This is a genomic window from Pseudomonas sp. BB438, assembly GCF_057180225.1.
In genome coordinates this window covers 1,330,855-1,561,540 of sequence record NZ_CM170001.1, presented here as the reverse complement: position 1 = coordinate 1,561,540, position 230,686 = coordinate 1,330,855, and the positions used below count along the sequence as shown (strand labels likewise).

Annotated in this window: 177 protein-coding genes, 1 tRNA gene, 5 pseudogenes and 1 riboswitch (2 of these 184 running past the window's edge); of the genes and pseudogenes, 103 read left to right on the top strand and 80 right to left on the bottom strand. The window is 60.9% G+C overall.

Annotation, left to right across the window (positions count from 1 at the left end; genetic code table 11):
• The 6 genes from lepA to rpoE form a co-directional block, all read right to left on the bottom strand.
• On the bottom strand, positions 1–1,368 hold the 5' portion of the coding sequence (lepA, locus tag AC1ZV1_RS07270; RefSeq protein WP_484296108.1) for a translation elongation factor 4. The gene continues 432 nt to the left of window position 1, outside the view; only the first 1,368 of its 1,800 coding nucleotides appear in the window; it begins with the start codon at positions 1,366–1,368; the stop codon falls past the left edge of the window.
• 148 nt (positions 1,369–1,516) lie between these two features.
• Positions 1,517–2,947: a DegQ family serine endoprotease gene (locus AC1ZV1_RS07265; protein WP_484296107.1), complete on the bottom strand. Its 1,431-nt coding sequence runs from the start codon at positions 2,945–2,947 to the stop codon at positions 1,517–1,519.
• 36 nt (positions 2,948–2,983) lie between these two features.
• Entirely contained in the window at positions 2,984–3,454 is a 471-nt protein-coding gene (locus AC1ZV1_RS07260) for a SoxR reducing system RseC family protein (RefSeq protein ID WP_484296106.1), read from the bottom strand.
• Complete coding sequence (locus AC1ZV1_RS07255) at positions 3,451–4,395, bottom strand: MucB/RseB C-terminal domain-containing protein (RefSeq protein WP_484296105.1); 945 nt, start codon at positions 4,393–4,395, stop codon at positions 3,451–3,453. Before AC1ZV1_RS07255 ends, AC1ZV1_RS07260 begins: the two co-directional genes overlap by 4 nt.
• A 21-nt stretch (positions 4,396–4,416) precedes the next feature.
• Positions 4,417–5,001 carry a sigma-E factor negative regulatory protein gene (locus AC1ZV1_RS07250; protein WP_484296104.1) on the bottom strand — a complete coding sequence of 195 codons (585 nt, stop codon included), beginning with the start codon at positions 4,999–5,001 and terminating at the stop codon, positions 4,417–4,419.
• A 31-nt stretch (positions 5,002–5,032) separates the two neighbouring features.
• On the bottom strand, positions 5,033–5,617 hold the full coding sequence (gene rpoE / locus AC1ZV1_RS07245) for an RNA polymerase sigma factor RpoE/AlgU (RefSeq protein ID WP_017516654.1): 585 nt from the start codon (positions 5,615–5,617) through the stop codon (positions 5,033–5,035).
• A gap of 460 nt (positions 5,618–6,077) precedes the next feature.
• Between rpoE and nadB the strand changes: the two genes are divergently transcribed.
• Positions 6,078–7,694, top strand: coding sequence for an L-aspartate oxidase (gene nadB / locus AC1ZV1_RS07240; RefSeq protein WP_484296103.1), 1,617 nt, complete (start codon positions 6,078–6,080; stop codon positions 7,692–7,694).
• Here the strand turns inward: nadB and AC1ZV1_RS07235 are convergent.
• Both AC1ZV1_RS07235 and AC1ZV1_RS07230 read right to left on the bottom strand, forming a co-directional pair.
• Positions 7,663–8,115 carry a protein YgfX gene (locus AC1ZV1_RS07235; protein WP_484296102.1) on the bottom strand — a complete coding sequence of 151 codons (453 nt, stop codon included), beginning with the start codon at positions 8,113–8,115 and terminating at the stop codon, positions 7,663–7,665. The genes nadB and AC1ZV1_RS07235 overlap by 32 nt on opposite strands.
• Positions 8,099–8,353 (bottom strand): FAD assembly factor SdhE, encoded by a 255-nt coding sequence (locus AC1ZV1_RS07230; RefSeq protein WP_024765533.1) that lies wholly within the window; start codon positions 8,351–8,353, stop codon positions 8,099–8,101. Before AC1ZV1_RS07230 ends, AC1ZV1_RS07235 begins: the two co-directional genes overlap by 17 nt.
• Positions 8,354–8,522: 169 nt before the next feature.
• On the opposite strand from AC1ZV1_RS07230, the gene ygfZ reads away from it, so the two are divergent.
• Complete coding sequence (gene ygfZ / locus AC1ZV1_RS07225) at positions 8,523–9,458, top strand: CAF17-like 4Fe-4S cluster assembly/insertion protein YgfZ (protein WP_484296101.1); 936 nt, start codon at positions 8,523–8,525, stop codon at positions 9,456–9,458.
• A 45-nt stretch (positions 9,459–9,503) separates the two neighbouring features.
• The gene (locus AC1ZV1_RS07220) at positions 9,504–10,340 is read left to right on the top strand and encodes an HDOD domain-containing protein (RefSeq protein WP_484296100.1); all 837 of its coding nucleotides are present in this window, start codon (positions 9,504–9,506) and stop codon (positions 10,338–10,340) included.
• A gap of 55 nt (positions 10,341–10,395) precedes the next feature.
• Here AC1ZV1_RS07220 and AC1ZV1_RS07215 read toward each other — a convergent pair whose 3' ends face one another.
• Together AC1ZV1_RS07215 and AC1ZV1_RS07210 are read right to left on the bottom strand one after the other, a co-directional pair.
• Positions 10,396–11,802 carry a sensor histidine kinase gene (locus AC1ZV1_RS07215; protein ID WP_484296099.1) on the bottom strand — a complete coding sequence of 469 codons (1,407 nt, stop codon included), beginning with the start codon at positions 11,800–11,802 and terminating at the stop codon, positions 10,396–10,398.
• Positions 11,795–12,466, bottom strand: coding sequence for a response regulator (locus tag AC1ZV1_RS07210; RefSeq protein WP_015476079.1), 672 nt, complete (start codon positions 12,464–12,466; stop codon positions 11,795–11,797). Before AC1ZV1_RS07210 ends, AC1ZV1_RS07215 begins: the two co-directional genes overlap by 8 nt.
• 286 nt (positions 12,467–12,752) lie before the next feature.
• Here AC1ZV1_RS07210 and AC1ZV1_RS07205 point away from each other — a divergent pair, with 286 nt between their 5' ends.
• The 12 genes from AC1ZV1_RS07205 to AC1ZV1_RS07150 all read left to right on the top strand — a co-directional run bounded on the left by AC1ZV1_RS07205 (position 12,753) and on the right by AC1ZV1_RS07150 (position 24,980).
• On the top strand, positions 12,753–14,042 hold the full coding sequence (locus AC1ZV1_RS07205) for an OprD family porin (RefSeq protein WP_484296098.1): 1,290 nt from the start codon (positions 12,753–12,755) through the stop codon (positions 14,040–14,042).
• Between the two features lie 29 nt (positions 14,043–14,071).
• On the top strand, positions 14,072–15,049 hold the full coding sequence (locus AC1ZV1_RS07200; protein WP_484296097.1) for a Bug family tripartite tricarboxylate transporter substrate binding protein: 978 nt from the start codon (positions 14,072–14,074) through the stop codon (positions 15,047–15,049).
• A 48-nt stretch (positions 15,050–15,097) separates the two neighbouring features.
• Positions 15,098–15,565: a tripartite tricarboxylate transporter TctB family protein gene (locus AC1ZV1_RS07195; RefSeq protein WP_484296096.1), complete on the top strand. Its 468-nt coding sequence runs from the start codon at positions 15,098–15,100 to the stop codon at positions 15,563–15,565.
• Positions 15,566–15,721: 156 nt separating this feature from the next.
• Positions 15,722–17,242, top strand: coding sequence for a tripartite tricarboxylate transporter permease (locus AC1ZV1_RS07190; protein ID WP_484296095.1), 1,521 nt, complete (start codon positions 15,722–15,724; stop codon positions 17,240–17,242).
• A gap of 215 nt (positions 17,243–17,457) precedes the next feature.
• Positions 17,458–17,820, top strand: a complete 363-nt coding sequence (locus AC1ZV1_RS07185; RefSeq protein ID WP_484296094.1) for a YceK/YidQ family lipoprotein — start codon at positions 17,458–17,460, stop codon at positions 17,818–17,820.
• Positions 17,821–17,874: 54 nt separating this feature from the next.
• The gene (locus AC1ZV1_RS07180; RefSeq protein WP_484296093.1) at positions 17,875–18,654 is read left to right on the top strand and encodes a hypothetical protein; all 780 of its coding nucleotides are present in this window, start codon (positions 17,875–17,877) and stop codon (positions 18,652–18,654) included.
• 20 nt (positions 18,655–18,674) lie between these two features.
• Positions 18,675–20,795, top strand: coding sequence for a lipase family protein (locus AC1ZV1_RS07175; protein WP_484296092.1), 2,121 nt, complete (start codon positions 18,675–18,677; stop codon positions 20,793–20,795).
• Positions 20,796–20,799: 4 nt separating this feature from the next.
• A complete protein-coding gene (locus tag AC1ZV1_RS07170) occupies positions 20,800–21,033 on the top strand; it encodes a hypothetical protein (RefSeq protein ID WP_484296091.1) in 234 nt (77 codons plus the stop codon).
• Positions 21,034–21,035: 2 nt separating this feature from the next.
• Positions 21,036–21,797, top strand: a complete 762-nt coding sequence (locus tag AC1ZV1_RS07165) for a hypothetical protein (protein ID WP_484296090.1) — start codon at positions 21,036–21,038, stop codon at positions 21,795–21,797.
• A gap of 48 nt (positions 21,798–21,845) precedes the next feature.
• The gene (locus tag AC1ZV1_RS07160; protein WP_484296089.1) at positions 21,846–23,960 is read left to right on the top strand and encodes a lipase family protein; all 2,115 of its coding nucleotides are present in this window, start codon (positions 21,846–21,848) and stop codon (positions 23,958–23,960) included.
• A 4-nt stretch (positions 23,961–23,964) separates the two neighbouring features.
• A complete protein-coding gene (locus AC1ZV1_RS07155; protein WP_484296088.1) occupies positions 23,965–24,204 on the top strand; it encodes a hypothetical protein in 240 nt (79 codons plus the stop codon).
• A complete protein-coding gene (locus tag AC1ZV1_RS07150) occupies positions 24,201–24,980 on the top strand; it encodes a hypothetical protein (protein ID WP_484296087.1) in 780 nt (259 codons plus the stop codon). The genes AC1ZV1_RS07155 and AC1ZV1_RS07150 overlap by 4 nt, the downstream gene beginning before the upstream one ends.
• A 163-nt stretch (positions 24,981–25,143) precedes the next feature.
• Here the strand turns inward: AC1ZV1_RS07150 and AC1ZV1_RS07145 are convergent, their stop codons facing one another.
• The 4 genes from AC1ZV1_RS07145 to AC1ZV1_RS07130 form a co-directional block, all read right to left on the bottom strand.
• On the bottom strand, positions 25,144–25,512 hold the full coding sequence (locus AC1ZV1_RS07145) for a hypothetical protein (protein WP_484296086.1): 369 nt from the start codon (positions 25,510–25,512) through the stop codon (positions 25,144–25,146).
• Positions 25,513–25,517: 5 nt separating this feature from the next.
• Positions 25,518–26,210, bottom strand: a complete 693-nt coding sequence (ung, locus tag AC1ZV1_RS07140) for a uracil-DNA glycosylase (protein WP_484296085.1) — start codon at positions 26,208–26,210, stop codon at positions 25,518–25,520.
• 54 nt (positions 26,211–26,264) lie between these two features.
• Positions 26,265–26,828 carry a hypothetical protein gene (locus AC1ZV1_RS07135; protein WP_484296084.1) on the bottom strand — a complete coding sequence of 188 codons (564 nt, stop codon included), beginning with the start codon at positions 26,826–26,828 and terminating at the stop codon, positions 26,265–26,267.
• 98 nt (positions 26,829–26,926) lie between these two features.
• Entirely contained in the window at positions 26,927–27,748 is an 822-nt protein-coding gene (locus AC1ZV1_RS07130) for a VanW family protein (RefSeq protein ID WP_484296083.1), read from the bottom strand.
• Positions 27,749–27,981: 233 nt separating this feature from the next.
• Here AC1ZV1_RS07130 and AC1ZV1_RS07125 point away from each other — a divergent pair, with 233 nt between their 5' ends.
• Positions 27,982–29,229, top strand: coding sequence for an ABC transporter substrate-binding protein (locus tag AC1ZV1_RS07125; protein WP_484296082.1), 1,248 nt, complete (start codon positions 27,982–27,984; stop codon positions 29,227–29,229).
• Position 29,230: 1 nt separating this feature from the next.
• Here AC1ZV1_RS07125 and AC1ZV1_RS07120 read toward each other — a convergent pair whose 3' ends face one another.
• Entirely contained in the window at positions 29,231–30,109 is an 879-nt protein-coding gene (locus AC1ZV1_RS07120) for a helix-turn-helix transcriptional regulator (protein WP_484296081.1), read from the bottom strand.
• A 181-nt stretch (positions 30,110–30,290) separates the two neighbouring features.
• Here AC1ZV1_RS07120 and AC1ZV1_RS07115 point away from each other — a divergent pair, with 181 nt between their 5' ends.
• The 5 genes from AC1ZV1_RS07115 to AC1ZV1_RS07095 all read left to right on the top strand — a co-directional run bounded on the left by AC1ZV1_RS07115 (position 30,291) and on the right by AC1ZV1_RS07095 (position 35,381).
• Positions 30,291–31,454 (top strand): isobutyryl-CoA dehydrogenase, encoded by a 1,164-nt coding sequence (locus tag AC1ZV1_RS07115; protein ID WP_484296080.1) that lies wholly within the window; start codon positions 30,291–30,293, stop codon positions 31,452–31,454.
• Positions 31,455–31,666: 212 nt separating this feature from the next.
• The gene (locus AC1ZV1_RS07110; protein WP_081517615.1) at positions 31,667–32,485 is read left to right on the top strand and encodes an enoyl-CoA hydratase; all 819 of its coding nucleotides are present in this window, start codon (positions 31,667–31,669) and stop codon (positions 32,483–32,485) included.
• A gap of 10 nt (positions 32,486–32,495) precedes the next feature.
• A complete protein-coding gene (locus AC1ZV1_RS07105) occupies positions 32,496–33,599 on the top strand; it encodes an enoyl-CoA hydratase/isomerase family protein (protein WP_484296079.1) in 1,104 nt (367 codons plus the stop codon).
• Between the two features lie 120 nt (positions 33,600–33,719).
• Positions 33,720–34,604, top strand: a complete 885-nt coding sequence (mmsB, locus tag AC1ZV1_RS07100; protein WP_484296078.1) for a 3-hydroxyisobutyrate dehydrogenase — start codon at positions 33,720–33,722, stop codon at positions 34,602–34,604.
• A 135-nt stretch (positions 34,605–34,739) separates the two neighbouring features.
• Positions 34,740–35,381 (top strand): NAD(P)-dependent oxidoreductase, encoded by a 642-nt coding sequence (locus AC1ZV1_RS07095; RefSeq protein WP_484296077.1) that lies wholly within the window; start codon positions 34,740–34,742, stop codon positions 35,379–35,381.
• 47 nt (positions 35,382–35,428) lie between these two features.
• Here the strand turns inward: AC1ZV1_RS07095 and AC1ZV1_RS07090 are convergent, their stop codons facing one another.
• The 4 genes from AC1ZV1_RS07090 to AC1ZV1_RS07075 all read right to left on the bottom strand — a co-directional run bounded on the left by AC1ZV1_RS07090 (position 35,429) and on the right by AC1ZV1_RS07075 (position 40,993).
• Positions 35,429–35,974, bottom strand: coding sequence for a hypothetical protein (locus AC1ZV1_RS07090; RefSeq protein WP_484296076.1), 546 nt, complete (start codon positions 35,972–35,974; stop codon positions 35,429–35,431).
• A 119-nt stretch (positions 35,975–36,093) separates the two neighbouring features.
• A complete protein-coding gene (locus AC1ZV1_RS07085) occupies positions 36,094–37,464 on the bottom strand; it encodes an HlyD family type I secretion periplasmic adaptor subunit (protein ID WP_484296075.1) in 1,371 nt (456 codons plus the stop codon).
• The gene (locus AC1ZV1_RS07080) at positions 37,454–39,610 is read right to left on the bottom strand and encodes a type I secretion system permease/ATPase (RefSeq protein WP_484296074.1); all 2,157 of its coding nucleotides are present in this window, start codon (positions 39,608–39,610) and stop codon (positions 37,454–37,456) included. The genes AC1ZV1_RS07085 and AC1ZV1_RS07080 overlap by 11 nt, the downstream gene beginning before the upstream one ends.
• A 21-nt stretch (positions 39,611–39,631) precedes the next feature.
• Positions 39,632–40,993 carry a TolC family outer membrane protein gene (locus AC1ZV1_RS07075; RefSeq protein WP_484296073.1) on the bottom strand — a complete coding sequence of 454 codons (1,362 nt, stop codon included), beginning with the start codon at positions 40,991–40,993 and terminating at the stop codon, positions 39,632–39,634.
• A gap of 338 nt (positions 40,994–41,331) precedes the next feature.
• On the opposite strand from AC1ZV1_RS07075, the gene AC1ZV1_RS07070 reads away from it, so the two are divergent.
• Complete coding sequence (locus AC1ZV1_RS07070; RefSeq protein ID WP_484296072.1) at positions 41,332–53,139, top strand: retention module-containing protein; 11,808 nt, start codon at positions 41,332–41,334, stop codon at positions 53,137–53,139.
• Between the two features lie 116 nt (positions 53,140–53,255).
• Entirely contained in the window at positions 53,256–53,585 is a 330-nt protein-coding gene (locus AC1ZV1_RS07065; protein ID WP_484296071.1) for a tryptophan synthase subunit beta, read from the top strand.
• Positions 53,586–54,173: 588 nt separating this feature from the next.
• On the opposite strand, the gene lapD is transcribed toward AC1ZV1_RS07065, so the two are convergent.
• From lapD to AC1ZV1_RS07050, 3 genes are all read right to left on the bottom strand, one after another.
• Positions 54,174–56,117: a cyclic di-GMP receptor LapD gene (gene lapD, locus AC1ZV1_RS07060; protein ID WP_484296070.1), complete on the bottom strand. Its 1,944-nt coding sequence runs from the start codon at positions 56,115–56,117 to the stop codon at positions 54,174–54,176.
• Positions 56,118–56,178: 61 nt separating this feature from the next.
• Positions 56,179–56,883, bottom strand: coding sequence for a cysteine protease LapG (gene lapG, locus AC1ZV1_RS07055; protein WP_484297518.1), 705 nt, complete (start codon positions 56,881–56,883; stop codon positions 56,179–56,181).
• A 166-nt stretch (positions 56,884–57,049) separates the two neighbouring features.
• Positions 57,050–59,023, bottom strand: a complete 1,974-nt coding sequence (locus AC1ZV1_RS07050) for an alkyl/aryl-sulfatase (RefSeq protein WP_484296069.1) — start codon at positions 59,021–59,023, stop codon at positions 57,050–57,052.
• A gap of 97 nt (positions 59,024–59,120) precedes the next feature.
• On the opposite strand from AC1ZV1_RS07050, the gene AC1ZV1_RS07045 reads away from it, so the two are divergent.
• The gene (locus AC1ZV1_RS07045) at positions 59,121–60,029 is read left to right on the top strand and encodes a LysR family transcriptional regulator (protein ID WP_484296068.1); all 909 of its coding nucleotides are present in this window, start codon (positions 59,121–59,123) and stop codon (positions 60,027–60,029) included.
• Positions 60,030–60,032: 3 nt separating this feature from the next.
• On the opposite strand, the gene AC1ZV1_RS07040 is transcribed toward AC1ZV1_RS07045, so the two are convergent.
• On the bottom strand, positions 60,033–60,194 hold the full coding sequence (locus AC1ZV1_RS07040; RefSeq protein WP_484296067.1) for a hypothetical protein: 162 nt from the start codon (positions 60,192–60,194) through the stop codon (positions 60,033–60,035).
• A 121-nt stretch (positions 60,195–60,315) separates the two neighbouring features.
• The gene (locus AC1ZV1_RS07035; RefSeq protein WP_484296066.1) at positions 60,316–60,573 is read right to left on the bottom strand and encodes a DUF1145 domain-containing protein; all 258 of its coding nucleotides are present in this window, start codon (positions 60,571–60,573) and stop codon (positions 60,316–60,318) included.
• A 266-nt stretch (positions 60,574–60,839) separates the two neighbouring features.
• A riboswitch (guanidine-I (ykkC/yxkD leader) is annotated at positions 60,840–60,938 on the top strand.
• Positions 60,939–60,995: 57 nt separating this feature from the next.
• Between AC1ZV1_RS07035 and AC1ZV1_RS07030 the strand changes: the two genes are divergently transcribed.
• From AC1ZV1_RS07030 to AC1ZV1_RS06970, 13 genes are all read left to right on the top strand, one after another.
• Complete coding sequence (locus tag AC1ZV1_RS07030; protein WP_484296065.1) at positions 60,996–62,060, top strand: putative urea ABC transporter substrate-binding protein; 1,065 nt, start codon at positions 60,996–60,998, stop codon at positions 62,058–62,060.
• Positions 62,061–62,246: 186 nt separating this feature from the next.
• On the top strand, positions 62,247–63,062 hold the full coding sequence (locus tag AC1ZV1_RS07025; protein ID WP_484296064.1) for an ABC transporter permease: 816 nt from the start codon (positions 62,247–62,249) through the stop codon (positions 63,060–63,062).
• Positions 63,059–64,000 (top strand): ABC transporter ATP-binding protein, encoded by a 942-nt coding sequence (locus AC1ZV1_RS07020; RefSeq protein WP_484296063.1) that lies wholly within the window; start codon positions 63,059–63,061, stop codon positions 63,998–64,000. Before AC1ZV1_RS07025 ends, AC1ZV1_RS07020 begins: the two co-directional genes overlap by 4 nt.
• A 10-nt stretch (positions 64,001–64,010) precedes the next feature.
• The gene (locus tag AC1ZV1_RS07015) at positions 64,011–64,730 is read left to right on the top strand and encodes an urea amidolyase associated protein UAAP1 (RefSeq protein ID WP_484296062.1); all 720 of its coding nucleotides are present in this window, start codon (positions 64,011–64,013) and stop codon (positions 64,728–64,730) included.
• Between the two features lie 11 nt (positions 64,731–64,741).
• Positions 64,742–65,377, top strand: a complete 636-nt coding sequence (locus AC1ZV1_RS07010; protein ID WP_484296061.1) for an urea amidolyase associated protein UAAP2 — start codon at positions 64,742–64,744, stop codon at positions 65,375–65,377.
• A gap of 304 nt (positions 65,378–65,681) precedes the next feature.
• A complete protein-coding gene (uca, locus tag AC1ZV1_RS07005) occupies positions 65,682–69,347 on the top strand; it encodes an urea carboxylase (RefSeq protein WP_484296060.1) in 3,666 nt (1,221 codons plus the stop codon).
• Between the two features lie 361 nt (positions 69,348–69,708).
• Positions 69,709–71,517, top strand: coding sequence for an allophanate hydrolase (gene atzF, locus AC1ZV1_RS07000; protein ID WP_484296059.1), 1,809 nt, complete (start codon positions 69,709–69,711; stop codon positions 71,515–71,517).
• A gap of 120 nt (positions 71,518–71,637) precedes the next feature.
• On the top strand, positions 71,638–72,714 hold the full coding sequence (locus tag AC1ZV1_RS06995; RefSeq protein WP_484296058.1) for a DUF2157 domain-containing protein: 1,077 nt from the start codon (positions 71,638–71,640) through the stop codon (positions 72,712–72,714).
• The gene (locus AC1ZV1_RS06990; protein ID WP_484296057.1) at positions 72,711–73,544 is read left to right on the top strand and encodes a DUF4824 family protein; all 834 of its coding nucleotides are present in this window, start codon (positions 72,711–72,713) and stop codon (positions 73,542–73,544) included. Before AC1ZV1_RS06995 ends, AC1ZV1_RS06990 begins: the two co-directional genes overlap by 4 nt.
• 98 nt (positions 73,545–73,642) lie before the next feature.
• Entirely contained in the window at positions 73,643–73,858 is a 216-nt protein-coding gene (locus AC1ZV1_RS06985; protein ID WP_484296056.1) for a cysteine-rich CWC family protein, read from the top strand.
• Positions 73,858–74,553 (top strand): pseudouridine synthase, encoded by a 696-nt coding sequence (locus AC1ZV1_RS06980; protein ID WP_484296055.1) that lies wholly within the window; start codon positions 73,858–73,860, stop codon positions 74,551–74,553. Before AC1ZV1_RS06985 ends, AC1ZV1_RS06980 begins: the two co-directional genes overlap by 1 nt.
• A 138-nt stretch (positions 74,554–74,691) precedes the next feature.
• Positions 74,692–75,744 carry a L,D-transpeptidase gene (locus AC1ZV1_RS06975; protein WP_484296054.1) on the top strand — a complete coding sequence of 351 codons (1,053 nt, stop codon included), beginning with the start codon at positions 74,692–74,694 and terminating at the stop codon, positions 75,742–75,744.
• Positions 75,745–76,119: 375 nt separating this feature from the next.
• Positions 76,120–76,866, top strand: coding sequence for a murein L,D-transpeptidase catalytic domain family protein (locus tag AC1ZV1_RS06970; protein WP_484296053.1), 747 nt, complete (start codon positions 76,120–76,122; stop codon positions 76,864–76,866).
• A gap of 68 nt (positions 76,867–76,934) precedes the next feature.
• On the opposite strand, the gene AC1ZV1_RS06965 is transcribed toward AC1ZV1_RS06970, so the two are convergent.
• Positions 76,935–79,808: an HD domain-containing phosphohydrolase gene (locus AC1ZV1_RS06965; RefSeq protein ID WP_484296052.1), complete on the bottom strand. Its 2,874-nt coding sequence runs from the start codon at positions 79,806–79,808 to the stop codon at positions 76,935–76,937.
• Between the two features lie 3 nt (positions 79,809–79,811).
• Positions 79,812–80,645: a substrate-binding periplasmic protein gene (locus AC1ZV1_RS06960; protein WP_484296051.1), complete on the bottom strand. Its 834-nt coding sequence runs from the start codon at positions 80,643–80,645 to the stop codon at positions 79,812–79,814.
• Positions 80,646–81,144: 499 nt separating this feature from the next.
• Between AC1ZV1_RS06960 and AC1ZV1_RS06955 the strand changes: the two genes are divergently transcribed.
• The 5 genes from AC1ZV1_RS06955 (at position 81,145) to AC1ZV1_RS06935 (ending at position 86,289) form a co-directional block, all read left to right on the top strand.
• Positions 81,145–82,038 carry an alpha/beta fold hydrolase gene (locus AC1ZV1_RS06955; RefSeq protein ID WP_484296050.1) on the top strand — a complete coding sequence of 298 codons (894 nt, stop codon included), beginning with the start codon at positions 81,145–81,147 and terminating at the stop codon, positions 82,036–82,038.
• A 152-nt stretch (positions 82,039–82,190) separates the two neighbouring features.
• Positions 82,191–82,264, top strand: a tRNA-Gly gene (locus AC1ZV1_RS06950).
• Positions 82,265–82,365: 101 nt separating this feature from the next.
• Positions 82,366–84,768, top strand: a complete 2,403-nt coding sequence (locus AC1ZV1_RS06945) for a site-specific integrase (RefSeq protein WP_484296049.1) — start codon at positions 82,366–82,368, stop codon at positions 84,766–84,768.
• A gap of 167 nt (positions 84,769–84,935) precedes the next feature.
• The gene (locus AC1ZV1_RS06940; protein ID WP_484296048.1) at positions 84,936–85,298 is read left to right on the top strand and encodes a histone-like nucleoid-structuring protein, MvaT/MvaU family; all 363 of its coding nucleotides are present in this window, start codon (positions 84,936–84,938) and stop codon (positions 85,296–85,298) included.
• 562 nt (positions 85,299–85,860) lie between these two features.
• The gene (locus tag AC1ZV1_RS06935; RefSeq protein WP_484296047.1) at positions 85,861–86,289 is read left to right on the top strand and encodes a hypothetical protein; all 429 of its coding nucleotides are present in this window, start codon (positions 85,861–85,863) and stop codon (positions 86,287–86,289) included.
• 159 nt (positions 86,290–86,448) lie between these two features.
• On the opposite strand, the gene AC1ZV1_RS06930 is transcribed toward AC1ZV1_RS06935, so the two are convergent.
• Both AC1ZV1_RS06930 and AC1ZV1_RS06925 read right to left on the bottom strand, forming a co-directional pair.
• Positions 86,449–86,940, bottom strand: a complete 492-nt coding sequence (locus AC1ZV1_RS06930; RefSeq protein WP_484296046.1) for a hypothetical protein — start codon at positions 86,938–86,940, stop codon at positions 86,449–86,451.
• 88 nt (positions 86,941–87,028) lie between these two features.
• Positions 87,029–90,256, bottom strand: coding sequence for an autotransporter outer membrane beta-barrel domain-containing protein (locus AC1ZV1_RS06925; protein ID WP_484296045.1), 3,228 nt, complete (start codon positions 90,254–90,256; stop codon positions 87,029–87,031).
• A gap of 143 nt (positions 90,257–90,399) precedes the next feature.
• Between AC1ZV1_RS06925 and AC1ZV1_RS06920 the strand changes: the two genes are divergently transcribed.
• Positions 90,400–92,004 (top strand): LuxR C-terminal-related transcriptional regulator, encoded by a 1,605-nt coding sequence (locus tag AC1ZV1_RS06920; protein WP_484296044.1) that lies wholly within the window; start codon positions 90,400–90,402, stop codon positions 92,002–92,004.
• 275 nt (positions 92,005–92,279) lie between these two features.
• Here the strand turns inward: AC1ZV1_RS06920 and AC1ZV1_RS06915 are convergent, their stop codons facing one another.
• Entirely contained in the window at positions 92,280–93,437 is a 1,158-nt protein-coding gene (locus AC1ZV1_RS06915) for an IS30 family transposase (RefSeq protein ID WP_484297517.1), read from the bottom strand.
• Between the two features lie 160 nt (positions 93,438–93,597).
• Between AC1ZV1_RS06915 and AC1ZV1_RS06910 the strand changes: the two genes are divergently transcribed.
• On the top strand, positions 93,598–93,987 hold the full coding sequence (locus tag AC1ZV1_RS06910) for a hypothetical protein (RefSeq protein WP_484296043.1): 390 nt from the start codon (positions 93,598–93,600) through the stop codon (positions 93,985–93,987).
• Positions 93,988–94,008: 21 nt separating this feature from the next.
• Here AC1ZV1_RS06910 and AC1ZV1_RS06905 read toward each other — a convergent pair whose 3' ends face one another.
• Together AC1ZV1_RS06905 and AC1ZV1_RS06900 are read right to left on the bottom strand one after the other, a co-directional pair.
• Positions 94,009–94,398, bottom strand: a complete 390-nt coding sequence (locus AC1ZV1_RS06905; RefSeq protein ID WP_416773985.1) for a response regulator — start codon at positions 94,396–94,398, stop codon at positions 94,009–94,011.
• A gap of 512 nt (positions 94,399–94,910) precedes the next feature.
• Positions 94,911–96,067: pseudogene (locus tag AC1ZV1_RS06900) on the bottom strand (IS30 family transposase).
• Positions 96,068–96,562: 495 nt separating this feature from the next.
• On the opposite strand from AC1ZV1_RS06900, the gene AC1ZV1_RS06895 reads away from it, so the two are divergent.
• Positions 96,563–97,819, top strand: a complete 1,257-nt coding sequence (locus tag AC1ZV1_RS06895; RefSeq protein WP_484296042.1) for a tyrosine-type recombinase/integrase — start codon at positions 96,563–96,565, stop codon at positions 97,817–97,819.
• 119 nt (positions 97,820–97,938) lie between these two features.
• On the opposite strand, the gene AC1ZV1_RS06890 is transcribed toward AC1ZV1_RS06895, so the two are convergent.
• From AC1ZV1_RS06890 to AC1ZV1_RS06880, 3 genes are all read right to left on the bottom strand, one after another.
• Entirely contained in the window at positions 97,939–99,321 is a 1,383-nt protein-coding gene (locus tag AC1ZV1_RS06890) for a relaxase/mobilization nuclease domain-containing protein (RefSeq protein ID WP_484296041.1), read from the bottom strand.
• On the bottom strand, positions 99,318–99,614 hold the full coding sequence (locus AC1ZV1_RS06885; RefSeq protein WP_484296040.1) for a plasmid mobilization protein: 297 nt from the start codon (positions 99,612–99,614) through the stop codon (positions 99,318–99,320). Before AC1ZV1_RS06885 ends, AC1ZV1_RS06890 begins: the two co-directional genes overlap by 4 nt.
• Positions 99,615–100,378: 764 nt before the next feature.
• Positions 100,379–100,675 (bottom strand): helix-turn-helix domain-containing protein, encoded by a 297-nt coding sequence (locus tag AC1ZV1_RS06880; RefSeq protein WP_484297516.1) that lies wholly within the window; start codon positions 100,673–100,675, stop codon positions 100,379–100,381.
• Between the two features lie 129 nt (positions 100,676–100,804).
• Between AC1ZV1_RS06880 and AC1ZV1_RS06875 the strand changes: the two genes are divergently transcribed.
• Both AC1ZV1_RS06875 and AC1ZV1_RS06870 read left to right on the top strand, forming a co-directional pair.
• Positions 100,805–101,131, top strand: coding sequence for a hypothetical protein (locus AC1ZV1_RS06875; protein ID WP_484296039.1), 327 nt, complete (start codon positions 100,805–100,807; stop codon positions 101,129–101,131).
• Between the two features lie 395 nt (positions 101,132–101,526).
• Entirely contained in the window at positions 101,527–101,688 is a 162-nt protein-coding gene (locus tag AC1ZV1_RS06870) for an antitoxin VbhA family protein (RefSeq protein ID WP_484296038.1), read from the top strand.
• 750 nt (positions 101,689–102,438) lie between these two features.
• Here the strand turns inward: AC1ZV1_RS06870 and AC1ZV1_RS06865 are convergent.
• Positions 102,439–103,020 carry a TetR/AcrR family transcriptional regulator gene (locus AC1ZV1_RS06865; RefSeq protein WP_233299186.1) on the bottom strand — a complete coding sequence of 194 codons (582 nt, stop codon included), beginning with the start codon at positions 103,018–103,020 and terminating at the stop codon, positions 102,439–102,441.
• Between the two features lie 87 nt (positions 103,021–103,107).
• Here AC1ZV1_RS06865 and AC1ZV1_RS06860 point away from each other — a divergent pair, with 87 nt between their 5' ends.
• Positions 103,108–104,058 (top strand): alpha/beta hydrolase, encoded by a 951-nt coding sequence (locus tag AC1ZV1_RS06860; protein ID WP_484296037.1) that lies wholly within the window; start codon positions 103,108–103,110, stop codon positions 104,056–104,058.
• A 296-nt stretch (positions 104,059–104,354) separates the two neighbouring features.
• Here AC1ZV1_RS06860 and AC1ZV1_RS06855 read toward each other — a convergent pair.
• The 6 genes and pseudogenes from AC1ZV1_RS06855 to AC1ZV1_RS06830 form a co-directional block, all read right to left on the bottom strand.
• A pseudogene (locus AC1ZV1_RS06855) lies at positions 104,355–105,572 on the bottom strand (DHA2 family efflux MFS transporter permease subunit); the annotation flags it as partial.
• A gap of 54 nt (positions 105,573–105,626) precedes the next feature.
• Complete coding sequence (locus AC1ZV1_RS06850) at positions 105,627–105,911, bottom strand: hypothetical protein (RefSeq protein ID WP_484296036.1); 285 nt, start codon at positions 105,909–105,911, stop codon at positions 105,627–105,629.
• A gap of 56 nt (positions 105,912–105,967) precedes the next feature.
• Positions 105,968–106,384: a hypothetical protein gene (locus AC1ZV1_RS06845; RefSeq protein ID WP_233299189.1), complete on the bottom strand. Its 417-nt coding sequence runs from the start codon at positions 106,382–106,384 to the stop codon at positions 105,968–105,970.
• Between the two features lie 39 nt (positions 106,385–106,423).
• Entirely contained in the window at positions 106,424–108,916 is a 2,493-nt protein-coding gene (locus AC1ZV1_RS06840) for an efflux RND transporter permease subunit (RefSeq protein ID WP_484296035.1), read from the bottom strand.
• Between the two features lie 39 nt (positions 108,917–108,955).
• Positions 108,956–110,014: a WD40/YVTN/BNR-like repeat-containing protein gene (locus AC1ZV1_RS06835; protein WP_484296034.1), complete on the bottom strand. Its 1,059-nt coding sequence runs from the start codon at positions 110,012–110,014 to the stop codon at positions 108,956–108,958.
• Positions 110,015–110,090: 76 nt separating this feature from the next.
• Positions 110,091–111,740, bottom strand: coding sequence for a DUF1302 domain-containing protein (locus tag AC1ZV1_RS06830; protein ID WP_233299192.1), 1,650 nt, complete (start codon positions 111,738–111,740; stop codon positions 110,091–110,093).
• Between the two features lie 211 nt (positions 111,741–111,951).
• Between AC1ZV1_RS06830 and AC1ZV1_RS06825 the strand changes: the two genes are divergently transcribed.
• On the top strand, positions 111,952–112,722 hold the full coding sequence (locus tag AC1ZV1_RS06825; RefSeq protein ID WP_233299193.1) for an SDR family NAD(P)-dependent oxidoreductase: 771 nt from the start codon (positions 111,952–111,954) through the stop codon (positions 112,720–112,722).
• A gap of 76 nt (positions 112,723–112,798) precedes the next feature.
• On the opposite strand, the gene AC1ZV1_RS06820 is transcribed toward AC1ZV1_RS06825, so the two are convergent.
• Genes AC1ZV1_RS06820 through AC1ZV1_RS06805 form a run of 4 tightly spaced genes read right to left on the bottom strand, consistent with a single transcriptional unit; the run spans position 112,799 to position 118,566 of the window.
• The gene (locus tag AC1ZV1_RS06820) at positions 112,799–114,010 is read right to left on the bottom strand and encodes an acyl-CoA dehydrogenase family protein (protein WP_233299194.1); all 1,212 of its coding nucleotides are present in this window, start codon (positions 114,008–114,010) and stop codon (positions 112,799–112,801) included.
• Positions 114,011–114,032: 22 nt separating this feature from the next.
• Positions 114,033–115,163, bottom strand: a complete 1,131-nt coding sequence (locus AC1ZV1_RS06815; RefSeq protein WP_233299195.1) for an acyl-CoA dehydrogenase family protein — start codon at positions 115,161–115,163, stop codon at positions 114,033–114,035.
• Positions 115,164–115,176: 13 nt separating this feature from the next.
• Positions 115,177–117,327 carry a 3-hydroxyacyl-CoA dehydrogenase NAD-binding domain-containing protein gene (locus AC1ZV1_RS06810; RefSeq protein ID WP_233299196.1) on the bottom strand — a complete coding sequence of 717 codons (2,151 nt, stop codon included), beginning with the start codon at positions 117,325–117,327 and terminating at the stop codon, positions 115,177–115,179.
• 30 nt (positions 117,328–117,357) lie between these two features.
• A complete protein-coding gene (locus AC1ZV1_RS06805; protein ID WP_233299197.1) occupies positions 117,358–118,566 on the bottom strand; it encodes an acetyl-CoA C-acetyltransferase in 1,209 nt (402 codons plus the stop codon).
• A gap of 161 nt (positions 118,567–118,727) precedes the next feature.
• Here AC1ZV1_RS06805 and AC1ZV1_RS06800 point away from each other — a divergent pair, with 161 nt between their 5' ends.
• The gene (locus AC1ZV1_RS06800; protein WP_233299198.1) at positions 118,728–119,519 is read left to right on the top strand and encodes an enoyl-CoA hydratase/isomerase family protein; all 792 of its coding nucleotides are present in this window, start codon (positions 118,728–118,730) and stop codon (positions 119,517–119,519) included.
• The gene (locus AC1ZV1_RS06795; RefSeq protein WP_233299199.1) at positions 119,516–120,385 is read left to right on the top strand and encodes an alpha/beta fold hydrolase; all 870 of its coding nucleotides are present in this window, start codon (positions 119,516–119,518) and stop codon (positions 120,383–120,385) included. The genes AC1ZV1_RS06800 and AC1ZV1_RS06795 overlap by 4 nt, the downstream gene beginning before the upstream one ends.
• 1,108 nt (positions 120,386–121,493) lie before the next feature.
• Here the strand turns inward: AC1ZV1_RS06795 and AC1ZV1_RS06790 are convergent.
• From AC1ZV1_RS06790 to AC1ZV1_RS06760, 7 genes are read right to left on the bottom strand one after another with little or no spacing between them, the layout of a single operon-like run.
• The gene (locus AC1ZV1_RS06790) at positions 121,494–122,519 is read right to left on the bottom strand and encodes a flavin reductase (protein WP_233299200.1); all 1,026 of its coding nucleotides are present in this window, start codon (positions 122,517–122,519) and stop codon (positions 121,494–121,496) included.
• A gap of 48 nt (positions 122,520–122,567) precedes the next feature.
• Positions 122,568–124,133 carry an AMP-binding protein gene (locus AC1ZV1_RS06785; protein ID WP_484296033.1) on the bottom strand — a complete coding sequence of 522 codons (1,566 nt, stop codon included), beginning with the start codon at positions 124,131–124,133 and terminating at the stop codon, positions 122,568–122,570.
• A 46-nt stretch (positions 124,134–124,179) separates the two neighbouring features.
• Positions 124,180–124,884 carry a hypothetical protein gene (locus tag AC1ZV1_RS06780; protein WP_484296032.1) on the bottom strand — a complete coding sequence of 235 codons (705 nt, stop codon included), beginning with the start codon at positions 124,882–124,884 and terminating at the stop codon, positions 124,180–124,182.
• Positions 124,881–126,188: a phenylacetate--CoA ligase family protein gene (locus AC1ZV1_RS06775; RefSeq protein ID WP_233299203.1), complete on the bottom strand. Its 1,308-nt coding sequence runs from the start codon at positions 126,186–126,188 to the stop codon at positions 124,881–124,883. Before AC1ZV1_RS06775 ends, AC1ZV1_RS06780 begins: the two co-directional genes overlap by 4 nt.
• 21 nt (positions 126,189–126,209) lie before the next feature.
• On the bottom strand, positions 126,210–126,644 hold the full coding sequence (locus AC1ZV1_RS06770; RefSeq protein WP_233299204.1) for a Zn-ribbon domain-containing OB-fold protein: 435 nt from the start codon (positions 126,642–126,644) through the stop codon (positions 126,210–126,212).
• Entirely contained in the window at positions 126,637–127,815 is a 1,179-nt protein-coding gene (locus tag AC1ZV1_RS06765; RefSeq protein WP_233299205.1) for a thiolase C-terminal domain-containing protein, read from the bottom strand. Before AC1ZV1_RS06765 ends, AC1ZV1_RS06770 begins: the two co-directional genes overlap by 8 nt.
• An 18-nt stretch (positions 127,816–127,833) precedes the next feature.
• Entirely contained in the window at positions 127,834–129,204 is a 1,371-nt protein-coding gene (locus AC1ZV1_RS06760; RefSeq protein WP_233299206.1) for a DUF1329 domain-containing protein, read from the bottom strand.
• Between the two features lie 912 nt (positions 129,205–130,116).
• Between AC1ZV1_RS06760 and AC1ZV1_RS06755 the strand changes: the two genes are divergently transcribed.
• From AC1ZV1_RS06755 to AC1ZV1_RS06685, 15 genes and pseudogenes are all read left to right on the top strand, one after another.
• A complete protein-coding gene (locus AC1ZV1_RS06755) occupies positions 130,117–131,325 on the top strand; it encodes an acetyl-CoA C-acetyltransferase (RefSeq protein WP_233299207.1) in 1,209 nt (402 codons plus the stop codon).
• Positions 131,326–131,345: 20 nt separating this feature from the next.
• Positions 131,346–133,493 (top strand): 3-hydroxyacyl-CoA dehydrogenase NAD-binding domain-containing protein, encoded by a 2,148-nt coding sequence (locus AC1ZV1_RS06750; protein ID WP_233299208.1) that lies wholly within the window; start codon positions 131,346–131,348, stop codon positions 133,491–133,493.
• Between the two features lie 7 nt (positions 133,494–133,500).
• Positions 133,501–134,658 (top strand): acyl-CoA dehydrogenase family protein, encoded by a 1,158-nt coding sequence (locus tag AC1ZV1_RS06745; protein WP_484297515.1) that lies wholly within the window; start codon positions 133,501–133,503, stop codon positions 134,656–134,658.
• 10 nt (positions 134,659–134,668) lie between these two features.
• Complete coding sequence (locus AC1ZV1_RS06740; RefSeq protein WP_484296031.1) at positions 134,669–135,640, top strand: NAD(P)H-dependent flavin oxidoreductase; 972 nt, start codon at positions 134,669–134,671, stop codon at positions 135,638–135,640.
• Positions 135,641–135,651: 11 nt separating this feature from the next.
• The gene (locus AC1ZV1_RS06735) at positions 135,652–136,830 is read left to right on the top strand and encodes a lipid-transfer protein (protein ID WP_233299211.1); all 1,179 of its coding nucleotides are present in this window, start codon (positions 135,652–135,654) and stop codon (positions 136,828–136,830) included.
• 13 nt (positions 136,831–136,843) lie between these two features.
• Positions 136,844–138,973 carry a fatty acid oxidation complex subunit alpha FadB gene (fadB, locus tag AC1ZV1_RS06730; RefSeq protein WP_233299212.1) on the top strand — a complete coding sequence of 710 codons (2,130 nt, stop codon included), beginning with the start codon at positions 136,844–136,846 and terminating at the stop codon, positions 138,971–138,973.
• 103 nt (positions 138,974–139,076) lie between these two features.
• The gene (locus AC1ZV1_RS06725) at positions 139,077–139,928 is read left to right on the top strand and encodes an alpha/beta fold hydrolase (protein ID WP_233299213.1); all 852 of its coding nucleotides are present in this window, start codon (positions 139,077–139,079) and stop codon (positions 139,926–139,928) included.
• Between the two features lie 14 nt (positions 139,929–139,942).
• The gene (locus AC1ZV1_RS06720) at positions 139,943–140,710 is read left to right on the top strand and encodes an enoyl-CoA hydratase/isomerase family protein (protein ID WP_233299214.1); all 768 of its coding nucleotides are present in this window, start codon (positions 139,943–139,945) and stop codon (positions 140,708–140,710) included.
• A 36-nt stretch (positions 140,711–140,746) separates the two neighbouring features.
• Positions 140,747–141,484 (top strand): annotated as a pseudogene (locus AC1ZV1_RS06715) (methyl-accepting chemotaxis protein); the annotation flags it as partial.
• A gap of 201 nt (positions 141,485–141,685) precedes the next feature.
• Positions 141,686–142,390: a methyl-accepting chemotaxis protein gene (locus AC1ZV1_RS06710; protein ID WP_484297514.1), complete on the top strand. Its 705-nt coding sequence runs from the start codon at positions 141,686–141,688 to the stop codon at positions 142,388–142,390.
• 24 nt (positions 142,391–142,414) lie between these two features.
• Complete coding sequence (locus AC1ZV1_RS06705) at positions 142,415–143,482, top strand: phosphotransferase family protein (protein ID WP_484296030.1); 1,068 nt, start codon at positions 142,415–142,417, stop codon at positions 143,480–143,482.
• Positions 143,475–143,867, top strand: coding sequence for a DUF6285 domain-containing protein (locus AC1ZV1_RS06700; protein ID WP_484296029.1), 393 nt, complete (start codon positions 143,475–143,477; stop codon positions 143,865–143,867). Before AC1ZV1_RS06705 ends, AC1ZV1_RS06700 begins: the two co-directional genes overlap by 8 nt.
• A gap of 8 nt (positions 143,868–143,875) precedes the next feature.
• Positions 143,876–144,607: a 2-phosphosulfolactate phosphatase gene (locus AC1ZV1_RS06695; protein ID WP_233299217.1), complete on the top strand. Its 732-nt coding sequence runs from the start codon at positions 143,876–143,878 to the stop codon at positions 144,605–144,607.
• 33 nt (positions 144,608–144,640) lie between these two features.
• Positions 144,641–145,798, top strand: a complete 1,158-nt coding sequence (locus AC1ZV1_RS06690) for an acyl-CoA dehydrogenase family protein (protein WP_233299218.1) — start codon at positions 144,641–144,643, stop codon at positions 145,796–145,798.
• A gap of 60 nt (positions 145,799–145,858) precedes the next feature.
• Positions 145,859–146,638 (top strand): DUF2889 domain-containing protein, encoded by a 780-nt coding sequence (locus AC1ZV1_RS06685; protein ID WP_233299219.1) that lies wholly within the window; start codon positions 145,859–145,861, stop codon positions 146,636–146,638.
• Between the two features lie 108 nt (positions 146,639–146,746).
• Here AC1ZV1_RS06685 and AC1ZV1_RS06680 read toward each other — a convergent pair whose 3' ends face one another.
• The 7 genes from AC1ZV1_RS06680 to AC1ZV1_RS06650 all read right to left on the bottom strand — a co-directional run bounded on the left by AC1ZV1_RS06680 (position 146,747) and on the right by AC1ZV1_RS06650 (position 155,409).
• Positions 146,747–148,300: a long-chain-fatty-acid--CoA ligase gene (locus AC1ZV1_RS06680; protein ID WP_484296028.1), complete on the bottom strand. Its 1,554-nt coding sequence runs from the start codon at positions 148,298–148,300 to the stop codon at positions 146,747–146,749.
• A gap of 13 nt (positions 148,301–148,313) precedes the next feature.
• Positions 148,314–149,375: an acyl-CoA dehydrogenase family protein gene (locus tag AC1ZV1_RS06675; RefSeq protein ID WP_484296027.1), complete on the bottom strand. Its 1,062-nt coding sequence runs from the start codon at positions 149,373–149,375 to the stop codon at positions 148,314–148,316.
• Positions 149,372–150,577, bottom strand: coding sequence for an acyl-CoA dehydrogenase family protein (locus AC1ZV1_RS06670; protein WP_484296026.1), 1,206 nt, complete (start codon positions 150,575–150,577; stop codon positions 149,372–149,374). The genes AC1ZV1_RS06675 and AC1ZV1_RS06670 overlap by 4 nt, the downstream gene beginning before the upstream one ends.
• 15 nt (positions 150,578–150,592) lie before the next feature.
• A complete protein-coding gene (locus tag AC1ZV1_RS06665; protein WP_233299223.1) occupies positions 150,593–151,888 on the bottom strand; it encodes an FAS1-like dehydratase domain-containing protein in 1,296 nt (431 codons plus the stop codon).
• 32 nt (positions 151,889–151,920) lie between these two features.
• Positions 151,921–152,757, bottom strand: a complete 837-nt coding sequence (locus AC1ZV1_RS06660; RefSeq protein ID WP_233299224.1) for an enoyl-CoA hydratase — start codon at positions 152,755–152,757, stop codon at positions 151,921–151,923.
• A gap of 13 nt (positions 152,758–152,770) precedes the next feature.
• Positions 152,771–154,279, bottom strand: a complete 1,509-nt coding sequence (locus AC1ZV1_RS06655; protein WP_233299225.1) for a class I adenylate-forming enzyme family protein — start codon at positions 154,277–154,279, stop codon at positions 152,771–152,773.
• A 320-nt stretch (positions 154,280–154,599) separates the two neighbouring features.
• Positions 154,600–155,409, bottom strand: coding sequence for a FadR/GntR family transcriptional regulator (locus AC1ZV1_RS06650; RefSeq protein ID WP_233299226.1), 810 nt, complete (start codon positions 155,407–155,409; stop codon positions 154,600–154,602).
• A 340-nt stretch (positions 155,410–155,749) separates the two neighbouring features.
• Between AC1ZV1_RS06650 and AC1ZV1_RS06645 the strand changes: the two genes are divergently transcribed.
• Genes AC1ZV1_RS06645 through AC1ZV1_RS06630 form a run of 4 tightly spaced genes read left to right on the top strand, consistent with a single transcriptional unit; the run spans position 155,750 to position 159,706 of the window.
• Positions 155,750–156,859, top strand: a complete 1,110-nt coding sequence (locus tag AC1ZV1_RS06645; RefSeq protein ID WP_484296025.1) for an acyl-CoA dehydrogenase family protein — start codon at positions 155,750–155,752, stop codon at positions 156,857–156,859.
• Between the two features lie 14 nt (positions 156,860–156,873).
• Positions 156,874–158,067 (top strand): acyl-CoA dehydrogenase family protein, encoded by a 1,194-nt coding sequence (locus AC1ZV1_RS06640; RefSeq protein ID WP_484296024.1) that lies wholly within the window; start codon positions 156,874–156,876, stop codon positions 158,065–158,067.
• Positions 158,068–158,126: 59 nt separating this feature from the next.
• On the top strand, positions 158,127–158,885 hold the full coding sequence (locus AC1ZV1_RS06635; RefSeq protein ID WP_418904194.1) for an enoyl-CoA hydratase-related protein: 759 nt from the start codon (positions 158,127–158,129) through the stop codon (positions 158,883–158,885).
• Positions 158,882–159,706: an alpha/beta hydrolase gene (locus AC1ZV1_RS06630; protein WP_233299230.1), complete on the top strand. Its 825-nt coding sequence runs from the start codon at positions 158,882–158,884 to the stop codon at positions 159,704–159,706. Before AC1ZV1_RS06635 ends, AC1ZV1_RS06630 begins: the two co-directional genes overlap by 4 nt.
• Positions 159,707–159,761: 55 nt before the next feature.
• Here AC1ZV1_RS06630 and AC1ZV1_RS06625 read toward each other — a convergent pair whose 3' ends face one another.
• The 3 genes from AC1ZV1_RS06625 to AC1ZV1_RS06615 form a co-directional block, all read right to left on the bottom strand.
• Positions 159,762–161,216, bottom strand: coding sequence for an aldehyde dehydrogenase family protein (locus AC1ZV1_RS06625; RefSeq protein ID WP_484296023.1), 1,455 nt, complete (start codon positions 161,214–161,216; stop codon positions 159,762–159,764).
• A gap of 13 nt (positions 161,217–161,229) precedes the next feature.
• Positions 161,230–161,997 carry an SDR family NAD(P)-dependent oxidoreductase gene (locus AC1ZV1_RS06620; protein WP_233299232.1) on the bottom strand — a complete coding sequence of 256 codons (768 nt, stop codon included), beginning with the start codon at positions 161,995–161,997 and terminating at the stop codon, positions 161,230–161,232.
• Between the two features lie 230 nt (positions 161,998–162,227).
• On the bottom strand, positions 162,228–162,845 hold the full coding sequence (locus tag AC1ZV1_RS06615) for a TetR/AcrR family transcriptional regulator (protein ID WP_233299233.1): 618 nt from the start codon (positions 162,843–162,845) through the stop codon (positions 162,228–162,230).
• 232 nt (positions 162,846–163,077) lie between these two features.
• Between AC1ZV1_RS06615 and AC1ZV1_RS06610 the strand changes: the two genes are divergently transcribed.
• From AC1ZV1_RS06610 to AC1ZV1_RS06600, 3 genes are all read left to right on the top strand, one after another.
• Positions 163,078–163,410, top strand: coding sequence for a hypothetical protein (locus AC1ZV1_RS06610; RefSeq protein ID WP_484296022.1), 333 nt, complete (start codon positions 163,078–163,080; stop codon positions 163,408–163,410).
• 117 nt (positions 163,411–163,527) lie between these two features.
• Positions 163,528–164,685 (top strand): amidohydrolase family protein, encoded by a 1,158-nt coding sequence (locus AC1ZV1_RS06605; RefSeq protein ID WP_233299235.1) that lies wholly within the window; start codon positions 163,528–163,530, stop codon positions 164,683–164,685.
• A gap of 119 nt (positions 164,686–164,804) precedes the next feature.
• Positions 164,805–165,533, top strand: a complete 729-nt coding sequence (locus tag AC1ZV1_RS06600) for a FadR/GntR family transcriptional regulator (protein WP_484296021.1) — start codon at positions 164,805–164,807, stop codon at positions 165,531–165,533.
• On the opposite strand, the gene AC1ZV1_RS06595 is transcribed toward AC1ZV1_RS06600, so the two are convergent.
• Positions 165,530–166,171 carry a TetR/AcrR family transcriptional regulator gene (locus AC1ZV1_RS06595; protein ID WP_233299237.1) on the bottom strand — a complete coding sequence of 214 codons (642 nt, stop codon included), beginning with the start codon at positions 166,169–166,171 and terminating at the stop codon, positions 165,530–165,532. The two genes, AC1ZV1_RS06600 and AC1ZV1_RS06595, sit on opposite strands and share 4 nt — an antisense overlap.
• 144 nt (positions 166,172–166,315) lie before the next feature.
• Here AC1ZV1_RS06595 and AC1ZV1_RS06590 point away from each other — a divergent pair, with 144 nt between their 5' ends.
• The 7 genes from AC1ZV1_RS06590 to AC1ZV1_RS06560 all read left to right on the top strand — a co-directional run bounded on the left by AC1ZV1_RS06590 (position 166,316) and on the right by AC1ZV1_RS06560 (position 177,571).
• Positions 166,316–167,422: an NAD(P)-dependent alcohol dehydrogenase gene (locus tag AC1ZV1_RS06590; protein ID WP_233299238.1), complete on the top strand. Its 1,107-nt coding sequence runs from the start codon at positions 166,316–166,318 to the stop codon at positions 167,420–167,422.
• Between the two features lie 11 nt (positions 167,423–167,433).
• Positions 167,434–168,753 carry an aldehyde dehydrogenase family protein gene (locus AC1ZV1_RS06585; RefSeq protein WP_484296020.1) on the top strand — a complete coding sequence of 440 codons (1,320 nt, stop codon included), beginning with the start codon at positions 167,434–167,436 and terminating at the stop codon, positions 168,751–168,753.
• Between the two features lie 557 nt (positions 168,754–169,310).
• A complete protein-coding gene (locus AC1ZV1_RS06580; RefSeq protein ID WP_484296019.1) occupies positions 169,311–170,960 on the top strand; it encodes a DUF1302 domain-containing protein in 1,650 nt (549 codons plus the stop codon).
• Positions 170,961–170,976: 16 nt separating this feature from the next.
• Positions 170,977–172,359 carry a DUF1329 domain-containing protein gene (locus AC1ZV1_RS06575; protein ID WP_233299241.1) on the top strand — a complete coding sequence of 461 codons (1,383 nt, stop codon included), beginning with the start codon at positions 170,977–170,979 and terminating at the stop codon, positions 172,357–172,359.
• A gap of 76 nt (positions 172,360–172,435) precedes the next feature.
• Positions 172,436–173,527: a WD40/YVTN/BNR-like repeat-containing protein gene (locus AC1ZV1_RS06570; protein ID WP_484296018.1), complete on the top strand. Its 1,092-nt coding sequence runs from the start codon at positions 172,436–172,438 to the stop codon at positions 173,525–173,527.
• A gap of 31 nt (positions 173,528–173,558) precedes the next feature.
• Complete coding sequence (locus AC1ZV1_RS06565; protein ID WP_484296017.1) at positions 173,559–176,087, top strand: efflux RND transporter permease subunit; 2,529 nt, start codon at positions 173,559–173,561, stop codon at positions 176,085–176,087.
• Between the two features lie 17 nt (positions 176,088–176,104).
• Positions 176,105–177,571, top strand: coding sequence for an MFS transporter (locus AC1ZV1_RS06560; protein WP_233299244.1), 1,467 nt, complete (start codon positions 176,105–176,107; stop codon positions 177,569–177,571).
• Between the two features lie 104 nt (positions 177,572–177,675).
• Here AC1ZV1_RS06560 and AC1ZV1_RS06555 read toward each other — a convergent pair whose 3' ends face one another.
• From AC1ZV1_RS06555 to AC1ZV1_RS06535, 5 genes are all read right to left on the bottom strand, one after another.
• On the bottom strand, positions 177,676–180,051 hold the full coding sequence (locus tag AC1ZV1_RS06555; RefSeq protein WP_233299245.1) for an enoyl-CoA hydratase-related protein: 2,376 nt from the start codon (positions 180,049–180,051) through the stop codon (positions 177,676–177,678).
• 20 nt (positions 180,052–180,071) lie between these two features.
• Positions 180,072–182,504, bottom strand: coding sequence for a CaiB/BaiF CoA transferase family protein (locus tag AC1ZV1_RS06550; protein ID WP_484296016.1), 2,433 nt, complete (start codon positions 182,502–182,504; stop codon positions 180,072–180,074).
• A gap of 193 nt (positions 182,505–182,697) precedes the next feature.
• On the bottom strand, positions 182,698–183,807 hold the full coding sequence (locus AC1ZV1_RS06545; RefSeq protein ID WP_233299247.1) for an acyl-CoA dehydrogenase family protein: 1,110 nt from the start codon (positions 183,805–183,807) through the stop codon (positions 182,698–182,700).
• Positions 183,808–183,818: 11 nt separating this feature from the next.
• Positions 183,819–184,988, bottom strand: a complete 1,170-nt coding sequence (locus AC1ZV1_RS06540; protein ID WP_484296015.1) for an acyl-CoA dehydrogenase family protein — start codon at positions 184,986–184,988, stop codon at positions 183,819–183,821.
• A gap of 10 nt (positions 184,989–184,998) precedes the next feature.
• On the bottom strand, positions 184,999–186,117 hold the full coding sequence (locus AC1ZV1_RS06535) for a nitronate monooxygenase (RefSeq protein WP_233299249.1): 1,119 nt from the start codon (positions 186,115–186,117) through the stop codon (positions 184,999–185,001).
• Positions 186,118–186,220: 103 nt separating this feature from the next.
• Here AC1ZV1_RS06535 and AC1ZV1_RS06530 point away from each other — a divergent pair, with 103 nt between their 5' ends.
• Positions 186,221–187,246 carry a helix-turn-helix transcriptional regulator gene (locus tag AC1ZV1_RS06530; RefSeq protein ID WP_484296014.1) on the top strand — a complete coding sequence of 342 codons (1,026 nt, stop codon included), beginning with the start codon at positions 186,221–186,223 and terminating at the stop codon, positions 187,244–187,246.
• Positions 187,247–187,320: 74 nt separating this feature from the next.
• On the top strand, positions 187,321–187,941 hold the full coding sequence (locus tag AC1ZV1_RS06525; RefSeq protein ID WP_233299251.1) for a TetR/AcrR family transcriptional regulator: 621 nt from the start codon (positions 187,321–187,323) through the stop codon (positions 187,939–187,941).
• 304 nt (positions 187,942–188,245) lie between these two features.
• On the opposite strand, the gene AC1ZV1_RS06520 is transcribed toward AC1ZV1_RS06525, so the two are convergent.
• Positions 188,246–189,052, bottom strand: a complete 807-nt coding sequence (locus tag AC1ZV1_RS06520; protein WP_233299252.1) for a FadR/GntR family transcriptional regulator — start codon at positions 189,050–189,052, stop codon at positions 188,246–188,248.
• Between the two features lie 319 nt (positions 189,053–189,371).
• The gene (locus tag AC1ZV1_RS06515) at positions 189,372–189,620 is read right to left on the bottom strand and encodes a helix-turn-helix domain-containing protein (RefSeq protein WP_484296013.1); all 249 of its coding nucleotides are present in this window, start codon (positions 189,618–189,620) and stop codon (positions 189,372–189,374) included.
• A gap of 169 nt (positions 189,621–189,789) precedes the next feature.
• On the opposite strand from AC1ZV1_RS06515, the gene AC1ZV1_RS06510 reads away from it, so the two are divergent.
• The 3 genes and pseudogenes from AC1ZV1_RS06510 (at position 189,790) to AC1ZV1_RS06500 (ending at position 192,151) form a co-directional block, all read left to right on the top strand.
• Complete coding sequence (locus AC1ZV1_RS06510; RefSeq protein ID WP_484296012.1) at positions 189,790–190,344, top strand: hypothetical protein; 555 nt, start codon at positions 189,790–189,792, stop codon at positions 190,342–190,344.
• 215 nt (positions 190,345–190,559) lie between these two features.
• Positions 190,560–191,713: pseudogene (locus tag AC1ZV1_RS06505) on the top strand (IS30 family transposase).
• 186 nt (positions 191,714–191,899) lie between these two features.
• Positions 191,900–192,151 (top strand): hypothetical protein, encoded by a 252-nt coding sequence (locus AC1ZV1_RS06500; protein ID WP_416773984.1) that lies wholly within the window; start codon positions 191,900–191,902, stop codon positions 192,149–192,151.
• 421 nt (positions 192,152–192,572) lie between these two features.
• Here AC1ZV1_RS06500 and AC1ZV1_RS06495 read toward each other — a convergent pair whose 3' ends face one another.
• The 5 genes from AC1ZV1_RS06495 to AC1ZV1_RS06475 all read right to left on the bottom strand — a co-directional run bounded on the left by AC1ZV1_RS06495 (position 192,573) and on the right by AC1ZV1_RS06475 (position 201,859).
• Complete coding sequence (locus AC1ZV1_RS06495) at positions 192,573–192,962, bottom strand: response regulator (protein WP_484296011.1); 390 nt, start codon at positions 192,960–192,962, stop codon at positions 192,573–192,575.
• Positions 192,963–193,670: 708 nt separating this feature from the next.
• Entirely contained in the window at positions 193,671–198,710 is a 5,040-nt protein-coding gene (locus AC1ZV1_RS06490) for an autotransporter domain-containing protein (protein ID WP_484296010.1), read from the bottom strand.
• A 980-nt stretch (positions 198,711–199,690) separates the two neighbouring features.
• On the bottom strand, positions 199,691–200,089 hold the full coding sequence (locus AC1ZV1_RS06485; protein WP_416773989.1) for a hypothetical protein: 399 nt from the start codon (positions 200,087–200,089) through the stop codon (positions 199,691–199,693).
• A 282-nt stretch (positions 200,090–200,371) separates the two neighbouring features.
• Positions 200,372–201,196 (bottom strand): class D beta-lactamase, encoded by an 825-nt coding sequence (blaOXA, locus tag AC1ZV1_RS06480; RefSeq protein WP_416773990.1) that lies wholly within the window; start codon positions 201,194–201,196, stop codon positions 200,372–200,374.
• A gap of 279 nt (positions 201,197–201,475) precedes the next feature.
• Complete coding sequence (locus AC1ZV1_RS06475; RefSeq protein WP_416773991.1) at positions 201,476–201,859, bottom strand: hypothetical protein; 384 nt, start codon at positions 201,857–201,859, stop codon at positions 201,476–201,478.
• Positions 201,860–201,934: 75 nt separating this feature from the next.
• On the opposite strand from AC1ZV1_RS06475, the gene AC1ZV1_RS06470 reads away from it, so the two are divergent.
• The 12 genes from AC1ZV1_RS06470 (at position 201,935) to AC1ZV1_RS06415 (ending at position 214,186) form a co-directional block, all read left to right on the top strand.
• On the top strand, positions 201,935–202,360 hold the full coding sequence (locus AC1ZV1_RS06470) for a helix-turn-helix domain-containing protein (RefSeq protein ID WP_138526783.1): 426 nt from the start codon (positions 201,935–201,937) through the stop codon (positions 202,358–202,360).
• A complete protein-coding gene (locus AC1ZV1_RS06465) occupies positions 202,357–203,235 on the top strand; it encodes an alpha/beta fold hydrolase (RefSeq protein WP_484296009.1) in 879 nt (292 codons plus the stop codon). Before AC1ZV1_RS06470 ends, AC1ZV1_RS06465 begins: the two co-directional genes overlap by 4 nt.
• Positions 203,236–203,500: 265 nt before the next feature.
• Positions 203,501–203,845, top strand: coding sequence for a hypothetical protein (locus AC1ZV1_RS06460; protein ID WP_484296008.1), 345 nt, complete (start codon positions 203,501–203,503; stop codon positions 203,843–203,845).
• Between the two features lie 59 nt (positions 203,846–203,904).
• Positions 203,905–205,179 (top strand): TolC family protein, encoded by a 1,275-nt coding sequence (locus AC1ZV1_RS06455; RefSeq protein ID WP_484296007.1) that lies wholly within the window; start codon positions 203,905–203,907, stop codon positions 205,177–205,179.
• Positions 205,176–206,651, top strand: a complete 1,476-nt coding sequence (locus AC1ZV1_RS06450) for an efflux RND transporter periplasmic adaptor subunit (protein WP_484296006.1) — start codon at positions 205,176–205,178, stop codon at positions 206,649–206,651. Before AC1ZV1_RS06455 ends, AC1ZV1_RS06450 begins: the two co-directional genes overlap by 4 nt.
• Entirely contained in the window at positions 206,648–209,800 is a 3,153-nt protein-coding gene (locus AC1ZV1_RS06445; protein WP_484296005.1) for an efflux RND transporter permease subunit, read from the top strand. The genes AC1ZV1_RS06450 and AC1ZV1_RS06445 overlap by 4 nt, the downstream gene beginning before the upstream one ends.
• On the top strand, positions 209,797–210,153 hold the full coding sequence (locus AC1ZV1_RS06440) for a copper-binding protein (RefSeq protein WP_484296004.1): 357 nt from the start codon (positions 209,797–209,799) through the stop codon (positions 210,151–210,153). The genes AC1ZV1_RS06445 and AC1ZV1_RS06440 overlap by 4 nt, the downstream gene beginning before the upstream one ends.
• A gap of 411 nt (positions 210,154–210,564) precedes the next feature.
• Positions 210,565–210,909 (top strand): hypothetical protein, encoded by a 345-nt coding sequence (locus AC1ZV1_RS06435; protein WP_484296003.1) that lies wholly within the window; start codon positions 210,565–210,567, stop codon positions 210,907–210,909.
• A 376-nt stretch (positions 210,910–211,285) separates the two neighbouring features.
• Positions 211,286–211,489: a hypothetical protein gene (locus AC1ZV1_RS06430; RefSeq protein WP_484296002.1), complete on the top strand. Its 204-nt coding sequence runs from the start codon at positions 211,286–211,288 to the stop codon at positions 211,487–211,489.
• A 354-nt stretch (positions 211,490–211,843) separates the two neighbouring features.
• Positions 211,844–212,431, top strand: coding sequence for a hypothetical protein (locus AC1ZV1_RS06425; protein ID WP_484296001.1), 588 nt, complete (start codon positions 211,844–211,846; stop codon positions 212,429–212,431).
• A 463-nt stretch (positions 212,432–212,894) separates the two neighbouring features.
• Positions 212,895–213,107: a hypothetical protein gene (locus AC1ZV1_RS06420; protein ID WP_484296000.1), complete on the top strand. Its 213-nt coding sequence runs from the start codon at positions 212,895–212,897 to the stop codon at positions 213,105–213,107.
• Positions 213,108–213,931: 824 nt separating this feature from the next.
• Entirely contained in the window at positions 213,932–214,186 is a 255-nt protein-coding gene (locus AC1ZV1_RS06415; RefSeq protein ID WP_484295999.1) for a hypothetical protein, read from the top strand.
• Between the two features lie 981 nt (positions 214,187–215,167).
• Here the strand turns inward: AC1ZV1_RS06415 and AC1ZV1_RS06410 are convergent.
• The 4 genes and pseudogenes from AC1ZV1_RS06410 to AC1ZV1_RS06395 form a co-directional block, all read right to left on the bottom strand.
• A pseudogene (locus tag AC1ZV1_RS06410) lies at positions 215,168–215,601 on the bottom strand (hypothetical protein).
• A gap of 29 nt (positions 215,602–215,630) precedes the next feature.
• Positions 215,631–217,853, bottom strand: coding sequence for a DEAD/DEAH box helicase (locus AC1ZV1_RS06405; protein WP_484295998.1), 2,223 nt, complete (start codon positions 217,851–217,853; stop codon positions 215,631–215,633).
• Positions 217,828–219,123: an ATP-binding protein gene (locus AC1ZV1_RS06400; protein ID WP_484295997.1), complete on the bottom strand. Its 1,296-nt coding sequence runs from the start codon at positions 219,121–219,123 to the stop codon at positions 217,828–217,830. Before AC1ZV1_RS06400 ends, AC1ZV1_RS06405 begins: the two co-directional genes overlap by 26 nt.
• Complete coding sequence (locus AC1ZV1_RS06395) at positions 219,120–221,783, bottom strand: tellurite resistance TerB family protein (protein ID WP_484295996.1); 2,664 nt, start codon at positions 221,781–221,783, stop codon at positions 219,120–219,122. Before AC1ZV1_RS06395 ends, AC1ZV1_RS06400 begins: the two co-directional genes overlap by 4 nt.
• Positions 221,784–222,313: 530 nt before the next feature.
• Here AC1ZV1_RS06395 and AC1ZV1_RS06390 point away from each other — a divergent pair.
• Positions 222,314–225,022: an AAA domain-containing protein gene (locus tag AC1ZV1_RS06390; protein ID WP_484295995.1), complete on the top strand. Its 2,709-nt coding sequence runs from the start codon at positions 222,314–222,316 to the stop codon at positions 225,020–225,022.
• Positions 225,023–225,432: 410 nt separating this feature from the next.
• Here the strand turns inward: AC1ZV1_RS06390 and AC1ZV1_RS06385 are convergent, their stop codons facing one another.
• Complete coding sequence (locus tag AC1ZV1_RS06385) at positions 225,433–226,365, bottom strand: hypothetical protein (RefSeq protein ID WP_484295994.1); 933 nt, start codon at positions 226,363–226,365, stop codon at positions 225,433–225,435.
• 290 nt (positions 226,366–226,655) lie between these two features.
• Here AC1ZV1_RS06385 and AC1ZV1_RS06380 point away from each other — a divergent pair, with 290 nt between their 5' ends.
• The 5 genes from AC1ZV1_RS06380 to AC1ZV1_RS06360 all read left to right on the top strand — a co-directional run.
• Positions 226,656–227,063, top strand: a complete 408-nt coding sequence (locus AC1ZV1_RS06380; protein WP_484295993.1) for a DUF6957 family protein — start codon at positions 226,656–226,658, stop codon at positions 227,061–227,063.
• 27 nt (positions 227,064–227,090) lie between these two features.
• Positions 227,091–228,392, top strand: a complete 1,302-nt coding sequence (locus AC1ZV1_RS06375; RefSeq protein WP_484295992.1) for a type II toxin-antitoxin system HipA family toxin — start codon at positions 227,091–227,093, stop codon at positions 228,390–228,392.
• Between the two features lie 33 nt (positions 228,393–228,425).
• Entirely contained in the window at positions 228,426–229,121 is a 696-nt protein-coding gene (locus tag AC1ZV1_RS06370; RefSeq protein ID WP_484297688.1) for a helix-turn-helix domain-containing protein, read from the top strand.
• A complete protein-coding gene (locus tag AC1ZV1_RS06365) occupies positions 229,015–229,299 on the top strand; it encodes a type II toxin-antitoxin system PrlF family antitoxin (protein ID WP_484295991.1) in 285 nt (94 codons plus the stop codon). The genes AC1ZV1_RS06370 and AC1ZV1_RS06365 overlap by 107 nt, the downstream gene beginning before the upstream one ends.
• Before the next feature lie 393 nt (positions 229,300–229,692).
• Positions 229,693–230,686: the 5' portion of a sensor domain-containing diguanylate cyclase gene (locus tag AC1ZV1_RS06360; protein ID WP_484295990.1), read on the top strand. Its footprint extends 866 nt past the window's final position; the window shows 994 of its 1,860 coding nt (coding positions 1–994); its start codon is at positions 229,693–229,695; its stop codon lies beyond the right edge, outside the window.

Here is a 230,686-nt window from a genome sequence, read left to right as displayed (position 1 = left end):
GTCCAGCACCACTTCGTTCATCGGCAGATCGTAGATCACCTGGACCTGGCCACTGAGGAAGTGCATGTCGCGCTGGACGCCGCGCTTCTCGATGCACAGGGTAATGACGTTGCCCAGGTGCTCCTGAGGCACAAGGATGGTCGCGCGGCAGATCGGTTCGCGCATTTCGTCGATGGACGACAGGTCGGGCAGCTTGGACGGGTTGTCGACATAGAGGATGTCGCCGTTCTTCTGCACGATCTCGAAGATCACGGTCGGCGCGGTGGTGATCAGGTCCAGGTCGTATTCGCGCTCCAGGCGCTCCTGGATGATCTCCATGTGCAGCATGCCGAGGAAGCCGATGCGGAAGCCGAAGCCCAGTGCCTCGGAGCTTTCCGGCTCGTATTGCAGCGCGGCGTCGTTCAGGGTCAGCTTCTGCAGGGCTTCGCGGAAATCCTCGAAGTCGTCGGAACTGACCGGGAACAGGCCGGCGTAGACCTGCGGCTTGATGCGCTTGAAGCCCGGCAGCACGTCCACATCGGGTGTGTTGTTCAGGGTCAGGGTATCGCCCACCGGCGCACCGAGAATGTCCTTGATGCCGGCGATGATGAAGCCCACTTCACCAGCCTTCAGGTCCGCGGTCTCGGTGTGCTTCGGGGTAAAGACGCCTACGCTGTCCACCTGGTGGACCTTGCCGGTGGACTTCACCAGAATCTTGTCGCCTTTCTTCACTCGACCGTGCTTCACGCGAACCAGCGAGACCACGCCCAGGTAGTTGTCGAACCAGGAGTCGATGATCAGTGCCTGCAGCGGCGCGTCGATTTCACCTTCCGGCGCCGGTATGGCGGTGACCAGGCGCTCCAGCACATCTTCCACGCCCATGCCGCTCTTGGCCGAGCAGGCCACGGCGTCGGTGGCGTCGATGCCGATGATGCTTTCGATCTCGTCCTTCACGCGGTCCGGGTCGGCCTGCGGCAGGTCCATCTTGTTCAGCACGGGCATGACTTCCAGGCCCTGCTCGATGGCGGTGTAGCAGTTGGCGACCGACTGCGCTTCCACGCCCTGGCCGGCATCCACCACCAGCAGCGCACCTTCGCAGGCGGCCAGCGAGCGGCTGACTTCGTAGGTGAAGTCGACGTGGCCGGGGGTATCGATGAAGTTCAGCTGGTAGGTCTTGCCGTCCTTCGCCTTGTAGTGAAGCGTGACGCTGTGCGCCTTGATGGTGATGCCGCGCTCACGCTCCAGGTCCATGGAGTCCAGTACCTGGGCCTCCATCTCGCGGTCGGACAGGCCGCCGCACATCTGGATGAAGCGGTCCGCCAAGGTCGACTTGCCATGGTCGATGTGGGCGATGATGGAGAAATTGCGGATATGACTCAGGTCACTCACGGCTGAACACACTCGGAAGGCTGAAGGCGGCGGTCCGCCGAAAAATAGCCGGGGAGTTTACCTGAATACAGCCAGACGCGTCACGCCGCGCCGGACGGTCAGGCATGAAAAAGGGCGGTCGAAACCGCCCTCTTCTGGTGCGCCGACCTTACTCGGTCAGCTTGAACGTGATGAAGCTCGCACGCCCCTGACGCAGCACGCGCATGGAAATCGAACGATCCTTCGGCAGCGCCTTGGCAATCTCGCTGAAGGTTTTCGAGGAATCCACCGCGCGGTTGTTCAGGTGAGTGATGACGTCACCCGGACGCAGACCGACCATGGCCGCCGGACCGCCCTGCACTTCCTTGATGACCACACCACCCTTGATATCCAGGGATTTGCGCTGCTCGGCGGTCAGCTCGGCCACGGTCACGCCCATGCGGTTGCTGCTACGCTCTACGCCCTTGCCCTCGACGGCGGCGACGGCATCGTCGTCGTCCGGCAGGCTGCCGATGGTCATGTTCAGGGTCTGGCGCTTGTTGTCACGAATGACTTCCAGAGCCGCCTTGTCGCCCGGCTTCATGTTGCCCACCAGATGCGGCAGGTCGGCGGATTCGTTGATGGTCTGGCCGTTCAGGCTCAGGATCACGTCACCCACCTGCAGGCCGCCCTTGGCTGCCGGACCGTCTTCCACCAGTTGCGCGACCAGCGCGCCAGCCGGCTTGTCGAGACCGAAGGATTCGGCCAGATCCTTGTTCACTTCCTGGATCACCACGCCCAGCCAGCCACGATTGACCTTGCCACCGGCTTTGAGCTGATCAGCGACGTTCAGCGCCACATCGATCGGAATCGCGAAGGAAAGCCCCATGAAGCCGCCGGAACGGGTGAAGATCTGCGAGTTGATACCCACCACTTCACCCTGCAGGTTCAGCAGGGGACCGCCGGAGTTGCCCGGGTTGATCGCCACGTCGGTCTGAATGAACGGCACGTAGTTCTCGTTCGGCAGGCTGCGGCCCTTGGCGCTGACGATACCGGCAGTCACCGAATGGTCGAAGCCGAACGGCGAGCCGATGGCCAGCACCCACTCGCCGACCTTCAGCTTGTCGGAATCGCCCAGCTTGAGCGTCGGCAGGCCCTTGGCGTCGATCTTCAGCACGGCGACGTCGCTGCGCGGGTCGGCGCCGACCAGCTTGGCCTTGTGCTCGCTGCGGTCGGACAGGCGCACGAGAATCTCGTCGGCGTCGGCCACCACGTGGTTGTTGGTCAGGATGTAGCCGTCATCGGAAATGATGAAGCCCGAACCCAGCGACTGCGCCTCGCGCTGCTGGCCACGGGGCGCCTGGCCCTGACCGCCCTGGCCACGGGGAATGCTGCGCTCGAAGAATTCGCGCAGGCCCGGCGGCAGGCCGTCGAGGTCCGGAATGCCCATCTGCGCGTTGGAGCGGTCGGGAAGCTTCTGGGTAGTACTGATGTTGACCACCGCCGGCGAGGCCTTCTCGACCAGCGGAGTGAAGTCCGGTAGTTCAGCCCGCGCGGTGACCGACAGGCTCAGGGCCAGCAGGGCGACCAGCGCAGCCATGCTGCGTTTCAGGGTTTGCATTGACTACAGCTCCCGTGATGTTGATTGGGAAGTTCACTAAACAGGGCCGGGCGGCCCACCGACCAGCGCACGCAGCACAACCGGTTGCATCGCCGGATCATCTGCGTGGCGCCGCGAATAGCGGCGCACAAGCAGCCAGGCCAGCAGGAAGCCCGCTGACCCAGCCACGATGATGATAGGTTCTCCCAGGCCGAGGCGCGCAGCCATCAACGCCAGCGCGAACAACCCCAGCAAGGGGAAGAGATAGATAAGCAGGGCGTTTTTGAGTAGCAGAGCCTCATCCACGCCCAGCACGACTTCATCGCCAGGAGCCAATCCCGGCGGCGTCGAATCCTGCGGAGAGAAAGCACGCAACTGACCGCGCCCTCGTGCAACGCCAAGGCGCTCGAGGAGACCCTGGCCGCAACCGGCGCTGGCTGAACAATCCGAGCAGGTGGAGCGGCGCAGCGTTTCGACCTGGACAGCGCCAGATTCGACCGCAATCACCCTCCCCCGCTCCTGGATCACTGTGGCTGGGCTCCCGTTGGCCGCATGGACAACGCCACGCGCTCGGCCGTGCCACTGGGGATCTCGCCGACCACGGTCACCATGGTACCGCCGTCGTCGCTGGCGAATCGCCTCGACACCACGGTCGTTGGGCCCAGTTGGGTGCGGGCATCATCGACCTTGGCACCATGCAGCGGCTCGAGAAACACCGAGAATCGCGCCAATCCATCGCCGTAGGCCAGGCACAGGACCTGATCATTGGAAACCGGGCTGCGCTCCTGCAGGGTACTGTTCAGGGTAAAGCCCGGCGGCACCCACTCGGAGTGCCAGCTGGTTTTCACCTCGGCCACCTTGGCTTCCTTCACCGGCTTGCAGGCCGCACTGGCCTGTAGTTCGCCATCGTTGGGCGCAGCCATATCAATACGGGTGAACTGCAGACGCTCGATGATCTGGCCCTTGTCGTTAAGCAACAGGGACTTCAGCGGCAGGCCGGTTTCCTTGTCCACATGCAGCTCGAAGCCGTAGCGATGCTGGTCACGCGGGATCACCGCCAACACCACCGCCGGGCGGTCGGCAATGCGCGACTCGCCGGCGACGCGAACGTCGTAGTATGCGGACAGATCCGTCGGATTGAGCTTGCGCGCCGGCCACATCTCGCCAGTCGAGACCTGGCCCGACATGCCGCCACCGACACACTGGGTGGCGCCGTCGACACGCACGACTTCCTGGCGCGGCCCATCGACCTGGACCAGGTGCTCACGCACCGAACCATCACTCTCCACCCGATGCCAGACATCGTGGGTAGTGAAGGCTCCGCTGCGCTCGTAGATGAAGGTACCCTGGAAATTCTGTTGCTGATCAGCCTCGGAGAGGCGTTTGATCCAGTCCAACGCATCGGCGGCCTGGACTGGCAATGCCAGCAGGCCACCGAGGAAGAACAACAGTGCTGTCGTAGCGCGCATGTCGCTCCTTAAGGTCGCAAATCAGCGGCTTTCCAGGCTCGCGGCGCGTGCGTAAGGCAGGGCGCTGTCGGTGCCGCTGACAGCGGACTGCTGCGCGTGTTGACGCAGATAACCCGGAAGACGCTGCTCATGCCAGGTGGTCTGCCCACCCTGGGCATTGGTGATCACCTGCGGCGCCTCGTCCTGAGTGTAGCCTGCCAGTACCGCCGGGCCTTGCACTTGCGGCAGGGCGATCTGCGGAGTGGCACCTTGCTGGGCAAGGCCGTTGGCAACACTGTCATCCTGATGGTACATGCGCACACCAGCCAGCACGGCCAACGTTACCGAGGCAGCGACGGCCAGACGACCAACGTTGCGCCACGGATTGCGGCTACGCGCCGCCGGTGCGGCCTCATCCGCCAGCGCGGCGGACACGGCGGCAGCAATGTCCAGCTTGGGCATCGCCGGCTCGCGATGCATCACTGCACGGGCCAGTTGGTAACGGGACCAGGTGGCCCGCAATTCGGCGTCCTCGCCGCAGGCTGCAAGCACACGCCGCAGCTCCAGCTCATCCGCTTCGTTATCCATAACCGCGGACAGCGACTCCTGCAGGGCTTCACGACTCATAGCGGTACCTCTCTTGGCTTCTGCCGCTGTATCAGACTTCATCATGCAACAAAGGCTGCAAAGCTTTGTCGATCGCTTCCCGCGCACGGAATATCCGTGAGCGGACGGTTCCCACCGGACACTGCATCACGGTGGCGATATCTTCGTAACTCAGCCCTTCGAACTCGCGCAGGGTCAAAGCCGTACGCAGATCATCGGGCAGCTGCTGGATGGTCCGATGGACCGTTTCCTCGATCTCGTCCCGCAGCATGGCTCTTTCCGGCGACTCGATGTCCTTCAGGGCGTGGTCGCCATCGAAGAACTCCGCATCCTCTGCCGTGACATCGCTGTCCGGCGGCCGCCGACCGCGCGCTACCAGATGGTTCTTCGCGGTGTTGATGGCGATACGGTACAGCCAGGTATAAAAGGCACTGTCACCCCGGAAGTTACCCAAGGCGCGATACGCCTTGATGAATGCTTCCTGTGCAACGTCCTGGGCTTCCTGAGCGTCGTGCACGAACCGCACGATGAGACCCAGAATCTTGTGCTGGTACTTCAGCACCAGCAGGTCAAAAGCCCGTTTGTCTCCGCGCTGTACCCGTTCAACCAGTTGCTGATCCTGTTCCTGGGTTAGCATGAATGCTCCTCTGAGTACCTGGAGGAGCTTCGAGCACCCTGGTGAATCGTCCTGCCAAGATAGACTCGGGTCTTTTGCAAAAGTTCTCCCCTCCAAGCATGCGCCGCACAGTTTTTTCACATTTGCGGCAATCGGACCCCGACATGTGTCCGAAGCCCGTCAAATTCAATGGTACCGGGCGGAACACCCGCTCCCCTTCCGCGCAATGTCAATCTGCGCGCAAAGTTGATTGGGTATTCCGCGTTCGAACCGGAACGTCTGAAAAAGTTCCGGCGATTTAGCGTGTTCCTTCAAAGACTTCGATGCCAGACAGGTGGCCGCCGAGCCAGCTTGAGCCAGGGAGATGGCCTCCCGCCCTGCGACTGCTGCCCGAGGGTACGCGCCTGCGGTGTCATCGGTTCGCCAGTATTGTGCCGTGGCCCCCTTCTATATACTAGGGCGCCATTTTGTGGAGCCGGGTATGAGTCAGCATTTCCAGCACGATGTCCTAGTGATCGGCAGCGGGGCCGCCGGCCTGACGTTGGCGTTGACGCTGCCTTCGCACCTGAAGATCGCCGTGCTGAGCAAGGGCGAACTGTCCCAGGGCTCCACCTTCTGGGCCCAGGGCGGCGTCGCTGCCGTACTGGATGACACCGATACCGTGGAATCCCACGTCGAGGACACCCTGGTCGCCGGCGCCGGCCTGTGCCGCGAGGACGCGGTGAAATTCACCGTCGAGCATAGCCGCGAGGCCATCCAGTGGCTGATCGAGCAGGGCGTGCCCTTCACCCGTGACCATGAGCCGGGCCGCGAGGACGGCAGTTTCGAATTCCACCTGACCCGCGAGGGCGGCCACAGCCACCGGCGGATCATCCACGCCGCCGACGCCACCGGCGCCGCGATCTTCAATGCCCTGCTGGAGCAGGCACGGCAGCGACCGAACATCGAGCTGCTGTCGCAACGGGTCGCCGTCGACTTGATCACCGAGCAGAAACTCGGCCTGAACGGCCAGCGCTGCCTGGGCGCCTACGTGCTGGATCGCTCCACCGGCGAAGTGGACACCTTCAGCGCCCGCTTCACCGTCCTTGCTTCCGGCGGCGCCAGCAAGGTCTACCTCTATACCAGCAACCCCGACGGCAACTCCGGCGACGGCATCGCCATGGCCTGGCGCGCCGGCTGCCGGGTCGGCAACCTGGAGTTCAACCAGTTCCATCCGACCTGCCTGTACCACCCGCAGGCCAAGAGCTTCCTGATCACCGAGGCGCTGCGCGGCGAAGGCGCCCTGCTCCGTCTGCCCAATGGCGAGCGCTTCATGCCGCGCTTCCACGCCCTGGGCGAACTCGCCCCGCGCGACGTGGTAGCCCGCGCCATCGACCACGAGATGAAGCGCCTGGGCATCGACTACGTCTACCTGGACATCAGCCACAAGCCGGCCGAGTTCATCCGCGAGCACTTCCCTACCGTCTACGAACGCTGCCTGGACTTCGGCATCGACATCACCCGCGAGCCTATCCCGGTGGTGCCGGCGGCGCACTACACATGCGGCGGCGTGGTCGTGGACTCCCAGGGGCGCACCGACGTACCGAACCTCTACGCCATCGGCGAAACCACCTTCACCGGCCTGCATGGCGCCAACCGCATGGCCAGCAACTCGCTGCTGGAGTGCTTCGTCTACGCTCGCTCCGCCGCGGCCGACATCCTCGCCGAACTGCCCAGGGCTCAGCCCCTGGTTACGCTGCCCTGCTGGGATGCCAGCCAGGTGACCGACTCGGACGAGGACGTGATCATCGCGCACAACTGGGACGAACTGCGACGCTTCATGTGGGACTACGTGGGCATCGTGCGCACCAACAAGCGCCTGGCGCGCGCGCAGCACCGCGTGCGCCTGCTGCTCGACGAGATCGACGAGTTCTACTCGAACTACAAGGTAAGCCGCGACCTGATCGAGCTGCGCAACCTGGCCCTGGTGGCCGAGCTGATCATTCTTTCCGCCATGCAGCGCCACGAGAGCCGCGGCCTGCACTACACGCTGGATTACCCGGACCTGCTGCCCGAAGCTCGCGACACTATTCTGGCGCCGTCCACCTACTGCGGCTGAACCGCAGCCTCACACGCAGGCGCCGATGCGTCTCCGGCGCCAGGGCGTCGGCGGGGACACAGACGCTACGTGCCAGCCAATCACCGGGGCGACGGAAGCGCAGGACGATCAACGCCGGCAGTGCCAGGCTGTCCGGCAGCAACTGCACCGGCTGAAAGCCGTCGCGCGCACTCCACAGCTGCCAGCCCTCGGCGTTGTGGCGCAGCGCACGCACCGAGTCCGGTGCACGCAATAGAATCCGCCCAGGCACAACCCGGCAGCCATGCAGCAGACAGAGGCTCAGGCCCAGCGTTTTCCAGTGAAGGGGAATCTCCGCGAGCAGCAGCGCCAGGACGGCACAGCACTGCACGGCGAAGTAGGCCACCAGCAAACCGATGGACGGCTGCCAGCGGCACTCGAAGGGGTCACTTCGGCTGGACACGGTCCAAGATCATGCGAACGATGATGCGCAGATCGGCATCCTCCGGCTCGCCCCGCTGCATGAACCAGCCGAACATGTCCTGGTCCTCGCACTCCAGCAGCTTGCGGAAGCGCGCCTGATCATCGGCGGGCAGGCCCGGATAGACTTCCTGGACAAAGGGCACCAGCAGGACGTCCAGTTCCAGCATGCCGCGGCGGCTGTGCCAGAAAAGGCGTTTGAGTTCGGTTTCGTCGGTCATCTGCGGGCACCTCGATTAACAGCGGGCGAATACGTCTTTTCACTCGCGGAGTCGACGGACGGCGCGAGCCGAGCGGCATTATACGCATGCTCGGCTCCCCCGGCACCCGCTGACAAGGCAAGGCCTGAGCTCTATGATGAGGCCCCTAACTTTCTTCCAGCGAATCGTGATGACCGACTCTGCTTTCTACACCGAACTCAATCACGAAGGGATTCTCGCCGTCCGTGGCGCGGACGCGGCCAAATTCCTCCAGGGCCAGCTGACCTGCAACCTGAACTACCTCAACGCCGACTACTCGAGCCTCGGCGCCCGCTGCACGCCCAAGGGCCGCATGACCTCCAGCTTCCGCATCCTCGCCGAAGGCGAAGGCTTTCTGCTGGCGATGGCCAAGGATCTGCTGGACAGCCAGCTGACGGACCTGAAGAAGTACGCTGTATTCTCCAAGGCCACCCTCTCCGATGACAGCAGCCAATGGGCGCGCTTCGGCCTGAGTGGCGCGGGCGCCGTACTGGTCGAGCTGGGCCTGACCCTCTCCGGCGAGGCCGACCAGGTGGCACGGGCTGACGGCCTGATCGCCATCGGCCTCGGCCAGGGCCGCGTCGAACTCTGGGCGCCAGCCGAGCGTGCCGCCGCGATTGTCGATCTGTTGCAGGCCCGCCTGCCCCACGCAGAGCTCAACGACTGGCTGCTTGGCCAGGTTCGCGCCGGCGTCGGCCAGGTGTTCGGCGCCACCCGCGAGCTGTTCATCCCGCAGATGATCAACCTGCAGGCCGTGGGCGGCGTGAGCTTCAAGAAGGGCTGCTACACCGGCCAGGAAATCGTCGCGCGCATGCAGTACCTCGGCCGCCTCAAGCGCCGCCTGCAGCGTCTGAAACTCGATAGCGCCGAGCTGCCGGAGCCGGGCCGTGAGCTGTTCTCGCCGGTGCACTCCACCAGCGTCGGCGAAGTGGTACTGGCCGCCCGCGCGGCCGATGGCGTGGAGCTGCTCGCCGTGCTGCAGGACGATGCCGTCGCCGATGGCAACGTGCGCCTGGGTGAGGACCAGCCCCTGCGCCTGCTGGATCTGCCTTACGTACTGGACAGCGATCGCGAGATCCAGCGCTGATTTCCGTGCCGGGCGGGGAGCCCGGCTTTCCCTGAAGGACACTTCATGAGCAAGCTTGCCGAAAAAGTACAACAGGAACTGCTGCGGGCCATCGACAACGATGAGCTGGTGCTGCCGACGCTGCCGGAAGTCGCCCTGCGCGTCCGCGAGGCGGCGGAAGACCCTGACATCAGCATCCAGGACCTCAGCAAGGTGATTGGCAACGACGCTGCCCTGACCGCGCGCATCATCAAGGTGGTGAACAGCCCGCTGCTGCGCACCAACAAGGAAATCACCGACCTGCAGATGGCGATCAGCCGCCTGGGCATCAACTACACCTGCAACCTGGCCACGGGCCTGGCCATGGAACAAATGTTCCAGGCCACCTCCGACGTCGTCGACCGCAAGATGCGCGAGGTGTGGAACAAGAGCACCGAGATCGCCGGCATCTGCCACGCCCTGTGCCGCCACTACACCCGTCTCGCGCCGGACCAGGCGACCCTTGCCGGCCTCGTGCACCAGATCGGCGTGCTGCCGATCCTGACCTACGCCGAGGAACACAGCGAGCTGCTGGCGGACTCCATCAGCCTCAATCACGTGATCGAGCGCATCCATCCGATCATCGGCGACCGCATCCTCAAGGCCTGGGACTTCCCGGCGCCGATCGCCGCCGTGCCCGGCCAGCACCTGGACTTCAGCCGCGATTCGGCCAAGGTCGACTACGTGGACATCGTTCAGGTCGCCACCCTGCAGAGCTACCTCGGCAGCCAGCACCCCTACACCGAGCTGGACTGGGCGACCATCCCGGCCTTCGCCAAGCTGGGCCTGGACCCGAAGGTCGACGTGAAGGAAGACGAAGACCTCTCCGCCGCCATGGAAGCGGCCATGAGCATGCTTCAGTAAGTTCGTGCCGCACCACCGCAAACCCGCCCTTGCCGGCGGGTTTCGCGTCTCTGGCTCAAGCGTTTTCCGCCGGGAAGGTCACCCGCACCAGCAAGCCGCCCAGCTCGCTCTGATGCAGCTCGATACGGGCGCGGTGCGCGCTGCAGATCTCGCCTACGATGGCCAGCCCGAGGCCGGTGCCCTGCTGGCGACGGCGATAGAACCGGCGGAATACCTTGTCGCGCTCCTCCGGCGGGATGCCGGGGCCGTCATCCTCGACTTCCAGTTCGGCAGGCGAACGCACGCGGATGATCACGTTGCCGTCCGCCGGCGCATGGGTAATGGCGTTGTCCACCAGATTGCTGAGCAACTCATTGAGCAACGTCGGGTCCCCCTTCACCCAGGCCGGCTCGTCCGCCTCCAGCGCCAGCGCCACACCGCGCGAATAGGCCAGCGGCGCCAATGCCAGGCCCAACTCGCGGGCGAGCTGACCCAGTTCGATGCGCTCCCCCGCGCCTTCGGCGATGGCACGGGCACCACTTTCCACGCGCGCCAGGGACAGCAACTGGTTGGCCAGCCCGGTCACCCGGTCGGTGTTCTGCACTGCGTCGGCCAACGTCGCGCGCCATTGCTGCGGGTCCTGCTCGCGCAGCCCCAGTTCAAGCCGTGCCTTGAGTGCCGCCAGCGGGGTGCGCAGCTCATGGGACGCCTCGGCGATGAACTGCGATTGCCGGTCGAACAGCCCGCGCAGGCGCAGGGTGAAGTGGTTGAGCGCCGCCACCAGGGGGCGCAGCTCCTTCTGTACAGCGACCTCCGGCAACGGCCGCAGGTCATCCGGCTGACGCTCCTCCACCGCTTCGCGCAAACGGTCCAGCGGGCGCAGGCCGGCGCTCACCGCGTACCAGACCATCATCAGCGCGGCGATGGCGGACAGCGCGAGGTTGAGCAGCGTGTCGGCAAGCAGGTTGCGCGCCAGCCGCTCGCGGGCGCCCATGGTCTCGGCGACGCGGATTTCCGCCATGCCGTTGACCGTCGGCTGGCTCACTGGCTGCAGCAGGCTGACCACGCGCACACCCTGCCCTTCGTAGGTGGCGTCATAGAACTTGGCCAGCGCCGGGTAATCGTCGGTGCGCGGCGTGGTCGGCAGCGGCGCGGGCAGGTTCTCGTAGCCGGAGATCATGTTCCCCTGGGGATCGATCACCTGGTAGAAGATGCGCCCGGCGCTGTCGTACTCGAAGCTGTCCAGCGCCACGTAGGGCACGTTGGCGCGCAGCGTACCGTCGCTGGCGTATAGGCCGTCGGCGATATCCCGCGCGGAGGCCAGCAGGGTGCGGTCATAGGCGATGTCGGCGGCATGCCGGGCGCGCCAGTAGGTGGCCGCGCTACCGATCAGCAGCAGCACCAGCAGCAGGCCGCCCAGGCGCCAGAGCAGCCGCCCGCGCAGGCTGCCGACACCGAGAAAGCCCCAGCGCCGGTCAGCCATCCCGGGCCTCGAGCAGGTAGCCCAGGCCACGGAAGGTGACGATGCGCACCGAGCTGCCTTCGAGCTTCTTGCGCAGGCGATGCACGTAGATCTCGATGGCGTCGGCGCTGGCGTCCTGGTCCAGGCCGAACACCTGCGCCGCCAGTTGCTCCTTGCTCATCACCCGCCCGGGACGGGCGATCAACGCCTCGAGCACGGCCTGCTCGCGGGAGGTCAGGTTCATCGCCTGCTCGGCCAGGGTAAAGCGACGCGCGCCGAGGTCGTAGACCAGCTCGCCGCAGCGCTGCTGCTGTTCGCCGCCGAGCACGCTGCGGCGCAGCAGGGCCTTCACCCGCGCTTCCAGTTCGGTGAGTTCGAAGGGCTTGGCCAGGTAATCGTCGGCGCCCAGGTTCAACCCGTGCACGCGGTCGCGCACTTCCCCACGGGCGGTGAGCATCAGCACGGGAAGCGTCTTGCCGCGCTCGCGCAGGCGAGCGAGCACCTGGAAGCCGTCCAGTCGCGGCAGGCCGACATCGAGGATCGCCAGCGCGTAGTCCTCGCTGGCCAGGGCCAGGTCGGCGGCCACGCCGTCCTGCAGCAAGTCCACGGTCCAGCCAGCGCCCTTGAGCGCCTGGGCGACGCTTTCGCCGAGTTGCGGATGGTCTTCGACCAGAAGGATTCGCACGCGGATTCACCCCTACGACGACAGGTTCGGGCCGGCAGTTTACCCATCCGCGAGCGCCTGTGAATGGGGGAAATTCGCTGAAATCACTGCGAAAGGGGACTGAAAGCCTGGCGAAAGCTTAGCCCGTTAGCATCGCCAACGAGCCGCCTCCCAACCCCCGATTTTTCAGCGCCGACTGCCCGGGCGCAACGGCGGGAGAAGCGGACTCGACGACGGCGTAGACCGTCAACAGAGCGAAAGGCTGCGTGGTGCCCTTTCGCGACAACAACAAGAACGGAGACCACAGATGCCCACCGCCAGGCCTTTGGCTGCACCGGCTTTTGCCAAGCCCCACTCCCGCTGTCTGCCCCCTGCCCTGCTGGCTTTCGCCGGGGTCGCCCCGCTGTGCGACGCCGCCGGGTTCATCGAAGACAGCAGCGCCACGCTCAGCACCCAGAACATCTACTTCAATCGCGACTTCCGCGACGGCACCGGCCAGTCCAAGCGCGAAGAGTGGGCACAGGGTTTCATCCTCGATTTCCAGTCCGGCTACACTCCCGGCACTATCGGCGTCGGCCTCGACGCCATGGGCATGCTGGGCCTCAAGCTCGACTCCTCTCCGGATCGCACCGGCACCGGCCTGCTGCCGACCCACGATGACGGTCGCGCCGCCGACGAATACAGCAAGCTGGGCCTGACCGCCAAGTTCAAGGCCTCCGAGACGGAGCTGAAGATCGGCAGCCTGATCCCCGACCTGCCGACCCTGCAACCCAACGACAGCCGCCTGTTCCCGCAGACCTTCGAGGGCGGCCTGCTCAACTCCACCGACCTGCCCGGCCTGAACTTCACCGGCGGTCGCCTGGAGAAGGTCAAGGACCGCGACTCCACCGACTACACCGACCTTGCGCTGAACAACAAGAACCGTCGCTTCTCCGGCGGTAGCGCCGAGGGCAAGCACTACGACCTGGCCGGCGGCGACTACAAGTTCACCGACCACCTCACCGGCCGATACCACTACGCGCAGCTGGACGAGGTCTACCGCCAGCACTTCGTCGGCCTGCTCGCCAGCTACCCGCTCGGCGCCGGCAAACTCAGCGCGGACGTGCGCCTGGCCATCAGCGACGACCAGGGCGAAGCGCGCGGCGGCGAGATCGACAACCGTGCCTTCAACGGCATGCTCGGCTACGCCCTCGGCGCCAACAAGTTCAGCCTCGGCTGGCAGCGGATGAGCGGCGACAGCGCGTTCCCCTACATCGACGGCAGCAACCCGTACCTCGTCAACTTCGTCCAGGTCGGCGACTTCGCCGAGACCGACGAGCGCTCCTGGCAAGTCCGCCACGACTACGACTTCGCCGGCCTCGGCATCCCCGGCCTGACCCTGATGAATCGCTACATCAGCGGTGACAATGCCAAAATCAACGGCATGGACGGTCACGGCAAGGAATGGGAGCGCAACACCGACATCAAGTACGTGATCCAGAGCGGCCCGCTCAAGGACGTCGCGGTGCGCGTGCGCAATGCCACCTACCGCTCCAGCTTCGCGCGGGACGCCGACGAGACACGTATCTACCTCAGCTACTCCCTGGCGATCTGGTAAACCGACAACAACAAGAGAGGCATCGCATCATGTCCACCGTCCTGCGCAACCTGACCCTCGCCGGCGCCACCCTGCTCGCCGCCAGCCAACTGATGGCCGAGCCCAAGCGTCCGGAATGCATCGCCCCGGCCTCCCCCGGCGGCGGCTTCGACCTCACCTGCAAGCTGGCGCAGAGCGCCCTGGTGGACGAGAAGCTGCTCACCAAGCCGATGCGCGTGACCTACATGCCTGGCGGCGTCGGTGCCGTGGCCTACAACGCGGTGGTCGCCCAGCGCCCGGCCGATGGCAACACCATCACCGCCTTCTCCAGTGGCTCCCTGTTGAACCTGGCCCAGGGCAAGTTCGGCCGTTTCGACGAGAACGCCGTGAAGTGGCTGGCCGCCGTGGGCACCAGCTACGGCGCCATCGCCGTGCCCAGCGACTCGCCGTACAAGAACCTCGGCGACCTGGTGGCCGCGCTGAAGGCGGACCCGAGCAAGGTGGTGATCGGCTCCGGCGGTACCGTCGGCAGCCAGGACTGGATGCAGACCGCACTGATCGCCAAGGCCGCCGGCATCGATCCCAAGCAACTGCGCTACGTCGCGCTGGAGGGTGGCGGTGAGATCGCCACAGCGCTGCTCGGTGGGCATATCCAGGTAGGCAGCACGGACATCTCCGACTCCATGCCACACATCCGCGCCGGCAAGATGCGCATCCTGGCGGTGTTCGCCGAAGAGCGCCTGAAGGATGACGGCATGGCCGACATTCCCACTGCCAAGGAGCAGGGCTTCGACATCGTCTGGCCGGTGGTGCGCGGCTTCTATGTCGGGCCGAAGGTAAGCGACGAGGACTACCAGTTCTGGAAGGCCTCCTTCGACAAGCTGCTGGCTTCCGAAGACTTCGCCAAGCTGCGCGACCAGCGCGAGCTGTTCCCCTTCGCCATGACCGGCCCGGAGCTGGACGCCTACGTGAAGCAGCAGGTCGCCCAGTACAAGCAGCTGGCCCGCGAGTTCGGCCTCATCCAGTAACGCCCGCGCGGCGCCGCCTTCAGCGAAGGCGGCGCCAGGAGACTCCTCATGTCCCGTACCAGCCTCTTCCAGCGGCTGTTCGCCGGCGCCTGGCTGTTCGCCTGCGTCGCCTTCGCCCTGATCGCCTGGCAGCTCCAGGCGCCCTTCTCCTACGAGCCGGTCGGCCCGCGCGCCTACCCGCTGCTCTGCCTGGGCCTGATGGCCGTGGGCCTGGCCTGGCTGATCGCCCGCCCGACGCCGATCAAGCGCGAGGACGACGAGCCGGCACTGGAAGGCGCGCTGCTGGGCAAGGTCGTGCTCTGCGTCGTCCTGCTGGCGGTCTATGCCGGCCTGTTCGAGCCGCTGGGCTTCATCCCCGCAAGCGCCCTGGTCGGCACCTTTATCGCGCTGATCTACGGCGGCCGCCCGGTGGCCAGCGTGATCACCGCAACGCTGCTCGCCGTCGGCCTCTACGTGCTGTTCGACCGCACCCTGGATGTCCCGCTGCCGCTGGGCATTCTCGACCCTTTGCTTTGACTAGCAGCCATTTCAGAAGCTCGCCGAGCCCAGTCCAGGCAAGGCGGAAATGGGACAAGAAGCGGAGTTTACGTCCAGTAAATGAGCATTCTTGGCCCATTTCCAACGCCGCATGGGCAAGCGCAGGCAGCTTCTGAACAGGCGGAGGAACACATCATGGAAACTTTGAGTTACCTGGGACAGGGCTTCGGCGTCGCCCTGACCCCGTACAACCTGATCACCGCACTGATCGGCACCCTGATCGGCACCGTCGTCGGCCTGCTGCCCGGTCTGGGCCCGATCAACGGCGTAGCACTGCTGATCCCGGTAGCCTTCGCCCTCGGCCTGCCGCCGGAGTCGGCGCTGATCCTGCTGGCCGCCGTGTACCTGGGCTGCGAATACGGCGGACGGATCTCGTCGATCCTGCTGAATATCCCCGGCGAAGCCTCCACCGTGATGACCACCCTCGACGGCTACCCCATGGCCCGCAACGGCCTGGCCGGTGTGGCCCTGTCGCTGTCGGCCTGGAGCTCGTTCATCGGCGCCTTCATCGCCACCTGCGGCATGGTGCTGTTCGCCCCGCTGCTGGCGAAATGGGCGATCGCCTTCGGCCCGGCGGAATACTTCGTGCTGATGGTCTTCGCCATCGTCGCCCTCGGCGGGCTGGCCGGCGACCGACCACTGAAGACACTGCTGGCCGCGCTGCTCGGGCTGTTCCTCTCCAGCGTCGGGATCGACGCCAACAGCGGCGTGTATCGCTTCACCTTCGACAACATCCACGTCTCCGACGGCATCCAGTTCGTGGTGCTGGTGCTGGGCCTGTTCTCGGTGAGCGAAATCCTCCTGCTGCTGGAGAAGACCCACCACGGCCACAAGATGGTCGAGGCCAGCGGGCGCATGCTGTTCAACATGAAGGAAGCCGCCTCGGTGGCGGTGGTCAACGTACGCTGCGGCCTGCTCGGCTTCATCATGGGCGTGCTGCCCGGCGCCGGCGCGACCCTGGCCAGCGCCGTGGCCTACATGACCGAGAAGAAGCTGGCCGGCGAAAGCGGCACGTTCGGCAAGGGCGACGTCCGCGGCCTGGCGGCCCCGGAGACCGCCATCGGCGCCTCCGCCTGCGGCGCCCTGGTGCCGATGCTGACCCTCGGCGTCCCCGGCTCGGGCACCACCGCCGTGATGATCGGCGCGCTCAGCCTGTACAACATCACCCCCGGCCCGCTGCTGTTCCAGGAACAGCCGAACATCGTCTGGGGCCTGATCGCCTCGCTGTTCATCGCCAACGTCATGCTGATCATCCTCAACGTGCCGATGGTGCGGGTGTTCACCCGCATCCTCTCGGTGCCGAACTGGGCACTGGTGCCGGGCATCGCGATCATCACCGCGATCGGCGTCTACGCCGTGCACGCCACCACCTTCGACCTGTTCCTCATGGTCGCCATCGGCATCCTCGGCTACGTCCTGCGCAAGCTGGACTTCCCGCTGTCGCCACTGCTGCTGGGCTTCATCCTCGGCGGGCTGATGGAGCAGAACCTGCGCCGCGCGCTGTCCATCTCCAACGGCGAGCTGGGCATCCTCTGGTCCAGCCCCATCGCCATCGGCACCTGGGCGCTGGTCGCGCTGATGCTCGGCCTGCCGCTCTACCGCGCCTGGCGCAAACGCGCCCGCCGCTCCCGCGAGGCGGTGGCTGACGCCGCTTAAAGCAACCACGCTCGCCGCGTCGAGACGCGCGGCGACTTTCAAGGCCCGCCTTTGTGCGGGCCTCTTTTTTGGCTGCGTGAGTACCGCTGATGATCCGTGGCGAATGACGGAAAACACTTACGCCGATTCGACAGCCAAATTAGGACAGGTCCTATCGCCACCAAAACATAGAAGAGAGTAAAAGCGGAAGTCTCTCAGACAAGGATGCCTGCACGATGAATCCCCCCGCTATTTTCGCCCTCCCTATTAGTCACCAATCCCCATCGAATAAAATCTCAATAAAACTCCTAGCCGCCAAAGCGACCAAAGCATCGGCGGCAACTCTATTGCTTACTGCAATTTCGGGTTGTGGCTCTATGGGCGCAGCTGTCTCCAACGGCCCGCTTTGCCCTTATCAAGGGTTGTCGTGGGACTTTGCCATCATGACGGACTGGAAGACAATTAAAAACATGTTTGGATTCAACATCCTGCTGGGCGCTCTCGACACGCCATTTTCCTTTGTCGCCGACACGCTGACCATTCCCTTCGTAGATTGGAGTGAAGAGGACCTCTCTCAATGTCCCCGCCAATTCAATTAACTGGACCTCCGTGACATTCAAACCATCGACCTCAACACTCATCAAGAGTATCAAATGAAAAATTCGCGACTCTTTAGCGCAAGCGCGGCACTGCTTCTAATGAGCCTAAACGGCTGTGCGCAAACTGCTGTTTTCTCGCCTCCATCCAATAGCGAGGTAGTCACCGTCACAGTGAAAGTGCCCAAAGACTTGGCGGCAGACACCATGCGGGTGATGTATCGCTCCGCCAAATGCCCCAGCAAGGAAACCGCCGACGGGCGCCCCTACGAGATCGACGGCTTCTACCCCATCGACGTGGAGCCCAGGCAGGTGGGGCAAAGCGATCTGTATGAAGCCAAGCTGGCCAGGGACGGTGGCGGTGCCTGCCAGTGGAAGTTGAGCAATGTGACCTTTGGGGTGCATTACGAGAATACGATTAGGTTTGGGGAAAGTGTGAGTTACGGTCGGGGAGGAAGCGTAATTGTAATTTTCGACAACAACCCTCCCCAAGAGCAAACAGGCGAAGGCATAGAAACTATAGACGGGGACCTGCTGATAAGTCAGGACTACTACCCGTGGATCGTGGAAAGCTTTCTCAGAGGCCACCGTATAAAAATCAACATACTTGGAAATAAAGACACTAGAACTTATCTCTCCCACAGAGCAAAGCGGATCGGATTCGAGCCAGAACTACACAAAAACTTAATTGTAAAAACACTAGGCATCAAAGATAAGAACAGCGACGAACAAGCTAAAAATATATATCCAGACGGAACTGTGTCCGACGGCAACTCAAGGCCTAGATTTCAAAAAATGCAAGAACTAACCAAACCTAAAAGCTCACCCTCCAAATAACTCATAGTGGTGAACTTATCATGTCTGAATACTTACACCGCACCGATACGCTCTGCCCCGTAAAAGTTGTAAATGTTCGCGGCAAGCAGATTCTTCACTGGCTGGAGTTCCAGTTGCTTGATGAGCAGGGCGATCCACTGCCCCACCAGCCCTACCGCGCCATCAACGACGCGGTGCGTTGCGGGGAAATCCCCGAATTCAGCGGGCAAAGCGATGCACAGGGGATTATTCGCCTGGAGGGCCTCAAACCCATTGCCGTGACATTATGGCTGACAGCCGAGCCGCTGGCTGAGGTGATGCAGACCCGCCGCTTGCGTGCGGAGCGCCGCGAGCAGCAGCGAGAACTGGTGTATGCCTATACCTACGACGGCCACCCACCAAAGTCTCCGGTTGAAAAGCGGGCGAGGGGAGCAGGGCACGTCTACCACTACTTGCGCATTGGCCACCTGTGCGACCGCCTGCCTAAGATCGATCCGGAGTGGACTGAGAAGCTAGCACCAGCCTTCCACTTCCCCGACCCCGAGTTCAGCGGATTTACCGTTAACGCCGAGGCGCTGGACCGTCGCCACCTGTTGGAAATCTGCCCATTCCGAGCCTGGAACCTGGCGCTGCACCACCAGCCCGAGTACAGCATGGCCAATGCCTATAACCTGGGCCTGATGGCGGACCTCACCTACACCGAGGTGACTTACAAGGAGAGCAAGAAAAAGCAGCCGCGGGCATCCATCGAACTGACCGGCTCAGTCGAAGAGTTCTTCTTCCGTCAATGCCTGGACCTATCTCGCACCCCCTCCTTTCCTCCGCCGACGCCCAGCGGCGAATGGATGCCGGCCCTGGTGGTAGATGTGCCCTTCAGCGAGCGCTACACCACGGCGGTGATGCTGGATGCTCGCACGGCTTCGGTACCCAAGGGCGAACCGAACATTCCGTTCCACATCATCAAGAACACCCAACTGTTCTATGCCAGTAACAAGTCCCAGCTTCTGGTGGCCTGGCGTGGGACTCTGGAGTTCCATGACTGGTTGACCGACCTCCTGTACCAACCTGTAGAGGCCAATGGCACGCACTGCGAAACCAAGGCACCGTGCACGCAGTTGACCAATAAGGGCAAGGTACATTTCGGGTTCCTGCAGGGATTTGAGGTAGCGAAAAAGCTATTTCCCAAGCACTTCGATGCAGTACTTGAACAACTTGAAACAATGAACAAAAAACTGTTCATCAGCGGTCACAGTCTGGGCGGCGCACTGGGTCTGATACATGCAGCCGATCTAAAGGACTTTAGTCCCCTGCTCTACACCTACGGCATGCCGCGCACCTTCACCGCCATGGCGATGCAGAACCTGCGCTTCCCGCACTTCCGCCATATCAACGACGCCGACCCGATCCCCTGCGTGCCACCTGAAGCGGCGCTGGATAACTGGCTGTATGACGCACTCGGCCCGCTGGGCCCAGACCTGGGTTACCTGTGGTCTCTTGCGCAGCTGCCCGTTAGCAAGATCGCGGAATTCGGCGACCCATTCTGGCACCACGGCAACTCGGTGCTGTTCTTCAGGGCGCAGCAAAGCCGGCAGGTCAAGGAGGCACAGCCCTCGGGACAGCGAGGCAGTGACGGTTCTCGCCTGCCACAACAGCGCGTGCTCACCATGCCCCTGCCGGCCACGGCCAAGCTCTACCTGGTGCCCAGCCTGAGCGATGAAAAGAGCCAGTACGCCAACGAACAACAGAAAGCCTTCATCCAGTCGCTATCGCGGGACAGTCTGAAAAAACACTTTCCGCCCTACAGCAACCCGAAGACCGGTAACCATGGGATCAATCCGCTCGACCACTTCATGAGCTCGCGCTACCTGCCCTTCCTGCACAACCAGTTGCTGGAACTTTGCGCGCCGAACCTGAAGATGCGACGCAAGGAAGAACGCGCGGAATTCAAGAAGCAGATGGACGAGAAATCCCAGAACAGCCCTGAGGAAGAACGCAAGCGCAACGAACTGTTCCTCGCCCTGCAGGACCTATTGCCCATGGCCATGGGCATGACCCAGCAGCTCGAAGGCGGTGGCGATGCCATCCAGCGTTTCGCCGCTCTGGAGCGGGAATCCGGCGAGCCCGTCGAGAAGACCAACAGCAAACGCCCAACCGAGAGGTGACGGCATGAGCAACATTCTGATTCACCCCGGCCAGTTCCCGCTGCAGCAGGTGACCTACCGCGTCAGCCAATACGATGGCAGCCCACATTCCTTCGTGCTCTATCGGGTCACCACCCGCGAACGCAAGGTCTACGAGGGCGTCACCGATCGCCACGGCATCACTCAGCCCATTCCCACCCGCTACCCGGACGAGATGAACATCGTGTTTCCCAATAGCGTCAACGAAGAGGAACGGTAAGCATGAAAGCCTCGATCAACGCCACCAGTAGTGCCGTACTGATGCTTGTCAGCCTCAGCGGCTGCGCCCAACAACCATCCTTTGCTCCCGTTCCCGGTGGCGAGCAGGTAACCATCACCATCAAGGTGCCGCAGGACCTGGCAGCCGACACCATGCGGGTGATGTATCGCTCCGCCAAATGCCCCAGCAAGGAAACTGCCGACGGGCGCCCCTACGAGATCGACGGCTTCTACCCCATCGACGTGGAGCCCAGGCAAGTGGGGCAAAGCGATCTGTATGAAGCCAAATTGGCCAGGGACGGTGGCGGTGCCTGCCAGTGGAAGTTGAGCAATGTGACTTTTGGGGTGCATTACGAGAACACGGCGCAGTTTGGGGCGGATCTTAAATATGGCTGGGGAGGGGGAGTTATCGTGATATTTGACGAAAACCTGGCACAGAGAAGATCCATGGATCGAATCACCGAAGTCGATGGAGACTTAAATATTAAAAAAGATTTCTACCCTTGGATATCCGAAAGCTTTATTGGTGGACATATAAAAAGAGCAATAATATTTGGCCAGCAAGATGTGTTTACCTACAAAACTAAAAATGCAAAATCAGTCTTATTCGAACCAACTCTGCATTCCGATAAAACCTTATATTCAACATCTCCCAGAACCCGTAACAAAGATGACATCCCGCAATACAAATACCCAAACGGGGAAATAATAAATACAAGATCAGGCCCGAACTTCAGACGACTAAGCGAGAACGAGAGCAAATAAAATTCAAACCGAGTCATTCAGTTCCCCTGATAACAAGGACGATATCTCATGTCTGAATACATGCATCGCACCGATACGCTCTGCCCGGAAAAAATTGTGAACGTCCGTGGCAAACAAATTCTTCACTGGCTAGAGCTCCAGCTGTTTGATGAACAGGGCGATCCTCTGCCGCACCAGCCTTATCGCGCCATCAACGATGCTGTGCGCTGCGGGGAAATTCCCGAGTTCAGCGGGCAAAGTGATGCCGACGGGGTCATTCGCCTGGAGGGCCTCAAACCCATTGCCGTAACGGTATGGCTGACGGCCAAGCCATTGGCCGAGGTAATGCAGACCCGCCGCTTGCGGGCAGAGCGCGGCGAGCAACGGCGGGAACTGGTGTATGCCTACACCTACGACGGCCAACCACCGAAATCCCCAGTTGAAAAGCGGGCACGGGAAGCAGGGCACGTCCACCACTACTTGCGCATCGGGCAGCTGTGCGACCGCCTGCCAAGTATCCAACCCAAGTGGAAAGATGCGGCGCCACCCACCTTCCACTTCCCCGATCCCGAATTCAGCGGTTTTACCGTCAACACCGAAGCGCTGGACCGTCGCCATCTGCTTGAAATCTGTCCGTTCCGCGCATGGCAATTGGTGCTGCACCACCAGCCCGAATACAGCATGGCCAATGCCTACAACCTGGGATTGATGGCCAACCTGACCTACACAGAAGTGGAGTACGAAGAGAGCCGACGAAAACAGCCGCGAACATTGAGTGGGCTGACCGGCACAGTGGAAGAGTTTTTTTCGCGTCAGTGCCAGGATCTCTCCCGTACGCCCTCCTTCCCTCCCCCTACGCCAGGCGGCGAGTGGATGCCGGCCCTGGTGGTGGATGTGCCCTTCAGCGAACGCTACACCACCGCTGTGATGCTGGATGCGCGCACCGCGAAAGTGCCCAAGGGCGAGCCAAGCATTCCGTTCCACATCATTAAGAATACGCAACTGTTCTATGCCAGCAACCAGACCCAGTTGCTGGTGGCCTGGCGCGGTACTCAGGAATTCTGGGATTGGCTGACTGATGCCCAATACCAACCCATACCCGCCGATGGAAGTAGTTGCGAAACCAAGGCGCCCTGCACCCACCTGACATCCAAAGGCAAGGTTCACTTTGGGTTTCTGCAAGGTTTTGAAGTAGCAAAAAGGCTCTTCGCCAAAGACCTCGAAGAAGTTCAGGCACAGTCACGCGTTAAAGAACTATTTATCTGCGGCCACAGCTTGGGCGGCGCATTGGCACTAATCCACTCCGCCGAACTGAAGGACCGCGATCCCCTTCTCTACACCTACGGCATGCCGCGCACCTTCACCGCCCTGGCCATGCAATACCTGCGTTTCCCGCATTACCGCCATGTCAACGATGCCGACATCATCCCCTGCGTGCCGCCAGAAGCGCATCTGGATAACTGGCTGTACGACGCGCTCGGCCCCTTGGGGCCGGACCTGGGCTACCTGTGGTCCACCGGCGAGCTGCTGGCGAGCAAGATCGTCCAATTCGGCGACCCCTTCTGGCACCACGGCAACCCGGTGCTGTTCGGCACGGTCAAGCAGACCGTGGAGCGCAAAGAGACCCAGCTCCTCCGCCAGAACGGCAACCATGGCCCGCGCACGCCCCAGCAGCGCGTGCTCACCATGCCGCTGCCGAAGATCACCAAGCTCTACCTGGTACCCAGCCTCAGCGACGAGAAGAGCCGATACGCCAACGAACAGCAGAAGGCGTTCATCAAGTCCCTGTCGCGGGACAGCTTGAAGAAGTTCTTCCCGCCCTACAGCAACCCCGTCACCGGCAGCCACCGCGTCAGCGGAGAAGACCATCGCATGGCCCTGCAGTACCTGCCCTTCCTGCACAACCAGTTGCTGGAACTGTGCGCGCCGAACCTGAAGATGCGACGCAAGGAAGAGCGCGCGGAATTCAAGAAGCAGATGGACGAAAAATCCCGGAACAGCCCTGAGGAAGAACGCAAGCGCAACGAATTGTTCCTCGCCCTGCAGGAACTGTTACCCATGGCCATGGACATGACCGAGCAATTCGAAGGTGGAGCCGATGCGATTCAGCGTTTCGCCGCCCTGGAGCGGGAATCCGGCGAGCCCATCGAGCATATCTACAAGAAGCGTCCCCCTCAGGAGTGACGGCATGAACAACATTCTGATCCACCCCGGCCAGTTCCCGGTGCAGCACGTGACTTACCGCGTCAAGCAGTACGATGGCAGCGCGCACTCCTTCGTCTACTACCGCGTGACCACCCGCGAACGCCGAGTCTACGAAGGTGCCACCGACCGAGAGGGGCATACCCAGGCCATCCCCACACGCTACCCGGACGAAATGACTATCGAGTTCCCCCACAGCGTGGACATCCACAAGGACGAACCATGATGAAGCCCCTGATCCACCACGCCAGCGGCACCTTGCTCTTGCTGGCCAGCCTCAGTGGCTGCGCCCAGCAACCGACCTTCGCTCCGCCTCCCGGTGGCGAGCAGGTAACCATCACCATCAAGGTGCCGCAGGACCTGGCAGCCGACACCATGCGGGTGATGTATCGCTCGGCCAAGTGCCCTAGCAAGGAATTCGCCGACGGAAGGCCCTACGAGATAGAGGGCTTCTATCCCATCGACGTGGAGCCCAAACAGGCAGGGCAAAGTGACATCTATGAAGCCAAGCTGGCCAGGGACGGTGGCGGTGCCTGCCAGTGGGCATTAAGCAATGTGACTTTTGGCGTTAGTTACCAAAATACCAGCCGTTTTGGGCAGGAAGTCCAATCAGGGCGTGGGGGGGGAGTAATCGTAATTTTTGATGAAAACTTACCTCAGAGACGCTCAATGTACTCTCCGAAAGAGGTAAGCGGCGATCTAGAGATCAAGCCAGATTACTACCCCTGGGTCGACGAGGACGTTCTTGGTAAATACGAAAAGCGAGCCGTTCTGTTTAATGGTGAGGATATTTTCTTAACTTACCGCGCCATTACGGCGAAGAACGTGTATTTCACTCCAAACCTGCACAGTGACTACGCCGTTTATTCAGCGGGACCGAAGATCAAGCAGAAAGGCAATTACATCCGCTTCACCTACCCCGACGGCAGCGTCATCGCCGACGGCAGCAGCGAGCCCGACTTCGACAAGCTCCAAGCCATCCGACTGAAAAAGACCCAATAAACCTGCTGTAAACGTCAACCGCAGTCTGCGATTGAAGGCCCGCCTGCTGCGAAACCCCAGTCCAGCATCGAGAATCCGCGCGGCACCAAGGGGGAGAGCTGGCCTTCGCCACTCTCCCAAAGGCGCATTGAAGCAAGCAGTACAATCCGCGCTCCACGTTCACTCAATACTGGCGAGTGCGCAGCGAAACCTTCCAACTCTCACCGCTGACCGGCTTGAGGCAGACGACTTCGACCACCTTGCGTGTTAGCTCGCGGCCATCCGGCGCGAACAGGCGAATCTCACCCCAGCGGGCAGCAAGCGGCACCGAACACCGTGCGACAAGGGTCTTCAGATTCGGCTCGGCGACGGTCCAGCCGACCTGGTTCCGGGCATTCTCGGCAGCCACAAAAGTGCGAGCGGCCTGATCGATCTCATGCAGCCCGTGGACCGACTCGCTGGAGCGATAGTCGTCGAGGGAGGTACCGGCGGCGAGGCAGTTCGTGCCGAACACCAGGCCCGGCAGGATCGCCAGCCACGCGCGCCGGAGCATTGGCCTCACACCGGCGGCAGCGACCAGTCGATGGGGGTCAGGCCGTGCTGTTCGAGGAACTTGTTGGTGCGGCTGAAGTGGCCGTTGCCAAGGAAGCCGCGGTAGGCCGACAGCGGCGACGGGTGCGCGGACTTGAGCACCAGGTGCTTCTGCGCATCGATCAGCTTCTGCTTGCTCTGCGCGTGGGAGCCCCAGAGCAGGAACACCAGGTTCTCGCAGCGCTGGCTGACCACTTCGATCACCTTGTCGGTGAACGGGCCCCAGCCCGCCTGGGCGTGGGAGCCGGCGCGGGCCTGCTCGACGGTGAGCGAGGTGTTGAGCAGCAGCACGCCCTGCTCTGCCCAGTGCTGCAGGTAGCCGTGGCTGGGGATCGGCAGGTTGAGGTCGCGGTGCAGCTCTTTGTAGATGTTCTGCAACGACGGCGGCGTCGGCACGCCCGGCTGCACCGAGAAGCACAGGCCGTGGGCCTGGCCGGGGCCGTGGTACGGGTCCTGGCCGATGATGACGACCTTGATGCGCTCCAGCGGCGTGGTGTTCAGCGCGTTGAAGATCAGCGGACCGGGCGGGAAGATCACCTTGCCGGCGGCCTTCTCCGCGCGCAGGAACTCGCCCAGCTGCTTCATGTAGGGCTTCTCGAACTCCTCATGGAGCGCTTCTTTCCAGCTGGGTTCCAGCTTGATCCGGTCTTCGTTGGTCATGGTGCGTCTGCCTGGTGAAACGAACCGGCACGCTAAGCAAGCGCCCCAGCCAAGTCAAGGCGACTTGCACCGCACCGCCAGCGCCCGGGGCAGGCGCGGCTTGCCGCTCCCCAGGCGGGCCAATATCCACAGGGTCACGGCGACCGTAAGCCCAAGGTGGAACAGTTCGCGACGCGGCACACCGGCCAGCTCGCCGCGGGTGCCGATCAGCAGCCCGCTGCCGATGAACAGCAGCGCGCCGAGTACCGCCAATCCATAGCGCCGCGAGCGACCGGGCCAGGCAATGACCAGCAGCGCGACCAGATTGCTCACCAGCGAGAGTTGCGACAGGAACACCAGCGCCACCCCGGCCACCAACACCACCGCCTGCCGGCCAAGGCCGCCGGACAGTCGTCCCAGTGCGATCAGCGGGAGGCCCACGGCGCCAGACACGACGCTCGCCACATGATGTGCGTCGGCCAGCCCGGCGGCGCCGCCATACTCCAGCGCGCCCAGCAGCGCCGCAACGCCCATGGACAGGAAGCCCAGCGCCCGCCACTGCTGGCGCTCGCCCAGGGCGAGCCAGGCGGCGACCGCGCAGGCCAGGGTCAGCAGCAATTCGGCGATCACGGGCAGCATTGGACGGGGCCTCCTCCGGGTAGTCGGCGAAGACTAGCGAGCCCCACGGCGGCGCGCACGGTCGAACACGACAGCCCGGGCGACGCTGCGCGCCAACATCAGGAGGGGGATAACTGCTCGTCGTCGACCGGGTACTTCACTCGCACGCGGTTGCGGTACAGGCAGGTGCGCTCCAGCAGAACCCCTTGCTGGCCTTTTTCGCGGACCTCCCGCCAGATTTCATTCTCCCGGATCACCCCGCCACCACTCCTCAGGAATCGATGGTTGCGCTGGTAGACGTGATAGCGGACGGGACGCTCGGCGCTGCATAGCAACACACCTTCCAACTGGTGCTCCGCCACGTTCAGGTCGAACTGGAACGTCTGCGGCGTCGGATTGAACAGCACCAGATCGACGAAGTTGTAGAAGATCGCCGCGCCCGAGCCAAAGGGCAGGACCCTGCCGTCGTCGGGGAACGGGTCGAAACTGTGGTTGGCGCGCTCCACGACCGTCAACGGCGAATGCAGCGCCATCCAGTGGAGCAGGTTGCTGAGCTGGCAGACACCCCCGCCGACGCCTTGCCGCGCTTCGCCAAACGACAACTCCATGCCCTCGACGAAACCTCGCTGCCGGGTCGGCCGGCCGAGCAGGCGGCAAAAGGAGAAGTACTGCCCCGGTCCGATCCGCACACCGTTCATGCATTCAACGGCCAGGCGCAGGTTGGTGACCTTGCCGTGCTGCAATGCCAGGTCGCTGTTGCCCAGCCGCCGGATCAGTTTGGAGGTGTGCTTGATGTACCGAAAGGGCAGGCGCTCCCGATCAGGCGGCAACCCCACGTAATGGCGGCTGGAGATTGCCCAGTGGCAGCGTCGAAACACGCGACGTTGCCAGACGCGCAGCGCATAGAGCCACGGGTGGTACAGAGAAAGCGGTTTACGCACGACGAATACTGTCCATAGTCCCGAACACTCCTTGATGCCGCCGAGCAGCGGTCATTCGCCCGCCCGGCATAGCGCCGCGAAATTTTCGGGCATAGGCAGAAATGTCCGCAACCAGAAACGTCCGCCCGCCGCTCGACACCTTCATGCGACCAAAGACCAATGGGAGTGGCCGCTCAGTCTGTGCACAGTCCCTTCTTCGCTTCACCCGCCAATAAAAACAACAGGGAACGAACATGCGATTCATGACTGCCGCACTCTCGCTGGTGGCTGCCCTCAGCTGCCTGGCGCAAGCCGCCGATCCGATCAACCTCGGTCTCAATTACCCCCGCACCGGCTCCTACAAGGAAGAAGGCCTCGCGCAGATGCGCGGCGCGCTGCTGGCCATCGACGAGATCAACGCTCAGGGCGGCGTGCTCGGCCGGCCGCTGCACCTGCTGAGCAAGGACGATGCCTCACGCCCGGAGAAGGCCCTGCGCAATATCGACGCCATGGCGGCCGACGGCGCGGCGATGTTCTTCGGCGGGGCGTCCAGCGCGGTGGCCATCGCCGCTGGCGAACGGGCCGCGCAGAAGAAACTGCTGTACTTCGGCACCCTCACCTACTCCAACGACACCACCGGCAAGGACGGCCAGCGCTACATGTTCCGCGAGTGCAACAGCGCCTGGATGAGCGCCCGCGCCCTGGGCAGCTACCTGGGCCGCACACTGCCGGGCAAGCGCTACTTCTACGTCACCGCCAACTACACCTGGGGCCTGACCACCGAAAGCTCGCTGCGCCACTATACCGGCACCGAAGACGCCGCCCGGCACCCGTCGATCAAGGTGCCCTTTCCCGGCGCACGCCTTTCCGATTACCGCGATGCGCTGACCCAGGCGGCCGCGAGCAAGGCCGACGTGCTGGTCCTGGCGCTGTTCGGCGAGGATCTGGTGCACGCCATGCGCATCGCCGATGAACTGGGCCTGACGCGCAACCACCAGGTCATCGCACCCAACCTCACCCAGAGCATGGTGGAGCTGGCCGGGCCAGGCCTGATGCAGGGCGTGATCGGCACCGAGCCCTGGACCTGGCAGGTGCCCGAGCGCGAAGGATCGGCGCGCGGCCAGGCCTTCGTGCGCGACTTTACCCAGCGCTACGGCGTCTACCCGGCCAGCTCCGCCGCCTCGGCCTACAGCATCGTCTACCAGTGGGCCGACGCCGCCAAACGCAGCGGCAGCCTGGACAGCGACGCACTGGTGAAGGCATTGGAAGGCCATCGCTACAGCCTGCTCAAGGGCGAACAGCAATGGCGCGATTTCGACCACCAGAATATCCAGCGCGTCTACGTGGTGAAGGTGAAGCCGCGCGACGAGGTGCTGCGCGACCCGCTGCACCAGGACTATTTCGAGATCGTCGAGCACATGGACGGCCCCGAGGCAGCCCCGACCCTCGCCGAATGGCAGGCCGAACGCAGCGCGGCGGGCAAGCCGCTGACGCTGCAGTAACTCAACCGGTATGCAGCGCCCGGTAGTGACTGGGTGCCATGCCCACCACGCTCTTGAACAGCCGCGAGAAGTAGTACGGATCGGCATAGCCCAATTGCTCGGCAACCTGGCGCACTTCCAGGTTGCCCTGGTCGAGCAGGCGACAGGCATGGGTCATCTTCAGCCGGATGAAATCCTGGATCGGCGCCTGACCGGTCAGCGCGCGGTAGGTCTTGGCAAAGTGGAAACGCGACAGGCGGAACTGCGCCGCCAGCTCGTCGAGGTTCAGCGCGTCGTGCAGGTGCTCGCGCATCATCGCCTGCACCGCCTCCACGTCCAGCACCCGTCCGGACTTCAGCCGCGCCCGCGCCGGGCGCAGGGCCAGCGAGGTCAGCAGGCTCTGCAGCAAATGCGCGGCATGGATAAAGTGCGGCAGGCTCAGGCCCTGCCGGCGCAGCGCCAGGAGCGCATCGAACTCCCCGAGGATTCTCGGCTGTACGCCCACCCGCAGGCGTGGCGACTTGCCCAGCGGGCGCAGGAAATCCTCGGCCAGCCGGCCGTCCAGGTGCACCCAGAAGATCGACCAGGGTTGATGTTGATCAGCCCAATAAGCATGGGCGCGCCCCTTGGGCAACACCAGCAGATCGCCGCCGGCGACCTCGAATCGTCCATCCGCCGTTTCCAGCCAGCCGTGCCCGGCGCTGCAGTAGATCAGCAGGTGATCGTCCGGGTCTTCCCGCTCCATGCGGTGCCCCACCGCCGCCGGGTAGTAGCCCAGGGCCAACGGATAGCAGGCCTGGCCGAGCGGATGGCGATCCAGGGCGCGGCGCAGGCGAGGCGGCGTGATGAAGCGGACGCCCTGCTGCGGCAGTGGCCAGGTGGAGATCAGCGGGCGGGACATGGTCCGGGTTCCGACGATGGCAATGCCAAGATCGTCCATCCTCAACACAAGATCGTCAATCCACAGCGGCCGGCGCAACGGCTATAACCGAAGGACTCTTTACCCAAGAGCCTCTTCGCCCAAGAGCGCGCGCGCCACAAGCGCGAAGCGGTAGCCAACAAGAACAAACAGAGGTAGCTGCATGCATTTCGATCTGTCCGAAGAACAACGCCTGCTGGTGGACAGCGCCCGCGCCTTCGCCAGCCGTGAACTGGCGCCCCACGCCGCCGACTGGGACCGCCAGCACCACTTCCCGGTGGAGGTGATCCGCCGCGCCGCCGAGCAGGGTTACCTGGGCCTGTACATCGCCGAGGAAGACGGCGGCCTGGGCCTGTCGCGCCTGTCCGCCTCGCTGATCTTCGAGCAACTGGCCGCCGGCTGCGTCGCCACCACCGCCTACATGACCATCCACAACATGGCCAGTTGGATGCTCTCAAGCTTCGGCGACGCCGCGCTCAAGGAGCAGTGGCTACCGGGGCTGATCGGCGGCGAACTGCTGGCTTCCTACTGCCTCACGGAACCGGACGCCGGCTCCGACGCCGCGCGCTTGCGCACCCGCGCCAAACGCGACGGCGACGAGTACGTGCTGGATGGCGCGAAGACCTTCATCTCCGGCGCCGGCTCCACCGACGTGCTGATCGTCATGGCGCGCACCGGCGAAGACGGTGCCAAGGGCATCTCCTGCTTCCTCGTGCCAGCCAGCGCCGAGGGCATCCGCTACGGCCGCAACGAGGACAAGATGGGCTGGAAGGCACAGCCGACCCGCACCATCACCTTCGAGGGCGTGCGCATTCCCGCCGGCAACCGCATCGGTCCGGAGGGCCAGGGTTTCGTCTACGCCATGAAGGGCCTGGACGGCGGTCGCCTGAACATCGCCAGTTGCTCCCTCGGCGCGGCCCAGGCGGCGCTGGAGCAGTCGCTGCGCTACGTCGAGGAACGCAAGCAGTTCGGCAAGGCGCTGGCCGAATTCCAGGCTCTGCAGTTCAAGCTCGCCGACATGCTTACCGACCTCACCGCCAGCCGGCAGATGGTGCGCCTGGCCGCGCACAAGCTGGACCACAAGGACGGCGAGGCGACCCTGTACTGCGCCATGGCCAAGCGCTTCGCCACCGATCGCTGCTTCGCCCTGTGCAACGAGGCGCTGCAACTGCACGGTGGCTACGGCTACCTCAACGACTACCCGCTGGAGCGCTGGGTGCGCGACAGCCGCGTGCACCAGATCCTGGAGGGCACCAACGAGATCATGCGGGTCATCGTCGCCCGTCGCCTGCTGGAACAGGGCGGGATGCTGGATCGCCTGCTCTGAAAGCCCTTGTGCAGGAGCGAGGGGGATGCCTTCGTTATTGCGCGCCAACATCCCCCGCGGCGGGGTTGGTTCGCGAGCAAGCTCGCTCGTACGAAGATCAAAAGCACTGGAAAAACCGCCCGCCCGTGCGGGCGCAATCGAACAGATCGGACATGGACGCGCGTCGCCGCGCGCACCTAGAGTCCATGTCCATGACCGACAAGGAGATGCCCATGAGCAACGCCCTCGAGCCTTACAAGCCCGGAGTCTTCGACCTGACCCACAAGCTGACCGTGGAAAAACACGGCCACACCGCGCTGATCACCATCAATCACCCGCCTGCCAACACCTGGGACCGCGACTCGCTGATCGGGCTGCGCCAGGTGGTCGAGCACCTGAACCGTGACGATGACATCTACGCCCTGGTGGTGACCGGCCAGGGCCCGAAATTCTTCTCCGCCGGCGCCGACCTGAACATGTTCGCCGACGGCGACAAGGCCCGTGCCCGCGAGATGGCCCGTCGCTTCGGCGAAGCCTTCGAGACACTGCGCGATTTCCGTGGCGTGTCCATCGCGGCGATCAACGGCTACGCCATGGGTGGCGGCCTGGAGTGCGCCCTGGCCTGCGATATCCGTATCGCCGAGCGCCAGGCGCAGATGGCCCTGCCCGAGGCGACCGTGGGCCTGCTGCCCTGCGCCGGCGGCACCCAGGCGCTGCCATGGCTGGTCGGCGAAGGCTGGGCCAAGCGCATGATCCTCTGCGGCGAGCGTGTCGACGCCGACACCGCGCTGCGCATCGGTCTGATCGAGCAGGTCGTCGATACGGGCGAAGCACGCGGCACTGCCCTGCTGCTGGCAGCCAAGGTCGCGCGGCAGAGCCCGGTGGCGGTGCGCACCATCAAGCCGCTGATCCAGGGCGCCCGCGAGCGCGGCCCGACCACCTGGCTGCCGGAAGAGCGTGAGCGTTTCGTAGACCTGTTCGATGCCGACGACACCCGCGAGGGCGTGAACGCCTTCCTGGAAAAACGCGATCCGCACTGGCGCAACCAATAAGGGCCCGACGATGAATGTGATGTTCGAAGAACGCCCCGGGCTGCACGGCTTCCGCATCGGCGTGGTGACGCTGGACGCGGAGAAGAGCCTGAACGCCCTGAGCCTGCCGATGATCGAGGCGATGAACCACCAGTTGCGCGTCTGGCAGGACGACGCGCAGATCGCCTGCGTGGTGCTGCGCGGCAACGGCGGCAAGGCCTTCTGCGCTGGCGGCGACGTGCGCAAGCTGGTCGACGCCTGCCGCGAGAAGCCCGGCGAGGTGCCGGACCTGGCCCGCCGCTTCTTCGCGGACGAATACCGCCTGGACTACCTCATCCACACCTATTCCAAACCGCTGATCTGCTGGGCCCACGGCTACGTGATGGGCGGCGGCATGGGCCTGATGCAGGGCGCCGGGGTGCGCATCGTCACCCCGAGCAGCCGCCTGGCCATGCCGGAAGTGAACATCGGCCTGTACCCGGACGTTGGCGCGAGCTGGTTCCTTGCCCGCCTGCCCGGCCGGCTCGGCCTGTTCCTCGGCCTGACCGCCACGCAGATGAACGCGCGCGATGCGCTGGACCTGGACCTCGCCGACCGCTTCCTGCTCGACACCCAGCAGGACGACCTGATCGAAGGCCTGGTACAGCTGAACTGGCGAGAACAGGCCGATGTGCAACTGCACAGCCTGCTCCAGGCACTGGAACACGAAGCCCGTGGCGAACTGCCCGACGCCCAGTTGCTGCCGCGTCGCGCACGCCTGGACGCGGTGCTCGACAGCGCCAACATCGCCGAGGCCTGGAACGCATTGACCGCGCTGGTCAACGACGAGGACGCGCTGATCGCCCGCGGGGCAAAGACCCTCGCCTCGGGTTGCCCGCTGACCGCTCATCTGGTCTGGGAACAGATCCGCCGCGCGCGCCATCTGTCGACTGCCGAGGTGTTCCGCATGGAGTACGCGATGAGCCTGAACTGCTGCCGTCACCCGGAATTCCCCGAGGGCGTGCGAGCCCGGCTGATCGACAAGGACAACACCCCGCACTGGCACTGGCCGGATATCGCTGCCATACCTGATGCAGTAGTGAATGCGCACTTCGACGCGACCTGGGAGGGCGAGCATCCGCTGGCGGATCTGTAGGTCCTCTCCTCTGCTCTTCCTGTAGGAGCGCCCCATGGGGGCGATCGCGGGCATGGCCCGCGCCTACTGGATGACTGCTTGCGCTGGAGTGCCTGTCGTCGTGAACGGGAGGAAACCAGCATGCAAACCATCGCCTTCATCGGCCTCGGCCACATGGGCGCCCCCATGGCCGCCAACCTGATCAAGGCCGGCTACCTGCTGCGCGTGTTCGACCTGGTGCAGAGCGCCATCGACGGCCTGGTCGCCCAGGGCGCCAGCGCCGCTCGCAGCGCCCACGACGCGGTGGACGGCGCCGACGTGGTGGTGACCATGTTGCCGGCCAGCCAGCACGTCGAAGGGCTCTACCTCGGTAACGAAGGCCTGCTGGCGCACATCGCCCCCGGCACCCTGGTGCTGGAATGCTCCACCATCGCCCCGGCCTCGGCGCGCAAAGTCCACCAGGCCGCCGCCGAACTCAGGATTCCAATGCTCGACGCGCCGGTCTCCGGCGGCACCGGCGGCGCCATCGCCGGCACCCTGACCTTCATGGTCGGCGGCAACGCCGAGGTGCTCGAACGCGCCCGCCCGGTGTTCTCCGCCATGGGCCGGAACCTCTTCCACGCCGGCGGTGACGGTGCCGGGCAGGTCGCCAAGGTGTGCAACAACCAACTGCTCGCCGTGCTGATGATCGGCACCGCCGAATCCCTCGCCCTGGGCGCGGCCAATGGCCTGGACCCGGTGGTGCTGTCGGAGATCATGCGGCGCAGCTCCGGGGGCAATTGGGCGCTGGAGGTCTACAACCCCTGGCCCGGCGTGATGGAGAACGCCCCTGCCTCGCGCGGCTACACCGGTGGCTTCATGGCCGCATTGATGACCAAGGACCTGGGCCTCGCGCAGGAGACCGCGCAGGTCAGCGGCAACAGCACGCCCATGGGCAGCCTGGCCCTGGCGATGTACCGGCTGCTGGTGAAACAGGGGCATGGCGAGCAGGACTTCTCGGTGGTGCAGAAGCTCTTCGACAATTGAGTCGATTGTGAAGCGGCGCTTACGAGTGCATGGCGCGCGCATGGCTTTATCCACGCGCGCGCCGGGCCGAAGATGAATCACCTGCCGGCCATGCCTACCCAGGCGCGGCATTCCCTCCCACGAATAGGTGATTCCATGAACATTGCCCTGATCGGCGCCACCGGCCACGTCGGCCATTACTTCCTCGAAGAAGCCCTGCGCCGTGGCCACCACGTGACCGCGCTGGTACGCGAGCCGGCGAAACTGCCGGAGCGCGCCAATCTCAAGGTGGTCCAGGCCGATGTCTATGACCCGGCTCAGGTTGCCCGTGCCGTCGCCGGCCAGGACGCCGTGATCAGCGCGTTCAATGCCGGCTGGGGAAACCCGGACATCCGCGGAGCCCACGCCAAGGGCAGCCGCGCCATTCTCGACGGCGTAAAGGCCTCCGGCGTGAAGCGCCTGCTGGTACTCGGCGGCGCCGGCAGCCTGGAAATCGCCCCCGGCCAGCGCCTGGTAGACAGCCCGGAGTTCCCCGAACAGTGGAAGCAAGGTGCACTGGGCGCGGCTGACGCACTGGACCAACTGCGCGCGGAGCATGCGCTGGACTGGGCCTTCCTCAGCCCGGCCATGCTGCTCGACGGCGAGACCCGCACCGGCAGCTTCCGCATCGGCGGCGACCAGGTGCTGTTCGATGGCAACGGCGAAAGCCGTATCTCCCTGCCGGACCTGGCGGTGGCGATGATCGACGAGGCCGAGCAGGCCAACCATCACCAGCAGCGGTTCACCGTGGCGTACTGAAAAGCAAAAGCCCCGCTCGAATGCGGGGCCTCCAGGCGCCATGGGGATTATGGCTTGACGGTGAAATCGCGCCCCCAAAGGCGAATCGACTGCACCGCTGCGGTCGGACCATCGAACACGAACTTTTGACGCACACCGGTGTTCGCCGGGATGGTCACGTCGTCCGGATTGATGGCACCGGGTAACGGCGCGCTGGAGTAACCCTCCTGGTCGATGGCCAGCAACGCGCCAGTCTGTCGCAGGTTGATCAGGCGCAGTGGCTTTCCGGTAGCGTTCTTGAACCCGAGCATGGCAACCAGATTGCCATCTTCGCCGAGCTCGACCTTGAGCAACTGCACGCTGACCTGACCGTCCATTTGCGCCAGGCTGGAGACGACAATGGAACCGTCGCTTCCCTGGGCGGACTCTCGACCTTCGGTGACGCCGTCGGAAACTCCTCCCAGCAGATTCTTGCCAGCGGAAATGGCCGAGGATACGGCCGCCTTGGCGGAATCCTTGAGGGCGCTGGAGCCCGTTGCAGCCTCCTCGGCAGAGACCGTGTGCGCTCCCAGCACAGCGAGTAAAGACAGGGTCAGCGGCAAATTCCTGTTCATGATCAAGCTCCTGATGAACCAAAACGCAGAGAGCCCAAGATTGCCGACGCTTGCCGGGAAAAGCGAGTCGATGCCTGCAGAAACCCCGACTCGCTTGCGCTTTTGCCATACAACCGCGATCAGCGCTCCCGCAACGCCTCCGCCTTGGCCCGCAGGATGGGCTTGAGCAGGTAGCTGAGGATGCTCTTCTTGCCGGTCATGATATCCACCGTGGCGATCATCCCGGGGATGATCAGCAGCGGCTTGTCGTCCGTGCCCAGGTGGCTTTTGCGAGTGCGTAGCTTGATCAGGTAGAAGCTGTTGCCGTCGTCGTCGGTGACGGTGTCGGCGCCGATCTGCTCCAGGTCCGCCTGCAGGCCGCCGTAGATGGTGTAGTCGTAGGCGGTGAACTTGACCATGGCGTGCTGGCCGGGGCGCAGGAAGGCGATGTCCTGCGGGCGGATGCGTGCTTCCACCAGCAGGGTGTCGTCCAGCGGGACGATCTCGATCAGGTCGCTGCCCGGCTGGATCACGCCGCCAATGGTGTTCACCAGCAGTTGCTTGACGATGCCGCGCACCGGCGAGGTGACCAGGGTGCGGCTGACGCGGTCTTCCAGCGCCTTGCCGGTGGCCGTGGCCTTGCTCAGCTCGGTGCGCGCTTCGTTGAGTTCCTTCAGCGCATCGCTGCGGAAGCGCGACTGGGTCTCGGCGACCTTGCGCTCGACTTCCTTCACCGCCGCCTCGGCGCGCGGGATCGCAAGCGTGGTCGCGTCGAGCTGGCCGCGGTTCTCCACTTCCGAGCGCTTCAGACGCAGCAGTTCCACCTGAGACATCGCGCCCTGGGCCACCAGCGGCGCGGACATGGAGATCTCCTCGCGCAGCAGGTTCAGGCTGTTGCGGTACTGCGCCTGCTTGGAGATGAACTCGCGCAGCTCCTGCTGCTTCTGCACCAGTTGCTGCTGCAGGCCGTCGGTTTCATCCTTGAGCTGCTGCTGGCGGCTGTGGAACAGCGCCTCTTCGCTGCTGGCCTGGCCCGGTGCCTTGGCGCGCACGTCATCGGGGATATTCAGCGGACGGTCTTCCACCTCGGCGGAGAGACGCTCCACGCGCAGGAACATCGCCAGGCGGTCGGCCTCGGTCTCGCCGACATTGGACTGGAAGCGCGTCGGGTCCAGACGCATCAATTGCTCGCCGGCCTGCACCACCTGCCCTTCGTGGACGAAGATCTGCGAGACGATGCCGCCTTCCAGGTTCTGGATCTTCTGCACCTTGGACGAGGGAATCGCCTTGCCCTCGCCACGGGTGACCTCGTCGATCTGCGCGAAGTGCGCCCACAGCAGCAGAAAGGCGACGAAACCGATCAGGATCCAGATGGTCAGCCGCACCACGCGCGGCGCGTCCTCGATCAGCGCCTTGCTGACTTCCGGGAGCGGCTGGCCGGTGAGGCTGTCGCCGCCCTTGAAATAGCCACGGACGGAGTGGCGGATACCGCCCTGGGGATTAAGCGACACTGATCTGCCCCTTCTTCAGTGCATCCATGACCACGTCCTTCGGACCGTCGGCGATGATGCGGCCCTTGTCGATGATCACCAGACGGTCCACCAGGCTGAGCATGGAGGCGCGGTGGGTGACCAGCAGCAGCGTCTTCTCGCCCAGGATCGCCTGCAGGCGCTGTTTCAGGCGCTCCTCGCCGGCGTTGTCCATGGCGCTGGTGGGTTCGTCCAGCAGCAGGATCGGCGGGTCGAGCAGCAGTGCGCGGGCCAGGGCGACGTTCTGCCGCTGGCCGCCGGAGAGATTGTGGCCGCGCTCGCCGACCTGCAGTTCGTAGCCCTGCGGGTGCAGGCGGACGAACTCGTTGACGCCGGTCAGCTCGGCGACTTCCAGCACGCGTTCGTCATCGATGTAGCGCGCGCCGCTGACCAGGTTGTCGCGCAGGGTGCCGCTGAACAGGCTGATGTCCTGCGGCACGTAGCCGATATTGTGGCGCAGCTCGCTGATGTCGAGCTGACGCACGTCGGCACCATCCACCAGCAGGTTGCCGTTCTCGGGTTGGTGCAGGCCGACGATCAGCTTGGCCAGGGAACTCTTGCCCGAACCGCTGCGGCCGATGATGCCGACCTTCTCGCCGGCGCGGATCTGCAGGTTGATGCCGTGCAGTGCCGCCACCTGCTGGTTCGGGTAGGCGAAGTCGAGGCCGCGCATCTCGATGCCGCCGCGCAGTTGCGAGCGGGTCAGCGGACGTTCGTCGGCGTTGCGCTCCTGCGGCAGCTCCATCATCTGGTTGGTGGTGACCATGGACAGGCGCGCCTGCTGGTAGCGCTGGATCAGACCGGAAAGCTGGGTCAGCGGGCCGAGGGCACGGCCGTTGAGCATGTAGCAGGCGATCAGGCCGCCCATGGACAGGTCGCCGGCGATGATCAGGTACACGCCGCCGATGATCATGACGACCCCGGCCAGCGCCTGGATCAGCACGGTGATGTTCATCGCCAGGGTCGACAGCAGCTTGACCCGCAGTTCCAGGCGGCTGAGGGTGCCGATGGTCTGCTCCCAGAGATACTGGCGCTCGCTCTCGGCGTTGTTGACCTTCACCGCGTCGAGGCTGGCGAGGGTCTCGATCAGGCTCGACTGGCGCTCGGCGGCCAGCGCCATGGTGCGGTTCATGGTCTCCACCAGCGGCTTCTGCAGCAGCCAGCCCAGGCCTGCGGCCAGCGGGAAGGCCACCAGCGGGACAAAGACCAGCGGCCCGCCGATGATGCCGATCACCAGGAGGATCAACAGGGTGAACGGCAGGTCGATCAGGGTCGTGAGCGTGAGCGAGTTGAGGAAGTCGCGCAGCGTCTGGAATTCATGGATGTTCTGCGCGAACGAGCCGACCCGCGCCGGGCGGTACTTCATGCTCATGCCTACGATGCGCTCGAACAGCGTCGCCGAGATGATCAGGTCGGTCTTCTTCCCCGCCAGGTCCAGGCACAAGCCGCGCATGGTCTTGAGCAGCAGATCGAACAGGTACGCGCCGCTGATGCCGATGGCCAGCACCCAGAGGGTCGCGGCGGCCTGGTTGGGCACCACGCGGTCGTAGACATTCATGACGAACAGCGGCGCGGCCAGGGCGATCAGGTTGATCAGCAGGCTCGCCGCAACGGCATCGACGTACAACCAGCGCGAGCGCTTGAGGGTGTCGCGGAACCAGCTCTTGGCGCGCGGGATCAGCTCGCCGTGTTGCAGGTCGAACTTGTGCTGCGGCTGGGCGAAGAAGGCTTGGCCGACGTAGTCCTCGCCGAGCAGTTCGCGGCTGACGCGCACTTCACCACCATCGCTCTCCGACAGCAGCAGGCGCGCATCACCATTGCTCTCCCAGCCCAGCAGCACCGCGCAGCGCCCTTCGCGCAGCAGCACCATGGCGGGCATGGCCAGCGCGGGAATCTGCTCCAGCTTGCGCTGCAGCAGGCGTCCTTGCAGGCCGGCGCGAGCCGCCGCACGGGGCAGCAGTTCGGCGGACAGGCGCTGCCCGGGCAGCGGCAGGCCGCTGGTGAGCATGGCGCGACTGGCGGGTTTCTGGTGCAGCTGACAGAGCGTCAGCAGGCTGTCCAGCAACGGGTCGTCGAGCAGACCGCGCGGATCGTGGCTGAGGGGTACGGCGCTGACTTCTTGATCCACGCGGATGCTCTCTCGGGCAGGTTAGTTGAGGCCGGGCAGCTGGACTTTCGGCTTGACGTCTTCGGACGCCACGGCAGCCATCGGCGCCACCACCCCCTGGCTCTTGAGCAGCTCGCCCAGGGTGGCCTTGATGCGGTACTGGGTGAACAGTTCGGTGTACTTCAGGTCGACCAGGCGGCGCGAGGCGTTGAACAGCTCGTTCTCGCTGTCCAGCAGGTCGAGCAGGGTACGCTCGCCGATGGTGAACTGCTTCTGGTACGCCTCGCGCACGCGGGTGCTGTAGTCCACGTACTGGCGGGCGATCGGCAGCTGGTCGCGGGCATTGCTCAGGGCGTTCCAGGACAATCCGAGTTCCTCGTTCAACTGGCGCAGGGCGTTGTTGCGGATGTCCAGGGCCTGGTTCGCCTCGTAGGACTTGGCCTCCAGCTGGGCCTTGTTGCTGCCGCCGGCGAACAGGTTGTAGCGCATGCGCAGCATGGCCTGCCATTCGTTGTTGTGGCCTTCCTCGCCATCGAGGTTGTTATCGGCACCCTTGGAAAGTTCTGCATCGAATCTCGGATAGAAGGTCGACTTCGCCGCTTCGTACTGCTTCTCCGCCGCGGCCACGTCCGACTCCGCCGAGCGCAGGATCGGGCTGTTCTCCACCAACTGGCGGCGAGCCGCCTGCAGGTCGTCGGGCAACTGGCCGACGAGGCCGGTCGGCTCGCTCAGGTCGACCGGGTCGCTGCCCACCACGCTGTAGTAGTTGGTGCGGGCATCGGCCAGGTTGGTCTTCTCGGTCATCAGGTTGTTCTGCGCCTGGGCCAGACGTGCTTCGGCCTGGTCCTGGTCGGCGAGACGGCCGACACCGCGAGAGCTGCGCAGGCTGATCTGGTCGTACACGCGCTGGTGGCTCTTCAGGTTTTCCTCGGCCAGACGAACCATTTCCTGACGACGCAGCACATCGGTGTAGACCTGGGCGACGTCGAGCGCGGTGCGCTCGGAAGTACCCAGCAGCGCGTAAGCGCGGGAGTTCACGTTGGCCTGCTGGCGGCCGACTTCGCTGGAGGTGGCGAAGCCGTCGAACACCATCTGGCGCAGGGCCAGGTTGGACTCCCCACGGTTCAGGGTCTTCCAGTGGTCGCCCTCGCCACGGGTGGTGGTGTTGTCGGAGCCTTCGCGGCCGTAGCCGGCGGTCAGATCAACGGACGGCAGGTAGCCCCCCTTCGCGGCCCGCAGCTGCTTGTCCGCAGCAAGACGCGAATTCACACCGGCCTGGATTTCCGGGTGGTACTCCAGCGCCTTCTGCATGGCCTGGTTGAGGGTGTCCGCCTGAACCGGCAGGGAAACGGGAATGACGAAAGCCAGGGCGAAGGGCACTGCTTGAGCGAATCGCATGCGCATGAGGAAAACATCCTTATCAGTGAGATAGCCGCAGCGATTCGATTGCCGCAATCAGCGTCAAAAGACCGGCGAATGGCTGCAAGGAGAGCATCAAAAAGCGTGATGAATTTCACGCTAAATATTTTTGGGCGGCGCACCGATATCAAAGTGACATCGATTTGCCAATTGTTTAGGATGGCAATCGAATGGTCAATACATTGGCATATACGTAATTTCTATCCGCTATAAGCCATGTTTTTGACGCCAAACTTTTTGCTCTTACAGACAAGGGAATGCCTCCTGAGCCGACCTCGATTGCGGCCGGTCGGCAACCAGGCAAGCCTCACCAGGAGAAGTGCATGAGCAGCGTCGTCGCCGTCGTAAAAAGCATCATCGGCCAAGTGATTGCGGTATCCCCCGAAGGCGCCCAGCGCGTCCTGGTCGAAGGTGACCGCATCTACCAGGGCGAGCAGCTGCTCACCGGCGCCTCCGGCGCGGTAACGCTCGACGTCGGCGAGGGCAAGCTGGTCGACCTGGGTCGCGATACCCAATGGAGCAGCGCCGACCTGCCGCGGGCCGAGACGCACCACGCCGCCGCGCAGCCGGTCAACGCACCGAGCACAGAGGACCTGCAGAAAGCCATCGCCGCGGGTCTCGACCCGACCCAGGCCCTTGCCCCCACCGCGGCAGGCCCGACAGCCGCGCCTTCGGCGGCTGGCGGCAATGGTGGCGTTGGCGGCGGCCACAGCTTCGTGGTGCTGGACGCCACCGCTGGCCATGTTGACCCGAACATCGGCTACACCACTTCCGGCCTGGACAATGGCGGCGCAGCCGCGGACGAGCGCCAGGGCGAACTGCCACCCAACCTCGCGCCGGTATTCAACGACGTCGGCAACGGCATACTGAACCTCACCACCGCCGAGGACACACCGCTCACTGGCGCCTTCTCCGCCCGCGACCCGAACGGCGACCAAATTTCCTACAGTGTCGGTCAGGCGCCGGCCAATGGCGCGCTGGTGCTGAACCCCAACGGCACCTGGCAATACAATCCCAACGGCGACTACAACGGCGCCGACAGCTTTACCGTGATCGTCACCGACAGCCGTGGCGCATCCAGCACCCTGGTGGTGAATGTCGGCATCACTCCGGTGAACGACGCCCCGGTGGCCACGGGCACCTATACCAGTGCCATCACTGACACCGCTGCCAACGACAGCTTCGCCGACATCAAGGGGCAACTGACCGCCACCGACGTCGACGACACCAACCTGACCTGGAGCGGCAGCGCCAAGGGCGCCTACGGGGAACTGACCGTCAACGCCGACGGCACCTACACCTACGTGGTCGACGCCAATGCGGTGAACGCCCTGCCCCTGGGCCAGAACCCGAGCGAACGCTTCACCGTCACCGTCACCGACCCGTCCGGCGCCACCGATACCCGCGTCATCACGATCAATATCCAGGGCGCCAACGACACCCCGGTCGCCCAGGATGGCCAGGCCAGCGGCCAGGAAGACAGCGTGATCGGCGGCCAGTTGGTGGCCACCGACCGTGATACGGGCAGCACCCTCACCTTCACCACCAGCGGCAATCCGCCGGCAGGCCTCACCCTGAAACCGGACGGCAGCTGGACCTTCGATGGCAAGGACCCCGCCTACCAGCATCTGGCCGAGGGCGAGACCCTGGTCGTGCAGGTGCCCTACACCGTCACCGACGAGCATGGCGCCACCAGCACCGCGACCCTCACCGTGACCTTGACCGGCACCAATGACGCGCCGGTGGCCTACGCCGACAAGGTCGGCACCGAAGAAAACACCGCCTTCAACGGCCAGGTTCCGACGGCCACCGACGTGGACGGCACTGTCACCGGCTACCAGCTGACTACTGGCGTAGGCCAGGGTAACGGTACCCTGACCTTCAACGCGGACGGCAGCTACAGCTTCACCCCCGGCAAGGACTTCGACAGCCTGGCCCAGGGGGAAACCCGCGACGTCACCTTCACCTACCAGGCCAAAGACAGCAACGGCGCGCTGAGCGACCCGCAGACCATCACCATCACCGTCACCGGCAGCAACGACGCGCCGGTCGCCAGCGCCACCAGCGGCGCGGTGAAGGAAGACGCGCAGATCAGCGGCCAGCTCGCCGCCACCGACGTCGACCACGGCGCCCAGCTCACCTACACCCTGGACAAGACCGCACCCGCCGGCTTCAGCGTCGACGCCGACGGCAAGTGGACCTTCGATGCCAGCGCCAGTGAGTACCAGCACCTGAAAGCCGGTGCCACCCAGGTCATCAGCGTGCCGTTCACCGTCACCGACGAACACGGCGCCAGCAGTTCCAGCAGCCTGACCATCACCATCACCGGCACCAACGACGCGCCGGTGGCCCAGGCTGCCAACGCCGCGGGCACTGAAGACAAGCTCAGCTTCGGCAAACTGGTCGCCACCGACGTGGACGATGGCGCCAGGCTCAGCTTCAACCTCAACGACAAGGCGCCGGCCGGCTTCACCCTGTTCAAGGACGGCACCTGGGCCTTCAACGGCCTGAACCCGGCCTACCAGAGCCTCGCCGCCGGCGAGACCAAGGTCCTGTCGATCGACTACACCGTCACCGACGAACACGGTGCCACCAGCAGCAACACCCTGACCCTGACCGTCACCGGCACCAACGACACACCGATCGCCCTGCCTTCGCTGACCTTCGTCCGCGAGGACGCGCAGATCAGCGGCGAGCTCAAGGCCATCGATGTCGACAACGGCGCCAAGCTGACCTTCAGCCTCAACCAGGCCGCCCCGGCGGGCCTGACTCTAGGCAGCGACGGCAAATGGAGCTTCGACGCCAGCGATGCCGCCTACCAGCACCTGAAGGCGGGTGCGGTGCAGATCGTCAATGTCCCCTACACCGTCACCGACGAGCACGGTGCGAGCACCCAGAGTTTCCTGGCGATCACCGTCACCGGCACCAACGATGCCCCGCGCGCTGACGCCGCTACCGCGGCCGCCGTGGAAGACCAGGTCAGCAAGGGCCAGCTCACCGCCACCGATGTGGACGACGGCGCCAAGCTGAGCTTCAGCGTCTCCGGCAACCCGCCGGCCGGCTTCGTGCTGAAGACCGACGGCAGCTGGACCTTCGACGGCAGGAACCCGGCCTACCAGTCCCTCGCCGAAGGCGAGACCAAGGACATCGTGGTCAAGTACATCGTCACCGACGAGCACGGCGCCACGGATACCCAGACCCTGACCATTACCGTCACCGGGACCAACGACGCGCCGGTGGCCTATGCCGATACCGCCACCACCGAAGAGAACACTGTTCTCAACGGGCAGGTTCCGGCTGCCACCGATGTCGACGGCACTATCGCCAGCTACCAGCTGACCACCGATGTGGCGCAGGGCAAAGGCTCGCTGACCTTCAACAGCGACGGCAGCTACAGCTTCACTCCAGGCACGAACTTCGATCACCTGGCCGACGGCGAGAGCGACACTGTCACCTTCACCTACCAGGCCAAAGACAACAACGGCGCGCTGAGCGACCCGCAGACCATCACCATCACCGTCACCGGCAGCAACGACGCGCCGGTCGCCAGCGCCACCAGCGGCGCGGTGAAGGAAGACGCGCAGATCAGCGGCCAGCTCGCCGCCACCGACGTCGACCACGGCGCCCAGCTCACCTACACCCTGGACAAGACCGCACCCGCCGGCTTCAGCGTCGACGCCGACGGCAAGTGGACCTTCGATGCCAGCGCCAGCGAGTACCAGCACCTGAAAGCCGGTGCCACCCAGGTCATCAGCGTGCCGTTCACCGTCACCGACGAACACGGCGCCAGCAGTTCCAGCAGCCTGACCATCACCATCACCGGCACCAACGACGCGCCGGTGGCCCAGGCTGCCAACGCCGCGGGCACTGAAGACAAGCTCAGCTTCGGCAAACTGGTCGCCACCGACGTGGACGATGGCGCCAGGCTCAGCTTCAGCCTCAACGACAAGGCGCCGGCCGGCTTCACCCTGTTCAAGGACGGCACCTGGGCCTTCAACGGCCTGAACCCGGCCTACCAGAGCCTCGCCGCCGGCGAGACCAAGGTCCTGTCGATCGACTACACCGTCACCGACGAACACGGTGCCACCAGCAGCAACACCCTGACCCTGACCGTCACCGGCACCAACGACACACCAATTGCCCTGCCCTCGCTGACCTTCGTCCGCGAAGACGCGCAGATCAGCGGCGAGCTCAAGGCCATCGACGTCGACAACGGCGCCAAGCTGACCTTCAGCCTCAACCAGGCCGCCCCGGCGGGCCTGACTCTGGGCAGCGACGGCAAATGGAGCTTCGACGCCAGCGATGCCGCCTACCAGCACCTGAAGGCGGGTGCGGTGCAGATCATCAATGTCCCCTACACCGTCACCGACGAGCACGGTGCGAGCACCCAGAGCTTCCTGGCGATCACCGTCACCGGCACCAACGATGCCCCGCGCGCTGACGCCGCTACCGCGGCCGCCGTGGAAGACCAGGTCAGCAAGGGCCAGCTCACCGCCACCGATGTGGACGACGGCGCCAAGCTGAGCTTCAGCGTCTCCGGCAACCCGCCGGCCGGCTTCGTGCTGAAGACCGACGGCAGCTGGACCTTCGACGGCAGGAATCCGGCCTACCAGTCCCTCGCCGAAGGCGAGACCAAGGACATCGTGGTCAAGTACATCGTCACCGACGAGCACGGCGCCACGGATACCCAGACCCTGACCATTACCGTCACCGGGAGCAACGACCCGGCCGTCATCGGCGGCGTGGCCAGCGTGAGCGTCAGTGAGACCGATGCACCGATCACCACCGGCGGTCAACTGACTGTCACCGACGTCGACGGCCCGGCCAGCTTCCAGGCACAGAACAACGTCGCCGGCCTGCACGGCACCTTCAACCTCGGCACCGATGGCACCTGGAGCTATACCGCCAACAGCGCCTACAACGAGCTGAATGTCGGCGACAAGCTCATCGACACCTTCACCGTGAAAACGGCCGACGGCACCAGCAGCACCGTGACCGTCACCATCAACGGCACCAACGATGTCCCGGTCGCCTCGGCTGACGTCGCCAGCACCGAAGAGAACACCGTACTCAACGGTCAGGTTCCCGCCGCTACCGACATCGACGGCAGCATCGCTGGTTATCAACTGACCACCGACGTGGCACAGGGCAAAGGTTCGCTGACCTTCAACAGCGATGGCAGCTACACCTTCAACCCGGGCGCGGCCTTCGACCACCTGGCCGCCGGCCAGAGCGAGAACGTCACCTTCACCTACCAGGCGAAGGACAACAACGGCGCACTGAGCGACCCGCAGACCATCACCATCACTGTTACCGGCACCAATGACGCGGCGGTGATCACCGGCCAGACCGGCGCCAGCGCCAACGAAACCGACGCCCCGCTCACCCTTGGCGGCAAGCTCGATGTCACCGACGTCGACGGCCCGGCCAGCTTCCAGGCGCAGAATAACGTCGCCGGCCTGCACGGCACCTTCGACCTCGGCACCGACGGCACCTGGACCTATACCGCCAACAGCGCCTACAACGAGCTGAATGTCGGCGATACGCTCACCGACACCTTCACCGTGAAAGCGGCAGACGGCACCAGCAGCACCGTGACCGTCACCATCCATGGCACCAACGACAAGCCGGTCGCCTTCGGCGATACCGCCACCACCGACGAAAACGCCGTGCTGAATGGCCGCGTACCGACCGCAACCGACGTCGACGGCACCATCGCCGGCTACCAGTTGGCGACCAACGTCGCTACCGGTAAAGGCGCCCTGACGTTCAACGCTGACGGCACCTACAGCTTCAATCCGGGCACCGCCTTCGACCACCTGGCCGCTGGCCAGAGCGAGAACGTCACCTTCACCTACCAGGCGAAGGACAACAACGGCGCACTGAGCGACCCGCAGACCATCACCATCACCGTCACCGGCACCAACGACAAGCCCGTTGCCTACGCCGACACGCAGACCACCGAGGAAAACACCGTTCTCCACGGCCAGGTCCCGGTTGCCACCGACGTCGACGGCACCATCGCGGGTTATCAACTGGCCACCGATGTGGCACAGGGCAAAGGCTCGCTGACCTTCAACGCCGATGGCAGCTACACCTTCACACCGGGCACGGCCTTCGACCACCTGGCCGCCGGCCAGAGCGAGAACGTCACCTTCACCTACCAGGCGAAGGACAACAACGGCGCGCTGAGTGACCCGCAGACCATCACCATCACCGTCACCGGAACCAACGATGCCCCGGTTGCCGTGCCGGACACGGCACACACCAACGAAGACACGGCCATCCGCATCGACGTACTGAGCAATGACACCGATGCCGAACACGACACCCTGATCGTCACGGGCGCCAGTGCCGGCAACGGCACCGTCGTGATCAACCAGGACGGCAGCCTGAGCTACACGCCGAAGGCCAACTTCAGTGGCTCCGACACCATCACCTACACCATCAGCGATGGCAAAGGCGGTACGTCGACCTCCACCGTCGCGGTGAGCATCGAAGCGGTGGCGGACCAGCCCAACCTGAGTCTTGATGGCAGCAGCAGCCACCCGAACGCCACCGGCCTGAGCGTGGACACCTGGACCGGCCTGGCCCTGGGCAATGGAGGCAGCGGCGCAGCGCCGGCCGACCTGCAGGCGAAGATCGATGCCGCCGGCACCCCGACCACCCACGGCTCCACCGATACGGTGCGCAACACCGACGTCACTGCCGGCACCGCCACCAAGGTCAGCGGCCTGATCTTCCTCGAGGCCGGCCACACCTATACCTTCACCGGCGCAGGCGATGACAGCGTGCGCCTGGTGATCGGCGGCAGCACGGTCGCCGAAGCGACCTGGGGCGGTAGCAGCGGCACGTTCAGCGGCACCTTCACTCCGACCGAGAGCGGCTATTACCCCATCGCCCTCTACCAGCACAACCAGAGCGGCCCGGGCAACTACAGCCTGAGCATCTCCGACAACGGCAGCACTGCGCAGGTACTGGGCACCGGCAATGCGCTGGTGTACCACAACACCAGCGAGCTGACCGGCAGCGGCGAGCGCCTGTCCGACCTGACCGGCAGCACCGGCCAGAGCCACTACAAGGTCTTCGGCCTCAATGAAGGCAACGAAGACACCGCAATCAACCTGTCGAAGATCAAGGCCGCGCTGGTCGACACCGACGGTTCGGAAACCCTGTCGGTGAGCATCGGCAAGATTCCGGCAGGCGCCACCCTCAGCGATGGCAAGAACAGCTTCACTGCCGACGCCACCCACCACAGCGTCGACCTCAAGGGCTGGAACCTCGACACCCTGACGCTGACTCCGCCGGCCGACTTCAATGGCACCATCAAGCTGGAAGTCAGCGCGACCGCGACCGAGTCCAGCAACGGCGACACGGCTACCCGTACCGCCGACCTGAACGTCACCGTATACGCGGTCAACGATGCGCCGACCGTCAGCGGTGCCCAGAACCTGAGCACCGATGAGGACACGCCGGTTTCCGGGCAGATCCATGCCAGCGACGTCGACGGCGATAGCCTCACCTACGTCGTGAAAAACGGCAGCGGCCCGGCCAATGGCACGGTGATCTTCGGCAGCGACGGCCACTACACCTACACCCCCGCCGCCAACTACAACGGCAGCGACAGCTTTACCGTGGTGGTCAGCGACGGCCATGGCGGCAGCGTCGAGCAACTCGTCACTGTCGGCATCGCGCCGGTAAACGATGCGCCGGAAGCCAAGAACGACCTGCAATCCACTGGCGAGAACGCCACGCTATCGAAATCCGTACCGGTCGCGACCGACATCGACAGCGCGATCAACCCCAACGGCTACGCCCTGGTGAAAGACGTCGGCGCCGGCAACGGTACCCTCACCTTCAATGCCAACGGCAGCTACGTGTTCAATCCGGGCACTGATTTCGACAGCCTCGCTCCGGGCGAGAGCCGCCAGGTGACCTTCACCTACACCGCGAAGGATGCCCAAGGCGCGGTCAGCGCTCCGGCTACCGTGACGATTACGGTCAACGGTGCGAACGACACTCCCGAAGGTACCGACAAGACCATCGTTCTCGACGAGGATGGCAGCCGCGCCTTCGCTGCCGGCGACTTCGGCTTCCGCGATGTCGACCACAACGACGCCCTCAGTGCCGTGCGCATCGACAGTCTGCCCACCAATGGCACGCTGACGTTCAACGGCAGCACCGTGAGTGCCGGCCAGGTGATCAACGCAGCCGATCTCGGCAAGCTGGTCTTCACCCCGGCGGCCAACGGCAATGGCGACAACTACGCCAACTTCACCTTCTCGGTGAAGGACAGCAATGGCGCGTTCGATACCACGCCGAACAAGATCACCCTCAACGTCACCCCAGTGAACGATGCACCGGTGGCCGTGAACGACAACTTCACCCTCAGCGGTCTGAAGGGCAGCTACTGGGGCTACAACGAAGGCCCGGACGGCGCCAACCTGACCACCCTGAGCCAGGTGACCACCTTCATGGCCGGGCACAACCCGAGCGCCACCTTCACCTCCACCACGCTGAACTACAACCTCAGCGGCGGTGACCTGGGCGGCGACGGCAACCTGCAGAAGTTCCTCGGCAATGATGCCGGTTCACTGAACACCGACCCGGCGAACACTTCCGATGCGATCATCCAGCTCACCGGCGCGATCAGCCTCAACGCCGGCAACTACCAGCTGCGGGTCAACGCCGACGATGGCTTCAGCATCAAGATCGACGGTGTGGAAGTGTTCAAATACGACGGTGTTCAAAGCCCGACCGGTCGCGAATCGGCGGTGTTCACCATCGCCCAGAGCGGCAACCACAGCATCGAGATCGTCTACTGGGATCAGGGCGGCCAGGCGCAACTGCAGGTGGAAATGCGTCCGCAGGGCGGCACCTACACCACCGTCGGCGGCACCGCGCTGACCCACGCCGTGAGCGAGCTGGTGACCAACGAGGACACCCCGCTGACCATCGCCCCGCAGACCCTGCTGGGCAACGACAGCGACGTGGACGGCGACAAGCTCTCGATCATCAGCGTCCAGGGCGCCGTCAATGGCAGCGTGAAGCTCGAGGGCGGCAACGTCGTCTTCACGCCGACCAAGGACTTCAACGGCGCCGGCAGCTTCACCTACACCATCAGCGACGGCCACGGCGCCACCAGCACCGCCACCGTCACTGTGGGTGTCAACGCGGTGAACGATGCACCGGAAGCCAAGAACGACCTGCAGACCACCGGCGAGAACAACACGCTCAACGGCCAGGTACCGGCAGCTACCGATATCGACAGTGCGATCAACCTCAATGGTTATGCGCTGGTACAAGGCGTGGGCGCCGGCAACGGCACGCTCACCTTCAACGCCAACGGCAGCTACGTGTTCAACCCGGGGACTGACTTCGATTCACTGAACGTCGGCGAATCGCGCCAGGTGACCTTCACCTACACCGCGAAGGACACCCAGGGTGCGGTCAGCGCACCGGCCACCGTGACCATCACCGTGACCGGCAGCAACGACCTGCCCACCGCGACCGACAGCACCCTGACCCTGAACGAGGACGGCAAGCGCAGCTTCAGCGCCAGCGACTTCGGCTTCAGCGACAAGGATGCCGGCGATGCACTGAAGGCGATCCGCATCGACAACCTGCCCACCGCCGGCAGCCTGACCCTCAACGGCCAGTCGGTGACCGCCGGCCAGGTGATCGCCGTCAGCCTGCTCGCCAGCCTGGTCTACACCCCGGTGGCCAACGCCGCGGGCAGCACCTATGCAACCCTGAAGTTCTCGGTGCAGGACAGCCACGATGGGTTCTCCAGCTCGTCCAGCACCCTGACCTTCAATGTCACTCCAGTGAACGATGCGCCGCTGTCGGCGGACGGTTCGGCCAGCGTCTACGCCGGCAAGACCTACACCTTCGCCCTCAAGGACTTCGCCTTCAGCGACACCGCGGACTCCGCCAACGGCCAGACCCACAGCCTGCAGAACATCCTGATCAAGGCTCTGCCGACTACCGGCAGCCTGCTGCTCAACGGTCAGGCCGTGAGCGCCGGCCAGTCGATCAAGGCCAGCGATGTTTCCAGCGGGAAACTGACCTTCGTCCCGGACGGATCGGGCAGCAATGCGCACTTCGAGTTCGCAGTGCAGGACAGCGGCGGCGTGGCCAACGGTGGCGTCGATACCTCGGGCACCTATGGCTTCGACATCCATGTCGGCCAGGTACAGATCCCGACGACGACCCCCAACGGCGACAACACACTCACCGGCGGCTCGGGTGATGACGTGATCCTCGGCGATGTGGGCGGCATCAAGACGCTCACCCAGGGCGGCACCAACTACAACATCGCCCTGGTGGTGGATACCTCCGGCAGCATGGCCTACAACCTCGCCGGCCAGTCGGGCGCGGCGTACGCCGACTCGCGCATGAAGCTGGTCAAGGACGCGCTGATCAACCTGGCCAACGAGCTCAAGGGCCACGACGGGATCATCAACATCTCCCTGATCGGCTTCCAGAGCAGCGCAAGCCTGAAGGTCAGCATCAGCGACCTGTCCGATGCCAACATCAATCAGTTGCTCAACGCCATCGGCCAATCCCAGTCCCAGGGGCTGCAGGCCACCGGCGGCACCGACTACCAGGAAGCGTTCGGCCAGGCGGTCAGCTGGTTCAACACCCAGAAGAACGGCTACGAGAACATCACCCTGTTCCTCACCGACGGTGACCCGACCGAGTCCAGCGGCAGCGGCACGCTGATGCAGAACACCACGCAAGCCTTCGCCAGCCTCTCGGCGCTCAGCGAAGTCCGTGCCATCGGCATCGGCACCAATGTCAACGAGAGCACCCTCAAGTACTTCGACAACACCAACGTCACCGGTGTCGGCACGGTGTCCTACACCACCACTTCGACGCTGTTCACCTTCGACAACAACAGCGCCCTGCCAGGCTGGACGCTGACCAAGAGCGGCACCGGCTCCGTCGGCATCTCCGGCAACAAGCTGTCCATGACCGACACCAGTGCCAGCGGCTCCACCACCGCCATCACCTCGGACCTGACCGTCGCCAAGAACAGCACCTCGACCTTCAGCTTCGACTTCACCGAAAGCATGCGCAGCGGGGACACCTTCACCTGGACGCTGAAGCAGCTCGTCAACGGCGCCTGGTCGACGATCGAAACGCACACGCTGACATCGTCGTCGAACAACGCCACCTACTCCACCGACAAGGCGGTCGGCGAAGGCACCTATCGCATCGACTACGTGCTGACCGACAACACCTCTGCCGGCACCGCCACCGTCACGCTCGACAACCTCAAGCAGATCACCACCACCCAGGCACCCACCGGCCAGGTGGATATCGTCAAGCAGGCCAGCGACCTCACCGCCGCACTGCATGGGGGCTCCACCTCGACCGAGCTGGCGCCCTCGGGCCACGACACCATTTCCGGTGGTGCGGGTGACGACATCATCTTCGGCGACACCATCAACACCGATAACCTGCCCTGGGGTGTCAATGGCAATCCGGCCAAACCGGCCGACATGCCGGCGGGTTCGGGTGTCAGCGCGCTCTCGGCATTCCTCGAGCTGAAGAATGGCCACGCAGCCACCAGCGACGAGATGTACGACTACATCAAGGCCAACCACGCGCTGTTCAACGTCGACGGCGATACCCGTGGCGGCGACGACCACCTGTATGGCGGCGATGGCAACGACATCCTCTACGGCCAGGGCGGCAACGACTTCCTGTTCGGCGAGAATGGCAATGACATCCTCTTCGGTGGAACCGGCAACGACCAGCTCACGGGCGGCAAAGGCGACGACATCCTCACTGGCGGCGCGGGTGCCGATACCTTCATCTGGAGGGCCGGTGATATCGGCAAGGACACCATCACCGACTTCAACGCCGGCGAAGGCGACCGCATCGACATCAGCGACCTGCTGCCGGAGACCGCGCACAACGACATCCTCAGCTACCTGAAGGTCGATACCTCGACCTCGACCCTGCAGGTGAGCACCACCGGGCAGATCAACACTGGCGGCGCGGCGGACGTGACCATCAAGCTGAGCGGGGTCGACCTCTCGGCCTACGGTTCGACCTCCACCGAGATCGTCAACAAGCTGGTGGCGGGTTCCGACCCGGTGGTCAAGACTGAGCATCACTGATCCGCGGTTGCCGCAAGGCTTCCAAGCGGTCAGGCTCTGACACGACGACAGCGGGGCCGCCCTTCGGGGTGGTTCCGCTGGCGTTCCTTCACATCATGAGTAATGGGGACGGGTCGATGCTGTACATCCAGCGCAACGCCGAAGGGAAGATCGCGCGCGTCGAGGACGCCGAGTTCGAAGGCGCCACCGGCACGCTGCCGGCGGACCATCCGGACATCCAGGCCTGGGCGGCCGAGAGCAGCCTGCTGCAGCTCAAGCAGAGCGACCTGGACATGATCCGGGTGCTGGAGGACCTGATCTCGGTCCTGATCACCAAGGGCGTGATCCGCATCACCGACCTGCCGCCGGCAGCGCGCTCCAAACTGCTCAACCGGACCCAGGCCCGCGAGGCGCTGGGCGGGCTGACCCGGCTGATCAACGATGACGAGGAAACGGGGCTGATCTGAGCCCCGTTTTCTTTCAGGTCCACGCTGACGATCCGGTTGTCTGTAGGAGCGAGCTTGCTCGCGCACCAGCCCCGCTGCGAGGCCCGGTTCGCGAGCAAGCTCGCTCCTACGAAAAGCCCAACGCCCTGATCTGGCTCTGGCTCTGGCTCTAAAAGGGCTTCCAGAAAAATCTCAGCGCACTCCGACTGCCCCGTTCAGGAGGCCTCGTTGAAGCGGAGTTTCAGGGGTTGAGCGACATGGATGTCGCGAGAGCGTCGATGGGCCAGGGATGGCCCTTCGACGCGTGCCCCTGAAACTGCGCTTCAACGAGGGAATTTTTCGCCTAGGCGAAAAACCGGATGTCCGGGGCAAGACCTTTGCCTTCTTTGGGGGGGGGCGGCCATCCGTCGTTTGCCAAAGTAGGTCGCCCGAGGGGGCGAAACACAGGGTCCGCGCACACGCCGAAGCGACGCTGAAAACCTTGGAGCAAAGCAGACACATCGCGGACAGAGTCCGCTCTTACGTGAACGGAAATGCCCGCGTAACCCTGTAGGAGCGAGCTTGCTCGCGAACAGCCGGCCAGGGCGGCGTCGCAAGCGAGAACTCAGATCACCACGGCGCCGGCCCACCGAACAGTTGCCCCTGCACGCCCTGGATGCCCATCTCCTTCAGCACCCGGAACTCCCCCGCAGTCTCCACGCGCTCGGCGATCAGCGGCAGGTCGATGCTGTGGGCCGCGCGCTGCATCGCCTCGATGAACAGGCGCTTGTCGTTCTCCTGGTCGATATGGCGGATGTGGCTGCCATCGACCTTGAGGTATGCCAACCCCAGCCGCGCCAGGTTGCCAATCATGCTGAAGCGCCCGCCAAAGTGCTGCAGGCTCAGGCGATAGCCCAGCTCGCCCAGGCGACGGGTCAGCGCCTCGAGTACCGGCTGTGCCGGCAGCTGGTCTTCTTCCAGCTCCAGGGTCAGGCGTCCGGCGAATTGCGGGTGCTGGCGCAGCAGGTCGAATACGCGGGTGGTCGCCCACTCATCGCGCAGCAGCGCGGCAGACAGGTTCAGCGCCAGTGGGCGATTGTGCCTGGCCATGTCAGCCAGCACGCTTTCGAGCATCAGCAGGTCCAGCCGCGCGGTCCAGCCGAAACGGTCCAGCCAGGGCAGGAAGCGCCCGGCGGCGATACTGCCGCCCTGCCCGTCCGGCAGGCGCGAAAGCACCTTGTAATGCAGCACCACCTGCGGATCGGCGCAGGACACCACCGCCTGGAAATGCAGCTGGAAGCGCTTGTGCATCAGCGCCTCGTCCAGCAACTGGTGCCAGCTGTGGCGCTCCTCGGCGACAGGCTTGGCACCGCCCTGGAGCAAGGCCCAGCAACTGTCGTTCTGCCGCTCGGCCTGGGCCAGCGCCTCGTCCGCGCGCTGCAACAGCGCCTGGGCGGATTCGCCGGAAACGAAAGGCACCAGGCCCAGATACGCCACCGGGCTGACGTCACTGGCCCCGGTGGTGACCAGCGCGGCGAGCATGCCTTCCATGCGCATCGCCAGGGCCGGCGCATCCTCGGGCATCAACCCCGGCGCCAGCATCACGAACTCGCCGCCACGGCTGCGCGCCAGGGTCAGGCCTGAACCCAGGCCCTGTCCGGACAGGCGCAACTGGTCGGCCACCGCCTTGAGCAACTGGTCGACACGCTGGCCGCCCAGCCGCTGGTTGAGCCCAGCCAGGTCATTCACCCGCAGCACCAGCAGCGTGCCGCTGCTGACCTGGTCCTCGGCGCTCAGCCGGTTGTTGAGCTGCATGTCGAAGAAGCGTCGGTTGCCCAGCCCGGTCAGGCTGTCCTGGTAAGCCTCGTCGCGCAGGCGTTCACTGCGCTGGGCCTGCTCCTGGAACAGCGCCTTGAGCTTCTCCACCATCTGGTTCATCGCTTGCACCACGCGGCGCAGTTCGGGGGTGCGCGGCAGTTCGGGCAGGCTGAGGAATTCGCGACGGGCGATGGCATGGGACTGCGCCACCATGTAGTCCAGCGGCTTGAGCTGGCGGCGCAGCAGGATGGCACCGAGCACCGCGCTGGCGATGCCACAGAGCACCAGCCAGAGCAGGCTGCCCAGGGCGCTCTGCCAGAGCTTGGCGATGGCGAACATCGGGTGACTGAGCACCTCGACCCGCGCCGCTTGGGTCCAGCCGCGGCTGACGATGGCATCACCGCCGGCCGAGTGCAGGTCGATCAGCGAGATGAACCACTGCGGCACCTTGGCCGCGACCGCGTCGGGCACGCCGGTGCGCTCCACCATCACCTTGCCGGTGGCGAGGTCGATCACGCGGATGCTCTCGAAGTAGCCACTGTCGAAGATCGAACTGACCATCAGCTCGACCATCGCCGGGTCGTCGATGTTCGGCGTCAGCGACAGGCCCAGCGCGGTGGCCGCGTCCTGGGCGTGGGAGCGCAACTGGTTGCCGTACTGCTCGCGGGAGCTTTCCAGGCCGACCATGAAGCTGCCGCTGAAGGCGACCACCAGGAACAGGCAGATGGCGATCAACAACTGTTTGAACAGGGACATCGTGTCTCCAGGCTCCTTCGATGGAGCTATTCGTGTCGGCGGAGCCTTTGATTCGTTGAAGCTATTCGTCCTGCGGAAAGCCTTCGGCCTTCATTTTCTTCAGCAGGTCCTGCCAGCGCGACAACCGCTTGCTGTCGCCCACCTGCTTGCCGCCGCCCGCACCACTGCCGGCGAGCCACAGGCCTTCACCGTTGAACGCGTAGACCGGCTGCAGATCGCTGCGCTGGCTGGCCGGCAGGATGCTGCCGATCAGGTTATCCAGCACCAGCGGCACGGCGTCTGGCCGTGGATAATACGTGAGCACCATATGCGCCTGGTTCAGGCGCAGCGCCTTGACGTAGGTAATGCGCAGCTTCTGCGCCGGCACGCCCAGATGTCGCAGGCTGATGTACTTGGCGATGGCGAAGTCCTCGCAATCGCCGGCGCCCTTGAACAGCGCCTCGACCGGCGTGGCCCAGTAGTCCACTTCGTGCCAGAGGCTGAGGTCGTCGGTGAAACGCAACTGGTCGTTGAAGAAGCGATTGACCGCCTGCAACTGCTCCCGTTCCGGCACGGCAGCCTGTTCCGCGAGCAGCTTCTGCCAGGCATCGATACGCACCTGGCCCTCGCCCAGCGGACCGTAACGCTGCGTCGACTGCTGGCTGATCCGCCTGAAATCCCATTCGGTCTGCTGCGCCCCCGCCAGAACGCCGAGCGACGTCACCAGCACCAGGGCCAACGGCCCCGGCCAGCAACGACGCAACACCCTGGAACAACGGCTGAGCATGATCGCGACGACTCGACTGCGAGCGCCGACAACCAGCTGCGGGCGCAGGGGAGGCATGGTGCAGACTGGCGGCGGAAAAAACAATGGCACAATGCAATCATTGCATTGTGCCATCCAGGGGAGACGCGGCCTGGAAGGGAGCCAGCCGCGCGGGGTTGGGGATCGATCAGCTCTTCTGCGGCGGCGTGACGATGTCGAACCAGAAGTTGAAGTCCTCCAGCATGCCGAACAGCTTGGGCAGCAGCAGCGGGTTGCCCGAGCTCTTGAGCTTGCCCTCGAACACCAGACGTACCGGCGACACCTGCTTGAGCATCAGGCGGTTGAGGTCGGCGCGATCGATGGTCACGGTCTGCCCGGCGTTCTCGCTCTGCACGCCCTTGATGTTGTTCAGGTGCGAGTTCTTCAGTTCCAGCAGGTACTGCTCGTTCTTGTCCGGCAGCACCAGGTTGATGGCGAAGTCCTCGCCCTCGGCCTTCTCCGCGTTCAGGCGCACGCCCAGGTAGTCGAACAACAGGCCGGTATCCATCGCCGCCAGCGCATCGGGGCTGCCCGACTTCATCGACGGCAGGTCCTTGGGCACGCCGTTGCGCAGTTCCTGCGCGGCCATCAGGTAGCTGTTGCGCCAACCGGCGTTCTCCGCCTGGTAGCCGAGCTGTTCCAGGGCGTCCGCCTGCAGGTTGCGCGCGGCCTGGTTGGTCGGATCGGCGAAGACCAGCTTGTTGACCACCTCCACGACCCAGCGGTACTCGCCCTTGTCGAAGGACGCCTTGGCCATCTGCAGCAGGTGGTCTGCGCCGCCCATGAACTCGACGTACTTCACCGCCGAATCCTCCGGCGCCAGCGGGTTCAGGGTCGCCGGGTTGCTGTCGTAGTAGCCCAGGTACTTGTTCACCACCGCGCGCACGTTGTGGCTGACGCTGCCGTGGTAACCGCGGTTGAACCACTCGTTGGCCAGCTCCGGCGGCACTTTCAGGCGCTCGTGGATCTGGTTGATGGTCACGCCGTTGTTGGCCAGGTGCAGGGTCTGGTCGTTGAGGTAGCCGTACATGTCGCGCTGCTTCTCCAGGGTGCGGACGATGTCCTCGTGCCCCCAGCGCGGCCAGTTGTGCACGGCGAACATCACCTCGGCCTTGTCGCCGAAGCGGTGCAACGCCTCGTTGATGTACTTGCTCCAGCCCAGCGGGTCGCGAGTTTCGGCACCGCGCAGGGTGTAGAGGTTGTGCAGCGTGGCGGTGACGTTCTCGGCCATCAGCAGCGCCTTCTGCTGCGGCAGCCAGACGTTCATTTCCGCCGGCGACTCGGTGCCCGGCGTGTTCTGGAAGGTGAAGGGCACGCCGTCGATGTCCATGTCCACCAGCGAACCATCGACGGTCCTGGTCGGCGCGATGATGCTCATCGGTCCGTGGGCGACGCCCTTGCCGATGGCCATGTCGACCAGCCCTTCCGGTCCCTTGGGCAGCATCGTGCCGTACTGGTAGGTGGCTCGGCGCAGCATGGCGTTGCCGGCCAGCACGTTCTCCTTGATCGCCGCCTCCATGAAGCCCTTGGGCGCAATGATCTGCACCTCGCCCTTGTCCACCTGCTCCTGGCTCACCAGGCCCTTCACGCCGCCGAAGTGGTCGATGTGGGCGTGGCTGTAGATGACCGCGCGGATCGGCTTCTGCCCCAGCTCCTGGCTCACCAGCGCATAGGCCGCTTTGGAGGTCGCCGGCGTGGTCAGGGTGTCAATGACGATCCAGCCAGTCTTGCCTTCGATGAAGGTGGTGTTGGCGAGGTCGAAGCCGCGCACCTGGTAGATGCCATCGGTGACCTTGAACAGGCCATAGCTGAGGTTGAGCTGGGCCTGGCGCATCAGACTCGGGTTGACGCTGGCGACGTCCTTGGCGGCCTTGAGGAAATCAAAGCCGCCCAGTTCCCAGGCGACGGTGCCGTCCTCGTTCTTGATCACGAGGCTCTCGGGACGCTTGATCAGGCCCTTCTCCACCCGGTCGAAATCGGCGCGATCGCTGAAGGGCAGCGACTGGCGCATCTGCTCCTGTGCAGCCTGGGTGAAGGACGTCGGGGGCTTGGGCTGTTCGGCGGCGAGCAGCAGGCCGGGGCAGAGGCTGGCGAACAGTACGGCAGCGGAAAGACGGGACATCGGAGGACTCCGGACTTTGTTGTTGTGCTCGCACTATGCCGGCCGCTGCGTTAATAATTCCAATGCATTCCTATTCAACAATCGATGCAGGACGCGCATGAGCGATCTCCGCCAGCTACGTCACTTCGTTGCCCTTGCCGAGCACGGCCACTTCGCCCGCGCCGCCGATGCGGTGAATCTCAGCCAGCCCGCCCTGTCGCGCAGCATCCAGGCGCTGGAGGGCCAGCTGAGCTGCCGGCTGGTGGACCGCAACCCGCGCGGCGTCACCCTCACCGCCCATGGCCGGCTGGTGCTGGAGCACGCGCGCCGCCTGCTGGCCGGCGATCGCGCGCTGAAGAACGCGGTGCTGCAACTGGCGGATCTGGAAACCGGTGAGCTGCGCCTGGGCGCGGGCCCCTTTCCCGGCGCGCGCTTGATGCCGCAGGTGCTGGCGCGCTACAGCAGCGCGCACCCGAAAGTCTCGGTCCTGCTCTCCATCGAGAACTGGAGCGAGCTGCACCAGCGCCTGCTGGACGACGAACTGGAACTGTTCATCGCCGACTACCGCGAACTCGAAGGCGACAGCCGCCTCGACATCCTGCCGTTGCGGGTGCACCGCGGCGTGCTGTTCTGCCGACCGGGGCATCCGCTGATCGGCAGCGTGCCGTCGGTGGAGCGCGTGCTCGACTACCCGCTGGCCGGCCCGCGCCTGCCGCGCGATGCCCACGAAGGGCTGGCGCGAACATTGGGTCGCGAGCAACCGCTGAGCGTGCAATGCGATGACGTGCTGATGCTCAAGGAGCTGGTGAAAGGCAGCGACGTGCTCTGCCTGGCCACCTGGGATGTGGTGGCTGCGGATGTGCAGGCCGGCACCCTGGCGGTGCTGCCCTGGCCCAGTGGCGATGGCGCAGGGCGCGGTTCCGCCTACGCCCTGGTGCGCCATGCCAGCCGCAGCCTGTCGCCTGCGGCCAGCCAGTTCGTCGAATTGTTGCTGGCGGAAGACGCGGCGTTCAACACCGCGTCATGAGGCTCAACGGCGCCAGCCCTGGTACGGGCCACCGTAATAGGCCGGCGGAGGTGCCGGGCGATAGTAGTGCGGGCGATCGTGCCAGCCACGGTCGTGGTCATGCTCGTAGACCACGCAACCGGTCAACGGAAGGATCATCAAAACAGCAGCGAAGATACGACGCATGGCGCCTCCATCAAGCGAGCCGGCCGCCCGCAGGATGCGGGGCGTACATTCTTCCGGTCTCACAGGATCAGACACCCGGGTCAGAAAGCGGTGCCACGCGCCAAGGTAAAGCTTGAGTAAATCAGCCGTTTACAGTCCCCAGGCGGCGAACCTTGCGGCTCTGCAGGTGCAGCACACCGAACAGCAGGACCTGCACCTTCTCCGTGACCGAACGCCGGCGCGCCAGCAACAGCACCTCGCCCACATGCACCACCAGCAGAATCGAGGAGAGCCACAACAAGGGGCGATGCAGCTCGCCAAAGGGGTAGATCAGGTTGAGCACGGCGGCGACCCAGAACATGGTCAGCGCGCCCTTGGCGAAGCTCAGCAATTCGGACATGGCGATGGATTCCTCAAGGTGAAGGTCGCTGCAGTCTGCCGTCCGACACGCGCCATACGCTCCTGCCTTTCGACTGGCTCGCGCACCAGGATGCGGCGCTGCGCCTCATTTGAGGGCGACCGAACGCCCCGGTGTGCAGCGGATTATCCGGTGCAACCTGCCGCAGCCCTTCTGCCCCGGCACTTTCGCCGACTTGGCACGCCGCTCGCTTTGCTCCCGACGTGCAGGAACGATCCGAAGCATTCGGACAGCGGCACCACAATCTGACAATGGATGACTAGGGTTCCGGCTCGCGCGGCGAGTGGCTGGTCCGAGAGTCATCGACCTCCAGCGAGGTTACACGGCGGGACAAAAGCCCGGGAGACGAGAGCGACACGTGCCGCCCGACTCCTGCCTGCCCGACAATCGACTGGAGATGCTCCATGCGCAAGCCCCTTCTGACCGCCCTGTTCGCCGCCGGCCTCGCCGCCTTCAGCCTCTCTGCCTCCGCCGCCGCGAAGAACAGCTTCAACCTCTGCTGGACCCTCTACGCCGGCTGGATGCCCTGGGAGTACGCGGCCAGCCACGGCATCGTCGACAAGTGGGCGAAGAAGTACGGCATCGAGATCAAGGTCACCCAGCTCAACGATTACATCGAGTCGATCAACCAGTACACCGCCGGCCAGTTCGACGGCTGCACCATGACCAACATGGACGCCCTGACCATCCCGGCCGCCGGTGGCGTCGACTCCACCGCGCTGATCGTCAGCGACTTCTCCAACGGCAACGACGGCATTGTCCTCAAGGGCGAAGGCAAGACCCTGGCCGACCTCAAGGGCATGAACGTCAACCTGGTGGAGCTGTCCGTCTCCCACTACCTGCTCGCCCGCGCGCTGGAAAATGCCCGGCTCAGCGAGAAGGACGTGAAGACGGTGAACACCTCCGACGCCGACATCGCCGCCGCCTTCAACACCGACGACGTGCAGGCCGTGACCACCTGGAACCCGATGCTCGCCGAGGCCCGCGCCAAGCCGGGCACCACCGAGGTGTTCAACTCCAGCCAGATCCCCGGCGAGATCATGGACATGATGGTGGTCAACAGCGCGGTCCTGAAAGACAACCCCGCGCTGGGCAAGGCCCTGACCGGCGCCTGGTTCGAGACGGTAGCGCTGATGCAGGGCGAGAGCGCCGAAACCCGCGCCGCGCTGGAGCACATGGCCAAGGCCTCGGGCACCGATCTCGCCGGCTACCAGAGCCAGCTCGCCACCACCAAATTGTTTGCCACGCCGCGAGAGGCGCTGGCCTTCGCCACCAGCCCGAAACTGCCGGCGACCATGGACAAGGTCGCAGCCTTCTCCTTCAGCCACGGCCTGCTCGGCGAGGGCGCAAAAAGCGCCGAAGCGGTCGGCATGAGCTTCGCCGGCGGGCTCACCACCGGCGATGCGCAGAACCTCAAGCTGCGCTTCGACCCGACCTACGTGCAGATGGCAGCTGACGGGAAGCTCTGAGGCGCCCTCACATGGCACCTCATTTCATTCCCGAAGCCCCTCTCCCCCGCCCTCTCCCTGAAGGGAGAGGGAGCTGTCCGTGCCGGCTGACGCCGTGGTTTCAACCTGCACAGAACGGTCCCCTCTCCCTTCAGGGAGAGGGTTAGGGAGAGGGAGGCTTCAACAGGAACCCCACAGGTACACCCCATGCGCCTGATCAACCGAACCCCCGACCGCGGCGGCCGCCTGTTCCTGGTGCTGCTGCCCTTTGCCCTGCTGCTGTTCGCCTACTTCGCCGGCTCTACGGCGCGGCTGGCGGAGAACCCCAACGACAAGCTGCTGCCCGGCGCCGCGCAGATGGCCGACGCGGTGAACCGCCTGGCCTTCAGCGAAGACAAGCGCACCGGCGACGTGCTGTTCTGGCAGGACACCGGCGCCAGCCTGCAACGCCTGGGCATGGGCCTGTCCATCGCCGCCCTACTCGGCCTGGTGCTGGGCATCGCCGCCGGCAGCGTGCCGCTGTTCGGCGCGCCGCTGTCGCCGCTGCTCACCGTCCTGTCGATGATCCCGCCGCTGGCGATCCTGCCGGTGCTGTTCATCGTCTTCGGCCTCGGCGAGCTGTCCAAGGTGGTGCTGATCGTCATCGGCGTCGCCCCCTGCATCGCCCGCGACATCGAACAGCGCGCCCGGGAAATCCCCCGCGAGCTGCTGATCAAGGCGCAGACCCTGGGCGCCAGCACCTGGACGCTGATCCTGCGCGTGGTGCTGCCGCAACTGATGCCGCGCCTGCTGATCTCCCTGCGCCTGATGCTCGGCTCAGCCTGGCTGTTCCTCATCGCCGCCGAAGCCATCGCCTCCACCGACGGCCTGGGCTACCGCATCTTCCTGGTGCGCCGCTACCTGGCCATGGACGTGATCCTGCCCTACGTGGTGTGGATCACCGCGCTGGCCTGGCTGATGGACTGGGCGCTGCGCGCGCTCACCCGGCGCGCCTTCCCCTGGTACGAAGGAGGCAAGGCATGAGCGATAAACAGACCAGCAGCGTCACGAGCGCTGCGAGTGCAAGGCGCACCGAGCACCGCAACCGGAGTGGACACGTCGTCGTTGAGGATTGCGAGCACCGCGCAACGCAGCAATCGCCGCGCGCAGTAGCTGCCGTTCCGTTCATCCAGGTGAAAAACGTCTGGCAGGAGTACGCCGGCAACGTGGTGCTCGAACGCCTGAATCTCGAGGTGAAGGAAGGCGAGTTCTGCACCCTGGTCGGCGCTTCCGGCTGCGGCAAGTCCACCTTCCTGCGCCTGCTGCTCGGCCAGGAGCGCCCCAGCCGCGGTGAGCTGCTGCTCGAAGGCCAGCCGCTGGCCGCAGAACCCGATCCGAGCCGTGGCGTGGTGTTCCAGCGCTACTCGGTGTTCCCGCACCTGTCCGTGCTCGACAACGTCGCCCTCGGCCTGGAACTGCCGCGCTCGCCGCTGCTCGGCCGGCTGTTCGGCGCAGCCAAGCGCGAGGCGCGCGAGCAGGCGGCCGAATTGCTCCAGCGGGTCGGCCTCGGCCATGCACTGCAGCAGTATCCGAGCGCCCTCTCCGGCGGCATGCAGCAACGCCTGGCCATTGCCCAGGCGCTGGTGATGAAGCCGCGCGTGCTGCTGCTCGACGAACCCTTCGGCGCACTGGACCCGGGCATCCGCAAGGACATGCACGCCCTGTTGCTGGAGCTGTGGGAGGAAACCCGGCTCACCGTGTTCATGGTTACCCACGACCTCGCCGAGGGCTTCAGCCTGGGCACCCGCCTGCTGGTTTTCGACAAGGTCCGCCACGACCCGCAGGCGCCCAGCGCCTATGGCGCCCGCATCACCTACGACATCCCGCTCAACGCCGACCGCAAGGCCGCCCGCGCCGCCCTGCCCGAACCGCTCGCTGCGCGCCTGGAAACGACCGCGCCGCTGATCACACCGGCCTACTGAGGAATCCGACATGAACGATCTGCGCACCACACTCTACGAAGAAACCGTCCCGGGCGGCGGTCACACCTCGTTCGTCCTCAAGCGCGGCCAGCTGCTGCGCCTGACCGACATCGAGGGCGGCGGCAACGTCAGCCTGCTGCTGTTCAACGCCGCCGAGAAAAGCGAGCGCCTGAACCTGCCCGACAGCCTCAAGTGCCAGCACACCGCACGCCTCACCGCCGGTCACTGCCTGTACTCGGACATGGGCCGCGTGCTGGCCGCCATCACCGCCGACAGCTGCGGCTGGCACGACAGCTTCGGCGGCGTGCTGAACGCCGCCGAAGTGCAGGAGAAATACGGCGCGGGCCGCTACCAGGAGCTGCGCAACGGCTTTTACCGCAACGGCGTGGACAACCTGCTGGTGGAAATGGGCAAGTGGGACATGCGCCTGCAGGACCTGCTCATGTGCCTGAACCTGTTCAGCCGCGTGGACGTCGACGCCGACGGCTGCTTCCGCTTCGCCCAGGGCAACTCGACAGCCGGCGACTACGTCGAGCTGTACGCGCCGATGGATACCCTCGTCGTGCTCACCGCCCTGCAGCACCCGCTGGACCCGAACCCGCAGTACGCGCCCAAGCCCATCGGGCTGACCTGGCAGCAGGTCGCCGCCGACGGCATCAGCGTGCTCTGCCGCACCTCCCGCCCGGAGAACGGCCGCGGCTTCCACAACACCGAACGCCAGTACCTGTAAGGAGCGCGAGCATGCCCATCGTCCCCAGCGACAAACACCCCGAAGCCTGCGTCTCGCGCACCTTGATCCCGGCCGGCGAACCCAGCCTCACCGAACTCAAGGCCGGGCAGACCCTGCGCATCCTCGACCTGGAAGGCAACCAGGCGGTGGACACGCTGTTCTTCAGCGCCGCCAACCCGCGCGAGCGCTACGACGTGCAGCGCACCCTGCGCAAGCAGGGGCAGGTCTACCTCAGCGCCGGCAGCGTGCTCTGGTCCAACCTCGGCAACCCGATGCTGACCATCACGGCCGACACCTGCGGCCGCCACGACACCCTCGGCGGCGCCTGCGCCCAGGAAAGCAACACCGTGCGCTACGCCCTGGACAAGCGCTACATGCACAGCTGCCGCGACAACTTCCTGCGCGCCAGCCTGCACGACGGTCGCCTGACCAAGGCTGACATCAGCCACAACATCAACTTCTTCATGAACGTGCCGGTCACCGCTGATGGCGGCCTGACCTTCGAGGACGGCATCTCCGGCGCCGGCAAGTATGTCGAGCTGCTCGCGCACATGGACGTCATCGTCCTGATCTCCAACTGCCCGCAGCTCAACAACCCCTGCAACGGCTGGAACCCGACTCCGGCGGAGCTGCTGGTATGGGACTGAGGCGGCTACACACGGCAGGCAATGGGCTGCACGTGCTACGGCGCTGGCTGTACATCCTGAGCCAGAGCCGGAGTGGCCAGTGCAGCCCCTCGCTCCGAACAGCCCCCTCTCCCGCTTGCGGGAGAGGGCGGGGGGAGAGGGAACGCCCAGTGCCATAGCAAGGGCCCCTCTCCCCAGCCCTCTGACTGGGCGTCCCCCAGAAGGGAGAGGGAGCAGTACGCAGCAGGGCCCAGGCCCCGGCGGTGGACGGCCACCGCCAGATACGAATTCGACAGGACGACCTGTCCCGCATGGGGAAGCCTCCATGTTCGACAAACTGCTCATCGCCAACCGCGGCGCCATCGCCTGCCGCATCCTGCGCAGCCTTCGTGAGCTGCAAGTAGAGGGCGTGGCTGTCTACTCCGAAGCCGACGCCGCCAGCCTGCACATCCAGCAGGCCGCCCAGGCCATCAGCCTCGGCGAAGGCCCGGCGTCCAACACCTATCTGGTCGTGGCAAAGATCATCCAGGCGGCCCGCGACAGCGGCGCCCAGGCGATCCATCCCGGCTACGGCTTCCTCTCCGAGAACGCCGCCTTCGCCGAAGCCTGCGAAGCTGCCGGCATCGCCTTCGTCGGCCCGACACCGGAGCACCTGCGCCTGTTCGGCCTCAAGCACACCGCCCGCGCCCTGGCCCGCGAGCAGGGCGTGCCGATGCTCGAAGGCACCGACCTGCTGGAAGACCTCGACGCCGCGCTGCGCGCCGGCGAGCACGTCGGCTATCCGGTGATGCTCAAGAGCACCGCCGGTGGCGGCGGCATCGGCATGCGCGTGTGCCGCTCGGCGGACGAACTGCGCGACGCCTTCGACACCGTGAAGCGCCTGGGCCAGAACAACTTCAGCGACTCGGGCGTGTTCATCGAGAAGTACATACAGCGTGCCCGCCACCTGGAAGTGCAGGTGTTCGGCGACGGCCAGGGCGAGGTGATCGCCCTCGGTGTGCGCGACTGCTCGGTACAGCGGCGCAACCAGAAGGTGCTGGAGGAAACCCCGGCGCCCAACCTGCCCGCCGGCATGGCCGACGCCCTGTGCGCCGCAGCGATCCAACTGGCCAAAGCCGTCCGCTACCGCAGCGCCGGTACCGTGGAGTTCGTCTACGACAGCGAGGCACAGCGCTTCTACTTCCTCGAAGTGAACACCCGACTGCAAGTGGAGCACGGCGTCACCGAACAGGTCTGGGGCGTCGACCTGGTGCGCTGGATGATCGAACTGGCCGCCGGCGACCTGCCCCCCCTGGCCGAGCTGGCGGCAACGTTGAAACCCGGCGGCCACGCCATCCAGGCGCGCCTCTACGCGGAAGACCCCGGTCGCGACTTCCAGCCCTGCCCCGGCCTGCTCACCGCCGTGCAGTTCCCGCCGTCGGACGGCAAGGCGCTGCGCATCGACACCTGGGTCGAAGCCGGCTGCGAGATTCCGCCCTACTTCGACCCGATGATCGCCAAGCTCATTGCCTGGGCGCCGACTCGCGAGCAGGCCAGCGCCGGCCTCGACCGCGCCCTCCGCGACAGCCAGCTGTACGGCGTGGAATGCAACCGCGACTACCTGCGGCAGATTCTCGCGGACGCGCCCTTCGCCAGCGGCTCGCCCTGGACCCGCTGCCTGGAGGGCCTGCGCTACCGCGCGCAGACCTTCGAAGTACTTGGCGCTGGCACCCAGACCAGCGTGCAGGACTACCCCGGCCGCCTCGGCTACTGGGCCGTGGGCGTGCCGCCGTCCGGGCCGATGGACGACCGCGCGCTGCGCCTGGGCAACGTCCTGCTGGACAACCCCGAAGGTGCCGCCGCGCTGGAAATCACCATGAGCGGCCCGACCCTGCGCTTCAACACCGACGCGGTGGTGGCCGTCACCGGCGCACCGCTGCCGATCAGCCTGGATGGCGTCGAGCAGCCGATGGACACCTCGCTGTTCATCGCCGCCGGCTCCACCCTCAGCCTCGGCACCGTTGGCGGCGCAGGCGCACGCAGCTACCTCTGTCTGCGCGGCGGGCTGCTGGTGCCGGATTACCTGGGCAGCAAGAGCACCTTCACCCTCGGTCAGTTCGGCGGCCACGGCGGCCGGGCCCTGCGTGCCGGCGATGTGCTGCACCTGGCGGAGCTGGCAGACGACTCTCATGGCGCCAGCCTGACGCCGGAGCTGCGCACCGATCTGCCAACCGTGCGGCAGGTTCGGGTGATCTACGGTCCGCATGGCGCGCCGGAATACTTCACCCCGGCCTACATCGAGACCTTCTTCGCTACCGACTGGGAAGTGCACTTCAACTCCAGCCGCACCGGCGTGCGCCTGATCGGACCGAAGCCGGAATGGGTACGCGAGAGCGGCGGCGAAGCCGGCCTGCATCCGTCGAACATACACGACAACCCCTACGCCATCGGCGCAGTGGACTTCACCGGCGACATGCCGGTGATCCTCGGCCCGGACGGCCCGAGCCTGGGCGGCTTCGTCTGCCCGGTGACGGTGATCGAGGCCGACCTCTGGCAACTCGGCCAGCTCAAGGCCGGGGACAAGGTGCGTTTCCTGCCGGTCGACATTGCCACCGCCCGCGAGCTTGCAGCTTTTCGTAGGACCGAGGGGGGCGCCTCAGCCCTTGCTCGCGAACAGAGTTCCGCCTGGCACTCCAGTGACATGCGGTTCGCGAGCGAGCTCGCTCCTACAGATCAGCCCAACGCCTGTGCCGCCGGCCTCCCCTCCCCCATCGTCCTCGACCTCGGCCAGGACGACAGGCGCCTGGTCGCCCGTCTCTCCGGAGACACCCACCTGCTGCTGGAAATCGGCCAGCCCGAGCTGGACCTGGTCCTGCGCTTCCGCGCCCACGCCCTGATGCAGGCGCTGGAAGCGAAGGCCCTGGCCGGGGTGATCGACCTCACCCCCGGCATCCGTTCGCTGCAGGTGCACTACCAGCCGGAAACCCTGCCGCTGCACAGCCTGCTGGAGACCGTTGCCGGCCTGTGGGATGCCGTCTGCGCCGCGCAGGACCTCAAGGTGCCGTCGCGCATCGTGCACCTGCCGCTGTCCTGGGATGACCCGGCCTGCCAACTGGCCATCGAGAAATACATGACCACCGTGCGCAAGGATGCGCCCTGGTGCCCGAGCAACCTGGAATTCATCCGCCGCATCAACGAGCTGCCGGACCTGGAGGCGGTGTACCGCACCGTGTTCGACGCCAGCTACCTGGTGATGGGCCTGGGCGACGTCTACCTCGGCGCGCCGGTGGCCACGCCGCTGGACCCGCGCCATCGCCTGGTCACCACCAAGTACAACCCGGCGCGCACCTGGACCGCAGAAAACTCCGTGGGCATCGGCGGCGCCTACATGTGCGTCTACGGCATGGAAGGCCCCGGCGGCTACCAGTTCGTCGGCCGCACCCTGCAGATGTGGAACCGCTACCGCGAGGTCGCAGCGTTCGACGGCAAGCCGTGGCTGCTGCGCTTCTTCGACCAGGTGCGGTTCTACCCGGTATCCGCCGAGGAGCTGCTGCGCATCCGCCGCGACTTCCCGCTGGGCCGCTACCCGCTGCGCATCGAACACAGCGAACTGCGCCTGGCCGACTACCAGCAGTTCCTCGCCGAGGAGGCCGACAGCATTGCCGCCTTCCGCCGCCACCAGCGTGTCGCCTTCGATGCCGAGCGCGAACGCTGGATCGCCTCCGGCCAGGCGCACTTCGAGAGCGAGGAGGCCGCCGTCGATACCGGCGATGAGGCCCCGCTCGGCGCCGGTCAGCACGCCGTCGAAAGCCACATCGCCGGCAACCTCTGGCAGGTGCAGGTGGAAGCCGGCGCCAGCGTGAAAGCCGGCGACATCCTGGTGATCCTCGAATCCATGAAGATGGAAATCCCCCTCACCGCCCCGCGCGACGGTGTGGTCCGCGAGGTCCGCGTGCAGCCCGGCTCGCCAGTACGCGCCGGGCAGCGGGTGGTGGTGATGGAGGAGGCGTGAGCTGATGTAGTCGACTGCAGAGAGCCCCTCTCCCCAACCCTCTCCCGCAAGCGGGAGAGGGAGCCGTTCGGAGCAGGGCGCAGCAACCGATTCATCCTGAAACCACGGCCAAGCCTGTGGATTGAACTCAACCCCGCGCCGAACCGCTCTTCCCCCTCTCCCTTCGGAGCGGGGCGCGTAGCCAGGGCCGGAGAGAGGGTATCCGCCCAGCACAGGAACCCGAAACCACGACACACCGACGGGTGGGTCGTGCTTGGAAACAGACACCGCGCCGGACTGCTCTGCCCCCTCTCCCTCCGGGAGAGGGCTCGGGTGAGGGCAATCCGAGTGAAGAATTGACAGGATCAAAGGACCTCCAATCATGCCCACCACCTTCGACCTCCGCCTCGCCACCCTGCGCGCCGCCTACCGCGAAGGCCGCGCCACGCCACGCCAGTTGATCGCCGAGCTGCGCGACAAGGCCGCCGCGCTGAACCCGGACTACCACCTGTTCATCCACCTGCTGAGCCTGGAGGAACTGGAGCCCTACCTCGCCGCGCTGGACGGGAAGTCTCCCGAAGCGCTGCCGCTCTACGGCATCCCCTTCGCCATCAAGGACAACATCGACCTCGCCGGCATCCCCACCACCGCTGCCTGCCCGGCCTTCGCCTACACGCCGGAATCGTCCGCGACCCTGGTGCGGCAACTGATCGACCTGGGCGCCATCCCGCTGGGCAAAACCAACCTCGACCAGTTCGCCACCGGCCTCAACGGCACCCGCTCGCCCTACGGTGAATGCCGCAACAGCGTGCTGCCGGAGTACCCGTCAGGCGGCTCCAGCGCCGGTTCGTCGCTGAGCGTGGCGCTGGGTGTGGCGAGCTTCGCCCTGGGCACCGACACCGCCGGCTCCGGCCGCGTACCGGCAGCGCTCAACGGCCTGCTGGGGCTCAAGCCGAGCAAGGGGCTGCTGTCCAACCATGGCCTGGTGCCGGCCTGCCGCACGCTCGACTGCATCACCTACTTCACCGCCAGCGCCGCCGAGGCCAGCGAGTTGCTGGCCCTCACCGCCCGGCTCGATCCGCAGGACGGCTACAGCCGCGCCAATCCGGCCTGGAACGACGCCAGCGCGTTCGGTGCGCCCAGGCCGTTCCGCTTCGGCGTGCCGCGCGCCGAGCAGCTGGAATTCTTTGGCTGCCACGAAGGCCCGGTGCTGTTCACCGACGCCCTTGACCAGCTCAAGGCACTGGGCGGCGAGGCGCGGGAGATCGACTTCGCGCCCTTCCTCGAGGCCGCGCGCCTGCTCTACGAAGGGCCCTGGGTCGCCGAGCGCTACAGCGTGGCGGGCGAGCTGATCGAGCACGACCCGCTCGCCGTCCTGCCGGTGATCCGCGATGTGCTGGCAAAAGCTCCAGGTGCGACCGCCGTGCAGGCGTTCCGGGCGCAGTACCGGCTGCAGGAGCTCAAGGCACAGTGCGACGCGATCCTCGCCGACCTCGACTGCGTGCTGACCCCGACCATCGGCCGCCCGGTGACGCTGGACGAGCTGCACGCCGAACCGGTGAAGCGCAATTCCGACCTGGGCTACTACACCAACTTCATGAACCTGCTGGACTACACCGCCGTCGCCGTACCCAGCGCCCTCATGGACAACGGCCTGCCCTGGGGCGTGACGCTGTTCGGCCGCGCCTTCACCGACCAGTACCTGCTCGGCGTCGCCGACGCCCTGCAGCGCCGGCACAACCTGCCGCTCGCCGGCGGCAATGCCATCGCCCCCGCTGCCTCCACCAACGCCGCACGCAACGACCGCGCGCGCCTGGTGGTGTGCGGCGCGCACCTCGACGGCCTGGCGCTGAACGGGCAGCTGCGCCAGCGCGGCGCGCGCCTGTTGCATGCCACCCGCAGCGCCCCGGCCTACAAGCTCTACGCCCTCGCCGGCGGCCCACCGCTGCGCCCCGGCATGCTGCGTGTGGCCGAAGGTGGCGTGGCCATCGAAGTAGAAGTCTGGGAACTGCCCAGCGCCGAGCTGGGCTCCTTCCTTACGGGCATCCCGGCGCCGCTGGGCCTGGGCAAGGTGCAACTGGAGGATGGCAGTTGGGAGACCGGTTTCATCTGCGATCCCTGGGGCCTGGACGGCGCCGAGGACATCAGCCGTTTCGGCGGCTGGCGGGCCTGGCTCGCCAGTCGTGGGTGAACCGAGCAACGCTCGCTGTTGGCGTATGACGCCATGCGTCATACGCACTGCGACGCCAACCATGGAACCCCGCCCCGCCGACAGCTAGAGTTCAAGCATCACCCGCCGCAAGGACCGGTCATGCCCGATCTCAGCCACCAGCAGGCGCAGCACCGCGTCGACGATATCCTGGCCTTCGACCGCGAGCTGCGCCGCCTGCACGACGAAGGCGCGCTCGTCCTCGACACCACCCAGCGCAATCGCCTGCACGATCATCAGCAACGCCTGCTCGCCGACTACCGCGCCCGCTTCGACATCGATCGCGACAGCCAGGACCATCGCCTTTCCCTGGGCATGCGCATCGCCTCGTTCCTGGGTGCACTGGCCCTGGCTGCCAGCCTGTTCTTCCTGTTCTACCAGTTCTGGGGGCTGTTCGCGGAAACCGCCCAGGTGCTCACGCTCATCGCCGCCGCCCTGATCAGCCTGTTGCTGACGCTCTTCCTGCAACGCCGCGACGCCTCCGGCTACTTCGCCAAGCTCGGCGCCATGCTGGCCTTCGCCTGCCTGGTGCTGAACGTCGTGATGATCGGACAGATCTTCAACATCACGCCCTCGGACAAGGCGCTGCTGCCCTGGGCCGCCTACGCCCTGCTGCTCGCCTACACCTGCAACACCCGCCTGCTGCTGGCCGCCGCGCTGATCTGCGTGATGGGCTACGTCGCCGCGCGGGTCGGCACCTGGAGTGGCGTCTACTGGCTGGATGTGGGCGAGCGCCCGGAGAACTTCTTCCCCGCCGCGCTGCTGATCTTCCTTGTTCCCTCGTTCATTGCGCAGAACCGCTTCGACGGCTTTGCCGCGATCTACCGGATATTCGGCCTGCTCGGGCTGTTCCTGCCGATGCTGGTGCTGGCCAACTGGGGCGGCAGCAGCTACCTGCCGCTGGGCTTCGCCACGGTGGAGAACCTCTACCAGGTACTCGGCTTCGTCGCCTCGGCGCTGGTCATCTGGCTGGGTGCGCGCCGCGAATGGCCGGACGTGGTGAACACCGGGCTGACCTTCTTCGTGATCTTCCTCTACACCAAGTTCTTCGACTGGTGGTGGGAGGTCATGCCCAAGTACCTGTTCTTCCTCGTGCTGGGCCTGTGCGCAGTACTGATCCTGCTGGTGCTGCGCCGCTTGCGCCGCGCCCACGGCCTGCTGGGAGGAGCCTCGTCATGAACTGGACGCGCACCCATGCCCTGGTCGGCGGCGTCGGCCTGATCCTGCTGGTCAACGCCGTGGCCCTGGGCGGCGTCGCCTGGAACCGTTCGGCCGATCCCGACAGCACGTTGCCCCTCAGCCAGCGCGAGCTGATCCGCAACACCACCTGGCACAACGAGAACAGCGGACTGAGCCTGCGCCTGCGCTGGCGTACCCCCACGCGGGATGAAGACACGCGACACAACCGCGGCTGGCAACCGGCCATCGACGCGCAGAAGATGGCGCGCCTCGGCTTCAGCATGCCCGCGCAAGTGGACGACGAGAGCGCCCGGCACTTCGGCCGCCAACAGTCGCGCAACGCCCTGCTGGTACTGGAACTGGACGGCCCGCTGTACGAGCGCGAAGTCCAACTGACGCGCAAGCGCCTCGACGAAGCCCGCCTCGCCGCCGACGCCGCCCCGCAGAATGCGCGCCTGGCGGATGAGCGCGACTTCATCCGCCGGGAGCTGGACAGCGAAGAGAAAACCGACACACGCCTGCTGCTCAAGGATGTCGGTCTGGATCTCCAGGCCCTTCGCGCCCAATACCCTGATCGCCAGCGCTACCTGATCATTCCGGGTCGTGTGCATCCCATTTCCAACTACTACCAGCACATCTGGACATTGGGCGGCACGGCCAGCGGCATCGGCTCCGACAGCATCAACGTGCCCTACCAGTGGCGCGAGCGCCTGGACAAGATCACGGCGCAGCCGCACCGGACAGCGGACGGCCTGCCTCAGCCCTTCGTCGCCGATGTCGCCTTCGGCCGTCGCCTGGAGCCCTGGATCGTACGTATCGAAATCCCCTGACCGGCACTCGCCGCGCCGATCCGAATCCGCTTGCGCGATGCGGGTCGGCGCTGCACCCTGTGCGTCCGCCTCACCGCTATGTCCAGCCCTGACCGGCCATGAACGACGTCACGCCCGATCCCAGCCGCTGTCCGCTCTGCGGCCAGTCCAATCGTTGCACCCAGGCCGACCCGGCACTGGAGGGCCAGCCGTGCTGGTGTTTCAGCACGCGCATCGACCGCAACGCGCTGGAGCGCATCCCACCCGAGTTGGTCGACCTTGCCTGCCTGTGTCCGCGCTGCGCCGCCGGGCTGAAGGACGACGAGAACGCCTGATGCGTCTGGACCGATTCATCGCCAACCTGCCCCACCTGAACCGCCAGCAGGCCCGCCAGCTGCTCGCCGAAGGCCGTCTGCGCGTCGATGGCCAGGTGGTGCGCGACGGCCGCCACGAGGTGCGGGAATTTTCCCGCGTGGCGCTGGACGAACAGCTTCTGCAGGCCGGCAAACCGGCGCGCTATTTCATGCTGCACAAGCCCGCCGGCTGCGTGAGCGCCACCCGCGATGCCGAACACCGCACCGTGCTCGACCTGCTGGACGAGCCGGACAAGGACGATCTGCACATCGGCGGCCGGCTGGACTACAACACCACCGGGCTGCTGCTGATCACCAACGACGGACAGTGGTCGCGGCGCATGACGTTGCCAGGGCGCAAGCTGCCCAAGGTCTACTACGTCGAGACCGAAGACCTGATCGAGGCGCGCTACATAGAGACCTTCGAACGGGGCCTGTACTTCGCCTTCGAAGACCTCACCACCCTGCCCGCCCAGCTGGAAATCCTCGGCCCCCGCGCCGCACGCCTGACCCTGCACGAAGGCCGCTACCACCAGGTCAAGCGCATGTTCGGCCACTTCCAGAATAAGGTGATCCGCCTGCACCGCGAGCGCATGGGCAGCCTCCAGCTCGACCCGGTCCTGCAGCCAGGCGAGTACCGCGCGCTGACCGCGCAGGAAATCGCCGAACTGGGCTGACCCCCTCGGCGCCGCTACCGCGGCGGCGCAGCCGCCACACGCCTGGAATCCGCAGTCAAACCGTTCAGCCCGGCAGTTTGCAGCCGGCGCTGCCGCTTGGCTAAGCTCCCTGGCATGTCCGTGTCCCAAGGAAAGGTGATGAAGAAACTGTCGGTTGCCCTGCTGATCGCCCTGAGCGCCAGCGTCGCCTTTGCCAATCCGGGCAAGCCCTCGCCGCTCTCGGATCTGCAGGCTGCGCTGAAGACACTCAAGCCCGGCCAGTTCCTCTGGTACCCGGAGATTTCCCCGGCGGGGCCGGTCACCCTGGTGGTCAGCCTCACCGAGCAGCGCGCCTATGTGTACCGCAACGGCATCGCCATCGGCGTGGCCACCGTCAGCACCGGCAAAAAAGGCAAGGAAACCCCCACCGGCGTGTTCTCCATCCTGCAGAAGAAGGTCGAGTACCACTCCGATCTCTACAACAGCGCGCCCATGCCCTACATGCAGCGCCTGACCTGGGACGGCATCGCCCTGCACGCCGGCAACCTGCCCGGCTACCCGGCCTCCCACGGCTGCATCCGCCTGCCCATGGCCTTCGCCAAGAAGCTCTATGAAGTCACCGGCTTCACCTCCACCACGGTGATCATCTCCGACGCCAAGAGCTCGCCCGTGGAGGTCTACCACCCCGGTCTGCTCGCCCCCATCGTCAGTGACGGCCGCGCCGCCGGCCCGCACGACGACAGCGGCATGGTGGTGCCGTTCTGGAGCGATCCGGGTGCGGAAAAGGGCCCGGTCTCCGTGCTGGTCAGCCGCGCCGACCGCCGCCTCTATGTGTACCGTGGCGGCCTGCAGGTCGGCACCGCGCCGGTGGCCTTCGAGCACCCGGAGGAACGGACCGGCGTCGCCGCCTTCTCGCTCATGGAGAAGCCCTCCCAGGCCGAGATCGACAGCGAGAGCCCGAACCTGCGCTGGACCAGTGTGCAGGTCAGCGATCCGCAACGCGGCCTGACGCCTGCCGAACAGTTGGGCAAGTTCAGCCTCGACCGCGAGTTCCTGCGCAACCTGCTGGCCAGCATGGACGTGGGCAGCACCCTGGTGATCACCGACCTGCCATCCACCCGCGACATGCGCAGCAACCCGGACTTCACCGTGATCACCACCAACGACCGCAAGGCAGAACAGAAGCCGGTCAAGAACCAGAGCGTGCAGTAGGACCTTGATCCGGAGCGGCGCCGGCGCGCTCAGGATTTCCCCTACAGCGTCATCATCGATCCCCTGCACACCCCAACGCCCATCGCAGCCACACTGCCAGCCCTCACCGACGGACAGACGGCCTCAAGCCGGTCGTGCAAGCAGCCGAAGAATCTCGAAACACAAGGAGTCAAGGCGCCTGTCCGCGGTGAGCTCAACCTGCCCGCCTTCCCGGAAATCAACGCTGCCCGGCGTTTTTTCGTGTGGGAAAGTTCGTAATTACCGACGGGCGGAACCATACTTGATCAAATAACAACCACATCGTTGATCAAAAATCGCGCACAATGCGGCGTTTCCCAGAAAAAACCATATCGATTCAACGGGAATGTTGTATTCATGCTGACTTTCTTGAAGTTACGGGGGTTCTTCCGGATTTCGCTCGCCAGTACCGCGCTCTTTGCGATCGGTAGCTGGCAGGTTGCATCCGCTGCTGCCCTGCCCACGGCCGAGGAACTGCACCGCCTCGCCCCGGCGACCAACACCGAAACCCTGCGCCTGGCACTCAGCGCGCTGCAATGCGCCAGCACCCAGCTCGGCGGACAGAACCAACTGCTGACGGTGATCGACTACTCCAAGCCGTCCCGCGACAAGCGCCTCTGGGTCTTCGACCTGAAGCAGCGCAAGCTGCTCTTCGAAGAGTGGGTCGCCCATGGCAAGAAGAGTGGCGACGACATGGCCACCGCCTTCTCCAATCGTCCGGAGAGCAACCAGTCGTCCATCGGCCTCTACCAGACCGGCCAGACCTACAGCGGCAAGCACGGCCGCTCCCTGCGCCTGTTGGGCCTGGAGCCGGGCTTCAACGACAACAGCGAAGAGCGCGCCATCGTCATGCACGCCGCCGCCTATGCCGATCCCAAGGTCGTCCCCGGCCTCGGTCGCCTCGGCCGCAGCCTGGGTTGCCCGGCGGTGCGTCCGCAAGTGGCGCAGAAGCTGATCGATACGGTGAAGAACGGCAGTTACGTGTTCGCCTACTACCCGCAGCAGCAATACCTGAAGACCTCGCAGTTCCTCGCCGGGCAAAGCTGCACCGTGGCGAAGAACCCGCAGATCAACCGCTACGCCACCAACCTCGCCAAGCGCTGATCGATATCGCCAAACGCAAACCGCCGGCTGATGCCGGCGGTTTGCGTTTCAGGGTCTACAGACCGGGACTAGGCCTTCACCCCATCGAGGATTTCCAGGATCGCCCGCACGTCCACGGCATCCATCTGCTCGGGGTTGAGGAAGCGGTCGCCGTATTCCTTGTACACGCCCTGGCTGATGAACAGGCGGAACAGGTCGGCGTCGATGTGCTGGTCGCGGGCCATGAAGGCGAGAATCTTCAGCGACTCGGAGAGCGTCTTCGGTGCCTTGTAGGGGCGGTCTGCAGCAGTCAGCGCCTCGAAGATATCGGCAATCGCCATCACCCGTTCCGGAATGCTCATCTGCTCGCGGGAGAGTCTGCGCGGATAACCGGTGCCATCCATCTTCTCGTGGTGGTTGGCGGCGATGGTCGGCACGCGGCGCAGGTTGCGCGGCAGCGGCAGGGTGGTGAGCATCATCAGGGTCTGGACGATGTGCTCGTTGATCTTGAAGCGCTCCTCGTCGTTCAGCGTGCCGCGGCGAATGCCCAGGTTGTACAGCTCGCCGTAGTTGCTCGCATAGGGCGGCAGGCGCATGTCGAAGCCCCAGATATTGCGCGGGTCGTCCTTGGTCACCGGCGGCTTGCGCTCGCCCCACATCACGCGATGCTCGGCCTTGTCGGCCAGCAGGAACTCCTCCGCCGGCAGCGTCCGCTCGGGGCGCCCCTGCAGGCGCTCGGCTTCGTCGTGAGAGATGCCCAGGCGATCGTCGAAATAGCGCAACCAGCGGCGTTCACCGATCTGCTTGAGGCGCTCGATGTCCTCGTCCTTCATGAACTCGCCACCGACGTTGGCCTGGGCGACGAAGGCGTAGTCGTCGCGCAGCGATTCATGCAGTGCGTCGCGGCGGGCGGCGAGCAGGCCGATGTCGTTGCCCTCGGCGATACCGCGCCAGTAGTCCAGCTCGATGTCGCGCCAGATCACCTCGAAGCGCGTGCGCACCTCGTGCAGGCGGTTATAGAGGGTCTCCAGCTTGGTCGCCTTGTCCACCACATACTCGGGGCTGGTGATCTTGCCGCAATCGTGCAGCCACGCTGCGATCTGGAACTCGTAGCGCTCGGCGTCGCTCATGGTGAAGCCGGCGTACTCGCCATCCCGCGAGTCGATGACCTTCTGCAGCAGCAGGTCGGCCAGTTGCGGCACACGCTCGCAGTGACCGCCGGTGTAGGGGCTCTTGGCGTCGATGGCGTCGGCGAGCAACTTGATGATGGCGTCCAGCAGGCGCTGCTGGGCTTCGATCAACTGGCGGGTCTCGATGGCCACGGCGGCGGCGCCGGAGAGTTCCTCGACGAAGCGCTTGAACGGTTTGCGCGGCTGGCGACTGTGCACGCCCTCCTGGGCCAGTTGCAGGACCAGGATGCCCAGCAGCTCGTCCGAACGGTTGCGCAGGGAGACCTCCAGGTATTGCCCGCGATTGGCCAGCGCCAGGTCTACCCGCTCGGCCAGCTCCGCCTCGGTGAAGCCCTCGATCAGCATGGACTGCGGGTACTGCTCGCCATGCACCGAACAGGCCAGGCGCAGGCGACACTCCTCGTCCTCCAGCAGGTAGACCGCCCCGCCCAGCACGCCGGTTGCCTCTACCAGGCGCGAGAGCACGCCCTCGAGCATGCTCTCCAGACGCGTTTCGCGGCTCAGGGTCAGAGTGATCGCCTGGAAGTTGTGGATGGTGCGCGACATGCTGCCCATCACGCTGCTGAGGTCGCGAACCTCCGCGATCTTCGACGCCACCCCAACCGGCCGGGCGAAGTCGAACGCCGCCAGCGCGCCGACCTGGTCAGCCAGCGCAGTCAGCGGGCGAGCGATGCGCCGGCCGATGTACCAGCCGATCAGCAGCAGGACCAGCAGCAAGGTGCCGCTCCACAACGCCTGGCTGAACAGCAGCTGACGTGCGCCAGCCAGCAGCTCCACGGCAGGGATGGCGATCAGCACCTTCACCTCGTTGCTGGTGAAGTTCGACAGCGGCACCCAGATGCCGTACCAGTTTTCGCCCTTGACCTGATAAGCCAGGGGCGTACCGGAGGGCACCTTCTCGGCGTTGAGCTCGCTCAAGGCCGGCACCTTCAACTCGGGCAGGGTAGCCAGGCGCAGCTCCTTGCCTTCGTGAACCATCAGCCGGGACAGATCCGGATAGGCGATCACCGTGCCCTTGCCGTCCACCACCGCCAGTTCCGTGTTGGCGGTCTGGCGCAGGTCGCCCATCTCGCCGCCCAGGTCGTTGACCGAGGCATCCATGCCGATCACCGCCGCGCCGTCGACGCTGCGGTGCGCCAGGGTCAGGCCGATCTCGCGGGTCGTGAAGAACACATAGGGCTGGGTCAGCACCGTCTTGCTGGTGAGCCGCGCCTCGTTGTACCAGGGGCGCTGCCGTGGGTCGTAGTTGTAGTCCGGCCGCTCCTGCACGCGCAGCAGGCGCAGTTCGCTGTCGTAGAAGCGCCATTCGCCGAGCAGCCCGCCCTGGCCATTGAGGGTCTGGCTCTGCACCAGGTATTTGGCTGCGTCCGGCGCCTGCAGGGTCTGGCGCACCTCCGGCACGCGCAGCGCACGGATCAGCAGGAACTCGCCGTTCGGGTAGCCGATGTACACCGCGCTCAGGGTGCGGTTGGCGCGCAGGTTCTCCACCAGCATCGGCAGGCGATCCAGGCGCGCCGGCAGGTTGTCGGTCTGCGAGATGGGGTCGTGGGTCAGCAGGCGCAGCGCGCTTTCCGCCGGATCGATCAGGCGGCGAATCCGCTCGTTGATGGTCGCGCCCAACTGGCTGGCCGATTCCCCGGCCGCCGTGACCAGTGCGCCCTCCACACCACGGTATCCCTGGATCAGCAACGCCCCCGCCAGCACCAGCATGCTGGCAATGATGGCTCCGGCCACCAGCAGTTGCAGCGGAATACCCCGTTCGAATGCCTTCATCCTTTACCAGCCTCTGTCCGTGGAGCTGTAGCGATATCCGCTGTCGAGCAGTCCTTCCGCCACTTGCGGCGGTGCATTTTTACGCATGATCCGGGCCAGGGTTCCGTCCAGCCACAACGTTTCCAGCAGGCGCATCCACTCGGCGCTCTGCGCCGGCGTGAAGCGCTTGCGCGAGAGCATCAGGTTGTGGGGCGTCGCCGGCCCGGGCATCACATCTACCACACGAAAGCGCTCCCGTTGACGACGGTCGGCGACCGATCCGGAAAGATTCATCTCGTGGCCGATCACCGCTTCCACATCGCCATTGAGCAGTGCACTGAAACGCGCAGCGTCCTCCTTGTATTCCACCACTCGACCCTCGGCGCGCAGGATGCGCAACATGCCGTCGATGAAGGCCCCATGGCGGTAGCCGGCGATGACACCGATCCGCGCGCCGGGCATGTCGTGGAAGGCCTCCAGGCTGTTCATCTCGCCCAGGTCGTCGCGCACGATGAGCTTGTTGCGCACGTACAGGTAGGGCAGCAGATAGGTGTAGGTGCGCCGCTGCGGAGTCGCGACTCCACTGGTGCCCATCTGCAGGTCGCCGCTTTCCAGCGTGCTCCAGATTTCGTCGCGCGGACGCACGGAGGTCTCGAACTGGCAGCCGGTGCGCTTGCCCAGTTCGGCGATCAGGTCCGGGTCGATGCCGACGTCGTCATGGAAAAACACCACGTTGCGGGTGAATGCGACACTGATCGGTTGCTCGCAGCCGTAGCGATCCTCGGCCATGGCTTCCGCACACAGCCATGCGGCCGGGACCAGAACCAGCAGTACGACGACTCTTCGATGAAGTGCCATTGACCCGCTCCGCACGCGGTATCGGCCTCAGGGGGAGCACGGCGAGATCGCTCGTCTTCGGCAGGGGGCGTTACAGCTATCACAAGAGTGTAATCCGGCTTCACCAAAGCGCCGGACAATCGCACGGACAAATGTCATTTCGTCGGAATCTGCGCCACCGATGTGACTCAATCGCCCGGCGGCGGTTGCGCGGCCTGAACCGTGCTGCTTAACTCTGGCTCAAGCGTGACCAGCGAGTCACGCAACGCAACCAACAATGATTTCGCGGCAGCTGTTCCGCAAGCCGCACCTTCCCCCGCCTGATCAGAAGCCTCTGTCCGCACCTTCACGGGTTCCGGCGCGTCGTCTTTTGATGCCGTAAGCCATTGAAAATCAAGAATTTGTTAACTTTCGTCGAGTGACATGAAGCTGTCACGTCAAGACGCTTTCCTCTGCCTGGGTACTTTCTTCGCATCCGATGGTGGATGCGCACCATGACCTGCGTCTGGAGGAATACGACATGAGGCCGGAAACCGCCGTCGTCGAGATTCAGCAACATCGGGTACACACGGAGTTCCACGCCAACAGGGAAGCGCGCCAGACCATCATCCTGGTCAACGGCTCGCTGGCGACCACCGCCTCCTTCGCGCAAACGGTGAAATACCTGCAACCGCACTTCAATGTCGTCTGCTACGACCAGCCGTACGCCGGCCGGTCCAGGGCCCATAACGACTGCCGCGAGTTCATCACCAAGGAATACGAGGCGCAGTTGCTGCTCGGCCTGATCGAGCACTACCGCGCCGACGTGGTGATGTCCTTCTCCTGGGGCGGTGTCGCCACTTTGCTGGCCCTGGCCGAACGCCCGGCGCGGATCCAGAAGGCCGTGATCAACTCCTTCTCGCCGCTGCTCAACGCCTCGATGCTCGACTACCTGCACCGCGGCCTGGACTACCTGTCCGCCTGCGATCGCACCAACGTCGGCAACCTGGTGAACGACACCATCGGCCAGTACCTGCCCCAGTTGTTCAAGCGCTACAACTTCCGCCACGTCAGCGGCCTCGACGAGCACGAGTACCAGCAGATGCACTTCCACATCTGCCAGGTGCTCAAGCTCAGCGCGGAGAGCTACATGGAGAAGTTCGCGGCCATCGATATCCCGCTGCTGTTCATGAACGGCGAGCTGGATATCTACACCACGCCGGCCGAGGCCAAGCTGTTCCAGCAACTGATCCGCGACTGCGAGTTCCGCACCATCCGCAACGCCGGTCACTTCATCGACGTGGAGCACAAGAAGGCCTGGCAGGAAACCCAGGACGCCCTCCTGAGCTTCCTACAGCCGCAGCGCCACCCGGTCCTGACCAATCCCTACCTGCCCAGCAGCCACGGCGTGCCCATCGCTGCCATGGTGGGCTGATGCAGGCAGCGCACACAGCCGGGGGCCGGCCCCAGACCTTCCGCCCCCGGTCATTCATTGCGCAGAATTCGTAACAGAAGCGGCGCCACCCAAGCAGCTCGCCTGCCAAGGCTTCACTAAGCCCCGCCCTTCTGGTAAAAAGGCACCCCCAAGCGGGCGTCGTATAATGGCATTACCTGAGCTTCCCAAGCTCATGACGAGGGTTCGATTCCCTTCGCCCGCTCCATATCACACCCTGAAACCGCTCTAGCACGGGGCTTTCAGGACAGAAATGGTGGGAACGCAAATTAGGTCAGTCACGAAATCAACCATTTCGAGGACTGTCCCATGTCACAGCGTCCCCCCCACACCCCTCATGTGCTCTTCACCCGCGATCGCGGTTTCCAGTACGTTCGTAGCCTGCCCAAGGCCCTGCTCACGGACGAACGCCTGCCCAAACAGATCCGTTGGCCGCTCGGCCAGCACCTTGAAATCGCCCGCGACATCGCACGCCAACTCAACGAGGCGTTCGACGATCTGCTGCACCTGATCACCGAGCGTCGCCTCGGCGCGGACTACCTGCTGCAGTCGCTGGGTCAGATGTACCTGCAGCATCAGCGCGTGATGCAGGACATGCGCGTGCCGCTGGGTAGCCTGATCACTCCCAACGCGTTGGCGAAAGAGCCGTTGGAGCTCGGTTACGAACGCCTCGCCGATCAGGAGGCGGCATCCACCGTCCTCCTCACCGATGCCCAGGGCGAGTACAGCTTCGTCCTGCGCGACAACGGCTACGCGAAGCACCTGGACATGCTCCCCTTCGCTCGCTATGACATTCCCCTTGGCACTCACGATCTCGCTGCGGCACGCTGGAAAGCCGCATTCCTGCTGGAGGCCCTGGAGCGTCTGAAAGGCTGGAAACGTGACGGCTATCTGCATGTGCTGCATCCGCTGCTCACCCGCACCCTGGCGTGGGAGCAATTCATCCGTTTCGCGGCCAAGCCGCGGGAAGTGTCACTGTTAGAACAGCGTCTGCCGATCAGCTTGAGCGCGCTGGAATCCCTGCCCAGCCTCCAATACCTCGCGCAGCCGCACGCCGAGCTGATGCAGATTCGCCAGTTGGAAACGGGCGTTTATGTGCTGTATGTCGATGTCCAGAAGCTCGGCGCCCCGCATGTACCGGAGGGAGGCGCGCTCCAACTGCTGCTCCAGACCACCGACTGGGTCCTGGCCAACCTGCTGTTTGCCGTGGCGGCACCGGATTTGCTCAGCCTCCTGACAGCCTTCCTCAGGCAGGAGGAAATCGACACCGCATCGTTGTTACAACTCCTCCAGCAAATTCACGACCTGTTGGAGAAGTACCTGGCGGGACTGCCGAAGCCGGACAGCCTGCCAGAGCTGCCAGCGCCCAGTTCGCCTCAGGCCGCCCTGCCCGCACAGACGCAGTCGGTGCTCCAGGCCCTGTCCGGCCTACTGCCCGAGACACAAGCCGTGGCCCTCAATCGCGCATTGAGGGACGCCGGCGTATTTACCGCACCATCGCCCGGCGGGATTCGCTACGTCACGCTGGTCGAGCGTTTTAAGAAACATCATGAGATCAGCCAGACCTGGACGAATGCCGATACCCGTATCCAGAACCTGGCCCGTCTCGATGCACTGGTCGAAATCGTTGGCCCTGGTGTTGCCATCGAACAGATCACTCGCCAGGAAGCCGTACGGGTACGCGACGCCCTGCGGCTGTATCCGAAATCGCGGAACAAGACACCGGGCCTGCGGCAGAAACCGCTCGGCGAAATCATCGCGGAGGGTGGCTATACCCCCATCCACCCGCGCACGCTCAAACGCTATTTTGCGCTGTTCAAGTCAACCCTCGACTACGCCGTCGACCAAGGGCTGCTGGAGCAAAGTCCTGCGCAGTTAGTGCATTACAAGGCCCCCCAGGCTGGACGCAGCAATCGGAGTTACAGCCGAGAACAACTGCGGCTACTCCTCACCGGGCCGGTGTATACCCTGAACAGTCTGCCGCGCTGGCAATTGCACGCCTTCAAGTTCTGGCTGCCCTTGTTGGGGGCCTATCAAGGCGCCCGTCTCAATGAACTCTGCCAACTGCGCGTCGGCGACGTACGTCAGGACGCGGGGATCTGGTACCTCTCGCTGAACACCGAGCAACTCGGAAAACGCTTGAAAAACACCAGCAGTGAGCGCGACGTCCCCATTCATCACCGCGTCTTGGAAGCAGGTTTCCTGGAATTTGTGGAAATGCGCAGCCGTGAGGTCGGCGCGGATCGCCATGCGATGCTGTTTGACGGACTCACCCCTGTTCGCAATAAATTGCCAGGCGCCAGCGCCAGCCGATGGTTCCTAGGGAATGGCACCAACTTTGGCGGCTACATTGAGGCCTGTGGATTAGAGGGGCAAGGCCGAACCTTCCATGGACTGCGCCACACATTCATTGCCCAATTCCGCGCACAGAAATTGGACATGGCGATTGCCAAAGCTCTGGTCGGACATACCGATCGCTCCGTGACCGGACAGTACGGACGTGGCTATCCGCTGGAGGTACTCAAGGACGAGTTGGATCGTATGGATCATGGTCTTTCCCTCGAGCATATTCACTACCGCAATTACCTGAAGCTGCAGGAGCAACAAGCACCCTCCAAGGGTCATTCTGCCCCTATGTCGCGACGCGGCATGGCCAAGGTACAAAAACGTAACTGGCGGCGATTTATTCCGCTCAACATCGCCGCAAGCTAAGGCAGCGAGGCCCCTAAAAGGGGCCTCTTCTTTTTGTAATGGAAGAAGTTGACCACGCTCAGCTGTACGTCCCGTAATACTTGGCGACGATTCAATCGGCTTTATGGAAGTATCGCTCCACTTCCGATACATTGTTCCAGATAATTTTTCTTCTCGAGGTTATGTCAATGTCCAAACTTGCAGAATTCCGTGCGGCCGAGAAAGCCCTCGCGGAACAACTGGCCCATCTGGACTCCCTGAAGAAGAGCTCCGCTCTCCAGCGGGAAATCGAGTTCGAGGAGAAGCTCAAGAAGCTGATGGCAGAGCACGCCAAATCGCTGCGCGATATCGTGGCAATCCTGGATCCTGATTCGGCGCGCACCGTCATCACCCGCGCTGCACGCCCTGGTCGCCGTCAGCGGACTGTGAAGGTCTACAAAAACCCGCATACCGGTGAGGTCGTTGAGACCAAGGGCGGTAATCATAAGACCCTGAAATCCTGGAAGGCCGAATTCGGTAACGACACTGTCGAGTCGTGGCTGCAAAGCTAAATGCCGCCCTCGCTCGAACGCCCGGCCAAGTAAACGTAGTGGAGGGCTCTTCCCTCCTCTCCGGGGGCCAGACGTAAAGCATTTATCTCTTTCGTGACTATCCTCACCAGTCGCTACTGCTACCTACCTTCGCGGCTCGCCCCCTCCCGATACACATGTCGTTAACCTCCGAGATGTCGCCCGTCTCGTAAGCTCAAACTCTGCACCACCGCGCGCTATCTCTGATCGGGCCTTTAACTGCGTAATTGCATCGCACTTGACCACCTAATTGCATTGCCGCTGACCAGTCAATTGCATTCGTACTGACCACCGTTTGCATCCGACCTGGCCTGTACACGCCGAAGAGGCGACGGGCAGAGAACGGCCAGAAGCGGACGTCACCGGCGCTGATCGTTCAGCGCCTGGTTGTAACCTGCAGAGGACTTTTTTCGAATGTAGACGGGAAGGACGAGGCCAGGTCGACTTCAGGAGCGCTCTGTCAAGGCAGGTTACCTGCATAGCAGGGACTCGGTAGACTCCACGACGTACCACCTGAAAAACCATAACTGACGAAGGATCGCTCATGTCTGCAAAATCGATTCTGCTTATCAGCACGCTCGGCTGCAGCCTTACCTTGCTCTCAGGGTGCGCCCACTATTTCCAAAGCATCCCGGACATTATTGATGCGGGCGATTGGGAAGGACGCCCTTTACAGGAAGCCGTCGATACTTTCGGCAAGCCCACCGATGTTGTGAAAGACGGCCAGAACAATTCGGTCGCCCGCTGGATTTATGCTGAACAGTTCACCCGTACTCAGGGCTATAACGAATTGTCGGCCGGCCCGACTGCGGGAAGCGTGATGGTTACCCCGCACTCCTATCAGGAGAATTACGGTAAAGAGTGCCGTCTGGAACTGACATTCAATACCCAGAACATCATTACCGATTTCAAAACGTGGAAAAGCGTGGGGGATGCCTGCAACTCCTATTCGTTCTCGTACCCGAAAAAGTAGTCTCTTCAAGACACTGTCTCCGCACCTTGCTAGAAGGTCCGCGTCGGGTCGGTAGCAGCCTCTCGTCAGGGGCAGCAATCGGCCAGAAGCAGACATTTAGCTACCAGAGCAGAAACCTGTAGCCGGCAAACCACCAGATTGACGGCTACCGCTCCATCTCTAGAACAGGTACTTGTACCCCACCATCACGTCGTAGCCGTGGCTGTCGCCATCGAAGGCTTCGCGGTAGCTGGCGGAGACGGTGAAGGTCTTCTTCTCGCTGGTCTGGTGATCGATGCCAAGGTTGATCTCAGCGGGGCGGCCTGGACGGCCAGCGGCAACAGCGTCAGCGCCAACAGGCCAGGCGCTTTGCAGGGAAACGAGTGGGACATGGCAGCCACCTCCTGTGGCGGAGGAATCAGACGGAGCAGTTGGGGTCGGGTGCTGGGCAGCGACGAGGCAAAGCGATACTTGGCCGCCGGCTATGGCAGCATGGATGTGTTCGAGTGCGCGCGAGTCTTCCTGCATCTGCCGGACCATCCGCAGGACCCGCAGCGCCAGTTGCGCATCGGGTGCCAGGCGGGCGAGCTCAAGTAGCAGTTCGGCTGCAAGGTCGTCGTTGAACGAAGCGCTGCGGATGGCGCGTAGCATCTGGAAGTTCCTGTTGGGCATGGCTCACCTCGATGGGCAGCTCGGGCTGCCCGGGTTGTCGAGAGATTCGAATGCCAGGGTGGGCCTGGCCGGATGGAGGCGACGGGACCTACCAGTCGTAGCGGTAGCCGATGTTGACGCCCACGGGCTGCTCGACCTTGTCGCCCTTGGCCGCTTCGGCCTCGACGTACACCTTGTGCTTCTCGCCGAGGTTCAGCTGGGCGCCGACGCCAAGCTCGGTCCGCGAACCCGGCAGCGCGTTGTCGAGGGTGACCGCGTCGTTGATCTCCACGTCGGCCTTGCCCTTGAATTCGTGGATCTGGTTGATCTTCACGAAGGGCTGCAGGCTGCGGCCCTGTTCCAGCGGAATGAACTTACCGAAACGCGCCCCTACCCGCCCCTGCAGGCTATCCATGGCGTCGCCGTCGACCTTCATGCCGTCGCTGGACTTGTAGTCGGGGCCATCCACGCGCGATGCGCTGAGCTGCGCCTGCGGCTCGACGAACCAGCCGTTCTCCAGCTTGATGTGCTTGCCGGCCTCGACACTCACGCCCACGCCCTTGCCCGAGTAGTCGCCCTTGACCGAATGGCCCAGGTTGTTGGGCATCTTCACGTCGGCGTCGAAGTTCTGGATCTTTGCAACGCCATCGACATACCAGCCGTTCTCGTTCAGGTACGTGCCATAGGCGCCTACGCTGGTGGCGTCCACCTTGCCCTTGGCGCCTTCACCGAAGTCCATGTCGGCCTTGCTTGCGCCGACCATGCCGCCGACGTGCAGTTTCCCACTGGCCAGCGGAATGGCCTTGTCGGCGCCGATCTGTACGCCCTGGATGTCCTGGTCGAATTCACGGCTCTTGCCGCTGTCGACTTCCAGCCGTTTGCCCAGCCCACGAACCCAGAGACCGCCCTCGCCTTTCTCGCCGCGAATATCGCCAAGGCGCTGGTTGAGGCTGTCCATCTCGGCGTTGAACAGCTGGCTGGTAGCACTCTGCATGCCGAGGGCCGCATTGGCGCCCTTGGACAGATCCTGCGGACGCGGATCGGGAAATGCGGGATGCACCGGATCGACAGGCTGAGTCGGATCGCCGGGGTTCACCGGATCGACTGGGTCGGCCGGGTCATTGGGATCGCCCGGCACCAGCGGATCGACGGGATCGGTCGGCACGATGTCGTGGTAGGCCAGGTACCAGTCGTCCGCACTCTGGGTCAGGTTGTAGCGGTAGGCGCCCGCGTCGACATGGCCGCCCTTGAGGTTGAAGCTGGCCGGCCCGCCCTGGGTGTCCACCACCTTGAGGGCATCCAGGTGATCGGGCTGCTTGCCGCTGTCCTCGATGGCCAGCTGGTGGTCGCCGCTGGCGGTGCCCTGCACCACCAGCAGGTCGCCCTGGCGTCCGGCGATGTCGGTGTTCATGGCGAAATGGCCCTGCCCGCTGAGATCGCCTTCGACGGTCAGGGTCTTGTAGGCATTACCGGGCTGGAACGCGACGGTGCCCTGGGTCGCCAGTTGCCCGACATTGGAGTCGCCGGTCATCTGCCATTGGCTGGTTGCGTCCAGGCTCACATCGTCGACATTGGTGGCGGTGCCGGTCCATTGGGCGTTGTTCTGCAGGGTGACGTCGGCGCGGGTAGTGGCAAGGTCCGACTTGTTCTCCCAAACGGTCCCATTCCACTGCGAGTAATCGCGCAACTCGGTTGCCCGGTCGCTGATGATGTCGCCCTGGATCGTGCTATCCGTCACCGTGAGATCAACGCTGGCCTGACTTTGCGCGTTGATGATGTTCCCCGAGCCTGCGCTCAGCGTGCTGCGCCCAGTAACCACCACGTCGAGTTGCGCAAGATCGCTTACTTGAATGGCGTCCCCACTGACCCCCGTTACGTTGCTGGAATCACCGAGGCTCATTTGCGCGCGTGCGCCATCGTTCGAATTACCGGTGGCACGAACACCATGGGTGCTGCCGCTGAGCTGGCTGCCTTGCGTCAGCGATATATGCGCGCTGGATGAGTAGAGTTCGGCCCCGGTGGCCTCGTGAGAGTCCGCTCCCTGGGCCTGCACCCGGCTTCCTTCCAGCTTCACGTCGACTCCGCTACCATAAATGGCCAGTCCGCTGGCTTGCGGATCGTTCTGGGCGCCTTTCAAGGTACTGACCTGTACAGAGCTATCCACCAAGTCGACCTTCAGATGGCTCAGCTCGTCGTCCGGTCGGGTTCCCCCTAGGACCAAACCTCGAATCATGTTGCTGCCCGTAGGATCCGCCTGGTTCACCTCCAGCTCCGAGCCGCTCAAGCTGATGTTCTGTTGCGTGTCGCTGTTGCCGAACATCGGACTCAGCAGTGCAGCAACGCCCGTATCGGTGCCGAATAATCTGCTGCCGTCGATGGCGACGTTCGCTGTGCCGGTGACTTCCACTATCTGATTGCCCTTGTCGGCATTGTCGAGAGTCGAATTGCTGATGCTGACGTCAGCCACCTGACCTGCAGAATTGACCTGGATGAGACCGCTGCCCGACTTGTCGGTGGCGATTACGTTCGAGCCGGATATTTCCAACTGGCTGCCGTCGAGGACGAAGACGGTATCGTTGAGAGTGGAGCTGCGCGCTTCGAGTTTGCCCCCGCCCTGGAGCCAGGCGCCGCCGGCAATGGAGCCCTCCAGGGTCACGGTAGCTCCGGCGCCTTCAGCGGTAATGCCGATATCATTGGTGAGCTCGGAGTTCTCGAGAGTGATTCTGCCGCCATCGATTGCATGTACAGCCGTTCCCTTCAGCCCGGTTGAACTCGAGATATCCAGCTCACGCCCGTTGATCTGGCTGTTCTCCCCGGCAGCAAGGAGCACTGAAGAGCGATCGTCCCAACCAGTCTGCTGATTGGTCGTGGTCAGCCGCGACGAGCTGATGTTGATAACCCCGCCATCCAGCGCCACCGCAGTTTTCGAGCTGATTCCGCCGTCGAGAGTCTCATCCTCGATGTCCCAGGTACCACCGTCCTTGGCGATGAACATGACATAGCCTTCACCGAGGGTTCCGGTGCCGGTACTGGCCGAATAGTGCTTCCCTGCATCGGCAACCCCGGTGTGCGATTGGTCGAGCTTGTAAGGTATGCCGGACCAGTCGCTGGCAAGAAGCCGGACCTGCGCATGAACTGGCAGGGTTTGCGGGCCGATGTCGAGAGCAGCGGCGGATGGCTGCTGCTGGTCTTCGGACTCCGGGACGACCACGGTGTCCTCGGCCTCCGCCTCGGCGACTTTCAGCGAGAAAATGGCTGCCATGGCCATGCCGATGGCATGGGCCAGGCGGTTCTTCCTCATGCGTTCGAGGAAAAGAGAGGAACGGTGCGTTTTCATGATGACCTCCATCAGAATGGAACTGCCATCAGTCTTCGCCGCACTGGGCCGGGGGTCTGTCGGAGCTGCCTTATCGAAGCATCGGAGCTTGTCGGATTCGGATTTCGTCTAGGCTATGTGTGTCGGGTACGAAGGAGGCGCACATGGCCAGGGTCATTCTCCTGGAAGCATTGCCGGCCATCCGCGAATACCTGCGGATCGAGCTGGGGCAGATGGGCCATGAGGTCATCGATAGCGTCGGCGATGGCCAGGTCGGCCTGCAGCGGATTCGCCAGACGCCCCCCGACCTGGTCATCCTCGGGCTGTCGATGCCCGGCAAGAGCGGTCTGGACCTGATCGACCGCATCAAGGCTCACAGCCCGAGCAGCCGTCTGCTGGTCTACACCGCCCTGAATGCCGAGCACTTCGCCCCCCTGTGCCTGAAGGCCGGGGTGAACGGTTTCGTGAGCAAGGGCGAAGACCTGGACGTGCTCCGCTCTTCCATTCGTAGCGTGCTCAACGGGCGCAATCACTACCCTGCCCTGTCGCATGCCGCCGCGGAGGGCGATGAGCTGTCCGTGCTTTCGCCGCGCGAGCTGTCAGTGCTGCAGTTGATAGGCGAAGGCAAATCCAACCAGGCGATCGCGGACATCCTCTCCATCAGCTTCAAGACCGTGAGCACCCATAAAAGCCATCTGCAGGAAAAGCTCCGTCTGACGTCGCGGCTGGAGCTCGTGGAGGTGGCGAGGCGTCACGGGCTTGGCCGATCCTCCATCGACGACGGTTACGTCACCCTCGACGTACCGCAACAATGGCGCGCCCACATCGACAGGCTGCAGGCCATGCTCGATGCCGTCGGGCACCCGATGTTTCTGCGCGATCGGGACGGGCGGTTGCTGCTGTGCAATCGAGCGTTCCTGGAGTTCTACCAGGTCGCTGCCGAGGAAGTCGCGGGACAGGATATCCAGGGCGCGGTTTGGTTCGACCCCGAGCAGCGCCAGCGCTTCGAGGCCAGGTACGCCGAACTGGTGGCGGCAGAGCAACCGTGCAGCCTGGAGCACACGACCAGCGTCCGCGGTGTGGAAAGAGTGCTGCACCTGTGGGGCATGCCTTATCGGGACGACCAGGGAAAGATGCTCGGCATGGTGGGCGGGGTCCGTGACCTGACGCGTCAAGCCCAGACCATGCAGACCCTGCGTAAGGAGCACTGTCAGACCCGGCTAGCCAGCGAAGCGAGGATCGAGTTGTTCGAGTTGATTTTACTTGAACTCAACGAAGTACTTGCCAGCACTAGGCTTCGAATCAATAACGCCGCCCTTGACGAACTCGAACAGCTTATGGCCCGGCTATCCCGCTTAGTCAGCGTGGCGCAAAGTAAGCGCCGCCCGCACGAAACCCCCTGCGACCTTCGGCAGATTACCGCAAAGGCGTTGAAGAAATATGAGAACGACTTGGCTTGCACTAACCCAACCTCACTCCAAGTGTGGCTCGATACAGATATCTATCGTGAGCTCCTCGCCATAGTCATCCAGATGGTCCGCCCGGACTTCGAGGCAACCATAGATAGCAAGCGCAACAGCGAAGGCCTGATCGAAACCCAGCTGACCGTGACCAATCAGCAAGCAAACGGTAGAACCTCTATTACACTCTTGCGAACCGCGGAGCTGCTAGCAGAACGGCTGGGCGGGTCGCTTAAAAGAGCGACGCAAGGAAAGGGTTTCATTCTCTCCTTGACGCTGGAAGCAGCCGAGTCGCCTCTTTCGGGTTAGGTGGTGGCCTCAATCTGGAGGCCCGACTGCGAATCATTACACCACGCATACTCTTCGATCCTCTACGGGATAGAACTGGCGAGCACATAGAGTCTTCGCTTCAGGACTTGCGCGAACCTAGTGCTTTGGGTCGATGGATTGGGAAGGGTATCCATGCACAATGATCTGAATTTGCCCATTGAATAGTTGGCTTATGCGGACACTCACTCGCCTTGCATTGCTCGCCCCACCTAAACAAAACGCGACGACGCCGGCGTCTGCTTTGGGTTGTGGATTCAACCGATCGACGCAACAGACTGATTAAAACACTCGGCGGGAGTCGAGTACCCCAGGGTCTTTCTAGGTCGTTCGTTCAACCGCCGAGCGACCTTATCCAGCGCGTCCTGCGAGTACATCGAGAGATCAGTTCCCTTCGGAAAGTACTGCCGTAGCAGGCCGTTGGTGTTCTCATTCGTCCCGCGTTGCCAAGGATTCTGTGGATCACAAAAATAGACTTGGATATGCGTCGCCAGAGTGAAGCGCTTGTGAGCAGCCATCTCCTTGCCTCGATCCCAGGTCAGGGATTGGTAGAGTTCCTGAGGCAATCGCCGGGCATTCTCGATCAGTGCATTCACCACTGTCTCGGTGTCCTTTCCATCTACTTTCACCAGCATCACATAGCGGCTGCGGCGCTCAACCAGCGTGGCAATCTGACTGTTCTTACTGCCGCACAACAGATCGCCTTCCCAGTGCCCTGGTACCGCACGATCCTCAACGCAGGCCGGCCGCTCGCTGATGGAAAGCGTATCGCTGATGCGGCCATGGCTGTCGGTTTTCTGGGTGTGGTGACGCGACCGGCGCATCGCACGGCTACGGCGCAGATACTCCAGTAACTCTTTCTTCAATGCGCCGCGGGCCTGAATGAAGAGGCTACGGTAGATGGTCTCGTGTGACACTTGGTCGGCCACGTCCGGATATGTACGCTTCAACCATCCAGCGATCTGCTCGGGCGACCACTGGATCTGAAGCTTCTCCGCAACAAGCTGCGCCAACTTTGGGGACTGGGCAAGCTTGCAAAGCTTGGGGCGACGGGCCCTATCCCAAGCCGCCTGTTCAGCCTGGTTGGCACGGTAGCTTCGACAACCACCGTTACGGCTGATCTCGCGGCTGATGGTGGATGGAGCTCGTTCCAGGCGCATCGCTATATGCCGAATCGACTGGCCAACAGCAAGTGCTCTCGAAATCTCCTCGCGCTCAACTAGTGTGAGCGCCAACCTGGAACGTCGTCGAGTAGCTGGGCGAATACCGCCTGTCTCCGCAAGAATCCGCTGGATCGAGGAATGATTCCGGTCGAACAGCTGGGCAATCTGCTGGAGGGAATCACCTGCCTTCCAGCGATCCCACATCAGTGCTTTCTGGCTTTCGGTGTAGTAGATCCGAGGCCTTTGCTTCATCTGCAACACTCCTCCTGATTACACAGGGTTCAGTGTGTTGCGTTCACCGGTTGAATCCACAGTCGGTAGCTGCCTCTCACCTGGGCCAGCAATCGGCCACTAGCGGACTGTCGTAGCAGCTCATAGCTTCTTCTGCGGCGTAGCTGGTGATGATTTTCCGATGCTGAGCTATGTTGAAAAGGCTCTGGTCGTTGTAGACGCCGCAACCGCGGAAGACCAGCCCAAACAATCGCTTAACTTTCATTTTTGCTTCCGGACAGCAGCCATGAAAGACACCGAACGTGAAATGATCGAGCTCGCAACCCTAGCCTTCCTAGAGCTGACTCCCTCCTTACGCGAACAGATCAGACTGCTAATTCCTGCTTCGATGTCTCGCGAGGAGGCTGGGTCTTTCTTTCGGCATAAAGCCTGGTCAGAGCTGTGCCATGCGGCAAAGCAAGCAGGCATTCAACCAATGGATTACGCGAGCCAGGTGATAGAGCTGTATCGTCGTGACCTTGCGCAGAACAGACGGCTGCCCCCCGGGGAACTACTCAAACTACTTGGATAGGCGCCCATGCGATCCACTCGCTTAGTGTGGAAGCGCAAGAGCCTCTTTTACTGTGGTCATGAGTGCCGTGAGATCAAATGGCTTGTCGAGAAAGCGGTAGGCCGGGAAGTCTCTACTCCAGGAGCCACCTGACATAATGATAATGGGGATGCTTGGGGATCTCTGCGCAATTTGGCGCGCTAGCTCCAAGCCGTCAATTTCTCCTGGCATTGAGATATCAGTGAGCAGGAGGGCAAGTTGACTTGGATTTGCATTGATCCACGCGAGTCCATCATCAGCACTTCCAAGAACGATGGCGGGGATTCCGTAATCTTCCATCGCCAGCCCCAGGACTCTGGCAAGAGTCGAATCATCATCGAGAATGAGTACGTATGTGACGCATTCTGTGGGTGGGCCTCGGAGCGTTTCCATGCCTAATCTCCTGCGTGTGCAGCGGTAGAAGGCACTGCCTCGCCTACGTTCACATTATTCGCGTTACCCGTTTTTTATCCGACGCACGGTGGAGTTGATGGGTAGCTCAGCCAAATCAGGTTTACGCCAGTACTCTGACCTCTCGCTGCGAGCCATCCAGAGCTGTGGGTAATTTCAGGCTGCTTTTGAATGCCCGGTGAATGCCCGTGACTCGCTTGTAGGCTCTCCAAAATAAATACGCAGCACTCGATGTTGCGCCGAAGCTCGTTGAAGCGCTGAGCAGGAAAAGGGGGATCAGATGGGACGGCTTCTGTAGAGAGCTCATCCGCCAACATCCTCAGAAAGCACGTAGCGATGTTTAGACCAGAGGTGAATCGTCGATCGTCCCTTATCTCTGATTCTGCAATCGATTTGGTTGAACACAGGGCCTAAGGGCGTGTCACCTAGTACCTGTCGATGTCAGTTATGGGTCGGTAACTGTCCCTATCCAGCGGCAGAAAGCGGGTGTGGATTCAACCGATCGACGCAACAGCCTGGTTAAAACACTCGGCGGGAGTCGAGTACCTCAGGGTCTTTCTGGGTCGTTCGTTCAACCGCCGAGCGACCTTATCCAGCGCGTCCTGCGAGTACAGCGAGAGATCAGTTCCCTTCGGAAAGTACTGCCGTAGTAGGCCGTTGGTGTTTTCATTCGTCCCGCGCTGCCAAGGATTCTGTGGGTCACAAAAGTAGACCTGGATATCCGTCGCCAGAGTGAAGCGCTTGTGAGCAGCCATCTCCTTGCCTCGATCCCAGGTCAGGGATTGGTAGAGCTCTTGAGGCAATCGCTGAGCATTCTCGATCAGTGCATTCACCACTGTCTCGGTGTCCTTTCCATCCACTTTCACCAGCATCACATAGCGGCTGTGGCGCTCAACCAACGTGGCGATCTGACTGTTCTTGCTGCCGCACAAAAATCACCTTCCCAGTGCCCTGGCACTGCACGATCTTCAACGATGGCCGGTCGCTCGCTGATGGAAGTCGTATCGCTGATACGACCATGGTTACCGGTTTTCTGGGTGTGATGACGTGACCGGCGCATAGCACGACTACGGCGCAGGTACTCCAGTAACTCTTTCTTCAATGCGCCACGGGCCTGGATGAAGAGGCTGCGGTATATGGTCTCGTGCGACACCTGGTAGGCCACGTCCGGGTAAGTACGCTTCAACCACCCAGCGATCTGCTCGGGCGACCACTGGATCTGAAGCTTCTCCGCAACAAGCTGCGCCAACTTTGGGGACCGGACAAGCTTGCAAAGCTTTGGGCGACGAGCCCTGTCCCATGCCGCCTGATCAGCCTGGTTGGCGCGGTAGCTTCGGCAACCACCATTACGGCTGATCTCGCGGCTGATGGTGGAAGGGGCTCGTTCCAGGCGCATCGCGATATGCCGAATCGACTGGCCAACGGCAAGTGCTCTTGAAATCTCCTCGCGCTCAACCAGTGTCAGCGCCAACCTGGAACGTCGTCGCGCGATTGGGCGAATGCCCCCTGTCTCCGCAAGAATCCCTTGGATCGAGGAGTGGTTCCGATCGAACAGCTGCGCAATCTGCTGGAGCGAGTCACCTGCCTTCCAGCGATCCCACATCAAGGCCTTCTGGCTTTCGGTGTAGTAGATCCGAGGTCTTTGCTTCATCTGCAACACTCCTCCTGCTTACACAGGGTTCAGTGTGTTGCGTTCACCGGTTGAATCCACAGTCGATTGCGGCCGGTCGTGACTACGGTGTGACTGGTTAGGCCGCATGCACCTGGAAATCCTGCAGCGGCTCATCGTCATGCACGACCAAATGCGAGCCCCCTCCATCGTTGCTGTATTACGTAAAAAGCTCGCTGCCTTCGGTCACCGACAGACCTGAAGCGGGCTTTACTCTCCCAGTCAACGCTGGAGCAGGGGTGGTACCAACGATCCCACACCTGATCAAAGTGGCAGCGGCAAGAGAAATATTTTTAGATTATCTGGCCAAAAAAACCGATCTCTTAATAGTTTCGACGCCCGCTTGAGACCTGGAACTTTGCAAAAGTTGACAACTTGCCAATAACTCTTCAGAAGGACTCTCGCGAAAATTGGCTCTTGTCGATGAGGAGTTTTCTAAATACGATTCCCGGGTACCAATCATTGATGAAGATGCCTATGAGTGAAACCCAAGAGCTGCGCTTCAGTGTGATGCCAGGCGTGGATGTTTGCTGCCGAACGCCGGCGGGTGCCCCCTATGCGTTTGATCTGATCAAGGTCCTAGAGGCACCTATTCGACAGTTTCAACGGATGCAGTCGGCTCCTCTCCTAAGAGAGTTTGCGAGAGACTTTATTGAGTGTCATATACGAGAAAGCTCGCCCAGCGTCAAACATGCGGCTCAATTGCGCAGCAGAGTTTCCAGCTTGATAGAATTACTAACAGCAGTAGATCCCAATAGAAGCGTTAGTTCACTGGATGGCGCTGATGTAACGATGCTGCGCACCAAGCTGCACCAGCATCTGGAGCGTTACTCTGATGGGCAAGGCTCTACACTTGAGCGCTATTACTCCTTGTTTAACAACTTGGTGCGAGCAGCCAAGATGGGGGGATACGTTTCAGAGGACTTGGTGGTCGAATCCTCCTACGAGCGGCCGCTAGTGGATGTGACGCCTCCATTTAGTTTGTCAGATCTGCAGAAGCTGTTTGACGGCTACATCTATCAGGTGAATGGCGACGAAGGTAGGAAACCGTCGTGGGATCCGCAGCCGTTTAAGTTTTGGCTCGTCCCCCTCGGAGTGTTCTGTGGACTTAGGCTCAACGAAATTTGCCAGCTACAACTCAAAGATGTTCAGCCTGAAGAGGCTATGTGGATCATCCATGTAAACGATGATGGCAAACATCAGAGTATCAAAACCCCACATTCGCGCCGAAAAATCCCGGTTTCACAGTTACTGATCGATATGGGATTTCTAGAGTTTGTGGAGGAGAGGCGGAGCGAATGCGAAGGGAAAGAGAAAAATCAGTTATTTCCGGAATTATCGTTTAATGAGATGCATCTCTTCTCTCGTCAGGCCAGTCGATTCCTGATGGGGTATGCCCGCGTGGCTGGTTACCTGGATCGCAGTTGTGGGGTCGCGACCAGCGAGGGTGGATGGGGAGCACGCAGCCTTCGCCGCACGTTTGCTGAGCAGTTGCGGCAACGAAGCGTTTCGGCTGAGATCATTGCGGATTTACTGGGGCATGCAGATCCTACAGGTTTGGAGGTCACACGGCCCCACTATGCGGGTAAAACGCTGTTGGCGGCGAGAAAAGAAGTTCTCGAACTGCATCTGAACTACGGACTGGCACTGACTCATGTGCGCTGGTGCAACTATCGTGAATTTCGTCGAAGGGTAGGCAAGCGAAAAACCAGGGGCACTAATCGCTCTGGTTGACCTAACACCGCACGCGCAGGATGCGCGGTCCTTAGCCTCTCCCACCAAGCTCTATGCCTTTCTAAGAACTCCCTCTCTAAAGTGCCATCGCCATCCTAGGCGATATGAACCAATCTCTCTTAGCCTTCGAACTTATCATTGCTTCGCGTTGAGTGAGGCTTATGGCCGATCTCACTTTTTTCGACTCTATACGCCTCAGCTAATAGCCCCATAATCTCATCGCTGGTTGGCGTGAAGTTTGTAACAGCAAGCCCGGTCAGCGCGCACGCCAGCCATAACTTGGTCAATGCCTTCCTGTCTGAGGCACGAATTTCGACGCTGCTCCAGCCCTTATCCCTGGCAAGTTCGGCCATGGCTAAATATATGGTCTGATTCTGCCGACTGTTTGTAACAATCCTGTCTCCGCGATCTGAAAAAGCTGGCTTTGTGCAGCGCTTTTGATTTCGCCAATAGTAGTCCCTAGTACCGTCGCTAGAGCTTTCATACTTAAACCGCCTAAGAGCATTTGACCAATTCTTGTCAGGAAGTCCTAGCTTATGAATTTTGCTTTCAGCGTCCCCGGGTGTTTTCATATTTGACTGTTTTAACTCCAATTTTGACTCTACCGGCTTTAGTCGCTCCAATTCATCGACGATGTCTCTATGCCGGGTTTCGTCAAAATTCAACATTCTGCTCAACTTGCTCCATGACCACTCTCGATTGAGTTGACTACCTTTAAAAATAGGCCCCTTCGACATTTGGAATGAGATACCGGAAACTCGCCCACTTTGTGAGCGCGTTAGAATTATCGACAAACCGATCTTTCGGCATATCTGAATGAATTCTCGAAACTCAATATTGCCCCGTCCCAGTATCCTACCGAGATGAAATTTCACCTTTCTTTTTTCGCTTTGATCACCAGTCCGCTTTTCCATTTGAATAGAACCATGATCAAGTGCGATGTCGGCCACCACTTCGCCGCGAGATATCCGATTGGGTGTACGGTAAAGTTTGTACTTAATTTCTAGTTTCTCAGCTGCGCGCTCCCATAGACGATAGTCATGACGCGGGTTCCATATTTTCCCGTCTCCGCAAACGGTGGAGAACAACACATGGACGTGTAGATGCTGGGTGTCACCATGAACCACATAGAGCGCGAGTCGTTCACCTGGGGCAACATCGCCAACCAACTCCCTCGCAATTTCGATAGCTCGTGATGGGTCGACTGGATCCCTAGGAAAAGCTTTGCAGCCAGGGTAAAAACTAACGGTTACGCTCTGCGCAATCGATTTTGGCTCCTTTTTATTTACCCTATGCTGCGCTGTCCATTTTCGAGCCAGATCACTAAATATTTTGGCATAAGCTGTTGCGGAGCTACTTGAATTTGGAGGGAGCGCATAGGTGGCCGCAGCCAGTAACACGCGCTCACCATCAGAGGGTGGATTCCTTTTATCGGAGAGCAAATAATTTACAAGTTTCTGTGCAGAGCTGGCGTCAGCCACTTTTGAGGTTTCGACGATCATTGGAATGCCGCCCACAGAACCTCTAAGTAGTGCCAAATCCGAGCGAGGTCATCAGACGTAATTGAGTCCCCGCGGTTGGCGTGCCTAGTCAGCTGATTCAGGTTGTTGCCGATCCTAGATAACTCTTGGACAAGACTCGCAGGAGCGTGACTTTCTCTTCTAACGATAATTTCTTTGCCCAGCAAAACGCTACGCAGATAGTCGGAAAGACTCACTCCCTGCTCGGCAGCCAGGCGAATTAGTTCTCTTTTTTCCTCTTCCGAAACACGCACGTCAATTCTGAGATTTCTCATATATTTGCCTTTTTTATTATTCTTGTTATACGGCTGAGAACGCAGTGATTGGCCGTCGAGCGTTTTGACAGGACAAATGTACACACGTTAGTGGGTGCGGTTTGTCATGACAGAACCTTTGCTCGCCGGCCTTTTATTGTTAACAAAGAGGCAGGAGTGAATCAACATCCCAGGAATTGGCAAGATCTTTATTTTTACTATAATTTATCAGCAGGGCCAACGCAGATTAGATCCGCAACGCTTCCATACCAAAGAAAATTCACACTAAAAGCCTAGTCAATCGACCTCCGTTACCCTCCCGAAAATCATACGTACCGCGCCCTGCTAACGAGCTTACTCGCTGCAATAAACCTTCATACGAGATGTTGGAACTTCACCCTCCGCAATCGGGTCATCGGTAAACTCTCCATCTACAGTCTCGACCAAAAACGACGAGCCGCCCTGTGAGGAAAAGACTGCTTCATAGATATTGAGAACCTTTTTGCACTCTTGCTTAGTAGCTACACCATCGTGCGAGCAGAATAGGACATAAAGAGTGTGCCGACACCATACGGGGTCGGTAGCCAGATTAACTGCATCCACTAAAGATCTGACCAGATAGGTTCGCCAGATAATAGAGCGATCATCAATTGCTCGGAGTAGAAAGCTCCATCGAGACCCTTCTATTTCAACAATTCGATAGCAGGACCGATTGACTCCTCTATTGAAAATCGCCCCTCGGATCTCCGCATCGCGATCGCGAAACTCCTCCAACACGCTAAAGCTCATGGTTCATCCCCCTCGGATTTACGACGAGACGCCCTCCTTGGTAGGCGTTCGTCCTGCAGCTGCCGCCCGACGTCATCTCCTTGGGCCCACAGATCAATGTCCCCAGCCAGCCCTAGCACCTCTAGCACTCGTGCATAGCTCCCCAATGCAACACCTGGATCTCCACGCTCAATTTTGTTGAGCGTCTCCCGGGAAATTCCCGCGTTGTCGGCGACAACCACCATGGAAAGGTCCCGTCTCAGGCGCGCTAGACGGATCCGCTCGCCAAATCCCAGTAGCAGACGCTCCAGCATTGGGTACAGATTGGGGCGTTCACGACCCATTGATTATTCCCCTCAAAATGTGCACTTAATGACTATAGTATTTGGCATTAATCACTGCAAGCCCCTATCATCAAGGTCGTTACAGGAGAGCTAGCCACCATGTCCCCCACCCCTTATCCACCAGAGGTCGTCTCTGCATTGAAGGAATGGCAAGAGGAGGAGGCACCTACCGCGTTTCTCGTCGACGTCGCCATCGTGTTCGGCTACCTCGTCGGCATTGTGTATGGCGATGTTCACAGCCGATTCCTAGACGGGCGCCGGATAGCTACCTCTACCGTAATCAGCTTTGGAGTCCAATTTGGTTATCTAGTGGCATACACGCTATCAGGGAGTCGCTATGCGGTTGTCACCTACCGACAAGAGCAATCGCCTCTATTTGAGGCCTGTCTGCGAAATCTAACTGATGATTACGACAAGACAATCTAGTCAATTAATTAACTTTCTCAGGCTTATATAAAGAGCCCTACATATATCAGAAAAATTCTGACCGTAATGATCTGGGTACGTCTGGGCGCAACGAACCCTGCACATATACCTAAGGAAATTTGAGGCGCTGGATAGTCGACACTGATGGGTGCGAGTTGGACGTTGGATATCAGCGCCACGAGGAGGAAAGAACTAAATCTATAATGTTGAGAATTACGAATTAACTCTTTGTGAGCCTTTTTCGAGCGCTCGAACATCTGCGCCTTCAGCGAGCGATTCAATGCACACTGACCACGGCGAGGAAAATCTAAAAGCTTGTGATCGCATTGCGAGTGAGCCGGACGACTAATAAAATTATAATTAACATAAAACGAGATCAGAATATAGAGCATGCTATGACCTCAGCGAGACTCTCCGGCATCAGGCCTAGCAAGAAATTCCTAGAACTGGCCGATCAATATCGACGCGGCGACATTTCCGCTGCTGAATTAGTCCTACAGACGAAAAAACAACATGAGTATTCGATTGGGCAGCAGGACCAATCGTTCCCAGCATGACTGCACTACTCATGTGGTTTTCCACATCCAAAATCTGATATTGATCATGGATCGTTTAGCAAAGGCGAACCATAGCAAAATAATCTTCAGTACTCGCCGCTTTTTTTCCGGGGTTGCACGGTAGCAACCGCGTAGCCTACGTAATCTGGATTTTCGAGGCTCTCGCCGCCAACCAACTCTACGACCATGGACCTCTGCCCACCTATGCGATGACTTCATCGTGGTGTGGTGAGGCATTTCTGGCCGGTAGAAGATTGCTGTTGGCTAGCCACTAGGCACTGGTACGGCAGCATAGAGGCCGTGAGTCTGCGTATTGAGAGAGCATCACTCATCTTACTAGCAAATCTCTTCTGCATCTGATAATTGCAAACGTGACTACGACATAATACGCAAGACTCCTGACGAGCTCATATCGGCGCTAAAAAACTGCGAAAATAAAATGCACCTGCAGGCTCGGCAAGTTCAAGCGCATCACCACTTCGCCGTAAATAACTCACCAAAAGTAGCACTCTGATCGCATATAACATTATATGACGAAGACGATATTATTGAAGTGCAATGCCATAAAGCATCTTGGCGCTGCCAGTGATATACGTACCAAAACCGCCAGCCCCTTTCACTGCGACATTCAGCGCCAGCGTGTTCGCTTGAAACGATCCTGAGAGGGCGAAGGCTGCATAAACGCTACGGGAACATCAAAAACTCGACCAATCTTGGGCTTGACCGTGACGGACCAAGATGTCGCTCACCTCATCCGCAGTCAACTTGGTCCTGCAGGGCCTTAGCAAGCCACTCCCGCGTGCTGTAGACGTCCGCCACAGAGCGGTCTGGAATAGGAAGCAGCAACTGGTAGGTCAAGTATCCGCTGGACAACATCGTAATGCGCACCGCGCGCTCGCAAGCGTCTCGTCCGCGCAGCCACCGTGCCAGAGGCGCAGTCACACGCGCTGTCAGCCGTTTCAAAACAACGGTACGCGCTACGGTGTCAGACGTAGCCAGCAACATCATAGCTAGTGGATTGCGCGAATCTTCCGACGCATCCGTAAGTAGCTGTGCGAGCCGTTCGCCAAATGCATTGCGGTCACCTGCAATCAGGCGTTCGATATCCAAGCTTTCCATGAGCGCGGCGTCGAACAGGCCCTCCTTGCTCCCGAAATAGCGAACTATGAGGGCGACGTTGATTCCAGCATCTGAAGCAATTTGCCGTACCGTCGCCTGCGCATATCCGTGAACTGAAAAAGCGCGGCATGCAGCTCGCAGGATGTCTGCACGTGTCCGGTCAGCATTGCGCGAACGCGGTAAGGGGGGCGAAGGAGCATGATCGGGCGGCATCGGCATACTATACGTAAACAGCTGTTGACTTGCGACCCCTCTGAGCACATCATATGTAAACACATGTTTACTAAAGAGCGAGTTCCTATGCCTCCCTTACTGATTCGCTTTGACGTCACCAACGCGCTATCGGCGGAAGTCTCCGCAGGACAGCGCCTCTATGTCAGCGCCTGGCTCTTCATGCCAGCACATTTACCTAGCCGTCCGACCATTTCGGCGTGGCTGAACGGCGGCACCTATGACAAGCGTTACTTCCATGCCGAGATTCCCGGATACCCGGGCTATAGCATGGCTGAGCACCTGGCCGCGCGCGGTCACATTGTCGTGCTACCTGACCACCTGGGTATCGGCGACAGTTCGCGGGCTCCGCGCCAGATGGCCGTGACGCGACAGGTAGCAGCGAAGGCCAACCACGATGCAATGACACAATTGTTTGAGCATCTGCGCGAGGGCACATTGCATCCGTCGATCCCTGCGATACCACAGTTCGTCAAGCTGGGCGGGGGCCATTCAATGGGCGGCATGCAGACGATCACTCAACAGGCGGCCCACCGTACCTACGACCGCATTGCAGTGCTGGGTTACACGGCAGTCGGCGTACATCTCACATTGGGTGGGCAGCTACACAGTGCAGACCCCGGACCGCTGGACTTAAGCAAGCCCGACTACCCGGTGATGGACCGGGGTCACCTGCGTAGCACGTTCCATTGGGACGATGTGCCTGAGGCCGTGCTCACCGCCGACGACGCACTCCTAGTTCCTGTTCCCTACGTTTTGTCGACGCAAGCGATTACCACCGGAATCGTAAGTGAGGATGCTAGAAACATCGACGTGCCGATTTACCAGTGCCTGGGCGAGCGCGATGTGTCCCCCGATCCCTGGGCCGAAGCGGCGCACTTCCGCGCCTGCTACGACTATACTTTGCACGTTCTACCGAAGAGCGGTCATTGCCAGAACTTCGCATCCACGCGTACGGAAATGTGGGATCGAATCTATACTTGGAATGAAAGTCTTAATGCATCGAATGGGACAGCGTGACACGCTGCTGTGTTACCAAGCCCCACTTCAAATGCAAAGTTGAAAATGAACGATTGCTCGGAATCTGCTAGGAGAAGGTCGGCAAGTGAATGTAAAGCCGAATCGCCTATAGCGACTAGGGATCGTCCGAAACACGCCTTCGGCCACCACATCTGATAGCTGCCCTGTAGAGAGCCATGATCATGGTTCGCCCTTAGCAAGACGAACTATGATCCACTTCCGCGCGTGGTGACAGCGCAATGCCGCGTGGCGGTGGGAGATGGCAAGGAGATCGGCCAAGACTTCGGCAAGACCTCCAGCGTACGCAGAAAAGTCGCCAGTCCCGAGCCGTCGGCTATTTCATCGGCTGGCAGTTCGGAGAGCAGGATGCTCAGAACCGGAATCATGAAAAACGCCACACCAAGCCCCATGATCAGTTGCACCATCGCTATGTGCGGATAGTCGATGTCACTGGTGAACTGTGACCTCAAGAAGCTGGTAGTCGCCATGACCATGAACGCTAGGCTTGCCAGCACTCGCAAATCGAAACTCTGCGCATAACGCCTCACGAAAGGCGAAAGCAGCATGGGGAACAAACCAATCGGCGCGGCTGCAAGCCCAGCCCAGGTCGCGGTATAGCCCATCTGTGCCTGCAGCCACTGGGGCAGTAACAGGTTAATGCTGAAGAAGCCGGCATAACCAACCACCATCACCAGCGTACCGACAGTGAAGTTGCGGTAAGCGAACAGGCGCAGGTTCACCACAGGGTGCTGGTTGGTCAGCTCCCAAATGACGAAGGCGGCCAGGGCAATGAGGGCCAAGGCGCTTCCGGCGATGATGAGTCCTGACTCAAACCAATCCAGATTGTTGCCCTTGTCGAGGACAATCTGCAAAGCCCCCACTCCAATCACCAGCAGGAGCAAGCCGGTGTAGTCCATGGGCGAATGCTTCAATTGGACTGGCCGCTTGCGCAGTTGCTGATACACCACCAGGCAAGCGAACAATCCGATGGGCAGGTTGATGAAGAAGCTCCACGGCCAGCTATAGCTGTCAGTTATCCAGCCTCCGAGGATCGGCCCGGCAATCGGTGCCACCACCGTCACTATGCCGAGCAGAGATAGCGCCATGCCGCGCCTGGCTGGGGGATAGATGGAAATCAACAAGGTCTGCGTAATGGGGTACAACGGGCCTGCAACGGATCCCTGCAAAGCACGAAAAACCACCAGCAAATTCATAGAACGGGCCAAGCCACAGAGCAGTGATGCCAGCATGAAAAGCCCAATGGCCGTGAGGAACAATCTCACTTCGCCGAACTTGCGGCTCATCCAGCCGGTCAGCGGTAGAGCGATAGCGTTGCTGACGGCAAAGGATGTAATGACCCAGGTGCCTTGCTCCTCGCTGGCACCCAGGTTGCCCGAAATAGTGGGTAACACGACATTGGCGATGGTCGTGTCTAGAACCTGCATGAACGTCGCGAGCGACAGAGCAATGGTGGCGAGAACCAGGCTCGGCGGGGTAAAGCTGGACTCACTCATTCAAGGGGCCAGCCACAAAGAAGGACATTGATGAATCGGAGGTATCCCTGAAGCTCAGTGCAAGCTTTCAGCCCGGCTGTTCAGCGTAGAGGCTGCTCTGGCTAGGTAGCGATTTACTCCTGCCGAGATCCAACGACCGTTCGGGCTAAGCTGGTCACGCCGAACGAATTGATAGTCCCGCTGCACGGTTGCCAGGTCAGGAAGTTGGCTGGAAATTCCAGCAAGGCGCTCGACGATGGATGCATCCAACTGCGCCATAGTGCGGTCATCGAGAATCCAGATGTCAGCCCCCAGGTTGGCGAAAGAGGCAATCTCATAGGAAAGCAGTAGGCGCTCCATTTCATAGCTCACTGCACGTAGCGTGGCCGCCTGGGTAGCCGTTTCCAACAGTTGATTCAGAAGGCCGTCAAGCTGCGCCTGCAATTCGACGACACGAGGCAACCAAGGCGCATAGGGCAAGGACACAGAACGCACCTCGGCAGCTGACTGAGGCAGATGACTAAGCTCCTGTACAGCCTGAGCCAGTTGCTCTGCGCATAAGTGGACAGCCCCGGGAAGTCGCGTCCTGTCAGGGCTAGCAAGCGCTCCAGGCTCTGCTCACCGTCCCTGGAGTTGTCCTGCTGATAGGGTGAGCCATTCAGGTTGTAGTAGAGCAACGCATTGATCACCACCGAGTAGCCCAGTGAGCGGATCTCTTGCACCTCGGCATTACGATCCGCGAACGCGCTGCCCGCCTGTACGGCCTGCGCGCCGATCAACAGGCATCCAAAGACCAGCAGCCGGCGGATACCGAACGAGTATTTGCTTTCCACTGATGCCTCTCCCCGAAATCCCAGCTCCGAGTCACCTGCTCAGCCGGCCATCCGGGTTTTGTGAGGCTCAGTGCAGGCTGCAGACACGCTTTCGGCGCATAGTTCCTCGCTCCCCAGCCCCACTTCCACTGCCTTCGACTGACCGATATTTCCCAACAGGAAGTGCGACAAGGCCGGGATTAGCACCAGCGCCCCTAGCATGTTCCAGAGGAACATGAAGGTCAGGAGGATGCCCATGTCGGCTTGGAACTTGATAGGCGACCAAGCCCAGGTCAGTACTCCGGCAGCCATTGTCAGCCCAATCAAGGCCACCACGCGGCCAGTGAAATGCAAGGACTTCAGATAAGCCTCGCGCAGCGGGTAGCCGTTTCGCTGCAGCATCAACTGGATACTCAACAGGTACAACGCGTAGTCCACCCCCACTCCCACGCCCAGCGCGATCACCGGCAGGGTCGCTACCTTGACGCCCATGCCCAACCAGACCATCAGCGCTTCACAGAGCACCGAGGTCAGCATCAGAGGGATCAGCGCTACGAGAGTTGCCCGCCAGGAGCGGAAGGTGATCAGGCACAGGATGGTCACCGCACCGTACAGCAGAAAGTGCATGTGCCAGAACGAGCGCTCTACCACGATATTTGTAACTGCCTCGATTCCTGCGGAGCCAGCCGCCGGAAGGAAACGGATGGATTCGCTATTATGCCCGGCAGCATAACGTTCGGCCGCTCCGAGCACCGCCGCCAGAGTATCGGCCTTGTGATCTCCCAGGTAGGCGATGACCGGAGTAACCGAACACTCGAGATTGGTAGATGCAGGATCAGCGACGGTGGCCGCCGAAACGGCAGAGTCGGTGATGCGCTGGTCTCGACTAATGGTGAACCATTTGCCATTGCCCTCGAACATGCCCGAGGTCACAAGGCGGATTGTATCCGCCAACGACTGAGTAGATTGAACACCCGGAATCTGGCGCAAAGCCCAACCCAAGCGCTCCATCTCCAACAGGTTGTCGTGAGTGCGGCAGCCTTCGGCATCAGTCTTGACGATGACCACAAACTGGTCGCTCGAGAGACCAAAATGCTGGTTGATGAATGCCATGTCGCGGTTGTAACGCGAGTCGGTGCGTAGCTCAGGCGCGCCGGCGTCGAGGTCGCCAATTTTCAGATGCACGCGAACAAGCATCGCGACCATGGCCAAGCAAATGGCCGCGGAGATCGCAAGGAGCGCACGGCGGCGACCAGTGAAACCTGCCAGGAAAACCCACAGCATGCCGGTGGAGTGGCCATTGCTTTCTGCTCGGTCCTTGCGCAGGGCAATCTCGGCTGCCTTGCGGCTCACGCCGATGTAAGAGAGCACCACCGGGATGAGGATCAGCTTGGTGAAGATGAGTACGGTCACCCCTAGACTGGTGGTAATGGCCAAGTCACGAATCACCGGAATGTCGATGGCCATTAGCACGGCAAAGCCAATGATATTCACCAGCAACGCCGTCAGCCCGGTATGGAAGAGCCTACGGAAGGTATAACGCGCGGCCACATAGCGGTGGGTACCGTGGCCAATGTCCTGAAGGATGCCGTTCATCTTCTGGGCGCCATGAGATAGACCAATGGCAAAGATCAGGAATGGTCCGAGGATTGAATAAGGATCGAGGTAGAAACCGCAAATCTGCAGTGCACCCAACATCCAGAGCACGCCCAACAGAGAAATCGACACCAGCATCAGGGTACTGCGCAGGCAGCGGGTGTAGGCGTAAACGAACAGCGCGGCGATTAGGGTCGAAAGCGCGAAGAACTTGAGGATATCCCTGAGCCCGGCAATGAGGTCGCCCGTTAGCTTGGCGAACCCGACGATGTGGATCTTGATCTTGTCGGTTTCCAGGGAGCGCAGCTGACCTTCCAGAGCCTGGGAATAGGCCACATAGTCCAGTGGTTGACCGGTGTCAGCGATGCGATCGAGCAACGGCACTACGACCATGCTCGACTTCAGATCATTGGAAATCAGCGACCCGACCAGGCCGGCACGCGCGACGTTGTAGCGTAGCGTGGCAATACTCTTGGCATCGCCCTTGTAGTCCGCTGGCATCACCGGGCCACCGGCGATTCCATCCTCGGTGATTTCTCGCCAACGAACGATCGGCAGCCAAAGGGAGCGCATCCAGGCGCGATCAGAGCCCGGGATCAGGTAGACGCGATCATTCACCTGGCGCAGAACTTCTAGATAGGCCGGGTCGAAGATGTCGCCGCTGCGGTTCTCTACTGCCACGCGAATACTGTTGCCGAGACCGGGAAGGTCCGCTTTTTTTGCCAGGTAGTTTTGAATATACGGATGGGAAACCGGGATCACTCGCTCGAAGCTGGCATTGAGCTGCAGGCGATAGGCGTGGTAGCCAAAAAAGAGACTGGTGACCAGGCAAAAAAGCAGAACGAGGGCTCTGTTATTGAATACCAACCGCTCCAGGCGGCCGCCACTGAGGATGTCGAAGTCCTTGGGATCAGCGACGACGGGAAAGACATGCTGCTCGTGTTTGCCTGACTTCACGCGGAGATACCTCTGAATCGGAAAAAGGACGGGCGCGGATTACTTCAACGACTGTTGGCGGACCCCAAATGGCCCGGCCAGCGCCAGACGCCCGCTGGAAAACGAGATCAACGCATTACTAGGGACACGCCCGGGTTCACCAATGACCCGCAGGGTCGCCGAAGCAGTATCGGTCTGCAGCAGGTTGCCGGATTGATCGAGCAGCAGCGCGGAACCGTCGGTGAGCCAGATGGCATCGACGAGGCTGACGCCACTAGCAGGATTCTGTAGTGACTCCCAGTGCTGCCCGGCATCCATACTACGAAACGCGTTGCCCCGTAGGCCAAACGCCAGCAGCTCATCCCCCTTCACCAGCACTCCGAAGTAGCTGCCCTTATAAGGCGAGGAGATCGCCTCGAAAATACCGCTAGAGCGATCCAGGCGCAGCAGCAGTCCAAGCTCTCCGGACAAGTAGACACCGTTCGCATCACCACTGACGGAATAAATGTGGTAGTCGCGGGGATTGTCTGCATGCTCGAACCAGGGCTCCCAAGTCTTGCCCCCGTCGTTGGTATGCAGCAACAGGTTGAAGGCTCCAACCGCAAATCCTTCGTTGCGATCACGGAACCACACGTCGAGGAAGGTGAAGGCTGGCGCAGCAGCCTCCGACTGCTCGAGAATATGCTGTGCCTCCGCCTTGGCGCGGGCATCGAGCACAGGGTTGGCATAGTGCTTCTTGATCAGTTCGACGAGCTGGCGGCCGTCCAGCTGGCGCTGCCAAGTACTGCCCGCGTCGTCGCTATGCAGAATGACCCCGTCATGGCCCACGACCCAGCCATGGGTATCATCGGGGAAGGAAATCGCTACCAGGTCCGTGCTGACTGGTACTGACGCCTGGCTCCAACTGGCACCGCCGTCATCGGAAAAAAGGATATGCCCCATCTCGCCAACGGCCACCAGGCGCTGACCAGCATGGGCTAGCCCAACAAGATTGGAACGAGCCGCCAGGGCAGACTGAACCGAGGGAGCGTCCAGCGGATCGACATACGCCTTCGTGGATGCCGCAAACACGGGCAAGCTCATGGACAGACACAGGCAGAACAGCAAGCGAAGCCCCATTGGCGTTCTCCATCTTTCTTCTTGTTAACTCAGGCGCATCCAATGCATGGCTGCGCCTGAGGGAGCATCTGACAAATCAGAAACCGGTCTTGAATGTCAGTGCCAACCAACCACGATCAGTCAGGCCAACCAGACTGGGGTTGTTGCCCCCCACCACCGCACCATCGCTGTATTTGGTATGGGCAGTTTGGTCGGAATAACGGAGGCTCACCTCGGTGTTGGTCTCGTAAGTCGCAGTGAGGCCGACTGACCAAGTGCTTGCCCCCTGATTACCACCCCCAGACGCAGCATTACCGTATACGCCATAGTTAACGGTGATAGGCAGAGACAGATCGATGCTGGGATAGATCGAGAGCCATTGCGGAGTGAAGTTCGCCGCGATACCAACAAAGTCCTTGGTGGCACAACCGTCCCACTTGTCACGCCCATCGCAATCGGCGTAATCCTCACCGGTGAAGACATCCTTGTTGTGGGTGACCTTATCCAAACGACTGTAAGCCACTTCAGCCATGAACACGCCGGTGTCATACATTGGGGTGCTGGGCAGTAGCCAGAGCGAGTTGGCTACCAAGTGCCAGGTATTACCGATTGCAGGTTTGCCGTCAGCACCAGCAGTCTCGGTATAGAGCTGCGTACCGTCACGGTAGGAAAGATCCACACCGACAGCTGCTGTGCCCACTTGCTTGGTGAAGCTGGCGCCATAGAGCTTGGTGTTTTCCACGTAGACGAAGCGATAGCCCGCCGGCAGGGGCGAGCCACCAGCGCCAGGAACAATCTGGAGGCCTGCCGGATTGTAATCATCGAACTGACGGTAGTAGAGGCCCACAGTGGCATCGATGGCGTCAACAGCGTAGCGCGCCGCCAGCCCCCAATTGCCGCTGTTGTCCGGCTCTTTCTCTTTCAGGTGGGCCAGGTCGAAGCCAGGTGCCACAGGGAAACGATCCGGGCCGGCAACACCAAAGTCGGTATTACCAAAGTAGGTTCCACCCTCTGGTGCACGGGTCGGCGACCATTCGTAGAAGTATTGGGCTGCCAGTGACAGGTTACTGGTGACTTGCGCCTGAGCCGACACCTGCCCCAAAGGCAAGAACAGTTCTTTGGTTTCCGTTCCCGGGTTGGCAACCGCCTTGCGGCCATCGATTGGTGCCTGCGAATAGGAAATCGCATGTCCTGGGAAAAGCAGACCCTCGCCCCAAAAGACTGTGTGCCGCCCAGCACGGACGTTGACTGGAACGTCGCCCAAGTCGAATCGATTGAATACGAAGGCGTCAAGAATCTCCCCGGACGGCCCACGGTAATACCGCTCGGTCGTGTGCGAGTAGTTATTGTGGTCATAGCTGGAATCGTAAGGGCTCCCCGACCAGGTTTTGACGTCGTCGTCCTTATAGGCGTTGTCGTACCAACTCGCCGCACTGACTCGGAAGCCCATGCGTCGTTGGTAGCTCATGTCCAACTCGGTCAACAGGTCGACACGATTTTGGACTAGGTCGCCCTTGTCGAACTTCAGGTCCGACTCATCATAGTGACTATTGCGATAGATGCGACTGTCCGGACTCTCCATCCGCCACCCCAGGGTGTAACGCACCGTGTTGTCAAAACGCAGGTCGACATCAGGGTTCCCGGTATCGATGGAGAACGCCCAGGCAGGTGAAACAAGCCCTAGCACCGAAGCGAACGTGATGGCCCTAGCGACCTTCTGCGACGCAGTCGGGAGTGAATGCTGCATATGAACCTCGCTTTGTTGTTGTTATCGGAGGAGTCAGGCGCCCGCAAGCGCACTGATCACTTCGCACCACCATTAATCGTATATACTATTATCATGATTGAGATGATTGCAAGATGTTTCAAGCGCCGATTTCGCCCCCACGAATCCCATCGCCGCAATCATCACAATCGTGAACATGATTAAGACAACAAAACAAAGGTGAGAGTCTCCTATGCATGGCCCATCGTTCGACCTGACAGACCGCGTTGCACTGATAACGGGAGCCTCTAGCGGCCTCGGTCGTCACTTCGCTAGTACGCTTGCCAAGGCAGGTGCTAGCGTTGCTCTATGCGCACGACGTGAGGACCGACTGCAGCAGCAGGTTGCTTTGCTGAGAGAGCAAGGCATTCGAGCATTGGCCGTCACCATGGATGTGTGCGACGCAAACTCAGTAAGGGCAGCAGTGCAGAGAATCCAAGATGAGCTTGGAATCGTCGATGTATTGGTGAACAACGCCGGGATCGCTACCACCGAATTCTTCCTGGACCAGGAAGAGTCGAGCTGGGACGCCGTACTGGATACCAATCTCAAAGGCGCTTGGCTGGTGGCCCGTGAAGTCGCCCGACGCCTGGCGGATAGCGGTCGCCCCGGGAGCATTGTGAATATCGCCTCAATCCTGGGTGAGCGGGTCGCTGGAGCCTCTTCCGCGTATGCCACTTCTAAGGCTGCCCTCATCCAACTGAGCAAGGCGATGGCTTTGGAGCTGGCACGCAAGAACATACGGGTCAATGCACTCGCTCCCGGATACGTGGCGACCGAGCTAAATAGCGAGTTCCTCATCAGCGAAGCCGGTCAGCGCCTGATGGCACGTGTGCCGCAACGCCGCTTCGCGGCCATGGAAGAGCTGGACGGTCCCCTGCTGCTGCTCACATCACAGGCCGGAAGCTATATTACCGGTGCTGTACTGGCGGTGGATGGCGGGCACCTGGTTAGCTCGCTCTGACGCCACGGGCACGCCCACCTCAATGCACCGCGACCCCTCGCAAAGAAAAACCCCGGCGTCGCGCCGGGGTTTCGACTCAGGCTCTGCCAATCTGGTTGAAAGGGATGTCGCGGTCGTTGCGCTCTTCTTGTGGCAGGCCCAGCACTCGCTCGGCAATCACATTGCGCAACACTTCGTCGGTGCCCCCCGCAATTCGTAAGCCCGCCGACCACAGGTACCAGGTCTTGAACATTCGTGCAGGCGAATCCTCGCGATCGGACAGCCCCTGATCCTCCAGCAACTCCAGGGCATAGGCGCACATATCCTGAAGCGTCTTTGCCATGACCAGCTTTCCGATCGACGCCTCGGGTCCAGGCACTTGCCCACGAGATACCGCAGTGGTCGATCTCAAACGCGTCAAGGCCATACCTTCGTCGGCGACGTAGAAACGCGCCAGCGCCTCAGCTATGGCCGAGTTCTCCAGACTGCTGCCCTGCGACTCGACGGCCAGGCGGACCAGCGCCCGAGCATCAGGCGACTGCGCGGGACGCCCACCCACGGCAAGACGCTCGAACATCAGGGTCGTCAACGAGACCTTCCACCCCTCCCCCACAGCTCCGAGGCGCTGGCTGTCCGGAATGCGCACATCGGTAAAGAACACTTCGTTGAATTCAGCGTCACCGAGCAGGGTTCGGATCGGCCGGACCTCGACACCGGGTGAGCGCATGTCCACGTAGAACATGGTCAGTCCTTTGTGCTTGGGCACACTGGGGTCGGTACGCAACAAGATGATTCCGTAGTCCGCTTCGTGTGCGTAGGAAGTCCAGATCTTCTGTCCATTCACCACCCAATCGTCACCGTCACGAACTGCGCGAGCACGTACACCGGCCAAGTCAGAACCAGCTGCAGGCTCGGAGAACAATTGACACCAAAGCTCCTCGCCACGAATCGCCGGCGCCACGAAGCGCTCGGCAACCCCCGATCCTCCGTGGGTGAATAGGGTCGGCAGGCACATGCCAACCCCCACCTGGAACGGAACATTGGGGAGTCGATAGTGCTCCTCTTCCTGGTGGAAGATGATGTGTTGAATGGGCGTACCACCCTGCCCGCCCACAGCCTTGGGCCACATGATGCCGATGTAGCCTGCTTCTGCCTTGCAAGCCTGCCAGGCACGCGCCAGCGCCATGAACTCATCGTCCGGCAAGCTTAAGCCAGAGGAGGGCGTCTCGTGTCGCGGAGCATGCTCAGCCAACCAGGTACGCACCTGGCTTCGATAGCGGGCTTCATCCGGGGTATCTTCGAAATCCATCAGTACGAATCTCCGGCCATTTTCAGGATGGGATAGCAGGTGCGACCTGCCGGGCCAGTTCGCCGACCAAGCGTCGCGACCAACGTTGACGGCCGCCAAGGTTGGCGGCCAGCAATCGCGCACGGCGATAGAACAGCTGGCAATCGCTTTCCCAGGTGAATCCGATCCCACCATGCAGTTCGACACCTTCTTCGGCGGCGAAATTGAACGCGTCGCTGGCAGCCAACCGGGCACCGGCTGCGGCCAGCGGCAGTTCCGCGGCCTGGTGCGAAAGCGCCCAGGCGCCGAAATAGGCATGACTGCGAGCGAGTTGGTTCTTCACGTAAATGTCAGCCAATTTATGCTTGACCGCCTGGTAGCTGGCCACCACCCGGCCGAATGCCTGGCGTGTGCGGGTGTATTCCACAGCCATAGCAAGGGCAGCCTCCGCACCACCGAGTTGCTCGAAGGCACCGAGCACGGCGGCCACATCCATCAATCGCACGGCCATCTCAGACCCGGCCCCCGGTTGACCCAGGCGGATTATCTCGGCGTTATCGAACGTCAATCGTGCGTGCTTACGTAGACGGTCCACCGCGACTTCAGGGAGACGCTCGACACCCGGCTGGGCCAGGGGTACCAAATACCAACCGAATCCGTCACCATCCTCTGGTGCGCGTGCCGAAACTACAGCTACGTCCGCCACCAGCCCATCAGCCACCGGTACCTTACAACCCGTTAGCCGACCACCTACTACTTGCGCCTGCGGGATGTCACTCCAGCTTTTTCCAGCGCCTTCTTCGGCGAATGCCACGGTTGCGATGATCTCGCCAGCAGCTAGCCGTGGTAGCCACTCAGCAGCGCGATTGGGGTCGTCAGCCAACTTGATCGCCTCACTGGCTTGAAGCACCGAGGAGACGAAAGGAACCGGCAATAAGGATGAGCCGAACTCTTCGGCCAAGACGCACAACTCCAGATAGCCGAGGCCAATTCCACCGTGCTCTTCGGCAATCGCTGTGGCGGTCCACCCCATGTCCACAACCGACTGCCATAGGCCGCGGTCATAGAGAGTCTCGCCGTCAACCACTCGGCGTCGGCTCTCACGATTCTCACTTAGAAAACGCCGAGCCTGCCGGCGAATCTCTTCCTGCTCTTCAGAAAAATCGAAATTCATCGCTCGCTCCCGCTCAACCCTGCAATGGGTAGAAGCGCATGCCCTCGGCTGCACGCGCCTTCAGCCAGGGGCTCGGCTGCCAACGCGGGCCAAAGCGCTTGGCAAAGCCTTCGCAAGCCTCGACGAAACGTTGGATACCCAGCGTATCGATCAGCGAGAACACCCCTCCGGTGTAACTCGGATAGCCGATGCCCAGAAGAGCGCCTACATCACCCTCTGCCGGATCGGTGATCACACCCGCCTCGAAGGCTCGAGCAGCTTCCAGTGCCTGGATGTACAGCATGCGCTGCTTAACTTCCTCGACATCAGGCTGCGGCGCCTGCGGCGGATAGACGTCAGCCATGCCTGACCAGACCTGCCGCTTGCCCTCTGGATAGTCATAGAAGCCCTGACCATAGCGCCGACCACGGCGCCCCAGGTCCTCAACAAATCGCTTCTGCACGGCGTAGCTCACCGGCTCCTCCCAGGACTGACCAAGATCCTCGCGGTCCTGATTGGCAGCATGCAGGCCAATCTCGATGGTCACCTCATCGATCAGCTGCAGCGGCCCTACCGGGAACCCCGCCAGACGCGCAGCATTGTCGATCAGTGCCGGTTTGATACCCTCGGCAAGCATGCCCATGCTTTCCTGCAGGTAGCGGCTGATCACTCGGGTGGTGAAAAAGCCGCGGGCGTCATTGACGATGATCGGCGTCTTGCGCAGACGCTTGATGAAGTCCAAGGCGTGGGCCAGGGTTCGCTCGCCGGTCTTGCCGCCCTTGATGACCTCTACCAGGCTCATGCGATCCACAGGCGAGAAGAAATGCAAGCCAATGAAGCGCTGAGGGTGCTGCAGCGGTTCGGCCAGCCCGGTGATCGGCAGCGAAGAGGTATTGGAGGCTATGATGGCGCCCGGGTCGAGCACCTCTTCCAGACGCTTGAATACTTCAGCTTTGACTTCACGGCTCTCGAATACCGCCTCAATCACCAGTTCGCAACCGGCGAGGTCGGCATAATCTCCGCTGGTATTGATTCGTCCGAGAATCGCATTGGCCTTCTCCTGAGCCATGCGCCCCTTGGAGACCAATTTGGCGAAGGACTCTGCCAGGCGCTGCTTGCCATTGGCAGCCTGCTCGGCACTGGCATCGAGCATCACCACAGCGAACCCGGCAAGAGCGGCGACGTGAGCTACACCCGCCCCCATCAGGCCGGCGCCAACCACTCCAACGCGGGTCTGGTTGGCCGTGTCTATGCCGTGCGGGCGGCGAGCGAGCTTGTCCAGCTCACCCTTATTGACGAACAGTGTACGCATCATGTTACGTGCAACCGGGTCCATCAGCAGCTTGGCGAACTGACAGGATTCGATGTGCAGAGCCGCGTCCATCGGCACCGCAGTGCCATGAGCCACGGCGCTCAGCAGAGCGATGGGCGCGGGATAGTTGCGGTTGGTTTCCCGTGCCAAGCTAGTGGCGGTGAGATTGAAGGTAGCCCCCGGCTCCGGTCCCATGAAACCTGCGCCACCAGGCACCGAATAGCCCTTTCGATCCCACGGCTGAGTAGCGTCTTCGACTTCCAAGGCAAGCGTTTCCGCCACCTGCAGCAGCTCTTCAGTAGCAGCCAGGCGATCCACCAGCCCCAGCTCCACCGCTTTCTGCGGCGCCAGCCTTTGACCCTTCAACAGCAGAGGCAGTGCCTTGGCTATGCCAATCAGGCGCGGCACACGCTGAGTACCACCAGCGCCGGGGATAAGCCCCAGGGTCACCTCCGGTAGAGCAAGTACAATCCTCGGATCATCGGCCACAACCCGCCGATGGCAGGCCAGCGCCAACTCCAGGCCACCCCCCATTGCAGCACCATTGATTGCTGCTACAAACACCTTGCCACTGGTTTCCATTCGCCGCAGCAGCGGCTTGAACTGGTTGGCCACAGCCAATGCCTGCTCGGCATCCAGCCCTTGGTCGAACAAGGTCATCATCTGCTTGAGATCGCCACCGGCCATGAAATCGGCCTTCAGCGAGGAAATGACTGCCGCCTTGACATTGGAGTCATCCACCACGCGATCGATGGCACTGGCCAGTTCATCGCGGAACTGCACGGACATTACATTCGCCGAGCTGCCGGGAATGTCCATGAGGATGAGCGCGACACCCTTGTCGCTGACGCTGTATTTGAGCGTTTCGTACATATCGCTTTGCCTCGTTGTTCTGGTTGGCGCTCAGAGTCGCTCGATGATGGTCGCAGTACCCATGCCGATGCCCACGCAGAGGGTCACCAGGGCGGTACTCTTGCCGGTGCGCTCCAGCTCATCCAGCACAGTCCCCAGCAACATGGCGCCAGTAGCGCCCAGAGGGTGCCCCATAGCAATGGCACCGCCGTTGACGTTGATCCGCTCATGCGGCACGTCAAGCACACGCATGTACTCCAACACCACCGAGGCGAAGGCTTCGTTGAGTTCGAACAGGTCGATGTCGCTTGCCTGCATACCGGCATTACGCAGCGCCTTGAGGCTGGCAGGGGCCGGGCCGGTCAGCATGATGGTCGGTTCCGAGCCAACCGAAGCGAAGCTGCGGATGCGCGCACGCGGCTTGATACCCAGGCGCTCGCCGATTTCACGATTGCCTACCAGCACCCCAGCCGCACCATCGACGATGCCGCTAGAGTTACCAGCAGTGTGCACATGCATGATGCTGTCCACTTCCGGATAGCGCTGAATGGCGATGGAGTCGTAACCACCCAGCTCACCCATTTGTGCAAATGCAGGATCTAGCTTGGCAAGAGTTTCCAGGGTGGTATCGGCGCGAATGTGCTCATCTTGGATCAAAAGCGGCAGGCCAAGGGCATCGACCACCGGAATTACCGAGCGAGCGAAGCGTCCTTCGGACCAGGCCCGAACGGCACGTTGCTGGCTCGCCACGGCATAGGCATCGACATCTCGACGGCTGAAACCGGAACGGGTGGCAATGAGGTCCGCGCCAATTCCCTGCGGAGCGAAATAGGTTTCATAGGAAACCTGAGGATCACGAGCCCAGCAACCACCTGCGGAGCCCATGGGCACCCGCGACATGGACTCTACCCCACCACCAATGACCAGCGACGACTGACCGCTCATAATCTGCGCCGCGGCGTTGTTCACCGCCTCCAGACCTGAGGAACAGAAGCGATCCAGCTGTAAACCGGGGACGCCCTGGTCATAACCTGCCACTAGCGCCGCCGGGCGGGCGATATCCGCGCCTTGCTCTCCCACTGGGGTAACTACACCCAGCACCACGTCATCCACCAGCGCAGTATCCAGCTGATTACGATCTCGCAGGGCACGCAGCACCTGAGCAGCTAGCTCTACCGGACGCACCGCGTGCAGGCCACCATTACTGCGCCCCTTGCCGCGAGGGGTTCGAACATGATCATAGATGTATGCTTCGGCCATGCTGGCTCCTCGTCTTGTTCTGCTTGTTCGGGCGGCCATCGTTGCAGGTCGCTTGACGTCGCAATCATATCAATCATATATATATTTTCAACAAGCGCTATCGTCGGTCCTTTCGCTCGACCAAAACCACCGCCCACTGCCCATGCATGCCGAGGCTCCGAATGTCCTACGAGACACTGATCTACGAAACCACGCCTGACCATGTCGCCACCATTACCATCAATCGCCCCCAGGCACTGAATGCTTTCACCCTACAAATGCGCCGGGATTTCGACGATGTATGGCGACGCATTCGGGAAGACGATGATGTTCATGCAGTAGTACTGCGCGCAGCCGAAGGTCGCGCCTTCTCAACTGGCGCAGACGTCAAAGCTGCACAGACCGAGAACATCCAGGCGTCGAACAACCAGTGGAACATGACCGATCCCGGCGAGAGCTTCGGCCCGCGCGCCAACAAGGTATGGAAGCCGGTTATCACCGCTGTCCACGGTCTTTGCTGTGCTGGTGCGTTCTATTGGCTGAACGAAAGCGACATCATCATCTGCTCGGAAGACGCACAGTTCTTCGACCCCCATGTTTCCTACGGCCTGGTCTGTTCAGTGGAGCCAGTCGGGCAAAGCTACCGCCTGCCGCTGCAGGAAGTTCTGCGCATTGCTCTGCTGGGCAATGACGAGCGGGTGAGCGCGCAAACCGCTCTTCGCATAGGCTTGGTCAGCGAAGTGGTGCCCTTGGAAAAACTTTGGGATCGCGCCCACGATCTCGCAGCCAAGATCGCCAGGAAGCCACCCCTGGCTGTGCAAGGTACGGTGCGCGCGATCTGGGAATCCCTAGACCTGCCGCGCAAGGAAGCGCTGAACATGGCCTTGAGAGCAGCGCAAATTGGCCTGACGCTGCCCAAGCCAACAGAGCATCTGGAGGCGATGAAGCAAGCGCGGACCTACGAAGTACGATGAAAACCTCCTACTCGGAGTTCATCGAACTCAACGGGGTGCGCCACCATGTCCGCCGTTGGGGTACGCCCGACGCACCGCTGCTGGTCATGCTGCATGGCTGGATGGATATGTCGGCAACACACCAGTTCGTTGTCGACGCCCTAACCAGGGAGTGGAATATAGTCGCCCCGGATTGGTCCGGTTTTGGTAAAAGTGACTGGAATCCCGGCGGGTACTCGCTACTTCAGTACGTCGCCGACCTGGACTGCCTTCTACAGCACTACAGCCCCGACCAGCCGGTGCGACTGATAGCCCACAGCATGGGGGCCAACGTGGCCAACATCTACGTAGGTGCCCGTCCGCATCGTATCGGTCACTACGTCAACATCGAAGGCTATGCCCCGGTGCCTGGCTTCTTCGAGGGAACGCTTGGACAAACCGTCGGGCGTTGGCTGGACCATGTGCACCAGCCCGGCCAGGGCCGGCCCTACGCGGATCACGCGCAGCTTGCATTGCGCCTCCAGGAAAGCAACAAGCGCCTGAATGCTGAACGCGCCGAGTTCCTCGCCAGCCACCTGGGTGTCTGCAGCGAAGACGGGCAGGTACGGATTTGTGCCGACCCGATGACTCGCTTCTTTGCCCCCATCTCTCTACATCGCGAGCAGTTGATGGCGTTCTGGGCAGATCTCGAGGCGCCTGTTCTTTGCCTGCGGGGAGGCCGCTCCTTTATCAGCAAGGCCTTCGCCGGCTTGGAGGCCGATCTGGTGGAGCGTATCGCCGCCTTGCCAAACGGCCGAGAAGTGCTGATACCGGAAGGCACCCATAACCTGCATCATGAAGTCCCGGAGCAATTGGCCGCATTAATCGAGTCGTTCCTCGATAGCTGACCGTGAATCGGAATACGCCCAATGAGCGCATTCCGGCTCTCCTCAAGCAACGAACAGGCTGCCCATAAGAACGACAAGATCCGCCTACCCCACCAAGAGAGTCGTACCTCTATTTTCGTGACAGCCCCCAAAATGCCAAACGCTCAGCTTATTGCTCACCGGGTATCGGAAATAGCCGGCGTTAAGGCCACTTATCTGGATGACTTCATCCACCGTCAACGTTTGCGTGTGTTCCCTGCTACACGCCATCCAGGGAAGGAAGGCGTGTGTTTTATGTATCAGGTCACCCTCAGAGGTTAACCAGCAGCAGGAGACATACTGCACCGATAGATCGCCTGTTGCTCCGCCATCGCGGACCTACCGCTTGGCTTCTCGGAGGGCCATGTGGTCAGACTATTTCGGCAGAGAACGGCCGGCTGCCTATCAGATAGGAAGTAGCAATTGAATCGAATGCCCACCGGACTATGTAGTGACCGGAGAGGGCCCAGAGCTCACATTTACGCTCGTCGCCAGGAACTCGGATGCCCGCGCGCCGAAACTCAACAGTGTGTTTGGGGGGGCGATGCCAGCCCCATCATGTGGACGACGGCCAATTCAGCGCACGGTTACGAAAAGCTGCACGCGGACCTAGTGCTCACCCTCTCGGCCAACACAGTCATTCATTCGCGAAATGCTGAAAGTTTAGCCCTAGAGAGATGAGCAATCCTCAGCCTGCATAGCGTTTCTTCAGCTCCTAGCGAAAGCCGGAAACGCGTGCAGCGCCCGCCGCCTGAGATAGCATCGCCATTGGCAAGCGGGTTTGTCACTCTTGAAGGTGTCCAAGGGGCTAGAACAGTCGTCTGCGCCGTTAGATGGCATTAGTCCAGTGGACTATTCCCCGAGCAGACGCCGCTCCACTCCGGCCTGGACACCTGATCACCAGCAGTGAGATCGAATTGCCGACGTCTGTGGGCGCGTAAAGCGAGCATGCCAGCAAATCTCTGCCCACATGCCTTCAATACTCTCATACGCTAGTACGTTGAAGGCCGACCCCTTCTGGACACAACAGATCGGCGAGCTCACTCAGACTCTCACTTGCTCAGTGACAGTTGCAGACCGCAGTACAGCCTTACTTCGGCTGGTCGCGCCAGAGCAATCTAGCGTTCTCTCCCTTGCCACGGACCAGGCGTTTGAGCAAGTGCTTCAACACCACTACTTCGCTTTCATCCAGTTCATTCTCCAGGTCCGCTTCGCCCGCTTTGGCAATCGCAGCCAGCCGAATCTGCAACTGGCGCCCAATGTCGCTGAGGCGCACCTGGGTATTGGCCGGGGCATCGGCCTCTAATTGCAGTAATCCACGATCACACAGGGCACGCAGCTTACCTTCCCCGGCATTTCGCCCGGACAGGCGCAGCAACGCATCTAGTTCGCTCGGGCTTCGAGGGTCGCAAATGCCAAGCACGCTGAGGATCAGGTAATCGTCCTCATCCAGCTGCAATTGCTGCAGCTCCAGGCGAATGCCGGCGAAGATTTGCTGGTAGGCCGCCCCCAGCAGATAGCCAAGAAAGTTCTTACTGAAACTGCCGTCGTTTTCCACGGCTGGCTTTTGCGCCAGCTTATCTACGACCAACTTGTAGGCACCGCTGTGGAACACCAGCGGCGGCTGGCCATTGTGGTCGAATGCCGTTACCTCACCGACGAAAATCACATGATCACCGCCTTCGTAACGGAACGTGGTCTTGCACTGGAAGCGCGCCGAACAGTCATCCAGCAACGGGATGCCACCCACCCCGCGGCTCGGGGTCAAACCGGCGAACTTGTCGGTGCCACTGCGGGCGAAGCGCCCGGACAGTTCCTGTTGCGCCGAGGAGAGAATGTGCACGGCGAAGTTGTCGCCGTTCATAAAGGCGTCCAGAGCTTTGGAAGTCTTGGCCAAGCTCCAGAGCACCATCGGCGGATCGAGCGAAACGGAGTTGAAGCTGTTGGCGGTCAGACCGATGTCGTTACCTTCGGCATCACAGGTCGTGACGATGGTGACCCCAGTGGCGAAGGAACCCAGGGCCTTACGGAAGGACATGGCATCGAAATCGGCAGGTGCGCTCATGGATTTTTCCTGGGCAGCGGCGGTCGGCGCCGCCTGGGCGGAAGTTTGCATCAAGGATTCTCCAAGGACCGGCTTCACCGGCCCGTATTCGGATCTGGTTCAGCCGGCCGCCGGGTAGCCACCACCACCATGGATATCATCCACCGCGGTACGGTCCAGGGCACCATCGGCGCGCCGCGGCAGCTCGCGGACGAATGTCACCAGTTTGGGCTTCTTGTACGACGCCAGGTGCGCTCGGCAATGCTCGATGACCTGCACGTCACTCATTTCATATCCCTCGGTGAGCACCACCACGGCTTTGACATTCTGCGTCCAGACCGGGTCGGGCACGCCGATAACGCAAACATCGCGTACTCCCTCGAGGGAGCGCAGACAGACTTCGATTTCCGCCGGGTAGATGTTCTCGACACCGGACTTGATCATGGTCACCTTGGGTCCGACGAAGGCGATCGAGCCGTCTTCCAAGCGCTTGCCCAGATCATTGGTGCGATACCAGCCGTCACGGGTGCGTCGGGCATTCTCCTGGTCTCTGTCGAGGTAACCATTCATGACCTGCACGCCACGTACGGCAATTTCACCCACCTCGCCGGGAGCCCTTTCGTTGCCGGCCTCGTCGAGAATGCGCAGTTGCGCCAAGGGTGAGGTCCGCCCTGCCCCGTTGCCACTCCCCAGCCAGCCCATGACGGCGAAGCCCATAAGCTCGGTCTGGCCATAGACTGTGGCTGCCGCATTGAAGGGGGCATCCCTGGGAATGACCACGGGACTGTTCCATTCGGGCGCCTGCGGCGACGACCAGAGGCTGCTGGTGTCGAAAAGGCCGTCGGCGTTGATTTCGCGGATTCGGTCCAAGGTGGGCTTGGCGATAAACGCATGCGTCACACGCTCTGCGGCAATATTGCGCAGCAGCTCTTCGGGGTCGACCCGCGCGACGAACACGTTGATCCCGCCGAAGACGAATGTCGCCAGGGTCGACATCAGCGTTCCCAGGTGGAACAACGGCCCCGAGTTGAGGAAAACGGTCCCCGGATTGATCGACTGGCTGTATGCAAGCAGCAGCGCCTGGCTGATCAAGGCCGAGTGCGACAGCAGTGCGGCATTGGGGTGGCCATCGAACGCTGCGGTGTATAGCGCCAGCAACGGAGCGTCGCCCGAAACTGGCAACTCCTGATCATCTTCAACGGCGGCGGCCAGGCGGGCTTCGTAATCATCGGCCTCCTCGCCATCGTGCTGGATCCACAGGCGCGCCTGCGTGTCCAGGGCACGGGCAGTAGCTACCTGATCGCCAATCTCCGTTGCTTGCCAGATCACTACCGACGGTGCGAAATCCGTCAGTATTTGGTGCATCTCCGCCGCACTCAGGCGCCAGTTAGCGGGGCAGAACAGAGCGCCGAGTTTGGCCGCGGCGAGCAGCCCCTCTAGTACACGATGGGAATTCTGCCCCAGCCAGAGAACTCGCCCTCCTGGCCCTATCCCTTGCTCGCGCAGGACGTTGGCGAGCCGATTAACCCGCGCATCCAGCTGCGGCCAGGTCAATCGCTGCGAGCCGTCGACCGCCGCGAGCAGTTGCGGCCGCGAGCGGCGGTGCTCACGAAGGACATCGCCCAGACCATGCAGGCGGATAAGCGCAAAGCCTTCACCCTCGGGTGAAGTGTGCACGTTGAACATTGTTGTACTCCTACTCACGGCCCAAGACTGCAGCGGGCCGCTTCCATCACGCCTGGTTCTGGACGATCCGCGGGTCGGCATTGCCGCAGCGGCAGGTGCCATGGACGACCTTGCCGAACATGCCCGTGCGGTAGCCGCTGAAACTCTGCGAACGCTCAAGGCGGCTATCCAGCAAGATCTCTCCTTCCTCGCTGGTCGATACCTGCCACTCGAATCGATCGATATGGGCGCCGGCACCTGCGCTGCATTCGATGGCCGTCGCAGGCCCTATTTCCAACCAGCGGAAGACTTTCAAGCCCGGTTTGCCCAGCAGGCGCTCGTAGGCGCCCGGTCGGGCCCAGACCACCAGGCCACGCAGCATTTGCAAAGGGTCGAAGCCCAGGCGCTGCAGGCCGTCAATAGTCGCCTCGCTGACACCCAGAGCACCTACCAGGCTAAAGCGACGGAGAATGGATTCAACCCGGGCAGCGTCCCAGGGAGTGGAGTCAGCCGATACAACCACCATGCCGTAAGCCATGATCGCTCGCTCGGCAGCCATCAGCTGGGCGCCTTCATCGAACTGGCTGGTAACCAACAGATTGCTCGCAGTACGAAAATGGAAGGTACCGAGCACCCGCAGCACCGCCCGCCGGGCCCTTTCGACCTCCAAGGCCGAAAACGGTAGGAGCTGTCGCTGGCCGCTGGCATCGAAAAAGCGACCGATAGCCATCGGCGGTATTTCGTAGGGAAGACTTTCGACGTTTTGGTTCATGGCTTAATCACCCGCGCGATCTTGTGACCACTCTTAAGCAACTCCTCGCTGCGTAGCAGCTCGACGCGCACCGGGACATCTAGCGCTGCCCCCACGCCCTCTGCGACGCGAGCGGCCAGATCGGCCTCGCTCCCAACGAGCACGCTGGCGTCGTAGCCCACACGCAATCGCAACTCATCGGCTTCGCGCTGCGCCTTGACGATCTGGAACAGCCCCGCCTGGGTTTCCGCGAAGCCTTGCATCAGCGGGTACAGGTCAAGAGGCATCACCGAACGCCCACGGATGATCATCTCGTCGCTCTTGCGGCCAAGCAGCTTCATACGGCAGTGAGTGCGCCCGCAGCTGCAAGTATCACGGGTCAGAGAGACCAAGTCGTCGGTACGGAAGCGGATCAGCGGCGCGACATCGTCGGCTAGAGAAGTGACCACCAGCTCACCGCGCGCGCCATCGGCCACCTCCTGGTTGCCATCAGGGTCCAGGTGCTCAACCAACGCCAAGTCTTCCCAAGCATGCATGCCATCGTGGGCACGGCATTCCATGGTCGTACTGATGTCGCCGAGGGAGCTCAGCTCGAAGATTTCCAGCCCCCAGGACTGCACCATCGCACGCAATGGCGCGCTCATCGGCTCGCCTCCGAATACCACACCCTGCAGGCTCGAGAACGCGTCGCGCAGATTATCGCCGGTATTCTTCTGGTACTGGTCGATAGCCATAATCAGCGGCGTAGAAATCATGAACAGGGCCTTGGGGCGCAGGCGCCTGCACATCGCGACCAGATGAGGCACTTCGCTGGGCAGATGCTGCAGCGTGATCGGGCGGAAGCCACTGTCCAGAAACTTGTCGGCGTTCAGCCCCTCGCGGAAGGTGAACAGCATGTAGCCGAAGTAGTCGCCGCTACGAACACCGATATGCCAAAGCTCGCGCTTGAGCGAGGTCAGGGTAATGTGTTCTTCCGAATGCGGAATGGGAGTGGGATCCCCCGTAGTGCCGGAGGTAAACCCAACCCCGCGCAAGTGCGGGGCGCTGACGCAGTTGAGGCCGCCAAAAGGATCACCGTGACGATCACGGAAACGCCGGATGGTGTCCTTGTCGATGAACGGTGCCTTTTCCCGGAAATCGGCCAAAGAGCGGATGTCGTCCGGCGTAACGCCGGCCTCCTCCCAGACCTCGCGAATCAGCGGCGAGCGCTGATATACGTATGGCACCAATTGCAGGATTCGCGCCTCCTGCAGTTGTTCGATCTGCGCGCGAGGCATGGTTTCAATGTCGGCATCGAAATACCGATCATCCTTTGGACCGCTCATGCTGCTTTTCCTTCGTAGTTCTTATTGGGGTAAGCCGAAGCGCGGCACGGTGATACCGTCAGCGCGGTCATGCCAGCGAACTTCGACGGGCATGCCGATGGCGATGTCTGCCAGAGGCATACCGACCAGATTGCTGATCAGCTTATTGTCCGGAAACTCTTCCAACTGGATTACCGCAGGCACATAAGGCACGGCGTCCTTCATCGCCTCAATCAGCGGGAAGCGCACCACGGTATAGGAATAGACCCGCGCTCGCCCCGATACTTGCACCCACTCGATTCCCTGCGACTGGCAGTGATGACAGAACGGCGAACCTATCTCGCGCGCCTTGCCGCAATGGGTACAGCGGGGCATCACCAGTCGATGCTCGCGCGCAGCAGCCCAGAAGGGTTCGGTCCAGGCATCAGTGGCCAGTTCGAAGAGTTCGTCCGGCGGCGATTTGGCAATATCAGACATGCGCGTCGCTCCCCAGCAGCAGGCCACTGATCGGCAGGGTTGCCGGACCGCCGCTTACCAGCGCGATACGGGCATCCTTCACCTGGTTGATAGCAGTACCGCGAATCTGCTCGATCGCCTCGCGTACGTGGGTCATGCCAACGGCATAGGCTTCGGACAGGTGCCCGCCATGGGTATTCACAGGAATACTGCCGCCCTCGAAGCGGATATTTCCGGCCTCGACGAAGGCGCCACCTTCCCCACGCGGGCAGAAACCGAAGTCTTCCAGTTGCATGACCACCATCGGTGAAAAGTGGTCGTACAGTTCGGCGACATCGATATCCTCGACGCCAATCCCTGCCGAGCGGTACAGATGCTGTGCCACCGACGCATATCCAGCGCTGGCGAAGTAATCATCGGACATGTTCATCGAGGCGATTGCCCGCCCCCACTCACGCCGTCCCCCCTGCTCCGCGCCCATCACATACACCGGTTTCTGCCGCAAGTCGCGAGCACGCTCGGCGCTGGTCAGGATGACGGCGATGGCGATGTCGTTCTCAAGACAGAAGTCGTAACGGCACAAGGGGTCTGCGATCATCGGCGCCGCAAAATATTCCTCTCTGGTCAGCGGCGTACTGAATCGCGCCTCTGGCCGCTTGATAGCGTTGAGACGCGAAGAAATGGCCACTTCGGCGAAAGCATCGCGGCGCGTGCCATACAGATGCATATGACGCTGAGCTAGCAAAGCGAAGAAGTGCCCAGGTCCGACCAAGCCGGCGGATGTATAGAACGCCTTGTCCGGCGTTGGCTCCACACGCGACATGATCGAGCCATAGCGCTTGTCCGCGGGCTGCTGCATGCAGAACACCACACAGACAGTGTCGGCCATGCCGGAAACAATGGCCGAAGCAGCCAACCCTATAGCGCCTACCGAACCACCGCCACCACTGGTGACCATCGCCGAATAGCGGACTTCCGGGATACCCAGGCTCTCCATCAGCAGAGCAGTATCGAACCCACCCGAGTAATAGGCGAAACCATTCATGTCCCGCACTTCGAGCCCCGCATCCTGGACGGCGGCAAGGATAGCCTTGCCGCCTAACTCCAGCATGCTCTGCGGGTGCGATTGACCACGCCGGTAGTAGGGCGTGGCGCCCAAACCTACAATCGCAGTTCTGTTCTTGAGAGTCATGCTCACATCCACTTCCTATTAGCGCAGGCCACCGGAGCTAACGAACTCGGGGCTGAGCTCGCTTTCACGAAGTGGTTTGATGTAACGCATAGTGGAATTCGGATCAGTAGACAGGTCCGACTGGAAGGCAAGCATGCCGCGGTTGAAGTTATACACCACAAAGGAAGCGCCGTTCTGAGCTTTCACATCGGGTGCAATCAACGAGTAGTTAATCCCGGTGCGCGACAGTTTGCCTGCCTGATCCCAGCCATCCATCAGGCCCGCGGTGTAACCGTCCTCGTCGAAGTAATACATCCGCTTGCTGTTGGCGTGGCGCATTCCTGGTTTGAGGGTTGCTTCCACCACCCAAACACGACGCAGCTCCCAACGCTCGCACTCAGGGTTCACATGGTGGCCAACAAAGAGTTTGTCGACCTTACAATTGAACGTCGTATTGAAGTTATTGGCATTGATGAACATTTCCTTCTTGCCTAACAGCTTGAAGTCGAAGCGGTCCATGGTGCCATCGAAAAGGAATAGCTCATCATAGAACATCGCCCCGCCCAGCACGGCCATCGGCGTGTCGTAGCTGAACTCAGGAGCGAGCTTCACACGGCGCTGGCCGGTGGTGTATTGCCAAGCCTTGCGTGGATCGGCAAGAGGATCCAGGAACTGGTTGGTGCCATTGATTTCCCCCGCTTTGCGTGACGGCCCCTCGGTATAGCCAATCACCCTGGAATACAGATTCTCTGGCCGATCGCCGAGTTGCACCTGGTAATACGGTTTTTCAGTGATCGTATGCATCAGATTGGTCAAAACCGCTTTGCCGTCCTGGTTCAACATCCACATGCTGACCTTTTTGGACTCCCAGGACTGATCGCCCCAGTTAGCTAGCATCTTGTTCCACATGACCTCGTTACCGGTCTTCGGAATCGGGAACGGAATTCCTCCGCGGCACCCGTCCTCTACGGCCAGCCCATCCTTCGTGGTATGGCAGGAGGTGGCATTACGCACAGTGGCCTTCAGGAAGTCGTCTGGATAGGCCAGCGAACGATGAGTGGGATACACATCGAGGTAGTAATCCTTGTTGTCCAGCATCAACTTCTTCACACCATCGGAAATCTTGTCGGCGTACTTCGCCATGTTCTCCGAGGTGATGCGGAACAACGGTTTCTCGCCTGCATACGGATCAACCCATTTGGCTTCGCGGACATCCATACCCGCTGGAACCTGGGTGAGTCCACCGGTGTACGGCGGAATGCTTCCATCGGCGTTGCCCGCTTTGATAGCACCGAACTCGGTCAGGTCTCCCCCCAATGCGGAGGCTTCTTGAGAGCTAACGGCAGCAAAGGCATGCGAGGTGCATGCCAGAGAGAGAAGACCAAACGCTACAACCTTCTTACTTATCATTGTTGTTGACCTCGTGTGCTGTCGCGATCATTGCCCTGCAAATGAGCTGCAGGAGGTACTTCCGGTTCCAGGCAAACCGACTTAATTAGCTCAATCTTATATATGATTAACCCAGGCTTCGGCTCTTGGCAAGACGTTCGCGGAAAAATCCCTTCCACTCGAACCAAGGCCCTCTAGAAAAGAGCTTTCAGTGGGCAGATAGCTCTATGCTCTGAGCATTCTGAGCGCAGAAGAATCACCCTTATGAGGGGAAATTAGCCAACTCGCAGGCATGATTGGTCCCATCATGAGCAAGCACAGCCTACTGTGACTACGCAGCTTGAATTACAGCGATAGCCGACCTTCATCATTGGCACGCATCTGCCCCTGCGTCAGCCAATCCGCCGCCAGCGTACTCAAGCGATCAATCCCTATCGGTTACGAAGCACCGCCTGCTTTCCGATACAACTTGGTCGTCTGACCGAAAGATCGCCTTCAGACCGACCACTCCGGCAAGGTTCTGGGCCGCGCTGTCGAGATCTACCCTTGCACCTCAGCCACGGCCCCATTTCCTCTGCGGAAATTGCACCTACGCACGCATTCCGCTCGTAGCGCTCGAGCAACCCTATCTAAGAGCTCCACCCTCCCGATGCAGGCATCCCGAGCTCTGAGGTAGCCGCAGCCAAGGCAATCGCAAAGATTCCCCGGGAGAGATACCGCCCCCTCTCAGTGCGAGACCGCCTTGGACGGGAACACTGGAGAAGGAATGCAACGGCTCCTCCCCCAGACTGCACGCTCATCCCCCCTCACCTGTCGCCCCATCCATCTCCCCGCCTGCCATATTGCAGATCAAACATATATATGATTAATATGATTACATGTCCTACCGAGGCGTGCCACCGGCACCGCAAAAACCGCAGCGCAGAGGCATCCATGCACGAAGCATTCATCTACGATCATGTCCGCACCCCCCGCGGCCGCGGGAGAGCCGATGGGGCACTCCACGAGATCACTCCGATTCAGTTGACCACCCAGGTGCTATCCGCTCTGCGCGACCGCAACGAGCTGGACACAGAGCAGGTGGAAGATGTGCTCATGGGCTGCGTCATGCCGATTGGCGAACAGGGCTGCAACGTTGCCCGTGTTGCGGCCTTGCAGGCTGGCTATGCAGAAAGCGTCGCAGGTTTCCAACTCAACCGCTTCTGCGCGTCAGGCCTCGAAGCGGTCAACCTGGCCGCAGCGCGGGTTATGGCAGGTGAACTGGACGCCGCCGTAGCCGGCGGCGTCGAATCGATGTCTCGTGTTCCGCTGGCTTCCGATGGCGGCGCCTGCTACAGCGATCCGCAGACCCATTGGCAGACCTGGTACATCCCACAGGGTATCGGCGCTGACATGATCGCCACCCAAGATGGTTATAGCCGTATCGACGTCGACAGCTATGCCGTCGAGAGCCAGCGCCGTGCCGGCCAGGCCAGTGCCGCTGGACACTTCAAGGCATCCCTGACCCCAGTGCGCGACATCCTCGGTGAAGTCGTCCTGGACAAGGATGAAGCCATTCGCCCATCCACCACCTTGGAAGACCTCGCCAAGCTCAAGCCAGCCTTCACCACCCTAGGTGAACAGTGCGGCTTCGATGGAGTGATGCTGCAACGCTATCCACAAACCGAACGCATCGAACACGTCCACACCGGTGGCAACTCCAGCAGCATTGTCGACGGCGCCGCCGCCATCCTCCTAGGCAATCGGGCCTTCGGCGAACGCAGTGGATTGAAACCCAGGGCACGGGTGCGCTCGTTCGTATCGATCGGCAGCGAGCCGGCCATCATGCTCACCGGTCCTGGCGCAGCCAGCCGTAAGGCACTGGCCAAGGCTGGCATGCAGGTCAGTGACATAGATCTGTTCGAAGTGAACGAAGCCTTTGCTTCGGTGGTACTGCGCTTCATGAATGAGATGGGCGTTCCGCACGACAAGGTCAACGTGAACGGCGGCGCTATCGCCCTTGGCCACCCGCTTGGCGCCACCGGCGCGATGATTCTCGGCAGCGTGCTCGACGAGCTCGAGCGGCGTGGTCTGCGCACCGCACTGATCACTCTATGCGCGGCAGCCGGCATGGCCACCGCAACCATCATCGAGCGCGTCTGAGCAAGGGAAGGAAGCACCCCATGAATACCCTCAAATTCGATCTTGGTAAGGACGGCATCGCCGTCATTAGCCTTGACCTACCCGATCGCTCGGTTAACGTGTTCACCGCCGAGCTTGTCGCGGACCTGGAGGACGCAGTAGAGCGCGTGCTCGCCGAAGAAAGCATCAAGGGCGCAGTTCTCACCTCGGCCAAGTCCGTCTTCCTAGCCGGGGCCGACCTCAAGTCCCTGGTCAGTGCCTACGGCTCCGGCATCGACGCGCTCGCGGCCAGTCAGCGGTTCGTCCGCGAAAACCGCCTGTTCCGCCGCATGGAAAACGGAGGCAAACCTTTCGTCGCCGCCATCAACGGCCTTGCCCTGGGGGGCGGGCTGGAAATCTGCCTAGCCTGTCATCACCGCGTGTTGCTGGACTCGCCCAAGGCCAAGGTCGGTCTGCCTGAAGTCAGCGTCGGCCTGCTCCCAGCTGGTGGCGGCACTCAGCGCCTGCCTCGCCTGATCGGTATCGAAGCTGCCTTGCCGCTGCTGCTCGAAGGCAACCAACTCACACCGCAGCAAGCCCTGAAACAGGGGGTGGTGAATGAACTCGCAACTGCCGGGCAATTGATTGAGCAGGCCCGCGCCTGGGCCTTGGCCAATCCGCAGGCTCAGCAGCCCTGGGACCGCAAAGGCTTCCAGGTACCGGGCGGCGCAGGCCCTCTCGCCCCTCACGCTGCACGTACCTTCCGCGACGGCACGGCAATCCTCAAGCACAAGACCCAAGGCAATTACCCTGCCCCGCTGGCCATTCTCTCGGCTGTCTACGAGGGTACGCAGAGTACTCTGGACGTGGGCCTGCGCATCGAAGCCAAATACTTTGGCACCCTGCTGGCCAACCCAGTGGCGCGCAATCTGATGCGTACCTTGTTCATTAACAAAGGGGCAGCCGACAAGCTGGAGAACCGCCCACAGGTTGTCGAGGCGCGTACTGTTCGCAAAGTCGGCGTTCTCGGTGCAGGCATGATGGGGGCCGGCATCGCCCATGTCGCTGCAGCCGCCGGTATCGAGGTAGTTTTGCTCGACGCCAGCCAAGAGAACGCCCAAAAGGGCAAGGCCTATTCGCAGAAGCTGCTCGACAAGCAGGTCGAGCGTGGTCAGTTAAGCACTGAACAAGCCGAGTCCCTCCTCGCTCGCATCGTTGCAAGTACCGAGTACGCCCTGCTCGATGGCTGCGATCTGGTCGTCGAGGCTGTGTTTGAAAATCGCGCGGTGAAAGCCGAGGTCATTGGCCGTGCCGAGGCAATGCTGCCCCCCAGCGCCACCTTCTGCAGCAATACTTCTACCCTGCCAATCTCCGGCCTGGCTGAGTACGCGAAGCGCACCGAGCAGTTCATCGGCATGCACTTCTTCTCCCCGGTTGAACGTATGCCATTGGTCGAGCTGATCATCGGCAAGCGCACCAGCAAAGAGACCCTGGCCCGTGCTCTGGACTTCGTCGGCCAGTTGAAGAAGACCCCTATCGTGGTGAACGACAGCCCCGGCTTCTACACCAGCCGGATCTTCTGCACTTTCATCGACGAGGGCATGGCCATGCTCGCCGAAGGTGTGGCACCAGCCCTGATCGAGAACGCTGCACGTCAGGCCGGAATGGCTACCGGCCCGTTGGCGGTGACCGACGAAGTCTCCCTGGACCTGCAATTGAAGGTTGCCCAGCAAGCCGCCGATGACGGTCTGGACGATAAATTCCGTCGTCTTCATGCGCTGCCGGTCATCCAGCGTTTCAACCAACTCGGTCGCCTCGGGCGCAAGAGTGGAGGTGGCTTCTATGACTACCCGGTGGGTGCCAAGAAGCTGCTCTGGAGCGGGCTAGCCGACCTCTACCGGCTGGCTGTCGCACAGCCGGCTGTCGAAGAGGTGCGTGATCGCTTGCTCTACATCCAGGCACTGGAAAGCGCCCGATGCGTTGAGGAGGGAGTGATCGACCGTGCCAGCGATGCCGATCTCGGCTCGATCCTCGGCATCGGTTATCCGAGTTGGACCGGTGGCGCCCTCTCGTTCATCGATAGCGTCGGCCTGCAGCAATTCGTACTGCGCTGCGAAGAATTAGCGCGCCGTCACGGATCTCGTTTCGAGCCCTCTGAGTGGCTGCGTGAGCGCGCCAACCGCAACATGCCGTTCTACCCGGAGGCCTGAAATGGGCATGCCCAGAACGCTGTTCGAAGCTGACCACGAGCTGTTCCGCGACGCCGTACGTCGCTTCATGCAAAAGGAGATCAGCCCCCACGTCGACCGTTGGCGCGAGCAAGGCATGGTCGATCGCGACGCCTACCTCAAAGCCGGCGCTCAGGGTTATCTACTGATGTGGGCGCCCGAGGAATACGGTGGCTCTGGCCTGGAAGACTTCCGCTATGAGCAGATCCTCTACGAGGAAAACCTCCGACATGGCGACTACGGCTTCTACCTGCAACTGCACTCGCGGATGGTCGCCAACTACATAGGCAAATTCGGCAGTCACGAGCAGAAGAGCCGCTTCCTTCCCGGCGCCGCCCGAGGCGAGATTATCCTGGGCGTAGCCATGACCGAGCCCGGCACCGGTTCTGACTTGGGCAACATCCAGACGCGTGCGGAAGACAAGGGGGACCACTGGCTGCTCAATGGCGCCAAGACCTATATCTCCAATGGCATTCTCGGCGATCTCTTCGTGGTTGCCGCGCGTACCAGTGCCGCAGGTGAGAAACCCGCCTTCGGCCTGTTCCTGGTCGAGCGCGGCATGCCCGGCTTCGAGCGCGGGCGCAAGCTGGACAAGATGGGGCTGCACTGCCAGGACACTGCCGAGCTGTTCCTGAACAACGTCCAAGTACCCAAGAGCAACGTGCTTGGCGACCCGACCAAAGGCTTTATCCAGCTCATGCAGTGCCTGGCCGAGGAGCGCCTGATCATCGCCGCCTGTTCCATTGCCCACTGCCAGGTCGCCTTCGATCTGACCCTGGAATTCGCGAAGGAGCGCAAAGCGTTCGGGCGCCCAATAGGCACCTTCCAAGACGCCCGATTCAAGCTCGCGGATATGCGCGCGCAAATAGATGCCATCCAGGCCTTCGTTGACCAGTGCGTGACCCTGCACAACGACCAGCGACTCAGCGCTGAGGTTGCGGCAGAAGCCAAATACCTGGCTACCGAACTTGAGGGCCGCGTGCTCGATGCCTGCGTTCAGTTGCATGGCGGCGCCGGCTACATGAACGAATACCGCATCTGCCGGATGTTCACCGATGCCAGGGTCACCCGCATCTTCGGTGGCGCCACGGAAATCATGAAAGAAATCATCGGCCGCTCACTCGGCCTGGACGACCGCAAGCTCTAGAGGCCACATCATGAAAACGCAAATCACTGAACTGCTGGGCATTCGTTACCCGATCATCCAGGGCGGCATGCAATGGGTCGGCCGCGCCGAACTCGCCTCAGCCGTTTCCAACGCGGGCGGCCTGGGCATCCTCACCGGACTGACCCAGCCCAGCGCCGAGGCTCTGGCCGAAGAGATCGCTCGCTGCCGGTCGATGACCGACAAGCCGTTTGGCGTGAACATGACCATCTTCCCGACAATTTCCCCGCCACCCTACGACGAATACATCGATGCCATCATCGAAGGTGGGGTGAAAGTGGTGGAAACCGCCGGTAACAAGGCGGTGGACTTCATGCCCAAGCTCAAGACTGCAGGCATCAGGATCATCCACAAATGCGTTGCCGTACGCCACGCTCTGGCCGCCGAACGTCTTGGTGTCGACGCTATCAGCATCGACGGCTTCGAGTGCGCCGGTCATCCAGGTGAAGAGGACATTCCCGGTCTGGTGCTGATTCCGGCTGCGGTTCGCCACTTGAAGATCCCGGTGATCGCCTCCGGCGGTATCGCTGACGGCAAGGGTATGGCCGCCGCCCTTGCCCTCGGCGCCCAAGGCGTGAATATGGGTACCCGCTTCATGGTCACCCAGGAAGCACCGATTCATGAAGCCATCAAGCAGGCCATGGTCAGCGCCAACGAGCGCGACACCAACCTGATTTTCCGCTCCATGAAGAACACCGCACGAGTATTCAAGAACGTAATCTCCGATGAGGTGGTCGCTACCGAACGCCGCCCCGGCGGCTGCGAGTTTGCCGACATCCGTCCGCTTGTCGCTGGCGTTCGCGGTCGCGCGGCCCTGGAAGCCGGCGAGATCGATGCTGGCATCATCACCGCCGGCATGGTCATCGGCCTGATAAACGACATCCCCTCCTGTGCCGAACTGCTCGAACGCATGGTCGGCGAATGCCGCGCAGAGTTGGATCGCGCGCGCAGCTACCTGGTTTGAGGTAAGAAACGATGAGTGCAGTAGTCATCGCCGGCGTCGGCATGGTGCCGTTCAGCAAGCCGGGCAAGAGCGAAACCTACGATCTCATGGGGGCCGCGGCAGTACGTGCGGCACTGGCCGACGCAGGTCTAGAGTTCGCCAGCATTCAACAAGCCTACGCCGGGTACGTTTACGGTGACAGCACCTGCGGCCAGCGCGCGCTGTATCGGGTGGGTATGAGTGGCATTCCGGTGCTCAACCTGAACAACAATTGTGCATCGGGTTCGTCCGCGCTGTTCCTCGCCCGCCAGGCGGTCGAATCGGGCATGGTCGACTGCGCCCTCGCCTTCGGCTTCGAGCAGATGATGCCCGGCGCCCTGCCGACCATCTACCAGGACCGTCCCAACCCGCTGCTCGATTGGGTGGAGCTGTCCCAGCAGCTGCAACCGAATCCAGGCGCTTATCCCGCACCGCATCTGTTCGGTGGCGCCGGGGTCGAGCATGCGCAACGCTACGGCACTCGGCCGGAGACCTTCGCGCGCATTGCAGTCAAAGCGCGGCGCCACGCCGCTAACAATGACAAGGCGTTGTTCCGAGACCCGGTGACGCTGGAGGAAGTCCTCGAATCCCCGGCGATCTACCAGTTCATCACTCGCCTGCAGTGCTGCCCACCGACCTGTGGCGCGGCGGCTGCGATCGTCTGCTCAGAGGCCTTTGCCAAACGCCATGGCATCCGTAGTGACGTGTGCATCCTGGCTCAGGAACTGGGGACCGATTTCGCCGACGCCTTTAGCGCCGGCTCGATGATTACCGCCGCCGGCTTCGACATCTCGCGCCACGCCGCCGCCCGGGTCTACGAGAAAGCCGGTGTGGGGCCGCAGGACATCGACGTCTGCGAGCTGCACGACTGCTTCACCGCTAACGAACTGATCACCTACGAAGCCCTGAGCTTCTGTCCGGTAGGTGGCGCCGAGCGCTTCATTCTCGACGGCGACAACACCTATGGCGGCCAAGTGGTCACCAACCCCTCTGGTGGCTTGCTCTCCAAGGGTCACCCTCTGGGCGCCACAGGTCTGGCGCAATGCTACGAACTGGTCGAGCAACTGCGCGGCAGTGCCGGGGCTCGTCAAGTGGAAGGTGCCCGCCTGGGCCTGCAACACAACATAGGTACGGGGTCCGCCTGCGTGGTGACCCTGTTCGGCAAGCACTAAGAAGGTACTTTCGATGTTCCAGGGCCAATCCCTCAGCCTGTCACCGCTGGAAAGCGGCCTCGTCGAGCTGCGCTTCGATCGCCAGGGCAGCAGCGTAAACACCCTCGATGAGCTGACCTTGAACGAGCTAGGCGAGGCGCTGGGCCTGCTACGCACCGCCGCGGGCGTACAGGGCCTTCTGCTGACCAGCGCCAAGGACAGCTTCATCGTCGGCGCCGACCTCAATGAACTGGCCGTGCTGCTGCGTAGCGAGGTCGAAGAGATCGCACGCGTAAACGGCGGCCAGAGTGCGGTCATCTCGCAGCTCGAGGAGCTCCCCTTCCCGACCCTGGTCATGCTTGACGGAATGGCCCTGGGAGGTGGCTTCGAACTGACGCTGGCCTGCGACTACCGGATCGCCTCGCCTCAGACCCTGCTTGGCCTTCCGGAAATCGGCCTCGGCCTGTTCCCGGCGCTGGGTGGCAGCGTTCGCCTGCCTCGGCTGCTGGACGAGGCTGTGGCGCTAGCATGGATCACCTCGGCACGCCCGCAGAAAGCTGAAGCAGCCCTGGCAGCGGGAGCCCTGGATGGTGTCGTGGAAGGCACAGCGCTCCGCCAGGCCGCACTGCTCGAACTCTTCACGAGCTCGCGAAATGACACCTGGAAAGCACGGCGGCGGCAACGACTTCTTCCGCGCGAGCAGAGCCAGGCACAGGTCTATGCCGACGCCCGTACTGCGTCGGCCGGCAGCAAAGTCCCGGCTCTGTCCACGGTCATCAGTCTCGTCGAGCAGAGTATTCACCTTGATCGCGATGGCGCGTTGCGCCTCGAGTCCGCAGCATTCTCCCGGGTGCTGAAGAGCCAAGCCGCTGCAGCTCTAGTGCAGGTATTCCATAACGAGCAGTTACTCAAGCGCAGAGCACGCGAGTATGGGCGCATCGCGTCCCGCCCCGGCAGCGCTGGCGTACTGGGTGCCGGCATCATGGGTGGCGGTATTGCCTATACCAGCGCCGTACGGGGCGTACCGGTAGTGATGAAGGATATCGCTGCCGGTGCACTGGACCTGGGCATGGCCGAAGCGCGAAAGCTGCTGGACAAGCAGGTCGCCAGCCAGCGTCTGAGTGCCGAGAAAGCGGACGCAATACTCGGGCAGATTCAGCCAACACTGGGCTATCCGGGCTTCCCCAAGCTGGACGTGGTAGTCGAAGCCGTGGTGGAAAACCTGACAGTGAAAAAGCAGGTCCTCGCCGAGGTGGAAAGCCAGGTCGGCACTCATTGCGTGCTTGCTTCCAATACTTCGTCGCTATCCATCACCGAACTGGCCAGCGCGTTGCAGCGACCGCAGCAGTTCGTCGGTATGCACTTCTTCAACCCAGTACCAGCGATGCCTCTAGTGGAGGTCATCTGCGGACCCAACACCAGCCAAGTCGCTGCCGCCACCATCGCTAGCTACGCCAGCGCCATGGGTAAGACCCCGGTGGTAGTTCGCGACTGTCCGGGCTTCCTGGTCAACCGCATTCTCACCGCCTACATCCTGGCTTTCCTGCGCCTGGTCCACGACGGTGCAGACTTCCGGCGTGTAGATCGGGTTATGGAGGGCTTCGGCTGGCCAATGGGGCCGGCGTATCTACAAGACGTGGTCGGTATGGACACTTCCAGCCACGTCATCGAGCACATTGCTCATGGTTATGGCGAACGCCTGCTGCCTGGCTACGAGCACGCCGTGCAACGCATGGCAAGCCTGGGGCGGTTCGGGCAGAAGAACGGCATCGGTTTCTACCGTTACGAAACCGATACGAAAGGACGACCACGCAAACTCGACAGCGAAGACACCAATTCTTTGCTCGCCGAGATTCAGCCCAACGGCCGTCGGGAATTCAGTGACGAAGAAATCACCCAACGCATGATGCTGCCACTCATCATCGAGGCCTCGCGGTGCCTGGAAGAAGATGTTGCCGCCAGCGCAGGGGAGGTCGATATGGCCCTGATCCTTGGAGTCGGTCTGCCACGCCACCTGGGCGGAGCTCTGGTCTATGCCGACTGGCTTGGCATGTCTGAAGTACTCAACCTTTGTTGCCGCTATACAAACCTCGGAGGGCTCTACGAACCTAGCCCACGAATGCGCGAGATGGCGGCGCAAGGGCGCAGCTACTACCAGCAGTGAGGTTTACAAGGCTCTCCGCAATAGAGATGTGAGCGTGAGTCGGAGGGCCTTTTTTTCTACTCCAATACCGGTAATTCGGTGGAGTCAGTTCAAGGAGACGTAGATGAGCATGCACAGCACCCGCATCAGTGGTCATCGGGGACTGAGTCTGAGCGGCGACATCGGCGGTGACGCAGCGCATCAGCCGGTCATCCTGCTGCATGGTGGCGGACAAACCAGACACTCCTGGGGCAAGGCCGCACGCGATTTGGTCGGGCGCGGCTTTCACGTAATGAATCTGGACCTGCGCGGTCATGGAGAGAGTGAGTGGGACAGTGACGGCGACTACAGTTTGGATGCCTTCATTGGCGATCTTCGTGCGGTAATCGCAAGTCTTGAGCGACCTCCCGCGCTTGTCGGCGCCTCGCTTGGAGGCGCAACCTCATTGCTCGCGGTCGGCGAAAGCCTAGGCCCACTGGCCAGCGCGCTGGTCCTGGTGGATGTCGTGCCGCGCATGTCTGCGACAGGTATCAAGCACATCGGCGACTTCATGGGCAGCAACCTCGACGGTTTCGCCAGCCTGGAGGAAGCCGCCGATAGCGTCGCCCGCTACCTTCCCGGCCGCCCGCGCCCAAGTAATCCGGCAGGTTTGATGAAGAACCTGCGCCTGAAAGATAACGGTCGCCTCTACTGGCATTGGGACCCGGCCTTCCAGTCCAACCGCAAGCAGACCCGCGCAGAATTGAACGAGCGCATGGAAGCCGCTGCTCGCAAGGTCAGCATCCCTACGCTGCTGGTTCGCGGCAAGCAAAGCGATGTGGTCACACGTGAAGGCGCCGCACACCTGCTCGAACTCATCCCTCACGCCGAATACCTGGATATCGAAGGCGCCGGTCACATGGTCGCTGGTGACCGCAACGACCAGTTCAACGATGCCGTCGAAGGTTTTCTCCAACGCCACCTGCAAGCTGCCTGACTGGAGCCATCGAAATGCAAGACGCCGTTCTGCTCGAGCGCCATGGCGCTGTCGCGCTGCTCACCCTGAACCTGCCTGAAAAACGCAATGCCTTGGCACCGGTGCTTTACCAGCGGCTCGCCGAACTCCTGTTGCATCTTGAAGATGATCGCGAGTGCCGGGCCATCGTGATTACCGGTGGCAAGCATTTCTGCGCCGGCGGCGAGTTGGATGGCCTGGATAGCAACCCGCAGCAGATGCGCGCAAACATGCGCGAAGGCCATCGAATCATCCGCCAGATCATCTGCGGCCGTCTGCCGGTGGTTGCCGCTGTGCAAGGCGCAGCCTTCGGTGCCGGCCTGTCGCTGGCGTCGGCCTGTGACTTCGTAGTGGCCTCGGCCAACAGCCAGTTCGGCGCCGTCTTCGGCAAGGTCGGGGTCATGGCCGACTGGGGCCTGCTCTGGACCTTGCCGCAACGCATTGGCGCTAGCCGTTGCAAGCGCCTGGTGATGCTTGCCGAAGTGCTAGACGGGAGCAGCGCCCATAGTATCGGCTTGGTTGACGACCTGGCGGAAACCGACACGGAGATCCTTCCTCAGGCCCTTGAGCTGGCACAGCGCCTGGCCAGCGCGGCACCGGGCCCGCTGGGCGCAGTGAAAACGCTAATGGCCCGGGCGCAAAGCCTCGACGCACTGCTCGACTGGGAGGCCGATAGCCAGGCCCTGCTTATCGCCTCGGAAGACTTTGCCGAGGGCCGTGATGCCTTCTTTGCCAAACGTCGGCCGGCATTCCGCGGCCGCTGATGCCCCGCCTTCAGTTGCAAACAGAGATAACAAAAAATGCACTGGATCTCCCGTCTCTCTATCGCCGCCAAACTGCAGTTGGCCCCCGGCCTGCTGGTTCTCCTGCTACTGCTGGGAGCTGTCGCCGCCCACCTCGGAATTGCGCAACAGCAGGCACTGCTCGACGACATCCATGACCTGCGCGTTGGTCAGTACCAGCGAGCCTTCGTCGGCGTCTCCTATGCCCAGCTGTTGATCCGCGAGACCTACGCAAACGTGCAACGCTTGCTCGACGCCGGCCAGCCGTCCGCGCAGGACCTGCAACAAGCCCGCGACGATCTGCTCGCCCAGGCTGACGACCTGCTGGCGCATATCCGCAAGAGCGCGGCCGAACCCCGCCTCGACGGTGATGAACAGGAGCTCTACAAGGAGTTGGCAACCGAAGCGGCCAACCTCAAGCAATCGATCATCGACCTCTTCGACGGGGCAAAGGAAGCCCCCCATGCGCTGGCCACCGGCATCAGCGCTACGCGGAGCCAGTTCAACTACGTCGACAGCCTGTACGCCAAGCTGGTGGACAAACAGCGAGACCTGACCGAAAGCGCCTTCCTCACTGCCCAACACAAGGCACAGTGGACTTCGCGAATCTTGTTGGGACTGACCGTGCTCTCGGTGCTGCTCGCAGTCTGTGTGAGCCTGTTCATTGGCCGACAGATCCGTAATGCCATCGGCAGCATCCGCGAGGGTGCCCTGTCCCTGCGTGACGGCAACCTGACCCAGCGTGTCGTCCTAGTCGGTAGGGATGAGATCACACAGACCGCTGCCGCCTTTAATTCGCTGATCGACAACTTCCAGGAAGCTGTGCGCCAAGTGATCGAAGGCAGCGGACGCCTTGCCGGCTCAGCACAGCAGCTCAACCTCTCGACCCAAAGCATTGTCGACAGCAGCAACCAGCAGGCCGAGTCTGCGGCCAGCGTTTCGACCACCGTCGAGCAGATGAATCAGAGCATCCAGTCCTTGGCGCAAAATGCGCAGCTGGTGCGTGAGTCTGCAGCACGTAGCCTGGCGGATACCGAAGCTGGAGCTGTAGCTCTGGATCGATTGCAGGAAGCACTGCTGCGCCTGGAGCAGGCCACCGACTCCATTACTGGATCGGTAAACGAGTTCGTACGCCGCACCTCCTCTATCAGCGACATGACCGGACAGGTCAAAGCAATCGCCGCACAAACCAACCTCCTGGCGCTGAATGCCGCCATCGAGGCAGCCAGGGCCGGGGACCAGGGCCGTGGCTTTGCAGTGGTCGCCGGAGAAGTCCGCCAGTTGGCCGAGATGTCTTCGGACGCAGCCAACCGCATCGACGAAGTCACCCTCGCCCTCGGCCAGCAATCTACCGATGTCGAGCGCTCCCTATCGGCAGGTGCTACAGCGCTGGGTAGCAGCGCCGAGCAGCTTGACCTGCTCAAGGCCTTGTTCGCCAGCACCCGCCATTCAGTAGACGACGTATTCCAGGGCATGGAAGGCATCGCCGGCGCCGTGCAGGAACAAAGCCTCGGCAGCCAGGACATAGCACAACGCATCGAACATATCGCAAGCATGGCCGACGCCAGCAGCGATGTTTGCCGAACCACCTTCAGCGCCTCGGAAGAGCTGCGCGTACTAGCCGACTCGCTCCAGGCCAGTGCCGCTCGCTTTTCCGTCTGAACGCCCCGTCACAGAGAGAGAGCTATGCCCCAACACGCGACACTTGCGGATACCGCTCCAAGTCACGATCTAGCGGAGTTCAGCCGCCGCTTCATTACCCAGCACTGCGCCGCCAGCCAAGTCGAATTGCGAGGCATGCGGCGCCTGGGAGGAGGCGCGATCCAGGAGAACCTGGCACTGGACCTGCGCATCGATGGCGGCCCGTATGCCGGAGAGCAGCGCTGGGTGCTTCGCACCGACTCCACCTCGCGGCTGCCCATGAGTCTCAGTCGCGCCGAAGAGTTCGCGGTGTTGCGAGCCGCATTCAGCGTTGGAGTGAAAGTTCCCGAGCCGCTCTGGCTGCACCGCGACAACGGAGAGTTGGGTCGCGACTTCTATCTGATGCGCCGGATTGACGGCAACGCTAGCGGACGTGCGCTGGTACGCGGCGACCTGAATCCAAAGCAGAGGGCCGGCTTGCTTCGCGAACTGGGCGCTACGCTAGCGCAACTGCACAGCATCACTCCACCCGGCGCCGATCTGGGGTTCCTTGGCACCCCCAAGGGTAACCCTGCGCTGCACAGGGTTGAGGAGTACCGCAACCTCCTTGATCGCCTTGGCCGCCCCCAACCGACCCTGGAATGGGCGCTACGCTGGCTCGAACTCAATGCCCCGCAGGACCAAGGCTACAGCCTGGTGCACGGCGACTTCCGCACGGGCAACTATATGGTCGACAAGACCCACCTGACCGGGGTGCTCGACTGGGAGTTTGCCTCCTGGAGCGCTCCGGAGGAGGACCTCGGCTGGTTCTGCGCACGTTGCTGGCGCTTTGGCGCGCTGGAGCACGAGGCAGGCGGCCTTGGCACACTGGAAGAACTGCTGGACGGCTACACCTCTGCCGGCGGTCGCGCACCACAGGCCGAGCATCTGGCCTACTGGCGCGCCATGGCAAGCGTGCGCTGGGCAATCATTGCGCTGTTTCAGGCGCAGCGGCATCTCTCGGGTGAGCAACCCTCCCTCGAGTTGGCGCTGACAGGCCGCATGCTGCCGGAAATCGAGCTCGATCTGCTGGACGAAATCGCCACCCTGGACAAGGAGCCCCGCCATGCATGATCTGCCTCGCGCCGCCGACCTGCTAATGATGGCTCGCACCAGCCTGCTCGAGGAACTGCTGCCGCACCTGCCCAGCGCCCAGCACTACACGGCGCTAATGATTGCCAATGCGATGGCCATTGCCAGCCGCGAACAACAAGCCGGTACCGGTCTCCACCAAGCCCGACACACATTGCTCGACCAAGTCGCGCTGGATGCCGACCGCGCACCGGCCAACAGTAGCGAACTATGCGAATCGCTACGCAGCGGGCACCTCGACTGGCAGCTGACACATCTCAGCAAGGCGTTGCGCGACGACGTAGTGGCGCGGTTGCAGGTGGCCAACCCCAAATACCTAAAGCAAGTTGAAGCCCTGCGCGACACTCGCCCCTCTAACCTTCGGTAGCGCTGAATATGGCCAAGCTTAATGTGTTGCTGCGCAAGGAAGATCTCGATCCTAGCATGCTCCACGACAAGGTCGCCGTAGTGATCGACACCCTGTTTGCCACCTCAACAATCGTGGCCGCCCTTCACCACGGCGCCAGCGACGTCTATCCGCTGGCGTCCTGGCAGATGGCTCACGACGTGGTACGCAACCTGGATATCGATAGTTACTTGCTGGCTGGCGAAAGCCACATGCAACGCATCTCCGGATTCGCCGGCTTCTCGCCGCTTGCATTGACCCGCGAGCCCCTGTCCGGCAAGCGCCTGGTGTACTCCACCACCAACGGCACCGTCGCGCTCAGCAAGGCCGCATGTGCTCGACATGTCTATGCCGCCGCGCTGCTCAACGGTCCGGCTGTAGCCCGACAACTACTACAGCACAGCGGTACCTCCATCATCGTTATCTGCTCGGGCTCAGCCGGCTTGGTAAACCTGGAGGACCTGTTCACTGCTGGTTACCTGGTAGATCGACTCTGCAACGAGAGCAACGGCGCCTGGGAGCTGACCGACACCTGCCGCATAGCGCTCGCGGTCTACTGGCAGTACTCCGATCAACCAGAGAGCTGCCTGCGCAATAGCCGCCTTGGCCAGCTTCTAGCCAAAGCCGACCTGGACGACGAGCTGCACTACGCCGCTCAACTCGGCTTACTCGAAGTCATCCCGACACTGGACGGTAATCGTCTGATTGCCCTAAACACCTGATCCCCATTCGCCATCGCCCCCCGGAGAAATACCATGGACTTCCAACTGCCCGACGAGTTGCTCGACCTGCAGCAGCGTACAAGGCGCTTCATCGCCGAACAAGTCATCCCGCTCGAGAGCGACCCGCGCCAAGACCGCCACGGTCCCAGCGAGGCGCTGCGCCGTGATCTTGTCGGCCTTGCCCGCGAAGCGGGACTACTGACGCCGCACGCCTCGCGCGATCTGGGTGGCCTGGGACTGTCGCATATCGCCAAGGCCATCGTCTTCGAAGAGGCGGGCTACTCCCCCCTCGGCCCTACCGCAATGAACATCGCGGCGCCTGACGAAGGCAACATCCACATGATGGAAGTGGTCGCCAGCCAGACCCAGAAAGACCGCTGGCTAAAAGCACAAATTGCCGGGGAAACGCGCTCCTGCTTCTGCATGACAGAGCCTGCTCCGGGCGCTGGCGCCGATCCCTCGATGCTGCAGACAACTGCGGTGAAGGATGGAGATCACTACATAATCAATGGCGTGAAGTGGTTCATCACCGGCGCAGTGGGGGCGCAGTACGCGATAATCATGGCGCGCATGGAAGACGGTAATGCCACCATGTTCCTCGCCGACATGAACAGTCCCGGCATCACCATTGAGCGATCCATGGATGCACTCGACAGCTGCTTCACCGGTGGCCATGCAGTGGTGCGTTTCGACAACCTTCGAATTCCGGCGAGCGACGTGCTCGGTGAAGTCGGCAAGGGGTTCCGATATGCCCAGGTCCGCCTGGCACCGGCCCGGCTGACCCATTGCATGCGCTGGCTCGGTCAGGCCAGGCGTGCCAATGACATCGCCAAACAATACGCACGCGAACGCTTCGCCTTCGGCAAGCCGCTAGGGGAGCACGAAGGCGTTGGATTCATGCTCGCCGACAATGAAATGGAACTGCACACGACGCGCTTGGCTATCTGGCATTGCGCCTGGGTTCTCGACCAGGGCCACAGCGGCAAGCATGAGTCGAGCATGACCAAGGTCATCTCCTCCGAAGCACAGTTCCGGATCGTCGATCGCTGCGTGCAAATACTTGGTGGCCGCGGCGTCACGGGAGAAAGCATCGTCGCGCGAATCTGGAGCGACATGCGCGCGTTCCGCATCTACGATGGCCCGTCGGAAGTACATCGCTGGAGCCTCGCCAAGCACTTGCTCAAGGCCTGATTCACCGGGCTCCGTCTTACACCGATGCGGAGCCTCGCCAATTCACCCGGAGAGACTGCCATGGCCAATGGATTTTCGCGCACCCAGGGTCGCTTTCGGCGCCTGATCGACCTCAGGAACCAGAGCCCATTTCTGGTGGTGGGGTGGCTGGAGGATGACTTCCACCACTTTGGCGTCAGCCTGGAACATGATGGCAAGCACATAACCGATGTGCGCATGGCAGCGCCGCGCACCCCCTGGGTCACCTGTCCCGGCGCCGCCGAACCGCTCCGCGAATTGATCGGCAAGCCATTGCTGCGGCGCGCCTCGGATATCGGCACGTTGTTGGAGATGCGCCAGCAATGCACCCATGTGTTCGACCTCACCGGACTAGCCATGGCCCATGCCGCTGCCGGGCGCACTCACCGGCGATATCAGGCGCTGGTTCCAGATCGCGAAATACTTCGCTGGGATGACAAGTGGCCGATCCTCGGCCCAACAATTGCCACGCTCCAGAACAACGGTGTCGAGGTCCTGCGCTGGGAAGTGGAGGGCAAACAGATCCGCGCGCCACTGGAGTGGGCAGGGCAATCTCTGGAACAAGGCTTTCGCGCCTGGACTGAGGCGATGGACGAAGAGCCGGCCGAATACGCCACTATCATGCGCCGCGCCCTGCTAGTTGCCGGCGGCCGAACCATCGACCACGATCGCTACGAGAGTGCCGGCATTTATCACCAGGAAGCCTTGTGCTACAGCTTCCAGCCGGAGCGCAGCCTGACCGCCCTGCGCAACTACGGAGCGACCTTGGACTATGCGGAAAGTCCCGAAGGCATGCTGCTTCAAGTGCACAAGATTCCCTGACAATAATCGCTTAGAACACAGCCATCGGTAATACTCATCAGCAACCTGTACAGGAGCCTTCGGAGTTGCAACTCAGGCCGGTGCTGGGCCTCGAGTGTACTGCCCTTGTCAGCCTGAGAGCTCCGTTGACCGACTGAGATAGGCTTCACGTAGCTGGTATTTGAGGATCTTGCCGGCGGCGGAGATCGGTAACTCCTCGCGCAGTTCGATGCTTCGCGGACATTTGTAGCCGGCGAGCCGGTCGCGGCAATGCCGGATCAGCTCTGCAGCATCGGGGGCCTCTCCGGCATGCAGGACCACTACGGCATGCACGGCCTCGCCCCATTCAGCATGCGGTACGCCAATCACGGCGCATTGGGCCACCGCCGGGTGCTGGTAGAGGGCACCCTCTACCTCGACCGACCAGATGTTTTCGCCACCGCTGACGATCATGTCTTTGATCCGGTCGGCAAGATGGAGGACGCCATTGGTATCCATGAATCCGCCATCGCCACTATGCAGCCATCCGTCGCGCAGGACCTCGGCAGTCTCGCGTGGCAGCTTCCAGTAGCCCTGCATTACCCCCGGACCCCGAACGACGATCTCGCCGCACTGGCCGACCGGTAGCTCCACCCCGGTACTATCGACTATCCGTACTTCACAGGTAGGAGTTGGTCGTCCAACGCTACCCGGACACAGCCCCCCGCCCCGTTCGACACCGAACGGCCCAGTCGGAAGCGCAGCCACCACCGGTGCCAATTCGGTCATGCCATATACCTGGATGAAAGCGACGCGCGGCAGCGCGGCCTTGGCTCGCTCCAGTAAGGCGGGAGCCATTGGCGCCGCCCCATAGACGATTGTCCGCAACGCCGAAAGATCCTGGCTCGTAAACTCAGGCGCATCCAGCAAGCGCTGGAGCATCGTCGGCACCAGGAAGGTTTCGCCGATGCGCTCGTCCACCAGGCTACGAAGTATCGCCGTCGGGTCGAACTGGCCATGAATGACATGGCAGGCTCCCCTCAAGGCGGCCTGCAGCACCAGCGCCAGGCCACCGACGTGGAACAGCGGCGCCACCTGCAACACTTTGTCGATCGACTCGCGCGGAGCAGCCGCCAAAGTAGACAGCGCATTCCCAAGAAGATTGGAATGGGAAAGCATCACCCCTTTGGGTGTACCGGTAGTGCCGCCGGTATAGAGCAGTGCGGCCAGATCATCGCCGACACGCCTGACATCATCGATCGGGGAATAGGCCAGCAATTGCGAGAAGGTTTGACAGCCGACCGGACTATCGCTCTCTGCGCACGACAACACGCAGCGCAGATGGGTGCAGCGCTCGCGCAGAAGCGGAGCCAGCGCAGTGAAACTATCGTCGACGAACAGCACGCCAGTTTCGCTGTCATCCAGCGAGTAGGCCATTTCGCTGAGGCTCCAGCGGATGTTGATTGGGTTGATCACCCCGCCGGCCCAAAGAATTGCGTACAGGCACAGCAAATAACGGTCCGAGTTCAGCGCCAGCAGACCAACCCTGTCGCCGGGTTCTACCCCCGAAGCGCGCAGAGCGCCTGCCAGACGCGCTACCTGCTCCAGGAAAGTCCGATGGTCGGTGCGCCGTGGGCCATACACGCAAGCCATTGCAGTCGGCCGCTCGCGGGCGGCCTTGTGCAGGCTAAGGGTCAGTTGCACGTGCCCTCTGCCGTTAAAGGCTGATTCGCGCGCGCTGGGCGCTGGCATTCCCCATCCAGGCGTAATCGAACATCGCCCGCTTCAGGTAGATCTGCACATCGCACTCCCAGGTGTAGCCAATGCCTCCGTGTAACTCGACCGTGTCCCTGGCAACCTGCAGGAATCGCTCGGTGAGGTGCGCCTTGGCCAGTGCCGCGTAACGCTCGGAGTCGGCCGGGATATGATCGAAGGCGTGCGCGGCATACCAGTACAACCCGCGTGTCGGTTCGATCTCTACGGCCATGTTGACGAGCTGGTGCTTGACCGCCTGGAACTGACCAATTGGCTGACCGAATTGCTCGCGAATCTTCGCGTAGTCCACTGCCATCTGCACGCAACGCGAAGCGCCACCGAAGGCATCCGCCGCCAGTAGCACCAGGGCAGCGTCACGCAGACGGGTAGCAACGCCAACGTCATTGATCAGGCGTTCCACCGATACGTTAGTGAACTGAACGCCTGCCAGCGGACGGGTACGATCAACGGCATCCTCGGCCAATACCTCAAGGCCCACACTGGCGCGATCAACCAAGCCCAACCCACCACCAGCCAGGCCAACCAGCAGCAAATCAGCATGCTCGGCAAAGGGCACGCGCTGCTTGCGGCCATTGAGCCGGCCGCCCTCGTCAGTCAGGCGCCACTGTTCGGGCTGCCAACCGCCCACCTCGTCGAATGCCACTGTCGCCAGCATCTCACCACTGGCCAGTGCCGGCAGGTAACGCGCGCGCTGCGCCTCTGAACCACCCCAGGCAATCGCAAGCCCCGCCAGGACATGGCCCAGGAAGGGTGTGGGAGCGGCACGCCCACCCAGCACCTCGGCGACCAGAGCCAGGTCGATCATTTCCATGCCCGATCCACCATGCGCTTCCGGCAGGGCGATACCCGCCACGCCCAGGGCCACCAACTCCTGCCACAGCTGTGCGTCGAATCCAGCCTCGTCGAACAACTCATGCAGGCGGGTGGAGGGGCAGCGATCATCGAGGAAACGCAGCAAGGTGTCCTGGAACTCCGTCTGTTCCGGTGAAAGCAAGAAATTCATGGGTTGCCCCCCTCCTGGCTGGCATCGCGTGGCAGCCCGAGACCGCGTTCCGCGATGATATTGCGCTGGATGTTCGACGCACCGCCAGCGATGGCAATGCCCAGGGAACCGAAGAACTGGTTGTTCCATTTCTCCGGTCCGGCGCCCCGCGTACCTTCCGGCGGTGGCGCGAGAAGCAGATCGTCGCCCATCAGGTCACGCGCCAGCTTGGCCACTTCGTGGCCGATCTGCGTCGAGACCAGCTTATTCATCGACGCGACTATGCCTGGAGACTGACCGTGAGCGGCCATGGAGAACTGCCGGTAGCTGGAGTAGACGTGAGACGCGACATAACCCTCGAGAACCAGCAGGCGCTCTCGAATTATCGGATCGTCGATTGCCAGTCCACCATTCAGGGAAGTACTGCGCGCGAGGTCGACTAGTTTGTCGAACAGGGCCTGTGAGGTGGTGGCGTTACCGATAAAACTGTTGCGCTCATGGACCAGCGTGGTCTTTGAAACCTGCCAGCCCTTGCCACGCTCACCGACGATCCAATCTGCCGGCGTGCGGGCATTGTCGAAGAACACTTCGCAGAACTCCTGACCACCGGTCACCTGCTTGAGCGGGCGTACAGTCACGCCGGGCTGCTTGAGGTCCAATAACAGGTATGACAGCCCTTGATGTTTGGGCGCTTCCGGCTCGGTGCGGACCATCGCAAACATGAAGCGGGCATGCTGCGCCAGGGTGCTCCAGACTTTCTGCCCATTGATGATCCACTCGTCGCCCTGCAAGACCCCCTTGGTGCGCACCGAAGCCAGGTCGGATCCGGCATTCGGCTCGCTATAACCCTGCGCCCAAAGATACTCACCAGTCAGGGTCTTGGGAATGAAGTGCTCTTTCTGCCAGGGCGTACCGCACTCCAGCAGAGTCGGCACGAGCATTCCCACGCCGACGCCGGGCACTTCCATAGGTGCACGCAGGCGGCTGAACTCCTCACGGATGATCTGCCCGCGCATCACGTCCGGAGCCTGCTCCGAACCGCCGAACACGGTCGGAATCGCACGGTATAGGTAGCCCTGCCTAATCGCCTTTTGACGGAAGGCCGCCTCGGCGGCTCGCCGCTCCTGCCTGGGCAGCCCCACAAGGGGCTGCCAGGCTTGTTCGAGGAAGGCACGGACTTCACGCCGGAAGCTCTCGTATTCGGCTCCGTAGACAAGTTCCATAGTGGTTCTCCCGCCCTACTTTGCCGACTTGCCGGCGGTCAGCAGTTCCCAATGCCGAGCCATCATCTTCGCTGCACGCGCCTTGAGCTCACGCGGCGGTTCCGGCAGTACCAGTACACCATCGTCACGGCCGGGCAGTGCGATGACCGCGTCGCAAAGCACTGTCTCTTCACCACGCTGGTTGGTCATCTTCACCTTGACGTCGACCAGGTTGAGACCGTCTTCCTGGCGCTTGCCCACAACTTCACCTGTGATGAACTGCGTATCGCCCATGTAGTTGAATTTACGGATCTCGTCGTACTGCTTGTAGACCCAACCGCTGTCGCCGGCCCAGTCGCTAAGGAACCGATACAGGTAGTTCTCGCGCATCACGCCATAGTCGTAGGCCATGGGGTTGCCGATCGCCTTCGCCCATTCGCTGTCCCAGTGCAGGCGCTGGGCGACATCAGGAATGCCGTACTCGTTCTTCACATAGAAGGGGGCGATGCGTTTGCGGTTCTTGTGCCACAGGCGACCGGTGCGCAGGCCATAAGGTACCCAGCCATAACCGCCGCCATGGAAGTTCACCACATCGGTGACGGTCAACGGACCGGACGCACTAGGGCGCATTGCCTCGCCAACACGGACGTCTTCCCAGAACAGGGTGTCGGCTCCACGCGGCACATCGTTCTCGTAAAGCGCATCGATTTTCGCCAGGTCTTCGTCGCTGTAACACGCCGGCTCGATCTCGGAATACTTGCCTTTCTCGCGAGCCTTCTTGCGCTCAGTGAGGATTGCGCGGTAGCGATACACGGCCACCACTTCACCGCGCTGGTTGACCTTCACCTGGCTGTTGAAGCGGGTCACCGAGCGCCCGGCGAACTCGGACTGTTTGACCTCCAGGCCATCTTCGCCACCGAAACTGTAGAGGCTGTCGCCGGGAAAAATCGGCTTGAAGAAGGTCCACTCGCCACCGGAGATGAACATGTGGATACCGCGGAAGAGGCTTTTGGTCTTCGCCTTCAAGTCGTCGGAAAGCGGGTCGCCCTTGAGCGGCTTATTGATGACACCGGCCATCATCGCCGGGGCGATCACCGAGCCCCAGCGGGTGGAACGGGCGTACTCCGGATCGCAATGCAGCGGATTGTCGTTACCGCAGGAGAAGGCAAAGCTACGGATATTGTCTTCGCTGGCGGTGGTGATCTGCTCCTGGTCACGGCAGGCCAGATCGACACCCAGCAGCAGTTTCGCGCGCTCGATATCGTGATCGGTCAGCTCGTAAGCGGTGGCCTTCTCGAATTCGTCACTGAGCTTTTTTTCTTCTTGTGCCATGGGTCAGGCTCCACATCGAATCGGTAGGGGGTTCAGGTGCCGCTGAACTGCGGCTTACGTTTTTCCATGAAGGCCTTCACCGCCTCGCGCTGGTCGCTGGTCAGCGACGACAGCACCATGTGCGTGGCCTCCATATCGAGGATCTGTTCCAAGCTGCCATCTACCGCCGCATTCAGATTTTTCTTCATGAAGCGGTAAGTCAGCGGAGGACCGTCGGCCAAACGCCGCGCCAACACCTGGGTTTGCGCCTCGAGGTCGGCGTCGGCGACCAGCCGGCTTACCAGGCCGATACGCTGCGCCTCGTTGGCGTCGAGCATGTCGGAAAGGAACATCAGTTCACGGGTCTTGGCGCTACCAAGCAGGCGGGTCAGGAAGTAGCTGGCCCCGTAGTCACCAGAGAACCCGACTTTGGCGAAACCGGTGGTGAACGAAGCATTTTCGGAGACAACGCGGAAGTCACAAGCAGCGGCCAACGCCATACCGACGCTGACCGTGGCGCCGCGAATCATAGCGATGGTCGGCTTGTCCATTTGATACAACAGACGCACCGCTTCCATGTTGCCGCGCAGCCAGTCGATTCGACTGGCCACATTGTCCGGCGCACGCTCCTTGCGTGGCGCCGGGGCAGCATCACTTGACTCCTCGGCCTTCTTCTCCGGCTTGCCGGCGATATCCCCACCCGCGCAGAAGGCCCGGCCAGCACCAGTAATGACTACCACCCGCGCGGCATGGTTGCGCGATGCGCGCTCCATGCCTTCACGGAGCGTGCGGAGCAGCGGGGGGTTCAACGCATTGAGACGCTCGGGACGATTCAGTGTCAGCGTCAGCACACCATCTTCGAGTTTTTCAAGCAGCAGAACTTCACTCATCGCGAGCGCTCCATCATTTGGCGAACAGAGCACGAACTTCGTGCTGGCTGACCTTCAACGAGGGGGTGCGTGGCAGCGCCTCAACAATCTTCAGTTGCGCCGGCACCTGGTAGGCCACTAGTCGCTGGCGCGCGAAACCGAGCAGCTCCTCGGGCGTGACTGCTGGCACTCCCAGTTGCAACTGAACGGCGGCCACGGGAATCGCGCCCAGACGGTCGTCGGCCAGACCGACCACACACGCCTCATGCACCGCCGGGTGCTCACGAAGGATTTTCTCCACATCGCGCGGGAGTACCTTGAAGCCGCCGCGCATGATTGCGTCGTCAGCCCGGCCACGAATGAACAGGAATCCGTCGCCATCGATTTCAGCCAGGTCGGTAGTGCGCAACCAACGATTGGCGTCGACTTGCGCGGTACGGACCTCCAACAGGCCGACCTCGCCAGTGCCCAGCACGCTACCGTCCTCAGCACTCACCACACGCAATTCGCAGCCGGGTTGCGCACGCCCAACCGAGCCACGTTTGTCCTTGCTGTAAAGGCGGTGATCCTTGAGCGTCCAACCGGCTACGGCGCCAGCGAACTCGGTGGCACCGTAGGTATCGAGCAGCGGGAAGCCATAGATACGCTCAAACTCTTCTGCCATGGCCGGGTCCAGCGGTGAGCTGCCCGTGCGAATCGCCAGCAGGCTGGCCAGCTTCTCCGGCGGCACCTGAGCGTCGATGATCATGCGAATCGCCGTAGGTGGAAGCGAGACGGTCCGAGCCTGGTGCTCAGAAACAACACGAACAAACTCCTCGACGGTGAACTTCTCGAGAATCGCCAACGGCCGGGCGCCAACGATCGCCAGCATCGCGAAATACATGCCGCCGATGTGCACCAGCGGCGTACACAGCAGTCCCGCCGTCGCCTTGAGCTGCAGCTGTTCCTTGCCGCCGCGCGACTCATAGTGCATGGAGTCGAAAAGCGCCCGTTCGAAATTTCCGTACTCCAGCTGGATACGCTTGGCAGGGCCGGTAGTACCGCTGGTAAGCATGAGAATGCAGATGTCCGGTTGCGGCTCGGCGAACTTGCGCGCGGGGTCAAGATTCTCGAGCCCAGCTACTCGATCGACCCGCAGCACTGGCTGCGAACGAATGGAAATGCCCAGCGACCCTACCGCACGAGAGGCTTCGAGAAGTTCACCGACCTGCCAGTCCTCTTCATCGGCGATCAGTACCGCCAGATTCAAGCGACGAAGATCGTCGGCGATTTTCTGCGGGTGCTGGAAAGGATTGAGAGCGACGACGCAACGCCGCGAGGCAATAACCTGCATAACTGCGACAACATGCGCCGGTCGGTTGCGCAGGAGAATGCCTATGGGCATTCCTGGACCAAGACCTGCGACCTGGAGCATCTCTTCAATGCGATGCGCCATATCAGCGACGCTCTGCCAGGTACACCATTCGCCGCGATACTCGAAGGCGCCTCGCGCAGGGTCCAACGCCATGACCGCTTCAATGCGTTCCCCCAATCCATTTGTCATCAACCACCTCTCTGATCGCAGACCTTACCATGCCGTATTCAGCTAAATCATATTAATCCTATATATGATTAGAAGGCAACGCCAAAAACCTGAAATGTGTGCAGATGCCCGCAAACGGAACCGACAGGTATGAGGCGTTAATGACCGTCAGGTTCTCTGAAAGAGACGCGAGGAACGTAGAGAGAGCAATACAGGAAGAGCTCGCGCAACGGCGAACCTGATCAGTACTGCGCGGTGCCGGACGAAAAGGTCCAGACGAAGGAGTGATCAGAAAAAAAGCCGGGGGGCCGACCACCACCAGCTCCCCGGCGAAAGCTAAGTCAAGAATCCTTGAACAGCTCAGAAATGCGCAGATCCTCGAATCCGCTCACCCAGACCCTGTTTGCCCGGGACAGATGGCGCCGCCAGTGCGATTCAGCTTGATCGGTATCGCGCTGCTCGATCAGCTGAATCAGCCGCTCTTGAGAACGCAACCCGGTCGCCGCGGCCATCATCGCCACATCGTGACCACCCCGGCGCTTCATGGAGATCACCATGGCCTGATGCCGTTCAACCACCTCATGCATGGCCGCCCACAAGTGAATCAACGGCTTGTTTCCGGACAGTTCCACCAGCATGCGTTGGAACCGGGCCAGACCATAGGCGAAGGCCTTGGGATCATCGATCACCTGACGCTCCTCTTCCACCACCTGACGCAGCACAGCGGGAGCGACATTCGCTGCATGCTCTACGACAAACCGCACTGCCGAGGGCTCGAACGCCATACGCGCCTCGTACACCTCATGCACTGTAGTACCTTCGGCCTGAAGCACCATAAGGGCATAACTGGCAATGAGTGACGGATTCGGCGCATGGATGATTGCACCGCCCTTCGCCCCCCGCGCCACGGTGATCAAGGCCTCTGCCTCGAGAATTCGGAAGGCTTCGCGAATGGTGGGGCGCGAGACGCCAAACTCCTCCATGAGCCTGCCCTCGGCTTGCAATACATCACCCTCGCGCAGCTCACCACTGACAATCTGCTTCTTAATATGCGCAGCAACAATCTGCGGTGCCTTGGGTATGTGGAGCGCCTGCCGGCGCTCGCCAGTGGTACCCCGGCTGAGACCGGGAAACTCCTTGATATCTGACATGAATGGTTCTTCTTCTGCTATTCGCCAGGCTTACCGCTCGCACTTGACGAGGAGCGAGCACCAAAATTATTCGTATCAATCATATCTATTTTTATTACGAATTTGCAGCCTCCTACCCAATACGTGAGCGCGTGAGGCACCGCCCTCTTCCGCTTTACATCAGCGAAAATTGCTCCTTGGGCATACAGACTGGCCTCGACAGGAATCTGACTGCATCATCCAAAAGCAGGTAGACGTGATGGCGAAGCTCCTTCTCGCCCTTGCCAAGCTCTTTCGGGGCATGGCAGATTATATGTATAAATCATCTATATCTTTATGCAACCTACATTCGAGGCGCGTGATGAATTTTGACTTCTCCGATGACCAGCGGATGCTGCGCGACCATGCCCAGCGTTTCCTCGGCGAAAGCATTGATTGCCATGCACTGCGCGCCATGCTCGATGCCGGTCGTGAGTTCGACGATGGACTCTGGCAGCAGATCGTCGAGCAGGGCTGGCTAGGTGTAGCCATAGACGAGGAGCTTGGTGGTTTGGGACTGGGAACCCTGGAGCTGTGCGTCCTTATGGAAGAGCTGGGCCGAGCGCTAGCGCCGGTACCTTTCTTCAGCACCGTCTGCCTCACCGCTGAGCTGCTCAAACACAGCGGCTCTCCAGCAGCAAAGGAATACCTGCCCGGCCTTGCCGTCGGAGAGTTCATCGCCTGTGCCGGTCTGATGACCCCGGATCGTGATTGGAACAAGAACTCCCTGTGCATCCACGCCGGGAAGCTGATTGGGAGCAGCGGTGCTCTGGCGTACGCAGGTCAGGCGGACATAGCTGTGATTCCTGCATTGGAGCAGGGGAAACCACAATTGCTGCTGATCCACCTGGATCAGCCAGGCGTGCGGCGCGAACGTTTGAGCGGTATAGACCCTCTGACTCCACACGCACGCTTGCACTTTGAAGGTGCTGAGGTCCTGCGCTTATGCGAAGGCGAAGCGGCTGTGACGTGCATGCAGCGGGTCGTTGACCAAGCAGCAGTGCTGAACGCCTTCGAGCAGATCGGTGGAGCCGCGCGAGCCTGCGATTTGACCCGTGATTACGCGCTCGAGCGATTCACCTTCGGTCGTCCTATCGGCAGCTACCAGGCCGTCAAGCACAAGCTCGCGGACATGTCAGTGAAAATCGAACTCGCCCGTTCTAACGCCTACTTTGGCGCCTGGGCAATGCACGCCGGCAGCACAGCAGAACTGAGCCTGGCTGCCGCTAGCTCACTGCTATCTGCGAGCGAGGCCTATCAGTACTGCGCCGAGGAGTGCCTGCACCTGCATGGCGGGATCGGATACACCTGGGAAGCGGATTGCCACTTCTTCTACAACAAGGCTCGCCTACTGGCCGTCAGTGTCGGCAATTACGCAGCCTGGGTTGATCGGTTATTGGCCGACGACTGCCTGAATGCCCTGCACAGCTGAGCGAGGATGCCAACATGGATTTCAATGACTCTCCCGAAGAAGCCGCGTTTCGCCTGCAGATACGCAACTGGCTAGGTGCCAACGCCCAAGAGTTCAAGCGACCAATCGATCCTGAGACTGATGTTCAGTCCTATGTTGCCAAAGGTCGCGAATGGCAGAAGAAGAAAGCAAAGGCCGGCCTGGCGGCAATCCGCTGGCCGAAGGCAGAAGGTGGTCTCGACGGTACACCGATGCAGGAGGTGATCTTCCACGAGGAAGAGTCTCGCTATCACGTGCCTGTCGGTCCCTTCGTTACCATTGGTACCCACTTGGCTGTACCCACCATTCGCCGCCATGGAACGCCAGAACAGATAGAGCAGTTCACCCGACCGACGCTTGAAGGTGACTTGCTCTGGTGCCAACTCTTCTCCGAGCCCTCTGCGGGCTCCGACCTGGCCAACATTCGCACGCGGGCTGTGCGTGATGGGGATGACTGGGTACTCAATGGCCAGAAGGTCTGGACGTCCTGGGCCCACGTGGCCGATTGGGGAATCCTGATCGCCCGTACTGACCCGAGCCTTCCCAAGCACAAGGGCCTCACGTACTTCGTGGTAGACATGCGCAGTCCCGGCATCGACGTTCGACCGATTCGGCAGATCTCCGGCGAGTCAGAGTTCAACGAAGTGTTTCTGACCGACCTCCGTATCCCCGACGCCAATCGGATAGGCGCCATTGGCGACGGCTGGAAGTGCGCGATGACCACGCTGATGAATGAGCGAGTGAGCGTCGGCGGTGAAAGCCAGAGCCTACCCACGGTAAGCGAAATGATCACCGAGGTGCGGGCACACTCGGCAGAGCGATCAGAAGATCGCTTCCGCATGGCTCAGCTACTGACTCAGGAAATGGGTCTGCGCTATTTTCGCTTCCGCCTGCTGACCTCCCTTTCCAAGGGCGAGACACCAGGTCCAATCGCCGCCATGAGCAAGCTGGTATACGCCAATATGCTCCAGGATCTCTCCGCCATGGCGCTGGATGCGGGTGGCGTGGACAGCCTGTGTAGCCAAGACAACCACCTGCACAAGTTCAAGCATGGGTATACCTGGGCCGCCGCTCTGCGTATCGCCGGCGGTGCTGACGAGATTCTGCGCAACCAGATCGCGGAACGCGTCCTTGGACTTCCGGGCGAGATCCGCGTCGACAAGGACATCCCCTTCTCCGAGTGCCGATGATCGGCCGTGCCGCCGCCTCGGAACAATCCGGGGCGCCGCACCCTACGGTGAGAACCTACGTGATCGACTGCATCCTCAGCGACCTGAGCAAGGGCGTGCTGACTCTTCGTCTGAACCGCCCCGAAAAGTACAATGCATTGACCAACGCCATGTATACGACGCTGGCCAACACCCTCTCCACTGCGAATCAGGACCCTGCAGTCAAGGTGGTGATCATCACCGGAGGCAGTACCTGCTTCACGAGCGGCAATGATCTTAGGGACTTCGTGGAAGCACCACCAACCCACCTCGACGCCCCCGCCTTTCGCTTCATGAAAAGCGTCATTGATCTGGAGAAGCCACTGATCGCCGAAGTCTGCGGTGCCGCCATAGGCATTGGGACCACGCTGCTGCCACACTGCGACCTAGTTTTCGTTACTCGCAACAGCAAGTTGAGTATGCCGTTTGTCAAGCTCGGACTGTGCCAGGAGTTCGCCGCCAGCCTGACGATGCCGGCCATCCTCGGACCGACCCGCGCGACCCAGTTGCTGCTTTGTGGAGACACGTTCAATGGTCAGCAAGCCGCCGACTGGGGTCTTGCCAACGCCGCTTTCGAAAGCGCAGAGGAATGCCTGGAAGCTGCCCGTAGCCATGCTAACAAGCTCGCCGCAGCCCCCCAGGACGCACTACGCACTAGCAGGAGATTGCTGCGATCGGCCTCCTTGTGCGCACTCCGCGCGACTATCCAAGCAGAGAACGAGGCCTTTATCACCTGCGTACAATCCGACTTGACGCGCGGCACCCTGCAGACGCTGGTGAACTCTAGCAGCAAGCGATGAGTAGCTATCAGCTCCATTGCAACCGCCACAAAGGGGATCACGCTAAAGCGCCGCTACTGCTGGTGCATGGCATTTGCCACAATAGCCAGTGCTGGGACACCAACTATGTGCCGTTCTTCACCGTACGAGGCCACGACGTCTACGCGTTGAATCTGCGCGGCCATGGCACCGACCGAAGACAGCTCGATCAATTCGGTCTAGACGATTATGTCGACGATGTAATCGCCGCCCTCGGACAGCTTGATGGCAAGGCCATCCTGGTAGGGCACTCCATGGGCGGTGCTCTTGTGCAGAAAGCCATGAGCCAAGCCAGCTCCAAGATTGCAGCAGTGGTACTGCTGGCCTCCATGGTGCCAGGATCAATGACGGCACTGGAGAAGCTACTGCTATTGCGAAAACCCAAGAGCGTGCTCGCACTTCGGCGGCTGTTGGCCGGCACATCGCTGTCGCCGAAGCAGATCAACCGACTCCCCTTCTTTATGGGACGGCTGAGTGAGCAACACACTCAAGGCGCGGTTCGCTGGCTACAACCCGAGTCGAAAAAGGCACTGCGTGAACTCGGAAGTTTTGCTACCCAAGGCGGCACTCAACCGTTTCCACTGCTGGTGCTAGGCTCGCGCCAGGATTACCTGTTCGGTGCCAGCTCCCTACGACGGACAGCGGCCCATTATCGGACCCAGGCGGTTGTTCTGGAACAAGGCTGCCACGACTTGATGCTCGATCCCGACTGGCTCAGCAGCGCCACCTATATCGCCAACTGGCTGGACGAGCATCTGCCGTGCATCCCACCACAGCGCTACCAAATAATCAGCAGCGAGTAGCCCGAGATCAGTTGCCCGGCGCTAAAAAGGCCCTCAAGCATGAGGGCCTTCAACATTAGGCTGGCATGCTCACTGTCTTCAGACGGATAAACTCATCCAGCCCCGGTCGCCCCCCCTCCTTTCCGTAACCAGACAGACCCAGCCCACCAAAGGGAGCGCACGCCGGAATATTGCGCGTACCGTTGATATGCACGTAGCCGGTCTTGAGCCCCGCCGCCAGGCGATTGGCCCGCCCCAGGTCATGGGTCTGGATATAGCCACCCAAGCCGTAGCCGGTCGAGTTGGCCAGCGCTATCGCCTCCGCCTCATCCTTGAAGCGCTGTATCACCAGCACCGGGCCGAACACCTCCTGCTGAGAAATCTCACTGCTCGCGTCGACATCGGCAAAAATGCTCGGACGGACATAGCAGCCCTGAGCGAGATCACCGCCGGCACGTTCACCACCCAGCACCACCCGCGCGCCGGATGTCCTGGCTCGCTCAACCATGCCTAGAATACGTGAGCAAGCCGCCTCGTTGATCACCGGACCGATGATGGTTGAAGCCTCGAATGGATCGCCCATCGGCAGATGTCCCACCACGGCAGCCACGGCCTCGATCATCTGCTCATAGATGCTGCCCTGTACCAGCAAGCGGGTCGGCAGTTCGCAACCCTGCCCACTGAGCAGGCCAACGCTCCAGAACGCCGCCATCTGTGCCACGGAAGCCACATCGGCATCGTCGAAAACGATGTTAGCCGACTTGCCCCCCAACTCCAGCACCGTCGGCTTCAGCAGGTCGGCGCATTGGTGGAGGATCTTGCGCGCGGTGATCGGCCCGCCGGTGAAGGTCACTTTCTGCACGTCAGGGTGACCGATCAACGCCTGCGCCGCCTCAGTGGAGCCTGGCAGGACATTGACCACACCCGGAGGAATACCTGCCTGCAGCGCCAGCTTGACAAAAAGCTGCGCGGCAAACGGTGTCTGCTCAGCCGGCTTGACCACGACCGTGTTGCCGGCGGCCAAGGCCGGGGCGACTTTCATACCGAGAGAAATCAGTGGCCCATTCCACGTGATGATGATGCCAATGACCCCATAGGGTTCAGGGCGCGTGTAGATGAGTTCTTCGGCGGGAGGAATGGAAACCACCTGACCGTCGATCTTGTCCGCCCAACCAGCGTAATAGCGTGTCCACTCCTCGCCCAATCGGGGGCCACCGGCCCCAATAGTGATGGGTGTCCCCCCCTCAATGGCAGCAAGCCGAATGAATTCGTCGGCGTGCTGCTGGATCAAGTCGGCAAAGCGATTTAGCAGCAGCGCCCTCTGCGCCCCCGGCGTACGCCTCCAGATCGCGAATGCCAGGCTGGCGGCGGCAACAGCCTGATGCACTTCGGCGGGACCAGCTAATGGAATGTCTGCCTGATGCTCGCCATTGGCCGGGTTGATATGGGCGAAAACGCCGCCGCTGCCCTGGGTCAGCTCGCGCTCGCCGATAATCAGGCTGGCGACGGGAGGATTGCGATCGTAGATCATGCCAATTCCTCCTTCACACGCGAATCTGCTGGCCGTCGTCGACAGCGACTATCTGGCCACGGACGTAGCTCGCCGCATCGGAAAGCAGGAACACACCCACGCGGGCGATCATGTCCGGCGTCGCCACCCGGTCGGTCGGCCGCCCCAGCGCCTGCCCCCACTTGGCCATGTCATCGACGCTCATCAAGGGTTGCATGCCTTCGGTGGCCACGGTTCCCGGCGCCACGGCATTGACCCGGATGTTGTCCTTGGCCAGTTCGCGGGACAGGTTGATGGTCAGTCCGTTCACACCGAGCTTGGTCAGCGAATACACACCCGTCGCCTGGTAGGCACCGATGGAAGACACATTGAGGATCGCCCCGCCACCTCGCTTACGCAGCGCGGGTACGACAGCACGGGCCATCCACAACTGACCATTGAGCATCACCTCAGTGATCTGGCGGTACTTCTCGATGGGAATGTCGATCAGCGAAGGGAATGCCGCGGCAGACAACAGGCCGGCATTGTTGACCAGATAATCGAGCCCGCCAAAGCGTTCGTGGACAGCTTTGACACAAGCCTCGCAGGAGGCCGGGTCACTGACATCTGTGCGCACTGCCAGCAGTTGGTCCTTGAATCCAAGCTCCTCAACAGCCTTCTGGGCAATCTCCAGATTAATGTCCGCTATCCCTACGCGGGCTCCTTGCTCCGCGAGCAATCGAACATACTCGCGGCCCATTCCCTGGGCCCCGCCGGTGACGATGGCAACCTTGTTGTCGAAACTCATCTTGTTGTTTTCCATTACGTTGGTCCTTCCTCTCGAATCAGCCGGCCGAGAGCTCCAGCTCAATCGTCTGAGAATCAGCCTTAGCCGCTCCGCACTAGGGGCAGCCTCAATCTTCCGAAACCTCAGCCCAGCGCGTGCCGACGAAGGTCCCTTCCTCAGACCACCCAGCGCTTCGTCATTCCGAACGCCATGCTTGTGTCCTCTTCATTGTTGTTATGAGCCAGTAACCACCGATGTCGTGCTGCTTATGGAAACTCGTCCTCCGGCAGCAGCAGAAGACCTTGCAGAAAGCGCGCAACGATGAGGCCAGCGGCCCGCGCATCTCGCGTGCGGTTGCCATCCATGCTCAGCACCAAACCGAGGGCGAGGCTGTGGAAGGCATGCGTCATCTGATCGAGATCGACCGGGGGGCGTTTGCCAGCTTTCTCGAAGTTGAAGGCGATCAGCTCGCCGATGCTGCTGCTGATTCCGTCCAGATAGTGCTGGTACGCACTGGCAAACTGCGCATCGCGCCGCGCCTGAAGGCGCACTTCGACAGCGAACAGCCCCCATGGCGTTTCGTCGATCAACGCGGCGAAGCGATCGGCTATCACCTGGAAGAAGTCGGCCTGGCCAGCATGCTCTTCCACCAATAGGCGCCAACGCCCGACTTCATGCTCGCTCAGCTCGCGCAAGAGCTCGAGAAGAATCTCGTGCTTTCCCTTGTAGTTGGCATAGAAGGCCCCTCTCGAATAGCCGGCGGTCTCGGCAATGCGATCGATGGAGGCACCAGCGAAACCGTTGGCAGCGAACTCCGACAACGCCGCCTGGCGCAGCTTCTGCTGGGTCAGATCACGGCTTTGCTCACGGGTCAGGCGATTCATGTAATCAACCCAAGATCATCATATTTATCTAAAAGATATACACGATTAAATTCAAATACAACCCTGTATCTGAAATTCCACTCACACCTCCCGGTGGCCCTCCAGGCCCACGCTTCAGAGCATCCGCAGCCATCATCCAGTTGCGCGCAGCAGCCTTCCAACCACCTAACCGATCGAGGAGAGTTCAAATGGTTACCTTAAGAGGCTTCTGCTGACCGCCTGGCTCATCGTCATGGCAATCGGAATCGAGGCTTACAGTCGCAGCGGTATGGCAGCAGGCGAAACCTTCATGAGCGATATCCAGGCCCTTTCATGGCGAGCGCCGTTCAACCTCGACTTCCTCGCCCACCTTTTGCTGTTCGGTCTATGGGTCGCCTGGCGCCATCGCTTCAAGCCCGCCGGCCTAGCGCTGGGCCTGGCATGCGTGCCGGGCGGCGGAGCTGTCAGCCGGGCCCACCTGCTTTGCGCAAGCCTGACCACCAACGGGGATGTCAATGCCTTTCCCCTGGGAGAGAAACGCGACGAAGCCATACCATCGCCACCGAATAAAGAGACCTCTTTATAGGATAAAAAATGAGAAAACCTCTAAATAATTGCACTCAGCAGACTTCACATCCAATAGAGTTACCTCTAAGCTAAAGCCCTATGCCACCACTGGCTAACCAACAATGAGGGATAACTCATGCGCCCGTTCGTGTTCAGCTGTGATGCTCATATTGTCGAACCCCTGGACCTGTTCACCGGCAACATGTCCGAACACAACCTGCAGTGGGCCCCCAACGCGGTGATCGACGAGAAAGGCATGCGCGCCAACCGCCTGGGGGAAACGGTGCTTTTCAAGATTCCGGCCAACTTCCACGCCCACAAAGTCGGCGAGGCCAACGATCTCGATACCCGTCGTCGTGGCGTGCGCGATCTTTCCCTGCGCTTCGCCGACATGGAGCGCGACGGTGTCGACGCCGAGCTGTGCTTCCCAAGCCTCGGCTTGCTCGCACCCAGCATTCCCGACCGCGAGGCATCGCTCGAGGCCGCGCGCATCTACAACGACTGGGCTTGGGATTACCTGGAAGGCATGCGCAACAAGCTCATCCCCGCAGCCGTCATGCCACTGGTGGACATGGATGATGCGCAGGCGGAACTCGAACGGGTCATCGCCAAGGGCTACCGTGCGATCATGATGCCGCCGGTCAGCGTGGACTCGACTCCCAAGTACAACGACCCTGCCTGGGACCGCTTCTTCGCCACCTGCGCCAAAGCTGGAATCCCACTGGTGTTCCACACAGGTGTCGGCACTGTGAACATTCGTGCCCTGCGCGGCCCAGGGGCAGCGCTGTTCAACTACACCCGGCAGATGAACGACGCGGTGGACGTCATTGCCGCCCTGGTCGGTGGAGGTGTGCTGGACCGCAATCCGGATGCCCACGTGCTCTTCGTCGAATGCGGTGCCGGGTGGCTGCTTGGCTTGGCCGAGCGCATGGACGAGGTTTACGAAGGCCATGAACCCATGGTCCAACCCAAGCTCGGACGCAAACCCAGCGAAATCGTTCGGGACCAGGTTCACTGCTCGTTCCAGAACGATCCGGGCTGCCTGCTGACCTATAAGTCACTGTCTATCGATAACTTCCTGTTCGCCACCGACTATCCGCATAGCGAGGGCACCTTCCCCTTCTCGCGCCAACTGGTGGAGCGGATGTTCGACCACGTACCAGATATCTCCGATGAGGAAAAGGCCAAGGTCCTGGGGCTCAACGCCGTGAAACTGTTCGGCATCACCCCGGAACAGGTACGCGAGGATGACGCGCGTATTCGCGCACGCCAGCAGGCCACTGCCGGCGCCTGAGTAATTGGCAAGAACTGGCGCCCGTCTCTCGACGGGCGCTTTCGTTTCAAGGCCGGCACGAACCAGGCGGATTAGGCGATACACTGCCGCACGTCGCCCCATAGCAGTCAGAGAATGGAATGAACGATAACAGCAATGGATCGGTTATGCGTCGCGCCGAAAAGGCTCTCCGCTCCCGCATCCTACAGTGTGACGACGGAGCGTTTCTCGGCTCGGAAGTACAGCTGATCGAGTCGCTCGGTGTGAGCCGGCCGACCTTCCGCCAGGTCGCCAAGCTGCTTGAACGTGATCTATTGATGGAGATACGCCGAGGTGTTGGCGGTGGTTACTACGCCCGTAACCCTAGCATTCAGGCCGTAGCCCAGGCTGCCTCTGTGTTCCTACAGTTCGAGAAGTCCACCCTCAGCCACGCGACCGTGGCTGCCAGCCAGCTTTCCCGTGAACTCGTTAGACTGGCTGCCCAATGCGCCCAGGACGAACTCCGACAGCGCCTGCAGCGCTTCCTGGATGCGGACCGCCAAGCGCCAGCACAAGGTCAGCCGGTTGCCACCTTTATCGAAGCCGAACTCCGATTCGTCGAAACGCTCGCCGCTATGTCCGGCAATCCGGTGCTCAAGTTGCTCATCACCATCCTCTATAAATTCGCTACTCCGGCGGTAGGCGGAGTCATTTTCGACGACTCCGTATTCATGCAGGCAAGCCGCGGAACACGCATCGCCACCGCCGAAGCTATTCTTGCCGGAGATGTCGAACTGGCAATGTTGATGTTCCGCCGTCATATGGATGCGCAATATGGGCAGTTGAAGAAACTGCGTGGCGATGCAGGGTTGGACGTGCCGCTGTTCTAGATGCCCTCGTTCGACGTACCGCACAGCAGGCTGCGGAATTGCAGTGTCACAGTGACACTGATGTCATCGCCGGAAAATTCGCCTGCCTCTCGGATCACCCGGTAATGGCTGGCAGCCTCGTCGAGGAAACGCAGCGCCGCGTTTGCCGCCAGCACCGGATGTAGCAATCCGGGCAGTGCTCCACATCGCTGTGCTTCACGAATAGCCACAGCACAACGCTCGATCAGTGGATCCTGAGCTTGGTGACGGAAACCCCGGAGGGACGGGTGATCGTCACCGGACAGTCGACTGACCGCGCGCAAAAGTCCCCCGTGAGCGGTCCAGAACTCCACGGTCAACGCAAAGAACCCCTCCAGCGCCCTCAAGCTTCCTCCCCCAAGCCCCTCCTCCAGGCAAGCCGCCAATTGCGCCTGCGGATAGCTCGCCCAGACCTGCTGGCTACGCGCCAGGATGGCGTCCTCGATATTGCGGAAATGCGAGTAGAAGTTCGGTTGGGTGGTGCCCGATGCCGCAGCGACTTCGCTGGCGCGCACATCCCAAGGCGCCTTTCGCTCGAGTAGTTCGCCCAATGCATCGAGCATCACGCGGCGAGTTTCAGTGGGCGGACGCTTGCCGCTGCGGACAGAGCATTTGGGCATTCAGGCGACTCTGCGGAAGGGACTGGGGGGGTCTTGAACTGATGATGTATAAGCAGTAGCTTAGCAGAACAATGAGATAGATGATTTATACCTTTACACCTTCTCACTACATCGCGAATAACGACAACAAGAGGACAGTATTCGATGAAAATCCACGCAGCACTCGCCCATGCCAGCAACAGTCAATTCAGCATCGAAGAGATCGACCTGGCCGAACCCGGCCCCGGCGACGTCCTGGTGCGCGTGGTCGCTACCGGTCTGTGCCACACCGACCTCACCGTACTAGCCAATCCTGCTCTGCCCTGGCCAGCGGTATTCGGACACGAGGGCGCGGGCATCGTCGAGAAGGTGGGTGCCGGCGTGAGTAAGGTGGTACCCGGCGATCATGTGCTGATGAGCACCGCGTCCTGCGGAAAGTGCCCAAAATGCCTGAGTGGCAGCCCTTCCTACTGCTCCAACTTCCGCGCCATGAACATGAGCGGCGGACGCTGCGCGGATGGCAGCTGCACACATACCCACAATGGCAAACCGGTTTTCGCGCGCTTCCTTGGTCAATCATCCTTCGCTAGCCACGTACTGGCAGGCGAGCGCAGTGTGATCAAGGTCGCTCAGGATCTGCCGCTGGAAACCCTGGCGCCACTGGGGTGCGGCATCCAGACCGGTGCCGGTGCAATCCTCAACACCTTGCGTCCGCGTCCGGGCAGCAGCCTGGTGGTTTTCGGTGCTGGCGGCGTCGGGCTGTCCGCGCTGATGGCAGCAAAGATCTCCGGCTGCAGCAAGCTGATCGTAGTCGATAAAGTGGCCTCTCGCCTGGAGCTAGCCCTTGAGCTTGGCGCCACTCACGTAGTCAATGCTGCCGAAAGCGATGTACCGGCTGCCATCCGAGAGATCACCGGCGGAGGCGCCGACTATTCGGTTGAGGCAGTAGGCGCACCCAAAGTGATGGAGCAAGCCATCGATGTACTTGGCCAAGGCGGAACCGCGGTGCTAGTAGGCATGGCGGGCGCGGAGGCGAGTGTCTCCTTCAATCCCATTGTGCTGCAGAACAAGGGAGCGACCATCAAGGGCAGCATCATGGCCGGCGAGAACAGCCTGCCCGAACTGTTCATCGGCCAACTAATCGACTACTGGCGGCAAGGCCGCCTACCGGTGGAGAAGCTGCTGCGCTACTACGACTTCAATGACATCAACCAAGCCGTACACGACGCCCACGATGGGTCCGCCATCAAACCCGTCATCCGCATGCCCTGAAGGAGCGCGCCATGTCCAGCAACATCGAGAGCATCTTCGCCCGCCAACGTGCAACCCGTGAGGAGCGCAAGGCGGAAGATGCCTCTGCTCGCGCCGCCCGACTGAAGCGTCTGCGCGAAGTCATCGTGACGCGCATCGACGACATCGAGCAGGCCCTTCACGCGGACCTAAGACGCACACCTAACGGCGGTAAGGAAGGCGAAATTCCCACCGTGCTCGCCGAGATCGACAACAATATCGCCCACCTTGAGCAGTGGATGGCACCGCAAGCGGTCCCAACTTCCCCGCTTTTCCAGGGCTGCCAGACGTTCATTCAATACGAGCCCCGTGGCGTGGTGCTGCTACTCGGTGCCTGGAACTTCCCTTTTGCGCTGGTCCTGCAGCCACTGGTTCCCATCGTCGCGGCAGGTAACAGCGCCATGGTCAAACCCAACGAGTTGAGTCCGGCGACCAGCGCGGTGGTTGCCGAGATCATCCGCGAGGTCTTCGAGGAACAGGACGTTGCTGTCTTCGAAGGAGGAATCGAAGTGGCCGAACGCCTGCAGCAGTTGCCCTTCGACCATGTGTTCTTCACCGGAAGCCCGGCCGTTGGACGCCTGGTCATGGCCGCGGCGGCGCGCCACTTGACCAGCGTGACGCTGGAGCTTGGCGGAAAATGTCCTGCGATAGTGGCGCCGGATTACGACCTGGTCGATGCGGCAGGCAAAGTGACTGCGGCGCGCTTCAACAATGCCGGTCAGCTGTGCCTTTCGGTCGATCACGCCTGGGTACCGCGCGCGGTGGTTGAACCGTTCTGCCAGATCGTCGGCGCCGTCATTGACAAGCTCTTCTATGAAAACGGCGAGCTGCAGCTGAATCGCTTGCCGCGTCTGGTAAACGAGCGCAATTTCGATCGAGTGCTTAGCTACATCGACGACGCGGTTGCCCGTGGTGCCCGTATCGTTCGAGGCGGTCAGAGCGACCGCGCCAGCCTGACCATCCATCCGACTGTCCTCGTCGATGTGCCAAAAGACGCGAAGATCATGCAGGAGGAAATCTTCGGTCCAGTTCTGCCGGTCCTGGCCTACGAGGAACTATGCGAGGTCACCGACACCATCGATGCCCATGGCAAGCCACTCGCGATGTACATTTTTGCCAAGAAGAAGGAATTCGTAGATCAGACCCTGCTGGCCACTTCGTCCGGCGGCGTTACGGTTAACCACGTATTCATGCACTACGTGGAGCCCAACCTCCCGTTCGGCGGTGTCAATGGCAGTGGGATGGGCCGTTACCATGGACATGCAGGGTTCCTTGAGCTCTCTAACGCCCGCTCGATGTTCATTCAAGCATGAATGGACCGCCCCCTGCCTGCCCGCAGGTAGGGGGCGATTCCATCTACCAGACTTGGTCTCTATCTCCGCCGCTATTCCCTCGCTTGCACTACCGCGGTAGCCAACTATTCCCGTATCGCAGCCTCGACAGTAAAGCAATGGAACTCCGGGCCCCTCTTCAAGAATTGATTCGTGCTCGTTAGGTCTCACCCACCTAGAGAAATATTTCATTACAAGTCAATCCCCTGTCCTTCTAAAACGGCGAGAGCCGGTCCGAGTAAACGCCCCTCATAGCTCCCCCCCCCCGAAACCACCGTTTTAGACGCACGCTCCTCTCAGGTGTGCAAATACTTCTGCGCGCCTCGTCTCCATAAAAGGCGACCAGCTCACCTCCCTACAGCTTCTTCTATGACGTCAGTCCGTCCATGAACCATTGCTCTGCAATCAGCTATATGATTACTATGATTTAGCTTGTTATTGCACGCATTCTCCGCTCCTTGGCGCCACTCAAGCATGCGATGACAAGCCGTCGGCTGATGCTGCCGCTCTACATAAAAACAAGAAGAAGGAGAAGAAACATGAATGATGCTGAACACTATCCCGCTCTCTCCAATCGATATCGCAGCAAACTGCATAGCGTAGGAGTCTGCATGATGCTGGGCATTGCTTCGTCGGCCGATGCAATGGAGATAGACACAGGAGTGGAAGGACTATCCACACGCTTTGACAATACAGTGCGTTACAACCTCGGGTGGCGGGTGGACGGCCGAGATAAACGCATCGCCAATAACTCCGCAGCAGATGACGGAGATTATAAATTCGACCGCGGTGAGAACATCACCAACCGGGTTGACGTGCTCTCAGAGTTCGAGCTGGATTGGCGGAACCTCTATGGCATACGCGTTTCTGGCACCACTTGGTACGACGATGCATACAGCGACGTTTCAGTGAAAAGTAATCCGTCACTGGGCGGCCAAAGCAGTTACGACGACAACAAGTACTCGTCGTTCACCAAGCGATACTACCGTGGGCCATCTGCCGAGTTTCTCGATGCATTCGCCTACGCCAACCTGACGGTGGATGACCGTCCAATCAACGTTAAAGCCGGGCGCCACGTGGTGTACTGGGGCACATCCATTTTTACTCAAGGTGGGATCGCCTACAGCCAGCATCCGATCGACGCTCGCAAAAGCGCTGCGACTCCCGGTACTGAAACCCGCGAAACCTTTTTGCCGCTGACGCAGCTTTCTCTACAAAGCCAGGTCACCGATATGCTTTCGGTTGCTGCCCAGTACTACCTCGATTGGGACCATATTCGCATTCCGGAAGGCGGAACCTATCTCGGAACCAGCGACTTTCTTATGGACGGCCCAGATCGCTTTGGCGGGCGAGGCCCCACTGCCAACTGGCGTCTTGATGACCCGCTAGAGCCCGACCGCAAAACAGGCAACTGGGGAATCAATGCCAAGCTGACGATTCCGGAATGGAACGCGACAACCTTCGGTGCCTACTACCGCGAATTCGATGAGAAGAACGGTTTTTGGGTTTTGCGAGACCCTAGCAATCCTACCCACCTACGTGCTGTCTTCCCTGAGAACACCAAACTCATTGGTCTCAGCATGGACACCAGTATTGGCGCCAATGCAGTAGGTGCTGAGCTAATGACCCGCCGCAATGCGGGTCTGTCCTCCATTGGCTTGTCCCAAGCGAATGAAGGTGCGCGAGGAAACACTTGGCACGCATTGGTAAACACTATTTTTGCCCTACCCAACACCCCCCTGTGGGATACCGGCACCGTCACCGCAGAACTGACATATGACTACCTCGATGAGGTAACCAAGAACGAAAAACTCTTCAATGGGGCGGATCGCTCTACCTGCCCTCTTGGCAAAAAAGCCGGCTGCGCAACGCGAGATGCCTGGGGCTTCAACATAGCCGTAAAGCCTCAATACCTAGCAATTATTCCCGGCGTAGACCTGTCAATTCCACTCACCCTGGGCGGCGGGTTGCATGGCAATACAGCTGACTTTGGTGGAGTCAGCGAAGGCGCATATACCTACTCGGTAGGTATGGAGGCTGACATCCGCAGAGCGGTGATTGCGTCACTCACCTGGGCTGACTCCAGCGCCCAGATCGTTCGCAATGGAAGCGGTGGCTACACCGGCGCCGGTAGTTGGCAGACCACTGACCGTGGTCGCGTAACGCTAACTCTCAAAACGTCCTTCTGATCGGCAGGTATCTCATATGAAACATTCAACTACGGCCCTCCTCGCCGCCGTGACCTTGTCGGCCGCATCCGGCCTGAGCGCTCAAGCCTCTAACGACGAGATCAAACTTCTCGGCAGTCAATTAACTCCGTGGGGAGCGGAAAAAGCCGGTAATGCCGATGGAAGCATCCCGGAGTACACAGGGGGAATCAGTAGCCCTCCACCTGGCTTCGACCGCAACTCTGGTCACCTTGTCGATCCATATGCTGCCGAGAAACCTCGGTTAATTATTAACGCTAGTAACATTGCTCAATATCACGACAAGCTGACGCCCGGAACAATTGCCCTACTGCAACGTTGGCCAGAGTACCGACTGGACGTGTACCCGACTCATCGTAGCTATCCGGCCATGTCTGAATCTAGAGCACAAGGTACCCTAGCAAATGCTAGGAACCCGCAGTGCAAGACCAGCGCCGATGGTGTCGGCCTTCAAGGCTGCTGGTATGGCACTCCATTCCCGATTCCCAAAACTGGCTACGAGGTTATGTGGAATCACCAGACTCGTGATCAGTTGGACTATGAACTGAAGATGCAGAGTTGGATCGTCGACGCATCTGGAAACCCGGTGCTCACAAACGAATCCTTCCAATACGCCGACTTCCCTTATTGGCATAAGGACATTACCCCCTACCAAGGAGCCGGTGAGTACTACTATCGATTCCTCAACAGGACAGTTGCGCCTGCGCGCGATGCAGGGCAAAAAGCCTTGATCTGGTATCCAGCGCAGTTTGACAAACTAGATCAGAGAACTTGGTCATACACCACTGGACAGCGCCGCACACGTCTAGCTCCCGAGATGTCGTATGACACACCCAGCGCATCACTTTCCGGTGCAATGAACTACGACGAGCTTTCGCTATTCTCGGGACGCATGGACCGCTTTGACTTCAAGCTAGTGGGTAAGAAAGAGATGTTTCTACCTTACAACCAGTTCCGTTACCTCACTGCGACTCCGGACAAACTGATTGGCAAACAATATGTCAACCCGGACCACTTTCGCTGGGAACTGCACCGTGTGTGGGTTGTGGAAGCTACCAGGAAAGAAGGTAAGCGGCACATCGCAGCGAAGCGCCGGTTCTACGTAGATGAAGACTCCTGGACGATCCTGGCTGCGGAATCAATCGACGACTCTGGAAAGATTTTCCGTGTCGGCCTATCGGCGCTGATTCCGTGGTACGACCGAGACAGTGAAGGTAATGCTGGGACTATGAGCTTCGCGAGCATTACCTATGACCTGACTCGAGGGCAGTATGTGATGGCGGCTTATGTGAACCCAGAGACCGGCTCCGTGAGGCATCCGGGTCGTCAACCCGATCATATGTTCCGCTCGGAAAACATGGCTGGCACAGGAGTGCGCTGACACCGATTTGCGTAGCCCGAAAGGGCTACGCAAACCAGTTTCCTCATTATTTATAACAATTACAAGAGCTTTCGAAATGAACATACGCTGGCTAAGTAGTTGGATAATTTGTGCTGCTTTGTTGTTCGGCGGCGAACTTCCAGCAAATGACCTAATTCCCACTGACCCCCTGTTCGTCCCTGCTCGACCTAGCCACCTAGCCCAAACGTCTCAGCTCGTTGATATCACCCGCGCGGGAGATCGAATAGTTACCGTTGGCTGGCGTGGCCATATTCTCTACTCGGATGATCAAGGAAATAGTTGGGCGCAAGCTCAAGTTCCGGTCAGCGTAGATCTAACAGCCGTCAGTTTTCCCTCTCCTAGTAAAGGCTGGGCGGTGGGTCATGGAGGTGTGATTCTGCACAGCGAAGACGGAGGAGCCACTTGGATTAAACAGCAAGACGGCTTTCTCACTCATAAGCTGCTAGAGGACTTTTATCGAAAGCGCCTTGAGCATGCCTCCGAGGAACAGAAGCCAGAGTTCGAGAACCTGCTCGCACAAGTTCAGCTCAACTACGGGACTGGACCGGAGCAGCCGTGGCTAGATGTTTGGTTCGACGACGAGATGCATGGCTACGTTGTTGGGACCTTCAATCTAATTCTGGAGACTCGAGACGGCGGCCTTTCATGGATACCTCTCATGGAGCAGATCGATAACCCGGAAGCACTACATTTGGATGCCATTGCACGGATCGGCGGTGAACTCTACATCGCGTCCGAGCGCGGAACAATATTTCGTCTCGACCCACAAGAAAATCGCTTTGCAACCCTGCAGACAGGCTATTTGGGAACTCTCTTTGGCATCGTAGGCAACCGAGACGTTGTAGTAGCTTACGGGTTGCGTGGAAATGCATTCCGCAGCACCGACCAAGGCAGAAGCTGGGCACAGATTAATACAGGCACAAAAAGTACACTCATCGGTGCAACTAACTTTAAAAATGAGCGAATTGCGCTAGTCAGCCAAGCAGGTCAACTCCTTCTTGGTGACGCTTTAGCCACCCAGTTCAATGTTATCCAACGGAGCGGCGGTTCTTCCCTAACGGCGATAGACCAGATCTCAGAGCGATCTATAGCTCTGGTTGGTATTGCAGGCGTGCAGATTGAAGCCACGCCCCAACTCGGCAAATAACGTTTCACAGCCGGACCTTTCTGGAGCCCTCATGGCCATAGACACTGAAAAACTCCGCCTTCCCGTGATTCAAAATATCGAGGATTTCGACCGACAATCCGGTGACTGGCTGGAACGACTGGTATTTAACTATAGGATCTGGATCGTTCTGATTGTTGTAGCTGTCACTTTTTTACTTGGATGGCACGCTGCACGCTTAACAGTTCAGGCCAGCTTCGATGAAATGATCCCACAATCGCACCCTTATATTCAAAACTACTTCAAATACAAGAATGATCTAAAAGGACTTGGCAACTCACTCCGAATCGTGGTGGAAAATCCTAGCGGAGATATTTTTGAAAAGGACTATCTAAATACCGTCCGAAAGATAAATGACATCCTCTTCCTAACACCTGGTGTCGACCGAGCATTCATGCGCTCACTATGGACCCCCATAGTGCGCTGGACCGAAGTTACCGAAGAAGGATTCCAGGGCGGTCCGGTGATGCCTTTCGACTACGATGACTCCCCTGCTGCAATTGAAACGTTAAAGCAGAACGTTTCACGAGCTGGCCTTCGTGGGACGTTGGTCGGCAGAGACTTCAAGTCTAGCATGATCTTCGTTCCACTCATGGATACTTTGCCTGATACCGGAGAACTACTGAACTACAGTGTACTTTCGACATTCTTGGAAAAAGAGATCCGGGAAAAATTCCAGTTTGCCGAATCTCTGGAAGAAAAGGCCAACGCGCAAGTTACCTTTCCTTATCGAATCCACATAGTCGGGTTCGTCAAATTGGTTGGTGATCTGATTGATGGACTGAAGCAGGTAATTCTATTCTTTGGGCTCTCAGCCTTGATTGCTAGCTTGGTCATCTATCTCTACACAAGAGATCTTCGAAGCACGTTACTGCTAGTGCTGACTGCCACCATTGGCGTGATCTGGCTACTAGGTCTACTACAGATACTCGGGTATGACCTCAATCCCTATTCGATCCTGGTGCCCTTCTTGATATTCGCCATAGGCCTCTCTCATGGCGCACAGAAAATGAATGGCATCATGCAAGACATCGGTCGTGGCACACACAAATATGTAGCTGCTCGATATACTTTCCGCCGCCTATTCCTCACCGGTCTGACCGCCCTAATAACCAACGTAGTTGGTTTTGCTGTGCTGATGATCATCGACATTCCCGTAATCCGGCAGTTGGCAATGACAACCAGTATCGGCGTGCTGGTGCTCATTTTTACGAAACTTTTTTTCATTCCCGTCGCACTATCCTACATCGGAGTAAGCCGCAAAGCTGCGGAGCGAAGCCTGATCTCCGGCACTAGCAGCAGCGCGTTCGACTTCCTTCGTCATTGTTGTACACCGCGCATCGCACTACCGATGGTAACTGCAGCATTGATTATAGGCGCCGCAGCGTCAGCACTGAGTCTCACTAGTCTGAAAATGGGCGACCTTGATACCGGGGCTCCGGAACTACGCCCCGACTCCCGCTACAATCAAGACGTTGCATATATCAACGAGCACTACGGCCTATCTAATGATCAATTCGCGATCATAGTCAAAACTCCAAACGGAGGGATTAGGAGCTACGACACACTGGTAGAGCAGGACCGGCTAGCATGGGAGCTACAGCAATTACCCTCCGTTCTGACTACTGCCTCAGTTTCGGGTGGCATCCGCCAAGTTGCTGCTGGGATCTTCGAGGGCTCCCCCAAATGGATGACTATTCCACGTAATGAGCAGACGAGCGGCAACGTTACCCAAAACCTTTTAGTAGGCAACCCGGAACTGATGAACACCAGCGCCAGCGTTGCCCCGGTTATCGCTTACCTGAAAGACCATAGAGCAGACACGCTGCGAGAGGTATCCAGAACGGTAGAAGATTTCGCCGCACGGCATAACACCGAAAACCGGCAGTTTCTCCTTGCCGCAGGCTCGGCCGGAATAGAGGCAGCCACAAACGACATGGTGCAGAAGGCCAATTATCAAATTCTTGGCCTGCTCTATGCTGCCGTAGCAACTCTCTGCCTAATTACTTTTCGTAGCTGGCGAGCGGTAATTGTCGCCATGGTGCCTCTGGTCATCACGTCCTTCCTTTGCGAAGCCTTGATGGTTCTGCTCGGGATTGGAGTGAAAGTGGCGACCCTTCCAGTGATAGCTCTGGGTGTCGGTGTAGGCGTTGACTACGCCCTTTACCTGTTGAGCGTGCAGCTTGCTGCTCAACGCCGAGGAGTGAAGCTAGCAGGCGCCTACAGCCTGGCATTGAACTTTACAGGCCGCGTAGTGGCACTCATCGGAATAACCATGGCCGCAGGCGTCATCACCTGGGCTTGGTCTCCAATCAAATTCCAGGCTGACATGGGGATCCTTCTGACCTTCATGTTCCTCTGGAACATGGTCGGTTCTCTCATCCTGATCCCCGCACTCTCGTGCTTCCTACTACGCGATATCGGTGAAGAGAAGCGCCTGGAAGCACAAGAGATCAGCTCCACAAATTCTCCCTTGGACCGGGAAGAGCTCGACAAGGAAGCGAAGAAAAAGTCGACAGTTCGAGCTCCCGCCAGTCTCTAAAAGAGGAAGCGCTACGAATGACATCTACGATAGTTCCCCCCAAGAGCTGGATAACACTTCTGTTAGCATTAATGCTGGCCGAAGTTGCTTCGGCGTTTGAAGTTAGCATGGCTTTTGCAGCCCTTCCCACCTTCTACAAAATGTTCAACGACCCTGGGCTTGTAGGATGGGTAATCTCCGCTTATCTACTGATGGCTGCAGCGGCCTCCGCAATCTGTGGTCGCCTGGGCGATCTTTACGGGCGCAGCCGGGTTCTGAATTTCATGCTCATATTGGCTGCCGTCGGCTCATTGATAAGCGCACTTGCCGACACGCTTGAGGTGATTGTTTTCGGGCGAGCAATACAAGGTGTGGCAGCCGCAGTTACCCCCCTGTGCTTCGGACTGGTACGCGAAAATTTCCCTCGGGAAAAAATACCACTCGGCATCGGCGTTATTGCGGGAACCATGGCCACGGCCACCGGTGCAGGATTCGTGATTGGCGGTTTGGTGATCGACTACCTGACGTGGCACTGGATGTTCTACATTAGTACAGTCACGGCCGTATTAGGCGTTCTTCTGGTAAAGCTATTGCTCCCACCTTCGCCCCGCCTAAAAGTGGACGTTCGTTTGGACTACCTTGGAGGGCTGCTTTTTGCCCCGGCGGTGGCGGGCTTGTTGTTCGCTCTGACAAAGGGGGCCTCTTGGGGATGGATGGCTCCAAAAACACTTTGCCTCGCAGGCATCAGTGGGGGGCTTCTGCTGTTTTGGCTCACTTATGAATGGAGACACCGCAATCCGCTCATTGATGTGCGCCTTTTCCGAAATCGACAGATTGCACTAGCTAACTTGTGCTACGTACTGCTGGCACTAGGCGCAATGCAGTTTGCTCTCGTTCTGTTCTCACTCCTCCAGCAACCCGCTTGGACGGGTGTCGGATTGGGTGTAGCAGCCACGGTAGCAGCCATGATCAAGCTTCCTTCCTCGCTGGTCGCGATCATCGCTTCGCCCTGGGCAGGAGCTGTTTGCGGAAAGCGTGGTGCACGCCAGGCCCTACTCTATGCCATGCTTTTCCTGACTATCGGATGGAGCATTTTGACTCTGCACCACAGCACGATCTGGATAGTTACTCTTGCTGTGATGTTAAACGGCATCGGCACTGCAATTGCCTTCACAGCAGTGCCCAACTTGATAGTCGAAGTAGCCCCTGCCGAGAGAGTCAGTGAAGTAACTGGGCTAAGCCAGGTCATTCGGACTACATTCATGGCAGTAGGAGCTCAAGTCGTCGCATCCATATTTGCGGCCTATACCGTGAGCGCCCCCAATATCTCCGGAAATTATCCAAGCTCCGAGGCATACGAGTTGGTTTTCGGCGGTATTACTTTGCTTTGTGTGCTCAGCCTTCTGGTCTGCCTCGCCTTGCCGAGACGCCCACCGCCGCCTGCTGATCGACAGCAGGATCAGCTTTCGAGCGGCCCAATCGCGAAGTTAGCCAACAGGACTTAAATTGCTACAAATGCAAGAATAGAAGCGGGCCCCAGTCGGGGCCCGCTCTCCTTTCAACAGGGAACGGTCCTATCCTCGACCATTCCCAACCAGTTACAGCGAAGTCAGCGATTTTTCCATTGGGGCTTACGCTTCTGTGCAAACGCCATAACGCCCTCGATGCGATCCTCGCTATTGACCACTTTATCAATCGCTCGATAGCTGGCTCGCACCGCGTCTTCCTCGCTGGCATGACGTGCCTGCTGGTTCAATAGCTCCTTAGACAGGCGAATGGAGTTCGGCGAACATCCAAGCATTTCTTCCGCCAGCGCGCGTGCCCCTTCAAGCGCCTTTCCAGCAGGCATAACTAGATTAACGAACCCCATCTGGCGAGCCTCCTCAGCCCCGACTCTACGTCCAGTCAGGATCAACTCCATCGCCTGCTTATATGGAATTTGCCGAGTTAGTCTTTGTAGGCCGCCAGCGCCCGCCAACAGACCCACTCGCACTTCACTCAGCGCAAATTGGGCCTGTTCGTCGGCGACGATTAGATCACTAGCGAGCGCGATTTCGAAGCCTCCGCCCATGGCATAACCGTTGACCGCACAGATCACCGGTTTCACCCGATCGGGTCTTGCCGTCAAACCACCGAAGCCGGTGCGCGGCATCCACATGCGGCGCCCGGTGGAAGCGGCCTTGAGATCATTGCCGGTACAGAAGGCCTTGTCCCCGGCACCGGCAATGATCGCTACCCACAGGGAATCGTCGGCTTCATAGGCATCGAATACTTGCTCAAGCTCGTCGTTGGCTTCCGGGACCAGGGCATTGTTGACTTCAGGCCGATTGATTAATACCTCGAGCACATGACCCCGGCGCTCAACCTGCAAGAATTCATAATGCTGCCGCAGGATCTTTGGCTCCACGGGAATCTGCCGATCCAGGCTAGCCTGGCTGACCGCAAAGCGGTTCACCCCCTGGTGCCAACGGGTGCACACGCGCACTCCCAAACCATCGTGCTCACTGAAAGCCGCCAAAGTTTCGTTGTCGCCGGGAATAGCATTTGCCACGAAGCGTTCGCCGCTACCGTCCAAATGGCCGATCACGATGATCTCGCCAGGCCCTTGCTTGCCATGCAGGACGGTGTAGGTATCGACCGTTCCCCACCCCTCTGGCAGCTGATTCAGTGGCGGGGCCTGCAAGGCGTCGACGCTTGCCTGCAACGCACCGCTGTCGCACTGCTTCCACTCCCGCGGCGTGGTCGAATAAACCCCGGCCGCGTGGGTGTTCATGAAGCCGCCATTTGCACCGATCAAGCCATAGGTGCCCGGATCTGCGCGCAGGCGCCGTGCAAGTTCCGCGATGGCATGCATCGAGTAGTTGTTGCCCGGCCCGCCAAAGTACGGCAGCCCGCCCGTAAGCGTAAGTCCGCGCGGGTCTTCGGCGTCCAGCCCCAAGGCGTCGAGGGCGGCGAATACCGCGACAGGGAAGCAACTGTAGATGTCCAGATACCGGACACCCTGCAACTCCACACCAGCTGACTCCAGTGCCTGGCGGTAGACACCGGCCATTGCAGGCGAGGCCCCGAGATCCTGGCGCTCCAGAACATGACGCTCGTTCGCATACGCATAGCCATGCAAATAGACCCAGCGCTCTTCGGGTACACCCAAGTCGCGCGCCTTGTCGACCGTTGTTAGGAGCAAAGCAGCCCCCTGGTTGACCTGGTCTCGGGCCACCACCGAGCGAGGGTGCGGATCGGCGATCATTCGGTTATCGGCATCGACCCGGACAATCTCTTCAACACTGCGCGCCTTCGGACTGGCAGCATGCGGATTTTCCGCGGCAACCCGGCTAAATGGTGCAAACAGCCTCCCCATCTCGATCGCATAAGCCTCGCGAGACAGACCCAGACGAGCGCGCCGAGCATTTTCCAGCAGAGGGTAAACGCTGGTCGGCAGGATCATGCTGTGATCGTTCATGTGCTTGGTGCGCATGCCTCCCACATTCCAATGCCGATCATCGAGCGGCATCTCGTACTGCTCGCTCCAGTCCAACTTCTCGCCTTTGGCCTGCGCCGCCCGTTGAGTCGATGCAGCCTCGCCGCCACACAGCAGGACCATACCCAGTTCACCGCTGTAAAGCCGTTCGCAGGCTTCACCCAGTAACTTCTGCGGCTCGTCGCCGCAGGCCGGGGAATACACTGCCAGGCGTGGCGTTAGGCCTAGACGATGGGCGACAGCGGCCGGTACGTTGTTCGGACTGCCAAAAGGCGCGCGTTGCGGTCGCATCGGAGCAGGTACCGAATCGGCCACGGTGCGAACGGCATAGATCGCATCAATGTGAGATACCAGGGCCGCCAGGCTCAGAGCGTCATCGCAGGCGGCCCGTGCAGCGTCAGCGGCTAGGTCTGTCGGGGACAACTGGCGATAACCGGGATCCTCGAGGCGTTCCGACGCCTGCCCGACACCGATAAGAATGGGCGTGCGCCCGTCGATACTGCTCATCAATGGTTTCCTCTGTGCGCTCAGGCGGCGGGCGCCGGCTGCTCTTGCTGATCTTCCAGATCACCGGCGGCGATCAGTACGTCGATTTCCTGTGCCGTCAGACCCAGCAGGCGTGCGGCAATCTCGCGGGTGTGTTCCGCCTGGTAGGGCGCGGGACGTAGATCGGGTTCGGGCATATGAAGCGCATGGACCACCCGGTTTTCAGTGGGCAATGCTTCCGGCAAACCGGAATGCTCCAGGTTGCGGATGAAACCGCGCGCCTGGAACTGCGGATCGCTGCGGTACTCGCTCAGGCGTTGCATGAAACCGGCCGGCACCCCTGCTGCCTGCAAGCGCACAGTGACCTCACGCGGACTCAGCCCACAGGTCCAGGCCCCGACCATCTCGTCAACCTCCGCGCGCAGGGCAAGACGCCCTGCCGCATCGGCCAGGCGCTGATCATCGAGCAGATCGGAGCGATCCATGGCCAACAACAGGCGCTGCCACTCCGCGTCATCCCGTACAGACAAGGCACACCACTCGTCCTCACCCGCGCAGGGGAATACGCCATCCGGAGCACTGAACTCGGCCTGGTTGCCACGTGCAACGAAGGTACCGGGCTGGAGCGACTCACGCAGGTAGTGCTCGGAATTGCCGTTGAGGAACACTTCCGCCTGGGAAATGCACACTTGCCCTCCCCGCCCGGTGCTCTCTCGCCGGACCAACAGGGCCAATACGCCAACTGCCCCAACCCGGGCGGCTAGGTGGTCAGGATAAATGGTCACACCGTCGCCGAAGAAGTCCGGTACATCAGGATAACGCCACAAGGAACTGAGGCCTGTGGATGCACGCACCAACGGCCCATAGCCCAGACTACGACTCTGGGGCCCACTATTGCCCAAGGCGCTGCTTTCCAGCATGACGATTCGCGGATTGACCTGCGCCAGCACCTCGTAGCCAATTCCCAAAGACTCCAAGGTGCCCGGCTTGAAATTAGATAGCAGCACGTCGGACTGCGCGACCAGCTCCTTGAATAGCTCACGTCCCCTGTCGCTACGCAAGTTGATGCCAAGGCTCGACTTGTTGCGGTGGCCCTGGGCGATGGACGGGGTCATCGGGCTGCCGGTCTGCGACTGGCGCCCGCCATCCGGGAAGGACCGGTTCTCCACCTTGATCACCTCAGCTCCCTGGTCGGCAAACAGTCGACCAGCTTCGGCACCAGCCACAATCACACCGAGATCGAGCACCCGCAAGCCTTGCAGCGGCCGGCGCTGGAAATCCATCGGCAGACCCGCATTTCGCCTACGGCTCACTGCAGCCAGGCTCTCAAGCACCGCACTGGTATCTGCGCCCAAGGCCGGTGCCGGTACACGGATACCGCTGCGTTGGCCATCTACCTCGAAATACCCCGAAGGCACCTGGCCCTGAATGCCATTCGCCAGTTCCATTGGCACAAAGGCCCCACGTGCCCGGAAATGCTCGTCCTGCAATACCTGCGAGGGCGTAGCCACTGCAGACATGGGCACGCCGCGCCGCTGCCCTTCACGAACCAGATCGCCAGCGTCACGCCCCTTGAAGAGCGCCGCGATCAGATTGTTGATCTTCGGTGCTGCGGCCATGCGCTTGGCGATGTTGAGGTAAATCGGATCACGGAACTCGTGATCGTCCCCCAGCCAATCACGCATCGCTTCCCATTGTCGCGGGTTGAGCGCACATAGGCGCACGTATCCATCACGGCAAGGGATGATGGGATACAGGGGGACAGCAAGGGGGCGACCGTGAGGGGTAGAGTCCAGTGCCGACTTACCGGCCTGGGCGCTACCAGTGACCCCGAGCGCAGGATCCATGACCTGTGCGATGGCTTCGTAGAGTGAGAAATCCAGGTGATCGCCCACTCCGGTCTGCAGAGCTTGCCAGTACCCGAGCAAAGCGACCCACGCCTGCTGGATGGCCGCGGACTCCCATGCAAGTGATGTCGGCGGCAGCAGAGGGACCAGGCCGGGCTTGCCGGAGCGACACAATATGCCGGCCATCGCGCTGTGCACGGCACTGCTGGCCTGGTAGTCCCGATAGGGGCCGCTCAACCCGAAGTCACTGGCAGAAAGCACGGTCAAAGCGGGATGCCGCTGCAGAAGTTGTTCAGCGCCGAAATCGAGAGTTTCCAGAACTCCGGGACCACTGCCATCAATCAACAGGTCTGCACTACCAAGCAGTCGTTCGAAGTCTCGACGCCCCTCATCGCTTTCCAGATCCAGCACGACGCTGCGCTTGTTTGCGTGGTGCGTAGCGAAATACAGGCTGACATTCGCATGCAATGGTTGCTGCGTGCGACTGGCTACGCCCTGCGGCGGTTCGACGAGGATAACCTCAGCGCCCAAGTCGGCAAGAATCCGCGCAGCCATGTCGGTCTTCCCATTGGCCAGTTCAACCACCCGCATACCGGCAAGGGGGGGCTTGTATTCAGCGTTGGACATTTGGTCTTCCCTTCTTCTTATTGCTATACGAGGGCGAGCTACCCGATCAAGAGCAGTAACGACTGCCGGGGGCGGGCTTGCGTCTATCGTTCACATAAACAGCAATATCATATATATGATTAAACCGCTATGCAGGAACCTCCGATGAAGCGGCTGAGGCCTCTCCTCGCGCCGCTCCAACATTTGCAAGTGATCAGGCAGCTAGGTCGGCCCCCAGTTGTTGCAGCAGTTCGCCCTGACTGGCAATGTGCAGCTCCAGCTTCTTCGCCAGTAGGCAGTAGCGGAACAGCGGGTAATCACGATCGACACCGGTCCCACCGTGCACCTGCTGGGTACCATGGCTGACCCGGTGCAGTGCCTCGCTGGCGAATATCTTCGCGACTAACACCGCCTCACGCGCTTCAGCGCTAACACCGCCCTGATTCAACCGGCAGACCGCCTGCTGACTCAACACACGCAGCGCTTCGGTATCGATATAGCAATCGGCCAGACGATGCGAGACCGCTTGGAAGGTAGCGATCGGCTTGCCAAACTGCTCCCGCTCACTGGTATATGCTGCAGCCATGCGTGTCATTTCGCTGCAGACTCCAACCGCCAGTGCGCTCGAAGCAGCCAGCCCATACAGTTGGCTACGCTCTATGAATTGCTTGGTTTCTTCCGGCCCCGCCAGGCGCTGGGCCGGTACATCTTCCAGCTCCAGTCGATACAGATACGCTCCAGTGGTATCCACCTGTCGCTCGCGGTGCACACCTCCATCCTGCAAATCGAAGAGGTAGAGACCAAGTCCCTCCTCGTCGCGCGCCAGTGTCCAGCATTTGCCAGGAAGATCTGCAGCCGCGACCAAGTGCTTGCTGCCACGAAGTTTCCATCCATCTCCCTGCGATTGCGCTACGGCGGTGGAGGCCAAGGGGGCACGCTTGCCGGGCTCATAAGGAGCGCCACACAGCACCACCTCACCACGGCTCAACGCTGCGAAAACCTGCGCCTGCCAAGGCGCTCGTGGCAACCCCTGGAGAGCCAGGACTCCACCAACCAGCACCTCCAGCAAAGGCAGAGGCGCGACATGCCGGCCCGCCTCCTCCAGCAATACGCAAAGCGTTTCGAAGTCCTCGCCAACCCCCCCCTCGTTTTCGTTCAGGGTGATACCCAGCAGTCCCGAATCGGCTAACTGCTGCCACAATGCGCTATCGAAGTAACCTTTGCTGTCCAGGGTGCGCAAGCGATCCTGGGTCGCCTGTTCGGAGAAAATTCGCGCCGCCAGATCACGCAGTCCGGACTGGGTTTCAGTCAGAGCAAAGTCCATGGTGCATTCCTCTATCGGGGCAGTTTCAGCCCGGCCTGGGCAATGATGTTGCGTTGGAGTTCGTTGGCACCGCCGCCGAACGTGTGCACGGTTCCCTTGCGATACCACTTCTCGATCAGCCCGTCGGCAAGTGTTCCGGGCCCGCCTTGCAGTAGCGAAACCGGGCCGAGGATTTCGTTCATCAGGCGCCCCAATTCCACATAGAGTTCGGAACCGAAGACCTTGGTCGTTGACGCCTCGACCATTCCGTTGCCACCGGATGTCATCACCCAGAGCGCCTTCAAGCACAACAGCTTCAGAGCCTCGAGGCGTACCTTCGCCAAGGCCAGGTTGCGCTGCACCCAGGGCTCCGCGAGCAGGCCCGCCAGCTCTGGCTCGCTCTTAAGCAGCCCCAGCGTCTGGTCATAGAGGACTGCCACATGGCCATAGTTGGCCAGCGACAAGCGCTCCAAGTTGAGCTGGCTGGTTACCAACGACCAGCCACTGTGCAACTCGCCGATGCGATAGCTATCCGGAACCCGTACGTCCTGGTAGTAGGTCACATTGGTACCTACCCCAAGAGTTTCGATGTGAGTGCAGGAAAACCCGCTAGCATCGGTTGGAACCAGGAAGATCGAGATTCCCTTGTGACGCTTGCTCGAATCTGGATCGGTGCGCGCGGCCAACCAGATGTACTGCGCGAAATCAGCACAGCTGGTCCAGATCTTCTGGCCGTTAATCACCCAATCGTCACCGTCGCGAACCGCACGAGTGCGTAACGTGGCCAGATCGCTTCCTGCACCAGGTTCGGAATAACCAATAGCCAGGTAAGCCTCTCCGGCCAAAATCTCGCCGACCACTTTCTCCCGCAGCTCCGGTTTGGCATAGCGCGCAACCATCGGGCCGATGGAGTTAGCCGACAGCGCCGGCCAAGGGAAACCGACGCGCTTGGCCTCCTCGACCAAGATGTACTGCTGCACCGGATCAGCATCACCGCCGCCCAGCGCCTTCGGCCAGGACAAGCGGATCCAGCCATCGGCGCCCAGTTGGCGCAATTTCTGCCAATAGATCGGGCCACCACCGTGCGCAAAACGAGCTTCGCGCAACTCGGCCTGGAAGTCAGCGGTCATCATCTGACTGCCCATATACTCGCGGACGCGCTGGCGAAACGCCTGGTGCTCAGGACTCAGGTCAACATGCATAGCTATTCCCTCATTCGTCTCGCAGCAGACCGCCAAGACGTTCAGTAGCTTCGATGAACTCTTCCAGAATTGTGTAGACAACCTCACGAACCGTGGACTCCTCGTGCATATCCCCCACGATCTGCCCTACTGGGTAACTCATGTACTCAGTGGCGCGCGACCGCTCGATACGCATGCGGGCCCCCTGGGTCGCGATGGTTTGCAACGGCATGGGTAGTGCTTTCGGCGCACCCGGTTGCTCCCAGGCGTCGCTGTATTTACTGCGCAGCATGCGGCACGGCTTTCCGGTCAGACTCCGTGATTGGATGGCGTCTTCGGCGCGCGCACTAAACATCCGCGCTTTCATGTCCGGAGAAAGGTCGCTTTTGTCGGTCCCCAGCCAGATCGATCCGCACCAGACGCCCTCGGCGCCAAGGGCCAGCGCAGCAGCCATCTGCCGGCCACGACCGATACCACCGGCAGCCAACACTGGGATGGGGGCCACAGCGTCGACGATCTGCGGCCAGAGCACCATCGAGGTGACCTTGCCTGTATGCCCGCCGGCTTCGCAGCCCTGCGCAATCAATACATCCACCCCGGCTTCGACCTGAGCCTTGGCGTGCTCTAGCGCGCCAACCAGAGAACCGACCTTGAGCCCTCGCTCATGGAGCATTTCGACCATGTCCCGAGGTGGAGTACCAAGCGCGTTCACCAATAACTTGACCGGGTGCTTGAACACCACTTCAAGCAGGCGCATGGAGGATTCCGGGGTCATGTTGGTGCGCTCGGCCTCGACCTGCATCATGCGCTCGGCCTCACCCGCCGGCAGCGGTGCTATACCACCCTCTGCACAAAGCTGATCGAGGAACTGCCGATGTTCGTCAGGAATCATCTTCAGCAGCTCAGCGCTGGCCATTGCTGCTCGCTTTTCATAGCGATTGGGGATCAGGATATCTACACCGTAGGGCTTGCCGGCACAGTGGGCGTCAATCCAGGCCAACTCCTCCTCGAGACGCTCCGGCGTGAACCCGGCGATCCCCAGAACCCCCATACCACCGGCTCGCGAAACCTCAGCGACCACATCGCGGCAGTGAGAAAAGGCAAAGATCGGCAGCTCGATATCGAGCATTGAGCAGACAGCGGTTTTCATATTGTTCTTGTCTCAACACAGTCTTGTGCCGCTACTATCGGGAGCCAGCGGTCTCGCCGGAAGGTCAAACAACCTCATTTTCGATCACCAATTCTCTGCCCCCATGAGTGACTTCATTCCTGCCGCCAGCAACATCGATTACCACGTGCCGTGCCTGCAATTGCTGAACGGTGTTCGCCGCCATGGCCTGCCGCTGGCAGCACTACTCGTCGAGGCGGGATTAGACCTGCGATTGCTAGAGGCAGAGCCGGTAACAATCGATACCCGCTCCTTCATCCGCCTGTTGCGCGGCCTGACGAGAGCGATGGACGACGAGTTTTTCGGCCTTACTCAGCATCGAGCCAAACAGGGCACCTCGGCCCTGCTGGTGGACCTTATGCTTGGTTGCTCCACTGTGGGCGCAGCGATCGAGCAGGCCGTGAACTTCTTCCGCATCGTCACCGACGACATAGAGCTGCATTGCGAGCAGGACGAGGAAGATTTTCGGCTGGTGGTGCAGTTGACCCGCCCAGAGCTGGACCCACAGGGTTTTCTCGGCGATTACTGGCTGATTTACCTGCAACGCTTCCTCAGCTGGTGCGCCGGCAGGCTGATACCGGTCAAGGCCGTCAGTTCCCCCTCACCAGCCGGACCAGGGCGCTTGCTGGATTTCCTGCGGCGGGACTGGCGCCCGGGGCAGGATCGCCTGAGCATTAGCATCAGCCGAAAATACTGGTCACTGCCCATCGTCAAGAGCCGCGCTGAATGGCACGACCACCACTCCCAGCTGGTACAGGATGGCGTTCTCGGCTGGCCAGGCGGTGATCACCTTTATGCAAACCAAGTCCGTGCCTTACTGCGTTCGGCATTCGTTCAACGCCTGCCACCGCCCAAGCTGCAGGACATTGCCGCGCTCCTATGCATGTCTGTTCAAACCCTGCACCGACACTTGCAACAGGAAGGCATGGGATACCAACGCATACTCGATGAGCTGCGCCGTGACTATGCGATCGACTTACTGGTCAAACAGCATCTGAGTGTCGCCAAGGCGGCAGAATACCTGGGGTTTGCTGAGACCCGGTCGTTCAGTCGGGCCTTCAAACAATGGACAGGGCAAACGCCCTCTGAACTGCGCCAACTGCATCGCTGATCCGAAAGGGGTTGTTTATCGAAAATAATCATATATATGATAGCCATGATTATACTCACCCCGTGGTGATCACGATGCTCCATGCACAAACCGATATGCCGGAAGCTACCTCACGAAGAGCCACCGGAGAGCGCCGCCAGCAGCTTTACAAAGTGGCCACGGAACTGTTCGCACACGATGGCTTCGCAGGCGTGAGCATGCGCCAATTGAGCGATCATTTGGGACTTTATCCGGGATCCTTGTACACCCATTTTGAAAGCAAGCAGGCATTGCTCTTCGAGCTCATCCGGGATCCGCTGGAGGAGCTGCTAAGTGAGACCGAGCATCGAGTTCGCTGCGCTGAGGGGACCGACGCGGCAATGCGCGCTTTCATTGCCTGTCATCTCGATTTCCAAATCCATCAACGCTATCGCGCATTGTTGCTCAACCTAGAGCTACGCTGCCTTGAACCAAGGTATCGCGATGAAGTGGATGTGCTGCTCAAACGTTATCGCGAATGCCTGGGTAGTATTGTCAGCACAGGCATAGCCAAGGGTATGTATCGGCAGCAGAGCGTCAGCACTTCCGTACAGGCAGTACTAGGCATGTTGTGCGGCGTGGCATGCTGGTTTGAGGATGGGCAGGCGTTAGACAAGGTCACCCTTACCGAGCATTTCGACCGAATGATTCGCGGCGCTTTGCAGTGCTCGAACTAAAAGGGGCGCTGTAACTCACCAGAGCCCCCTGAGCAGGTGCAAGGACCAGCGTTCTCCCGAGACACTCGCGAGAAATTATTCCCGCTATTTGCCGGATTGAAACCATCGCCCTCTCTAACAACAGAGGTGCGCCGTACACGGCCGAAGGCAGAGATTCACCTGCCGGTTTGCGCGACCGGTCGCCTGGGCCAGGAGAATCCGTATCAGGCCCGAAATCATCCACTTCACGACCGCCCAAACTACCGAGCAGCTTGCTCCGTAGCCTACAATCCAAGCCGATAACACAACCTCCACTGACCTGGGGTTAGTCTCGGAGTACCTCGGACAGCTTGACGTCCTCGAAGCCAGCCACCCAGGCCTTGTAGGCACCTTGCATGTGTTTGCGCCAATGGTTTTCCGCTTGCTCCTCGTCGCCAGCCTCGATGAGCTTGATCAGCTTTTCCTGCGACTTCATGCCCATCACGGTAAAGGCAATGGCCTCCTCGGTAGGCTGATTGCGTCGGAATAGAGATACGACACGAGCCTGATGCTGCTCGATAACCGAATGGATGGCCTGCCACAGATAGATCAGAGGACGGTTCCCTGAAAGCTGTACAAGCACCTCATGGAAATGAGCGACCGCCTGGCCGAACGCTTGAGGATCGTCGACAACCTTGCGCTCCTCCTCCAATGCAGAACGGAGCAGGTCTGGCGCGGTCTTGCGCGCATTCTTTACCACCAGGCGAACCGCTGCCGGCTCGAAAGCCAGGCGAGCCTGGTAGACCTCAGACACCGTGGTGCCTTCGGACTGCAGCACCATCAATGCGTAGTTGGAAATCAGACTCGGATCAGGTGCATGAATTACCGCCCCGCCACGGGCACCACGGGCAACACTGACCAAACGCTCAGCTTCGAGAATCCGATAAGCCTCTCGTATGGTTGGACGAGAGACTCCGAATTCCTCCATCAACTTACTTTCCGCCGGCAGCATGTCGCCTTCCTTCAGCTCACCGGAGACAATCAGCTTCTTGATACGGGCCGCGACGATCTGGGGCGCCTTCGGAATATGCAACGGCTGCTTCTGCTGGCCAGTGCCACCAGCCAGTGAAGTGAAATCGGCCTTGTTGTTCATGTTGAAGGAACATCCCTAATTTGTTTGGTGGATGGCAAAAAGCACAACGGTACCCGACCACGCAGGGTGGGTACAAAAATAGCAAAGAAATAAATGATTTACCTAGTCAAAGCACACAGCGGCGATTCTGCTCACTCTCAGTCCATAACGACATTTCCCGTGCGCTAGGTGGACCATGGTTCAGTCCTAACCAGGACGACTCACAGTCACCGCTCCTCCAAGCCTCCTGCTCGCGAGCTGCCACACGAGCCTGCTGCCAGCGCGCCTTGCGCTATCACCGCGTGCGGCAGATGCGCCCAACTGAGTAGGCAAGCCCTTCTCATCCTCCTCGCAGTTCGGATTCGAACTCAGCGATTAACTCGGGCAAATCGCACCCCATCACTTTGCACAGGTCCCGGATCTGGATGATGTCCAAACGGCGAACCCCCCGCTCCACATCACTCATGAAGGACTGAGGTCGCCCCAAAGCGCTCGAGCAGGCTTCCTGAGTGAGGCCTGCCTCTAATCGGCGTCGTTTCAGGACTGCGAGGAACACGCCGTACTCCTCTCGGTAAATCGCTTTGGTCATAGGTGCCGGCCTTCAGGGTCAGCGCAGCAACCTATATCTGGTTTTCAAATATCTGATTTTCAGATAATTTCGCCTTGCCGTCATGCGAGGTCCGCCCCACCACTGGCAATCGGCAAGCAACAGAGCGCACACGACTCTGCAATAACGACAGAAACTAAAGGGAAGAGAAGTGGCAAAGTACTTTTATTCGGAATGCTCGATAGAACAATTCGGCCCAGAACTGGACATGAGAAAAGTAAAGACAGCAATTGCTAGCGCCACAATAAATGGAAGAAAAGCCAAAAAAGTATCTCTCAGCAGAGAGCTACTCAATTACTTCAAGGATTCTGGCAAGGGGAAGCCACATAAGGTCTGGTTCATCGCGAGAAATAAAAAATCGCAGATCACAATAGTCGCAGTAGAGAACGAAAATGGTGAAATAAGCTTACCCAACACTGGGGGAAGCAAAGGCGCCATATTCGTATATAGCATCTGCGCATGGCTTGGAGCATGGACCTTCTCCTGGCCGATCATGAACGCATTTTTCTCTCGCGGAGACGAGGACAGAGCAGCGTTCATGTTTGGAACAGCATGCGGAATTTTGACGTTAGTCTTCTTAATTAAACTCTTGGCAAAAATCAAAGGCTTTAAGAGATGGCCAAAAGGAGAAATTGACCTTTTCACGATCGAGGAAAAACCACTCTTCTCATCCCATCAGAAAGCTGCTCATAAAGAAGGGTGGTAATAGCCAGATACCAATCAAGAGCTTTATAGCAAGCTCAATTACCCCATCTCAAACTAGGGCTCACGTTCCGGATAAGGGCCCTATCCCAAGATGAAAATTAATCGCACATGATCAGGGGCTATTGGATGCGGACGGTTCCTAGTCCGCTTTCCGCTGTGGATTCAACCGGTGAACGCAACACACTGAACCCTGTGTAAGCAGGAGGAGTGTTGCAGATGAAGCAAAGACCTCGGATCTACTACACCGAAAGCCAGAAGGCCTTGATGTGGGATCGCTGGAAGGCAGGTGACTCGCTCCAGCAGATTGCGCAGCTGTTCGATCGGAACCACTCCTCGATCCAAGGGATTCTTGCGGAGACAGGGGGCATTCGCCCAATCGCGCGACGACGTTCCAGGTTGGCGCTGACACTGGTTGAGCGCGAGGAGATTTCAAGAGCACTTGCCGTTGGCCAGTCGATTCGGCATATCGCGATGCGCCTGGAACGAGCCCCTTCCACCATCAGCCGCGAGATCAGCCGTAACGGTGGTTGCCGAAGCTACCGCGCCAACCAGGCTGATCAGGCGGCATGGGACAGGGCTCGTCGCCCAAAGCTTTGCAAGCTTGTCCGGTCCCCAAAGTTGGCGCAGCTTGTTGCGGAGAAGCTTCAGATCCAGTGGTCGCCCGAGCAGATCGCTGGGTGGTTGAAGCGTACTTACCCGGACGTGGTCGACCAAGTGTCACACGAGACCATCTACCGTAGCCTCTTCATCCAGGCCCGCGGCGCATTGAAGAAAGAGTTACTGGAGTATCTGCGCCGCAGCCGTGCGATGCGTCGGTCGCGTCACCACACCCAGAAAACCGACAACCATGGCCGCATCAGCGATACGCTTTCCATCAGCGAACGGCCGGCCTGCGTTGAGGATCGTGCGGTACCAGGGCACTGGGAAGGCGATCTGTTGTGCGGCAGTAAGAACAGATTGCCACGCTGCTTGAGCGCCGCAGCCGCTATGTGATGCTGGTGAGAGTAGATGGAAAGGACACCGAGACAGTGGTGAATGCACTGATCGAGAATGCCCGGCGATTGCCTCAGGAACTCTACCAATTCCTGACCTGGGATCGAGGCAAAGAGATGGCTGCTCACAAGCGGTTCACTCTGGCGACGGATATCCAAGTCTATTTTTGTGATCCACAGAATCCTTGGCAACGCGGGACGAATGAGAACACCAACGGCCTGCTACGGCAGTACTTTCCGAAGGGAACTGATCTCTCGCGGTACTCGCAGGACGCGCTGGATAAGGTCGCTCGGCGGTTGAACGAACGACCCAGAAAGACCCTGGGGTACTCGACTCCCGCCGAGTGTTTTAATCAGGCTGTTGCGTCGATCGGTTGAATCCACAGTCGGTAGCGGCCTCTCGCCAGGGGCAGCAACCGGCCAATAGGAGACATCAAAGCCGCTAGCAGCCTTCTCGAGAGCGTCGTACTCATTGGCAGGAGACGTACGGCCAGCATTGAAAGCGAACCTGTGAAATGGGTCACAAAGTCGTCGACGACAATGTACTGATGTACTAAATCCGAGATGCTTCAGCTCAAACCATCAGGAGCTTGGCGACGCCAAGCAACGAAAGATTGTGAGGTGCTGGAAATGACAGGCAGAAACGGCGAGCACAGCGTCGTATTGGCAGCAAAACAACAACGCCTGCTGGATTTCATACGGAGAGTTGGCGGCTATCCTCGCAGCGCTGAAGAACATGCCGAGCTGCAAAGTTTACTAGCGGCGGCATCCGAGGCGTATTTTGGCTCCGTTGATCGCGGCAGAACGCAGCAGTAAGACTGGTGCGACGTTCTCATTAGCCGGAATTGAAGGATTGGCCGCAGACGCCGACCCGCTATGCTGCAATGACCACTACGGATGGAGGTGCGGATGGAAACGTCTCCCGCTTTGGTCACTGCATGCAGCGCAGGAAATGATCGAGCTCGCAACCCTAGCCTTCCTAGAGCTGACTCCCTTCTTACGCGAACAGATCAGACTGCTAATCCCTGCTTCGATGTCTCGCGAGGAGGCTGGGTCTTTCTTTCGGCATAAAGCCTGGTCAGAGCTGTGCCATGCGGCAAAGCAAGCAGGCATTCAACCAATGGATTACGCGAGCCAGGTGATTGAGCTGTATCGTCGTGAACTTGCGCAGAACAGACGGCTGCCCCCCGGGGAACTACTCAAACTACTTGGATAGGCGCCCACGCGATCCACTCGCTTAGTGTGGAAGCGCAAGAGCCTCTTTTACTGTGGTCATGAGTGCCGTGAGATCAAATGGCTTGTCGAGAAAGCGGTAGGCCGGGAAGTCTCTACTCCAGGAGCCACCTGACATAATGATAATGGGGATGCTTGGGGATCTCTGCGCAATTTGGCGCGCTAGCTCCAAGCCGTCAATTTCTCCTGGCATTGAGATATCAGTGAGCAGGAGGGCAAGTTGACTTGGATTTGCATTGATCCACGCGAGTCCATCATCAGCACTTCCAAGAACGATGGCGGGGATTCCGTAATCTTCCATCGCCAGCCCCAGGACTCCGGCAAGAGTCGAATCATCATCGAGAATGAGTACGTATGTGACGCATTCTGTGGGTGGGCCTCGGAGCGTTTCCATGCCTAATCTCCTGCGTGTGCAGCGGTAGAAGGCACTCCCTCGCCTACGTTCACATTATTCGCGTTACCCGTTTTTTATCCGACGCACGGTGGAGTTGATGGGTAACTCAGCCAAATCAGGTTTACGCCAGTACTCTGACCTCTCGCTGCGAGCCATCCAGAGCTGTGGGTAATTTCAGGCTGCTTTTGAATGCCCGGTGAATGCCCGTGACTCGCTTGTAGGCTCTCCAAAATAAATACGCAGCACTCGATGTTGCGCCGAAGCTCGTTGAAGCGCTGAGCAGAAAAGGGGGGATCAGATGGGGCGGCTTCTGTAGAGAGCTCATCCGCCAACATCCTCAGAAAGCACGTAGCGATGTTTAGACCAGAGGTGAATCGTCGATCGTCCATACCGTCCTCGGCTGACGACCGAACGGGGGAAGGGATTTCCGCCAAAACTCGGGCGCTATGAGGTCACACTCCTCCCTTATCTCTGATTCTGCAATCGATTTGGTTGAACACAGGGCCTAAGGGCGTGTCACCTAGTACCTGTCGATGTCAGCTATGGGTCGGTAGTAGACATCAGCCCCCGAAGCGCAGGTTGCTCTCAGTAGTGTTGGCTGTACATTGCATCGCTGGATGGCCAATGGGCGCGCAGGCTTTAATCTCACAATGAGAGCCTCCAGCAAGCCCAGGTCCCGGTGCTTCAGCGTCCTCTCCGCGTCCCTGTTCAGAAGCTCACGTTTAGCCCCAGGCGAATACCGTTGTCCTTGTAGCCATCGCCGAACTGCCCCGAGTAACCCAGGTCCACCGTGGTGCCACTGGCAACCTGCGCGGTGACGCCCAACTGTGCCAGCGCGGTGTCCTGTGCCAGTGGCGTGCCCTTGACAGTGAATGCGTCGCCACCGGCAAACGACAGCTGGCGCTTCGGATCGAGGTCGTCAAACGCGTGCTGCCAGCCGAGAGTCCCCAGCAGCGCAAGCGGCACCGAGCCCACTGTGGTCAGCGCCGTGGAGGCATGCAGGCCGAGGGTGCCGTAGGTCACCTCGTCCTGCTCTCTGTTGCCACGTAGTGCGGTGCTGCCGCCGTGCTCCTTGAAACTGTCGCTGTCGACCTTGACGTGTGCCAGCCCGGCGAAGGGTTCCAGGATGAAGTCGCCGGCAGCAATGGCATAGCCCAGTTCGCCGAAGACTTGAGTGGTGTTGGCGTCGTAACCGGCCTTGTCGTGCTCGGCGAGGCTGCCGACCTGCACGTGGCGGCTGCTGTCGATGTCGTTCCAGGCGTGCGAGGCGCCGAGGCGCAGGTTCAGGGCATCCCACTGGCCGGAGGCGAACAGGGTCAGCGAGGTGCTATCGATCTCGGCCGAGGAGCTGCGAGCGTCGACGTCGAGCTTGCTGGTGCCATAGCCAGCCGCGACGCCGACGCGCCAGTTGTCGCCCACCGGCAGGTCGATGCCGAGCAGGGTGCCGCGGCTGTCGTGATCCATGCGCGCAGTGTTGCTGTTGCCGCTGGTGTCGCCCCAACCGCCATAGCCTTGCAGCCAGAAGGTCATGCCACTGTCGGCGTCGGTGTGCAGGATGGCGTCGGTCGAGGCCTGTCCTTGAGCCGCACGCAGGCGTTGGCCAATGGCATCGCGCACGTATCGGCTGTCGTCGAACAGCGCACCCTGGGTGCTGGAATGCAGTTCGCCGGAGAGACTGTCGTAGGCAGCTTGAGCCTGCTCGACGCTGAGCACGCTGATGGCGTTGTACAGCGAGCCCGTTGCGAGCGATTCGACGCCGGAGGCAGCTGAGCGCTGGTTGTAGGTACGGCCCGCGGAGATGAAGCTGACGTCGTTGCGCTCCAGGGTCAGCTCTACGCCGGTGGTGCTGTAAGCCAGCTGCGGGGTGAGGAACGCCAGATTGCTGCTGACAGCGGCGAAGGTGCCGTTGAGCGAGGCGGCCTGGACGATGCCGTAGGCGGTACTGGGCGCCCAATCCTCCGTACCGGCGAGTACGTTGAGATTGGCGCCATTCAGATTGACGGCGCCGGTGGAGATGAGCCGGTCCGAGTTGCCATCCGGCGCGCTTTCTACTTCCAGGATCGAGCCGGCGCCCAGGGTCACGTCGCCATCCACGGTGAGGGTGCCGATGGAGTTGCCCGGCGCCAGTTTCGCACCGCTGACGAGGGTGACATTGCCGTCGATGACGCCGTGGCCACCGAGCGTAGCACCGCTGACGACGTCCACGTTACTGGTTAAGCGCGCGCTCGAACCCGCGCTGCCGCCAACGACCAGTCGCCCACCTTCCACCCGGGTACCGCCGCCGACGCTGGAGTCGCTTTCCAGTTCCAAAGCGCCGGCCCCGCGCTTGACCAAGCTGCCGCTGCCGGATATGACATTGGCGAAGCTGGAGGTGCTGTCTTGATCGAGAATCAGGCGTGCGTTGTTGGTGATGGCTCCGCTGCCGAAGCTGCCGGCCGAGCCGGTGAGTGTGCCCGCACTGATGAGTGTGCCGCCGCTGTAGCTGTTGCTGCCCAAGGTTAGGTTTCCGGCACCGGTCTTGGTCAGCGAGCCGTTGCCGGAAATGGCATTGGACAGCGTGGCATCAGTGGTTTGGTGGAGCACCAGCGCTGCATTGTCGACAATCGCGCCGCTGCCGAAGCTGCCGGCCGAGCCGGTGAGCGTGCCCGCGCTGATCAGTGTGCTGCCGCTGTAGCTGTTGTTGCCGGTCAATACCAGCATGCCATCACCAAGCTTGGTCAGTGCGCCACTGCCGGAAAGCGCCTGGCCGAGGCTAAAGGTGTTGCTGGCGTCAGCGATATCGATGGCGCCACCGTCAGAACCAAACACGACGTTGCGCGCCGTGCTCTGGAAACTGTTGCCGGTGACGCTCAGGGTGCCACCCTCGAAGTCGAGATTGGCGGAGGACGCGCCGAGGTTGGCGTCGCTGGATACCGAAAGGGTACCCAGGCTCAGACGCGTGCTCTGCGTGTAGGTGTTAGAGCCGCGGAGCACCAAGGTGCCCAGGCCGGTCTTGTCGATACCGGCACCCGTCAGTGAGTTGTCGACGTAAGCTGTCCAAGCGCTCGCCGCTTGGCTACCGTCGCCAACCCGTACTTCTCCCAGAGCACTCGGCACGGTGCCGGTCACCGCCAGGTCGTCGCCTACCAGGTGATAGCCGTCGCTGGCGAACTGGATGCCCTGAGCCTTGATGGCGCCAGCGCTGCTATCGAGGGTCACCGTGCCGGCCGCGCCGCCAAAGATGGAAAACGCATCATTGGGGTTGCGCCAGGCGGTGACGCTGCCTGTAGCATCCGTCCAGTTCGCACCGGACTGCGACCAGACACCTGAGCCGCCGCCCATCTGCGAGGCACTCGCAAGTCCGTTGGCGTTCCAGAAGTTGAGGGGCTGGTTGATCGCATTGATCAGGTTGATCTGCTTGTTGACGGTCAAGACCTGCAGCGACGACCCCGCCTGCGGAATCAGGCCTCCATTGCTCATGGTCAGAGCACCGCCCCAATCGAACAGCCGATAAAGGCCAGGGCCGTAGCCCCCCGCGTCGAGCAGGTTGAGTTGGGCGCCCTGCAGATTTAGGTCACCAGTTACCGAGACGCCATGGCTGGCCCCCGGCGTGGAGAATCCGTTCGAGGTGCCCAGGCTAAAGTCCGCCAGGCTGCCTTGGCGCAGGGTCAGGTCACCGGCGATGGTAAACACCCCGACCGGTGCGCCCGAAGCGAGATGACCGCCAGAGGCGACATCGACGTTGCCAGCCACGGTGCCGAAGCCACCCAGCGAAGCGCCGCTGGAAACCGAAACCGGACCTGCGACGCGGGCCGATGCATGGCTGCTATCTCCGACCAGCAAAGTGCCGGACGTCACCTGGGTGCCACCGGTGTAGGTGTTAATGCCATTGAGGACCAGGTTGGCCGCGCCGTTCTTGGTCAGGCTGCCATTGGTACCGGAAACGTCGCCGTTCAAAGCCAGGTCGTTGCTCCCGGCCAGGGTCAAGTTACGGGTGCCCAAGTTAATGTTGTTGCCTAGCGAAAGTCCGCCTGCATCAAGAGTGGAGTTGGCGCTCAGAGTCAGCTGACTGCTACCGAGGCTGGTACTGTTCTGCAGGATCAGAGTGCCACCACCCAGCGTCGAGTTGCCGGTGAAATCGTTGGCACCGGTCAGGGTCACGGTATTGGTCCCGGCCTTGTTCAGCCCGCCGGTACCGGAAATCTTGCCCACCAGGGTCAGGTCATTGCTGCCGGTAAGGGTCAGGTTGCCGTTGAGCTGGATCAGGTTGGTCAGGGTCTGGGCGGTGCTGGTGTCCAGCGCCGCCGTACCGCCCACGCCGGCAGTTAAGGTACCGCCGCCGGTGGCCCCGGCGTTGGCAAGGATTAGCCTGCCGGCGTTGATGTTGAGGCCGCCACCGAAGTTGTTGGTGCCGCTCAGGGTCAGGTCGGCGTTGCCGGTCTTGGTCAGCGAGCCGGTGCCGTTGATCGCCCCGCCCAAGGTCATGGCAGCGCCGCTGTTCACCGTCAGGTTAGCGCCGTTGAGCAAGATGCCATTGTTCACGGACAAAGCGCTCGAGTTTGCCAGGGTGCTGGCGCCGGTCACGTTCAGGCCTTCGGTTCCAAGCGCCGCAGCGTTGCCGAGGGTCAGGGTGCCGGCGGTCAGGGTGGTGCCGCCGCTGAAGTCATTGGTGCCGGCGAGGGTCAGGTTGCCGGTGCCGGTCTTGGTCAGGGCGCCGGCACCGGTGAGCACGCCGGACAGGGTCAGGCCATTAACGCTGTTGCTGACTAGCAGGCCATTGGTATCGAGGGTGATGCCGTTGCTCACCGTAGCACCCGCTACCGCAGCGCCCAACCCGCCTCCGTTGGCTGTAACGGTTGCGCCGGTGAGGGCCGCGCTGTCGACATTGAGTAAGCCGCCGTTGAGCGCGACCGCCGGGTTGACAGTGCCGCCCGCGAACAGCTGGTTGGTCAATGACCAGGTACCGCTGGTGACGTTCAGTTTACTGAAATTGATGTATTTGCTGCCGTCAATGGTGCCCGAGCCGGTCAACCCAGAGCCTCCCCCGATGACGTTCTGCAGATTGAGGGTGTTGCCGTTGTTGGCAGTACCTGCATTGACAATGCCCGCCGGCGCGTAGGCGAGACCTAGGCCGCCGAGCACGCCAAGATCGACTCCGACACCCGCCCCAGCGCTCATCGCTGAGCCGGTGATGGCGTTGAAGGTGTTGGCGCCGGCGCCGGCGCCCAGGTTGATACTGCCGGTGACCGTACCGGCGTTGGTGAAGGTGTTGCCTGCGGCCGACGCCTGCATCGCCACGCGGCCGGTGATGAGGCCTGACGCATTGTTGGTCAGCTCATTTCTGGCACCGCCACGCAGTGCGATCACCGGCATGTCTTCCGGCAGAACAGCGGCGCCAAGCAGCGCAGTGCCGCTGATCAGCCCGGTGTTATTAACGGTAGTGGTGCCACCTACGCCGTTCTGCACCACCAGGCCGATCCCGCCGAGCCCCAGCAGGTTCGCCGAGAGCAGACCGGAAGTGCCCATGATCTGGCCCGTGGAGAGGTTGTTGACCGTCACCGTGCTGCCAGCGGCATTGCTGAGGTTGAGACCGGAAGCCAAGGAAACCAGGCCCGGCTGCAGCGAAGGATCGATACGCCCGGCGTTGTTCACGGTGGTGCCGGTTCCGGTGAGCGACACCGCGTTGACCATGTCGACAACGCCGGGATAGATCTGCGAACCGTTCTGAACATTGACCGTCAGGTTACTGGTCGAGCTAACTAAGCCCACGGTAATGCCTGAACAGCTCACAGTGGATCCCACCGTTACGCAGAGCGCCTGTGCCGGCGTACTGAAAAGGCCGGAAACTATACCGGCTGCCGCCATGCTGACGGCCAGCGGCAACGGAGCGAAATGGGCGGTAAAGGCTTTGCTATGTTTGCTGCTATGCATGGTCATTCCTTTTCGCATGACGGGGAGCAGTGAGGTCTCGTGCAAGACAGTGCTTGCGCTGACTGTGCAGACGTCGCCTGGGTGTATTTCGCCAGGGCTGGCTGAATCGATAACCCTTCGAACACTGGGAACACCCTATCGACGCTACACCAGTCGAAGGCAGACGAATCTCTCCCACGAACTCATCCTTGTTTTTATGGAGTGCATTGCCGAAGCGATTGGCCTAGCCGCGACTGGCGAAGCCGCGGTATCAACTCCTTTTGCGCGAATCGACGTTGAAGCGGTCAACGGTTCTCAACATCCCTCTGAGTTGCCGCGCGCACTCTTTCGCTCTCGGCGCCTGGGGCATAGCAAGAGTTCCAAAGTTGGCACGAACGTTCAGAGTGGTAGCGCCATCGTATCCCGAGTTAATGCTGTTTTGCCATTATCTCTGAGCGAGTGGCTCGGAAATTCAGCTACTCAGCACCTGCGGCGCACGGCGGGCTGCGTATGAAGAGGGAGCTCATTAAAGTGTGACCCCGCAACCTCCAATACTCGGTTGAAGGTACTAGACAAGAGCCAACGGCGAGAGAAGAGCCGGATGCGCGATGGCAAGATACTCAACCGGACGCGGCCACTCCCATACGGCAGCTGTCGTATTTTTGGCGACGGGATATTGAACTATCTGCCGTGCAGCCGACTGAAACCGCGACATCGGCAATAGGAGTACAGGAGATATTCGAAGTGATCCGTTCTTGGTCCTACGGCAGCTATCGGTTGAATCCACAGCCAAAAGCGGACGTTCCATCCATTCCCACCTTCAACTTAGAAGCGAAAGCCTATTCGAGCGACCAGTCTTTAAGAGCACGCAATATTTCGACGACTATCGGCCTTGTGTATTTCTCACCGGGGTCAGTTTCCGGTGAATCACTACTGCGAATCCATTCGCCTTGATCAAACGCTTGATATAGCGAGAAAGCGGGTTGAGGTAGTTCACTGGTCATGCCGACTTCAACCACGGCATTTATGATCCCGTTCATGACACTGTCGCAAAAGTCAAAATCCAACGATCCCTGCAGATAGTTTTCCGCAACCCAGACGGATAGCTCATTCAGCAAGTCTTGCGGAGCAGCGCCAAATTTATCGCCAATGGTAGAAAGATCATTCAGCGTTAAACCGTCCCCTTCCGCTTTCAACGAAAGCGCCTGAAGTTCACCCTTCGGCAGAAATTTTGGCATGAGTTTCTCCTGCTGCGCGCAAAGGCAGAATTTACATCACGCACATGTAATTTCGGCCAAAGAAATTGCCGCGCAGTGCCGACACGTCGCAAAGGCGATCAATCTCGGACATTTCATGTCCGCTATGGGTCGGTAGCTGCCTGTCAACTTGCACTGCAATACCCGAGAAGCAAACACACGTCCATTGCTTTACTCGTGATGCCACGCGATTCATTCCGAGCTAGTCCGCACATCATGTCGATACCTTTGTCGCACATAGCGCTCATGGTCGGCGTCTGGCCATTAGTGGGGCCCACCGACCATGGTGTGCCAGTCGCGGATCAAGTCGTCCCGAGCACGCAGGCCAGCATTGGGTTTGGTGGCCGACGCGTCCTGAACTAGGCTGGCGAACACTAGTTGGCGACCATCCCTACGTGCCCAGCCGACGAACCACCCGTATGCGTTGACCGGCGTATAAACGCCGTTTTTGCCAGGGGAGCCTGTGCCGGTCTTCCCATAAAGACGCCAGCCACCGGCTTCACTAACCTCGAACAGATTCTCGACCAGGTCGTATGCCGCAGCTTTGACGGGCAATTTCCGGTTGACCACCTTGCGCAGGAAGGCCAGTTGTTCCACCGGAGAGATACGCAGCGACGAAATGATCCAAGCACCGTCAGTACCGTTGTTTTTTCCAGGTTCGCCCGAGACATCTTCGTTCCCATAGCCAAAGGCGGACGTGTAGTGCTGGAAGCGCTCTTGCCCGAGGCTCTTGGCGATTAACTGTGAGTACCAAACCACTGAATACTTGATCCATCGCTCAGGATCCGTGGACTGGCGCCAGGCGTCGCCACCCCAGTCTGGATAGCCAGATTGGTACTGCCAGACCGGCTCGTGCGGGCCCTTCAGAACACCAGCGTCGGCGCCCATCAGGGCGATGGGCAGTTTGAAGGTGGAGGCTGGCGTGTAGCGCGCGGCGCACTCCTGTTGCGCACCCTGCTGAAACACGATTCTGCCATCGTCGGCGTCGGCCACTACGGTGCACAGGGTTGCCGCCTGGGCAGAGATACAGAACAGCGCGGATTGGGAAAATGCTGCGCTGAGGGCAAATAGAGAGAGTCGAAGGGTCATGATTGGTCAAGCGGCATGGGATAGGTGGCGTGCTCGTCGATCTGGATACGGATGACCTGGCAGCGCTCGGCCTCATTCAAGTTGCTGGCGTCGCATAGGTATGCATCCTTGCCTTGCGTGTCGGCATGCGAATGGTGCTGAGATACGGAAGCAAGTTGCTCGTCGTACAAGCAGATTCGAAGAGCTGAAGGATGTTCGTTGTAGGTCGATAGAGACTTGGCGACTCAGCATTAATGCTACCTGGCGTAGTATTGGTTGGCTGTGGGCCTGGATGGCTCATCACGCTAGATAGCGCTTGGCCAGCAAAGTCTCCTCGCGCAGACCTTGGGCGCGTTTCGTCATGCCTAGACGCCCTAGTTCCTCCGCCGCGCGCTCCCGTTCAGCAATGTCCATCATCAGCACCCGATGCACATCAGCCTCGCTCAGTAGAAGTCGCTCGACTTCCGCCGATCCGTCATGGAAAAGATGCTGGATTGTCGCAGCATGCTCAGTCTGGACAGGCGGTGCCTCAGCATTATCAATTGCCGCGATAAGCGTCCGAATGACCTTCACCTCTAAGGCGCGCCTAAGCAGCATGGCAATCTGAAGATCGGCTCGCAGTCGATCCTTCATCTTCTTTGCAGCATCTACCTGGGTACCAACGCTCTCGGGACTGCGATTCATATTGCGAGACCTGAATTTGCTCCATATAGTTACCGATATTACACAGGAAAGGTAATAATAGGGAGTATCCAGAGAGTGAACGCTAGCCTTGTTACCGTCGAGCAGGCCGCCGAGCATTTGAATCTGCACCCCAAGACAGTGCTGCGCTACATTCGCGACGGTCGCCTTCCAGCGACTCGCGTTGGAAAGTCTTACCGCATTGTCCGCTCCGAACTGGATGCCTTTGCTGGCGTCGCAAGCGACGAGTCCGGCACTGCGGCAGCATTGCTGCGGGCGACATGCATCGTTGACATCTCTGATATCTCCGTGGACGACGCAGCGCACTTAGCTACCTTCGTCCAATCCGCCGCCTTGGCCAGGCCTGCCGGCGCAGCACCACTGCAACTTCAAACTGCATTCGATCCACAGACCCGGAGCATGAAGGTCGTAGTCATTGGAGATCCTTCAAGCTCGGCAAAGCTCTTAGAGATGCTGCAGCTTCATATGGATAATCGCAAATGAACGACGTGGTTTATCGGAGCGCGGAAGCGGCCGCGGCGGTTGAGGCACAATACCGACGAGTCTTGAATCAGTGGCCGGTTCCAAAGACCGAGTTGCAAATATCTACTCGTCAGGGCTCAACCTTTGTTGTGGTCTGCGGGCCGGAAACCGCGCCCCCTGTCGTGCTGCTGCACGGATCAATGGCTAACTCGGCTGCATGGATAACCGATGTAGCGTTGTGGTCTACGAAGTTCAGATTGTTCGCAATTGACATGATCGGCGAAGCCGGCCTCAGCGCAAGAGTCCGACCCGATCTTGCCAGCGACGCCCATGCGCTGTGGCTCGACGATGTGCTGCAGGGACTGGGCTTGGTGTCAGGGCACGAGCGCATCGCTTTCGTTGGTACATCGCTCGGCGGATGGTTAGCGCTCGACTATGCCAGCAGACGGCCGGCCACTGTTGGCTCGCTGGCACTGATGTGTCCCTCTGGAATCGGCCGACAGAAGAGTCTTCTTCTGACGATCTTGCCGCTTCTCCTGTTTGGCTCTTGGGGCAAACGGCGAATATGGGAACTGATTTTCGGGCCGGCGCCTAGGGTCTTGTCCCGAGAAATGCAGCCACTCGTGCAACTCATGGAAATCGTGGGACGGGCCGCCAAGCCTCGGTTGATCCGTATTCCACAGCTAACGGACGTTCAACTGAAAGAACTCGACATGCCAATCCTGACGATCATCGGCGGACGCGATGTGTTGCTGGACTCGCGAGAGACGAAAAGCAGGTTGCAGCGGACAGTTCCAAAGGCTGAAATCCGGTTCATCGAAGCGGGCCATCACTTCATCCCAGGCCAGGCGCCAAACATTCTGGAGTTTCTGGAAAGGAACGTGCTGCCATCTTAGGAGAGATGACTGATTGAAATGGTAGGTCAGCGACACTGTGCGGTATGGGGTGTTTTGTCAGAAGCCACGGGACTCAGGGAGTAATCCTAGATTGGTGCTCTTGAGCAGCATTACCCGACCGCCAAGTCGGCTATGGGTCGGTAACGGCCCTACGTCACAGGCAGAAATCGGCCAAAAGCGGACCTCAGAGATTCAGGCTACAGACTGATACACACCGCTTGGGTTTCTGTTGCTGCCTCAGAAAGGTCTGAATACACTGCCCACCATGATCCGTCGCCTTCGATTGCTCATCGTCTTACTGCTCAGCCTCACGCTTCCTCTCACGGGGATGGCGGGAGTCGAGGCGCCAACTGAACCCTGCCCGATGCAAAGCATGGGCATGGGCCAGATGGCGGGTATGGATCAGGACTGCTGCCAGGATTTGGGCAAGATGACCCAGCATGGCAAGAAGGACTGCAAGAGTGGGCAGGAATGCAAGACCAGCAGCCTGTTGCAGGTCAGCGTCCTGAAAGCTGCCCATCCCGTCGCCACTCCCCCGCGGCCTTCGCCGTACACCGATGTAGTTCTCAGCCAGGCTCCTGCAGACCACTGGCGACCTCCCTGCGCCTGATTCCTCTCTCGACCTGAACCCTGCCCGCGGCCCTGAAGGCTGCCGGGTGGATTGCGCTCATGCGCTGGTTTTCCAGAGGAATCCTCATCGTGACTCACGTCCGACTCCATTCCGGCTGGCTGCTGCTCGCGCTGCTGCCGGGCTGGTCGGCACAGGCTGCGTCCCTGTCACTGGACGACGCCCTACTGCTGGCTGAACGCAACGCTCCTTCCCTGCTCGCACAGAACGAGAAAATCTCGGCGGCGAGAAGCGCCGCCATCCCCGCCGGAGAGCTGCCCGATCCCAAGCTCAATCTTGGTCTGCAGAACGTCCCCATCGAGGGTGACGAGCGCTGGAGCACCCAGCGCGACAACATGTCCATGCAGGTGGTCGGCCTGATGCAGGAGATGCCCAACGGCGACAAGCGCAAGGCCCGCGTCGAGACCGCCCAGGCCGCCATCGAACGCGCCGATGCCGAAGCTGGCGTGGAACGCCTGAAGGTCCGTAGTGCCTCGGCCCAGGCCTGGATCGCGACCTATACGCTGCAACGCAAGCTGGCGATGTTCGACGACTTTTACCGCGAAAACCGCCTGCTCGACGCCACCGTCCGCGCACGTCTGGCCGGGGGGAGCGCAAGCACAGTCGATGCGGTAGCTCCGCGTCAGGAGGCCGCGCTGCTGGACGAGCAGAAAGACGACCTGCTGCGCCAGGAAGCCCAGGCACGGGCGGCGCTCAAACGCTGGATTGGCCAGGATGCTTCCCAGGAGCTGAGCGGCGACTTCCCGCACTGGTCCATCGACGCCTCCCACTCGCTGCAACAGTTGCACCAGCACCCCGAGCTTGCCGCCTACGGTCCGATGACCCGCGAGGCCGAAGCCCTGGTGCGCGAGGCCGTGGCCGAGAAGAAACCGGACTGGAGCTGGGAAGTGGATTACCAGCGCCGTGGCCGCGAGTTCGGCGACATGATGACGTTGGAGGTTAGTTTCGACTTGCCGCTGTTCACCGGCACCCGCCAGGACCCGAAGATTGCCGCGCGACGTGCCCAGGTGCGCCAGCTGGAAGCCGAGCGAGAGGCGCTGGCCCGCGAACACGAGCAGGCGCTGGAGGGCGACTTGGCCGAATACCGCCGGCTACAACGCGCCGTCGAGCGCAGCACCGGCACCTTGGTACCGCTGGCCGAGGAGAAGGTACGCCTGGCCACCGCCGCCTACCGATCAGCCAAGACCGGTCTCGACAAAGTAGTCAGTGCTCGCCAGCAACTGGTCGAGGCCCGGCTCAAACAGATCGACCTGCAAGGCTCTCTTGCACAGGTCGCCGCGCGTCTCTACTTCACCTATGAGGAGGGACGCGCATGAGCCGTTTCCCCTGGAACACCGCCGCGCTATTGATCTTCGCAGTGGCCGTCGGCGGCGCTGGCGGCTACTGGCTCGCCCGGAAGGCTCAGGCGCAGGCCCCGCTGCCCTCAGCCACCCCGGAGCGCAAGCCGCTGTACTGGTACGACCCGATGGTCCCGCAGCAGCACTTCGATGCGCCGGGCAAGTCGCCCTTCATGGACATGCAGTTGGTGCCCAAGTACGCCGATGCTGCCAATGCCGCCGAGAGTGTACCGGCGGTGCGCATCGAGCCCGGCATCCAGCAGAACCTCGGCGTGCGCCTGGCCAGCGTCACCCGCGGCACGCTCAACCGCACGCTGCAGGTCACTGGCGTGCTGGCCTTCAATGATCGTGATGTGGCTGTGCTGCAGGCGCGCGCCGGCGGCTTCGTCGAGCGTACCTACTCGCTTGCGCCGGGCGACGTGGTGAGCGCCGGAGCTCCAATGGTCGATGTGCTTGTGCCAGAGTGGGCGGCGGCGCAGGAAGAGTTCATCGCCTTGCGCCATTCGGGCGAACCGGCGCTACTGGCGGCGGCGCGACAACGCCTGCTGCTGGCCGGCATGCCAAACGGACTCGTGCAACAGATCGAGCGCAGCGGCAGAGTCCAACCTGTAACTACCCTGAATGCGCCTATTGCCGGAGTCATCCGTGAGCTGGAGGTGCGCCCCGGCATGACACTGGCCGTTGGCGCCCCCCTGGCCAGGATCAACGGCCTGGGGCGTGTCTGGCTGGAGGCCGCTGTGCCGGAGGTGCAAGCCGCAGGACTCAAGGTCGGCCAGTCGGTCGATGCCCGTCTGCCGGCGCTGCCGGGCCATCCGGTGACCGGCACCCTGACCAGCATCCTCCCGGAGAACGACCAGCAGAGCCGCACCTTGCGCTTGCGCATCGAGCTGCCCAACCCGGACGGACAACTGCGCCCCGGCATGACCGCGCAGGTCAGCCTCGACCTGACCGGCCAGAGCGATGTGCTGCAGATCCCCAGCGAAGCGGTGATCCGCACCGGCAAGCGCAATCTTGTGATGCTGGCGGAAGACCAGGGCCGTTTCCGTCCGGTGGAAGTGCGTCTCGGCCAGGAGAACGGTGGGCTGGTGGCCGTACTTCAAGGTCTGGAGGAAGGCCAGCGGGTGGTCGCTTCCGGGCAGTTCCTGATCGACTCGGAAGCCAGCCTGAAAGGCATCGAAGCGCGCACGGCAGAAGAGCCGGCGGCAAAGATGACGATGCCTGCTGTGCATGAAGCGGATGGCCGCATCGTGGAGATCACTGCACAGGGTCTGACCATCAGCCACGGCCCGTTCAGCACCCTGGGCATGCCCGGCATGACCATGACCTTTGCACTCGCTCGCCCTGAACTGGCAGCCGGCCTGAAGCCTGGCGATCGCATTCGCTTCGGTGTCAGCCAGGGAGATGCAGGGCTGGTAATAGAGCAGGTCCGCAAGCAGGAGCAACAGCCATGATCGCGAAGCTCATACGCTGGTCGGTGGCCAATCGTTTCCTGGTACTGCTGGCTACCCTGTTCATTGTCGCCTGGGGTGTCTGGTCGCTACGCAGTACACCGGTCGATGCCCTACCAGACGTTTCCGATGTCCAGGTCATCATCCGCACCAGCTATCCGGGACAGGCACCGCAGATCGTCGAGAACCAGGTCACCTACCCGCTGGCCACCACCATGCTGTCGGTGCCCGGCGCGAAGACCGTGCGCGGCTTTTCCTCCTTTGGCGACAGCTTCGTCTACGTGCTGTTCGAGGATGGCACTGACCTCTACTGGGCGCGCTCGCGGGTGCTGGAGTACCTCAACCAGGTGCAGTCGCGCCTGCCGCCCACGGCGAAGACGGCGCTCGGCCCGGACGCCACCGGTGTCGGCTGGATCTACCAGTACGCCCTGGTGGACCGCACGGACCGGCATGATCTCGCCCAGCTGCGCGCCCTGCAGGACTGGTTCCTCAAGTTCGAACTGAAGACGGTGCCTGATGTTGCGGAAGTTGCCACCGTCGGTGGCATGGTCAAGCAGTACCAGGTGCTGCTCGACCCGGTGCGGCTGGCCAGCCTGGGTATTACCCAGAGCCAGGTGATCGAGGCCATCGGCAAGGCCAACCAGGAAACCGGCGGCGGCGTGCTCGAACTGGGCGAGGCGGAGTTCATGGTTCGCGCCTCGGGCTACCTGAAGACCCTCGCGGACTTCCGCGCGATCCCCCTGCGCCTGGCCGCCAACGGCAGCCCGGTGACCCTGGGCGATGTCGCCAGCATCCAGCTCGGCCCGGAAGTGCGCCGGGGCATCGGCGAACTGGACGGCGAAGGCGAAGCGGTTGGCGGAGTGATTGTCCTGCGCAGCGGCAAGAACGCCCGCGAAGCCATCGCACGGGTGAAGGACAAGCTGGAGTCGCTGAAGAAGAGCCTGCCCGAGGGCGTGGAGATCGTCGCCACCTACGACCGCAGCCAGCTGATCGACCGCGCGGTGTCCAACCTCAGCCACAAGTTGATCGAGGAGTTCATCGTCGTCGCGCTGGTTTGCGCGGCCTTCCTCTGGCATTTGCGCTCCTCGCTGGTAGCGATTGTTTCGCTGCCGGTGGGCGTACTCATCGCGCTGATCGTCATGCGTCATCAGGGGATCAATGCCAACATCATGTCCCTGGGCGGCATCGCCATCGCCATCGGCGCGATGGTCGACGCGGCAGTGGTGATGATCGAGAACGCACACAAGCGCATCGAGGCCTGGCACGAGCGCCACCCCGGCACACCGCTGGCCGGTGAACAGCACTGGCGGGTGATGACCGAGGCTGCGGTGGAGGTCGGGCCGGCGCTGTTCTTCAGCCTGCTGATCATCACGCTGTCATTCATTCCGGTATTCACCCTGCAGGCGCAGGAAGGCCGCTTGTTCGGCCCGCTGGCGTTCACCAAGACCTACGCCATGGCAGGCGCCGCTGGGCTTTCCGTGACCCTGGTACCTGTACTGATGGGTTACTGGATTCGCGGACGCCTGCCCTCGGAGCAGCGCAATCCGCTCAATCGCTGGCTGATCCGCATTTACCAGCCTGCCCTGGACGCGGTGCTGCGCCGGCCGCGCACGACGCTGGCAGCAGCGCTGGTGATCTTTCTCACCGGGCTGTGGCCGCTCTCCCACCTGGGCGGAGAGTTCCTGCCGCCCCTGGACGAGGGCGACCTGCTGTACATGCCTTCGGCCCTGCCCGGTCTCTCTGCGCAGAAAGCTTCGGAGCTGCTGCAGAGCACCGACCGCCTGATCCGCAGCGTGCCAGAAGTCGCCAGCGTGTTCGGCAAGGCCGGGCGCGCCGAGTCTGCCACCGACCCGGCGCCGCTGGAGATGTTCGAAACCACCATCCGCTTCAAGCCGAAGGAAGAGTGGCGGCCGGGCATGACCAGCGAAAAACTGGTGGAGGAGCTCGACCGCGCGGTGAAGGTGCCGGGACTGACCAACATCTGGATTCCGCCGATCCGCAACCGCATCGACATGCTCGCCACCGGCATCAAGAGTCCCATCGGGGTGAAGGTTGCTGGCACTGACCTGGCCGAGATCGACCGCGCCACCCAGGCGGTGGAACGGGTTGCCAAGGGGATTCCCGGTGTGAGTTCGGCGCTGGCCGAACGCCTCACCGGAGGTCGCTACATCGACGTCGATATCGACCGCCAGGCGGCGGCCCGCTACGGCATGAACATCGCCGATGTGCAGGCCATCGTCAGCAGCGCCATCGGCGGGGAGAACGTTGGTGAGACGGTGGAAGGCCTCGCCCGCTACCCGATCAACGTGCGCTATCCGCGCGAGTGGCGCGACTCGGTCGATGCGCTGCAGCAGTTGCCGATCTACACCGCCCAGGGTGCCCAAATCACCCTGGGTAGCGTGGCGCGGGTGCGTATCAGCGAAGGTCCGCCGATGCTCAAGAGCGAGAACGCTCGTCTTTCCGGTTGGGTCTACGTCGACGTGCGCGGCCGTGACCTGGCGTCGGTGATGGCGGACCTGCGCCAGGCGGTAGAGCACGAGGTGAAGCTCGCGCCGGGCATGAGCCTGAGCTACTCCGGTCAGTTCGAATACCTGGAGCGCGCCAACGCCCGGCTCAAGCTAGTGGTGCCGGCGACGCTGGCGATCATCTTCGTACTGCTCTACCTGACCTTCAGGCGCTTCGACGAAGCCGTTCTAATCATGGCGACCTTGCCCTTCGCCCTCACCGGCGGCGTGTGGCTGCTGTACCTGATGGGTTTCAACCTGTCGGTAGCCACCGGAGTCGGTTTCATCGCCCTGGCCGGCGTCGCGACGGAGTTCGGCGTGATCATGCTGGTCTACCTGAAGAACGCCTGGTATGAACGCACGGATGACAGCGGCCCAGACGCATTGCTCGCAGCTATCCGCGAAGGCGCAGTACAGCGCGTTCGCCCCAAGGCCATGACGGTGGCCGTTATCGTCGCCGGCCTGCTGCCGATTCTCTGGAGCAGCGGCACGGGCAGCGAAGTGATGAGCCGCATCGCCGTCCCCATGGTCGGCGGCATGATCACCGCGCCGCTCCTTTCACTGCTCGTCATCCCCGCCGCCTATTGGCTGATGCGCCGTCGCCAGTCTCGCGTGGCTATCCAATCCCAATCCGGAGAAATCGCATGAAAAAATCCCTGATCGCCGCCGGCACCGTCCTGCTTGCACTGTCCTTTGTCGCCAGCGCTGAGGACATGCCCGGCATGAAGATGGATGGCATGAACATGGACGGCATGAACGCGGAACGCTCGAAGACCGCCCCCTCCGCCAGTGCCGAAGGCACCATCAAGGCCATCGACAATGAACGCCACAATGTCACTCTCGCCCACGGCCCGGTGGCGGCTCTGCAATGGCCGCCCATGACCATGGATTTCAAGACCGAGCCGGGCCAACTGGACAATCTGCAGGTCAGCGACAAGGTAGCCTTCGAATTCCTCTATGAAGGAGGGGCGTCGAAGATCGTGAATATCCGGAAGAAGTAATTCTGAGATGGAGGCCCAGTTGGTCGGGTATGTCGACTGGGCTGTCCTTAGGAGCACACGTCCGCTTTGGGTCGGTAGCGGCCCGTGACCATGGTTCGTCCTAGATGAACGATCCCGGCTCATGTGAGACGCGCAATGAACAGCGACGCCAAAAAGTCACAAAGCGACTTAACAGTCTCAATTTGGGCGAAAATAGCCAAGCTCTGATGGCTGCTTACAATGTTCACAAATCGCCCCTGGAGGCCGCGCCACGGGCCACTCCAGCCCCTTGACCACCAAGAAGTCACTGGTTATTTATCTAGGGGTTAGCCGCGCACACAGAGTGGGCGCGGCGGTTACGATTCGCCTGCGGCTGGATGCTATGAGCGAATCTGAATGCTCGCTCAGTGAGCAAACCCTTCTGGAGACCGAATGCAATTCGTACAAGGGCCAACTGGCGAAAACACTCAAATCCGACATATCCGTGGGTACTGGGTAGGACCCGATCGCGATGCCGGATTCGGGTTACGCCTCCCTACTGACCTTCGATCAGTTGGCGATGATGCTGATGTCCATTACGAGGAGTGGGGGATTTGGTACAGCCCTCATCTGCGGCGCTACTACGCCATAACGTATGAGCCTCGCAACTACGACTGGAGCGGAATTCGATTGAAGGCCAGAAGCGCTCACGCAGCTCAGGAGGAACTCGCCAATGTGATGCGTGAAGCGAATGACGCTGTTGCTTACGACCAGTACAAAGACGTTGTCACCAATTAACTAAAGCAATTGAGACCAGGGGCCATCAAGCGGTAACGGCCCCTGCGCTTTGCGCCCCACCTCAGATCCTCGACCTGTAAACCTTTTTTCTCGACTGTAAACTTGGTTAGTTAACAGTCGAGAAAAAAGGTTTACAGGTTCTCTACAACTCCCGTCATTATTGGCTTTCAAGCATTCTAGTGCTGCCCAAAATGCGTCAGCGGTGAGGTCCGGCAACTCAGGTTTTCGGCGCAAGCCACCTCTGCTTAGCGGCCAACCACGTGATCGGTATTTCCATCGATCAAAGCCAACCCAGTCAGAGTGCTGAGCGCTTCCCCACGATGACCTGCGAGGCGTAGCAGCTCACTGATCAGGCGCCGTTGGCATACGACGAACCATGATCATGCTCAGCGCTGCCACCCAAAGCGGACATCCGAACTCGTTCGAAAACGGCGAAATACTAGTCACCCTGCAGGCCGGGCTGTATCCCCAGATGCTGTATGAAGTGCAGAAGATCTATGATCGTGCGGCGATGCTTTTCTGTTTCGATAAGATGCCTTCACATCCCTGCATCTCCTCTCTGCGCTGGCAACGCGGTTAAACTTTGACTCAGCTATATTCTAGGAGTCAAGACTATCGGGCTCTTGAATCTATTCCCTGTAAAGACGCAGTCGACTCACTCCGGTAGAGGCTCATTTTTACTCAACGAAAACGCTCATACATCCCATGGCGTAGCAGTAGTAGTAGCTCGTCGCACTATAGCTCTTGGTTAGCCAATATCCGACTGCTAAGGATAAGCCTCTACAAAGCATTCCTCTCATTCCTAGCCCTACACAACACACAGGCTAAGCGCACGACTCCTTAGTAAATGCGGTCCTTCATACAGCGATCGCGCGAGAAAATTAAAGAAGCTCTACTGGATGCCGATAGGCAGAATACCTGCCTGGAGAAACGCATGACTAGTAAGTTATTTATTTTTTGCATCGCCCCTTTCGCCGCCCTACAAGGCTGCATGTCTACGCCAGTCGAGTCCGACCCTGTTAACATAGCGATGAAGAGCTGCGGCATGGGGTTGAGCTCGCAAGCCGAGTATATGTTCAAAACGGCATTTGCCGTAGCGGACAAGAGTAGCGACGTGGAGTTCACTCAGAGAATGAGCAGAAGCGTCGATATGCAGGAAACTGCATTGCTAAAGCAGCTAGGCGACAAGTCCGTAGAAAGTACTAAGGCGATCCTCGCGGAAATCAAGGATGTTCGCGAGTGCGTTATATTGCAGAGCTCACAACTCCGTCCGGCGTCTCGAACAGAATTATTGGAGCGCTGCCGTGAAGATATACAACAAAGGATTTCGCCGCCTGGAAGCATAAAATACGGCACGCTTAGGTTGTGGAGCCAACAAAGAAATGATCCCAGGTACCAGAGGGACATGCCGATAATGATAGGCCACTTTGATAATGGCGGAGCGGGTTTTACGGTGAAGGCTCAATGCGATATACGTGGAGGAAAACTACAAGAGGTAATCGACCTCGATCCGTCTGAGTGAGAGTGTTCCACGTAAATACAGTACCGGCAGCGCCTGACAGGCCAACGTTCTAGATGCGAAAATCTCTCGTAACTTTGGCTGCCCTCATTTTCTGCTGAGTATCCAGGTCTGCTTAATTCGTAGGAAAGGACCGAGAAGATGGTCTTCATCCAATAGCCGGTGCCACCGAGGGATGACCATGGTACGTCCTACTAAGGACGAATCATGGTCAAATTAACAGCAGAAATCAGCCAATTGCAGTTATTCATCCCCCATCCACCTCTTAAGCTGAGATGCGTCAGCCGCACGATCGTCGTATATGGTTCTACTTGCCTAATTTTCGCATGAACACGGCCACCCTCAGTGAAACTCTGTATGTCTTCACGCTATCGAAACGCCCCCCAGTTGAACATTCATTAGGGAAGCTCTGAAGAAGACTTCGCAAGCTGGTGAAATACACCGTCGCCGTTGCCCGAGTTTCCCGATGAAGCAGAATGCCGAGTACGCTGGCAATCGCAAGCAGACCCGCCAGGAGATGGCTGCTGAGGAATGCTCGCGGCGGCAAAAAAACAGAAATGAACGGCTGATCTGGCCGCTTTTTGATTGGTCGCTTTCAAAATCGGCAGGCGCTGAAGTCGGTCGGTCAGGCATTCATGACTACTTCAGACCATCCTTAGGGCATAGGCTTTTTCATTAGCATCAACCTGATGAACGAGCAATACGTCTCCCGATTGCTTTTCTCGGCGCCAATAGCAAGGCTGAAACAAGCCATTATCCCTAATCCGATAAGGCAATATGGCCAAGCAGCATGGCATGCACGGACTTCGTTCCGTGTGCTCGCATGCAAGCGCTACCAGCGCAACAAGTGCCGTTTTTTAGCGCGTAGCCAATGCGCTTTTGCTGCCTAGAGCCTGATTCGAAAGAAGGGCTACGAATTCATAACATGCTGACGGCATGACAGGGGTTACCCTGCCGAGAACATCGACGCAGGACATCTTCGATTGTGTAGCCCCTGTCCGTCACCTTATTAAATGCACGGAAAAATGGCGCCATGATCACGACCCATGCGGTCAAGACGCGCTGCTTATAAACGCTCAAATACTGCGGAAAGGGAAGATTGTTTCAAGATATGACAAAGCACATTGGCTAGAAGCCGCGATTTTGAAGGCCTGTCCATTCATACAGGGTGGAAATAAAACCAGCTCACAGTTTGCGCACAAGTTATCCACAGCCTGGGTACCTTGCTTTGTCAAAAGCACCCCACTACCTTGTATCTCAGCCCAGCAGAAATCCCATATCTTGTGTTTTTGATGGGCACGCTGCGGAGTCATAAGGCAGCGGCTATGCGTGCAAAGTTTGGTCGCCGAGCACGCATAGCCGCCTTCCCTGACCCAATGCGGACATTGGCGGGACGCGCATTAGAGAGAAATCCGACTCTGGGTGTCAATCAACCGGGTTGGTTTTCCGCTGAAGGGTCGCTCCTGCCTACTTGATCCAACGTAGATACAGGAGCACCTCATCGTGCCGAAAAATACGAAGCAAACATCGTCCCAGGTAGCCAGTCTGGCTTCCAAAATCCTCCGCAGCGACAGCTCCTCGGCCATTCAGAAAGAACTGGCGGGATCGGCTATGTCGCAAGCATCTAGCAGTAAGCAAACCGGCGCGGACATGGAGGCCAAGGCCGGCCGTGTGCTGGATAGCGGTAAGTACAACGCCACAACCAAGACCCTCGCGGCCTCGGTACTCGCCCAATCGAACAAAGAGCGGGGTGAATGACATGCCCCAGTATTACGTGAACCGCAACGCCCAGGCTAATGGTGATCATGAGGTGCACACCAGCTCCTGCGTCTTTTTGCCAGCGCCACACAACCGCCTTGATCTCGGCTACCACACAACCTGCATGACCGCAGTACGTCAGGCACGCAATACCTATCCGCAGTCGAATGGATGTCGGACTTGCTCGTCGGTCTGCCACACCCAGTAGGCCTTCGATTGAACTCCTTGGGGCAGCCGAAACGCTGCCCCCTTTTGAAGGAGAGTGAATTCCTTTGCTGCATCGATAGGACGGTCAAATCGAATGATTCAATATCACGAATATAGTTTGCTCGGCGGGGTCAATCGGACATTGATTGGGCGATACCCAACGACAATGGCGAGCGCTATTTGTGGTATTGCAGTTTTTTTGCTTTCGCCGAGGATTTGGCGAAGAGATACAATCTGCCTGTACATCTTCCACCAACTGCCCTCTCATTGCTGGGAGCAGGTTTAGTTTTAATCTGCCATATACCCTTTTAATAAAACGGCTTGGAAATAGCCACGGGTGGTATTCGACCATATAAAGCTATGCATTCCATTAACCATTTAGCACCTTGGAGCCATATGATCCATCGTAGTCCGGAAGAATCCATAGCAGCTGAGTATTTTGCTCAGGCAAATGGAGCAGCTTCCTTTCTTCTCGTATCCCTCGGATACGCGGCCTTAAAATCGAATCACCCTGAGCCCTTTGCATGGTTTTCGTTATTCATATCCTTGATATGGCTTTTTTCAATTGGAGGCCCATATAGAGGAATCCTGAGATACTACTTACCTAAAGGCGCTTCAGCGGCAAGACACATATCTATCGCCTGGCGATTAAAAACATTCATAATAGCTCTGGGATTCATATTAGCCGTTGCCCTAGGAATGACGACTGATGATATATATTTATTCCTAGGCTACAGCATTGACTAAAAGCTTCTTAAAGACCACTCGCTTCGCTCATTTCGAGCGAAGCATATTACCAACATGGTTATACCTAAAATTTAAAAAGTAAATAGCGAATTCAGTGCTGCCTGGGCCTGCGAGCGTCGAAAGATCAGCCGTGAAGATCACCGTCATTCCCGTCTTCGAGCAGACCAAGCTCAGCTCGTTGAAAAGATCGAGATCTTCTCCACGTAGTCCCTGCCATTCAACCAAATACCTGAACGAGCAGTATTTCTCGAGCGTCTTCAGGCGTTTGCGATACCGCCCTTCCAGCCAAGTGGAGGCAGCTCGCCCAACAGACATTTAGCTGCGAGCCCTTCTTCAGTGACGGCTCGACGTCGACCAATCTCCCAGCAGTGAATCAAGCCCTTGTCTTCCTGCAACCAGGCTTCTTCACGCGTGAGATTGGGGCGTAAAGGCTCTTCTATCGATCGCTTGAGCCGTTCCATCTGCAGACAATCCTTGTTTAACAGGTTCGCTACAGGGCCTCTCGACCCAGTCGTGCAGCGACCTTCCGAGCACTTTCAACATCGAGATAGGTTGAAGCGTATGAAGAGGCGAGCAGGTCTGGAGGAAGCACCCAGTCCCATTTCTCGCACATCATGTTTTGCACGTCAGATAGCAGCTCCGGGAGCGGCGGAACAGGTGCCTCGCCTATGAGACGCAAGGCCTCTTGGACACGCCCCATGCTGCCATCAACCTCAAGCACCAGCCCTGCTCTCTCGCATTTCAAACCTTGCCGTTCGAGCAGTATTGCCAGTGCGTCATTCGTCCAATCGCCATGCCAAGTAAACACCGCGGTTTCGGCACCAGCATCAACCAGTCCACGACTCGCAAGTCCGAGATCACTGAAGCAACGGCGCGCTTCGCCCAAAAGGAGCTGCCCCGTCGTATCCACGAACGGACAGGAAGCTTCTTCGCTTAGGAGTTGCTTCATCTCTTGGCGAACATGGTCGTGGACGCGCGAGCCAATACCGTCAAATACGGGAGGCGCGCCGCCTGGTGATGGCCGTACAACCACCACCTTCGCGTTTGCGTCGACATCAGTCACTTGCCATCTGCGTCCCGCAAAAATGATGCGTTGCTCAACAGTCAGCGGACGGGAGACAGGCAAAGACCCAAGCGCCTTACCGTCACAAATGAGCCGAAACTCCTCATCACTGATAAAGGCACTGTAGAAGTCATAGTGATTGATGAACCGCTCTCCTGACTCTCCAGGTAGGAGCAGGCCAGAGGACTCTTGGATGACGAGATCGTGTTCACCCATCGCCCGCAGCAGCATCAGGAAGTCGGGCTGAGCGACCGTCGAGAATGGCCCGGTAGCAACGAGACTGCGCCAGAGCTCACCTGCTGTTGCCCCTCCACGTTGAGCAATGATCGACAGGATCTGCTGAACGAGAGTTGAGTAATGGCAGCCCTGCACCTTTGGAGGCTCAAACCAGTTAGCTATTAGCAGACGTATCATCGCGACGCTCTGCACTAGCCCCTGGCGCAACCGATCAGACAGTGACGAGTCATCGCTCAATGAGCGTTCTTTGCAGTAGCTACGAAGGATGGCTGACTCGCCCTGCCGACGCCCTGAGCGGCCTAGTCGTTGACGCAGGCTTGCCACGCTCGGTGGCGATCCAATTTGCCCGACAGTGCGAATGCTCCCGATATCGATACCCAGTTCAAGGGTCGTGGTGCACACCGCCGTTGCCGGGAGATTGCCAGCCTTCAGGGCCTTCTCGGTCACCTCTCGGACATCCTTGGAGAGATTGCCATGGTGGGGCCAAAACTCGTTCGGAACCCCGTCACTTTCGCACAGCCGGCGCAACTGGTCGGCATACCACTCAACTTTTCCGCGGCTGTTGGGGAAGACGAGGTTGTTGCTCCCTCGGAGTACTTGGTACAAGTGCGCAGCGATTGCCTGCTCTACGCCCGAGTCATCGTCCTGCTGTGTCTCTTCACTATTTGCTGTCTCTTGCCGCGAGAGCGCCTCAACGTACCCTCTGACCTGAACCTTAAGCACCTGCCCAGAAGTCTTTGATTCGATGATCTCAACACCCTGCTCTTTTCCAGGGCGCAGGAAAGAAGATGCCAATGCCATGTCGCCCAACGTTGCCGAGAGCCCCACTCGGGGCACGGTTCGCTCCACGACCAGCTCGACCCTATGGAGCAGCGACTGAAGCTGCTTGCCACGCTCGCTTCCGATAAATGCATGCAGCTCATCAACGACTAGGTAGCGCAGGTTGGCGAAAACGCCTGCGAGACCCGTTCCTCGATTCACGAACATCGCCTCGAGTGATTCAGGCGTGATCAAGAGGACGCCGCGTGGATATTTCAAGAAGCGCTGCTTACGACTCGCAGAGATGTCGCCGTGCCAGGCAATGACAGGGATATCCAACTCTTGGCAGAGGGTCTCAAGCCGGCCCCATTGATCATTGATCAGCGCCTTCAAAGGACTGACGTAGATAACAGAGCCTGCAAGGTCATCATGCTTCAGCAGGTTCGTGAGAATCGGAAGGAACGCTGCTTCGGTTTTACCTGCCGCAGTTGAAGCTGCAATGATCACATCGCGATCGGCGTTCAGAAGCGCCGGAATAGCTCGCTCCTGGGCATCTCGCAGTGACGTCCATCCCTCTCGCCAGACCCAACGTTGAATCGCTGGGTCTAGCAGACCGAAGCCGGCAGAGTCAGAGTTTGAAGGTGGCAAGCTCATCGTCGGGGTCTACCTGGGTATCAGTTGCACCACCATCGTCAGTAGCCACCTCAATCGCACCGAGAAGGCTTCTCCAATCCGCACCAGGATTCTGCTCGAGTACGGCAAGCAGATTGATGAACGCTGTGATCGTCGTCCGCGGCGTACGGAAATAAGCGTCGCCGAGCCTCTGATTGCAGTGAGCCATGAACGCGGGCAGAGCCTCGTCAGGCAGCAAATATCGCGACTGCTCACCTCCAGCGTAAACATGCCTCAGTTTCTGCAGCAGAACGTAGAAGTCCTCTGGCGACAGACTGGCCAACCGGATCACCGGCCCCGAAAGGTCGACCAGGCCGGACTTCGCGAAGGAGTTCTCGGCCAGGCGCGACTGCAGCGCAGGGTAGCTGTAGAGCCCGCGCCGAGTGTCCATGAGGAATTCTGGCGTGCCGCCCAGTACGAACCCAAGACCTTCTGCAGCACCCTGGAGGGAGTCGTTCAAGATCCGCAGGATTTGCTCATAGTTGGCGTTGCGCGCTTGCGTGTTCGAGAGCTTGTAGAGGTTCACAAGCTCATCAAGGCAGACCATCAAACCGCTGAAACCCGCAAGCCTGACAAAGCGAGACAGCAGCTTGAGTTGATCGTAAACGGAGGCATCATCAATGATCGTGCGAACACCCAATGCAGCACGGGCATCTGTCTTCGTAGTGAATTCACCACGCAGCCAGCGAATGGCATCTGCCTTCAGTTGCTCGTTCCCTTCCTCAAAGCCCTTGCAGTACGCTGCGATCACATCGGCGAAGTCATAACCGTTCACCATTTCGGTGAGCTCGTCGAGATGCGCGCGAATGACCTCCTCGCTGCTCTTGCCCGACGCTTTAGCTTCAGTCTTGGCTTGGGCGATGAACTTCTCAACGATGCCTTGAAGTGCTCCGCCATCAGGCTTCGTGCGTGTGGACATGTTCTTGGCGAGCTCCGCGTACAACGAACGCGCCTGCCCCCCGGTCGCGTGCAGTCGCCGATCTGGATTCAGGTCGGCGTGCATCGTCACGAGCTTGCGCTCCATTGCAATGGCGCGAACCAGGTTCAGGAAGAACGTTTTGCCCGCACCGTACTCCCCGATGACAACTCGGAATGCAGAGCCACCATCTGATAGTCGCTCGACATCACGGATCAGTGACTCAAGCTCACCAACACGCCCTACCTGGATAAGATGCTGGCCAACCCTGGGCACCACACCCGCCCGAAGAGACTGAATTACTGCGTCACGATCCTTAGCTCTGATTGTGCTCATACAGTTAGCTGTTCCCTGATCTCTGGATTGATTTCGACAGGCTCCTCACCTTCGGTGACTGGCATGTCAAACAAGTCAAATGCAGCGTCATTGACGTGCTCTAGAGCACCATCAAGCATCAGCCCCATGTCCGCGGCCGCAGCTTCAAGTTCGTCTCGACTCCATTCGCTGCGCGAGACAAGCAAGCGAAGGAATGCAGAGTGCTCGGCGTCGAGGTTCCAAAGACTTGTATCGCCCGAAGACTCCTCCTCCACCGTAGGTTCCTCGGGCTCGACAACTTGCTCATCGACGAACACCTGAGCGAGGAGCTTGGAGACTTGCTCCGTCTCCTTCTGCAGCGCAGCAATTCGATCCTGGTCGAGGACGAAACCACCGCCTGCTGTCGGCGCCGGCGCAGCTACTTGAGGCGACGGTGCCGCAGACGGAGCACTACCAGGCTGGCTGCTTGCTGCGATATGCAAGTCGCTATAGAGCAGCTGGGCATCTAGCTGCAAAGATTTATAGACACGCTCGAGCAGCTTCACCTCCGCCGGACTCACTTCTCCATCGGCTTGAGCTAGGTGCGCCAGAAACGCAACAATTGCTCGTTTCGCCGACGGGTCTAAAGGATCCAGGCGTTTCTTGAGGCTCTGCAGAGTCGGCGGCTGATTCAATTGGAGGCGCAGGTGCGCTTTCAGACGCTTGCGATGGGCGCTGCTCAAGTGACTCCAGGAGTCGACGTGACGCGAGAGCAACATGATCTCTTGAGGCGACGTTTCGCCATCAGCAGCGGCAACAGCACAGGCAAGATCGAGGGTTACCGATGCAGCACCGTACGCAGGAGACGATCGCAGGTCACCATCCTCAGGCTGCGTAGCAAACAGCGCGATCGAGTCCTCTGACTTGGGAATTCGGCTCCCCGCGAGAACGTCGGGTTGCAGGCCTATGTGCAAAGACTCAAGCGCTCTCGCAAACGCCAAGACTTTGTCCCTTGAAAGTGCGCCCGCGCTCTTCAGGCGGCCAGACAACTCGCCAAAACTCATGACGAGCAGTCCATCACCAATTCGCTCTTTTAGCGACTCAAGCTCCGCACGGGTGGTCTCCGGCCACAACGCTATCGGAAGCTGAAGTACGCCCTCCAGCGCATCAGGAGAGTCGGGATTACGCCCCAGGTACCGACTGTAAGAATCCAGTTCCGCAGTGCACTCGTCAGTGATCTTCTGCAGCTTATTTCGAGGGCCACTCACCGCAGTCACGTCGGGAAGATTTTCGGTACCGGGTACTTTCAACGGCTGCAACGAGCCGGATGCCGGCCGGTACTCGACCTTCACTCGCGTCTTGTTCTGAGGCAGAACGATCCCAGCACCATGGGCCTCCTCGTACCTCATCTTGAACAGCTTGGCGAACTCCGCCTGGCAACGAGTAGCCGGCGTGCGTAGACCAATGTTGACGTCAGAGAGTACCCAAGCGAGAGCCCATTCCGCGGGCACCGGCTGCATGTCCATCGCTAGCTGCCCCAGCCCCACCCTGAGCTCCATAGCCATGTCGTAAGACGACCGATCTGCCTCAGGAGGCTCCTCCAGGTATCGCTTCTCTCGGAAGCCTTCCGTCGCAAGGAATTCCAAGAACCTTCGGGCATAGCCTTGGAACGAGTAGTTGTCGTGGTAGATCGCCCGTAGCCGCTCAACTTCAGCAATGATTGCTGGTACTTCTGCTGCCGCTTCCGGATCGCTTTTCGCATCAACGAGCGCGCGCCGCTCCAGTCCATAGAAGAAGATGAAAACGTAGCCAATGTTCGCGTGTGGCGCCTTCCTACCGCTGGACAACCACTGCAGATATGCACGCCTCGCCTCCGGAGAGAGGCTGTCGTATCTCGGCCAGTAATAGGTCAGGCGCTCGGCGATATCGACGATTCGACGGGCTACAGGAAGGCTTGGGTCGATCATCGACGGCTCAGTCTCGCCGTATGACAGGCCGGTGGTTGTTCCCAGGTAGAACATCCCTTCAGCGATCTTTTCGCCCGCAATTTCGATCGCTTCGCCTGCCGGCACCCAATGGGGCTCTATGTCCTCGAACTCTGCTGGCCGATCAGGAATCTGGTACGACGATGGCTTGCTAGACCCAATCGATATCGTAAAGAAGTGCGATAGGTCTTTCTCGGGCGGCGCCGGCGAACTAACCCGTGCGGGGGCAGAAGCAGCTTGAACGACACTAGGAGGCGCCTCAGAAGTAGGTGCTTCGACCTTCTGGGTTTCGTTCTTAGTGCTCTCGGCCACTGCAGCTGATGAAGGCTCGGCTGACTCAGACTCATCAAGCGACAGAGTAAAAAACGCCGACAGGTCGATTTCAGTACGCGGAGCTACTGGCACCTTCTTAGCTGCAGGGGTTGGCTTCGCGACACGAGGGGCTGCTGCTACGGGAGTAGGAGGCTTAGTTGGCTTGGCAGATTTAGAAGGCTTCGCAAGCTTTGCAGGCTTAGTGGACGCGACCTGATCAACCTTGGCTGGAGGGGCGCGATTAGCAAGAGGCTTTGAGTCAGCGACAAGCTTAGCAATCAGCCAAACGATTCCCCCCAACACCAGCGCGATGCCGATGAGAAACCATGCAGTCTTGGGAATCGATGCAACGATCACGACAAAGATGGTGGCTAAAACTAACCCGCCAGATGCGTTCGACTTCATTCCTCTGCGCTTCCTTGCCATGAGCCCAACCCTTCCTAGATTCGATACTGGCAGATCGTTAGTATCAATAATTTAGGCTGAACCGCCAACTATCAGGAGGCGCTCGGCAGCTGTCTCACTCTGTGTCGTTGTGGCGCACAGAGTATCTGTCTCTGCAGCGGGCTAGCTGTTGGCAGGGAAGAAGTTGTTTACGGTGATGTACGGGCCGCTTTATCTGGGCACGTACACCCTCCGAAAATCATCTTCTGCTGTGTAAAGAAGAAGGCCATGCCCACCGAAATGGGCATGGCCTTCTAATTAGCGCTGCGGCGCGCGGCGGCAGTGCTGGCGGACGTGCTCGCATTGGCTTCAGGCGATCCAGGAGTACATCTTCAAACAAGCGCTGAATCACCGGCAGATGATCAACTGCCTGGATCGGCTATCGGCTCTGCGCACAATGATGGCAACATGCCACTAAATAAAGGATTAATGGAATGCGATGTTCGCCGTCGGGCGCAGTCGGATGCCGTACGCATACAAAAAAGGAATGTATGGTTTCGATTCAGGTGGGTGGTGAGGACAAGAGCGCAGAGATCACCAATTGGTCGATCTGGAGCGATAAACACGAAGGTCTGCAACTGAGGTGTTCGTATATAAAAAAGGGCAAGGTCGCACACGCACTTGATGACTGCGTTATCTCGCCCTGCCGTGAGCTGGGCAACATGTTGCTGACCAAGCCCGGTAGCACAATTGTAACGCCCGTCGCCAAGGTGACTATCTACGGCGAACGCTATGCCGTCGTGTTTTATCGAGACTCGAATCAGCCCTACGTCTACAAGATGGACGGTATCGCCTTTACCGCACCGACAGCGATGAAAGACGCGCCGGTCTTTCAATATTTCTCAGCCGTAGCGAATGCCCGACAGGATCGCGCCGAGTCGAAGGATGACCGAGAGATCGCCGCCAATATCGTGCGCCAACTGGAAAAGCTGCCCGCCAGTGCCGACACCGCGTTACAGGCCTATTGCACAGGGCGCATCGGCAAGCTGACGCCGGGCCAGGGGCTGATCTATCCATTCGGGTTGAACGAGAGTCAGCTCGCGGCGGTCGAGCAAGCCTTCCACGCGCAGGTCAGCGTGATCGAGGGCCCACCGGGGACCGGTAAGACCCAGACCATCCTCAACATCCTCGCCAATATCCTGCTGAATAGGCAGACGGTGGCGGTGCTATCCAACAACAATGCGGCGGTGGAAAACGTCTACGAAAAGCTGGAAAAATGCGGACTTGGCTACCTGATCGCCAAACTCGGCAACGAGGGCAATCGCAAAGACTTCTTCGCTGACTTGCCACCTTGGCCATCGTGCGAGCCTGAGCCCGCGCCGACGCTGGATGAAATTCAAGCCTTACTGACCCGCTTACGGCAGCACTTGCACGACCACAATCGAGCGGCACAACTGCAAGTCGAGCTCGATGAGCTAACCATCGAGCGACGCTACCTGCAGCAGTGGCAGGCAGATAACGGTATACAGGCTGCCAACTCGCTGGACAAATACGGCTTATCGCCTAGCAAGACCGCGGACCTGATGGCCTACCTGGCTCATCTCGGAGAGCAGCGAATCCGCCTGAAGGATCGCATCGAGCTACTGTTCAACTTCAAGATTTTCCGCACCAAACCATTCGCCCAAGGTAATGCGCGCCTGTCTGTCTTTCATGACCTGCAAATACACTACTACGACAAGGCGTTGCGAGACACGGAAGCGGAGCTACAGGCGTGCCGCGAATCGTTGGAGCGCGGTAACTTCACGGCCTTGCTGGATGAGTTGAAAACGGCATCAATGCGTCATCTCAAGCAGCAATTACAACGCCAGGCGCCACCGTCGGACAGCTTCGATGCCAAGACGTACCGTCAACGGTTCGATGCCTTCGTTCAGCGCTTTCCGATCCTGGGCAGTGGCACGCACTCCATCGTCAATTCGATCGCGCCGGGCGCAATCCTCGACTACGTGATCATCGACGAAGCTTCGCTGCAGGACATCGTGCCGGGGATTCTAGCGATGGGCTGCGCGAGGAATCTAATCGTCGTCGGCGACAACCGTCAGTTGGCGCACATTCCCGTGGCATTGGGCCTGCCGGCGCCCGCCGAAGCCTACGATTGCGAGCGCTACAGCCTGCTCGATTCGTGCATCAACGTGTTCAAGGATGCGCTGCCCAGAACGCTGCTGAAAGAGCATTACCGCTGCCATCCCAGGATCATTCAGTTCTGCAACCAGCAGTTCTATAACAACGCGTTGGTGGCGATGACCGAGGACAAAGGCGAGTCGCCACTGCGCCTGGTGGTGACCGCCAAGGGCAATCACACCCGCAAGAACATCAATCTGCGAGAGCTGGACTCCCTGCTTAAGCTACTCGAGAGCGAGGGGGAGCCGGCAGGGCTGGACGGCGACGGCCGCGGCTTCATTGCACCGTTCCGGGCACAGGCCAACCTCTCCGACAAGCACCTGCCACCGGATTTCGTCAGGGACACCGTGCATAAGTTCCAGGGGCGAGAGTGCGACGAGATCGTTTTCTCCACCGTATTGGACAAGAAACGCTACAACCAAGCGCGTAGACGCCTGGATTTCGTCGATGACCCACGCATGATCAACGTGGCCGTGTCGCGGGCCAAGCACCATTTCACCCTAGTGACGGGCGACGGGGTGTTCACCGGCAACAACGGCCACATCGCGGCCCTGATGCGCTACATCACCTATTACGCGCCGGAGGAGCAGATCGTACGCGCCCCCGTGGTATCGGCATTCGATTTGCTGTACCGGGAGTTTGACCTGTCCCTGGCGCGCCTAGAGGCCCGCCTGCGGCCTGAAGATTCCCGCTACAAGTCCGAGCAGATCGTGGCGCAACTGCTGCGCGATGCACTGTCCGCCCCGGCGTGCCACTCACTGATGTACCACTCGGAGATAAAGCTGGATCAGATCGCATCGCCAAGTAACCAGGATTGGACAGACCGCGAGCGGGCCTTCATGGCACGCGCCCGTTGCGATTTCGTGATCTATTTCAAGGTTGGCAAGACCCCGGTGGGGGTGATTGAGGTCGATGGCGGGTCCCACGACCGTCCCGACCAGGCGGCGCGGGACGCCTTGAAGAACGGCATCCTAGAGAAAAGCGGTATTCCCATTTTGCGCCTGCGCACGGTCGAGAGCCGCATTGAGGAAAGAATTGATGACTTCATCGCCCAGTGGGCCAGCCCAGCGTCCGGCGCGTAAGGCAGGACCGACTAGTCTAGGCCTGGCTGGTGTCGACGCCGAAACCACGGGCCTTGACCAGACGAGCCACCATGCAGCGCCATGACGTCTTGCTGAGCAACCAGCGAAACAGATCGCTGTCACGAAATTGTCCCGGGCAACTCTTCGAACCGGTCGAGTGCTTGGACATGTGAGTAAAGGGGAAGGATCTATTTCTCTACTTTGATCTTCCACTTCTGGCCGATTTCTGCAGGCTCCAACAGGCAGCTCTTGAGCGATAGCCGCCGGTGACTGTGGTTCGTCTAGATAGAACGAACCATGGTCCACCAGCTCCGTGGCAGGCCAAAGAGTAGCGAATCTATCAATTGGAATGGCTGGCATAGAGGGATGGAACTCCCCCTGTAAATCGACGTAAGCGTCAGAGACTCGAATCAGCCTCGTTGCAATGCCGCAAAATATTCGAGACTGACTTCCTCAGCAGTCTCAATGTCGCGGCCGTTCCAGCGCAACTCCACTTCCTCATGCTCTAGGTTGAACAGCATCGCTTGGGTGTAATAGGCGTCCGCTCCCTGTTGCTTGAGACCCGCGCCCTCAGTCGCGAGTGTCGCAATACGCAGCCAATTCGCCTGGTGAGGAGCCGCTTTGGCATATGCAGTGAGTTGGGTAAGCGGAGCTATGACTGGGCTAGCCTCAGGCAGGAGGAACCAGATTTTCGGCACAAGAGCGCGGTGGGCTAGCGCCAACTGGAGAAAATCCAGACTGACAGACATGGCCGGCTTCGATATGCCACCGATCCGAACAAAAATGGCGGCCTGGGTCCCGTCCTCGTTCACCACCAAGAAATTGGGGGCCTGGTACTGACTGCGACCTGTCTGCCGGAGAATTCTGCCGCCCGGAACGCCAAAAAAACTGGCGCCTACACGGGCAATCGCTTCAGTACAACTGCGCTCATGGGCCAGGACAAGCCGTCTAGCACTGTCCCTATTTAGCAACGACGCTGTATCCGGCTGCTCCTGTTGCAGCTCTGCCAAGACACCTTGGAGCTGCTCCAGAGAGCAGGTATTAGCCAACACCGAGGAGAGGAGCTCCTCTGCACGGTCTGAGGAAATCTGGGCGATTTTTCCGAGCACGTCTGCTTGCATGTAGGCGCAATGTACCTGCGTCTCCTCAAGATCAGGCGCCAGACTATCCAAGGCTCGGCCAGCCTTCATCATGCGGGCAAATGTCGCCTCTCTAACCCCTGCCTGCTGAGTATGACGCAGCAGTATCTCCCCCCGGCGCTCCCCGCGAGCCAATGCCGTGGGGAGCTCAGCAGAGGCTGCTCGGTACTGACTGAACCAGGCTTTGTTGATACGTCGCCCCACGACAAGCTCCTGCTCCTAGCTGAAGCCTAATTCTGCCGGAAATTGTTGATGATCCGTCACCTAATTTGACGGCAAGAATCAGGTGCGCTATTTCTAGTCAGAATAGATTACAAGGCGTCATTTTTCTATGAAGAAAAACTGGCGATGCAACAGGACGTTAGGCATGCGGACATTGGATTTTTCTGTAGATGACAAGATGTCATCTACAGAAATACGCGTCAGTTACAACTCTCCGGTGAAAGTCGAGAGCCACTAAAAATGACCGAAATGTGCGGATCAGAGGTATAGCGATGGATTTAGAACAACTGGTTGGCCAAGCCTGGGAAGCCTTACATGGCGATGGGACCCCGCTGGAGGGATGCATGCTGAGTGAGGCTGATGCAGAAGCGGAGGTCCAACGACGCTTCCCCAGGAGATCTTACTGCTTGGTGCGAGACTGGTCGTTGATTGACCTGGAATGCCCACCTGAGGCTCTCGCGGTAATTGAGCGCAGCGGTAGGCGTCCAACCGTAATCCTGGCACACCGCGTCGTTCTCGATAGCGCGCTGCGCTGTCCACCGGGCTCTTGGATCCGCAGTACGTTCGAGGTCTCGAGAGACGATGCCGGCTTTTTCGTAAGTCGGAACACCGTTTATGTGTTGCTGGGCCAGGGAACACGCAGGTCCGCCCCATTGAGTGTTGTACTGTCCATTCACTAGTCGCCAATGTGGTGGCCGGAGGGGAGCATGTCAAAGCCCCTGCAGTTAACGCTTCAGGCGTACATAGGTGATCGCTGGCACGACGCGATGACCATGGATTTTATCCATCCCAAGCAGGGGCGTTTCGGCCCCTGCGCATTTCGTTATACAGATGCCTTCCTGACTGCATTTTATGATGAGCGAGGCTCTCCACTCGCCCCCTCCATCAGCGTGTGCCATCGCTTGGATTGGGATCACCATTACTCGTCTGGCTTCCCGGCCTTTCTCTACGACATTGCTCCCTCAGGAGCGGCGCGGAGATTTTTGGCACGAAGCAATATGGAGCGGAGGCTGGATATTGCGCAGGACTTGCACTGGCTGAAGTTGTGTACGCCGGCACCAATTGGACATCTGCGAGTGAAGGAATCGACGGAGCTCGTGGCAGAAGCTCCAACCGAAACTCTGCAGCGCGAAGAGGTGATTCAGCACAACCTCCGCCTCCTCGAGCCAGGCAGAATGGCTGCCGGTGCCCTTGGTGCAGGTGGTGAAGCTCCCAAGCTGCTGTTGACTGAAACGCGGACGGGAGTGCTTCAGGCCGATGCAGTACTTCCTGATCATTTGGCGAAGAGGCACTGGCTAGTGAAGTTTCCGCGCCGTGCAACCTCGTTGGATCGAGACATTCTGTACAGCGAATACCTCTACTACCTGGCTGTTGGTAAGTTAGGCCTGGAGTCAATTGCGCTGGATGGGCTGTCATTCGAGGAGGATCGTACTCCCAGCCTCTGGATGCCCCGCTTTGATCGATATGTCCTCAAGGAACAGGTGCGACGGGTTCCCGTGGAGTCGATTTATTCCCTATGCGGCAACGTGCAACCAGGCTCCTCCATGTGCCATGAGAACGTAGTCGCCACCCTGGCAGCGCTATGGCGCGACGCAGGACAATCTCACCAGGTTGAGGACCTAGTGTTCGAGTATCTACGCCGGGATTTGCTCAATCGTGTTTTGGGCAACTCTGACAATCACGGACGAAACATCGCAGTTCTGCGCGAAGGTCAGCTGAGGCTAGCTCCGATCTACGATCTCGCGCCGATGGTACTCGACCCTGAGGGCATTACCCGCTCGACCAAATGGACAGCAGAGCGCTCTGAGCGGCAGGTGTGGTGGGCTGCATGTCAGGCGTTGGCGGAGTTTGCTGAACCTAGCGCCATGTTTGATCGGCTGCGCGACACAGCGCAGACGTTCCGTGCACTGCCCGACCTGCTCAGTGATTTGCCCACAGCAGTCAGGAACGCCGCTGTCATCCCCCTCAATAATCTGGATGTGCGCCTGCGTGAGTGGGGCCTTCGTTGAAGTGATGCGCCGGGACAGCATCAGGAGAAGGACATGTCGAAAGCCGTGACGACCCAAGACACCTTTTGCAGTGCTTGCCTCCAAGAGCTTCCACTTGCAAATAGTCGCCCCCAGTGCGGCGAGTTGACTGCGAACTGGGGACAAGGAGCAAGACACGCCGGTGAGAATTACCGGCTCAGTCTCTGTGAAGCTTGCTTCTTTTATGCCCTTTCGAGCCTTCGTACGGCTCATCGCACAGTGAGACTTTTCGATGATGCGCCCTTGCCTGATGAAGAGCGCTTCGGTCGAGTGGATCACGCGCCCCCCACGACTATGGAGGTTCTGCCGAAGCCCACCTTGTTGGAGCACGCCTGCGCGCATTGGTCCTTTGTAGAACCACTACTGAGAAAGCCCGCGAATGAGCGGGACTACCTAGCCTTGGTGGAGATGCTAGGTCAGCTATTGGCCATAATCGGAGATGACGAAATGCACCCGCTTGCAGGGCTTTCCGCCCGAATTGGTGACAACCTGGAAGCGTACGACACGACTCACTATCCGGTGTCCCAGGTAAGCGCAGCTGCAGTGTTGCACTACCTGATGACCGAGCCTGATCTAACTCCTGCAGACCTGCCAGAGGTGGCCGATGCGAAAGTCGTGGGCGACCTTCTCAACGGAAAACGCAAACCCACTCGGCGACAAATCGTGGCGTTGTCGAAATGCTTTGGGGTATCCCCTGATGTGTTTCTCTGACCAGAAAGACCGGGATGCAGACACAATGGATGACCCGGCACTCTGCCGGTTTCTGGTGTTGTTGGCTAAAGACATTTCAGCTCATCCAGAGCGCCTGTTGCCTGTCGACGCGAACCTCAGACAGCGTGCTCAGAGCCTTGTAGAGGGTATTGCCGTAAATCTTGATGCTCCCCTGTGACCCTCGGAACACTCCAACGGGCTTGAGTTCATCCACTCCCCCGCGGTCCAGGAGGTATGGATATGGCGCCTTTCCTCATCTGGACGGATCAACAGCCTAACCCCGCCCTCTCAGCACAAAAAATTCTCCGCATTGATGCTGGAAATTATCTGAAATCCGGATATCATAGCGACGTGCTGACCTGATCAGTTCCTGATATCGACTGCATCCATATCCATCAGGAGAAGCAGTCGATATGCGGCCTAAGGGGAATGGTTGCATTTCCCTTCGCCCGCTCCAGATCCCCAAGCAAAAGCCTTCGGCAGCGCCAGTTGCCGGGGGCTTTTGTGTTTTGGCGTCGCCAAACCCGCTCTTGTAGAATCGCCAGCATTCCTACATCCCCGGACCCGCCGCATGCCCGCTCCCGCCCCGCACCGGCAATCGCTGTCCTGGCTCCTGCTCACCTTCCTTCTCCTATTGATCCGTCCTGTCTGGGCCGATCCGGTGGTCGACGCTGCCGGCGTCACCACCCACCCACTGACGCTGACCACCTATGTCTCCGTCCTCGAAGACCCGACGCGCAGCCTGACACTGGCGGACGTGCAATCCCCCGCGCAGCAGGCACGTTTCAAGGGCGATCAGCCGCCGGGCAGTTCGCTGGCAATGGGATTCACTCGCTCGGCGTTCTGGCTGAAGGTGACGCTGGGCAATCCAGGCGATACGCCATTGCAACGCTTGCTGGTGGTGGAGAATCCGCGGGTATCGCATGTGCAGGCGAACATCCCGCAGGCAGATGGTTCGTATAAAACCCTCAACACCGGCAGCGATGTACCGCAGTCGAGCAAGGTCTACCCGAACCGTAATTTCGTTTTTCCGTTGAACCTGCCGGCGCGGTCGGAGCAGGTGGTGTACCTGCGGGTAGAGTCGAGCATCGGCTTGCTGGTGCCGCTGCAGCTATGGCCGGTGAAGGCGTTCCACGCCTACGAGCGCGATGACTACACGGGCAAGGCCTGGTACTTCGGCATCGCCATGGCGATGATCCTGTTCAACCTGATGCTGCTGTTTGCCCTGCGTGATCCGATCTACCTGCTCTACGTGGTCTTCGTCAGTTGCACGGCCTCGGCGCTGGCGATCAAGAACGGTCTGGCACCGGACTGGTCGGTGTTCGGCGTGCCGCTCAATTCCAACATCGTGTATTACTCCGGCGTGTCGCTGGCCCTCGCCGCGCTTCTGGTGTTCGCGCGGCGGATGATGCAGTTCGACCGCATTCTGCCGCGCCTGGACCGGGTGCTGCGCGGGATGATCGTCCTGTACCTGCTCAGCCTGGTCGCCTATGCAATCGCGCTGCCCCATGTGTCCCGCGCCGGCATCCTGCTGAACTTCGCCACGGCGGTGATCCTGCTGGCAG

What these genes read in the sequence shown, in the direction of transcription:
- AC1ZV1_RS06795 (WP_233299199.1), top strand. Translation starts at nt 119,516, where the DNA reads ATGAAAACCTCCTACTCGGAGTTCATCGAACTCAACGGGGTGCGCCAC.
- AC1ZV1_RS06545 (WP_233299247.1), bottom strand. Translation starts at nt 183,807, where the DNA reads ATGGACTTTGCTCTGACTGAAACCCAGTCCGGACTGCGTGATCTGGCG.
- AC1ZV1_RS07075 (WP_484296073.1), bottom strand. Translation starts at nt 40,993, where the DNA reads ATGCGCATGCGATTCGCTCAAGCAGTGCCCTTCGCCCTGGCTTTCGTC.
- AC1ZV1_RS06695 (WP_233299217.1), top strand. Translation starts at nt 143,876, where the DNA reads ATGGCCAAGCTTAATGTGTTGCTGCGCAAGGAAGATCTCGATCCTAGC.
- AC1ZV1_RS07120 (WP_484296081.1), bottom strand. Translation starts at nt 30,109, where the DNA reads ATGTCCCGCCCGCTGATCTCCACCTGGCCACTGCCGCAGCAGGGCGTC.
- AC1ZV1_RS07010 (WP_484296061.1), top strand. Translation starts at nt 64,742, where the DNA reads ATGCCCATCGTCCCCAGCGACAAACACCCCGAAGCCTGCGTCTCGCGC.
- AC1ZV1_RS06935 (WP_484296047.1), top strand. Translation starts at nt 85,861, where the DNA reads ATGTCTGCAAAATCGATTCTGCTTATCAGCACGCTCGGCTGCAGCCTT.
- AC1ZV1_RS06815 (WP_233299195.1), bottom strand. Translation starts at nt 115,163, where the DNA reads ATGAATTTCGATTTTTCTGAAGAGCAGGAAGAGATTCGCCGGCAGGCT.
- AC1ZV1_RS06905 (WP_416773985.1), bottom strand. Translation starts at nt 94,398, where the DNA reads ATGGAAACGCTCCGAGGCCCACCCACAGAATGCGTCACATACGTACTC.
- AC1ZV1_RS07020 (WP_484296063.1), top strand. Translation starts at nt 63,059, where the DNA reads ATGAGCGATAAACAGACCAGCAGCGTCACGAGCGCTGCGAGTGCAAGG.
- AC1ZV1_RS06930 (WP_484296046.1), bottom strand. Translation starts at nt 86,940, where the DNA reads ATGCCCAACAGGAACTTCCAGATGCTACGCGCCATCCGCAGCGCTTCG.
- AC1ZV1_RS06375 (WP_484295992.1), top strand. Translation starts at nt 227,091, where the DNA reads ATGTCAAAGCCCCTGCAGTTAACGCTTCAGGCGTACATAGGTGATCGC.
- AC1ZV1_RS06980 (WP_484296055.1), top strand. Translation starts at nt 73,858, where the DNA reads ATGCGTCTGGACCGATTCATCGCCAACCTGCCCCACCTGAACCGCCAG.
- AC1ZV1_RS07155 (WP_484296088.1), top strand. Translation starts at nt 23,965, where the DNA reads ATGAACAACATTCTGATCCACCCCGGCCAGTTCCCGGTGCAGCACGTG.
- AC1ZV1_RS06985 (WP_484296056.1), top strand. Translation starts at nt 73,643, where the DNA reads ATGAACGACGTCACGCCCGATCCCAGCCGCTGTCCGCTCTGCGGCCAG.
- AC1ZV1_RS06920 (WP_484296044.1), top strand. Translation starts at nt 90,400, where the DNA reads ATGGCCAGGGTCATTCTCCTGGAAGCATTGCCGGCCATCCGCGAATAC.
- AC1ZV1_RS06785 (WP_484296033.1), bottom strand. Translation starts at nt 124,133, where the DNA reads ATGTTCAACGTGCACACTTCACCCGAGGGTGAAGGCTTTGCGCTTATC.
- AC1ZV1_RS07070 (WP_484296072.1), top strand. Translation starts at nt 41,332, where the DNA reads ATGAGCAGCGTCGTCGCCGTCGTAAAAAGCATCATCGGCCAAGTGATT.
- AC1ZV1_RS06670 (WP_484296026.1), bottom strand. Translation starts at nt 150,577, where the DNA reads ATGGAACTTGTCTACGGAGCCGAATACGAGAGCTTCCGGCGTGAAGTC.
- fadB (WP_233299212.1), top strand. Translation starts at nt 136,844, where the DNA reads ATGTTCCAGGGCCAATCCCTCAGCCTGTCACCGCTGGAAAGCGGCCTC.
- AC1ZV1_RS06600 (WP_484296021.1), top strand. Translation starts at nt 164,805, where the DNA reads ATGAACGATAACAGCAATGGATCGGTTATGCGTCGCGCCGAAAAGGCT.
- AC1ZV1_RS06775 (WP_233299203.1), bottom strand. Translation starts at nt 126,188, where the DNA reads ATGAGCGGTCCAAAGGATGATCGGTATTTCGATGCCGACATTGAAACC.
- AC1ZV1_RS06425 (WP_484296001.1), top strand. Translation starts at nt 211,844, where the DNA reads ATGACTAGTAAGTTATTTATTTTTTGCATCGCCCCTTTCGCCGCCCTA.
- AC1ZV1_RS06655 (WP_233299225.1), bottom strand. Translation starts at nt 154,279, where the DNA reads ATGACAAATGGATTGGGGGAACGCATTGAAGCGGTCATGGCGTTGGAC.
- AC1ZV1_RS06705 (WP_484296030.1), top strand. Translation starts at nt 142,415, where the DNA reads ATGCCCCAACACGCGACACTTGCGGATACCGCTCCAAGTCACGATCTA.
- AC1ZV1_RS06370 (WP_484297688.1), top strand. Translation starts at nt 228,426, where the DNA reads ATGTCGAAAGCCGTGACGACCCAAGACACCTTTTGCAGTGCTTGCCTC.
- atzF (WP_484296059.1), top strand. Translation starts at nt 69,709, where the DNA reads ATGCCCACCACCTTCGACCTCCGCCTCGCCACCCTGCGCGCCGCCTAC.
- AC1ZV1_RS06995 (WP_484296058.1), top strand. Translation starts at nt 71,638, where the DNA reads ATGCCCGATCTCAGCCACCAGCAGGCGCAGCACCGCGTCGACGATATC.
- AC1ZV1_RS06595 (WP_233299237.1), bottom strand. Translation starts at nt 166,171, where the DNA reads ATGCCCAAATGCTCTGTCCGCAGCGGCAAGCGTCCGCCCACTGAAACT.
- AC1ZV1_RS06850 (WP_484296036.1), bottom strand. Translation starts at nt 105,911, where the DNA reads ATGGAGCGCCTACTGCTTTCCTATGAGATTGCCTCTTTCGCCAACCTG.
- AC1ZV1_RS06485 (WP_416773989.1), bottom strand. Translation starts at nt 200,089, where the DNA reads ATGCCAAAATTTCTGCCGAAGGGTGAACTTCAGGCGCTTTCGTTGAAA.
- AC1ZV1_RS06530 (WP_484296014.1), top strand. Translation starts at nt 186,221, where the DNA reads ATGAGTGACTTCATTCCTGCCGCCAGCAACATCGATTACCACGTGCCG.
- AC1ZV1_RS07025 (WP_484296064.1), top strand. Translation starts at nt 62,247, where the DNA reads ATGCGCCTGATCAACCGAACCCCCGACCGCGGCGGCCGCCTGTTCCTG.
- AC1ZV1_RS06865 (WP_233299186.1), bottom strand. Translation starts at nt 103,020, where the DNA reads ATGCCGCCCGATCATGCTCCTTCGCCCCCCTTACCGCGTTCGCGCAAT.
- AC1ZV1_RS06770 (WP_233299204.1), bottom strand. Translation starts at nt 126,644, where the DNA reads ATGTCTGATATTGCCAAATCGCCGCCGGACGAACTCTTCGAACTGGCC.
- AC1ZV1_RS06390 (WP_484295995.1), top strand. Translation starts at nt 222,314, where the DNA reads ATGGTTTCGATTCAGGTGGGTGGTGAGGACAAGAGCGCAGAGATCACC.
- AC1ZV1_RS06890 (WP_484296041.1), bottom strand. Translation starts at nt 99,321, where the DNA reads ATGATCGTCGAAACCTCAAAAGTGGCTGACGCCAGCTCTGCACAGAAA.
- AC1ZV1_RS06915 (WP_484297517.1), bottom strand. Translation starts at nt 93,437, where the DNA reads ATGAAGCAAAGGCCTCGGATCTACTACACCGAAAGCCAGAAAGCACTG.
- AC1ZV1_RS06740 (WP_484296031.1), top strand. Translation starts at nt 134,669, where the DNA reads ATGAAAACGCAAATCACTGAACTGCTGGGCATTCGTTACCCGATCATC.
- AC1ZV1_RS06765 (WP_233299205.1), bottom strand. Translation starts at nt 127,815, where the DNA reads ATGACTCTCAAGAACAGAACTGCGATTGTAGGTTTGGGCGCCACGCCC.
- AC1ZV1_RS06620 (WP_233299232.1), bottom strand. Translation starts at nt 161,997, where the DNA reads ATGGAAAACAACAAGATGAGTTTCGACAACAAGGTTGCCATCGTCACC.
- AC1ZV1_RS06465 (WP_484296009.1), top strand. Translation starts at nt 202,357, where the DNA reads ATGAACGACGTGGTTTATCGGAGCGCGGAAGCGGCCGCGGCGGTTGAG.
- AC1ZV1_RS07065 (WP_484296071.1), top strand. Translation starts at nt 53,256, where the DNA reads ATGCTGTACATCCAGCGCAACGCCGAAGGGAAGATCGCGCGCGTCGAG.
- AC1ZV1_RS06565 (WP_484296017.1), top strand. Translation starts at nt 173,559, where the DNA reads ATGGCCATAGACACTGAAAAACTCCGCCTTCCCGTGATTCAAAATATC.
- AC1ZV1_RS07095 (WP_484296077.1), top strand. Translation starts at nt 34,740, where the DNA reads ATGAACATTGCCCTGATCGGCGCCACCGGCCACGTCGGCCATTACTTC.
- AC1ZV1_RS06760 (WP_233299206.1), bottom strand. Translation starts at nt 129,204, where the DNA reads ATGATAAGTAAGAAGGTTGTAGCGTTTGGTCTTCTCTCTCTGGCATGC.
- AC1ZV1_RS06800 (WP_233299198.1), top strand. Translation starts at nt 118,728, where the DNA reads ATGTCCTACGAGACACTGATCTACGAAACCACGCCTGACCATGTCGCC.
- AC1ZV1_RS06685 (WP_233299219.1), top strand. Translation starts at nt 145,859, where the DNA reads ATGGCCAATGGATTTTCGCGCACCCAGGGTCGCTTTCGGCGCCTGATC.
- AC1ZV1_RS07115 (WP_484296080.1), top strand. Translation starts at nt 30,291, where the DNA reads ATGCATTTCGATCTGTCCGAAGAACAACGCCTGCTGGTGGACAGCGCC.
- AC1ZV1_RS06750 (WP_233299208.1), top strand. Translation starts at nt 131,346, where the DNA reads ATGAATACCCTCAAATTCGATCTTGGTAAGGACGGCATCGCCGTCATT.
- nadB (WP_484296103.1), top strand. Translation starts at nt 6,078, where the DNA reads ATGAGTCAGCATTTCCAGCACGATGTCCTAGTGATCGGCAGCGGGGCC.
- AC1ZV1_RS06755 (WP_233299207.1), top strand. Translation starts at nt 130,117, where the DNA reads ATGCACGAAGCATTCATCTACGATCATGTCCGCACCCCCCGCGGCCGC.
- AC1ZV1_RS06955 (WP_484296050.1), top strand. Translation starts at nt 81,145, where the DNA reads ATGAGGCCGGAAACCGCCGTCGTCGAGATTCAGCAACATCGGGTACAC.
- AC1ZV1_RS07180 (WP_484296093.1), top strand. Translation starts at nt 17,875, where the DNA reads ATGAAAAATTCGCGACTCTTTAGCGCAAGCGCGGCACTGCTTCTAATG.
- AC1ZV1_RS06605 (WP_233299235.1), top strand. Translation starts at nt 163,528, where the DNA reads ATGCGCCCGTTCGTGTTCAGCTGTGATGCTCATATTGTCGAACCCCTG.
- AC1ZV1_RS06445 (WP_484296005.1), top strand. Translation starts at nt 206,648, where the DNA reads ATGATCGCGAAGCTCATACGCTGGTCGGTGGCCAATCGTTTCCTGGTA.
- AC1ZV1_RS06975 (WP_484296054.1), top strand. Translation starts at nt 74,692, where the DNA reads ATGAAGAAACTGTCGGTTGCCCTGCTGATCGCCCTGAGCGCCAGCGTC.
- AC1ZV1_RS07255 (WP_484296105.1), bottom strand. Translation starts at nt 4,395, where the DNA reads ATGCGCGCTACGACAGCACTGTTGTTCTTCCTCGGTGGCCTGCTGGCA.
- mmsB (WP_484296078.1), top strand. Translation starts at nt 33,720, where the DNA reads ATGCAAACCATCGCCTTCATCGGCCTCGGCCACATGGGCGCCCCCATG.
- AC1ZV1_RS06970 (WP_484296053.1), top strand. Translation starts at nt 76,120, where the DNA reads ATGCTGACTTTCTTGAAGTTACGGGGGTTCTTCCGGATTTCGCTCGCC.
- AC1ZV1_RS06665 (WP_233299223.1), bottom strand. Translation starts at nt 151,888, where the DNA reads ATGGCACAAGAAGAAAAAAAGCTCAGTGACGAATTCGAGAAGGCCACC.
- AC1ZV1_RS06540 (WP_484296015.1), bottom strand. Translation starts at nt 184,988, where the DNA reads ATGCATGTTGACCTGAGTCCTGAGCACCAGGCGTTTCGCCAGCGCGTC.
- AC1ZV1_RS07040 (WP_484296067.1), bottom strand. Translation starts at nt 60,194, where the DNA reads ATGCGTCGTATCTTCGCTGCTGTTTTGATGATCCTTCCGTTGACCGGT.
- AC1ZV1_RS06460 (WP_484296008.1), top strand. Translation starts at nt 203,501, where the DNA reads ATGATCCGTCGCCTTCGATTGCTCATCGTCTTACTGCTCAGCCTCACG.
- AC1ZV1_RS06400 (WP_484295997.1), bottom strand. Translation starts at nt 219,123, where the DNA reads ATGAGCACAATCAGAGCTAAGGATCGTGACGCAGTAATTCAGTCTCTT.
- lapG (WP_484297518.1), bottom strand. Translation starts at nt 56,883, where the DNA reads ATGCTCAGCCGTTGTTCCAGGGTGTTGCGTCGTTGCTGGCCGGGGCCG.
- AC1ZV1_RS06965 (WP_484296052.1), bottom strand. Translation starts at nt 79,808, where the DNA reads ATGAAGGCATTCGAACGGGGTATTCCGCTGCAACTGCTGGTGGCCGGA.
- AC1ZV1_RS07145 (WP_484296086.1), bottom strand. Translation starts at nt 25,512, where the DNA reads ATGCTCCGGCGCGCGTGGCTGGCGATCCTGCCGGGCCTGGTGTTCGGC.
- AC1ZV1_RS06820 (WP_233299194.1), bottom strand. Translation starts at nt 114,010, where the DNA reads ATGGATTTCGAAGATACCCCGGATGAAGCCCGCTATCGAAGCCAGGTG.
- AC1ZV1_RS06940 (WP_484296048.1), top strand. Translation starts at nt 84,936, where the DNA reads ATGTCCAAACTTGCAGAATTCCGTGCGGCCGAGAAAGCCCTCGCGGAA.
- AC1ZV1_RS07165 (WP_484296090.1), top strand. Translation starts at nt 21,036, where the DNA reads ATGAAAGCCTCGATCAACGCCACCAGTAGTGCCGTACTGATGCTTGTC.
- AC1ZV1_RS06925 (WP_484296045.1), bottom strand. Translation starts at nt 90,256, where the DNA reads ATGAAAACGCACCGTTCCTCTCTTTTCCTCGAACGCATGAGGAAGAAC.
- AC1ZV1_RS07105 (WP_484296079.1), top strand. Translation starts at nt 32,496, where the DNA reads ATGAATGTGATGTTCGAAGAACGCCCCGGGCTGCACGGCTTCCGCATC.
- AC1ZV1_RS06720 (WP_233299214.1), top strand. Translation starts at nt 139,943, where the DNA reads ATGCAAGACGCCGTTCTGCTCGAGCGCCATGGCGCTGTCGCGCTGCTC.
- AC1ZV1_RS07175 (WP_484296092.1), top strand. Translation starts at nt 18,675, where the DNA reads ATGTCTGAATACTTACACCGCACCGATACGCTCTGCCCCGTAAAAGTT.
- AC1ZV1_RS06725 (WP_233299213.1), top strand. Translation starts at nt 139,077, where the DNA reads ATGAGCATGCACAGCACCCGCATCAGTGGTCATCGGGGACTGAGTCTG.
- AC1ZV1_RS06825 (WP_233299193.1), top strand. Translation starts at nt 111,952, where the DNA reads ATGCATGGCCCATCGTTCGACCTGACAGACCGCGTTGCACTGATAACG.
- AC1ZV1_RS06495 (WP_484296011.1), bottom strand. Translation starts at nt 192,962, where the DNA reads ATGGAAACGCTCCGAGGCCCACCCACAGAATGCGTCACATACGTACTC.
- AC1ZV1_RS06700 (WP_484296029.1), top strand. Translation starts at nt 143,475, where the DNA reads ATGCATGATCTGCCTCGCGCCGCCGACCTGCTAATGATGGCTCGCACC.
- AC1ZV1_RS06810 (WP_233299196.1), bottom strand. Translation starts at nt 117,327, where the DNA reads ATGTACGAAACGCTCAAATACAGCGTCAGCGACAAGGGTGTCGCGCTC.
- AC1ZV1_RS06560 (WP_233299244.1), top strand. Translation starts at nt 176,105, where the DNA reads ATGACATCTACGATAGTTCCCCCCAAGAGCTGGATAACACTTCTGTTA.
- AC1ZV1_RS06455 (WP_484296007.1), top strand. Translation starts at nt 203,905, where the DNA reads ATGCGCTGGTTTTCCAGAGGAATCCTCATCGTGACTCACGTCCGACTC.
- AC1ZV1_RS06895 (WP_484296042.1), top strand. Translation starts at nt 96,563, where the DNA reads ATGAGTGAAACCCAAGAGCTGCGCTTCAGTGTGATGCCAGGCGTGGAT.
- AC1ZV1_RS06880 (WP_484297516.1), bottom strand. Translation starts at nt 100,675, where the DNA reads ATGCTGGAGCGTCTGCTACTGGGATTTGGCGAGCGGATCCGTCTAGCG.
- AC1ZV1_RS06860 (WP_484296037.1), top strand. Translation starts at nt 103,108, where the DNA reads ATGCCTCCCTTACTGATTCGCTTTGACGTCACCAACGCGCTATCGGCG.
- AC1ZV1_RS06870 (WP_484296038.1), top strand. Translation starts at nt 101,527, where the DNA reads ATGACCTCAGCGAGACTCTCCGGCATCAGGCCTAGCAAGAAATTCCTA.
- AC1ZV1_RS06590 (WP_233299238.1), top strand. Translation starts at nt 166,316, where the DNA reads ATGAAAATCCACGCAGCACTCGCCCATGCCAGCAACAGTCAATTCAGC.
- AC1ZV1_RS06910 (WP_484296043.1), top strand. Translation starts at nt 93,598, where the DNA reads ATGCTGAGCTATGTTGAAAAGGCTCTGGTCGTTGTAGACGCCGCAACC.
- uca (WP_484296060.1), top strand. Translation starts at nt 65,682, where the DNA reads ATGTTCGACAAACTGCTCATCGCCAACCGCGGCGCCATCGCCTGCCGC.
- AC1ZV1_RS07230 (WP_024765533.1), bottom strand. Translation starts at nt 8,353, where the DNA reads ATGACCGACGAAACCGAACTCAAACGCCTTTTCTGGCACAGCCGCCGC.
- blaOXA (WP_416773990.1), bottom strand. Translation starts at nt 201,196, where the DNA reads ATGACCCTTCGACTCTCTCTATTTGCCCTCAGCGCAGCATTTTCCCAA.
- AC1ZV1_RS06515 (WP_484296013.1), bottom strand. Translation starts at nt 189,620, where the DNA reads ATGACCAAAGCGATTTACCGAGAGGAGTACGGCGTGTTCCTCGCAGTC.
- AC1ZV1_RS07195 (WP_484296096.1), top strand. Translation starts at nt 15,098, where the DNA reads ATGTCCCGTACCAGCCTCTTCCAGCGGCTGTTCGCCGGCGCCTGGCTG.
- AC1ZV1_RS06420 (WP_484296000.1), top strand. Translation starts at nt 212,895, where the DNA reads ATGAAGCAGAATGCCGAGTACGCTGGCAATCGCAAGCAGACCCGCCAG.
- AC1ZV1_RS06645 (WP_484296025.1), top strand. Translation starts at nt 155,750, where the DNA reads ATGAATTTTGACTTCTCCGATGACCAGCGGATGCTGCGCGACCATGCC.
- AC1ZV1_RS07090 (WP_484296076.1), bottom strand. Translation starts at nt 35,974, where the DNA reads ATGAACAGGAATTTGCCGCTGACCCTGTCTTTACTCGCTGTGCTGGGA.
- AC1ZV1_RS07200 (WP_484296097.1), top strand. Translation starts at nt 14,072, where the DNA reads ATGTCCACCGTCCTGCGCAACCTGACCCTCGCCGGCGCCACCCTGCTC.
- AC1ZV1_RS06780 (WP_484296032.1), bottom strand. Translation starts at nt 124,884, where the DNA reads ATGAACCAAAACGTCGAAAGTCTTCCCTACGAAATACCGCCGATGGCT.
- AC1ZV1_RS07125 (WP_484296082.1), top strand. Translation starts at nt 27,982, where the DNA reads ATGCGATTCATGACTGCCGCACTCTCGCTGGTGGCTGCCCTCAGCTGC.
- AC1ZV1_RS07220 (WP_484296100.1), top strand. Translation starts at nt 9,504, where the DNA reads ATGAGCAAGCTTGCCGAAAAAGTACAACAGGAACTGCTGCGGGCCATC.
- AC1ZV1_RS06570 (WP_484296018.1), top strand. Translation starts at nt 172,436, where the DNA reads ATGAACATACGCTGGCTAAGTAGTTGGATAATTTGTGCTGCTTTGTTG.
- AC1ZV1_RS07015 (WP_484296062.1), top strand. Translation starts at nt 64,011, where the DNA reads ATGAACGATCTGCGCACCACACTCTACGAAGAAACCGTCCCGGGCGGC.
- ygfZ (WP_484296101.1), top strand. Translation starts at nt 8,523, where the DNA reads ATGACCGACTCTGCTTTCTACACCGAACTCAATCACGAAGGGATTCTC.
- rpoE (WP_017516654.1), bottom strand. Translation starts at nt 5,617, where the DNA reads ATGCTAACCCAGGAACAGGATCAGCAACTGGTTGAACGGGTACAGCGC.
- ung (WP_484296085.1), bottom strand. Translation starts at nt 26,210, where the DNA reads ATGACCAACGAAGACCGGATCAAGCTGGAACCCAGCTGGAAAGAAGCG.
- AC1ZV1_RS06575 (WP_233299241.1), top strand. Translation starts at nt 170,977, where the DNA reads ATGAAACATTCAACTACGGCCCTCCTCGCCGCCGTGACCTTGTCGGCC.
- AC1ZV1_RS06835 (WP_484296034.1), bottom strand. Translation starts at nt 110,014, where the DNA reads ATGGGGCTTCGCTTGCTGTTCTGCCTGTGTCTGTCCATGAGCTTGCCC.
- AC1ZV1_RS06660 (WP_233299224.1), bottom strand. Translation starts at nt 152,757, where the DNA reads ATGAGTGAAGTTCTGCTGCTTGAAAAACTCGAAGATGGTGTGCTGACG.
- AC1ZV1_RS06805 (WP_233299197.1), bottom strand. Translation starts at nt 118,566, where the DNA reads ATGGCCGAAGCATACATCTATGATCATGTTCGAACCCCTCGCGGCAAG.
- AC1ZV1_RS06710 (WP_484297514.1), top strand. Translation starts at nt 141,686, where the DNA reads ATGAATCAGAGCATCCAGTCCTTGGCGCAAAATGCGCAGCTGGTGCGT.
- AC1ZV1_RS06885 (WP_484296040.1), bottom strand. Translation starts at nt 99,614, where the DNA reads ATGAGAAATCTCAGAATTGACGTGCGTGTTTCGGAAGAGGAAAAAAGA.
- AC1ZV1_RS06395 (WP_484295996.1), bottom strand. Translation starts at nt 221,783, where the DNA reads ATGAAGTCGAACGCATCTGGCGGGTTAGTTTTAGCCACCATCTTTGTC.
- AC1ZV1_RS07150 (WP_484296087.1), top strand. Translation starts at nt 24,201, where the DNA reads ATGATGAAGCCCCTGATCCACCACGCCAGCGGCACCTTGCTCTTGCTG.
- AC1ZV1_RS06790 (WP_233299200.1), bottom strand. Translation starts at nt 122,519, where the DNA reads ATGCAAACTTCCGCCCAGGCGGCGCCGACCGCCGCTGCCCAGGAAAAA.
- AC1ZV1_RS07050 (WP_484296069.1), bottom strand. Translation starts at nt 59,023, where the DNA reads ATGTCCCGTCTTTCCGCTGCCGTACTGTTCGCCAGCCTCTGCCCCGGC.
- AC1ZV1_RS06690 (WP_233299218.1), top strand. Translation starts at nt 144,641, where the DNA reads ATGGACTTCCAACTGCCCGACGAGTTGCTCGACCTGCAGCAGCGTACA.
- AC1ZV1_RS07030 (WP_484296065.1), top strand. Translation starts at nt 60,996, where the DNA reads ATGCGCAAGCCCCTTCTGACCGCCCTGTTCGCCGCCGGCCTCGCCGCC.
- AC1ZV1_RS07265 (WP_484296107.1), bottom strand. Translation starts at nt 2,947, where the DNA reads ATGCAAACCCTGAAACGCAGCATGGCTGCGCTGGTCGCCCTGCTGGCC.
- AC1ZV1_RS06525 (WP_233299251.1), top strand. Translation starts at nt 187,321, where the DNA reads ATGCTCCATGCACAAACCGATATGCCGGAAGCTACCTCACGAAGAGCC.
- AC1ZV1_RS06745 (WP_484297515.1), top strand. Translation starts at nt 133,501, where the DNA reads ATGCCCAGAACGCTGTTCGAAGCTGACCACGAGCTGTTCCGCGACGCC.
- AC1ZV1_RS07190 (WP_484296095.1), top strand. Translation starts at nt 15,722, where the DNA reads ATGGAAACTTTGAGTTACCTGGGACAGGGCTTCGGCGTCGCCCTGACC.
- AC1ZV1_RS06555 (WP_233299245.1), bottom strand. Translation starts at nt 180,051, where the DNA reads ATGAGCAGTATCGACGGGCGCACGCCCATTCTTATCGGTGTCGGGCAG.
- AC1ZV1_RS06610 (WP_484296022.1), top strand. Translation starts at nt 163,078, where the DNA reads ATGGCAATCGGAATCGAGGCTTACAGTCGCAGCGGTATGGCAGCAGGC.
- AC1ZV1_RS06450 (WP_484296006.1), top strand. Translation starts at nt 205,176, where the DNA reads ATGAGCCGTTTCCCCTGGAACACCGCCGCGCTATTGATCTTCGCAGTG.
- AC1ZV1_RS06640 (WP_484296024.1), top strand. Translation starts at nt 156,874, where the DNA reads ATGGATTTCAATGACTCTCCCGAAGAAGCCGCGTTTCGCCTGCAGATA.
- AC1ZV1_RS06520 (WP_233299252.1), bottom strand. Translation starts at nt 189,052, where the DNA reads ATGAACAACAAGGCCGATTTCACTTCACTGGCTGGTGGCACTGGCCAG.
- AC1ZV1_RS07215 (WP_484296099.1), bottom strand. Translation starts at nt 11,802, where the DNA reads ATGGCTGACCGGCGCTGGGGCTTTCTCGGTGTCGGCAGCCTGCGCGGG.
- AC1ZV1_RS06675 (WP_484296027.1), bottom strand. Translation starts at nt 149,375, where the DNA reads ATGAATTTCTTGCTTTCACCGGAACAGACGGAGTTCCAGGACACCTTG.
- AC1ZV1_RS06960 (WP_484296051.1), bottom strand. Translation starts at nt 80,645, where the DNA reads ATGGCACTTCATCGAAGAGTCGTCGTACTGCTGGTTCTGGTCCCGGCC.
- AC1ZV1_RS06830 (WP_233299192.1), bottom strand. Translation starts at nt 111,740, where the DNA reads ATGCAGCATTCACTCCCGACTGCGTCGCAGAAGGTCGCTAGGGCCATC.
- AC1ZV1_RS06875 (WP_484296039.1), top strand. Translation starts at nt 100,805, where the DNA reads ATGTCCCCCACCCCTTATCCACCAGAGGTCGTCTCTGCATTGAAGGAA.
- AC1ZV1_RS06365 (WP_484295991.1), top strand. Translation starts at nt 229,015, where the DNA reads ATGCGAAAGTCGTGGGCGACCTTCTCAACGGAAAACGCAAACCCACTC.
- AC1ZV1_RS06580 (WP_484296019.1), top strand. Translation starts at nt 169,311, where the DNA reads ATGAATGATGCTGAACACTATCCCGCTCTCTCCAATCGATATCGCAGC.
- AC1ZV1_RS07110 (WP_081517615.1), top strand. Translation starts at nt 31,667, where the DNA reads ATGAGCAACGCCCTCGAGCCTTACAAGCCCGGAGTCTTCGACCTGACC.
- AC1ZV1_RS06630 (WP_233299230.1), top strand. Translation starts at nt 158,882, where the DNA reads ATGAGTAGCTATCAGCTCCATTGCAACCGCCACAAAGGGGATCACGCT.
- AC1ZV1_RS06500 (WP_416773984.1), top strand. Translation starts at nt 191,900, where the DNA reads ATGCTTCAGCTCAAACCATCAGGAGCTTGGCGACGCCAAGCAACGAAA.
- AC1ZV1_RS06475 (WP_416773991.1), bottom strand. Translation starts at nt 201,859, where the DNA reads ATGAATCGCAGTCCCGAGAGCGTTGGTACCCAGGTAGATGCTGCAAAG.
- AC1ZV1_RS07160 (WP_484296089.1), top strand. Translation starts at nt 21,846, where the DNA reads ATGTCTGAATACATGCATCGCACCGATACGCTCTGCCCGGAAAAAATT.
- AC1ZV1_RS07205 (WP_484296098.1), top strand. Translation starts at nt 12,753, where the DNA reads ATGCCCACCGCCAGGCCTTTGGCTGCACCGGCTTTTGCCAAGCCCCAC.
- AC1ZV1_RS06990 (WP_484296057.1), top strand. Translation starts at nt 72,711, where the DNA reads ATGAACTGGACGCGCACCCATGCCCTGGTCGGCGGCGTCGGCCTGATC.
- AC1ZV1_RS07135 (WP_484296084.1), bottom strand. Translation starts at nt 26,828, where the DNA reads ATGCTGCCCGTGATCGCCGAATTGCTGCTGACCCTGGCCTGCGCGGTC.
- AC1ZV1_RS07185 (WP_484296094.1), top strand. Translation starts at nt 17,458, where the DNA reads ATGAATCCCCCCGCTATTTTCGCCCTCCCTATTAGTCACCAATCCCCA.
- AC1ZV1_RS07170 (WP_484296091.1), top strand. Translation starts at nt 20,800, where the DNA reads ATGAGCAACATTCTGATTCACCCCGGCCAGTTCCCGCTGCAGCAGGTG.
- AC1ZV1_RS06535 (WP_233299249.1), bottom strand. Translation starts at nt 186,117, where the DNA reads ATGAAAACCGCTGTCTGCTCAATGCTCGATATCGAGCTGCCGATCTTT.
- AC1ZV1_RS06435 (WP_484296003.1), top strand. Translation starts at nt 210,565, where the DNA reads ATGCAATTCGTACAAGGGCCAACTGGCGAAAACACTCAAATCCGACAT.
- AC1ZV1_RS06585 (WP_484296020.1), top strand. Translation starts at nt 167,434, where the DNA reads ATGTCCAGCAACATCGAGAGCATCTTCGCCCGCCAACGTGCAACCCGT.
- AC1ZV1_RS06735 (WP_233299211.1), top strand. Translation starts at nt 135,652, where the DNA reads ATGAGTGCAGTAGTCATCGCCGGCGTCGGCATGGTGCCGTTCAGCAAG.
- lapD (WP_484296070.1), bottom strand. Translation starts at nt 56,117, where the DNA reads ATGTCCCTGTTCAAACAGTTGTTGATCGCCATCTGCCTGTTCCTGGTG.
- AC1ZV1_RS06380 (WP_484295993.1), top strand. Translation starts at nt 226,656, where the DNA reads ATGGATTTAGAACAACTGGTTGGCCAAGCCTGGGAAGCCTTACATGGC.
- AC1ZV1_RS06615 (WP_233299233.1), bottom strand. Translation starts at nt 162,845, where the DNA reads ATGAATCGCCTGACCCGTGAGCAAAGCCGTGATCTGACCCAGCAGAAG.
- AC1ZV1_RS07035 (WP_484296066.1), bottom strand. Translation starts at nt 60,573, where the DNA reads ATGTCCGAATTGCTGAGCTTCGCCAAGGGCGCGCTGACCATGTTCTGG.
- AC1ZV1_RS07045 (WP_484296068.1), top strand. Translation starts at nt 59,121, where the DNA reads ATGAGCGATCTCCGCCAGCTACGTCACTTCGTTGCCCTTGCCGAGCAC.
- AC1ZV1_RS06405 (WP_484295998.1), bottom strand. Translation starts at nt 217,853, where the DNA reads ATGAGCTTGCCACCTTCAAACTCTGACTCTGCCGGCTTCGGTCTGCTA.
- AC1ZV1_RS06650 (WP_233299226.1), bottom strand. Translation starts at nt 155,409, where the DNA reads ATGTCAGATATCAAGGAGTTTCCCGGTCTCAGCCGGGGTACCACTGGC.
- AC1ZV1_RS06550 (WP_484296016.1), bottom strand. Translation starts at nt 182,504, where the DNA reads ATGTCCAACGCTGAATACAAGCCCCCCCTTGCCGGTATGCGGGTGGTT.
- AC1ZV1_RS06440 (WP_484296004.1), top strand. Translation starts at nt 209,797, where the DNA reads ATGAAAAAATCCCTGATCGCCGCCGGCACCGTCCTGCTTGCACTGTCC.
- AC1ZV1_RS06625 (WP_484296023.1), bottom strand. Translation starts at nt 161,216, where the DNA reads ATGATCTACGATCGCAATCCTCCCGTCGCCAGCCTGATTATCGGCGAG.
- AC1ZV1_RS06945 (WP_484296049.1), top strand. Translation starts at nt 82,366, where the DNA reads ATGTCACAGCGTCCCCCCCACACCCCTCATGTGCTCTTCACCCGCGAT.
- AC1ZV1_RS07250 (WP_484296104.1), bottom strand. Translation starts at nt 5,001, where the DNA reads ATGAGTCGTGAAGCCCTGCAGGAGTCGCTGTCCGCGGTTATGGATAAC.
- AC1ZV1_RS06430 (WP_484296002.1), top strand. Translation starts at nt 211,286, where the DNA reads ATGATCATGCTCAGCGCTGCCACCCAAAGCGGACATCCGAACTCGTTC.